The sequence below is a fragment of the Nocardia sp. NPDC050412 genome, assembly GCF_044458825.1.
GTDB lineage: Bacteria > Actinomycetota > Actinomycetes > Mycobacteriales > Mycobacteriaceae > Nocardia.
This window is the reverse complement of sequence record NZ_JBITIJ010000014.1, coordinates 1-207,332: the sequence shown is the minus strand read 5'-3', so window position 1 is coordinate 207,332 and position 207,332 is coordinate 1. Positions and strand designations below refer to the sequence as shown.

Genomic DNA, 207,332 nt, shown 5'->3' with positions numbered 1-207,332 from the left:
GGCATGGGCACTTCGACGACCCGGCTGTGTTCAATGGCCGCACCTGCGACTCGGACGCAAGACGGGCCGCGAACGGTCGCTCGTAAGACTCGCTCCGTCGTGGTCACGTCAGCCACGGAAACCCCACCACTACGGCATGGGCACTTCGACGACCCGGCTGTGTTCAATGGCCGCACCTGCGACTCGGACGCAAGACGGGCCGCGAACGGTCGCTCGTAAGACTCGCTCGGTGGTGGTCACAGATGTACAGACGGTTCAGCTCCGACGAGACTGGTGGGCTGCGGGGCCCGGACGTGACCAGCAGGTGTCGCGTCGCAGCGTCTGACAAGCGCACTACTACGCTGGCCCGCGTGAGAAAATTGGTGCCGTTGGTGGTGGACGCGCTGCTGGTGATCTTGTTTTGCGCGATCGGGCGGCGCAGCCATGAGGAGGCGGTACTCGCCGGACTGCTGAAGACGGTGTGGCCGTTCGCTATCGGGCTCGCGATCGGGTGGGTTGCTGCGGTCGCCGTGGCCGGCCGGGTGCTCGGTGAAAAGGAGCGCTTCGACGGAACCACCCCGTGGCCCACCGGAGTTCTGGTCTGGCTCGGCACACTCTGCGGCGGCATGCTGCTGCGCGTGATCAGCGGTCAGGGCACGGCATTCAGTTTCATCATCGTCGCGGCGTGTGTGCTCGCACTGTTCCTGCTCGGCTGGCGCGCGGCCTTCCGAGCCATCGACTGATCAGGGTTCTGGGGTGGCCAGCGATTGGAACAACCGGGCCGCCATCCGCGCGGTCGCATCCCCGCTGTCGGCGTCGTTGATGTGGATCGCCAGCGCCAGATCCCCCGCATTCGCGATGAGCCATGCGTCATGGCCCGTGCTGGCCATGAATCCGATGACATCGCGGTAGGGCCGCAGCGGCGCGAATTCCGGTCGTCCCGCGCCGTCGCGCAACATCGCGCGCAACCGCTCGGTGAGTTCCGGTGACATCTCCGGGACCTGCGCGTCCGTGGCGCTGGGGTGTCCGGCCTCGATCATCGGCGGCGGTACCTGCCCGCGCGCGATGGCGGCCGCTGCGATCGCCATGCCGAATGGGCTGGCCAGCACCGCGTCCGTACCACCGCCCTGGCGCACCTGCTCGGCACTGCGCCCCGCCACCGCGACCCGGCCGGTCACTTCGTCCAATCCCGGCACCTTGTAATCGACGCCGACTCCGAGATTGGGCGCGGATTCGGCCGCATCCTGCACCGATACGTCCTGCGGTGCCTTGTTCTTCAATACCGCGGCGACATTGCGGAACAGATCGATGTTGGTGCCGACCGGATAGAGCCCGGTGAACGCGACCGAACCGTGCTCACTGGCCTGCGTATTCTGTGCGACCGCCACGACCGAACCGCTGGACGGCTGGATCGCCACGATCGAGGCGGGCGTCCCGACGCTGACCACCGCATCCTCGGCGGCGCGCTGCAGGCGCTGATCCATGGTGGCCGCGATATCCGGGCCGGGCGGGCCCTGGTAACCGGCGATCTGGCCGACGAAACGTCCGTCCTGTTCGAAAATCTGCACACCCCAACCGGAGTGCTGATCCTGGCTGTCCTGCCACACTTTGCGCAACGCGTCCAGCATCGGCGACCAGGTCCGGCGGTCGGCGGAGATCAGCCGCGGCTGTTTCTCCATGACCACGCCGGGCACACGAGCCAACGCGGATTCCAGGATCGCGAAATCGGGTTCGCGCAGATTCACCGCGATGATCGGCTTGCCCTGCGAGGTCGACAACTGCTGCATGAGCGACGGTCCGGTGATCAGCGGCGCGACCGGTGCGATGGCCTTGGCCAGCGCGTCGGTCGAGGCCACCGGGTCGGTCGTCTTGGCGGGATCGAGTTTGACCACGTTGATGATCTGCTCGGTCATCAACGCGTCGCCGACGATGTCCTTGACCCGCGGCGGTGGGGTCGGCGTGGTGCGCACGAGCCGGACCGTGCGGTTGTGGTCCAGTTGCGGCATGACGACGGCGGGATCCCAGGAGATGCGCCAGCCGATCGCCAACTTCCGCACATTGCCCTGCAGGCTGTATTTCCAGGTCTTGTTCTCGCCGAAGTTCCAGGCGACATCCATGCTGAACAGGCCCGCCTCGCGGTCCAGGTCGATGAACTGGGTTTTTTGGTAGTCGACCTTGCCCGGCTGCAATCCGGCGAACATTTGTTTCAGCGTTGCGGATGCGGCCGTGGGATAAGAGGTGAGCTCCGCGGCCTTGGCGAAGTTCTGCTCGTCGAGCAGTTGGGTGAAGCGATCGACGACGTACTCGGCTTCACTGCGCTTCACATCCGAACCACACGCCCCAATTGCGATAGCCAGCGCCACCACCCCCGAGAGTGCGATTGCGCCCCGGACGCGATAGCGGCGGGATCCCCACACATCCATGTCGCCCACTCTTTACTCTTGTCACTCCAGTAACAAGACCACCGTACCTGAAATTAGCTGCCCGCCGTGCCACGCCAGCCGGACGTTACCCATGCTCAGCATCTCCAATTGTGCCCGAAGCCCGTGCTTCGGTTGGTCGATCATGGACGTTCTCCGGTCCCGTCGCGACACCCGGCGCCGCAACCGTACCGGCCGGAACACGAACTTGTCAGAAAACGGCCCACGTCGGCGTTTCGGCGGTCCGCGTCCGCGTTTGGATCGCGCAGGGCCTCGTTGACCAGCACACACCTTTATCTGGCGTACCCGCACGGCGCGTGACCGAAACCGTTCGCACAGAGCGGAACCACGCGGGCGCTTTGCGACGTAATCTTGTAATCAATGAAATATAGGCACCACAGTAAGTAGGTGAATCCCAATGAGGCATGAGCATCGGGGACGGGGCTTCGGACGACCGGGCGGCTGGCAGCAGGCCGATCTCCCGGATCCCGCGGACGCCCCGGACTGGTTCGCTGGACGGTTGCCGAGCGACTGGTTCGCCGGGCCGCCCGTCATCGAAATCGACCGGGACGAGATCGTGGTTATCGGTGAGCTCCCGGCACCGGTATCGGAAAAGGAAGACGCTCCCGCCGAGGAGGTCCCCGCCGCGACGAAGGAGGGCGCCGTCGCCCGCTTCCGCGAGACCACCCGACCGGCCCGCATGCAGATCGCGAACGAGGCCCAGCGCCGCTACGGACGCAGCGTCGCCTGGGGTGTTTCGGTAGACGGCGAACGAATCATGTTCACGCACTTGGCGGTCCCGGTGATGACGCGGCTGCGGCAGCCGGAGCGCAAGGTGCTCGATACGCTCGTCGATTCCGGGGTGGCGCGCTCACGCGCGGATGCGCTGGCGTGGACGGTCAAGTTGGCGGGCAAGCATGCGGAGGCCTGGCTCGAGGAGTTGCGCACTGCCATGCGGAAGGTGGACGACCTGCGTTCGGAAGGTCCGCAGGGTCTGTGAACACGGCGGGCTAGGGTCTTAGCCATGTCGACACCTGGCCCGATTCTGGTTCTCAATGGCCCGAACCTCAATATGCTCGGCACCCGCCAGCCGGAGATCTACGGGTCGGCCACACTCGACGATGTCGTCGCATTGTGCCGACAGACCGCCGCCCGGTACGGCCGCGAGATCGATGCGTTCCAATCGAATTCCGAAGGAGCGCTGATCGATCGGATCCACCGGGCGCGCGGCGTCGAATCAGGCATAGTCATCAATCCCGGCGGGCTCACGCACACTTCGGTCGCGCTGCGTGATGCGCTGGTGATTCCGGAACTCCCGATCGTCGAGGTGCACATCAGCAATGTGCATGCGCGCGAGGAGTTCCGGCATCACTCCTATATCTCCCCCATCGCCACCGCGGTAGTGGCCGGGATGGGGATTCAGGGTTATGCCGCAGCCATCGAATTCCTGATCCATCGCTAGCGACTGCTTGCAGGTCGCTCGAAAGGGTCGGCTGACCGGATCGGCTTGTCACACTAGGCGAGTCGGAAGACCGGGAAACCCGGGGCAATCTGGGCCAGCTCCGCATCCGTGGAATTCTTGGTGACACCCTCGAAGAATTTGCCGACTTCCCAGCCCCACTTCTGCAGGTAGAGGCGCAGCAGCGGCACCTTGTCCGCATCGGCTACTTCGATCGCCGTGAACGCCTCGACCTTACGCCCCAGCCGCAGTTCACCATTGCCCGCGACGCGCAGGTTCCGCACCCACTGCGTGTGGCCGCGCGGCGCAACCAGGTAGCGCGTGCCATCGGAATCGGTCATCAAATTGACCATGGTGGTGCGCCATTCGCCACTCTTACGACCGCGCACCGCCAACAGCCGCGACCCCATAACGCTGATGCCGAGGCGAGGCAGCCAGTTGGCAATCTTGTTCACGACCGGGTCCATGCCGGTCGGGCCGAGGTAGCGGGTGCTGGCGTTCATTTCCTACTCCTTTGTGAGCACTGCTCTCTGTTGAGATCAGTGTTCCACACCACTTCCCGGCAAGTCAAGAGCACTGCTCTCATTTCTGTTGTCTCGACGAAGTTGTCGATGCCCTGACGGCAGCTTTCGCGGTGGTCTGCCAGGAAGGTCAACGGCAGCAGTTGGGGTCCAGGACCAGGCATAGCGCTGCGAGGGCGTCGCGTAGGGCGCGGTGGTAGGTGTTCATGCCGCGGCGTTCGGTCTCGACCAGACCCGCTTTTCTCAGCTGGCCGAGGTGGTGGCTGGTGGTGGATTCGGCCAGTCCGATCGCCCGGGCGAGTTCGCCGGTGTTCTCCGCACCAGCCGGGCTGGTGAGCAGCAGGGACAGCAGTTTGACGCGGACGGGTTCGGCGATGGCCTTGAGCCGCAATGCGATTTCCAGCGCGGCGGCGTCATCGATCGGTGCGGCCGCGACAGGGGCGCAGCAGACAGGGGCGGACATGTCGATCACGGGCAGCGCCTTGGGCATGTAATCAACTCTAGCCACCTTGTTGACATATGTCGAAGAGGTGGTGCAGACTCGACCGTGTCAGCTTTTCGACATATGTCTCACAAGTGGAGGTAGATTCTCATGTCCCGCATCCAGCTCGCCCTCAATGTCGACGACCTCGATCAGGCGGTGCGGTTTTACTCGACCCTGTTCAATGCCGAACCCGCCAAGCGCAAGCCGGGTTACGCCAACTTCGCCATCGCCGAGCCACCGATCAAGCTCGTATTGATCGAGAATCCCGGCCAGGGCGGCAGTCTCAATCATCTCGGTGTCGAGGTGCAATCCAGCGATGAGGTGCATGCCGAGATAGCGCGCCTGTCGACCGCGGGGCTGTTCACCGAGGAGCAGATCGCGACCACGTGTTGCTTCGCCACCCAGGACAAGGTGTGGGTCACCGCCCCGGATGCCGAACGCTGGGAGGTCTACACCGTGCTCGCCGACAGCGAAACCTTCGGCACCACACCGCATCTCGCCACCGATGAGACGGTCGATGACGCGCAGGCGGTGTCAGTATGCTGCGGCACTGCCGAGGATGCTGCCGCTGAGGGAGCGTGCTGCGCAAGCGACGCCAAGAAGGACGCCGTCACCTCCGGCGCGTCCTGCTGCAACTAACCGTTTCATGGGTTCGTTCATCCGTTGTTCATTTGCCCTCGGATTCGATAACCATCAATATCGATGCGTGTCGAATCGAGCGCTCCCGCTGACCGACGTGACCTCACCCGCGTGTGAGGTCACGCCCCTGGCTCGGCAACCCTTGACCACGCAGGCCGCCGGCGATCTGGCGGCGGTGTTCAAGGCATTGTCGGACCCGGTCCGGCTGCGCCTGCTGTCGGTGGTGGCCAGCCACACCGGCCAGGAAGCCTGCGTATGCGATGTCTCCGCGGGATTCGACGTCTCCCAGCCCACCATCTCCCACCACCTCAAGGTGCTGCGGGAAGCGGGGCTGCTGTCGAGCGAACGGCGCGGGTCGTGGGTGTACTACCGCGTCGAACCCGCCGCCCTGCACCAACTTTCACAGTTTCTGGACATCACGCTGCCCGAGGCGCTCGCTCGATGAGTGCGCTATCGCGGCGGCTGCTGGCCGAGCTCATGGGGACCGCGCTGCTGGTGTGCGCGGTCGTCGGCTCAGGTATCGCCGCCCAACAGCTCTCGCCGCACGATCACGGCGTGCAGTTGCTGGAGAACTCGACCGCAACCGTTTTCGGGCTCGGTGTTTTGATCCTGATGCTCGGCCCTGTCTCCGGCGCGCACTTCAATCCCGTTGTCTCGGTCGCGGATTGGTGGGCCGGACGCCGCCGTGGTACCGGACTCCCCGCTACCGACCTCGCCGCCTACATCGGCGCGCAGGTCCTCGGCGCGGCGGTCGGGGCAGTACTGGCCAACATCATGTTCGACCAGCGTGCCGTCCAGATCTCCACCCACCACCGCGTCACCACCGGGCACCTGGTCGGGGAGGTGGTGGCCACGGCCGGGCTGATCGCGGTCATCTTCGCCCTCGCCCGCACCGGCCGCGCCGCGATGTCGGCTGCGGCGGTGGCCGCCTACATCGGTGCGGCCTACTGGTTCACCAGCTCCACATCCTTCGCCAACCCCGCCGTCACGATCGGCCGGATCTTCTCCGACACCTTCGCCGGTATCGCCCCCGCCTCGGTGCCCGCGTTCATAGCTGCCCAAATCCTCGGCGCCGGTATCGGATTCGCCCTGATCGGACTGCTCTATCCCGATCCGGCACCGGCCGAAAACATCGTCGCCTCGCACTCCGTCACGGATCCCGCATGAAAGAACGCACTCCGGCAATGACCTCCAAACCCAGCGTGCTGTTCGTCTGCGTGCACAACGCCGGACGCTCGCAGATGGCCGCGGCATTCCTCACCCACCTCGCCGGCGACTCGGTCGAAGTCCGCTCCGCCGGATCCGCGCCCGCCGACCAGGTCAACCCTGCCGCCGTCGCCGCCATGCGCGAGATCGGGATCGATATCTGCGCCGAGATCCCCAGGATCCTCACCGTCGACGCCGTGCAAGGATCCGACGTCGTCATAACCATGGGCTGCGGCGACGCCTGCCCCTACTTCCCCGGCAAGCAGTACCTGGACTGGAAACTCGACGACCCCGCTGGCCGAGGCATCGACGCTGTCCGCCCCATCCGCGACGACATCGAAAAACGCGTCCGCGGCCTGCTCGACGAACTAGGCATCCCGGCACGGTCATAAACACCGAGCATGAGTTCAATGCTGCCCGAGGGCGCGTGAATGGGGCCTCCCAAAGCGCCGCCGGACCTGATCTACGAGGAAATCACGCGCACTCCCGGCGTGCGCCGTTCGGAACCACCACCGAGAATGTGGAGATGACATCCGCGCCCCGGGTGGTGCTCGCCCCGGACAAATTCAAGGGCTCGCTGACCGCTGCCGAGGTGGCGGCCGCCTTGGCCACGGGCATCAGGCGCGCCCGTCCGGATGCCGAGATCCGGCAGGTGCCGGTCGCGGATGGCGGTGACGGAACCGTCGACGCATTCGCGGCCGCGGGCTGGGAGCGGATCGAGGTCGATGCGCCCGGACCAACCGGCGCACCCGACACCGCCGCCTATGCGGTGCACGAAACCACGGCTGTGATCGAATTGGCAGCGGCAGTCGGGCTGACCAAACTGCCAGGGAGACAACCCGATCCGCTCGGAGCGCACACCTATGGGCTGGGTGTCGTCATCGCACACGCCCTGGATCGAGGGGTAACCGATATCGTCCTCGGCTTGGGCGGCAGCGCCTCGACCGACGGTGGGGCAGGCATGCTGCAGGCCCTCGGTGCGCGAATCCTCGATGCCGGTGGCGCTGAATTATCCACAGGCGGAGCGACTTTGGCGCGTGCCGCGCGATTGGATCGCACCGGATTGCATCCGCGGATCGCGGCGACGACCTTCACCCTGGCCTGCGATGTCGACAACCCGCTACTCGGCCCAACCGGGGCAGTCGCGGTATATGCGCCACAGAAGGGTGCGACACCGCCGGATCTGTCCATTCTCGAAGCGGCACTGACGAATTGGGCGGCCATTGTCGCACCGGAATTCGCGGATGTCCCCGGCGCGGGTGCGGCAGGCGGCACCGGATTCGGCGCACTCGCGGTGCTCGGCGCGCAGGTCCGCAGCGGCATCGAGGTCGTACTCGAACTCCTCGATTTCCCAACACTTCTCGACCGAGCCACCCTGGTCGTCACCGGTGAGGGTGCCCTCGATACCCAGAGCCTGCACGGCAAGGCCCCGATCGGTGTGTGCGAGGTCGCGCGCAAGGCGGGCGTCCCGGTGGTGGCCGCCGTCGGCCGAACGCAATTGACGCCCAACGAGATCCGAGCGGCAGGCTTCTCTGCCTGCTACGCCCTTGCCGATCTGGAACCGGACCCTGCCCGCTCCATCGCCGATGCGGCACAGCTACTCACTCGCGTCGGCGAACAAATAGGTGTCGACAACCCATGAAAATGGATCAGGGTCGAACCGTGATCACGGTGAGCGCGGCGGCCACCAGGAAACCGAGCCCGCCGACGATGACATCGGCGTGCAGTCCGGCCACGAGTCCACTACCCCGGGACTGGGATGACCCGTCCGGTGCGGCGAACCACCGGGGCCGGCTGGAGCACTAGCCCGCCGCGGCGAGCAGATTGCCGAGGAGTTCGTCGCGGTGCTTGTCGCCCCAGGCTTCGAGCGGGCGCAGCGCAATTTCGAGCTCTTCGCCGAGCGGAGTGAGCGAGTATTCGACGCGCGGCGGGACTTCGGGGAAGACCTCACGGTGCACCACACCGCTGGCCTCCAGATGACGCAGATTCTCCGCGAGCACCTTTTCGCTGACCCCGGTGAGCAGCTTGCGTATCCGGCCGAACCGCTGCGGGCCCGCGGCGAGCACCCACATCAGGTGCAGCTTCCATTTGCCGCCGACGACGTCGATCGCCACCGACATGCCGCACACATCGTGATCTCCATCACTGCTCATGCCCACCGCACTCCTTCTGACCTGAATTCGAACCTCGAGGTAAGCAACCACACCTGAACGTGCGGTCTTCCCGACGCTACCTGCGACAACGACCATGGATCTCGGCCGTAGCGACTGCTTGCAGGTCGCTCGAAAGGGTCAGTCGACCACCAATCGCAATGAGAACCGAAGGGACACAACATGTCCGAGCAGACCACCGCTGGCTCCGTTTCCGTCGTCGGCCTGGGTCCGATGGGCCAGGCCATGGTCCGGGCCTTCCTGGATGCCGGTATCGAGGTGACGGTCTGGAATCGCAGCACCGAAAAGGTCGACGCGATGGTCGAACTCGGCGCGAAGCGGGCCGCCACGGTCGCCGAGGCGCTGGAGGCCAATGCGGTGACCGTGCTGAGCCTTACCCACTACGCCGCCATGTACGAAGTATTGGGACAGGCCACCGACCATTTGCCGGGCAAGGTGATCGCCAACCTGTCCTCGGATTCACCGGAAAAAGCGCGCAAGGGTGCCGAGTGGGTGCGCTCGCACGGCGCGGAATTCTTTTCCGGCGGCGTCATGTCGGCGGGCGACAATATCTCCCATCCTGCGTCGTTCATCTTCTACAGCGGTCCGAAAGAGGTTTTCGACGCGCACGCCGAATTGCTGCGTCCGCTGAGCCCGCAGGAATACCTCGGTGCGGATGACGGTCTCGCGCAGGTCTTCTACCAGGCCGGTTTGATCATTTTCCATCCCTGGATGCTCGCCTTCGATCAGGCGCTCGCGGTGATCGAGAAGTCCGGTCACAGCATCGACCAGTTCCTGCCCTTCGCACTGCGCGCGACCGGCGCGTACCCGTATTTCATCGAGGATTTCGCGGCCGCGGCGAAGGTGGGCGGCTGGGGGACACTGGCGAGTCTGAAGATGATGGATGCCGGGGCACAGCACATCATCGATGCCAGCGAGGAGGTCGGCGTCGATGCGTCCCTGTCGCACGCGGTGCAGGGCCTTTGGCGGCGTGCGATCGCGGCAAGCGAGGAGGCGGGGCAGCCGGTTCCGGTGTACCAGTTGTTCACTGGGCCGCGGTAAATCTCAGTCCCCCGCGGCACGCGCCGAATCGACGGAGCCGAGGCGCGGGAATGGGGTGGTCGAGAAGATCACCTCCACCGCGACCTCGAAATACGCCGCGATCCGCAACGCCAGATGCAGGCTCGGGCTGTATTCGCCGCGTTCGAGGTAACCGATCGTCTGATAGTGCACACCGAGCGCTTCGGCAAGCTCCCGCCGGGAGATGCCGCGCTCGGCCCGCAACATGGCGATGCGGTTGTAGATGACCTCAGTAGGCACGCTGAATCGCCTTCTCGCGCCGCGCCGCCACGTTCGACCCGGACTCGCGACGTGCCATCCTACGCAGCACGATCGGCGCGAGCAGTAGCCCGACCACCGCCCAGACACCCAGCACGGCAATGGTTTCCAGATGCCGCCAGGAATGTCCTAGTTCGATGGCGACCGCATCGCCGGGCAGCATCGCCGAACGCATGCCGAGCCCGAGCCAATAGACCGGAAATACCTGCGCGACGCCCTGCAGCCAGCCCGGCATCGAGGTGATCGGGTAGAAGACGCCCGAGATCGCGACGATGCCCATGATCGGCAGCGAGACGAAGCCGATATTGCGCGGGTTGCTGAACAGCGATCCGAGCACCGCACCGGCCGGCATGGTCGCGAGCATGCCGAGCGCGACGACGCCGATCAGGCCCAGCCAGGAACCGACGCTGCCCATCGCCGTGCCGTCGACCAGGAACAGCCCCGGAATCAGCACGATAACGAAGGGGATGACCACCCAGCCCGCGGTCGTGACGATTTTGCCGATCAGATAGCCGACCATGCCGTTCGGAGTCGCCTTGGCGCGCAACAGGGTTCCGTCTTCGCGTTCCAAGGTCAGCATCTGGGCGATGCCGAACATGCCGTTGAAGGCGACGAGCAAGCCGAGGATGCTCGGCAGGGCCAGCGAACCAAGTGCGAAGCCGCTCGCCTCGAAGGTCGCGTCGCGCATGAAGAACAGCACGACGACCATGACGACCGGCCAGAAGAGCATCCCCCAGAGATCCTGCACATTGGTGAGCGATTGCCGTATTTCGATCAGTCCGCGCCGAGTTCCCGCCCGCACGGCGGCATCGATCGGATTCATCGCGCAACCTCCTGCAGCGAATGGACTTCGGTTTCGAGCCGACCGGACTCGTATTGCCGCACCAGTGCCATATATGTTTCCTCCAGCGAGGCACGGCGCACCTCGAGCTCGCCGATCTCGTCGCCGTGCTGCTTGAACAGCTCGTAGACGAACTTGGTCGACTCGGCGGTGGTGTGCACGAACCGTTGTCCATCGTGGGTCCAACGGATTTCGGCCTCACCCGCGATGCGGCGCGACAGTTCGTCGGCCGAGCCGTCGGCGATGATCCGGCCACCGGCCAGGATCATGATGCGGTCGGCGAGCTTCTCGGCCTCGTCGAGATCATGGGTGGTGAGCAAGATGGTGGTCCGGTCGTCGGCGAGATGATGGACCAGATCATGGAATTCGCGACGGGCCTGTGGATCGAAGCCCGCGGTCGGTTCGTCCAGGAACAGCAGTTCGGGGCGGCCGACGATGCCGATCGCGACGTCCATGCGACGGCGCTGCCCGCCGGACAGCGCTCCGATCTTACTGTTGGCCTGCTCGGTAAGGCCGACGGCGGCAATGAGTTCGTCTGTGTCCCAAGGCCTGTGGATCCGATCCGTGCGGTACGGCGCGTAATAGGAGCCAAGGTGGGAAAGTAGTTCGCGTACACGCCATTTGGCGTGGTCGCGCCACGATTGCAGGACGACGCCCAGTCGCGCCCGCCAGGCTTCGTTGCCGTGCGCCGGATCCATGCCGAGTACCTCGACGCGGCCCGCGGAGCGCATGCGGAAGCCCTCCAGAATTTCGATGGTTGTGGTTTTGCCCGCGCCGTTCGGGCCGAGGAGCACCAGCACCTCGCCCGGCCGGGCTTGGAAAGTCACGTCATGCAGGACGTCGGTCGTGCCGTACCGCATCCGCAATTTCTCGACGTCGAGCGCGACGCCGTCACCCAGGATCATCTCATCCTCCCCATTGTGAGATCGGGATGTTTCGTAGCATACCTACTACATTGCGCTGCGACAATGCTGCCTCTTGCCTACATTTCGATTGACAGGCAGCTAAATGGCTGCCTATCGTGAGAATGTGCAGCCAAACGGCTGCGCATCTCGAAGAAGGTGGCATGGACGAGGTATTCCGAGCGCTGGCCGATCCGAGCCGCAGAAGGCTGCTCGACAGCCTCAACGCGCGCAACGGCCAGACTCTGCGCGAACTGTGCGCCGAACTGGATATGGCCCGCCAATCGGTGAGCAAACATCTCGCGGTCCTGGAGTCCGCCAATTTGATCACCACTCGCCGCAGCGGTCGCGAAAAACTGCACTACCTCAATGCCGAACCCATCAACGCCATCGCCGACCGCTGGATCACCCGCTACCACCGCGCCCGCGTCCACGCGCTGGCCGACCTCAAACAAGCATTGGAGGCAAACCCCATGAGTGAGCGAAGCGAACAAAAAATCGACACCGCCGGCAACGCATTCGTCTACACCACCTACATCAAGACGACGCCGCAGCGGCTCTGGCAGGCCCTGACCGACCCCGCTTTCACCAACCGCTACTGGGGTGCCAGCTTCGATACCGATTGGCAGCCCGGCTCGGAAATGGTGTGGCACCAACGCGATTGGACCAGCAAGGATCCGGAACAGATTGTCCTGGAGTCAGATCCGTACACCAAGCTCTCCTACACGTGGCACACCTTCGACCCCGCCTTCGCCACCACCTTCGATATGGACCCCGAAGACGTGGCAGTCTGGGCCCGCGAGCCCCGCTCGAAGGTGACCTTCGAACTCGAGCCCCACGGCGAAACCGTGAAACTGACTGTCATCCATGACGGTTTCGAACCCGGCAGCGCCGTCCTGGCCGGAATCAGCGGCGGTTGGCCGAGCATCTTGTCGAGCCTCAAGAGCTTGCTGGAGACGGGCGAGTCCCTGCCGGAACCGGTGGCGTAGTTGCAGCCGGATCGCTGACCGTGCTGCTCCTCCGCCAGCACGGCGGCGCCGGGATGGTTGCCCCCTGGCCGGTAACTGCTGCTCACAGCAAGGCGATCAGCGTGGATCAGAAACCCAGTGAGCTGCGGGCGGCGGAGTTCCTGCCGCGCCTACATGAGGGACTCGCGGCGACTCCCTACTGGTAGCGCAGGCCTGCGATCAGGAGTTCGACCATGCGGCGGGCATCGTAGCGGGGGGTATTGCCTGCGCCGATGCACAGGTTGCCGACGCCGCGTAGGAGTTCGTAGGGCTCCATGTCGGGGCGGATTTCGCCTGCTGTTGCAGCGGCTTCGAGGAGTTGGGCGCATACCGGAACCAGGCGCTCGAGAAAGTAGGCGTGCAAGGTCTCGAAGGTGGGGTCGTCGGACTGTAGCGCCTCGGCGAGGCCGTGTTTGGTGACCAAAAAGTCGACGAAGAGGTTGATCCACTGCCCCAGAGCGGCATGTGGTGTGTCGCTGTCCGTCAGCAGTGTCGGACCGGCCTCGGCGCAGGCCTCGACCTGGTGGCGGTACACGGCGAGGATGAGGTCGGCCCGCGTCGGGAAGTGGCGGTAGATCGTGCCGATGCCGACGCCCGCCTTGGCGGCGATATCGCGCACGGGCACATCGACGCCGGACTCGACGAAAGCCGCACCGGCCGCGTCCAGCAGCGTCTTCTTATTACGCAGGGCATCCGCCCGTTTTCGCGGGGCCGATGACCCCGATCCGCTGTCGATAGCGACCACCTCCGATACAACGCTTGTCAAACGGAACAATGTTCCGTATGTTGGTTTCGGAACACGGTTCCGCTTATTCAGGATGGCAGAACAGCCGAGCCGAAACCAATTCACCCCTCTCATGGAGGAGCATTCATGCAGTACCGCACTTTGGGCCGCACCGGTGTGCAGGTCAGCACCCTCGCGCTCGGCGCGATGAACTTCGGCCGGATCGGGCGCACCACCCAGGACGAGGCCACGGCTATGGTCGACGTCGCCCTGGAAGCCGGGATCAACCTCATCGACACCGCCGACATGTACAGCGACGGCGAGTCGGAGCAGATGGTCGGCAAGGCCATTGCGAATCGCCGCGACGACATCGTGCTGGCCACGAAGGCGAGCATGCCGATGGGGCCGGAGCGCAATCATCAGGGTGGTTCGCGCCGCTGGTTGGTCACTGAGTTGGATAACAGCCTGCGTCGGCTGGGGGTCGACCACGTCGATCTCTATCAGATCCACCGGTGGGATCCGAATACCAGCGACGAGGAGACACTTTCGGCCCTGACCGACCTGCAGCGGGCCGGAAAGATTCGCTATTCCGGTTCGTCGACATTTCCCGCGTACCGCATCGTGCAAGCACAGTGGGCAGCTCGCGATAACCACCTGCGCCCTTACGTCACCGAACAGCCCGGCTACTCGATCCTGCAGCGCGGCATCGAATCCCACGTGCTGCCGGTGACCGAGCATTACGGACTCGGCGTACTGGTGTGGAGCCCGCTGGCCTCGGGCTGGCTCTCGGGCGCGATCCGCGCGGATCGAGAGATCACCACCAGCCGATCGACGTTCATGCCCCAACGCTTCGACACCACCATCCCGGTCAACCGGGCAAAAATGGACGCGGTCGAGCAGCTGGCCAAGATCGCCGACCAGGCCGGATTGACGATGATCCAGCTCGCCCTCGGTTTCGTGACCGCACACCGCGGTGTCACCAGCGCCATCATCGGGCCCCGTACGACGGATCACTTGCATTCGCAACTCGCCGCCGCGGACACCGTGCTCTCCGCCGACGTGCTCGATGCGATCGATGCGATCGTGGCGCCCGGCGTCGACCTCGCCCCGGACGAGAAGCACGACACGCCACCCGCCCTGCTCCACGCGGCACTACGACGTCGTCCATCGCCGGTAAGCCGGTAATCACGCCCCACCCATCCTGGCCCAGGAATCATGACCGACCGATGCAGGTCGACTACCACGGACTGTCCCGCGCCATATACGCGGCGGATATCGCACCACCGCTGGATGGTCGCCGGAGAGCGGTGGTCGCCGACGAGCCAGCGGCCGGGTACGGATTGGCCTGAGCGCCGATACCGCCTACTGCAACGGCGCCTGGTCGGCGTGGTCGATGGTGACCAGACCGGTGCGCAGATACGTCATCACAGCATCGTCGACGACAGTGTTGCCGCGGCCGAATGCGCCGTGGTCGCCGCCCTCGACCGTGATCAGTGATCCGCCGAGCGCCGACGCCATGGCCGGTCCGCCCGCGTAGGCGGTCAGCGCATCCCAGCGGCTCTGCAGCAGTAGCGGGCGGGTGTGCAGATCCTTTCCGGTGATCGGGACCGGCTTGGTCACCGGTTTCCAACTGCCGCAGGCGGTTCCGGAGCGGACCAGATCGGCGCGGGCGTCCATGGCATTGCCGCCGGTTGCGATGGTGGCGATGGCCGAGCCGATCAGCTCGTAGCGGCCGGGCACATTGTTCTCGTTGCAGGTGATGGCCGAGAAGACGAAGCGGCCGGTGGGATCGGTGCTGGTCGCGCCCTCGATGGCAAGCAGCTGGCGGACATTCTTCGGATCGATATTGGCCTCGGCCATCGCCCTGGCGAAGGTCGGCCAGAAGGTACGGGTGTAAGTGGCGACCGCGGTCGCACCGACCAGCGGCACCTGTGCGGACCCGCCGCCAGTGACCAGCAGGCGCACCAGATTCTGCACCTTGCCCGCCTGTTCCACACTGTCGTTGAAACCGTCGCGGGCGATTTCGGCGAGCGGTTCGGGCAGCGCGCCGGGCAGATCGGTGACGCTCGCGGGTGGTGGGGTCAGGTTGGCGTACCAGCCGCCGCCCTGGTCGGCGACCAGCCGCACCCAGTTCTGGTAGACCTGCAGCGCGGTTTCACCGAGCCCGTAGTCGCCACTGTGTTCGGCGATCCAGGCGAACAGATCGTCGAGCCGCTGTTTGCCCGCGACCTGCTGTTGCGCGAATTCCTCGGTCCACACCCAATCTGGATTGACATTGGAGTCCAACACCATTCGATCTACCCGGCTCGGGAACAACGACGCGTACACCGCGCCGAGGTAGGTGCCGTAGGAGGTCCCGAGATAACTGATCCGATCCACACCGAGTGCGGCGCGCACCTCGTCCAGATCGCGCGCGGTGCTCTCGGTGGTGATGGTGTCGAGGTAACCGGGCAGCTCCGCGTCGCATGCTTTCTTGATATCGTCGCGATTACCGCCGCCCAGCGAAACTTGGTCGCCCTCAGCCGATTTCGACGCCGAGCTCGTCGTTTGGGAATCGCAACGCAGCGGCGTGGCCCAGCGCAGTCCGCGCGGCTGCACCGCGACCCGGTCGTAGTGCTCGTTGAGTTCGGCGGGTATCGATTCGATCCGACGGGCCCAGTAGTCGAGGGCATCCGCGCCGGGTCCGCCCGGATTCGCGACGATGACGCCGCGACGATCCCCGGTCGCGGCAATCCGGCTGACGGTGAGTTCGATGCGCGCACCTTTGGGCTCGGCGTAATTCATCGGGACGGATATCACCGCGCACTGCACATCGCGTCCCTCGGTCACCGACGAATCCGGGCAGGCGCCGAAGGATGCCGCGGGTGCGGCCTCGGCCCAACCCGTCACGATCGATCCGCTGATCAGGCTCGCGGCCGCGACAGTGACCAGCGCTCGCGGAAAACCTGGCGTCCTCATCATGTTTCGTACCTCCGCCGGGCCCATCGCGGTATTCGACGCGACCATGTGCATTCTGGTCAGCCTGGGACGCGCAGACAAGTCGAGCCGCGATTGGCATTGCGGTGCACAACCATCCGCGCCCACCGGAGTAACGTCGAGCCATGTCGACTGAGGTCCGCAACAACTTCGCGCTGGAACGTTTCGAGATCTACGTCGACGGTGCCATCGCTGGCTACGCCGAATATCAGGACACGGGCGCCGAACGCGCCTTCATCCATGCCGAGATCGACCCGAAGCACGAAGGCCGGGGATGCGGCCGGGTTCTCGTGCAGGCGGCATTGAACGACTCGCGTCAGGAGGGTTTCGGCATTCTGCCGATGTGCCCGATGGTGCGTCATGTCGTCGAGTCGCGACCGGAGTACATAGCGATGGTTCCGCAGTGGGCGCGCCAGAAACTCGGCCTGCCGCTGTAGGTCAGTACGCGGCGACGGCTCCGTCGAGCGCCTGCTGTAGGTCGGTGCGCACCAGTCGGGCGATCTCCGAGGGTTTGGTCGGCAGCTCGGTGATCGGCACCCCGAAATAGAAGCTGGCCGACTTGGCCTCCTCCTTGGTGACCGGCTCGCTCGGATCGGCTCGCGGCCCGTAGCTCAAACCCAGGCTGACCAGCACCGGCTTCGCACCCAGCTTCATCGCACGGAATGCGATATGTCCGATCCCGCTCCCCACCGGCTGCACCTCGGTGTGGTCGACATCGTTGCAGGTGCCCTCCGGGAAGACCGCGATGCCGTCACCGTCGGCCAGCCGCTGCGCGCAGATGTCCATCATCCGCTGCCCGGCCGCATTCACCGCCCGCAGGCCGTGGTCTTTACCGCGGAATACCGGGATGCCGCCCATCATGTCGATCTTGCGGCGCTGGTCGGGATCGAGGAACAGTTCGTCCTTGGCCAGCACCCGAACTCGCCCGATCACCGAACGCAATTCGCTGCGCCAGGCCGCGGCGGCGACGGTGTACGGGTCGGATTCGGAGAGGTGGTTGAGCGCGACGAGCAATGGGCTGCCCTGGCGTATCACCTGGTGCAGCACCTTTTGCGCACCCTCGGCATAGGTGACGCGCGGATGGTATCGACGCCCGAGAATGGCGTAGGCGCCCCAAGCCTTGAGGCGGTTCTGCCGGTGGCTGCGATAGAAGTCGTACACAGTGTCAGCGTTGTCGAGGAGGACCTCGGGCCGTTCCATGGCCACACCCTAACCGGTCTGTTTTCGGGGTGATCGAGATCCCGGCCGCCCTCGACCCGGGAAACCGCCACGCCGCTTGACCGACGAACCGCCCGCGCCAGTGCGATGATGTCGGTGTGGCACGCGCAGATGACCCGGACGATCGGAAAACTCGCGGCGGACGCGGTGACCGCAGGCGACGCGAGTTCCGGCAGGGCGAGCAGGTGGTTCGCGCAGGCACCCTGTTGGTGTCGGCGACCGAACTGGTCGAGCCGACCTTCCGGCGCACCGTCGTGTACATCATCGAACACAACGAGGCGGGCAGCCTCGGTGTCGTGCTCAACCGTCCGAGCGATACCGCGGTGCACGACGTGCTTCCGCACTGGTCCGAGGCGGCCGCCGCGCCGCGCACGCTCTTCATCGGCGGACCGGTCAAGCGGGACGCGGCGCTGTGTCTGGGCACCATCCGGGTCGGCGCGTCGATCACGGGCGTGCGTGGACTGCGTCGCATCGATGGCCGCGTGGTGCTCGTCGATCTCGACGCGGACCCGGATCAGATCGCCCCGCTGATCGAGGGCCTGCGGATCTTCGCGGGCTATGCGGGCTGGACCTTCGGCCAACTCGAGGGCGAACTGCAGAACAACGACTGGATCGTCCTATCCGCGTTGCCCTCGGATCCGATCAGCACCGGCCGCCCCGACCTGTGGGCCCACGTGCTACGCCGCCAGCCACTGCCCCTATCCTTGCTCGCCACGCATCCGATTGAACTAGAACGCAACTAGGGACGTGGTTTGCATGAAGGAGGAAATAACGACATGCAACGAGACAACTGATCTGGCGAGAACATGGGTAACTCAGCGGGTGCGCAAAGAAGCTGATCACCCCAATCACCGCCGGCCCGCGAGGAATCCGAGGGAAAGGCGGGGAAGCAGGTGACTAATGCCCGACGAACAAGACGAGCTCATGCGGGTTCTGTATCAGGAACATGCTTCGGTGCTGTGGCGGTACACGCTCGGTTTGGTCCGCGATCCAGGTCGGGCCGAGGACATCGTGCAAGAGACGTTGTTGCGGGCGTGGCAGCGCCCGCACGTGCTCGATCAATCGACGACATCGGCACGGGCGTGGCTGTTCACGGTCGCGCGCAATCTCGCCGTGGATGAGCACCGCAGTGCCCGCAATCGGCGCGAATTCCGCACCGATAATCCGCCGGAACAGGCCACACCGGATCAGGCCGATCGGGCCCTGGACGGCTGGCTGGTCGCGGACGCATTGAGCAGACTCAGCGGCGATCATCGCGAGGTGATCGTGCGGGCCTACTATCGAGGCCTTTCTACCCACCAGATCGCCGAGGAACTCGGTATCCCGGCGGGCACGGTGAAATCTCGCATGCACTACGGCATGCGGGCGCTACGGCTGGCATTACAGGAGATGGGGGTGACGAATCAATGACGGACATCGCCGACGACTATTCGACGTGGGACGCACCGTACATTCTCGGCTCCCTGTCCCGCACCGAACGACGGGAGTATGAAGAGCATCTGGCTGGCTGCCCGGTTTGCCAAGCGGCGGTAGCCGATCTCGCCGGACTCCCGGGTCTGCTCTCCATGGTCGATCCCGACACCGCGTTCGCCATGATCGAGCCGCCGGAAAAGACTGCGGGCGAGGCGAATCCCCCCGCTCAGCTGCTGCCCCGGCTCGCCGATGCCGCCGAGAAGCGCAGGCGCCGCAGCCGATGGGCGGCCGTAGGTGCCGCGATTGCGGCGGCTGCCGCGGCGGTGGCCATCGCGGTTCCGGTGGTCACCGCGGTCACCGCGGTGGATAGGCCGAGCCCCGAACAGGTTGTGGCCGAACGCAGTATGGAACCGATCACACCGAATCCGGTGACGGCCAGCTTCAAGGTCCTACAGGCCGATGGCAAGACCCGGATAGTGATGACCTGCAGCTATGGACCGAGCGACCAGAGGTACGACTGGGATCTGGACCTGTACGTCATCGGCACCGACGGCAGCCAGGCCAAACTCGACCGGTGGCCCGCCGGCCCCGGCACCGAGCTGACGATCGACCGGACCATCGCCAAAACGCCGGATCAGATCCAGGCGGTGCAGATCCGCAAGGCGTCGACGGGCGAGACGCTGCTGTCCGGCACGGTCTGACACGCTTCGATCCCCCCGCCGAATTCGGCGGGGGGATCGCTTTCGGTGGTTCAGCGCTGGCCCTGCTTGCGGAAGACCGAGGTCGACCAGAAGTATCCGACCAGACCGAGACCGACGCACCAGGCGACGGAGATGATGCCGTTATTGCCGATCTCGGTGCCCATGAGCAGTCCGCGGATGGTTTCGGTGAGCGGGGTGAACGGCTGGTACTCGGCGAACTGACGCATGCCGACCGGCATGGTGTCGGTGCCGACCAGGCCGCTACCGAGGAACGGCAGCATGATCAGCGGGAAGGGCATATTGCTCGCGCTCTCCGGACTCGACGCGACCAGCCCCATACCGACCGCGAGCCAGGTGAGTGCGAAGACGAGCATGGCGAGCAGTCCGAATGCGGCGATCCACTCGACGACATTCGCCGACGGCCGGAAACCGACGAGCACCGCGACACCGACCATGGCGGCGATGCCGAGCAGGGCCTGGATCAATGCGCCGACCACATGTCCGGCGAGTATCGAGGACTGCGAAATCGCCATGGTGCGGAAGCGATTCACAATGCCCTTGGTGGTGTCGGTGCAGACCGAGACCGCCACCCCCGCGGTCATATAGGCCGGGATCATCAACAGCATGCCCGGGGTCAGGTAGTCGATATAGTTGCCGCCGGACGACTTCTCCAGTGCGCCACCGAAAACGAAGTCGAAGGTGAGCAGCAGGATGATCGGCATCAGGATGATGCTGAAGGTCATGCTGGGGTACCGCTTCGCATGAAGCAGGCTGCGCCGCAACATCGTTTTCGAGTCGGCGAGCGCGTAGGTCATGCTCATCGCACGGTCTCCTTTTCGGCGGTGGGATGTCCGGTGAGGGTGAGGAATACGTCGTCGAGAGTGGGCGTGTGCACCGAAAGTCCGGCGACCTCGATCTGCTCGTAGTCGAGCCGGTCGAGCACCGCGCGCAGCGATTTGACGCCGCCGTCGCTGGGGACCGCGAGGGTGAATTCCTCCTCGGCCGTGTCATCGACGACGCGCGCGTCCGGCCCCAATGCCGTTGCCGCGGCGGCCAGTCCGAGCTGATCGGCGAATTCCAGTCGGATATGTCCGCCGGGTACCCGCCGCTTCAATTCGGCGGCCGTGCCCTCGGCGACGATCCGGCCGTGATCGAGTACCGCGATCCGGTCGGCCAGTTGATCGGCCTCCTCGAGGTACTGGGTGGTGAGGAAGACGGTCACGCTGTAGTCGTCGACCAGCGTGCGGATCATTTCCCAGATTACCCGCCTACTGCGCGGATCCAGGCCGGTGGTCGGCTCGTCCAGGAAGATAATGCGCGGATCGCCGACCAGCGTCATGGCCAGATCCAGCCGCCGCACCATGCCGCCGGAGTAGGTGGCCGCGGTCTTGTCACCGGCCTCGACGAGGTCGAAGCGCTCCAGTAGTTCCGCGGCCAGGCGCTTGCTCTCGCGACGTGGCAGATGATGCAGATCGCCCATCAGGGCCAGGTTTTCGCGGCCGGTCAGCAATTCGTCGACCGCGGAGAACTGGCCGGTGACACCGATCGCGGTTCGCACGGCATCGGGTTCGGTGATCAGATCATGGCCGTCGACACGCACCTCACCCGCATCGGGACGCAGCAGCGTGGTGAGGATCTGCACGGTGGTGGTCTTGCCAGCACCGTTCGGGCCGAGCAGGGAGTAGATCGTGCCCTCCTGGACCGTGATGTCGATGCCGTCGAGCACCACGTGCTCACCGAACGATTTACGCAGGCCCTGCGCCGAAATGGCGGGGGCGCGATGACCGTTGGTCATGGTCTTCCTTTCGAGAATTTTGATAAAAGAATGCGAATGACAGCATGGGTTGCCCGCACCGCGCCCGAAGTCCGGTGCGGCGTTGTCCGAGGTGGTGTTCGGTTGGTATCGAGTTCGACTAGATGTCGAGTTCCTCGACGGGCGGACGGTCGGCGATCTGAGCCACCCGCTCGTAGAGCTTGTCCGGAATCTTTCCCTTCAATTCGCCGAGCGAATCGACGATCTCGAAAATGAAGTCGCCCCAGTCCTGGTCACCGACGCCGAGCATGCGCCGCCAGTTCGTCAGATCCTTGACCCAATTGGTGCTCTGCGGGTATTCGTCCCAGTTCGAATACTGGGCGTGCATGACGAACTTGCCCTTCCGACTGCGATACACCCGTACGTGCTCCATGCGCTCTTCATTCACGTCGCGGTGCTCGCCGAGCAGGGCGCCGGAGAAGCGAACTTGGCGCACGCCGTTGTGACCGACCCGCAGCACAACCTCGTCGTAGCCCTCCAGCCTGCCCTCTTCCAGCTCGATGAACCGCCGCAGTGCGGTGGTCACCGCCCCCGAGAGGTTGCCGCCGACCAACTCCTGCGCACGCTGGAACAGGGGCAGATCGTCATCGGCAACGTAGATCGTCTTGTTGGGCATGAACTCACTATACGTAGATGTATACGTACACACAAGCCGTGGCGGCTCACAAGAATCTGCCGAGCGCGTTGTGCGGGGAGTACATCGTGCGCGAGGTATTGAACCGCTGAGCAGTCCAACTCGTAGTTCACGTGTACGCGATGTGTGACCGAGCCCGTGCTCGGCCTCAGGCACACAGCCGGTCACTGCGAGAGGAGAACCGATGCCGAGCAGGGTCGTAGATTATCTGGTTCGAGCGGTTTCCACCCTTGGGGTGCGGCACATCTTCGGTGTCGACGGCGCGAATATCGAGGATCTATACGACGCGCTCTTCGATGCGCCATACGACGTCGCGGGAATCGTTGCCAAGCACGAGTTTTCGGCCGCCACCATGGCCGACGGCTATGCCCGCTCGACCGGCGGACTCGGCGTCGTCGCCGCCACCTCCGGCGGTGGCGCGATGAATCTCGTTGCCGGACTTGCCGAATCGTTCGCCTCCCGGGTGCCGGTGTTGGCGCTGGTCGGGCAGCCGCCGACCGCACTGGAGGGCAACGGCGCATTCCAGGACTCCAGTGGACTCGCGGGCACCATCGATGCGGCACGGATGTTCGGCGCGATCACCCAGTACTGCGCACGAGTGGACAGCGCCGCCGATCTACCCGACAAGTTGTCCAGGGCGGTCGAGGCCGCCCGGCGCGGCGGACCCGCAGTCCTGCTGCTGCCAAAGGACGTGCAGCAGAGCGATATCGGTGATGTCCCACCATTCCGATCGGCACCACAGACGCATCGACGCGATGAAAGCGGCCTGGCCCGGCTACGCGCGGCGCTGACCGCGGCGCGCACGGTCGGCAAGATCGTGATCATCGCGGGCGACCAGGTCGCGCGTGACGATGCCCGTGCCGAACTCGCTCGGCTGGCACGCACATTGGATGCGTCGGTGGGTGTCGCCCCGGATGCGAAGGACACCTACGACAATGCCGACCCGGCGTTCCGCGGTGTCGCCGGGAGTATGGGGCATCCGGAGCTGTCGGCGGCACTGCGCTCGGCGACCCTGTGCCTGATCGTCGGCACACCGATGCCGATCACCGCGCGCACCGGGTTGGACGAGCTGTTGGCCGACCGCACCGTCGCGCATATCGGTGTCGCCGCGCCGTACCTGTCCGCGATGCACGCCACGAGTACGGATCTAGCGCGGGATCTGGCCGAACTCGCGAATGAACTCACCAACGGTGTCGAAGACTCGAGTCATCCGTATCCTCCGCACGAACTGACTCCTTTGCGGGTACCCGAGTCCACCGGTCCCGGTCTGCGCTATCGCGAACTGGTTGCGACGATCGAGGCGTTATTGCCCGAGGGCACGGATGTTTTCGCCGATGCGGGCAATACCGGGGCCGCGGTGGTGCACCATTTGAGAGTGCCGCGCGGCGGCCGATTCGTGGTCGCGCTCGGCATGGGCGGGATGGGCTATGCGTTCGGCGCCGCAATAGGTTCGGCATTCGCACGGCGTCGCGGACCGTCCGGAATCAGACGCACCATTGTCGTCGCAGGTGACGGCGCATTTTACATGCACGGCATGGAATTGCACACCGCGATCGAACATCAGCTGCCGGTCATCTTCATCGTGCTCAACAACAACGCACACGCCATGTGCGTCACTCGCGAACAGCTCTATTACCAAGATCGCTACAGCTTCAACCGATTTCGGCCCACCAACCTGGGCGCGGGCATCGATGCCATGTTCCCTGAACTGTCCGCGTACTCCGTCCGTACTACCGCAGAGCTGGCCATCGCACTGGGGCGATGCGTCGAATCCGAAGGGCCGGCGTTCATCTCGGTCGACGTCGACCCCGACGAAGTCCCACCCTTCATCCCGTTTCTCGCGACATTGGAGAAGAAGCCGTGACAACAAGCGCCCTCCCCGCCCTCAGCGATATTCCGGAAGACGTAGTCCCCGGTGTGCTGCGGATCGAGAACTCCGATAAGGACGCAACCACGCCGATCATCATGGACATGCTGCGATCGGTGTATCCGCACGACCAAATCTTCGGCGAGTACTGTCCGGTACAGGCGTATATCGCCGCGCCGCCGGATGAGGTGTGGGAATACTTGGCCGATACCCGCAGCCTGGAGGAGTGGACTTATAGTCTGCGCGGCTTCGTCGAGACCGAGGAGCCGGGTCTGTGGCTGGCCTGGGACCGGCTCGGCCCGGGGACCAAGATCTTCACCCGCACCGTCGCGCACCGCGAGGGCATGACCGTCGATTACCACTGTGCCTGGGATCAGGGACAGCACCTGTGGATGATCTACCTGCTGCGGGTGATCGATGCCCAGTTGGTGTTCAACAAGCCGGGTTCGGTGGTGCTGTGGGTCAACTGCCATCACCCGTTCTACGACGAAAATCCCTATCCGGAAACGGCTCCCGATAAGCGCCCGGTGTGGGTGGGCGACTTCTGGGAGATGTTCTCCGCCGGGCACCAGCTCGAAATGGACAACCTCAAGGCGATCTGCGAATACCGTGCGGCAAACGGTCTTCCGATCAAGCCCGACTGGATGAAGTGAGGCCGCACCATGAACTTCTCCAATCCGAACACCGCTGGACTGCCGACGGTCAGCCTCGTCGATGTGGCGAGCTATCTGCCGGGTGAGCCGGTCGGCACCGAATACTTCACCCAGTACAGCCGATCCGATCGGATGGCCAAGAACGTCATGTTCCGCTCGCCCAAGGCGCGCCACCATGTGGCCGGGGACGAGACCGCTGTGGATATGGTCGAGCGCGCCGTCGCGCCGCTGATCGAACGCCATGGCGCACAGGCGATTACGGATATCGATGTACTGATCACACACACCCAGCTGCCGGACAATCCGGTGATGGGTTGCGGACCCGAGGTGGCCCGTCGCCTCGGGATGAAACCCGGTTTCGTCTACGACGTGCACAATGGCGGCTGTGCGGCCTTCGTGCACATGATGGCCATGGCCAGGATGATCCTGCAGACCACCGACGCCCGCACCGCGCTCATCGCGGCCACCCAGAACTGCGCGGGCCCGGTGTTCACCCAGACCGAAATCCGCAAGCTCGCCCAGGCCCCGGTGCCCGGTGACGCCTGCGGTGTCGGACTGCTCGTCAAGGATGATTCCGCGCCGATCCTGGACATCGAATGCCGCACCTATCCCGAATTCGCCGGGGATATGGAGTTCTCGACCAATGGCGAGCGCAAGTATTGGGAGCCGGGCGAGGGCGAGGGCTGCGTCAGCTTCACCGAATCGAAGATCACCAAGGTGTTCGCACGCGGCAATCGGCTGGTGCCGGAGGTGGCATTGACGGTGTGCGATCGGATCGGGGTGAAGGGCCGCGATATCGACACCTTCGTCACCAATCAGCCGAACCGGCTGTTCCTGCGCAACTGGCACGATGCGCTGGAACTGCCGCCGGAGCGGCACCCGGACACCTTCGATCAGTGCGGAAATCTGTTCGCCGCGGGTATCCCGGTCACGCTCGATACCGAGAATCGGGCGGGTCGGCTGCGCAACGGCTCGGTGGTGCTGCTATCGGCATTCGCGCACGCCGGTGATTTCGCCGGGGCCGCGGCCGTGCGCTGGGGTGCGGCGAGATGAGAGTGCGGGTGGCCGACGAATCTCGGCCCTCGCAACAGCATCGAAGTCAGCGGACGCAGGCGCGGTTCGATCTCAGCCTGAGCGAAAATCCGTTTCCGCCATTGCCTTCGGTACTCGTCGCCGTGAACAGCGTACTGGCGCAGGCCAATCGCTATCCGGAATTCCTGCCGCGTCGGCTGCCGAGGTTGATCGCGGGACACGTCGGGGTGCATTCGGATCAGGTGGTCGTCGGTTCCGGCGCGACCGGGGTGGTCATGCAGATCATCCAGGCATTGACCAAACCCGGTGACGGAATCGTCTACGGGGCACCGACTTTCGACGGCTATCCGATCATGGCCGAGATGGCCGATCTCGAGGTTGTTCCGGTGCCCCTGGATGCCGCGGGCAATCAGGATCTCTGGGCGATGACGAAGGCCATCGACAGGCGGACCGGTTTGGTGGTGGTCTGCCGTCCGCACAATCCGACCGGCACCGCGATCCCGGCCAGTGCGCTGGAGTCCTTCCTGTGCTCGGTACCGCGGCGGGTACCGGTCATCCTGGACGAGGCCTATGCCGAATTCCTCGGCCCCGCCGATCAGGTCGACACACTGGCGCTGCTGAATAGACATCCGAATCTGCTGGTCCTGCGCACCTTTTCGAAGGCATACGGACTGGCCGGGCTGCGCATCGGCTACACCTTCGGGCGCAGCGAGTTGATCAGCCGCGTCCGCAGGCTGCAGCTGCCGTTCGGGGTGGGTTCAGCGGCGGTGGCCGCGGTCGCCGCGTCCTACGCCGCCGAACCCGAATTGGCCGCGCGCATCCTGCGCATCACCACCGCACGCGAGACCCTGCGCAGTGCGTTGCTGCGTCGACACATCGCCGTGCCGCGCAGCTACGCCAACTTCCTGTACCTGCCGGGCCCCGGCGTAGCAACGGCGCTGCGCCGAGCCGGCATCGCGGCCAAGGCATACCCCGACGGCAGCGCGCGCATCGCCGTCGGAGACCCCGAGGCGGACAGCGCGGTGCTGCAGGCGCTGGAGTCACTGCGCTAGGTGGTGTTGGAGCGGCGGCGCTCACGGAACCTGTTTCCGTTGCGCCGCCGCCCCAACCCGAGATGCTCGACAGGCATCATGCAGGTTAGGGGCGAGGACCTTGCGGCTCGAGTGATCCGATACGTGCCGGTCCACGAACTTCTCGTGATCGCGCGGTGGTTCGATGGAGTGATGACGCCGTGGCGGAAGTTCCAGGTGAATTCGGCACCAGCGCGCGGGACCGCGAGTCGCGTGCTGTTCCGGTTCACGCTGGGGCGGCGCGAGGTCGTTGTTCGCCAGACTGTCATCGAGTCCAGTGGGACAAGCGGCTGGCACTACCACGACGGCACGCTGTTCGTGCTGGTTGCCCGCGGCACCCTCGACCATCCCGGTGGCGACTGTGTCCCGGTCACCTACCGGCGCGGCCGAATCTTCCGGGAGCCCAGCGGCCCGTCCTATCCCCATGTGGCACGCAATCTCGGGACGACCCCGGTGACCCTGTTCGTGCTGTACTCGAACCCCGTCGGTAGCCCGCTGTCACATCACGTCGACCCGCCTGAATGCGCCGACCAATAGCGTTCGAACCGACTTGTCCGGTGCTCGCAGCAGCAGCTGGCGCGCGATCGGATTGTCGTGGTATCTGACAGGTATCATGCAGGTTATGGCGATGACCTTGCGACTCGATGACGACGACGACCGCATGCTGACCGAGGAAGCCGCGCGCACCGGCCGCTCCAAGCAAGAGATCGCGAAGGAAGCGATACATCTGCATCTCACCGCGAACCAGGAAGTGTTCGAGGCGATGCTGGCCCGCACCATGAACCGGCACGCCGAATTGCAGGAACGGCTCGCGTGATCCGATATCTGACGGTCCACGAACTCCTACTGATCGCGCGGGCCGTGAACCGCGGTACCGACGCGATTCGGGATTACGGATTGCTCGCCTCTGCCGCCGCACGTCCGTCCACCACGGTGTTCGGCGTCGATCCGTATCCGGAATTGCTCGAAAAGGCCGCAGCATTGCTGCATTCGCTTGCTCGCAATCGTGCCCTGATCGACGGCAACAAACGCACCGCGTTCCTGGCGGCGGCCCTCATGCTCGAACGTAACGGAGTCATGCTGGCCGCCCTCCCGGACGAACAGGAGCCGATCATGATCGCCGTCGCAGTCGGGGACATGGACGTGCCGGAGATCGCCGAGCACCTCCGGAAATGGCGCGAATAGCAACGCACACGACGTCGCGACGGGGTCTGGTCGCGACCGCGTGTCAGTTGGTCGGGGCGCAGGCGTCGCGTAACGAGCACGCGCCGCAGGAGGAACCGCAGCCGCCGGTCTCTTGTGCGGGAACCAACGACTCGACCGCGCGAGCTGCGGCATTCGCGCCCGCGCCAAGGGTGAACAGTGCCACGGTGGCTGTCACCACCGCCACGATCAAAGCCGGGAAACCACCTGCGGCGAGTGCGACGAGACCGCCCGCGAAGAGTAGTGCGCCCGCGGCCAGGGAGGTGGGGGCGGCGACGCGGTTGGCGATGCGGAAGGTTTCCTCGTCGTGCAGTGCCGCCTCGGTGTGCACCCCGATGAAGCGGTTGCGTGGCAGCCGCCCGGTCAGTCCGAGCACGCCGGTTGCGATGGCAACCATGGCCAGCACGAACAGGGTGAGAGCGACGACGAACACCCAACGAGGCTAGCGCACCGCCGCGACGCCGAATCCAGCCCGCCCGATTTTCGGTGTATAAGCCCGGACGTTCTACCCTGATAGGCACATCTATGACGGGGATCGGCGAGAACAAGAAGGCAGGACCGTGGCGGACACTCGTGCAACCGAAAGCGATGTACCGGAGCACAGGTACAGCGCGGGCCTCGCCGGCCGCATCGAGCGCCGGTGGCAGCAGACCTGGGATGAGCGCGGGACCTTCCACGCGCCGAACCCGGTAGGCCCGCTCGCGGGTGCGACCCCGGCGGACAAGCTGTTCGTCCAGGACATGTTCCCGTACCCCTCCGGCGCGGGTCTGCATGTCGGGCATCCGCTCGGCTACATCGCCACCGACGTCTTCGCGCGCTATCACCGGATGCACGGCCGCAATGTGCTGCACGCGCTGGGCTATGACGCATTCGGTCTGCCCGCCGAACAGTACGCGGTGCAGACCGGTGCGCATCCGCGCCAGACCACCGAATCGAATATCGCCACCATGCAGCGTCAGCTGGACCGGCTGGGTCTCGGCCACGATCGTCGGCGGTCGTTCGCGACCACCGACCCGGAGTTCTACAAGTGGACGCAGTGGATCTTCCTGCGCATTTACAACGCTTGGTACGACCAGGATTTGGAACGCGCCCGGCCGATCGCGGAACTGCGGGCACAGTTCGATTCGGGTGCGCGCCCGACGCCCGACGGCCGCGATTGGCAGGATCTGACCGCGGCCGAACGCGCCGAGGTGCTGGACTCGTATCGCCTGGTGTACCAAACGGATTCGGTGGTCAACTGGTGTCCGGGGCTGGGCACGGTGCTGTCCAATGAAGAGGTCACCGCCGACGGTCGCAGTGAACGCGGCAACTTCCCGGTATTCCGGAAGCGGCTGTGGCAGTGGATGATGCGCATCACCGCCTACTCCGACCGACTGGTCGACGATCTGGACCATCTGGACTGGCCGGAGAACGTAAAGGCCATGCAGCGCAACTGGATCGGTCGATCCCGTGGCGCGCAGGTGAAATTCGACGCCGACGGTCAGCAGATCGAGGTCTTCACCACGCGGCCGGACACCCTGTTCGGTTCCACCTATGTGGTGCTGGCTCCCGAGCACGAGCTGGTCGACAGACTGACGGCGCAGGCCTGGCCCGCAGGCGTCGATCCGCGCTGGACCTTCGAGGATGCCGGTGATCCTCGGGAAGCCGTTGCCGGGTACCGCAAGGCGATCGCGGCCAAATCGGATCTGGAGCGTCAGGAGAACAAGGAGAAGTCCGGCGTATTCCTGGGTTCCTATGCGACGAACCCGGTGAACGGCGCTCAGGTACCGATCTTCATCGCCGACTACGTGCTGGCCGGTTACGGCACCGGCGCGATCATGGCGGTGCCCGGGCACGATCAGCGCGACTGGGAGTTCGCCTCGGTCTTCGGTCTGCCGATTGTGGAAGTCATTTCCGGCGGGGATATTTCGGCCGCGGCCTACTCCGGTGACGGCGCGCTGGTGAACTCCGATTACCTGAACGGCCTGTCCATCGAGGAGGCCAAGGCCACGGTGATCGCCCGGCTGGAGGCCGACGGCCACGGCAAGGGCACCGTGCAGTACAAGCTGCGCGACTGGCTGTTCGCCCGCCAGCGCTACTGGGGTGAGCCGTTCCCGATCGTCTACGACGAGGACGGCGCACCGCACGCGCTGCCGGAATCCATGCTGCCGGTCGAACTTCCGGAGCTGGACGATTTCGCGCCGGTCACCTTCGATCCGAACGATGCCGACTCCGAACCGTCGCCGCCGCTGGCCAAGGCCATCGACTGGGTGAATGTCGAGCTGGATCTGGGCGATGGACCCAAGCAGTACCGCCGCGATACCAACGTCATGCCGAACTGGGCGGGCAGCTCCTGGTACCAGCTGCGCTACGCGGACCCGACGAATGCGGACGCGTTCTGCGCCAAGGAGAACGAGCAGTACTGGCTGGGCCCGCGCACCGCGGAGCACGGCCCCAACGATCCGGGCGGTGTCGACCTGTACGTCGGCGGTGTCGAACATGCGGTGCTGCACCTGCTGTACTCCCGGTTCTGGCAGAAGGTGCTGTTCGATCTGGGCGATGTGAGCAGTTCCGAGCCGTACCGTCGCCTGTTCAACCAGGGCTACATCCAGGCGCACGCCTACACCGACGCGCGCGGTGCGTATCTGCCCGCCGCCGAGATCATCGAGCGCGACGGCAAGCACTACTTCCCCGATCCCACGACCGGCATCGAGATCGAGGCGTTCCAGGAGTACGGCAAGATCGGCAAGTCGCTGAAGAACGCCATCTCGCCGGACGAGATGTGCGATATGTACGGCGCCGACACCTTCCGCTTCTACGAAATGTCGATGGGGCCGCTGGATACCTCGCGGCCATGGGCGACCAAGGATGTCGTCGGGGCGCACCGGTTCCTGCAGCGGGTCTGGCGACTGGTAGTCGACGAGGAGTCCGGCGCGATCCGGGTCACCGATGCGACGCCGTCGCAGGAGACGCTGCGTCTGCTGCACAAGACGATCGCGGGTGTAGACGACGATTACGCCGCACTGCGCGATAACACCGCGGGCGCCAAACTGATCGAGCTGACCAACCATCTGACCAAGAGCTACCCCGGCGGTGCACCGCGCGAGGTGGTGGAGCCGGTGGTGCTGATGCTGGCGCCGATGGCACCGCATATCGCCGAGGAACTGTGGGAACGGCTGGGACACAAGCAATCCCTGGCGCACGGTCCGTTCCCGGTGGCGGATCCGGCCCTGCTGGTCGATGAGTCGGTGGAGTATCCGATTCAGGTGAACGGCAAGGTGCGCAGCCGAATTCAGGTGCGCGCCGACGCCGATAACGCGACCATCGAGGCGACCGCGCTGGCCGATGAGAAGATCGCGGCCGTGCTGGGCGGGAATGCGCCGCGCAAGCTGATCGTGGTGCCGGGGCGGCTCGTCAATATCGTCGCGTAGGCGATAGAACCACCGCCGCGCACGGATTTACCCAGCATTTCGTGCGCGGCGCAGGTCCGTCAGTGTGGTGGCAGCAGGACACGATCGTATGGCGTGCCATCGACACCGAAGTTGTTCCACAGAAGTGACTTCGCCAACTTTCGTGCCGCGATGACTCCCGGCGCCAGCTATACCGCAATCATTCGGACCCGGTTACCACACAGCCGCCACATATCGTCGATATCGGATGTCACGATGGCGACCGGGCCAGGCTGACGCAGCGCCATTTCGGCGAGAGTCGCATCTATGGCGTACTTGTGGCCGTGCGGACCCGCCTGTTTCAGGAGTTCGGCGGCGGCCGTCGCGGCGGCCTGGTCCACCGGCCCGACGCGCACCCGGGACAGTGTCCATTGCAGTCGAGGCATATTCACCTTCGCATGGCTCACCTCGACAATCGTGTTGGCTCCGACTACCAGATCCGCGCCCATCTGGTGCAGCACCTGAATCTTCGCCAGCATCCCGCGATCCTGCCCCACCCACAGCGCGATTCCTCGACTGTCGAATACGACGGTCTCGAAGCGTTCTGTCACGCAGCGCTCGTCCTGGCATCGCCGCCGAATATTTCATCGCGAGCATTGGCGAGCTCTTGGTCGGTGAAGGCACCGTGCTTCTCCTGATACCCGCGCAGATCATCCGCGAGTAGTTCGTGGCGGAGTTGACGCGCCACCGCAGCCGCGATGTAGCCGGAGACGTTGTCGGTCCGCTGACGCAACTCCGCGACCTGCTCAGCTGGCAGGGTCACGGTGATCCTCTGGGTCGACGACATGACATAGGCACACCGCGATATGCAGGATCAGAACGGCCGGAGCACGATCTCGGTCGGATGGCCGTCGCGCGGTGTATCGATGGCCGAGCGCACGGTCCCCGCGACCGTCTGCGGACTCAGGAATTCCTCGGCGCGATACTCGCGCCCCTCACCCGCGATGATCTCGCGCTGCATATCGGTATCGATGCGGCCGGGATGGATCGAGGTCACCCGCAGCGTCGGTTCCTCCAACCGCAGCGCGTCACCGAACGCGCGCAATCCGAACTTGCTCGCCGCATAGGAGGCCCAGCCCGCATTCGCCCGCAAACCGGCGCCCGAATTGATCAGCACCACATGACCGTTGGCCGCACGCAGCGCGGACAGTAACAGTCTGGTCAGCTCGGCGACCGCAACCACGTTGGCTTCCAAGGTATTTCGCCACTGTTGCACCGAAGAATCAGCGATCGAACCCAGGTCGGCGATACCGGCATTGTGTACCAACACATCCAGGCGCTGAATCGACGAAACCGCTTCCGCCACTGCGGAATAGTCGGTCAACTCGACCGGCCATCCGGTGGCCCCGGGTAGTTCGCCTAATATCGCGCGCAGCGCCTCGGCCGAGCGGGCGCCGAGCAGCAGATCGTGGGTCGGTGCGAGTTCGCGGGCGATCGCGGCACCGAGCCCGCGGCTGGCACCGGTGATCAGCGCGGTCGGCTTCGGTGTGCTGGTCACGGCGGAGGTCATGCAGTCACCGTATCGGCCACCGAAACGGGCAGTAGCAATACCCGCGCGCGCGGCGATGGATGCATAAAGCGAATAAATGGAATTCACGGACGGGGCATGCAGAGTGAGATCCAGCGCACACCAGCTGGCCACCAGGGCGCACCAGGACGAGACACGAGTCACTGAACGGGCGTACTTGCGGGTGTCATCGCAAAATAGGGGGATGGCACACCCAGGTTTCACCCCAACACAGCTCGCGGCTCGCGCCGCCTATCTGCTACGGGGCAATGATCTGGGCACCATGACCACTGCCGCGCCCCGGCTGTACCCGCACATGTGGAGTTGGGACGCCGCCTTCGTGGCGGTCGGGCTCGCCCCGCTGAGCGTCGAGCGCGCTGTCATCGAACTGGACACCCTGCTCTCGGCGCAGTGGAAGAACGGGATGATTCCGCACATCGTCTTCGCCAATGGCGTGGACGGTTACTTCCCCGGCCCGGCCCGCTGGGAGTGCAAGAGGCTGGCCGCCAACGCCCCCGACGGTCCGGACACCTCCGGCATCACCCAGCCGCCTGTGCACGCCATCGCGGTGCAGCGCATCCTCGACCATTCCCGCCGTCACGGCCGCAGCACCAGGGCGGTGGCCGAGGAATTCCTGAATCGGCGCTGGCCGGATCTGGTGCGCTGGCATCGCTGGCTGGCCCATGCCCGCGACCCCAAGGAGAGCGGCCGGATCACGCTGTACCACGGCTGGGAATCCGGAATGGACAATTCGCCGCGCTGGGATCGGGCCTATGCGAATGTGACGCCCGGCGATCTGCCGCCGTATCAGCGCGAGGATCTGCTGGTCGTCTCGGATCCGTCGCAGCGGCCGAGCGATCGCGAATACGACCGTTATCTGTGGCTGGTCGAGCAGATGCGCCGCGCCGGATACGACGACTACCAGCTCGCCTCGACGATGAGCTTCGCGGTGGAGGATGTCTTCGTCACCGCCATCTTCGCGTTGGCGTGTGAGGTTCTGGCCAATATCGGCGAGGAGTACAAGCAGCCCCATGCCGATGTCCGCGAACTGCATTCGTGGGCGGATCGGTTCCGCGCGGGGGTGGTCGCGACCACCGATGCCCGCACGGGTGCGGCCAGGGATTTCGACGTGCGACTCGCGCGCTGGATCAGTACCGAAACCCTCTCGATGTTCGCCCCACTGCTGTGCGGCGGCCTGCCCCGCGACACCGAACGCAGCCTATTGCGCCTGTTCGAGGGACCGCGCTTCTGCGGCCACCCGGATCTGCGCTATGCCTTGCCGCCGTCCACCTCACCGGTCTCCAAGGACTTCCGCTCCCGCGAATACTGGCGTGGCCCGGTCTGGCCGGTGATGAGCTGGCTGTTCTCCTGGGTCTTCGCCCGCCGCGGCTGGGCCGAACGATCCTTCATGCTGCGCGCCGAAGGTCTGCGCCAAGCCAGCGACGGCAGCTTCGCCGAATACTACGAACCATTCACCGGCGAACCCCTCGGCAGCATGCAGCAGTCCTGGACCGCGGCCTCGGTCCTGGACTGGCTCGGCTAACGCATCCGGAACCGTTGGGGCCGCTGCTGATGTGAGCGGCGCAAGCGAGCAGTGAGTGAATACTGCGCAACTGTCACACATGTAACACTGGTCACACGAGTCCGTTGTCGCTATCGTCGAACAGCATGGATAGCACTCGCTGGAGATCCACTCGCACTGTGGCGTTGTCCGCGATCACGCTGGGCAGCATCCTGATGGCTACCTCGACGGGCACGGCAGTGGCCGAACCGAGCGGGCCCGATGTGTCGTCGTGGCAGCATGTCGACGGCCGGTTCATCGACTGGTTCGCGGTGCGCGGGGCGGGGCACGCTTTCGCCATGGTGAAGGCGACGGAGGGCGTGAATTACATCAATCCGTATTTCGTGCCGGACAGCCTTCTGATGCGGACGGCGGGAGTCGCGCGCGGGACGTATCACTACGCGCGACCGAACCTGCTGCCCGAGCCGCAGGCGGCGCTGTACGCGGCGGTCGTACTCGGACAGAACGGGCCGCTGGATCTGCCGCCGGTGCTCGATCTGGAGAATGCGGGCGGACTCGATCCGGCCGGGCTGATCAACTGGACGCATCGGTATCTGAATACCGTGCGGGCCCTGACCGGACGGGTGCCGATTATCTACACCTATCCCAATTTCTGGAAGACGGCCATGGCGAATACCAATGAATTCACCAGGTATCCGCTCTGGATCGCCGACTATCGCGGAAACGAACAACCCGAAGTACCGGGCGGCTGGCCGACCTGGACGTTCTGGCAGACCACCGACAGCGGCCGCATTCCCGGTATCGCGGGTGGCACCGATGTCAACGTATACAGCGGCGCCCAAGGCGATTTCGCGCGCTACGCCAATATGGACTGAACACAGCACGAAACCGCTACTCCCTGCAGGTTCGAGTAGCGGTTTCGTGTGTTGCGCGGGGAATCGACTGGGCCTACCCACCCCGCCGGCTGCCGCCCCTAGGTGCCGATTCGCCCGCCACCCTTCTTCCACACCGAGACAACGGCGGGTCTGGGCAGACTATCGCCCCCATCGGGCCAATGCGAGGCGGGCTTGTCCGCGGTCGCGTCGTCGCGCTCGCCCGGATGCTGGACACAAACGGTAACCCGCTGCTCCGATACGGTCGGACCGCAGGTCTCCGCGCCGAACGGGACAGTCAGGAATTGTTTGGTCTCACCGCGATTCGGACCGTCGAGCACCACCGAGAACAGTCCGTCATTGGCGCCGTTGGCGCGCGAGGCATCGGTGGAGATCCACAGATTGCCGTAATCGTCGAAGGCGAGATTGTCCGGTGCCGCGATCGGGCTGACCTTGGCCTTATCGAAACCGGCGAAGTAGGTGTCGGTGGTCTTCGGGTCACCGCACAGCATGAGGATATTCCAGGTGAAGGTGGTGCCCGCGTGATCGTCGTCCAGTTCGAGCACCTGCCCGAATTTATTGATATTGCGTGGATTCACCTCATCGATGGCGGGCTTGCCCTGCGCGCCGCGCTGCTCGTTGTAGGTCAGCGCGACATAGACCTTGCCGGACTTGGGATTCGCCTCGAAATCCTCGGGACGGTCCATCTTGGTCGCGCCGACCCTATCGGCAGCCAACCGGGTGAATACCGAAACCTCTTCGGCGGTGAAGCCGTCCACCTTCGAGGTTGCCGTACCGTCCGCACCGGTGACCAGCAGCGGAATCCATTGGCCGGTACCGGTGAAGCCCTTATCCGAGGGCACCGTGCCATTGCCGTCGATCTTGTCCGGGTGATCGCCGGTGAATTTCGCGACGTACAGCGTGCCCGCGTCCAGAATCGTCAGGTTGTGCCGCATGCTCGCCTGACCGTTGCCGGACTGCACCTTTCGCGACGAGACGAACTTGTACATGTAGTCGAAGCGCTCGTCATCGCCCATATAGGCGACAACAGTGCCATCCGCGGCGACGTGAATGGTCGCGGCCTCGTGCTTGAACCGGCCGAGCGCGGTGTGCTTGATCGGCGCGGCCGAGGCGTCCCACGGATTCACCTCGATGACCCAGCCGAATCGGTTGGCCTCATTGGGTTCCTTCGCCAGATCGAAGCGCGCCTCGTGCCGCTCCCACTTGCGCTCGGAGGCGCCGTTCGGGAAGCCGTAGCGCTTGAGCCTTGCCTTGGCGGCCTCGTCGGTGACCTGATCGCCGTTGGCGAAGTACTGGTTGATGTTCTCTTCACCGGAAAGTACCGTGCCCCAGGGCGTCAGGCCGCCGGAGCAATTGTTCAGGGTGCCGAGCACCTTGGCGCCGGACGGGTCGGCGCTCGTCTTCAGGAAGGTGCTGCCCGCGGCGGGGCCGGTCACCGTGAACTCGGTGGTGCCGGTAATGCGACGGTTGTACTTGCCGAATTCCGGTGTCAGCTTGCCGGTTCCGGAATCGCCCTTGACCTGGACCACCGAAAGACCGTGCGCGGCAATGGCGGTCTGATAGTGCTCGAGTGCGGGCTGTTCCTTGTTGTAACCCTTGAACATCTGCGGTTCGGTGGTGTACTCGTGATTCACCACCAGCAGGTAGGTATTCGCCTGGCCTTCGATGGGCAGTATTGCGGCGAAGTCGTTGTTGAAGCCGAACTGTTCGGCCTGCGCGGCCGCGGATTGGGCGTTGGCATCGAACTTCGGCGCGTCGGCGAATAGCGGGTCGCCCCAGCGGATCACGACATTGTGTTCGTAACCTTCCGGAATGACCAGTGCGTCATCGGAATTCGCCGCGACCGGTGCGAAGTTGGTACCAACCGGCACACCGTCGACCAGCGAGCCGCCCGTCGCCAATTCGACCTTGTCGTCATCACCGCAGGCCGCGAGCACACTGGCCGCGCCGACCGCGACCACCACCCCCGCACTGCCCTTCAACATGCCGCGCCGCGTCAGCGCCGCGCGCACCATATCGCCGAAGTATTCGTTCTCGGAGGTGTTCGGAACCTCGTGGAAGCAGGCGTTACCGCATTTGTACTGACAGGTGATGGCCGAGCGCTTCGGCTGGCCGTCCCGCTTCACGAACAGGGCAAGGGGCTTCGGTGTCACGACGAACTCCTGACTTTTGCTGACGGGCGCACGCTAAGCCGCTCAGGCGATCCACAGGAAACAGTCAGATGAACGTCCGACCAATTAGGTAACCCTCATTTGTGAAGCTACCGGAAAGCACGCGCCCGCTATCCTTACACCGACCGGCCGCTACCGCTTTTACCTGGTCGAATAGCCAATGTTCGGCCTAGCCGCGTATCGCGCTACTCATGCGCAACTCTCCTTCCAGGAGGAGTATCGGTACAAGGACATGAGGACCGATCCAGGAGTAGTGCGATGTCTTTATCCAGAGGAAGATCCCAGCTCAGCCCGCAGGCGCTGGACTATCTCGATTCGATTCTCGCGGGCGCGGTGGCCGAGGCCCGCGCCGTACTCGTCGACCACGACGGCACGGGTGAAGTGGGCGACGGTGGCTGCAACAGGTGTACCCACCCCACTTGTGTCGGCTTCATCCCGAGCGGTGGCGCGGTCTGCAAGCGTCCCACCTGCCAGCACAGCTTCTTCAGCCACCGCGTCTTCTGACGCACAAACAAATATTGCTCCCGTTCCTGGTGAACGAGAGCAACATTCGGTGCCGGGGCTACGCATTGACTTGCAGTGCGATCACGACCTCTTGTTCGTTCTCCGGCAGATAGTGGACCTGGATGATGCGACCGACCTGCACTTGGGCCACGCTGGCGGGCGGCAGGAACTTGTCCACACTCGTAGTGAAAGTCGTTCCGTCGGGCCGGGTCACGACCAGGCCGAGCTCGATCTTGGAATACCCGTTGCGAATCTCGCCGGGCACCGAAAGCGACTGCACGACGGCCTGAGCGGTAATGCCGCGCTCGGCGATATCGAGTTTGGCCTTGGTGGTGAAGCCCTTTCGGATCATGGATTCGTTCATGGCGCGCTGAGCTGCCGACATATCGCCGGAGCGGTCGACCTCGACCTTGTCGGTGCGATCGGGCAGATAGCGCACCGGCAGCACAACACCGGGCTGTAGTAGGGCGAGTTCGGTGAGCGGAACGATCATTTTGGCGTGCGAGTCGAAGATCTTGCCGTCGCCGCCCTCGACGCTGAAGTCGATGCGGATCTGCGGCTGATCATTGACGGTCAGACCGGTCTGCCGGAAGGACTTGATGGTGCCGATACCGACCGAACCATCGCGGAAAGCCGAGCTGTTGTTGCCGGTGAAGGCCGCCAGGATGCCCGCGCCGGTAAAGGCGAAGACGATCGGGACGATGGTCAGGGCGATGATCGGGAGCGCCATCTGCGGTCCGACCCAGGCGAGCGTGCCGTCGTCGAAGGGGCCATAGCTGGTGTAGGTGAGGCCGTGCCAGAGGTAGTAGCCGATCGAGAGGACGAGGAACGCGGCGGCGAGCGAGCGGGCGATGTTTTTCATGGTTTTCCCTTGGGTGTGAAGAGGTTTGCCCCGCTCACGCCCCTCATATCAAGGGGCGTGAGCGAGCGAAGGGTCAGCCGCCGACCACGGTCGAGCAGGCGAAGGTGATGTCGAATTTCGAGCTTTTCGGGCTTGCGGTCGGATTGGTGAGGTCGGGTGCGCCGACGCCCTCACCGCTGACCTTGTAGGTGTTGCCGTCCTTGACGACCTTGGCCGAACCGCCGGGCATGCCGTTGCCGAAGCCGAGGGCATAGGGCAGGCCGTTCGCGCCGCCCTTGCTGCCCGCGACCGCGACAGCCTGGACGTTGTCGGAGCCGGTGATGGAGGCGCTGACACTCAGCGTGCCGTAGGTGGCGTTATTGGTGTCGCTGAGCGCGAGGGCGAGAGTGCCGCCCTGCTTGGCGCAGGTGGTCTCGAACTTGCCGTCGAGCGCCTTGCCGTCGACCGAGGCGCTCGACTTGCCCGATGCCGGCGCCGGGGCGGCCGAGGTGGCCGGATTGGCCGAGGTGGTCGGCGAGCTGCCCGAGTCGTCGCTGCATCCGGTAACGAAGAGGGCCAAAACGGCGGCCGAGGCGGTGAGAGCGGCGGCGGAGATGCGGACCGGCTTGCTGTTCATGATCTGTTCCTTTTGCTTCGTTCGGCTCCGGTGTTGGGCCGATACGAGAAAGGTAGGAATCGAACGCGCCCTACCGATCCCAGGTTTTTCGGAGTCTGAAACACGCAAAGTTCCGTTAACCTGGTCGAATGCGACGGCCGCGCGCGATGGTGCTGGACGAGGTTTGGCGCCGACTCGAGGGCGTCGAACCGCTCAGTGGACCGCACGGTGGGCCGCTGCGACGAACCGTGAAGCTCATCCTGGATCCGCTTGTCATTCGCCCGGTACAGCATCCGCTGTGCGCGGGCCCGATCCTGACCGCCGACGGTGCGGTCCTGCTCGCCACCCGAATCCATGCCGCCGCTGACGTGCTGCGCGCGACGGCAGCGTGGTTTTCGCTGCTCAAACAGGTCCGGCGGACGCTGCGGATCACCGAGGGCAATCCGCAGGATCTGTATTTCCAGCGTGCCTTCGAACTGGCCACCACCTCGGGTATGCCGGATCCGGACCGGGACCGGGCGACCGCCGAGGCGACACTGCGCGACGTGCACGAATTCGCGGCGGGCCGCACGACGCAAGCGCTCAAGGAGTACATGACCGCGAGTGCGCGGACTGCCGAACTCGGGTCGTTGATAGATATCGCATGGGGACGGCGACCGTTGGGCGGACCGACCGGCGAGCACGCCGAACTGTTCGCGGCGCTGCTCGATACATCCGCGGCACGCGACGGTCGCAGCGCCGACGGGCAGCGGACATTCGATGAGCTGGTCGCCGCCCGCGCCGGGACGCACGGCGGAATCCGACTATGGGACAACAGCTTCGAACCGACCGCACATCAACTCGGGTTGACCGCGGTGCCGGTTGCGCAGCCACCGGAGCTCGGTTCATCGGCCTCGAAGGCCAGCCTCGGGCTGCCGTTCGATCGCACTATCTACGAACGCGTATTCACCGTGCTGCAGGCGTCGAGTGACCGGGCCGAACTGCCGCCCATTCCGGAATTGGTGACCACGGAGATCGCCCGAAGTTGTTCGCCCTGGGCACTTTTGGATGAATCTCTGCGGGTCGCGGCGACGGCGGGGGCCGCGCTTGCGCTCGGGTTGCGACCGATCGCATTGCATGGCACGCAGTCGGCGGCGGCCGAAACCGCGGCACATCGGGTGATCAATAGCCGCTGGCAGCGGGAGGCATACGTGCTGCAGGCGCGGCGGCTCGCGGTGCGCACCGATGTCGAAATGCCCAGTGGCCCATTGACGGCTATTGCCACCGAACTGCGCACGCCGTGGCGGCCCTATTTGCGGCGACTGTGGGTGCGCCTGCACGGACGCGATGTCAGGGAGTTCGGCGTCTATGCGCCGGACGAGCTGTGGGATCTGCTCGATGGTGTGGCGCGCTCGGTCATGCTGGACCATCGCATGCGGGTCAAACAGGCACTGAGTGTGAGGTCCCTTGTCACCGAGCCGGATCCGGCGGAATCGAGGGCGAGCTGATGAGTGCGACCGTGCGGATCGAACCGGGCGGGGACGGGATCTGGATCATCGCGCCCGAGGGCGCGCCTACGGTGTTGGACGATGCCGTGGCAATAGACGTGCTGGTGCTCGAGGTGCTCGGCGGTCATCTGTCCTGGAGTCTGCTTGCCGGACAGACAATCCCGGCCGCGGTGATTGATGATGTCGAGCTCGCTCAGGACTGGCTGTGGGCGGTGTACGGCGAGCGGATCGCCGTTGCCATTGCCGACACTGAGAGCGGCGAAACCGAATTCGCCGACGTGGCCGAACCCGCGGTACCGGATCTGGTGGCCGCCGCCTGGCGGCTCGGGTTCGCTTATTGGGCGGCGCGCTGGTGGCCCGCATCGACGATCGACGGCATCACGCCGCTCGACGACCAGCTGCTCGACCAGGAAATCACCGCATTGCGCGCGGAGTGCGAAATGCTCATCGATGACGATGAGCAGGCGCCCGACCACGAGACAGCACCCACCGATATTGCCGTCTCAGCCGGAATATCCGCTCGTGCAGAAGATTACGCGCTCGCTGCGGGTGGCGGATCCGGCGACCGTACGACCGGGGCGCTGTCGATCGGTCGAGGCACCGGTGGATGGGACTGGCGGCGGTGCCCACCGGGGGTTGTCGACGCCTCCGAGCGGGCGGTGTCTTGGGAATCGACACGAAATTCGGGCACCACGACGGTCCGCGTTACCGCGGTTGCCGCGCCCCAACTCGGTTCGGCCGCACCGGCACACCTGCACCCGCGTGCGTTCATCACCACGCCCGTCGGTACTGCGGAAGCCGAGCTGAACCTGATCGGCGATCTGTGGACCGGCGCGGCCACCACGCCCTCGGATTCCGTCTCGACGGTGGATGTCTATGTGCCCGGTGTCGGCGCACCCGGTGCACCCGAGTTGGGCGGTCCGGAGATCCGGCGACAGATTCGTGAGTTCGCGGCCGCCCGATTGCGACGGGCGACCGTGGCAGACGATGCCGTCGACGCGCCCTTGCTGGCCGAAATCGCGGCCGCCGCATCTGATTCGGACTTCTGATGCCCGCCGATGACGGTCGCGAACTGCTCGCCGATGGAGCAGCCGCCTATCAGCGCGGCGATGTCGGCGAGGCCAGGCGGCTGTTCGAGGAAATCGCCCGGACGAGCACGGATGGCTTGCGGATCAGCGCGCTGGTCAATGCCGCGAGCATGTGTGATGAACTGGGCGATCATGCCGGGGCGATCGTCATGTTTCGCGAGGCGCTCGCGGAGATGCCCGCGGACGCGATCGAAAAGCGGCCCGCCGCACTGATCAACCTCTCCCAGGCGCTGCAGCACGTCGGCGATCTCGACGGTGCGCAGGAGGCGCTGGAGCAGGCGCGGGCGCTGCTCGCCGAACACGATGACGAGAGTATGCAGCGGGTGGCCTGTCTGCTTTCGCTGACCGCAGTGGCATTTCATCGCCAGAACTGGGCTTATGCCATCGAACTCGCCACCGAATCCCTGGATGCGGCAGTGCGTTTCGCTCCGCACCTGACCGGACATCCGCTTTCTACACTCGGCGGTATCTACTTCGAGACCGGACGGCGCGAACTCGCCGTCGACTTCATGGGACAGGCGCTGGCCGCCTTCGATGCCGCCGGTGATCGCAATGCCGTCGCCGAGACGGAACAGAATCTGGCCGTCATGTACGTCAGGTTGGATCGGTTCGACGAGGCGGAACAGCCGTTGCGTTCCAGCCAGGAGTACTTCGAGCGTGCCGAACTCGGATATCGGGCGGGCGTCGGGCTGAAGACCATGGGCTTTCTCGCCGAGGGTCGTGGCGATACCGCTGCGGCGCATCAGCTCTATCGCCGCAGCCTCGACTATTTCCTTGCGTCCGGTGCGGTGCTCGATGCCGCCGATGTGCGAGTTCGTCTGGCGACCGTGGCGTACTGGAACGGGCAATACGACGAGGGGGAAGCCCTCATCGGTGCGGCGTTCGCCGCCTATGCCGAGCGCGGTCTCGGATTGCACTGTGCCCAAATCGATTTCTGGCATGCCGCGCTGTTGGAGTCGGTGATCGAGGCGGCCGAAAAGCCGGATGCCGAGCTATTGGGGCGGGCGGTCGATCTCGCGGTATCGTCGGCGCTGGCCATCGACGCCGTACGATACACCCTGCCCAATGGCAATCAGCGCGAGAAATGGAATCGCCAGATCGCCGATCCGGCAATGCGGATGGCATTTCGGTTCGCCTATCTGTCCGGCAATGGTCCGTTGATCGTGGACCTCATCGAAACACAATGCGCGGGTACGACATTGGATATCGCCGGATCCGCGGTCGCTGCGCCGCCGCGCCTGCCGCTCGAATTATTCGATCCACCGGCTGCGGTGGCGCAGCCCACGGTGCAGGTCGGGACCGGGTCGCAGAGTGGTTCGGCACCGCAGCTGGGCACAGCTCTGGCCTCGGTCGCGGCGAGCGCGGGGCTGCCGGTGGCGCCGCCGCCGCGAGTGGCCGTCGCACCGGACGGACATATCGCATTGGGCGCGTATATCGAGGCCGCCGAGCGGCGGTACGGGCATTCGGTACGGGACAGCCGGGTGTTGCCCGCATGACCATTTCCGAACAACCGACCGTCATTGTTCGGATGGCGGATGCCGGCGATCTGTACATGTCGTGGCGCTGGTTGGGCGATGAATACGCCCAGGGTGCGAGCATGCTGCCCGGGGATGCGATCACCGATGCCGTCGAGCAGTTCGTGCGGGCGCTGCCGAATCCGGCGGTGCCCGGGGGGCTCGAACGCGCGATGACCACCGGCACATTCGCCTCCTATGATGCGGAATATCTTGTTGCGCGGTCACTTTCGCGCGCCTTGTTGCCCTATGGTCTTGCCGCACAGTTGTACGACCTGCATGTACGCGGTGTACGCCCACATATTCGGCTGCAACCCTCGCCCCGGGTAGCTCAGATCCCCTGGGAAATCATCGCTCCCGATCCCGAGCTGCGGCTGGTGGATATCGCCGATGTCAGCCTGCTCGCCCCGGCCAGCATTGTGCACGGTCCGGACCGCACGGCCCGGGCTTGGTCCGAGACGGGCTCCTTGCCAGTGGTGGCGGTACTGGACCCACGCGTTCCCGGGTTCCGCGCCGATTCCGCGCTCGGCTCCGTCCTCGGCCGAATGGACCCGAAAGCCCCACTCGCGCAACGGGTTGCCGCGTATTCCCGCGAAGGCAGACTATTGCCCGCGGTCGACGATCCGATCGACGCATTCCGCCGCACCGATATCGATCGACGCTGGTTGAGCGCAGCGCTGCGCGGCGGTGCCAGCCGCCTGACCTATGTGGGACATGTGACCGCCGCGGCCCCCGAATCCGGCCAGAGCGAAGCCTCCGAACTACACCTGGCCTGCGATGCCGAATCCATTGGCTTCGCCACTCCCATCCGAGCCCACCGCCCCCTCTCGGCCAAGGACCTACTACTCGGCACCCACACCCTGACTACCGAACCCGTTGCCGGACCTCAACTCTGGCCCATTCCGAGCCGAGTCGCCTTGATCGCCTGCGAAAGCGGCGGCGATATGCGCTTCAGCGAGGCCCTCGGTCTGGTCGCCGCCATGATCAACGGCGGCGCCGAACTGGTCACCGCCAGCCGCTGGCCCCTGCCCACCGACCTGGCCTTCCAACGCCTCGCCGGCGCACCCCCCGAGGCCCACCCCCTCCAAGACGCCATCTGCGCCATCGACGCCGCCCACGAACACCCGGACCCGGTGACCGCCCTCGCCAACTGGCAACGCTCTCGCCTCACCGCCTGGCGCACCACCCGCGCCATCGAACACTCCCCCCTCCTCTGGTCCGCCTTCGCCACCGTCCGCACCTGACGGCCGGACGGCCGGTTATGCGTCGGATCGCTTCGACACGACGACCCGCCGAAAAAATCTACAGCGGCAACAGTAGACATTCCACGCAGTGTGCGGTAACTTCTGTGACGTCGGAAGAGAAGGAAGTATCCAAACGGCACGGGAGATGATGAACTGCCCGTGATGGTAAGACGGCGGACGCGGACGCAGGACCAGCAGGTACGACGGTCCCACCGCTCGCCGGGCAGGAAGATGAAGTTGCACGGAAAGATGAAGTAATCCCGTGAGTAGAGAGGAGGCATTGCCCGTCGGGTCACCCGCGAAGATATGCAGTTGGGGTGATCGCCGACGTCTCGGTTACATGTCGGAAGACGAAGTAATTCCCCCTTTCAGTGCCCCGGCGCCGCAGGCGCCGGGGCACTTCGGCGTATGGAGGCATCACGATTTCTGAACCAACGACCGCGAACGAGAAGTTCGACGATGACGACTACCCCGCTTACACCATGGGCCGGGCCGCGGATTTGCTCGGCACCACCCAAGCATTTCTGCGCAGCCTGGACGAAGCGGAACTGATCACCCCGCAACGCTCCACCGGCGGGCACCGCCGCTACTCCCGCTACCAACTGCGTATCGCCGCACGCGCCCGCGAACTCATCGACCAAGGCACCCCCCTGGAAGCAGCGTGCCGCATCATCATCCTCGAAGACCAGCTCAGCGAAGCACTCGAACTCAACGCCAAACTCACCCAGCAGGACTGACCAGTCTTTGCCACCTTCGGCCGGGAAAGGCCCCGGTGGCAGTCCGTGCCGGATCAGTCACTATCGGGCCGGGGCTGAGTTCGGCCACCCGATTTTGACGCCATCGCGGTCCTTGACCTCCCCATCGGGTCACGAGTTGCGCCACCAGTAGCAGTGCGCGCCCGCCCGAATGGTCGGGCCACGGATCCACGCCGTCAGCTGAGTCCGGTCATCCGCCGGGGGAGAGCCGGCTTGCCCCTCCCCATCGGACGCTTCCCCGGCTTGGCGAGATCATCATGAGCCTGCACCAGGTACAGGATGCAACCCGAGACTTCCGATCCACTCCCGTTGGCGGGAACCTGCAGCGGTTTTCGGACTCAGGACCGGTGAGCCAGGAGGTGTTGCATGAGGAGGCGGGTGAGGGATTCGGGGGCTTCTTCGGGGAGCCAGTGGGAGGTGTCTTCGAGCATTTCGAAGCGGTAGGGGGCGGTGACGTGACTTGAGGTAGCCAGGGCGGCGGTGGGGGCGATGGTGGGGTCTTCAGTGCCCCAGATGTAGAGGGTGGGGACGGTGATCGAGGCGGTCGGACCCGCGAGCGGAAAGGCTCGGTACCAGTTGAGGGCCGCGGTGAGGGCATCCGGGCGGGTGAGGCGGTAGATGTAGTCGTCGATGCGTTCCTCGGGAATCTTCCAGTCGAAGATCTTGCGGAGGGCGGCGGCATCGTCGGCGAGAAGGGCGCGCTCAGGGCTGCGAGGCTGGCGGAAGTAGGTGAAGTGCTGGGCTCGTTGGGCCTGGTCTTCGTCCTCGATCATGGCCTGTAGGAAGGCGGTGGGGTGCGGCTGCGATACGGCCGTCATGGTTCGGATTCGTGCCGGGTGGTCGGCCGCTACCGTCCAGGCGACGTGCGCGCCCAAGTCGTGGCCGACGAGATCGAAACGCTGCCAACCCAATTGGTCGGCGATGGCGATGACATCGGTGACCAACTCCTCGACCCGATAATCGGCGACATTTTCGGGACGCACATCCGACGAATAACCGCGCTGATCGGGCGCGATGACATGGCAGCCGCCGCCACCGAGCGCGGCCAGCTGGAACTCCCATGCGATGGCCGATTCCGGAAAGCCGTGCAACAGCATTACTTCGCGTCCACCGGGTTCGCCGCTGGTCAGGGCGTCGAAGGTGCCGAATTCGGTCGGGATCCTGGTTGCCTCGAGCACGCCCTCGACTTTAGAGGCCGGCACCGACCACAAACGCCGAACGCGGCATCGGGCAGCAACCGGCGAAGCCGGCGGGGTGGATAAGCACTGCCGATGCCGCGTTTTGCGGGGTTTGTCGATGGGATCCAATATTCAGCGGGCCTTGCGGATGCCGAGGTACTGCAAGGCCGCGAAACCTCCGACGGTGGCTGCCTGCATGACGGTCCAGATCGAGCCGACCAGGTTCAATTCGAGTGCGCCCTCGACGAGGGCGGCCAGGCTGACCACCACCCAGGCGGCATTACCAGCGGCAACCACGGCGGCGGCCTTGGTATTGACGGTCTTGGTCATGCCGACCAGGGCAACACCTATGCCGTAGAGGGTCAGAAATATTCCGATCGGGATGCCGATCTTGCTGTCCAAGCCGAGCAGGGATTCCAGCGGTCCCGAAAGTGCGAGGTAGGCAAGGCCGTTGACGGTGGTGACGACCGAGTCCAGTCGCAGCGAAGTGCGCAGCAGGTTCTGACCGGGGGCGAGCAGGGTGGACATGTAGGTGGGGGCACTGGTGGTCATGACGGTATTTCCTTCTGGGGTAACGAGTTCGGACGACTAGGAGCCGCCGCCACCGGAAGCGCGGTGGCTGCGGCGGGGTCGGTCGGGCGGGGTCAGGCGGCGGCCGGAACCCTGTCCAGGAAGCCGTAGACGTTGGCGATACGCCCGTCCTCGATGACCGCGACGTCGAAGCCGACGACGACGGCGGGGGCGTCGACGGGGCCGAGTTCCCAGGTGAAGCGCACCTGGTTGTGGTGGGCGTCGACCGGTCCGGCGAGGGTGAACACCCAACCCGGGAACTGGGCCTGCACACCCGCGATGGCGGCATCCAGTTGGTCGTGTCCGGCGACCGCCGCCAGCGGGTCGACGTAGCTGGCCTCGGGGGTGAACACGGCTTCGATTCCGGCTTTGCGGGCAGCCGCGTCGGTGGTGTTCCAAACTTCCAGGTACTGTGCGACGAGCTCGTTCATGATGGCCTCCTAGGCTTCTGATCTGCGGTTTCTCTGTCGTTCTTGCTGACAGGAACTACGTTATGAGCAGAGCCGGGGGTGCCGAATCAGTCATCTATAAGTACTTTTCGCCGACCTATACGTATGCGGTCAGCGGGTTAGAATTTGCGTCGAGGCGCCGAACAGAACGCACCGGTGGCGATTCGCCACCAGACGAAGGGGGCGATGGCCAGGCGTTCCGCGCCCGCCGGGCCGAGGTGCTCGGTCAGCGCGACGATCAGCCCCCGGCGGCAAGACGTATCTCGCCGCCGCCTCACAGGTCCAACATCATCTCGAATTCCAGTCGGGGATCATCCGGGGCGATCGCACCCGGCACCCCGGTCCGCAATCCGTGCCGCAGATACATCGATTTCGGGCGGCTTGCGACGAGCTGCGGCCGGGTTGGACCGGAGCGCGGCACGGTGGACTCAGTGGTCGTCGTAGTGGCCGTTGTGGGCGGCGTGGCGGTGGCCGTCGTGGAGATAGTCGACGTGGTCGCCGTGCTGGACGGCTTCGTGGCCGCAATTGGGGCCGTGGGTGTGGTCGTGGCCCGCGTGTTCGGTGTGGCCGGCGGGTTCGCATTCGTCCCAGTGACCGTTGTGTTCACGGTGCAGGTGGCCGCCGTGGGCATAGTCGGTGTGGTCACCGTGCGGGACTTCGGTATGGCCGCAGCCGGGGCCGTGGGTGTGCTGGTGTTCGGAGTGCTCGGGATGCGCTGTGGTCATCGGACATCCTCGTTCCATTGCTGGATATGCGGCGCCTAGCGTGGCGACACATTAACAGGTGCGCATCTATCAACTTTACTAGAGATGTGCTGGGCGTCACAGAACCTGCGAGAGGAAGCGCTGCAGTCGCGGGGTCCGCGGGTTGTCGAACAGGGCATCGGGTGTGCCGGTCTCCACCACCTGACCAGCGTCCATGAACAACACACTGTCGGAGACGCTACGAGCGAAACCCATTTCGTGGGTCACCACGATCATCGACATCCCCTGGGTAGCCAGATCCGCCATCACCGCGAGAATGCCCTTCACCAGCTCCGGATCCAGCGCTGAGGTGGCCTCGTCGAAGAACATGATCTCCGGCTGCATGGCCAGCGCACGGGCGATCGCCACCCGCTGCTGCTGCCCACCGGATAGATTCGCCGGCCGCGAATCGGCCTTCTCGGCCAAGCCGACCACCTCGAGCTGCTCGACGGCCAACGCCCGAGCGGCATCCTTGGACAGACCGCGCAACTTACGCGGCCCGAGCGCCACATTGTCCGCGACCGTCTTGTGCGGGAACAGGTTGAAGTGCTGGAACACCATCCCGATGCGTTGACGCAACTTATCCGGATCCTCGGTGAGCACCGACTTGCCGTCCAACAGCACATCACCCTGATCGGGTTCGTGCAGCCGGTTCAGCACCCGCAGCAACGTCGACTTGCCGGACCCGGACGGCCCGATGACGGTGGTTGTCTTACCCGCGTCGACATGGATATCGACGCCGCGCAGCACATGGTTGTGGCCCAGCGTCAGATGCAGACCGGTTCCGGTGAGAGAGGAACTCATTACCCGCGCCCTTCCGTGATCGTGGCCGCCTCGACCTGGTCGATGGGCTGGTCGGGTCGGCCGGTGCGCATCCGGTGGTCGATATAGTTCACCAGGTGCGTCAGCGGGATGGTCAGCAGCAGGTAGACCAGACCGGCGGCCACCAGCGGGGAAAGATTTCCGGTCTGCGCGTTGAGATCTCGGCCGACCGCGAACAGCTCGCGCTGGGTCGCGAGCAGTCCGAGGAAGTAGATCAGCGAGGAATCCTTGACCAGCGCGATGAACTGGTTCATCAGCGCGGGCAGTACCCGGCGCACACCCTGCGGGATCACCACCAGCGTCATGGCCTGGCGGTAGCCGAAGCCGATGGCGCGCGCGGCCTCGAGCTGCCCCGCCTCCACGGATTGGATGCCGGAGCGGAAGATCTCACCGATATAGGCCGAGGCCAGCAACGCCAGCGCGATCGCGCCGAGCCAATACGGATTGTTGCCGGTGATATTGCGAACGACAGGACCGATGCCGAGTCCGATTATCAGGATGATCACCACCGCGGGCAGGCCACGGAAGATATCGGTGTAAACCCTTGCGGGCCAACGCAACCAGCGCGTCCGGGAAATGCCCGCGACCGCGAGCAGCATGCCGAGGATGGTGCCGAGCACACCCGAGACCACCGCCAAGATCAAGGTGTTCGGCAGGCCGGTCTTGAACAGATCGGGAAATGCCTTGCGGTACAGCGACCAGTCGAAGAACGTCTCCTTCAACTGCTGCGTTGTCGATTTCGGCGCGTTCTGTCCGCTGTCGGTGGTCTTCTTCTCCGCGGCAATGGCTGCGAAGTCCGGAAGTTGCGGTGCCGGTGCGGCTTTCGAACCGGGCTGCCAACCGGGCGGCAACTGCCTCGGCACCCAGTCGGCGTAGAGCTTGGCGTAGGTGCCATCGGCGATCACGGCGTCGAGACCACTGTTGAGCGCGTCGATCAGCGGCTGATTGTTCTTGGCGATCGCGTAGCCGACGAAATTGTCCAGGCTGAAGGTGTTCTGGATGATCGTGGTGCCGTCACCCGACTTCACCTGCCCCTCGGCCTGCGCCGACGGCGCGACCCAGGCATCGACCTGACCGGACTTGAGATTCGCGTACGCGGTGGCGTAATCCGGGAACTTCACCGGATCCAGATGCAGTTGGTTGACCACGTAATCGTCCTGCACCGTGCCCTGCACGACGGCGATCCGGTTACCGCGGCCCAGATCCGAAAAGCCCTTGATGGCACTGCCATTGGGGACAACGAGCGAGAAGTACCCGAAGTCGTAACCGTTGGTGAACCCGACGCGTTCGCGCCGCTCCGCGGTGGTGGTGATATTCGACGAACCGACATCGAAGCGACCGCCGGAGACCTGCGAAAGCAGTGGTGCGAATTCGGTGCCCGAGAATTCCACCTGGAGACCGAGTTTCGCACCGATCGCCCGCAGCAGCTCATTGTCGAAGCCGGTGAACGAGCCCGCCGAGTTCAGGCAGATGCTCGGCGGTGCATCCGAGAGCGTGCCGACGGTGAGCTTGCCGGGCGTGATCAGCCGCAGCTTACTGGTATCGATCGCCGATACCGGCTGTGTGCTCGCGGTGGTGTACTTGTCCGCGCCCGCCGAGGACGCGGAGCCGAGGTTCGTCGGTGCGGCCGAGGCCGCGCTCAGTCCGGGCGGCGCGCATTGGTCTCGGTTGGAGGAACCGTCGCCGGAACCGCAGGCCGTGGCTGCGAAGCCGACGGCAAGCAGTAGCACGGCGATCAACGCACGAGACCGCACAGCGGGCAGACCAGCCATGGTGAGGAACCCTAGCGTCCAATTCAGCGCTAATAGGTAGCTACCCCGTGGCGCACGCACTCGGGTGAACCGCGCACTCGCGCCCTACAGCCGCCAGGCGTGCGCGGACGCGCCACCGTAACCCGATCCCGGAATTCGGATCACGGTGATTCGAACCCGATCGCCGACCGGCGTTACGCCGCCGACGGAGCACGATTCTCGAGATCGGACCGGGTCAGGCCAGCCCTCTGACCGGCTCCGGATTGACCTCATCCCGCCAACGAATCGCCCGCTCGACCTCACTCAGATCGAACTTCGGCCCGCTCACCCCGATGGTGAACAGATTCACCCCGGCCTCGACGAACCTCGACGCCCGCTCCGCGCCCGGCCATTGCACCGAGCGCTCGATCTTCGCCTGATCGGTGCCGACATCCGTGCAGTGGTCGGTGAGCACCTTGTTCTTGTGCGCGAGCGCGTCGAGGTCGGCGAAGGTGTGCCAGATATCGGCGTACTGCGCCACCAGCCGCAGCGTCTTCTTCTCGCCACCGCCGCCGATCAGGATCGGGATATCGCGCGTCGGCTGCGGGTTCAGCTTCTTCAGCCGGGCGGTGAGCCGGGCCATATTCGCCTTCAGCAGCGCGAGCCGGGTTCCCGCCGTGCCGAATTCGTAGCCGTATTCGTCGTAGTCCTTCTGGAACCATCCAGCGCCGATGCCGAGAATGAGTCGGCCATCGCTGATGTGATCGACAGTGCGCGCCATATCGGCGAGCAGATCGGGATTGCGGTAACCGCCGCCGGTGACCAACGCGCCGATCTCGATCCGTTCGGTCTGCTCGGCCCAGGCGCCGAGCATGGTCCAGCATTCGAAATGCGCGCCGTTGTGGTCGCCGCTGAGCGGATAGAAGTGATCCCAGTTGAAGGCGATATCGACGCCCGCGTCCTCCGCGCGCAGTACCGCATCGCGCAGGAGTCCATAGTCTGCGGCGTGCTGGGGCTGTAGCTGTACGCCGATTCGAACCGGTCGGGTCATGAGTCTGCTCCTCGTCGCTCGATCTGGTTCCCCGATCGAGGCTACCGGCGCGATCGCTCTTCGGGATTCGTTGCGCGAACTCGAGCGCATCGTGTGCGAAGCGAGCACATCCAGTAATATCGCCGGTCAACCCTTACTCGGATCGTCCGGCACGTTCCTGCCGGTGATGGGATGTGATTTGTCATGGCCACCGTGACCTTCGATAGCGCGACCCGGCTCTACCCCGGCACGTCCAAACCAGCCGTCGACAAGCTGAACCTCGAGATCGCCGACGGGGAATTCCTCGTTCTGGTCGGTCCGTCCGGCTGCGGTAAGTCGACCTCGTTGCGGATGCTCGCCGGACTCGAGGATGTCGACGACGGGCGCATTCTGATCGGCGCCAACGACGTCACCCATGCCGAACCCAAGGAACGCGATATCGCCATGGTGTTCCAGAACTACGCGCTCTACCCGCATATGACCGTCGCGGAGAATATGGGCTTCGCGCTCAAACTCGCCAAGGTCGCCAAGGCGGAGAAGCAGCGCCGGGTGCTGGAGGCGGCCAAACTGCTCGACCTCGAGCCATACCTGGATCGCAAGCCGAAGGCGCTGTCCGGCGGTCAGCGTCAGCGCGTCGCGATGGGCCGGGCGATCGTGCGGCAGCCGCAGGTATTCCTGATGGATGAGCCGCTGTCGAATCTGGACGCGAAGCTGCGGGTGCAGACCCGCACCCAGATCGCCCAGCTGCAGCGTCGCCTCGGCACCACCACCGTGTACGTCACGCACGACCAGGTCGAGGCGATGACCATGGGCGACCGGGTCGCGGTGCTCAAGGACGGGCTGCTACAGCAGTGCGCGACACCGCGCGATCTGTACCGGAATCCGGCGAATGTGTTCGTCGCCGGGTTCATGGGTTCGCCCGCGATGAACCTGTTCACGTTGCCGGTCGCCGACGGCGCGGTCGAACTCGGCGGCGCCACGCTGGCGGTGCCGCGATCGGTCGCCGATGCCGCCGAGGGTTCGGTGGTGGTCGGCGTCCGGCCAGAACACCTGGAACTCGGCGCGGCGCAGGACAAGTCGGGCATCCAGATGGAGGTCGACGTCGTCGAGGAGCTGGGCTCCGACGCGTACATCTACGGCCGCACCATCGCCGAGGGCCCCACGAACGGCGCTGGCGAAACCATTGTCGCCCGGGCAGATTGGCGCAACCCGCCGGAGAAGGGCACCCGGGTGCAGTTGACGGCCACACCGGAACACACCTACTTCTTCTCCGCCGTCGACGGCCGCCGCCTGTCCTGAGACCGCTGCGCGTGCACTTTCGCCAATCCGAAACTTCCTACCGGATGCCAGCGAAAGCGCACGCGCAGAAACGATTCCGAGCATTCAGCGGTCCGGTCAATGAACTCCTGCCAGGGCCGCGAGCATTATTTCGGTGACCACCTGCTGGGCTTGTGTAGCGGTGCCGGGGTGCGTGTAGTAGTCCACCCAGAGCAGGTCCGCACCGCGGCGGACTATGGCCGAACCGTATGCGGTGCCGTCCTTGCCCTCGTCGTTGTAGACAGCGCAGGCCGCGTCCCCGAGACCGCTCACACTGTGGAACTGCCCGGCGAGCGCGTTGTTCGCACAGGATGAGACGAGTGCGTCGGCGGCACGATCGACACCCGAGTCCCAGCCGACCTGGCCATAGCGCAGCAGCCGCACCCCCAAGAAACCATAGGTATCGGAGCCGATCGGACGGCTCTTGTCGGTGTAGTACTGGCAAGCCGCATCGGAACCCGACGAGTAGATCGCACTGGGCTCGGGCATGCCATCCGGTACCAAACGCTCGAAAAGGCTGGTACCGATCGCCGCGCACAAGTCGGGCGGGGCAGCTGCGGCCGGATGCGACTGCTCGTACATGGACCCGAGTTTCAGGTAGAGCGCGAAACCTCCGAACATGAGGACCACAGCAGCCAGTGGCAGCAGACAGCCCCACCGGCGCGACGGTGTGGACGGCATATCTCCCCTTCGGACTTTCGAGCGAGTCTAAGCGCTGCGCGCGCAATCACCGCCCTCGCCGAGTCGACGCCATTGGCGTTCGCCCGCGGCGGAAGGCCACGCGAAGACCACGCCGTGTTCGTAAACTCGACGCTCGAACGGGGATCGGCGCGAGGAGCGGGTAATGAAGATAGCGGTGCTCGGTACCGGGCAGGTTGGACGCAGGCTCGCGAGCAAGCTCGTCGAGCTCGGTCATTCGGTGACGCTCGGGTCCCGGACCGCCGATAATGCGGCGGCGACCGAGTGGGCGAACGAAACCGGGGGCGCGCACGGCACTTTCGCTGATGCCGTGGCCGAGGCGGAGTTGGTGATCAATGCGACGTCCGGCACCGTCTCGCTGGCCGCGCTCACTGCGGCGGGAGCTTCGAATCTGAGCGGGAAAGTGCTGGTGGATGTGTCGAACGCGCTGGATTTCTCCGATGGATTCCCGCCGAAATTGGCCACGCCCGAGGCGGGCAGCGTTGCCGAAGCGATCCAGCAGGCATTCCCGCAAGCGCGGGTGGTCAAGACCCTCAACACCATGAACAACCAGCTCATGGTGGACCCGTCTCGAATTCCGGGGCGCCACAACGTCTTTCTGAGCGGCGATGACGAGTCGGCCAAAGCCGAGGTGGCGACCCTGCTGAAATCCTTCGGCTGGTCCGATGAGCAGATCATCGACCTGGGCGGTGTGGTGACCGCGCGCAGCACCGAACCCCTTGTGCTGCTGTGGGTTCACCTCTACAACAAGTTCGGCACCGAGGACATCAACTACGCGGTGGTCACCGCCTGAGCGGATTACTTCGCCGAGCGGATGGCGCGCGAATATTCGGGGTTCAGCCGCACCCCGAGCTCTTCCAGGTCGAGCTCGCGACCCGATTCGCTGCGGACCTGCACCCGAACCGGCGCGCCACTGGCTTCCTCGACCAGCAGCAACGGGGCCGGTCCCGGCTGCAGGTACACATCGCCCCACTGCATGAGTGCGAGCACAACGGGCAGTAGATCGCGGCCCATATCCGTCAGTACGTACTCGTGGCGGGTCCGCTTGCCCTCCTCCTGATACGGGCGTTTGGCGAGCAGCCCCGCCTCGGTGAGCTTACGGAGCTGACCCGACGCCGCGGCATCGGTGATGCCGACCCGGGCGGCGAAACCGTCGAAGCGCGTGGTGCCGTAATACGCCTCGCGCAGGATCAGGATCGCCGAGCGGGTGCCGATGAGGTCCATCGCCTTCGCGATCGAGCATTCCGTGGGTTTCCACGCGCTCAGATCTGCCAACGGTCCTTCCATTACGGCTGCCATGACGAACATCATAGCGAAATCTGACTTGAGTTGACTATACCCAGGCGTTAACCTGACTATAAGTCAGTAGAGCCAGACATAAGAGCTCGGCTCGCGGTTCGAAAGGAACCACCATGAGAGACGCGGTGATTGTCGAAGCGGTACGCACGCCGATCGGCAAGGGGAAGCCGAACGGGGCACTGCACAACGTCAACGCGGTGGACCTGCTCGCCCACAGCCTGCGCGCGGTAGTCGACCGCAGCGGCATCGATCCGGCGCTCATCGACGATGTGATCGGCGGCATCGTCACCCAGATCGGCGAACAGGGTGCAAATATGACCCGGCGTGCCGCGCTGGCCGCGGGCTATCCGGAATCGGTTCCGGCGACGACGGTCGATCGCCAGTGCGGCAGCAGCCAGCAGGCCATTCATTTCGCCGCACAGGGTGTGATCGCCGGCGCCTACGACATCGTGGTCGCGGCGGGTGTCGAGTCCATGGGACGAATTCCCATGGGCGCGAACATGATCGGATCCGAGGACTTTTCCGGTGTCGGCTTCGCCGAGCGCTATCCGGAGGGACTGGTATCCCAGGGCATCAGCGCCGAACTGATCGCGGCCCGCTGGGGACTGACCCGCAGCCAGCTCGACGAATTCGCCCTCGGCAGCCACGAAAAGGCCGCGCTGGCAACGAAGAACGGCTCGTTCGCCAGCCAACTCGCTCCCATCGCCGGACTGGAAACCGATGAGGGCATCCGGGTCGGCAGCACCCTGGAAACCCTCGGCAAACTGCGTCCCGCCTACTTCGACGAGGCCATGGCCGCGCGCTTCCCGGAAATCGGCTGGCAGATCACCGCCGCGACCGCGAGCCAGGTCAGCGACGGCAGCGCCGCGGTGCTGATCATGACCAGCGAACGCGCCGAGGAGCTCGGGCTGAAGCCACTGGCCCGACTGCACAGCTTCGCGGTGGCCGGGGACGATCCGCTGCTCATGCTGACCGCCGTCATCCCGGCGACGCGAAAGGTATTGCAGCGCGCCGGACTTCAGCTGTCGGATATCGATCTTGTCGAGATCAACGAGGCATTTTCTCCGGTGGTGCTGGCCTGGGCGCACGACACCGGTGCGGATATGTCGAAGGTGAATGTGAACGGCGGCGCCATCGCCATCGGTCATCCGCTCGGCGCTTCCGGCGCACGCCTGATGACCACGCTGGTGCACGCAATGCAGGAGCGCGGCGCCCGATACGGTCTGCAAACCATGTGTGAAGCAGGCGGTTTGGCCAACGCAACCATTATCGAACGACTCTGAGTCACCGAGTGCCGCGGCACCGCTCCCGATCCGTGCCGCGGCGCTCAGACCGAAACCAGCACCACCGCGATCAGAAAGCCGACCAACCACGACTCGGCGATCAACGGCACCGCTACCAATGGCGTCCACGCAATGCGGCGTCGGTAGCGGATCTTCCCCACCATCCTCATGACCACCACAACTACCGAAAGCGCAATCCCAAGCCAGGCAACGCAATACGCGACGGGTAGGTAGCGCACACCCCCATCGGGATCGGCATCCCGTGCGAGAAATTCATACAGCGGCACAGCAGAGGCCACCACCCAGCCGAACCCGACCGCGAACACCGACCCGAGCACCGCCCGAATCGCATTCGCCAGCCGCAGCTCCCACTGACTCGACCCCATTCCCCCAGCATGCCCGGTAGATCGGTCTAATACATCCCAGCACCCACGGCACCGAGGCACCGAGGCACCGAGGCACCGAGGCACCGAGGCACCGAGGCACCGTACTTGGGCCTGAGTTCGCCGACGCGCACAGCAGCGATACTGGAGCGAAAACGGGATCCCGGGTACGTGACCCACCGAACTCATTGCGGCGGGCCACACCGTCCGCCTCGGCAGTAGGGGTACCGAACGCGGCCGACGAGGAACCGGCCGCGCGCGGACCGACTCCGCGCGCACGTGATCCACCGATTCCGACGGCCCCGCCAGTTACCGCGGGCGCACAGCGCGGGCGGGGACACCGCGCTCGATAGGCTGCAGAGTGATGACCGAAACCTTCGTCTACGCCATTCCGATGCGGACCCGGTTCCGCGGCATCACGGTGCGCGAGGGGATGTTGATCAGTGGACCGCTCGGCTGGGGCGAATTCTGTCCGTTTCCCGAGTACGACGATCGCGAGGCCGCTGGATGGCTGGCGACCGCGGTCGAGCAGGTGTCGGTTGGCTGGCCGGAGCCGGTGCGGGAGCGGATTCCGATCAATTGCACGGTTCCCGCGGTCGATCCGGAGCGGGCGCATGCGATCGTCGCCGGGTCCGGATGCCGCACGGCGAAGGTGAAGATTGCCGATCATCCTGATTCGCTGGGTGAGGATCTGGCGCGCGTCGAGGCGGTCCGGGATGCGCTGGGGCCGCAGGGCTCGGTTCGGGTGGATGCCAATGCGGTCTGGGACGTCGAGACGGCTGTCACGCACATAAAGCAGATCGACCGTGCCGCAGGTGGTTTGGAGTACGTCGAGCAACCGTGCCGCACCATCGAGGAGTTGGCCGCGGTGCGTCGCCGTGTCGATGTGCGAATCGCGGCCGACGAATCCATCCGCCGCGCTGAGGATCCCCTGCGTGTCGCAGTAGCGGGGGCCGCAGATATCGCGGTCCTCAAGTGCACCCCATTGGGCGGTGTGCGCCGTGCACTCCAGGTCGCCGAGGCCGCCGGACTGCCGTGCGTCGTCTCCTCCGCCCTGGAAACCAGCATCGGTCTGGCCGCCCAACTCGCCCTCGCCGCCGCCCTACCCGAACTCGAATTCGCCTGCGGCCTAGGCACTTTGTCACTTCTGGAAGGCGACCTCGTACACGATTCACTCCGTCCGGTCGACGGCTACCTGCCGGTCCCGAAGACTCCGCCCACACCGGACCCCGCCCTGCTGGAGCGCTACCGCCACCCTGACCCAGCACGAATACGCTGGTGGGAAGACCGCCTTACCCGGGTCCGCGCACTGACCCCGCCCGAGTGACCGTGTCGCGAAGGTAGTTGGCCACGGCAAGCAGTAAACCCTGTCGCACGCGGCATTCCCAGCAGATCGGCGTTGCGCAACCGTGTTCGCGCGAATTCGACGGCGCTGGACACCGGGGAGACGGGCGCACCACAGCCCGGCACCGCAAGTTCGTAAACCCCGAGCCTCGATCGAGCATCGCGACAGCCTCAGCTCAGGCGGACACCGCAGCCGAGCATGCTCGACCGCAAAACCAACCCGGCCTCGGGCCCGATAATGCCGTCGACGAGTTCGAGGTAGCGGCTACAGAACTCGGGTCCGTGCGGAGCAACCGAGCCGGCGGCGGGCTCGAGGTGATGGGCCAGTTCGTGCAGAATCACCAATTCGCGCAGGGCCCATGCGGTCGCACCGGTGTGCAGCGGAACAGCTAGCACCGCGTCAGCGGCCTCGTAGTGAGCGGCGGCGGTTCCGGCGCGAGAGCGGACCCGGATGGGTGTCGCGGCGCGGTCCCATTGCGCCCGAACCCAATTGAGGGTCAGCACCTTATCCGCATAGGCCTGCACCGATTCGACCGAGGCGAAGCGACGCTCGATCGGCAGCGTGAGGTGCGAACCGTAGAGCTCTACCGTGCGGACTCCGTTTTCATCCGCTCGATCGAATACACCCCGCACCAACTGCTCGGCGTCATACACCTTGGCGCGCTGGGTATCTCGCGCACTCACCGGGCCCAGCTCACCGTTCACACCCATGGTCGAGCCCGCTCACGCCGAGCCGGGCAATTCGCATGTCACGCAACGAATTCGCTCATTTCGACCCACCGGGCAATTGCCCACGCGCGGCACCGAGTTCGGGAGACGTCCCGAGCCGCGCCGCCTTTCCGGCCCGATCCCCCGCACGCCGGGCCGCAGCGGAATGCCCGGCCGACGCCTGTGGACCGCGCCAGGTCCCACGGGCATCGGAGGTCTTCTTATAAAAGTCCGTGAGCTCGATTTCCTTATTACGCAGGGCCAACGCCGTACCTGTCGCGACGGTTTCGGGCACTACCTCGGCCTCCACCTCCGCCTTGACCTCGGCCAAACGGCGACCGATCCGCGCGGCGAATGCCATCTGAAAGTTCAGCCGCGCGGTAACCGCCGCAACCGGCGCTTGCACGCGCTGCTGCACTCTTCGGCCCCAGCGTTTCTCCGTGACGATCTTCTCAACGGTGGCCGACCGATACTGCCCTGATTTGATGTACTGATCCGACGCACGCACCATCTGCACCAGCAGACTGGCGTATAGGGCTTCACAGGTATCGATATCGGAATCGAAGCCATACGCGTAGAGCTGCGTCGAAGTGCGCGCAACATCGCAGCGCACATCATTGGCCGAGGCGATCGCCACGAACAACTGCACGTAGGTGCGCAGCCCTTTCTTACCTGGTTCACCGATCGGAATCATCCGCTGCACCGGCGTCGGCCTGCGCTCACGTCCGGCGATATGCGCGCGGGCGACCGTCAAGTCGATCGAGGACCTGGTCGCCAACCGCTGGGCCGCGGCCAGAAACGCCTCGGCCTCGTGCTCGTTATCGGTCGATTCGGCTTGGCGCAGCAACCCACCGATCCGGGTGAGCATCCGGTCCGGAACCGCATTCGGCGAAGTCATCGACAGCCAGCCTAACCGCATCGCGAGTGACCACGACCGGGCTACGAGCGACTATGACATTGCAGCGGTAGCGTCCGCCCCGGCTGGACAGTGCCCCTGTTGCGGGCACAATCGCTGCGTCACATATAACAACCATGTATCTTGCCTTGTGCACCTGCAGGGTGTGCTGCTGCTCACGTCTCGACCTTGGAGTGTTCGCGATGGCTTTGAAAAAGGTGATGTCCCTACGTTCGTCGCTCGTACCACGAGCGGCGTTGGCGGCCGCCTCTGTTGCGCTGCTCACGGCGACGTTCACCAGTGCCTGCTCCGGCGATAACGGCGGCAATCCATCCAGCCAGAACCTGACCGGCCGCGGCCCGATCACCTACGTGGAGGGCAAGGACACCACCGAAACCGGCGCGGTCAAGCAGCTGATCGAGCGCTGGAACGCCTCGCACCCGGATGAGCAGGTCACCTTCAAAGAGCAGTCCAACGACGCCTCGCAGCAGTACGACGATCTGGTCGAGCACATGCGCTCCAAGCAGTCCACCTACGATGTGGTCGCCCTGGACGTGCCGTGGACCGCGGAATTCGCCGCGAAGGGCTGGATCCAGCCGCTGAAGGACACCTTCTCCATCGACACCTCGGCGCTGCTGTCCCCGACGGTCGCCAGCGCCACGTACAACAACACCCTCTACGCCGCGCCGCGAAACACCAACGGCGGCTTGCTGTTCTACCGCAAGGATCTGGTACCGAATCCGCCCAAGACCTGGAGCGAGATGTTGGCGCAGTGCCCGATCGCCAAGCAGAACAATATGGGTTGCTACGCGGGCCAGCTGGCACCGTACGAGGGCCTGACGGTGAACGCGGCCGAGGCCATCAACGCCTACGGCGGCACCTTCGTCGGTGCGGACGGCAAGACCCCGACCGTGAACACCCCGCAGGCGCGCGCCGGACTCGAGGTGCTCGTCGACGCCTACCGCAACGGCGATATCCCGAAGGAAGCCATCACCTTCAAGGAGCCGGAGAGCGCCAACGCCTTCAATACCGGCAAGCTGCTGTTCATGCGCAACTGGCCGTCCACCTTCGGTGACGCGGGCGCGGAATCCTCCGCGGTCAAGGACAAGTTCGCCGTCGCGCCGCTGCCCGGCGAGAACGGCGTCGGTGCCTCGACCCTCGGTGGCTACAACGCGGCAATCAGCGCGTTCTCCAAGAACAAGGCCACCGCGCTGGACTTCCTGCGCTACCTGATCAGCGAGGACGCCCAGCACATCGTCGCGGCCGGGGCGCTGCCCTCGGTGCGCGCGTCGATGTACGACGATCCGGCGCTGATCGCGAAGATGCCGTACCTGCCCGCGCTGAAGGATTCGATCGCCAACGCGGTGCCGCGTCCGGTCACCCCGTTCTACCCGGCGGTGTCGAAGGCCATCCAGGACAACGCTTATGCTGCGTTGAACGGAACCAAGTCCGTCGACGACGCGATCACCGGTATGCAAAAGGGCATCGAGACAGCCGGATCGTAGCGAGTACAAGAGCGGACCCGACCACCCCGTAGGAGAGAGAAACGGTGTCGGATCCTTCGGGAACGGCCACTCGCGTGTCGAGCGACGGCGATCAGCCGACAAAGCGCGGATTCGGTGGCACCTTGGTGTTGGAGTTGCGGCGTTCCGGTAAGGCGTGGTTGTTCGTCACGCCCGTACTGATCACCCTGGCGGTGGTCGTGGGCTATCCGGTCTTCCGCGCGTTGTACATGTCGTTCCAGAAGGATCCTGGACTCGCCCCCTCGACCGGCATGTTCGTCGAGGGCGGCAACGCGGGCTTCTCGAACTACACGCACTGGCTGCTGCAGCAGTGTCAGGCAGCCGGCGAAACCGTCTCCTGCCCGACCGGTAATCTCGGCTCGCAGTTCTGGCTGGCCATCGGCGTGACGCTGTTCTTCACGGTGATCACGGTGACGCTGGAGGCCACCCTCGGCCTCGGCATGGCCATGGTCATGGGCAAGACCTTCAAGGGCCGTGCCCTGCTGCGCGCGGCGGTGCTGGTGCCGTGGGCGATTCCGACCGCGGTCACCGCCCGGTTGTGGGAGTTCATGTTCCAGTACGACGGCGTGGTGAACCGGGTCTTCGGCACCCACATCCTGTGGACTTCGGAGGCCTGGCCCGCGCGGTTCGCGGTCATCGCCGCCGATGTCTGGAAGACCACGCCGTTCATGGCGTTGCTGCTGCTGGCCGGTCTGCAGGTGATTCCGGCCGATGTGTACGAGGCCGCGAAGGTCGACGGGGCCTCGGCCTGGCAGCGCTTCACCCAGATCACGCTGCCGCTGCTCAAGCCCGCGCTGCTGGTCGCGGTGCTGTTCCGCACCATGGACGGACTGCGCCTCTACGACCTGCCCGCGATCATGACGCTCGGCAACCCGTCCACCCGCCCCATTTCGGCGCTGGTGGTCGAACAGGTCCGCCAAGGTCCCAATAGCGCGGCGGCACTGTCGACGATCACCTTCCTGCTGATCTTCGCGGTGGCCTTCCTGCTGGTAAAGGTTTTGGGCGCCAATGCCGTTCGGACCCAGGAAGAACAGCGGGAGGCGCACTGATGACCACCGTGACCACGAAAAAGTCTGCGGCGCAGGCTCCTTGGACCAAGCGCCTGGGTTCGGTGCGGCTGTATTCGGGTGCGCTGATCGTGCTGGTGTGGGGTCTGGCCCCGTTCTACTGGATGGCCGTCACCGCATTCCGCGATCCGGTCTACACCTTCGACAACACCCCGTGGCCCACCCACGTCACCCTGGAGAACTTCCGCAACGCCTTCGATACCAGCCGCGGCAACGACTTCGGCAAGGCACTGCTCAACAGCGTCATCATCGGCGCGGTGACCACGGCGGTCGCGCTGGTGCTCGGCGTGCTCGCCGCCTACGCGCTGGCGCGGCTGACCTTCAAAGGCAAGTACCTGGTCTCCGGGCTCATCCTTTCGGCATCGATGTTCCCGGTGGTCGTGCTGGTCACCCCGCTGTTCCAGCTGTTCACCAACCTCGGCTGGATCGGTGAATACCAGGCGATGATCATTCCGAACATCTCGTTCGTGCTGCCGATGACCGTCTACATCCTGGCCTCGTTCTTCGCCGAACTGCCATGGGAACTCGAGGAGGCCGCCCGCATCGATGGCGCGACCAAGATGCAGGCCTTCCGGCTGGTCATGCTGCCGTTGGCGGCGCCAGCGGTATTCACCACGGCGATCCTGGCGTTCATCGCCTCGGTCAACGAATATCTGCTGGCCCGGCTGCTCTCCAGCGATAAGACCGAACCGGTGACCGTCGCGATCGCGCGCTTCTCCGGTAACAACCCGCTCGTGCAGCCGTACGCCGCGATTATGGCGGCGGGCACGATGGTCACGATTCCGCTGGTCATCATGGTGCTGCTGTTCCAGCGCCGCATCATCTCCGGTCTCACCGCGGGTGGTGTGAAGAGCTAGTACGCCTGCCGCATGGCTTGAATCCCGTTGCGGCGGTAATACTCGGTGTAGGATCTCGGGTCATTTCCGATCGTGTCCGTGCAGGTGAGTTTTACCGACGCTCCGGGAGGAGATGATCGTGAGCTCGTTCGGCAAGCGGCGACGCGGCGGCGGTCGTCGGGGCAAACCGGTGGCGGCACCCTATGCCTCCGTCGCGGGTTTCAGCGAACACAACACCGGCACGTCACCACGCAAGGACAAGCCCCGACCGCCCGGCGCTACGAAATCGCCCCGGCCACAACCGACACCCGCCAATCGACCACAGCGCACCCGAGGCGAACGCTTCCGACGGCTACTGCTGGCCCTGTTCATCATCTTCGTCGCGGTGCCGTCGCTGCTGTTCGTGCTGGTCTACTGGAGCGCCGAAATCCCGGACCCCGATTCGGTGCAGACCAATCAGATCGCCACCATCCTCGCCTCCGACGCGACCACGGTGATCGCGAAGGTCGTTCCGCCGGACGGCAATCGGATTCCGGTGCCCCTGTCGGATGTGCCGAAGCCGGTGCGCGATGCGGTGCTCTCGGCCGAGGATCGCAACTTCTATACCAATCCCGGCTACTCGGCCAGCGGATTCCTGCGGGCCGCCCGGGACAATATCCTCGGCGAAGAGGATGCTGGCGGCGGCTCCACCATCACTCAGCAGTATGTGAAGAATGCCTTCCTCGGCTCCGAACGCACCCTGACCAGGAAGATGCGCGAACTGATCATCGCATCCAAAATGGCGCGGCAATGGAGTAAGGACGACATCCTCGCCGCCTACCTCAACACCATCTACTACGGGCGCGGCGCGTACGGGATCTCGGCGGCCGCGAAGGCCTACTTCAACAAGCCGGTACCGGATTTGACGCTCGCCGAAGGCGCGGTGCTGGCCTCGGTCATCCGCACGCCGTCGATCCTGGACCCGGAGACCCATCTCACCGAGCTGAAGACGCGCTGGAAGTACGTGCTCAACGGCATGGTCGAGATGGATACGCTGGCACCCGGCAACCGTGATGCGACGGCATTCCCGCAGATCGTCCCGATCACCGAAATCCCGGACGTCAATGCGGCGCGCGGCCCGGAGGGCCTGATCCGCAGCCAGGTGCTGCGGGAACTGCGCGATGCCGGCGTCAGCGAGCGGGAACTCAAGACCGGGGCATTGCAGATCACCACCACCATCGACGCCAGGGCCCAGCAGTCCGCACGCGATGCGATACACGATCGACTCGACCCGCAGCCGCCGGAACTGCGTGGCGCGGTGGTTTCGATCGACCCGCGTTCCGGCGCGGTGCGCGCCTACTACGGCGGCGCCGACGGTATCGGCTTCGATTTCGCGCAGGCGCCATTGCAGACCGGCTCGGCATTCAAGGTCTTCGCGGTGATCGCGGCGCTGCAGCAGGACATTCCGCTCACCCGGATGCTCGACAGTTCACCGGTGACCGATCGCGGCACCAAAATCACCAATGTGGACGGCGAATCGTGTGGCAAATGCACCATGGCCGAGGCGCTGAAACGCTCGCTGAACACCAGCTTCTATCGACTCACGATGTCGATGTTCAACGGCCCCAAGGCAATTGCCGATGCTGCCCATGAGGCCGGAATCCCGGAAGAGATTCCGGGCGTGGCCGGTAAAGCTCTCACCGAGGACGGCGGGCCGCCGCTCAACGGAATCGTGTTGGGCCAGTATCTGGTTCGCCCCATCGATATGGCATCGGCCTATGCGACGATCGCCAATTCCGGTGTCTACCATCAGCCGTACTTCGTGCAGCGGGTGGTCACGGGCGACGGCCGCGTCCTGCTGGATCGCGGCGAACCCGCCCACCAGGTCGGCAAGCAACCCCCGCCCGGCCAGCAGCGCATTCCGCGCGGCATCGCCGACAGCACCGCCGAGGCGATGCTCCCGATCGCCGAATATTCCAACGGGCACAGCCTGTCCGGCGGTCGGCCCTCCGCCGCCAAGACCGGAACCACCCAACTCGGTGCGTCCAAAGAGAACAAGGACGCGTGGATGATCGGCTTCACCCCGTCGCTGTCCACGGCGGTGTGGGTCGGTACCGAACAATCCCAGCCGATCGAGACCGCGCGCGGCACCGACATCTACGGCTCCGGCCTGCCTGCCGACATCTGGAAGCAGGTGATGGACGGCGCACTCGACGGCACTCCGATCGAGCAGTTCCCGGCATCGGCAACACAAGGCAGTCAGCCGAGTACGAGCAAACCCTCCGGCGGCGGCTACGACATCCTCAACCCGCCGTCGAGCACTTCCACCGCACCGATGATCATCATCCCACCCGCCCCGGAGCCCCCGACGGAAGTCGAGATCTTCCCCGGACTGAGCATTCCGATGCCCCGCTGAATCATTGGCCGCGCGGGCGCGGCGTGTTCGCGGCCCCCCGGTGTCTCGCGTCCGAGCCGTCGAGACTCGCGACTGCGTCGCATGCGCTTCGGCGACTCGGCTGTGTTCAATAGCCGCACCTGCGGCGCGGACGCGGGACGGGCCGCTCGTAAGACTCGCTCCGCCGCGGTTACGCAGAGCTGCCAGCTCGCCTAGCTCGCTATGAATGTATGTCGACCGGAGCCATGGGAACGGATGACGTGGCAGCATCGTTTGCCAGAGTGAAGTGAGCACGGCGCGCCGGAACCAAACCAGGCCGACGCCGACGTCGTGAGATCGATGAGGAAGGATATGCGCTCGAGCGACGACACGCGGCGCGAGCGTCAAGCCCGGAAGTAGCTTCCGCGGCCACGGGGGCCCGGGAGCGCCGCCAATTGGAGACAGACTAGACATATAGGGGCACGCCGGTGGATTTCAATGTCGTTGAACGTCCCGAGACGCTCGTGGCGGGCACAGTGCTGCGCAGCCCGGCGCTCGCGGTCGAGGGACCGCGCCGCGCCAAGGTCGAGGAGGCGTGGAAACGCAATCTGGCCCGCAAGCTGCCCGGCCCGCCGACGACCGCGTATGTGGACCACGCGCCGGAGATCAACTCCTACCTCACGCATATCGTCGGCTACCGCTGCCACACCATCGGGGATCTGCTGCCGGGCGATGTGTTGGCGCGGGTGCCCGCGGGCCGGTTCGCCCGATTCACGCTCAGCGGCGACAATCTCGGCGACACCATCGTGACCATCTGGCGCGCGGTATGGGATGCCGAGGCCGGCGGCCGATTGGTGCGCGCCTATACCGGCGACGTGGAACATTATCCGGACGCGCGCACGGCTGAAGTATTCGTGGCGCTGGCAGACGAACCGGTCGACGGTTAGGAACAGCTGTGGACTTCGAAATTGTCACATTGGACGAAAGCCTGGTCGCCGGACTCACCGTCCCGCTGGCCGGACGCGAGGTGACCGCCCGCGACCTGGACCTGGTGAACTTCACCTGGGATCGGTATCTGGCGCGGGAGAAGAATGTGCCGCGGGTCGCGGCCTATATCGGCCAGAACGATCACGCCGTCGCGATCCTGGGCTACGAGATCGCCGAGATGGACGATATGGATGCCGGTGATGTGCTGACCCGCGTCCCAACTGGGCGCTACGCGAAATTCGTTGTCTCCGATAAGCCCTACGATCTGCTGCGCACCGCATGGGCGCAGGTCCGCAAGGCCGAAAGCGCGGGCACCATCACCCGCTCACACACCGCGGAAATCGAGCGCTACACGGGACCGACGTCCGTCGAGGTCTACGTCTCGCTGGACTGAGTTTTCAAGGTGTAGTGGACGACGTGACGGTCCAGCTCCACGAAGCGGCTCTCGAAGGGAAACAAGCTATCGTCCACTCGAGTGGACGTATACCCTTCGGGCTGCTGGGGCGTCACGTCCGGACCGCCTCGGATCCTGCTCGATTGTCGACGCTGCAGGCCTCATCCGTCGGCACGACTATGTAGCCGGCCCGATCGGTCGGTGGGCGCACGCTGCCCACTACTGCAACGGCCACCGACGCTTCACTGGACTCGGCTTTCCCACACTGCGACGGGGTGCGCCCACAAGTGCCCGGCGGCCGAACCCTCCCCCATCCGATTCTCGTCGCAATCGACATCGACCACATCGAGATCGAGACATGACCACTGAGTACGGCCATGAACCCAGCCCTCGGACGTTCCCACTCACAGCATCAGGTTTCGAGCGAATCGAGATCGAGGACCGTTTACGGCCACAGATGCGTCCGAGGTGATCGGCGCAACCCGTACGGGGCAAACCCGTGTCCGGCCTCGCGCTCCGGCGACGATCTTCCGGGCGAACTCGATACTCAACCGCGCCCGGATACCGCAAAGCCGGGCCGAAGAGTTCTCCGGCCCGGCTTACCTCGGATGAGGCGGGTGACTACTCAGCGCCGATGATGAACGCTTCCAGCTGCTGACGTGCGATGTCGTCGGCCAGCTGCTTCGGCGGGGACTTCATCAGGTAGGCCGAGGCTGGCAGGACGGGGCCGCCGATGCCGCGGTCCTTGGCGATCTTCGCCGCGCGCACCGCATCGATGATGATGCCGGCCGAGTTCGGCGAATCCCACACCTCGAGCTTGTACTCCAGGTTCAGCGGCACATCACCGAAGGCGCGGCCCTCGAGACGCACGTATGCCCACTTGCGGTCGTCGAGCCAGCCGACGTGATCGGACGGGCCGATGTGCACATCGTTGGCGCCCAGCTCCTTCTTGAGGTTGCTGGTGACGGCCTGGGTCTTGGAGATCTTCTTCGACTCCAGGCGCTCGCGCTCGAGCATGTTCTTGAAGTCCATATTGCCGCCGACGTTCAGCTGCATGGTGCGGTCGAGCTGCACGCCGCGGTCCTCGAACAGCTTGGCCATCACGCGGTGGGTGATGGTTGCGCCGACCTGGCTCTTGATGTCGTCACCGACGATGGGAACGCCTGCCTTGGTGAACTTTTCGGCCCACACCGGATCGGAGGCGATGAACACCGGCAGCGCGTTGACGAAGGCGACGCCGGCGTCGATGGCGCACTGGGCGTAGAACTTGTCCGCCTCTTCCGAGCCGACGGGCAGGTAGGAGACCAGGACGTCGACCTTGTTGTCCTTCAGCACCTTCACGACGTCGACCGGCTGCGCCTCGGACAGCTCGATGGTCTCGGCGTAGTACTTGCCGATACCGTCCAGCGTCGGACCGCGCTGCACGACAACGTCGCTGGGCGGCACGTCGGAGATCTTGATGGTGTTGTTCTCGCTGGCGAAGATCGCCTCGGCCAGGTCGAAGCCGACCTTCTTGGCGTCGACGTCGAACGCGGCGACGAATTTGACGTCGCGGACGTGGTACTTGCCGAACTTGACGTGCATCAAACCGGGCACGGTCGCGGTCTCGTCCGCGTCCTTGTAGTACTGCACGCCCTGGACCAGCGAGGAAGCGCAGTTACCAACGCCGACGATGGCGACGCGAACTTCGGTGGCAGTTTCAGCCTTCTTGTCTTCACTCATGGCCGATATTTCCCTCTTTCTGTGGTGCCGCCTTCGTCGATTGCTCCGCCGCAATCAACTCGTTGAGCCAGCGCACTTCGCGCTCGCTTGATTCCAGACCGAGCTGGTGGAGCTGGCGGGTGTAGCGATCCAGCGAGCCACTGGCCTTCTTGATCGCTTCCCGCAGACCCTCTCGGCGCTCCTCGACCTGCCGTCGCCTGCCTTCCAGAATCCGCATCCGCGCTTCCGCGGGGGTGCGGCTGAAAAACGCCAGGTGGACGCCGAAGCCGTCGTCGGTGTAGTTCTGCGGTCCGGTGTCGGCGAGCAGTTCGGTGAACCGCTCCCGCCCGGTCGCAGTCAGTTGATAGACCCGTCGCGCACGACGGGTGACGCCCGCGACGTTCTCCTCGGCGATCAGCCCATCGGTCTGCATGCGACGCAGCGTCGGATAGAGCGATCCGTAGGAGAAGGCCCGAAACGGCCCGAGCAATCCGGTCAGCCGCTTGCGCAGCTCGTATCCGTGCATGGGCGCTTCGAGGAGCAGCCCGAGGATTGCCAACTCGAGCATCGGGCTTCACCCCCTGACTGTCTATTCAGACCTAACCGATGGATGCGACTCCCCACTATATCGGACCGATATAAACGTGCATAGTCAACGCCGATACATAGAGCCGTCGACGCAGCTAGACATCGATTTGCCCCACCCCCGCCAGACCACCCGGCCACCAACGGCGCTCGCCTCGGGACGGTCACGCGCACCGATTCGCGCGCCGCGCTCGGTTTCGCCCGGCGATTTCGTGCGCGGCGTGACAAAAGGTGCGCGGGAGCGCATACCGCTAGCGAGGCGAGCTATCTGGATGCGGTGTTAGGGCGGATCGAAGTCGCCGGTGTGCACGGTAGTGGTGAAGGCGGACTATTCGGCTGGGGTGGAGGCCAGTGTCGGGGCGGTTGGGTTCTTGGAGTCACGAACGCCGACCATGCCACCGTTCAGGTGGGCGACCTCCACACATTCTTGGCCCCATGTCCCCCTGCTGTCCAAGCTCACGGTAGGAGGGCAGCATCGCGTGCCCTTTCAGGAGCCCTCCCACCACGGCTCCGTGTCCTCCACGGCGACGAACTCGAAAAAGTCCATGTTGCTGATCGCCAGGTTGCTCGCAAGCGATCCGACCATGCGGCAGGGAAGGACGGCGGGCTGCCCTGGGGTGTCGTACAGGTCGACAGCGGTCAGCGGTCGGTCAGGCTCAGCAAAGGTCTTGGAATCGGCGAGAACGACCAGCGTGGTGTACTCCTCGGTATGCGCCTTGGACGGCGGGACCAGCGCCGGGACCTGACCCGGCAGCAGACCCTCGAAGGCTCGGTCGTCGACGACCAACGCCGACAGCGGATAGTGCTCCACGTCGATCTCGTCCAGGTCCAGGTCTGCGCCGACCCAGCCATCCTCGTCGACCCCGCCCAACTCGTCGAGCAGGACGTGCCAGCTCTCCTCGTCGTCGAAGAAGGTACGGACCAGCAGTACGTCAGCGGTGGAGGGCAGTGCCGGGAAGGACCGGTGCCGCAGCGCCGTCGGCGCGGGGAAGGCCGGACGGCCGCCGTCCCCCTGGTACATGCCGCACACGTCCATGTCGCGCACCAGGTGGTCGAACGTGAGTGCGCCGCCCAGCAGGTCGGCCAGGATCTCACCGAGTCGGGCCGACGGAACCCGGACACCGCGCCCGGGTATCGCCGCCAGATCCACCAGCAACGGCCCGTCCCCGCCGTACACCACCGGAATGTCCGCCAAGACGGCAACCGGCGGCACTGGGCCACCTTCCACGAGAAGCGCCGGGACATTTCCGCCGTGCATGAAGTCCCACCCGCAGTCCTCGATCGATCGCAGCCGCACTCCGCCGCCCCCGACGACGAGCACATCGCCTTCCCGGCGGCCCCCGATCTCGTCAAGTAGCCCGCCCCACAGTGCCGTGCCGTCCTCGTAGCAGGTACAGACCAACAACACTTCACCGGGCTCCGGCTGGGGAAGCCTAGGAAAGGACATGACTCTCCTCCGAAAGACTGCGGCCGTCGCCTCGTCGTAATTGGTCCTGGCCGTGGGGCTGCGTCCTGCAGGACATCCCGGTCAGCCGCGACTCGTAGATGACGTGCCCGGACTCGGTAGCCGACCGATTACGCACCGCCGCAAGCGAGCCGACCTCTCGACATCATCGGCAACACGTCGAAAGCTGACCTGCACAGCAGCGACAGTAGCCGACCCTCGAGATCGGGGTGCTTTCGATACCACCACGCTCGCCAACTCGAATCCCCCTGCTGCGCAAAGTAACTGGCGAAGATCATCACCCAACCAATCAGCAAGAGGAAGCGGAATCTCAAAAACATGGCGGATCCGCCATGTCACCGCGATCCATTCTGAGATGCCGCCATAGCGCGTCGTCGCCATCAACGCCTCACTTCTCGAAAGGCACCGCGCGCGCGACCGCGCCCGCTGGAGTCAGCAGTAGATATCCGGACTCGTTGAACTTGTTGCCCGCGTAAATGGTTACGTACGGGCCGTTCTTCGGTATGCCGAAACTGTTGTACGCACCGGCATCGTTGATCTCGACATCCATATGCGTGACAAAGCCGTTGGCCACCCGCAGGGTGCTCGGCGCGCTCGCGAGCGCATCACTGATCGCGGCGACATTCAGCTGCGCGAGATCAACGGCGGCTTTATCGGCCTTGCGGCTGGTCACGCTGCTCGACTGCTGGAAGCCGCCGCGGTAGTCGTAGCCGATCAACCGATTCGGCTCGCCCGGCACCGCACGCGACACGATGGCGTATTCCGGATACAACGTCAGGTGATCGATCTTCAGATCGCCGAATTTGTCGCGGTATTTCCCCAGGAACAGCGTGAGCCCTTCTGGGGTAAGCAGATTCGGCGTCGCGATCACGCTCGGTTGCACCGATCCCAGATCCACGACAACCGGTGCTGCAGCAGGGGCGGGTTCGGTATCCGATACACCGCTGGTCAGTACGAAGGCGGCGACCGCGGCACAGACAGCGCCGGCCCCGACCGCAATCCGATACCAGCGCCGACGATTCGATCGAGGCGGCTGCGGTGGCGGCGCGGCGCCGCTGGGTCGTTGCAGATCGTCGACCAATTGCGCCAGTTCGCCAAGGGTTTTCGCCTCGCCGGCCAGTTCGGTGAGGGCCTGATGCTCATCCTCGCTCAGCTGACCGTCGCCGCGCGCATTGTCGATCAGTTGGCGGGTGGTGTCACGATCGACATCGCGTGCCCGGGTGTGATCGGGATAACGTCCACCGGTTCCGGCTCGACGCAACAGGTTTCGGGGAGGCGGCGATTCGCTCGACACCAGATCAGCTACGGCGGACGGTACTTGCAGATCACCGACGAGGCGTTCGAGCTCACCGACCGTCCTCGCGGTCTCGGCCTGCGCGATACGGTCGCGATATTCATCGGCGCCGAGCTGCCCTTCCGCATAGGCCGCATCCAGCACACTGGACGCGTTGGCACGGTCGAGGTCACGCGCGCGCATACGTCCGGATGCTGCCGTTGACCGCCCGGATGTGGCGGGGGACACGGGAGAATCGTAATCCGCCGATGCCGGTAACGCCCCAGTTCAACAATGAATACCGGTCGGTCGATCCCACACAGCCCAGCGCGGCCCGCGCCCGGCCCCGCTACTCTGGTTCTCGTGCGAATTCAGCGACAGGTGGTCGACTACGCTCTCAAGCGTCGGTCGCTGCTCGCTGACGTCTATGCGGGCCGTGTCGATGTCGGCGAGGTTTGTGATGCCAATCCCTACCTCTTACGTGCGGCGAAGTTCCACGGTCGGGGGAGCGAGGTGACATGCCCGATCTGCCGGAAAGAGCAGTTGACGCTCGTATCCTGGGTCTACGGCGACGGCCTCGGCCCGATGGCGGGATCGGCTCGCACACCAGAGGAATTGATACGCCTCGCCGAGACTCGCGAGGAGTTCTCGGTCCATGTCGTCGAGGTATGCCGGAGCTGCAGCTGGAATCATCTGGTGCAGTCCTATGTGCTCGGTACCGCTCCGTCGCCGACGCGGCGGCGCACGGGCACCAGGGCCAACCGGCGCACCGCAGCCGAATGATGTGCCAGGTCATCTGCCCGTCGGGTGACACGCGGAGCCTCGACGCGTCCGCCGCGGCGATAATCGCCGCACCGCGCCCCGCAGACCGTTACGAGTTATGGAGATCTTGTCAGTGAATTCGCCCTACGAGACTTCCCCCTACGGCGATGAACCGCACGGCGGCCGGACTCAGCGAAGTTCACCACAGCCTCCGAACCCGTATCCCGGGCAGCGACCGGCTGGTCCCCCACCCGGTCGGCCGGGTCCCGGTGGTCCGCGGCCCCCGCAGGGCGGGTATCCCGGTGAACCGCCGCGCGGTCCGCAGCCGCCGCCGCGTCGACCGGTTCCGCCGCCGCAGGGCCGTCCGCCGCAAGGGCGACCGCTACCCGATAACGCCCCGCCCGGCGCGCAGTCCACGCAGAAGATCGAACGCCCGAATCGGCAGCCCGGTTCGCTGACCGACGCCGTCGCCGAACGCAACCGCCGCACGGCCCCGCCCACCGGTCCCCGACCGGCCAGCCCGCGGCCCGGTCAGGATCGCCCCGGCCAGGATCGGCCCGGGGCCCGGCGCCCCAACGGCTCCGGCCCCACCACCGGCGAGCGCCGCGCGACCGCGGGCGCGCCGCCCTCAGGGCCGCCGCCGCGCCGCAATGGCGGTAACGGTGGTTCGGGCGGACCGGGCGGTCGTCGTCCCGGTGCGAAGAAGAAGTCGCCGTGGCGGATCGTGCGCCGGGTCATCTACGTCCTGCTAGCCCTGTCCATCATTTTGCCGAGCACGGTCTTCCTGATCGCCTACACCACGGTTTCGGTACCCCAGCCGGGTGACCTCAAAACCAACCAGGTCGCGAATATCCTCGCCAGCGACGGCACCACGGTGATCAGCAAGGTCGTACCGCCGGAGGGCAACCGCACCGACGTCACCATCGACCAGATTCCGCCGCATGTGCGCAATGCCGTGATCGCGGCCGAGGACCGGGACTTCTACACCAACCCGGGCTTCTCGGTTTCCGGCTTCATGCGCGCCGCCCGGGATCAAGCCCTCAACAGGGAGAGCGCGGGCGGTGGCTCGACCATTACCCAGCAATACGTGAAGAACGCGCTCGTCGGTGACGAACACTCACTGACCCGCAAGATGCACGAGCTGGTCATCTCGGCGAAGATGGCGCGGCAGTGGAGCAAGGACGAAATCCTCGCCGCCTACCTGAACACCATCTACTTCGGTCGCGGTGCGTACGGCATCGATGCCGCCGCCAAGGCCTACTTCGCCAAGCCGGTCTCGGAGCTCACCGTGGCCGAGGGCGCGGTGCTCGCCGCCACCATCCAGCAGCCCTCCGGCCTGGATCCGGAGAAGAATCCCGAGGGCGCGAAGTTCCGCTGGAATTATGTGCTCGACGGCATGGTCTCCGGCGGCAATCTGAAGGCCGAAGAGCGCCAGACCCAGCAGTTCCCGCAGGTGGTCCCCGTGACCTCCAACAAGGACAAAGGCCTGGACGCCGGGCCCGAAGGTCTGATCAAGACCCAGGTGCTCAAGGAGCTGGCGGCCGCGGGCATCAGCGAACAGCAGCTCAATACCGCTGGCCTGTCGATCACCACAACGATCGATCCGAAGGCACAGCAGGCCGCCGTCGACGCCGCGCAGAAGAAGATGCAGGGCGAACCGGAAAAGCTGCGCGCCGCAGTGGTTTCAGTGGATCCGAAGACCGGTGCGGTGCGCGCCTACTACGGCGGCGACGACGGTCAGGGCTACGACTTCGCCAATGCCGGTCTGCAGCCGGGATCCTCGTTCAAGGTCTTCGGTCTCGCGGAGAACCTGGAATTGGGCAAACCGCTGTCGGAGATGTATGACAGTTCGCCGATCACTGTGAACGGCATCAAGATCACGAATGTCGAAGGCGAGCAGTGCGGCACCTGCACCATCGCCGAGGCGCTCAAGCGCTCGCTGAACACCAGCTTCTACCGCATGGAGCTGGATATGCAGAACGGTCCGGCGAAGATCGCCGATATGGCGCACAAGCTCGGCATTCCGGAGACCATTCCGGGCGTCGGCAAGAGCCTGGTCGAGCCGGACGGTTCCCCGCCGAACAACGGCATCGTGCTCGGTCAGTACCAGGCCAGGGTGCTGGATATGGCCTCGGCCTACGCGACGCTGGCCGCCTCCGGCGTCTACCGCGCACCGCACTTCGTCACCAAGGTGGTGAGCGCCGACGGGCAGGTGCTGCTCGACCGCGGTGATGTCGCCGGTGAACAGCGAGTCTCGGCGGCGGTCGCGGACAACGTCACCGACGCGATGAAGCCGATCGCGGCGTGGTCGCGCAATCACAACCTGGCCAACGGCCGCGAGTCGGCGACCAAGACCGGTACCGCCCAGCTCGGCGACACCGGCGAGAACAAGGACGCCTGGATGGTCGGCTACACCCCGTCGCTGTCCACCGCGGTGTGGGTCGGCTCCATCGATAACTCGGCGCTGCGCAACTACAGCGGCGGCATGGTCTACGGCTCCGGTCTGCCCTCGGATATCTGGAAGGCCACCATGGACGGTGCTCTGGACGGCACCCCCAAGGAAAACTTCCCGAAGCCGCCCCCGATCAAGGGCCAAGCTGGTGTGCCCGCGTGGTCCGCACCGTTCACCCCGCCGTCGACCACGGAGTCGCCGCTGATCCCGCCGATCCAGATCGTCCCGAATACGATCGACACCCCGTTCGGACCGATCCAGATCCCCGGCGTGCAACCGCAGACGCAGCAGCGCCAGCCGCAACAACAACAGCAGCAGCCGGAGTCGACGCCGATGCCGGGACAGCCGACGGCGAACTCCGACGGTTCGATGCCGACGACCACCGGATCGCCACAATCCGGTGGCACCGGTAACGGCAACGGCAGTCAACCGACCCGCACCCGGTAGCCTCGGGTGCCGTGACCGAACCGCAACTCGTGGACGAGCGGACGAACGCAAGAGCGCCGCAGACCGACGGGATGCCGTCCGGTGCAACACAGTCCGGCGGCGCGACGCACTATGTCGCGCCCGCGCCGCTGGCACCGGATCTGCGCTCGGCCGACGGCCGAGATCGCCCCAGCCGCAATGATTCCCTGACCGCGCAGCTGAGCACGGTCGTCGGCGGCCCGGTCGGTGACCACGCGCTCATCGGCCGGGTCCGGTTCTGGACCCCGATGCGGGTGTTGCTCGCCTTCGCACTGGTGTTCCTCGCGCTCGGCTGGGCGAGCAAGGCGGGCTGCATCCAGCAGACGACCACCTCCGACGGTTCGCTCACCCTCGACTGGAACAACGGCCGCCAGTACATCGCCATGTGCTACTCGGATACCGTGCCGCTCTACGGCGCGGAACGGCTGAACGAGGGCGCCTTCCCATACAAGAAGGAATGGACCGAGCAGACCCCGGACGGCGGCCGAGAGACCAGGTACATGGAGTATCCGGTGCTGTCCGGGCTCTATCAGTACGCGGCGATGCAGGTCGCCAAGACCTGGGATGCCTCCCCGCTGCCCGGTGCGCTGCAGGTTGTCATCTACTTCAATGTGGTCGCGGTGGGTCTGGCCTTCGCCTGGCTGGTCACGGTATGGGGCTCGGCACAACTGGCGGGGCGGCGGGTTTGGGATGCCGCGCTGGTCGCCTGTTCGCCGCTGGTTATCGTGCACGCGTTCACCAACTTCGACGCGCTCGCGACGGCTTTCGCCGCCACCGGCCTGCTCGCCTGGGCCCGCCGACGACCGTTGCTCGCGGGTCTGCTGCTCGGACTCGGCGGTGCGGCCAAGCTCTACCCGCTGCTACTACTCGGGCCGATCGTGGTGTTGTGCCTGCGCGCCGACCCACTGCAGCGGGTGCCGAGCGCACGGCTCGGGCTCCGGTTGAGCGATATCGACAGCTGGCGTACCGCGATGACCTGGCTGCGCGAAACCCCGTATCGCACGCAATTTCTCAGCGCCCGGCCGCTCGGCGCGGCCGCCTTGACCGTTGCGGCCGCGGCGGGCACCTGGCTGGTGGTGAACGTGCCGATCGCACTGCTGTATCCCGATGGCTGGCGGGAGTTCTTCCGGCTCAACACCACTCGGCACGCCGATCCGGATTCCATCTACAACGTCATCACCTCGTTCACCGGCTGGGCCGGATTCGACGGCGAGATCGGACATGTCGAACAGCCGACCATCCTGAATCTGGTGTCGCTGCTGGTATTCGTCGCCGCCTGCGCGGCGATCGCCTATATCGCGCTCACCGCCCCGCGCCGGCCGCGCCTGGCCCAGCTGTGCTTCCTGGTCGTCGCCGCCTTCCTGATCACCAATAAAGTGTGGAGCCCGCAGTATTCGCTGTGGCTGGTGCCGCTGGCCGTGCTCGCGCTGCCGCATCGCCGAATTCTGTTGGCCTGGATGACCATCGACGCGCTGGTCTGGGTGCCGCGAATGTTCTACTACCTCGGCCTGGACCGCAAGGGCCTGCCCGAGCAGTGGTTCACGGGCACTGTCGGGCTGCGCGATATCGCGGTACTCGCGCTGTGCGCCTTGATCATTCGACAGATCTACCGACCGGAGGAGGATCTGGTCCGGCGCGATTTCGTCGACGATCCGGTCGGCGGCGTCGTCGATCGCGCACCGGACCCGCTGCTGCCCTGGCTGCCGGAGGCGCTGCGGCCGAGGACGGCTCTGGTACGCGCTTAGCTGGTGCGCAGGAAGCGCGCCTGCCTGGCGGGTTCGTGTGGCAGCAGATCCAGATCCAGCTGCCACGCGCTGCCGGTCCACGGATCGAACAGCGGGGTGCCGTCGACCGTCGGCAGATGACGGCAGGACTGCGACAGCATCGCCACCGTCCCATCGCTGGACTCGGATTCGTCGGTGCCAACGATCACCGTGGACAGCCCGATCAAATCACCGCGCACCAGCAACGTCGCGATGCGGTGGGCGTCCGCGCTCTGGTATCCGTGCGGGAAGTCCGCGGCGAGCAGGACCCTGTGCTCGGTCGGTGGCGTGAAATTCCCACTGGAATAAGCCAATTCGGCCAGGTCAGCGGCCTCTACCAGGGTCTGCAGCCGCGCCGAGATATCGCCGAAATCGGTGATCGGCGGGCCGTTCAGCACCGGGGTAAGCGGACCGACGAGCTGGCTGAACGCTCCCGTCAGATCGATCATGTCGACCAGGGTGCGCCGACCGGGATCGGCCGCGAGCAGTCGCGCGAGCACCGCACCGACGACCGGGGTCGCCGCGGCCGAAGATTCGGTATCGATCCACAGCGGGCGGGTCAGCGGCACCGGCACACAGTACGGAATGCGCAGCGGCCCGCGCTCATTCGCGTAGAGTTCGCCGAGTCGAATGCCGTCGCTCGGCGTCGGCGCACCGTCCCAGGCGGGCGAATCCCAGGACGCGAGTGACGGCGGCAATTGCCGATCGGCTTCGGCGAGTTCGCGTATGAGCGCTTCGCTATCGCCCAGGTGGTTCCCCTCCGCGGTGGCGATCAGATCGTCACAGCGACGCTGTGCCGCCTGCCTGGCCTCCTCGGCGGCCGGGGTGTTCCTGGTCGCCGGATCCGAAACCGCCGCGGACAGTTCCTGATCCAGCCTCTGCATGGCGTAGTCACGCGCGGAGATGAGTGCGGCGGCCGAGCGCGCGGCATCCTCGAAGATCATCCACAGGCGTTCGAGTCCGTGCGCGACCTCGAGCGGCGCCGGACCGGCGCCCCGGGAGTCGGGACCGCTGATGGTGTCCTGACCGCTGGTCCGGCCCGGATTGCGGACCGGTTCGGCTCCCCGCAGGTCGGCCGCGCTGTGTTGGACGGACTGCGGTGTCGCCGCTTCGTCGACCTCGACGCCGTGCGCGGTGAGCAGCACAGCAAGACCACCGGCATAGCCCTGACCGACTGCGCGCAACTTCCAGTCGGTTCCGCGCCGATACACCTCCAGGCAGATCAGCGCGGTCTCTCCCGCCGATGGAGTGATCGCGAATTCCGCTGTAGCGACATCGTTCACGGCGAGTTCAGCGGTGACCGCACCGAGTCCATCCGCCTGCGCGGGCGCGGCCGGATCGGCGCTGACCACCAGTAGCACCGCTTCGGCGTCGGCGCGCACCTCGCCGAGCCGGATGGTGACGCCGCCCTCGGACAGCGTCACCCCCGCGGTCTCGGTCTGGTTGTAGAACACGAAATCGCCGGTATCGAAGACCCGCAGGTTCTGCGCCACCACGAGCGCCGAAACATCCAGGGCAGCCCCGGCTTTCGCGCTGAATCGAACGATATCGCCGGTCAGCACCATATTCTGACCGGCCTTCAGCTGAATCACGTTGTCCGCCCCGTTATTTCGTGCAGTTGTCGCTCAATTACCCAGGAACCGGCCCAGCTGTGGCACCGCTTCACCGGGATGTTTGGCCTGGAAGCCCTCGCCGAGCGCCTGCAACTTCCAATCGCTGCCGACCCGGAACAGCTTGGCCATCGCCATCGCGGTGAACGCCATACCGCCTGCCATGGTGTACCTGGCCAGCTCGCCGTTGTTGGCGCCATCGACCAAGCGGCAGAACGCATTCTGGACTTGTTCGAAGGTGTGGCCCTTATAGGAGGTCACGATGAACACCAGCGTGCTGACATGCGCCGGGATACGGGTCAGGTCGACCAGAATGACCTCGTCGTCGCCCTCGCCCTCACCGGTGAGGTTGTCGCCCTGGTGTCGGACCGAACCGTCCTTGGAGGTCAACTGTCCGTAGTAGGCCACATCCACCACATTCATATCGGCGAACATCACCACCGACGCGTCGAGGTCGATATCGACGGTCCGGTTGCCGAACATGCCGCGGCTGCGCACCGGATCCCAGCCCAGACCCATCTTCACGAAGGTCAGCGCGGAGCCGCCCTCCTTGCGCAGGGTGACCCGCTGGCCCTTGAGCAGGCTGACCGGACGATCCTTGCTCAGGCTGATCTCACCGGGCGGCTGCTGCTGCGCGGCGGGCTGGGCGGGCGGCGGATAGCCCTGGCCCGGTCCGGGCTGTCCGGGCGGCGGGTAACCACCGGGTCCGGGCGGCGGCGGGTAGCCCTGTCCGGGCGGCGGGTAGCCGGGTCCGCCTTGCGGGTAGCCCTGCTGTGTCGGTGGGTACTGCGGCTGCTGCTGCGTCGGGTACGTGGGCTCGGGCGGTGGCGGGTAGCCCGGTGTGGGCTGGGCAGGCTGGTAGGACGGAGGCGGCGGGACCTGCGTCGCGGCCGGGGACTCGTCGACGGTGACACCGTGATCGGTGACCAATGCCGCGAAACCACCCGCGTAGCCCTGGCCGACCGCGCGCACCTTCCACTCACTCTGGCGCCGGTACAGCTCGAGCGCGATCACGATCGACTCGGTGTTCAAACCGTCGATGCGGTACTCGTACAGCCGATTACCCGCTGAATCCGACACGATCGCCGTCGGCGCGGGGAACCGGCCGAAATTGCTGGTCGCGTCGTCCAGAGTGATCACCGCGCGGATCTGCGCGATATCCGCGGGCACCGCATTCAGCGCGACCGCCAGCGACGCGGGCTGCCCGGCCGGCGCGGGCTGGAGATTCACCCCGGGGCCATTGGGCTGATTGAAGAAGACGAAGTCCGCGTCGGAACGGACCTTCCCCGACTCGGTGACCAATAGCGCGGACAGGTCCGCGGGTGCGGTCAGCTGGACGGAGATCACCACGTCATTGGCGGCCAGCGGGCCATTCTGACCCTTGGCGAGTGTTGCGGACAAGTTCGACCCTTCGCTTGTCGGTGCGTACGGTGCCACTCTACGAGAAACGTGCCGCACACGATCCGAAGTAACTCCTCGCCGTGGCCCATACGAGTACTCCAAGATCGGTTAGGGTGGCGAAACGCGGTCGGAATGGCGGGCGATATACCCGTGTTCCCCCTACCAGACAGCAGGCAAACTCCCTATGGCGCAACTGTTCGAGCAGTCGAAAAAGGTGATCGAGGCACACCTCGCCGGATCGAGTATCCGCGCGATTTCCGGCTCGATGGTCGCCTACGAAGGAAATGTACAGTTCAAATCGGCCGGTTTCGGCGGCGGCGACGGCGTACTCGCCGGGCTCAAGCGGCGCGCCACCGGCGAGAAGCTGTCGCTGATGGAATGCAGCGGCAACGGCCGGGTCTTCTTCGCGGTCAACGGTCAGCACGTCACCGTCGTCAATCTGAATAACGAGACGCTGCAGGTCGAATCGCAGCAGTTGCTGTGCTTCGCCGGAAACCTGCGCACCGATGTGCGTTTCGCCGGTCTGCGCGGTGCCTCCTCGGGTGCCGGCCTGTTCACCACCACGGTGACCGGACAGGGACAGGTGGCACTGCTCTCGGCGGGCGGTCCGCTGATCCACCTGGAGGTTTCGCCGCAGTATCCGCTGATCGTGGATCCGGATGCCTTCGTCGCCTGCCAGGGCAATCTCAATCAGTCGTTCGTCACCGATGTTTCGTGGCGTACCTTCGTCGGCCAGGACGCCGGGGAGGCGTTTTCGCTCCGCTTCGACGGTCAGGGCCTCGTTTTGATCCAACCGGCGGAACGGTAAGGGGGCCGACGATGTTCGAGAAGGTCAACGGCAAGGTCGTCAAGGTCGACGTCGGAATGGCGGGCGGTGTGGTCGCGCGCAACGGCGCGATGCTGTTCTACACCGGCGATATTTCCTTTGCGCCGCATCAGATTCCAGGAGCCGCACCCGGAATGGGCGGTGGCGGCGTCATGCGGATGGCGGGTCGGATGATGGCCGGTGAGCACGAGCGCACCATGCTGGCCACCGGTAATGGCGAGGTGCACTACGGGTTCGCCGGGCTGGAAGTGCATGTGGTGCAGATGCAGCCGGGCGCGGTGCTGCGCGTCGAGGCCTCGCGGCTGCTGGCCAATACCGCCGCGCTGCAGAGTTCGATTGTGTCCGTGATGAGTTCGGGCGGTGGTGGCGGCGGCGGGCTGATGGGTGCATTGCGCGGAGCGGCCAGTGGTGCGCTGACCGGTCAAGGGATGTTCACCACGCAGCTGTCCGGACAGGGCGCGGCGGTGCTGCTGGCACATGGCGGATTCCTGGAACTGCCGGTGGGCGGGCCGAATCCTATCGTGGTGGATCCGCAGGCCTTCGTCGCCGCCTACGGCAATGTGCAAACCGAGTTGAAGACGGCGTTGAGCTGGCGCGATGCGGTGGGTCGCGGTTCCGGCGAGGCGATGCAATTGCATTGCGTCGGACAGGGTGTCGTTTACGTGCAGGCCTCGGAAGAGAAGTTGTGAACCATGACCGATATCTTGAATCCGCTGAATCTCGGTGAGAGCGACAATCTTCCGGGCAACAGCTACGCCTACTGCATCGATCTGAACAAGCCGTGGTTCATGCGCAAGGGCGCGATGATCGCCTACTACGGCGATATGCGGTTCCAGATGCTCACCCACGGATTGCAGGGCGGGCTGCTGCATATGGTCTCGCAGCAGTTCTCCGCACCGCTGTTCACCGGCGACTATGTGATCGCGGAGGGCCACGGCAAGCTGATCATTGGCGACCGCGGTTACGACATCAATTCCTATGACCTCGAGGACAATGGCAACCTGACCATCCGCGCCGCCAATCTGCTCGCCTTCGAGCCGGGGCTGTCGCTGAATCAGTCCATCGTTCCCGGATTTCTCACCCTCATCGGCACCGGTAAGTTCCTGGCCTCCTCCAATGGCCCGGTCATGTTCGCCGAACCGCCGCTGCGCGTGGATCCGGAAGCCCTCGTCGGCTGGGCGGATTGCCCGTCCCCCAGCCACCACTACGACCAGCGCTGGGTCTCCAGCTTCCTGGCCGCCGGTGCGGCCCGGTTCGGGGTGAACTCCGGTGAGGAACGCCAGTTCGACTTCACCGGTGCCGGAACGGTTCTCATCCAGTCCAGTGAGAAGATCCTCAGCGATTCCGCGCTGGTCCGCACCATCGAGGGGCAATTGCAGAGCGGTGTGACCGTCGGCGGCCTACAGCGATTGCAGGGCATCATCGCCCAGCAATTGGGTGCTCAACAGCAAAATTACTGATCCGGATGACCGGAGGATCATCCCCGGGTCCTTCCTTCGGCGGACTCGGCAAGCCCGGACGGGCGAATAGCTTCCCAACAGTAGGCATAGTGTTGGGAGGCACTCATGGGTATCGGACTCGTGATCGCGATCGTCGCGGTCATCGCGCTGGTGGTGAAGCGGTTCTACGGCGAACCGATGAATGCCCGCGATACTTTCGGACTACCGGTCATCCTCTTGGCGATCGGCATATACAGCCTCACCAAGATCGCCGACCTCAACGGTACCGATATCACCTGGCTGATCATCGGCGGCGCCGTCGGTCTCGCCTTCGGCGCCCTACGCGGCACCACCGTCGGCATCTTCACCCGCGACGGCCACCTGTGGCAGCGCTACACCGTGCGCACCGTGATCGTCTGGGCCGTATCGATGACCGCGGGCTTCGCCATCAGCGCCCTAGGCACCACTATGGGCATGCACCACGACGCCCGCCCCACCACCCTGTCCATCGGCATCAGTATGGTCGGTGAAATGCTCACCCTCGGTGTGCGCGCCTTCTCCACCGGAGTCCCGTTCGCCCCGGACAAGACCTCGTCCAGCTCCCTACTCGACCGCATCGCGCCACAGGCAACGCCGAAATCCGCGCCGGAACTCCCCTTCCCGACGAATCCCTCGTACCCTCGCCCGGACCGCCCCGCGACGGAGGGCCATCCCGCGGCACCGAAACATCTGTATTCCAACCCGTCTCACCCCGAACCCGACGCCGCGGCCAACCCGTCCGCTTCAAACCACCCCTACCAACCGCCCCGCCTCGATCACTCCCCGACCCTCCGCGAAGCCCTCGACTGGCTCAACCGCACCCGAAACCGCTGACCTCGTTATCATCACGCGACCGGAAGGACTGGCGGGCTTGCCCGTCAGTCCTTCCGCGCCAGCCCGAAACGCGCCGCGAACGCCGACATTTCGTCGAACTGCACGGCCTGGTCAGTGGCGGTAGCGCCGACAATGATCCGGGTCACGCCTTGTGCAACGAATCCGTCGACCCGATCCTGCGGCATATCGATCGAGCCCCATCGGGTGTATTCCAATGTGGCCGGATCTCGGCCCGCCGCAACGGCGGTGGACTTCGCCAGATCCCACTGGTGCGCACGTTCGGCGGGCATCAGCATCCCGCCCGGGAAGTATCCATCGCCGCGTCGTCCCACCCGCCGCGCCGCCGCCCGACTCGATCCGCCGATATGGATCGGCAACTGGTCTCCGCCATGGGGTTTCGGGTATACGCACAGCTTGTCGAACGAAAAGAATTCGCCGTGGAAGTCGACACCATCCGCACCGCCGCCCCACAGCAGGCGCAGCACATCGATCGCCTCTTCGGTTCGACGACCACGGGATGCGAAGTCCACCCCCACCGCGGCGGCCTCACCCGGCAAGGTGCCGAGTCCGACTGTCAGCAAACGCATTCGGCCCTTGGACAGCACATCGATGGTCGCCAGCCGCTTGGCCAGTACCACCGGATGCCGATACGGCAGCAGCAGCACACCGGTGCCCAACAGGATCCGGTCCGTTGCCGCGGCGACGAAACTCAGACAATCGAGCGGATCGGGAAACGGCAGTGTCGGTGGCATTTCGTACTCGCCGACCACCGCACCCGGATAGAGAGCGATATGGTCCGGCAGGTAGATCGACTCGAAACCGCACGCCTCGGCATGTTGCGCGAACGCCATCAGCCGGTCCGGATCGGTACCGTAATACGGTGTGCTGTAATTGATTCCGAACTTCATCGGGACACCGCCGCCGAATCGAGCTGGTCGCGCAGTTGCGATCGCACCGCATGCAACCGATCGATTGCCACCTCGACTTCGTCGAGCTTGCGCCGCAATGTCGCCACCGAATCCGGGCAGACATCCCCGGAGGTATTTCCGGCGCGGATGCACGCGACGAACGGGCGGATATCGTCGAGATCGAAGCCCACGTCGAGCAGCCTCCGGATCTTGTGGACGACCTGCAGTTCCGACTCGTCATAGATGCGATACCCATTGGTCGAGCGCCGCGCCCGCACCAAGCCGTGCTCCTCGTAGTAGCGCAGCGTCCTGGTGCTCGTCCCGACGCGCTCGGCCAGCTCACCGATCAGCATTCGACCTCCTTCACGACCCGTCGGGGCAACGCTAAACCTTGTCGCCGGTGTCAACGCAAGGTCAGCTACGTGGCCTTTCCGGTGCGGCCTTGATAAACCAGTTGATGATCTCCTCGCCCGCGAGAATTCCGGAGGCGCGGGTGATGGTGAGATTGGGGTGGGTCCAGTTGAGTTGTTCGAGTTCGCCGTGGCGTGGACGGATGGCGGAGTCCGCAGTGCGCAGCATCTCGGCGTCCAGGGCACCGTCACCTGCGGCGAGAGTCGTGGCCGCATCGGTGAGTTCACCATTTTCGACCAGCCGGCGACGGACTTCGCGCACCGCATGACTCTTACAGACGACCAGGGGCATCGTGTAGATCTTGCGGCCCTGCTGGGAGACGGACCAGCCGCGCGGGCGGCACCAGGCATCCCATTCGGAGAGGAAGCCGTCCGGAACTTCCTTGGGTTTCACCACCAGGTAGGTGAACAGATGATCGGCGACCCGGAATTTGGTGACCCAGGAATCGTCGATTCGCGCACGCAGTTCGGTATTCACCTCCGACAATGTGGCGCCACTTGCCCGCATCTGCGCGTCGATATCGATGCGCCAGCGCATATCCGGCACGCCGTCGACCAGGATGTTCCCGCCATTGCTCGTGATCGCATATCGCCAGGGTGCGCCGGGCAATTGGATACGTTCGAACTGCTTGATGGTCCGAGTGGTGGTGGGGATGACGGCGGCGGGTCCGGTCAGGGTCTGCATACGCAGCGCGGCGGTGGTCGTCATGAACGACAGTGGCGCGCCCTCGAGGTGTTCCACACAAACCATCGGCACTTCGCCGGTGGCGTGGAAAGCGTTGCGCGAATAGATCATCGTCCGATCTAGATCGGTAGCAATCAGAGCGTGTCTTCGTAGTTTTCGCAAATGCATTACTGCTGTATGTCCTTGATCAATCCCATGCACGAATAGGCCAGGTCGGGCACGACCTCGACCGGAACGCCGCGGGCCGCGGCGAGCAGACGGATATGCGCGTGCTCCGGTGCGTCCGCCGCACGCACCAGCACCCGCCACGGCAGCCGCCGCAGCAACACCCGAGTCGTCTCGCCGACACCGGGTTTCACGAAATTCACACTGGCGACACCGTATTCCTCGCGCACCTTGTCGACCGAGGCCCAGCCGGTCCAGGTCGGTGTCCGGTCCGCGGCGCGCACGGCGGACAGTTCGGCGGGCACGCGATCCCGGATCGCGTCGAAGGCTGCGGTCACCGTGTCGAGCAGGCGTCCGGAGACATCGTCGGCCGCCAGTTCGCGATAGAACTTCGCACCATGGAAATCGCCCGGACCGATCAGCGTGTCATTGAGCACGGTGCGCGAAATCAGCCCGGAGACTGTCGAATTCAGGCATGCGGAGGCGATCAGGAAATCGTCTCGGGTGCCATAGGTGCGCACGCAATGTCCCGGGTCGGCGAGCACGGCGAGCTCGTCATTGAATCGGGCGCCGCCCGCGGCGTGATAGGCGTTCAGCGCTTCGGTGAGCTCCCGAGTAATGGCACCTTTACCGGTCCAGCCGTCGACGAACACCACCGAGGCCGGATCATGATGCCGGGCGAGATAATCCAGTGCGACGGCGTCGATACCACGATCGCGCACGATGGATACCGCATAGTGCGGCACATCGAGACTTCGCGACCGCAGCCAGCGGCGCATGAGAATTCCGATCGGCGTACCCGCCCGGGCCAGTGAAACCAGCACGATATCGGTACCGCGTTCGGTGACAACGAGTTCCGATACCGTCGCAACGGCGAGCGCGAGTCGCTCGGCACTCTCGGCCAACACCTCGTCGAACAGCGAGCGGTATGCCGCATCGGGCTGATATTCGATCGGCAGCGATTCCGCATAATGTGCGGCACCGGACTGGATCCGGTGTTCCCGCTCGGCCACATCGGCCTCGAGGTCGACCTCGGACAGATCCTTCAGTAGCCAGGAAACCTCCTCGGCCGCATACGATCCGAAGGCCGGTCCGTGCAGCGCAACGGGCAGGGCCAAGGCCGATTGCGGTGAGATATTCGATTCCGGCACAGCGTTCGACCTCATAACATCCTCGGTTCGGCAACGGTCCGTTCCGCATGCAAAAGCCGCGGATCCGCACCTGGAAGCACCGCCAGGACGACATCGTCCCCGGATGCGGTCAGCACATCGATCAGGCCGCCTGCGGCGCGCAGTTCAGCGGTGTCGGCAGGTGCATCTATGACGACGACCAGAACCGGCTCGACGCCGACCGACCGCCCACCAGCGGACCTCGTCAGCCCTGGATAATCCACCGCCCCCTCGCCCCCGGGAGCATGATCGCCCAGCGCCCCATTGCCCAGCGCCCCATTGCCCAGCGCCCCATTGCCCAGCGCCCCATTGCCCAGCGCCACCCCATCGTCCAACGCCACCCCATCGTCCAATGCCACCCCATCGTCCAATGCCACCCCATCGTCCAATGCCGCAACTTCGGAAAGCGCGTCCTCGATCCAGTGCGCGTTGTACAAATAACGTGGTTCCACCTCACCAGCCTCAGGCGCAACGAACCGGAAGCCACGCCGTAACGGATACCCCGGCTCATCCAGCACATACGCGGGCGAGCGAGTCGTCGTCTGAAATCGCGTCGCGATCCCGGCATCGGCAAGTTCGGCCGCCAACCGCAACGGCAAATACATCAACTCTTCGTGCCCGAGCACAATCGCGGGTCGACCAGCGAAATCATCGGCGAGCCGAACCCGCAACGCCTCGGCGGCCTGCACAAGCGCCGCCTCGAACGCATCCGTATCGGACCGCAAAATCCCATGCCTACCGCCCTCGGGAACCGAAGCAGGCCAGGGCAACTCGATCCGATCGAACGAACCACGCTGCGCTGCGGTCGGATTCAATACAGGATCCGGCATCGAAGACACCGTCTCGACCAGATCATCGGGCAGCAAGGTCCGCCCGGCAGCCAAACACACGGTGTCGATCCGCGCCCCCAGCTCGTCGGCCGCCACCTCGAACCGCGTCCGATCGCTCTCGGTCCGCATATCCACCAGCGACGCCAGTACATAATGCGCACGCGGCGAAAACGCGTGCAACGCCCGAACCGCATCGATCGCCGTATCACCGGTGGAGATTTCGTCGTCGACGAGCACCAGCGGCAGATCGTTGACGAAGATATCCGCGGGTGCGGGCTGCAGCAGATGCGAGGTGGCGTGCGAATGTCCCTCCTCGAAGCCGGTCAAGGTAGTCGCATCGGGCACCTCGCGACGGGTCGAATGCAGATAGCATCCGGCTCCGATCCGCGCCGCCACACAATGTCCCAAACCCGTTGCGGTCTCGGCGAATCCGAGCACCACTGCCTCGCGATCCCCCAGCACGTCACGCACCAGATCACCCAGTCGATTGCCCGCACCGAGCACAACCCGCGGATCCGTCGGCAGATGTTTCCCGAGCACCGTCGAAACCAGCAGGTGCGCGCGACGCGGATTGCGTCGCAACCCGGGCTGAATCAAAGTTGCGATGGGCAATTCGGCGGGCAGCACGTCAACCGCCCCGCCCCCATGCGAGCGCTCGTGCCGCAACTCGATACCCAAATTCGTTGTCGCCCAGGGGTCGATATTCATTCAGTTACCAACGCTGTCAATAGATCCACGAACGAAACACCCTTATTGGCGACACCGAAAACCCGGGCCCGCAGCAGCGTCTGACGCGCCCAACTGCGATGCGGCCGCATCTCGTTCATCTTGTTCCGATATCCGGATGCCGCGACCCCGCCGACATCGACCTGCAGGATGTCCAGCGCATCCGAATACTCTTCGTGGGTCACCACCGACAGTGCATGCACGGCAGCGACATGCGACGGATGGATCACCGTCTTGCCCTGGATCCCATTGGCCCGATCGAGCGTGATCTCACGTAGTAGCCCGTCCAGATCGCGACTGACCAGATAGCGCCGGAACGGTACCGCATCGGATTCCTCGAACGGCGCGGTCCGCAGCAGCGGCCGGAACATCCGCTCATGGTCGGCGAAGTATTCCCAGACCGGTCCGGTGATCACGAAACCCGTGCCGTCGGAACGCCCCAGGTAATTCACGATATCGGCGATGACATCCGCGACCACCCGCACGTCGTAAATGGTCAGATCCCGGTCCCGCCGAATGCCGAAGGTCGAGCACATATCCGTCGCGCCGATGCGTACCGCGAGTACCCGCTCGCGGTGCTCGCCCAATAGCGTCGCGATTTGGGTCAGCTCCTGATCCCGGGTCTGGCGATGTACCAGCGCGGGCGATTCGAGGACCGGCATGCCGTACACCGGCCTGCTCAAACGCTCGGCGGCCGCCTCGAGTGCGGCGAGATATTTCGGACCGCTCGCACTGTCGAATTTCGGAAAGACGAAGCCGCTCAGTGCCGCTGTCCCGCTGCCGAGCTGTTCGACGATTTCGGACACGGTATCCGCATCACGAACCCGGACGAACAGCAGCGGATTCGGATCCTCGCTTTCGGCAAGCAGATTCAGCGTCGCGACGGTCTGGCGTTTGGCCGATTCCACCTCGTGATCGGCGACCGCATCCTCGAGATCGATGACCATCGAGCACACGCCGCGCGCGGCCCGCTTACTTATCGTCGAGGCGAGGTCATGGCGAGTCGCCGGCGCGTACAGCGTGGCGCCGAGCGCGATCGCCAGAATTTCCCGGTCGGCCTCATCGCCGAACGGTTCCGGTTGTCGATGGAACAGGTGCCGCGCCTCCGGGCCGTGCAACTGGCGAAAATGGCGCAGCGGCAATTGCTTTCGCAGGGAGACCTGTTGCTGGACGACGATGCCCGCGGTCATCGCTTCGCTGTCCTCATCCCTAATGGCGGTGGCCGCATAACCCTGGCCTCATTCTCGTCGTGGTCCTGCTTGTTTTCTCATTCGATCCACTACCCCGGCTACGAACTCCGCGACGGTATCCAATTCGGCCACATAGGCCCAGTAGTCGGGATGGCGCCCCGACAGGTTTTCGGTGATTCGATCGATCCGGTCCACCTGTGCGTCGAGCACAGATCCCCATTCGCCGACGAGCCCGCGGCTCACCGCGAGCATTTGTGCGTCCCGCAGCCGAAATCGTACGGCCTTGGCCTTCTCTTGCGGATTCTCACGGACCTCGCGCAGCAATGTCAGCCGTTTGGTGACGGCATCGATCAAATGCTCGGCCTCGGTGAGGTACCCGCGTGCGGATGTAGTCAGATCAAGCGCAGACTCCGGATTGTTTTCGGCCGCTGCCGCTCGCGCCCGCACCAGGGCGGCATCCGCGGCCTCGATGGCCTTCTTGCTTTCCTGCCCATTGTTAGCCAGATCCGCTGAACTCGCAGCATTGAACTCGCGCAGCATCTCCGAGTAGGCCGGTGCCAGCCGCTCGCCACGAGTGCGTACCGCGGCCAACCTGGTGGCAACCGAGGCGATCGCATTGGCCGCCGCCGCGGCCCGAGAAGGCGCCTGCGTCAATGCTTCTGCCAGCGCTTTCGTCGCCGATTCCAAGCGTCCGGCGGCCTCGCGGATACTCGCGGCGGGCACCTCGGAACCGAGCGACTCGAGTGTGAGCAGCGACTCATCCACCGCCGTCGCGTGCTGGCGCACAGAGGGGTAGCCAGCGTATTCGGATTCGGCGGCCTGCCTGCGCACACCCGCCGCCGCGACCTTCACCTGCTGCGCGAATTGTGGCACCGTGCCCGCCACCGCGACGGCATGTTCGAGCTGGGACTGATTACCGCGATAGAACTCGTCGACGGCACGGGCCGCGTCGGTCAATTGCCGCACCAGGGTGTCCACCCGCGGCTGCCGCTGCGGCATCGGCGTGTCGTCGCGCTCGACGTTATCCAGTTCCTCGGTGAACGTCAGATATGCGCCTGCGGCGTCATAGCATCTGCTGCGCACGGGTTCCCATTTCGCGCCCATCCGTCGCTCCGGGAAGACCTGTTCGCAGGCGTGCACCGCCGCCTCGGCCGCACTCTGGCGCCGATCCATATCCAGGAATGCGGCAGCCAGCGTCGACCGGGCCTGTGCAATCCATTCATTGTTCCCGGACGACCGGAACCATCCACGCCTACGGCCTGTCACGCCCCGATGTTAAGCGGTGTACTCGCCTCGGCTCGGCCGAGCGGACGAGATGTTCCAGTTCACCGGGGGATACACCAGTTCCTACGCAAGACTGCCGAAACCTACTACTGTCGTAGGGCGTACCCGGCGATTCGGACAATGCTGGGAACCACAGACGTCTATTGAAAGGGAACCCCGCATGGGTGTCAGTTTGTCCAAGGGCGGCAATGTCTCGCTGACGAAGGCGGCGCCGAACCTTACCGCTGTCTCCGTCGGGCTCGGGTGGGATATTCGTACGACCACCGGCACCGACTTCGATCTGGATGCCAGTGCGATCGCGACCGGTGGGGACAAGAAGGTCGTGTCCGACAAGCACTTCATCTTCTTCAACAACCTCAAGTCGCCGGAGGGCTCCATCGAGCACCTCGGTGACAACCTGACCGGTGAGGGTGAGGGCGACGACGAGGTAATCAAGGTCGACCTGGCCAACACCCCGCCGACCATCGAGAGCATCTTCTTCCCGGTCTCGATCTACGACGCGGACACCCGGCAGCAGTCCTTCGGCCAGGTGCGCAACGCCTACATCCGCGTTGTCGACCAGGCCAACGGCACCGAGCTGGCCCGCTACGACCTGTCCGAGGACGCCTCGACCGAGACGGCCATGGTCTTCGGCGAGCTGTACCGCAACGGCGCCGAGTGGAAGTTCCGCGCCATCGGCCAGGGCTACGCATCGGGCCTGGCGGGTATCGCCCGTGACTACGGTGTGAACGTCTAAGACGTACTGATCTGTACAGGGGGCTCGGCGACGGGCCCCCTGTACGCATGTCCCGGAACGATTCGCCTCGCCGCTCCGTTGGACAATCGACGGTTCGGCGGCCACGCTGGAACCATCATCGCGACCGCGGGTTGGTTCGGCCCTCGGGTTACATCGGCAAAGGCGCGCTCGGAAAGACATTCGACCGCCGCACGGAAAGGGTCTCCGCGTGGTCCTGCGCATATTCGGCATGTCCATCGTCGTCACGGTGATATCGCTCGTCGCGGCATTCCTGTACGGCGGACCGACGGCGCTGGCGTTAGCCGCCATCCTCGGCGTCCTCGAGGTCTCGCTGTCGTTCGACAATGCGGTCATCAACGCCACCGTGCTCGAACGCATGAACGAGTTCTGGCAGCGGATCTTTCTCACCGTCGGTGTGATCATCGCAGTATTCGGCATGCGGTTGGTCTTCCCGTTGGCGATCGTCTGGATCACCGCGGGCCTGAACCCGGTGAAGGCTTTCGACCTTGCGCTGAACCCGCCCGCAGATGACGCGCTGGTATTCCCGGACGGCAGCCCCAGCTACGAGAAGCTGCTCACCGACGCACATCCGCAGATCGCCGCGTTCGGCGGCATGTTCCTGCTGCTGCTGTTCCTGAACTTCATCTTCGAGGAACGCGAAACCACCTGGCTGTCCTGGCTGGAGAAGCCGCTTGCCCAGCTCGGCAAGCTCGATATGCTCTCCGTGGTCGTCGCGAGCGTCGGCCTGGTGCTCACCGCCGAATTGATCGCGACCGACGAAGAGCGCGCCACCGTCCTGGTCGCCGGTCTGCTCGGCATGATCACCTACATCGTGGTCGACGGACTCGGCTCGCTGTTCCATACCGAGGAGTTCGAGGAATCCGCGGACGGCGGTCCGTCCCAGCTGGTCAAGGCCGCGGGCAAGGCGGCGTTCTTCCTGTTCTTGTACCTCGAGGTGCTCGACGCGTCGTTCTCCTTCGACGGTGTCATCGGCGCCTTCGCCATCACCTCCGACCCGATCATCATCGCGCTCGGCCTCGGTCTGATCGGCGCCATGTTCGTCCGTTCGATCACCGTGTACCTGGTGCGCAAGGGCACGCTGTCGGAGTACGTGTACCTGGAGCACGGCGCGCACTGGGCGATCGGCGCGCTGGCGGTCATCCTGTTCGTCTCGATCGGCGTACACATCAACGAAATCGTCACCGGTCTCGTCGGCGTGGCCTTCATCGGCGCGGCATTCATCACCAGCATCATTCGGAATCGGCGCGATGACGCCGACGAAGTGGAGAGCGAACGAGAGGTCACCCCGGTGGCCTGAATTCCGGCGAGTAGCCGAAGAATTCGAGCGGCCGATCTTTTCGAGCGACCTGCAAGCAGTCGCTAGCGGCGGCTTCCAGCCGCTGCCGCTTCTCTTTTCAGCGGACGGGCACCGGTTGCCGCTGATCGATTGCGGGCGTCGGGCGGCGCGAGGCGAACACCATGCCGATCAGTCCGACGCCGAGTCCGGCCGCGGCGAGGGGCCGCAGCGGCTGATCGATGAACAGCCAGGCCAGCACGGCGGTGACCGCGGGAGTCGCGAAGAACAAACGCCCGACTCGCGTTGCCTCCCAACGCTTCAGCATCGCATTCAATAGTAGGAATGCGACCATCGAATTGACCAGCACCATCCAGGTGAGCGATTCCGCGAACCGCGTCCCATCCCAGATATGCAATTGGCCGGTGCTCCAAGCCAATACACCCGCGACCGGCGCGCTCGCGGCCATGTGAATGGCGGTGGTGGCACGCGAATCGACCTGCGGCACATAACGTTTCTGATAGATCGTGCCGACACTGAGACCAAGCAAGCCGACCACGCACAGCAGCAGGCCGACCGGTGACATGCTCGATTGGTCGAGTACCGCCAAGCCGACGCCGATACCGCCGATGCCGAAGCCGAACCACTGTCGCGCGGTGACGGTTTCGCCGATGAACCCGGCCAGCAAGGCGATGACGACCGGATTGAGTCCCTGGACCAGGGCGATGATGGCGGCCGAGACGTGCAGGCTCATCGCGGTGTAGAACGCGCCGAACTGCACGATCTGCATCAGCAGACCCGCGATGACGACATGTTTGAGCTGGCCCGCGCTCGGCCAACTCGCGCGAATCACGACGGCGTACACCGCGAGCAGTATCGCTGCGATGCCGAAGCGCGCGAACAGCACCGTCATCGGCGGTGCCGCGCCGACGCCGATGACTCCGGCGATAAAGGCGCTGCTCCACAGCACGACGAACAGTGGTTGCATGCCCGCCGCCAGGGATGGCTTGCCGGTCGCTCGAAACAGCGGGTCCAAGTTCACGTGCCCTCCTCGATAACGGATAACCGCCTAAGACGGTTACTACGTTCGCATTTTCGTAAGTAACCTGTCAAGGCGGTTATTATCGAGGTGTGTTCGCCTTCGTGAGCGGTAACCTCGCCCTGGACTTCGCAGGCACGGTCAAGGCCCGTGCCACGACGTTCGACGACTTCCTCACCACTCCGGCGGATCTGGACGAGTGGCTGCTCGCCGCCTACCTCCTCGACACCGCGCCGCACTGCGATGCCGCGACACTCGACCGCGCGGTGCGACTGCGCGAGGCGGCCTACCGACTGGCCCTGGCCGCGGCCGGCGACGAACCGTTCGCGGATGCGGACCGCAAGATCGTCAACGAGCTGGCGGGCGGTGAATTGCCCAGGCTGACATTGCGATCCGATGCGACGATCACTCGCCACGGCGGTCCGGATGCGGCACTCGCCGCGATCGCCCGGTCCGCAATCGAAATGCTCGGTGGTCCCGAGCGGGGGTTGATCAAGGAATGCGGGCGCGACGAGTGCACTCGGCTGTATCTCGATACCTCACGCGGGAAGTCGCGGCGCTGGTGCGATATGACCATCTGCGGTAACCGCGCCAAGAGCGCGGCATTCCGTGCCAGACATGCCGACTGATCCGGCGGTATCGCCGGCGGTCAGCGATGGCGGTTGCTCCGTGGCGGCGGCGCGACAGCGTGCGAGTTGCGCGGGCCGATCCCGGAGCCGGTGCGCCGGCGTGGGTTGCTAACCGCCGAGGCCGAGGCGGCGGGCCCGTACTAGGCGACCGGAACGAGGCTGCCGGGGGCGAACCGCGGTATCGGCGGGGGCACGAGTCGGGTTCCGCGCGGTATCGCACGCACGAATAGGAAGAAGAACACCACCAGCAGCGCTGCTCGTCCCCACACACCGAATTGCACGACATTCTCCATCGAATCCACCGAGTTACCGGATCCGATCGAATAGAAATACCGGAATACGCCGATCCCGATCGCCGCATCGGCGATCAGATACGCACCGATCGCCGCCCACGGCACCTCGAGCAAGACCATGAACGGCACCAACCACAGCGTGTACTGCGGCGAATGCACCTTGTGGAACAGCAGGAATCCGCACAGCATCGCGCCGCTGACCCCGATCCACGGGAAGGTGCCGGTCATCGTGAACCGCTTCCAGCCCAGCCACATCGCCAGCGCGAAGGAGGCCAGCACCAACGTCGGCGAGGCGACCGAGACGGCGTGCTGAAATGCGCTCTCGCCCTCGGCATCCTGAGCGAACAGCGGTCGAAGTCCCCAGTACCAAATGGAATTCGTGGTGATATCGGCCTGGCGCAATTGCTGAAAGGTGATCGATGCGCGCCAGCCGTCGTAACCAGCGAGCGCGAACGGCAGATTCACCACGACCACCGTGCCGACGGCCGCGGCGGCGGTAAGCAGCGCACCGCGCACATCGAACCGGGTCGGCGTCGGATCATCCATATCGCGCTGACCACCGGTGAGCACATAAGCGAGCAACGGCAGCACGAAAATGCCCGGATACAACTTGAGACAGAACCCGATACCGAGCAGCACGGCGGCCAGAATTCCCCTGGTACGCAATGAATATCGGGTCAGCGCGGTCACCACGTACACCGCGGCGACCGCCATGCAGACCACGGGTAGCTCCCAGTTGTGGAATGCGTAGAGCACCAGCGGCGGCCCGGCCGCCCACAACAGTGCCGCCCGCCCCGCGAGCCGGACCAGCAGCCAGGCGGTCAACAAGGCGAACGGCGCCAACAGCAATGCCGAATGCAGCAGGAATTCCGCGTCGTTATCGGCGCCGACCGCGCCGAGCCACATCAGCACACCACTGAGCACCGGATACTCGACCGCGCCACCCGTCAGCATGCCGTCACCGGTAATGCCGCCATCGATATACGGAAAGACGTGCTGATCGATATCGCGCCCGAGCCAGAGGAATTGGATATCGGAATAACAGACATCCGAATCCTTGATCACATCGAAGATCGCACTGCGACCGTTCTCGGCGAACGGCGCACCGGCACACCGCGCCTTGTTGGCATACGCGAACGCCAGCGTGAGCCCGCACAGCAACACCACCACCGCGGCCAGCGCTGTGCTGCGCTGCACGCGGCCCGCGATCGAGTCGCTGGCGGCCAGTCCGGTCGGCATGTCGACCAGCCTAGGTGGCCGACGCAGACCGCGCCCGCGGCTCCCCCGCCTCCGCGAGCCTTTTGCCGGTCGTAGGAGCTTTGCTGGTCGCGTCGCGGACCGGCGGTCGGTCGCTGGATCGAGTGCTGGACGTACCCGGTGAGTTACCCATATGCGTACGAAATCAGATGTTGCGAAGGTAATCACGGGGCAGCTTTCGCTGCTCAGCGGGCGTTCATGTAGCCTTGTCGGGTTGCTGACGCAACGACCCTCCTGCCACGGACCGTCCGTGGCCGTTTCCTAGTCCACAGGAGGTGATTGGTCCGTGCGTCATTACGAAGTGATGGTCATCCTCGATCCGAGCCTGGACGAGCGCACTGTTGGTCCGTCGCTGGACAACATGCTGAGCGTCGTCAAGACCGATGGCGGCAAGGTCGACAAGGTCGACATCTGGGGCCGCCGCCGGCTCGCCTACGAGATCGCCAAGCAAGCCGAAGGCATCTACGCCGTGGTCGATCTGACCGCCGAGCCCGCCACCGTGAGCGAGCTCGACCGCCAGCTGGGTCTCAACGAGTCGGTGCTGCGCACCAAGGTTCTGCGCCACGGCAAGTGACACTCGATTGCGTCGGTGCCTGTCTCTAGGCTCTAGCGCAAAGCGAGTGCACTGCGGACTGCATACCGAGCAGGAGGAACCACATGGCAGGCGACACGGTCATCACCGTCATCGGAAACTTGACGGCCGATCCCGAACTTCGATTCACGCCCGCGGGCGCTGCGGTGGCGAATTTCACCGTCGCATCGACTCCCCGCGTGTTCGACCGTAATTCGAACGAATGGAAAGACGGCGAAGCGCTTTTCCTGCGCTGCAACATCTGGCGTGAAGCTGCGGAGAATGTCGCAGAAAGCCTGACCCGAGGTGCCCGCGTGATCGTGAGCGGACGACTGAAGCAGCGCTCCTACGAAACCCGCGAGGGTGAGAAGCGCACGGTCGTCGAGCTCGAGGTCGACGAGGTCGGTCCCTCGCTGCGTTACGCCACCGCGAAGGTCGCCAAGGCCAGCCGCGGCGGCGGGGGTGGCGGCGGCTTCGGTTCCGGTTCCGGTGGCGGCGGTGGCAACTTCGCTCCTGCCGGTGGTGGTGGCGGCAGCCGTTCCGGCGGCGCCGACGACGACCCGTGGGGCAGCGCACCCGCGGCAGGCTCCTTCGGGGGCGGCCGCGCAGACGACGAACCGCCGTTCTGAGAACGGCTCACATCGGCCTGAATTGATTCCGTAGCGACTGCTTGTAGGTCGCTCGAAACGATCAGCCCATCATTGATTACGGAGTAACCATGCCTAAAGCGCCCGCGCGCGAAAAGGTGCTGAAGAAGAAGGCTTGCACCTTCTGCAAGGAAGCCAAGTCCGGCACCGTCAATATCGATTACAAGGACACCGCCCTGCTGCGGAAGTACGTCAGTGATCGCGGCAAGATCCGCGCTCGCCGGGTCACCGGCAACTGCGTGCAGCACCAGCGCGACGTCGCCGTTGCCGTGAAGAACTCGCGTGAGGTGGCCCTGCTGCCCTACGTGTCGACGGCTCGCTGAGAAGGGAGACATCGCAATGAAGTTGATTCTTACTGCTGATGTGGACAACCTCGGTACCCCCGGTGACACCGTGGAGGTCAAGGACGGCTACGGCCGCAACTACCTGCTGCCGCGCGGCCTGGCGATCGTGGCCAGCCGTGGCGCGCAGAAGCAGGTCGAGGGCATCCGTCGGGCACAGGACGCGCGCAAGGTGCGCGACCTGGATCATGCCAATGAGCTGAAGCAGGCCATCGAGGGCTTGGCGGCGGTTTCGCTGTCGGTCAAGACCGCCGGCACCGGCAAGCTGTTCGGCTCGGTCACCCAGTCCGACGTCGCTGCCGCGATCAAGTCGGCCGGTGGGCCAGTCGTCGACAAGCGCAGCATCGAGCTGCCGAAGTCGCACATCAAGACGGTCGGCAAGCACAACGTCGTGGTGCACCTGCACCCCGATGTGGTCGCGAAGTTCGACTTGCAGGTCGCCGCGAACTGAGTTCATTCGAAGGCCACTCTTGTGTTTCGGCACGAGGGTGGCCTTCGACTGTGCCGAATCGATCCATGTGCTGGCTGAGCTATACCGTTCGGGAAAATAGCCAAATATTTGCGAGCTAGCCGAAGCGGTGATCTGGGTCATTCTCGGCAACCTGCCGCTATCGGCTCTACCGCCAGTTATTCGCCTTGTGGATCGTCGAGAAAACCAACCGGACGCCATGTGATCTACGCCATAGACACCAAACGTGCTGTTTACCCTCAACACGCCCGGCTGTTCATCTAGACCGACACGCCGACACTCATTCATCCACACGTGGATAGCTTAAGAAATCGATATCTATCAGCGTGTTTGAGCGGCACGACCTGGGTTTTCCCCAAGTTGTACACAGGGGGTGCACAACGCTAGGTAAACAGTCCCCAACTTATCCACAGGCGTGTGCACATTGCGGTTTGGCGACTGCCTATCGGGTCGCCTAGGTTCATCGCAACATCATGCACGCACCACCCGGAACGGCATGGTTCGGCACCCGCCACGGCGGTTTGCTGGAACCGCAGGTGAGGCCCCATTAGTGAGGTCCCTCAGCCGCGGTGCGCTGCCGAATGTGTCGTAGCCCGGGAGTACAACGAGTGATCAATAGGGTCGGCGGGTAGGCATTTTCGAGCGGCCTGCAAGTGGCGAGAGAGGACGGTCGAGTCTGGTGACCACCACCGATGGCCGCGGGCATACGGACTATCCGCCCGAACCGCCCGGTGAGGACTTCGGCAGGCAGCCCCCGCACGATATGGCGGCCGAACAGTCCGTGCTCGGCGGCATGCTGCTGAGCAAGGATGCGATCGCCGACGTCGTCGAGGTGCTGCGCCCCGGCGATTTCTACCGCCCGGCCCACCAAGCGGTCTACGACACCATCCTCGATCTATACGGCCGCGGCGAACCCGCCGACCCGGTCACCGTCTCCGCGGGCCTGGACCGCCGCGGCGAACTCAAGCGCATCGGTGGCCCGCCCTATCTGGTCACCCTCACCCAGACCGTCCCCACCGCCGCCAATGCGGGCTACTACGCCGAAATCGTTGCCGAGAAGGCGATTCTGCGCCGCCTCGTCGAAGCGGGCACCCGCATCGTTCAGTACGGCTACGCGGGCGCCGACGGCCAGGACATCGCCGAGGTCGTAGACCGCGCCCAAGCCGAGGTCTACGAGGTCACCGAACGCCGCACCACCGAAGACTTCCTCCCGCTCGAGGAACTGCTGCAGCCGACGATGGACGAAATCGACTCCATCGCCTCCCGCGGCGGCATCTCCGTCGGCGTCCCCACCGGCTTCACCGAACTCGACGAACTCACCAACGGCCTGCACCCCGGCCAAATGATCATCGTCGCGGCGCGCCCCGGTGTTGGCAAGGCCCTGGCCCTGGCCACGCCCCTACCCACCCCCACCGGCTGGACCACCATGGGCGAGGTCCGCCGCGGTGACGAACTTCTCGACGCCGAGGGCCGTCCCACTCGTGTCCTCGCCGCGACCGAGGTGCTGACCGAACGGCCGTGCTACGAGGTCGAATTCTCCGACGGCACAGTGATCGTCGCCGACGAGCAACATCAGTGGCTCACCATTGCCGGGGCAGCGGGTGCTCGTGTCGCTGCCGTACGCACAACTGGCGAAATCGTCCACAGCGTGCATCTCGCGGACGACAGCCCGAACCATCTCGTGCCGACGACCGCTCGTTCGGCCGCCAGGCACATCGTGGACGTGCGAAAGATCGACACCGTCCCCGTGCGATGCGTCGAGGTGGACAACGCCGAGCATCTGTACCTCGCCGGCGAGTCGATGGTGCCCACGCACAACTCGACGCTCGGTATGGATTTCATGCGAAGCTGCTCGATCAAACACGGTCTGGCGAGCGTCATCTTCTCGCTGGAGATGAGCCGCACGGAAATCGTGATGCGCCTGCTCTCCGCAGAGGCGAAAATCAAGTTGGGCGATATGCGTTCGGGCCGCATGAGCGACGACGACTGGACCAAACTGGCTCGCCGTATGAGCGAGATCAGCGAGGCACCACTGTTCGTCGACGACTCGCCGAACCTGACCATGATGGAGATTCGCGCCAAGGCGCGGCGGTTGAAGCAACGCCACGACCTGAAACTCGTTGTGGTGGACTACCTCCAGCTGATGACCTCGGGCAAGAAGGTCGAATCCCGACAGCAAGAAGTCTCGGATTTCTCGCGAAATCTGAAGCTGTTGGCTAAGGAGTTGGAAGTTCCGGTCATCGCCATCAGTCAGCTGAACCGTGGTCCCGAACAGCGAACAGATAAGCGGCCCATGGTGTCTGACCTGCGCGAATCTGGTTCGCTCGAACAGGATGCGGACATGGTCATCCTGCTGCATCGGCCCGATGCATTCGAGCGGGACGACCCGCGTGGTGGTGAAGCCGACCTGATCGTCGGTAAACACCGTAATGGTCCAACTGCCACGATTACCGTTGCGCACCAACTGCATTTGAGTCGGTTCGTGGATATGGCCCGCGGCTAGCTGGTCGGCGTGTTTCGAACCTCACGAATGATTTCGTGTCCACTTCGTATACGAAGCAATCATTCCGCGGCGGCGACACCGGGCTCCCGGGCGTCGAGCGCGGCGAGTTCGCTGGTCAGTTTGGCTCGGATCGCGGTGACGGCGTCGCGTCCGAGCGGCAGCCGCAGTGGGGGCGCGGCGGATTCGACGACGGCGATGATCTGCTGCGCGGCCTGATCCGGGTCGCCGTAGACGCTCGGATCGAGCTGGTTCAGGCGCTCGTGCGCGGCCTCGACACTAGCGGTGTAGTCCGGACGACGGCGACTCCTTGACCCGGCTGCAAACTCAGCTCCGGCGCGTCGCACAGTTGATGAACACCCCCGAGGCCCGCCTCCCGTTCGTCGCACTCGTCGCAGCGGCCCAGCACGATCCCGAACTGGCTGCGGCCCTACGCGAACGGTTCATCGACACCCGCCGAGCCGGCGTCAGAGAACTCATCGCCACCGGAATCGTCGACGGTCAGCTCCCCACCGATCTCGACGCCGACATCCTCATCGACCTCATCTACGGAGCCCTCTACTACCGGCTCCTGATCAGCGGCGCACCAGTCGACCCGGCCTACGCCGACCAGCTCATCGAGGCACTGTCCCCCATCCTCCGAACCTGAACCCCAGCGGAGCGCGGTGCGGATGAAGCAAGATCACGAAATCGAGGTGGCCTACGTTCAATCCGCGTAATCGCGATTGAACTCTGGAAGGATCACCCAGCCCTGACGGACCGCGATATCGACCACACCCGCGGCGACACGAACCGGCACAACAGGCGTGCCACCCGACTCGAGCGGCGCCGCTGCTACGCCGACATCTCCCGGGCCCGCAGGTTTCGCTTCTTGGCCCGATTGCCGCAGGTATCCATCGAGCACCAGCGTCGGCTTCCCGGGCGGGACAGATCGACGAAGTAGGCCTGGCAGCTGTCGCCCGCGCATCGCCGTATGCGCGCGGCGGTCGGCGAGGTGACCAGATCTAGCGCATCCCGGGCGACCGTCGCCAGGACCGCCGCGATCGGGTCGGGCGCGGTCCACTGCAATTCCCCGCGCCGGTCGAGACTCGGGATCGGGACAGGCCGGCTCGCCGCCTTGTTGATGACGGCGCGATCCCGGTCGGACGGATCTACCGGGCCCGTAGTCGTGCGGGCCAGGTCGACCACCCGAAAGATGGCCTCCCGCAACGTTCGCGCGGACTCGACGGCGCGAATATCAGGTGTCGCGGCGACCCGGTCCCAGGGCCCGAATTGCGTACCCCATGCCGTCAGCGCCGCCGGATCGGTCAACTCCTCGGCCTCGGCGGGCGAACCGCGGTGGCGCAACGTCCGCACGTAATCGAGGCAGATTCGACCGGATCCTTCACGGAATAGACGCATGATCCCAGTGTATGGAACCACTTCGACCGGTTCGAAAAGAACCAGTTAAAGTGGTTCACATGATCGACGAAGTCACGGATGCGCAACTGGCACAGTCACTCTCAGGAGACTTCCGCAGCCACCATGCCCAGATCAACGGCATTCGGCTGCACTACATCGTGGGCGGGACGGGCTCGCCGGTGATACTTCTGCCGGGATGGCCCCAAACCTGGTGGCAGGCCCGCAAGATCATGCCGCTGCTCGCGCGTCGTCACCGGGTCATCGCCGTCGACCTCCGCGGTATGGGCTCCTCGGATACTCCGGACCACGGTTACGACAAGAAAACGATGGCCGAGGATATCCACCAACTGGTCCGACATCTCGGCTACTCGACGGTCGACGTCGCCGGGCACGACATCGGCTCGATGGTGGCCTTCAGCCTGGCGGCCAACCATCCGGAGACCGTGCGCAGGCTAGCGCTGCTGGAGGAGCCGCATCCCGATGATCGGCTCTACGACTTCCGCCTGCTGCCCGGTCCCGCGGAACGGGCCCGGCAGCGGTGGTGGTTCGCCTTCAATCAGGTCGCCGAACTACCCGAACAGCTCCTGGCCGGGCGCGGCAGGCACCTCGTCGACTACCTGTGCCATCGAAATCTGCGCAATCCCAACGCCATCGACGAACAGTCCCGCGCGGTGTACGCACGCGCCTATTCCCGTCCCGAGTCGATCCGCGCCGCCAACGGTTGGTATCAGAGTTTCACCCAGGACATCGAGGACGGCCGGACGTACGCGAAACTGACGATACCCGTTGCCGCACTGCACTTTCCGGACCACACCGACATCCTCGACAGTCTCGCCGAGCGAGCAACCGACGTGCTCGCCATCGAGATCCCCGATAGCGGCCACTATCTCGCCGAGGAACAGCCCGAGCTCGTCGCGGCTCACCTGTGCGACTTCTTCGGATAGTGCGCCCAGTCCGGGGTCCATATGTCGTCGCTGGATGTCGCTTTGTATCTGGCGTGCAGGTACTCGAGGAAGTTTGCGAGGACGGGGTGTGCATTGTCTGTTCGCCAGATCACCGAAAGTGGATAGACCGGGGTCGGGTCGACGACGGGGATTCGGCGCAGGTCGTAGCTTTCCGGCCAGAGGTATCGGGAGCCTTCGCCGACGAAGGTGGCGAGTTGGGTGGAATCCGCGAGTTCGGCGAGGAGCGCCTCGATGCCGAAACTCGGGCCGATCGTGTCGATGGTGAGTCCGAACGCTGTCGCCAGATCCTTGTAGTAGCCGATCGGTTCGGCGTCGGACATGCCCGGCATCCAGATGGGGTGATCGGTGAGTTCGGCTGGCGTTACCGTCTTGGCGTTCGCCAGTGGATGCCGTGGGCCGACGAGCAGTTCGTGCCGGTCGTCGATGACGCGCGATGCCCGGACTCCGCTCGGGACCTCCAGGTGTCGTAGGGATCTGAAGGTGGCGTCGATGGTGCCCGCACTGATCTCGGCCAGCGCCGACTCCGCGTCGAAGTTGGTCAGGGTGACAACATCGAGCTCGATATCCGGATTCTGCTGGTAGAAGGCATGAAGGATGGTGGAGGGCGCAATCCTGCGGGCCACCACATCGATCCGGAGGGCCCGGCGCCCCGGTGTCACGGCCGCGGTGGCGCGTTCTGCGGCACGGAGGAGCTCTCGGGCATGCGGGAGCAGTGCTTGCCCGTCGACGGTCAGCCGCACCCCTCTGGCAACCCGCGCGAACAGCTGAACTCCGAGTTCTCGCTCGAGCGTGGCTACTCGTTTCGACGCTGCCTGCTGGGTGATTCGCAGATCGTCGGCAGCGGCTTGGAACTGGCCGGTCTCGGCAACCGCGACGAAGGTACGAACCGCATCGAGATCCACGAGCCGAAACCTACTCTCACAACGAAAAGTTGTGACACTCCGCTCGATTCGTTGTTGGTGTCAGCATCCATCGACCGGCTTCAATCTCCCTGACAACAGAGGGAGTGCCGATATGTGGCGGAGAGCGAAGCCGGATCGGGCGTTCGGGTGGTTGTGGGCCGCCTACGCGGTCAGCGCCTACGGGACCGGACTCGGGTTCGGGGCATTTTCGGTGGTCGCCATCACTGTTCTGAACGCTAGTTCGGCCAAAGTGGCGACTTTGTCGGCATCCGGGCTGGCGATCGGGGCGCTGCTTGCGATTCCGCTCGGGCCGTGGATGGAGTTTCGCGCCAAGCGACCGGTCATGATAGCCACGGACCTGATCCGCTTCGCGGCCCTGGCATCCATACCGCTCGCCTACTGCCTGGGTGGGTTGTCCTTCGCGCAGCTCTTGGTGGTCTGCATCGTCACCGCGGCGGCGAAGATCGCTTTCACCGCCGCCAGCGGCGCTTACCTCAAGACCATCGTTCCGGCCGACAGCCTGCTGGTGGCCACCAGTCGTTTCGAGTCCACCACCTGGTCGGCCACGGTCATCGGACCGCCCGTGGGTGGCGCTGCCATCGGGCTGCTCGGACCGGTGACCACCGTTGTCGCCGATGCGGTGAGCTACCTCCTCTCGGCACTCGGCATTCTCGCGATCAGGGAACCCGAACAGCCCGCGCCCCCACGGAAGGCCCGAGCGCATCGGTGCAGCGACATCGTCGAAGGGTGGCGCTACATCCTCACCCACCACACGCTGCGTCGGTTCTTCGTCAACACCATGCTGGTCAACGGGCTGATCATGGCCGGGGAGCCGCTGTTATCGGTGCTGATGCTCGCCCATTTGCGGTTCCCGCTCTGGGAGTACGGGCTGGCATTCGCTGTTCCGTGTATCGGCGGCCTGATCGGGTCACGACTTGCCCGCCGCGTCGCTTCCCGCTTCGGCGAACAGACGGTGCTGCGGGTCTTCGGCACACTGCGCGCCTGCTGGCCCCTCGGACTGGCGTTCATTCGGCCGGGCCCGGCCGGGCTTGTGATCGTGATGGTCACCGAGTTCGGGCTGATCATCTGCATAAGCATCTTCAACGCCGTCTTCGCCGCTTATCGGTTGAACAACACCGAGATCGATCGCCATGCCCGAGTCCTCGCCGCGTGGTCGATCACCAGCAGCATCAGCATCGCGGCAATCACCGTGACGTGGGGTCTGCTAGCACAACTCACCTGCCCTCGTGCGGCTATCGCGTTGGCCGGGATCCTCCTGCTTGCCACGCCGTTGCTGCTGCCGCGCCGAATCGCCACGCCCGAACCGATCCCGTCGAATGAAGAGCCGGTTCTCTCCCGCGAGAGCGCGGGAGCGTGACCCGCCCACATATCAGTGCCTCGTCCAGATCGCTTGCTACTCGCCGAGCGTAGTCATTCAGCGGTCGATGCGGCATGGGCGTCCACCGTTCGACTGCGTTCGACGGAACCCTCCGAACGAAGGCTCGGTACGGCAGAAGGTATCTGGACGCGGCACTGGTCGGTCGCTTCAGGGCTGGCGGCCGTCGAGCGCGACTCGGACGTGGTTGCAAAATCTATAGACCGGTCTATTCTGGGACCATGGTTACGTCCAAGGGCGCTCAGACGAGTGGGCAGTTGGTGGAGTCGATGCTGGAGTTGATCCAGGCGCGGGGGTATAGCGGGACGGGATTGAACACGGTTGTGGAGCATGCGGGGGCGCCGAAAGGGTCGCTGTACTTTCACTTTCCGGAGGGAAAGGAGCAGCTCGGGCAGAAGGCGATCGAGTTGGCAGCCGAGCGGTTTCGGACCTTGCTGGACGAAACGGCGGTGGCCGGGGCGTCACCGGGGGAGGTGATTCGGCGGGTTGTGCAGGTGCTGGCCGGGTTGGTCGCGGACAGCGATTTTCAGCTCGGGTGCCCGGTTTCGGTAGTCACGCTCGAGATGGGTGCGCACAGCGAACGACTGCGTGAGGTGTGTGCGGCGGCGTTCGAATCGTGGATCGTGCCGGTGCGTGAATACCTGGTCGCAGCAGGGCATTCGGAGGCGGCGGCGCGCACGCTGGCGACGGCGACGGTGAGTGCGGTCGAGGGCGCGGTGATCGTGGCGCGCGCCAAACGCGATGTGGAACCGCTGCACAGCACGGCACAGATGCTGGCAGCTCTGCTCGACCAGCCCGGGACGGTGGTGTGATGACCACCCGCCACGCGCTCGTATTCGGAGCCACCGGCTTCATCGGCCGCAATCTGATTCTCACCCTGGACCAGGCCGGAGTCCGCGTCACCGCCGCGGTCCGCAGCCGCGAATCGTTCGCGCGGCTGGGCGCATGGTTGGGAGATCACGGGTGCCGGACGACTCCGGCGGAGTTGATCGTCGATTTCGACACCGAACCCATTGTCCAGGGCGGGGATTCGGCGTGCACGGATGTCACCGAGGTCTACAACTGCGCCGGCGCTTACCGATTCGGTATGACGAAGGACGAGGCGCGGCACGGCAATGTCGACAGCGTCCGCTCGGTGGTGTCCTTCGCCGCGCAACTGCCTCAGCTGTCCCGGCTTGTTTATGTCTCCGGCTACCGAGTAGGCGGTCAGGACCCGACTACCGTTCCGTGGAGCCCGGAGCGGGTGGAACGAACCCATCGCGGTCTGGGCGCTTATGAGGCGTCGAAGGTGGAGGGGGATGCGGTATTTCAGGCCGTCGCCGATGAACTCGGCGTGCCGTGGTCGATCGTCAACCCGCCCACGGTAATCGGGCTCAGCAGCACCGGTGAATCCGATCAGCAACTGGGCCTCGCGGCGAGTTTGAAAGAGCTTTGGCAGGGGACGGTCACTGCATTGCCAGGCGACTCCCGCACCTTCGTGCCGGTGATCCCGGTCGACTATCTGACTCGCTTCATGACCCTGCTCCCAACGGATCCCGTCACAGCCGGTGTGGCGTACTGGGTGCTCGACGACGCGACGCCCGCACTGCCGACGCTACTGTCGCAGGTCGGTCGGCACTATCGGGTACCGGTACCGCGCACACGCATCCCGGTCGCACTGGTGAAGCGGCTACCGCAGTGGTTGACGAAGGCCGATCCCGAAACCCTGACCTTCCTGTCCACCGACCGCTATCCCACAGACTCGGCACACGAACTCGCCCGCAAGCATGGACTCGACTTGCCCGACACCACACGCACGATCCTGCGATGGGCCGACCATCTCGCGGCGCACCGCTTCGGAAATGCGCAAACAAAAAGTGCGGCAAGGACTTTCGATAATTTCGCTGGAGTCCGAACGTTCCGGATCGGCGAGCCCGAAGCACCCACTGTGATACTGCCCGGCCTGCCGGTCAATGCCGACACCTGGGCTCCGGTCGCGGCAGCCATCGGCCACGCCCAGGTTCTGGACCTGCCCGGCCTCGGGATGTCCGCAGGCGGTCGAGGTGACTGGCAGGCATGGCTCGAGACGCTGCTCGAACGGACACCTGGCGCGCATCTTGTCGGTCACTCGGTAGGTGCCGCCGCAGTGGTCGAGGCCGCGGCCGCGCATCCGGACAAGGTCGGATCGATCACGCTGGTCGCCCCATTCTTTCTCCAGCCGAGCGCTGGGATTTCGGCACTGGCCACACCTCTGACGCGGTGGTATCTGCGTCGACTGAGTCCGAATGCCCTGTCCGACAAGCTCACCGGCTCACCCGAGCACGCGTCGGTGCTGCAATCGAGCGTGCAGGATCTGCGTCGCGCGAATGTCGCGGGCAATGTCGCCACACTGTTCGCCGCAACGACGAATGCACGCTGGCGCCGTGAACTCACCGCCAAGCTCGCGCAATATCCCGGACCGATCCATGTGATCACCGGAAGCGAGGACGCGCTCGGTCCTGGCCTGCACGAATCACTCTTGCCCCGAATCGAATTCAGCACCATCGACCGAGCCGCCCATCATCCACAACTGACACACCCCGACGAATTGGTGCGTGCTATCGGCGGATAAGGACGCGCGATGAGCAGGGAGTTCTTGTGCTCCACCGCGCGGGGCGCGGTTTCGAACAGTCGGGCGGGCAATCCGACCTGCGGCTGCCATCGACATCGCCGATCAGCCAGCGCGGCTGCCCCCGGCAGCAAATGGTCCATGGTCTCCAGCCATCGGCCGGATACGGCGACCTCCGCGCTCGTGGCCGTGAGCGGCACCCATTCCGGCGGACGGTTCTCGGGCCCCTGAGTTCCACACGCATCGCTCACCTACAGATTCCCGATGAGCGAGGCGCTGACACCGCAGGACCGCCACATCATGCCGTTAACTAGCGGAACTAGATCAAGCGTGCCGTGGAACAGCGATATACCTCGACTCGAGCGTAACCATTTCTCCCCCGTGGTAACGATTCGGCCGTCGAACCCGACGTCCTTCAAGACACATGGCCTGTCGGGGGGCCTGTCCGTCCACTTGTCGGTTATGAATGGGGAACGGGACATGGCTCTTCGGGAGTTCTTCGCGCGCCATCGAATGGCTTCGGCCATCGTGGCGCCCGCGTCGCTGGGGGTGGTGGCGATCGTCACTGCCTCGGTGGCGATGACATCGACGCACGAAACCGTCGATACACGCCTGCGGGCATCGGTTACCGAATGCCACGACATGGTGACCATTTCAGTCGCCGGTCGTCGGGATACACCGGATGCCGCCACCACGAAGTTGCTGGTCGGGGCCAACGGTGAAGAGTTGCCCGCCGCGCTGTCCGGTGATTACAGCAGCCAATGGGTCGATCCGGTCGTCAACGCACCGGCCGACAATGTCGATCCCGGCTCATATGCCGCTGTCTACATCGCGTACCCGGCGAATATGGACAGCTACGAGGATGCCGTCAACGCGGGCGTCGCGAATACCGAACAGGTGATGCGCGAAATCGCACAGGCCTGCCCGGACACCAAGTTCTCGATCGTGGGCTACAGCGAGGGCGCCGATGTGGTACGCCGCGTCGCCATGACGGTCGGACATCAGACCGCCGATCAAGATGGTGGCTATGGCATCGTGGATCCAGCCGATGTCGTCGGTGTCGTCATCCTCGCCGATGCCGGACGTTCGGCGGGTGACGGTCCGTTCCCGGGCGCCAAGGATCCGTACAGCAATCCCGACGGCTTCGACCAGAAGTATCAGAACGGCACGAAAACCGCGTCCGGCCAGGGCGCACTACCCGGTACCAGCGGTGACTTCGGTGCGCTGAACGGCAAGATCGCCTCGTTCTGCTCCGATGGCGATCTCACGTGCTCGGCGCCGCAGAACATTTCACTGCTGCAATTGGCGGTGAATGTGGGGCGGCAGTTGAATGTCGACGCGCTCGAACGCGACGGCCTCACCCCCGCGACCGGGCAGGATGTTGCCGTTGTCCTCGGCCGGATCGCGTTGGCGGCGTTCGCGGATATCCAGTCACAGCCGAACTGGATGCAAAGCGATGAGACGTTTCTCCAAGTGCTGCTGAGGGTTTCGGATCCGGAATACAAGCCGGGGCAGACGCCGACGACTCCGACCAAGGCCGAGTCGATCTCGACCAATGAGATGTCGCCGTTGGCCTATCTGCCGCAGAAGGTGTTCAACGAGATCATCGGTCTCATCGTGACGAACCAGAACACCATCCCGGTGATTCTGAGTGACCCCTACCAGCAGACGCTCGGCCCCAATGCGAGCGGTCACCACTTCGACTACTGGCGCGACGCCGACCCGAACAACGGTAAGCCGCTGACATCCGCCGAGTACGCCGCCGCCTGGCTCACCCATCTGGCCCAACAGGCACAGGCGGGTCAGCCGGTCGACACGACCGCCAAGCCGGAGTCGGCCGATCTCGCCGCCGCCTACCAGGCAGCGACCTCGACGACCAAGACGCCCGAACCGAGCAAGACCACGACCGCGGCTCCGACGACCACCACCGCCGCCCCGGCGAAGACGGAGGTCAGCGGCCAGCCGACGACCACTGCGCCGCCCACGACAACCGCGCCGCCGATGAGCACACCGGCGGTAACTACACCACCGGCTTCGACCACCACAACCACTCAGCCCCCGAAGCCGACCACCACCGAACCAACCACCACGACAGCGCCACCGGCGACACCGACCACAACCAAGTCGACTCAGCCCTGACCCGGCGCCATCGCGGCTGGCGCACGCAGGCCCGCACGGCTGGCGCCGTCGCGGGCCTGCGCCTACATCCCTTGTGGGACACAGGTGAGGCTCAGGCCGATCGCGGCCAGTCCCGACAGGCGCGGGATGACCAGGCCGATCGCACCGGCCAACTCGACGGCGCCGACGAAGTAGCGGAACCAGTCGCCAACGCCGATCAAGTCGAAGCCTTCGACAGCGCTGGACTCGCCGAGGAGCTTCGGCGCAGCGGAGGCGAATGCGAAGAACGCGGCGAGCAGGCCTTGCAGCACCCACAGGGTGATATCGAGGGAACGACCGGGCCCCGCGCCGACCTCAGCGGTGTTCTCAGCGGTCATGGTTCGAGTCCTTCCAAGCACGTGTATCGGATGTTGCACCCATACAGACGAGACCCGATCACCGAATTCATCGGGCCTTCAGCCATCCCGTGATGGGATGTATTCGTATAGGCTCCGATTCGATCGGAAGCGAGCAGGCGAGATGGTGAAGCGATGACGCAGCGCGGGTGGGTGCTGTTCCTGGCGATGGGTGTCATCTGGGGTGTGCCCTACGCGATGATCCGGATAGCGGTCGAGGATTTCGACCCGATCGTGGTGGCATTCGGCCGGACCTTCCTCGGCGCGCTGATCCTGCTGCCGATCGCGCTCTACACCAAAGCCCTCGCACCGGTGTTCCGGCGTTGGCGTCCGCTGCTGCTGTACACCCTGGTCGAGATCACCGGACCGTGGTTTCTGATCGGGTACGCCGAGACCACGCTGAACAGTTCGACGGTCGGGCTGCTGATCGCCGCCGTTCCGCTGATCGCCGTGGTCATCGTGACCAAACTCGGCCACGATCGCTTCGATGCCCGCCGCACCATCGGCCTGATCATCGGATTCGCGGGTGTGGCGGCACTGGTCGGCTTCGATATCGACCTGACCCAGCCCGCCGCTATCGGCGCCATCGGGTTGACCACCATCGGTTACGCCGTCGGCCCGATCATCATCAATCGCGCACTGGCCGATCTGCCGCCGCTCGGCGTGGTCGCTGGATCACTGGTTCTCGCGGCGGTGATCTACACACCGTTCGCCGCGCTCCGCTGGCCGACACATTTCACCGCCGACGCGTCGTGGTCGGTGCTCGGACTGGCTGTAATCTGCACGGCCGCAGCATTCCTGGTGTTCTTCGCGCTGATCAGCGAGGTCGGCCCGGCCCGCGCCACGGTCATCACCTACATAAATCCCGCGGTGGCGATCCTGCTCGGCGTGACCCTGCTGGACGAGCCGCTGACCATCGGCATGGGCATCGGCTTCCCGCTGGTCATTCTCGGCTCGATCCTCGGCACAGTCCGCGCTCGCACCGCCGAGAAACCGGCGGCGGCGCCCGTCACCCAGTCCTGAGCGCGCTCAGTCTGCGGCGGCGCTGAAGGACAGACCGGCGCCGCCGATAATTTTCAGCAGCACCGCACGCAGCCGATCCACCTCGGCCGCTCCGATGATCGCGTCGAGGTGCGCATCGAATCGCTCGACCACATCCCGCCCTGCCTCGACCACGGACCAGCCCAGCGCCGTGAGGCGAACCAGCCGCGCCCGTCGATCGGTTGGATCGGGCGTCACCTCGACATAGCCGCGCGAATCCAGGTGCCGCACGAGCTCACCCATCGCCTGCTTGGTCATGCCCGCGCGTCCGGCGAGATCGATCAGTCGCGTGCCTTGGGGATCGATGACCTGGAATACCGGCGCATGCGCGGCCCGCAGATCGGTGAATCCGGCCGCCGCTAGGCCCGCGTCCAGTTCGGCCGCAAGCGTTCGCGCCGCGGCGCCTAGCAGATTCCCGAGCGGCGGCGGCCGATCAGCCAATGGATTAGTCAGGCTCTTGACCATTCCGGAGCTCCTTCGTACCTTTAGTCAGGAACCTTACTACTTTTGGATGGTGCACATGACTAGACAGGTTGTGGTCGGACTAGCAGCGCTGGCCTTGATGATCGAACTCGGCTGGCTGGCCTTCGCGGACGGATCGGTCGGGGCGATCACCGCGGTGGTGCTCGCGAGCGTCGCGGTGCTCACGGTGACCGCTGGCCGGTCCGTGGTCGTCAATACGACGGTGCGAATCCTGCTGGGCGCGTTGTTCGCTGGTTCGGTCGCGGACCGATTCGGCCTGCTCGGTGCATCGGGCGCGGACGGTGTCTCCTGGGGCGACTACTCCGCGTTCACCGACTACACCCGCACGCTCACACCACAGGCCTTGGATTGGTCGGTGCCGGCCCTCGCCGTCATCGCGACCGCATCGGAAACCCTGCTGGCCATCGGCTTGATCCTCGGCGTCGCCGCGAAACTCACCGCACGCGCCGCCACCGCGGTATTGATCGTCTTCGCGGCGGCCATGTCGACATCGGTCGGCTTCGACGAAATATGTTCGTACGGCGTCCTTGTCGTGACGGGCGGCGCCGCGCTTCTCGGCATCTGCGATACCGCCCTGAACCTCGACAAACTGTTGCGCCGCATGCCTGTCACGGGCTTCGCAATGAAATCCAGCGTCGCGGCGCGACTCGATGAGCGGTGACGGAGGGCATGATGTCCGAGTGACAACGAACAGTCGAACCGATCCCGCGGATGTGGCGCACACCCGTGCCGCCTACGACGATATCGCCATCCGCTATGCCGAATTCGTCAAGGATCACCTCGCAACCCAGCCATTCGACCGCGCCATGCTCGGCACATTCGCGGAACTGGTGCGGGCCGGCGGTCGGGTGGCCGATCTCGGCTGTGGTGAGGGTCGAATGACCGCACACCTGGCCGGGCTCGGGCTCGATATCTTCGGGATCGACTTGTCTCCCCAACTGCTCGAATTGGCGCGAGCACAGTATCCGACACTCGAATTCGACGAGGGCTCCATCGAGCACCTCGATATCGGTGACGCCGCTCTCGCGGGAATTCTCGTGTGGTACTCGATCATCCATCTGCCGCCCGAACGAATGCCCGCTGTGTTGGCAGAGTTTCATCGGGTACTCGAGTCAGGAGGGCACGCACTGCTCGCGTTCTTCCAGGCACCGGAGGTCCAGGATGTGGAACCGTTCGACCACAAGGTGATAACCGCGTACCGATGGTCAGCGGATCGGCTCGCCACGCTGGCCGAACAGGCCGGTTTCACACCGACCGCCCGGTTGATCCGAGAACCGGATCCCGGTGAGCGCGGCCGCCAGGCCTACCTGCTCCTGGTCAAGGATCGCTGATTCGGCGAACGCGAATCCGCACCTTTCAGTAAGGTTGGGGACAGCACAGGGGACATGGCTGTGCGAACCCTTATCGACATCGTGGTCGTTTTCCTTTCACCAAAGACCTCAGCACCACACCGTCGTCAGGGGGCGACAGACCATGGAGCTCATTTCTCCGATCGATGCCGTATTCCTGCTCGCCGAATCCCGCGAGCACCCGATGCATGTCGGTTCGCTACAACTATTCGAGGCGCCGGAAGACGCCGGGCCCGATTTCGCTCGGCTGACCCATGAGAAGTTGTTGGCGGACAACGAATTCCACCCCACCTTCCGCAAGCGCCCGGCAACCTGGCTCGGCGCGCCCCAGCTGGCGTGGACCCAGGCCGAGGAGGTAGAACTCGCCTATCACCTGCGCCGATCGGCGCTGCCGAGTCCGGGTAACTTCGATCAACTGCTAGCACTGGCCTCCCACCTGCACGGCGCTCTACTCGATCGCCACCGCCCGCTGTGGGAGATCCACTTGGTGGAAGGGCTGAACGACGGCCGCTTCGCGTTGTACTCGAAGATGCATCACGCGCTGATCGATGGCGTCACCGCGCAGCGAGTGCTGCAGCGAACGCTCACCAACGATCCGACCGCGACCGAAACGCGCGTGCCGTGGAACCTGCCCCGTTCGCCTCGCAAGAGCGAACCGTCGGGCTCGCTGCTCGGCGGGCTCGCACGAAATCTCCGGTCGGCGGTCAATTCCGGGCCCGCCGCGCTGCGGGTGGCACGGGCGGCACTGGTGCAGCAGCAGTTGACGATGCCGTTCGAGGCACCGCGCTCGATGTTCAATGTGCCGATCGGCGGCGCGCGGCGGTGCGCGGTCCGGTCCTGGCCGCTGGAACGCGTCAAGCAGGTCAAGAAGGCCACCGGCACGACCGTCAACGATGTGGTGCTGGCGATGTCGGCCGGTGCGTTGCGCGCATATCTGATCGAACAGCATGCCCTGCCCGACAAGCCGTTGATCGCCATGGTTCCGGTGTCGCTGCGGGACGATGAGGACGAGGTCGGTGGCGTCAAGGTCGGCGCGATCCTGTGCAATCTCGGCACCGATATCGCCGATCCGATCGAACGGTTGCGTGTGGTGAGCGAATCGATGCGCCGCAGCAAAGAGGTCTACAACTCGCTCTCCCCCATCCAGACCATGGCGCTATCCGGATTGATGCTCAGCCCGCTCGCCCTGACTCTGCTGCCTGGCATGCTGTCGTTCACGAACCCGCCGTTCAATATCGTCATCTCGAATGTGCCGGGCCCGAAGGAACCGCAGTACTGGAACGGGGCCCGTCTGGACGCCTCGTACCCGATGTCGATTCCGTTCGACGGCCAAGCCGTAAACATCACCCTCACCACCAATGTGGACAGTCTGGACTTCGGGCTCGTCGGCTGCCGCCGTAGTGTGCCGCGACTGCACAGCCTGCTCGACCACCTGGAGAATTCGCTGGCCGAACTGGAGCAAGCGGCCTCCTGAACCGTCGAATCGCCTACGTCGCCAGTAAATAAGGCTGAAGCTGGCGACCATGACTCTTTACGACCACACCGGACGGACGTATACGCGGACCCGGCAACCGGATCCGCGTTTCGCCGCAGTTGTCGATGACGCGGTGCGTGGCATGGAATCGATCGCCGATGTCGGAGCGGACAGCGGATCCTATGAACCGACGGGCACCGTGATCGCGGTCGAGCCGAGCCAGGTGATGATCGCCCAACGCCCACCGACTGCCGCACCAGCGGTCAAGGCGGTCGCCGAGCAGCTGCCGATCCGCACAGACGCGGTCGATGCCGCCTTGGCCGTCCTGACCGTGCACCACTGGACCGACCTCGATCGCGGCATCGCCGAACTGAAACGGATCGCCCGCCGCCGGATCATCATCCTGACCTGGGACCACACCGTCTTCCGCGAATTCTGGCTGGTCCGTGACTATCTGCCCGCCGCGGCCGAAACCGATGCGCGCTTGGCGGTCGCACTCCCGCGCCTGACCGCCCTACTCGGCGAAGTATCGATCACGTCGATCCCGATCCCACACGATTGCGTAGACGGGTTCGGCGGCGCTTACTGGCGGCGACCCGAGGCGTACCTGGACGAAACCGTGCGCGCGGGCATGTCGATGCTTGCGCTGACCCCGGCCGCGCTACTGCAGGACGGACTGAACCGGCTCCACGACGATCTCACCACCGATAGGTGGGCCAGGCGTAATGCCGAGCTACTCGGGAAATCCCACCTCGACCTGGGCTACCGGCTCCTCACCGCGGAACTCTGATTCAGTCGAGGAGAACAGCTACCCCGAGAAAACTAGAACGTGTTACATTCGAAGTCAGGCGTCCGCGCCTGTCGACGAAGCTACCGCCGCGTCATGGCGATATCTGCGACAGTCGGCCGAATCGGCAGCGCGGGCCGGTGACCAAATATGCAACCCGTTCCAGCACTCGTCAGCCGTTGCGATCCGGCTGCTGAGCAAGTAGGGAGACCAGCACGCCATGCGTACCGAAATCTGCGACCGGCTGGGGATCGAATTCCCCATCTTCGCCTTCACCCATTGCCGCGATGTGGCGGCCGCGGTCAGCAATGCCGGCGGACTCGGCGTGCTCGGTGCGGTGGGCTTCACCGCCGAGGAATTGGAGGTCGAACTGGCCTGGCTGGACGACCATGTACACGGTGTGTACGGCGTCGACCTCGTCATCCCGTCGAAGTACGAGGGCAAGGGGATCGATGATCTGACCCCCGAACAGCTGGAAGCCAAACTGGCGGAACTGGTTCCGCAGAGGCACCGCGACTTCGCGGAGAAACTCCTCAACGAGCACAATGTCCCGCGTCTGCCCGACGGTGAACACCACAATCAGCTGCTCGGCTGGACCGCGACCACCGTCGCGCCGCAGATCGAGGTGATCCTGCGCCATCCCAAGGCCAAGCTGGTCGCCAATGCCCTCGGCACTCCGCCGCCGGATGTGGTCGAGCAGATCCAGGGTTCGGGACGGCTCATCGGGGCGCTGTGTGGTTCGGTGAAGCATGCGCTCAACCACAAGCGCGCCGGTCTGGATTTCGTTGTCTGCCAGGGCACCGAGGGCGGCGGGCACTGCGGTGAGATCTCCTCGATGGTGCTGTGGCCGCAGGTGGTCGACGCCATCGGCGATATGCCGCTGCTGGCCGCCGGCGGTATCGGCAACGGTCGCCAGGTCGCCGCGGCCATGGCGATGGGTGCGGCGGGTGCGTGGACCGGCTCGCTGTGGCTGACTGTCGAGGAGGCGAATGTGCCGCCCGCGCAGATGCAGACCTATATCGAAGCCTCCAGCCACGACACCGTGCGCTCGCGATCCTGGACCGGTAAGCCGTGCCGCATGCTGAAGAACGACTGGACCGAGGCCTGGGAGGCGCCGGAGAACCCGGATCCGCTGCCCATGCCGCTGCAGATGATGGTGGCCTTGGACGGCGTCAAGCGCGGGCACCGCTATCCCGAAGCCGCCAAGGATGTGAACTTCAATCCGGTCGGTCAGGTCGTCGGCATGATGAACAAGGTGGAGCGTTCCGCCGATGTGATCGCCCGGCTGATCAATGAGTACGTGGAGGCATGCGACCGCCTGAACAAGCTCAATAGCGCGCTGTAGCAAACTCTTCGACGCCGCCTCGACCGACCTGTTTGGGGCGGCGTCGTCGTACTCCCGTGGCTGGGTAGCCGTCCGGCGGCGCACGCGGTATACAAGTGATTCGCACTGCTGCAGTGCGAGCGCTCGCGTCAGTTTCGGGAGGTAGGCATGTATCCCTGCACCAACCCTCGGTGCGGAAGTCGCGGACATAATGAGCCGGAGTGTCCGAATCTGATGCATGCCGATCTGCCGCAACGGCGAAATCTGGTGGTGCTGGCTGTACTTGCCGTCACGATCGTCAGCTCGCTCGTGCTCGCCGCCTTCGCCGCGGCACCGCATTGATATCAACCTAGGTCACTGAGAAGTCGTAACGCACACCGGTCAACTGCTCGCTGAGCTCCCACAGTTTGCGCGCGGTCGCGCGACGATAGGCAAGCGGATTGCGCAGCGCCCGCCGCGGATATCCGGCGAACTCGAAACCCGGTCCCACATAGGAGTTTCCGCGTACCGCCGGCACCGTGGCGGCATACAGCTGCGGCAGTGCGCCCATGCGGTCGGACTGGGCCAGCGCGAACAGGATCGCCTGCGGGATCGCCGCCAAGATACCGTTCACACCCTTCTCACCGTCGCGGTCGTAGAGATGGGTCGCCGACACTCCGGGATGCGCGGCCACCGCACGCAGGTCGGATCCGGCCGCGCGGGCGCGGCGCTCGAGTTCCGCGGTGAACAGCAGATTCGCCAATTTGGACTGGCTGTAGGCGGGCCAGCGCAGATAGAACCGCTGCCAATTCGGGTCGAGCCAGTTGATCACGCCGACCCACGCGGCCACCGACGATACGGTCACCACCCGGGGCTGTTCGGCGCGTAAGAGAGCGGGCAGTACGCCGCCGGTGAATGCGAAGTGCCCGAGATGATTTGTGCCGAACTGGGCGTCGAACCCATCGGCCGTTCGTGAGCGCGGCACCGCCATCACACCCGCATTATTGATCAGCAGATCGATCCGCCCGACGGTGTCGTTGATCTGCTCGGCGGCGCGTCCGACCGAGGCGAGATCGGCCAGATCCAGCTGCAGCACTTCAGGTTTCGGCCCGATTGACACTGCCGTTACCGCATCCAGTGCGGTCGCGGCCTTCTGCGGATTTCGGCAGGCCAGCAGCACATGCGCGCCCTTGCTCGCCAATGCCTCGGCGGTGCGCAGGCCGAGGCCGCTATTGGCGCCGGTGACCACGGCTGTCTTTCCGGATTGGTCCGCGATATCCGCAATGGTCCAGCGGCGCGGCAGGATTGGTACCGATGTCACAGAGAACTCCTGGTTGATCTAGACCGCTTCGTCGTCGCGTGCAGCCGGGCAGCCATCGCTCGACCAACTCGACGAACGGACCTTCCATCGAGCTGCGCGCAGACCCCGACGATGCCACCGAAGACCCGGCCGAGCATGGCCAGCTCTGGGAGCTCCGTCGGGCTTCATGCTCGACTCGGCCACGATCAGCGCCTGCCCGAGCTGCATGGCGCTGGCCTCGAGTTCGCCGCGAACACCCCATCGGCGGCCTGGTCGAGGACAAAAATCCCGAGCCGTCCCAGACAGAGATTCAAATGCGACGATCTTGCCGGACAGCGGCAACCGTACGCCTCTCGGACGGCGTTGAGCGGCACGGACCAATTGATGACTCAGACAGTGAATTCGGAAGGACCGAGCAGGATCAGGCGGTCGCCGCTTGCTCCGCGTCCTCTTGGTCCTCGGCCCCGACGTCGAGCAATTCCTCGAATCGGGCGATCACCTTGTTGTGATACAGCCCGAACAGATCCTCGAACAGCGCCAGCTGGGCGTCGGACGGGCCGGAACCGGAATCCCACACCGCGACCAGCGCACGCCATACCAATACATGCAGATCGGCCGCGCCCGCGAAGAAGGCCTCGACGGCCTCGGGCACCTCGAGCACCATCTCGCCGATGGAATTCATGATCGCGCGCTGCATGCTCAGCCCGAGTGCGGTGAGCAACCGGCGGACCAGACCGATCTCGATGGCGAGGATCTGCTGGAAGTCGGGGACCTCCTGTCGGGCAAGCGATTCCAGTTGATCGATCGCGGCCTTGAGTTCGGCCGGATCGATCTCCTGTTCGCTGCTGGTGTAGGCGAGCAGCGCCTCCATGACGATGCCGCGCTCCACCTCGACGATGTCGTGGAACATCTCGACGGCCACATCCGGCATCGGAACCGAGAACCTGAACAGGTGCCGATACACATCGAGACCGCCCGCCTCACGGACATCGCGGATCGTGAACCCCTTACCGCGTCGCGCCTCGACGAATCCGTACGATTCCAACCGACCGAGGGTCAACTGCGCGGTCGCGCGGTTCATATCGAACTCCTCCGCGACCTGACGGACCGACGGCATCAAATCCCCCGGCTGATATTCCCCCGCGGCAACCCGGCGTGCCAGCTCATCGGCAACGTCGGCGACTACCGTTTGGGATCCCATCGAGATGCCACCTTTCGACTCGGTTCCGAATACGTCCCAGACAGTCTATGCTCTCTTGTGCGAGACTGCACCTGTGTAACACTGGTCAGTGTGCGGTGCGAGGTGAGTCATGACAATTCAGCGTGGCGACGGTCGATCGGCCGAGAGTTCGACAACTAGACATGCACGCATTTTCGCGATGAGGTCGAACGGTAAACCTCCAGTTCGTACGGCAGTTCGCAATGCGAAATTGGCGGCGCTGCCGGTCGCCTTCGCCGGCCGTCAGGCCGCAGGTGTGGGTAAGCGCGCACTCGGCCGACCGGCCGCCGAGGTCAATCGTGAAATCCAAATGCGCACCGCACAGCACATCTTCGAGGTGTTCGGCGAACTGAAAGGCTGTGCCGCGAAACTCGGTCAGCTGCTTGCCATTTACGAACTCGCACTGCCGCCGGAACTCGCCGAGCCATACAAAGTCGCGCTGAGCCGGTTGCAGGATTCCGCGCCGACGATGCTGCCGCGTTCGGTGCACGCGGCGATGGCCGCCAGCATGGGGGAGGACTGGCGTTGGCATTTCCGGGAATTCGACGATCGGCGCGCGGCCGCGGCCTCGCTCGGCCAAGTGCATCGCGCGGTATGGCGTGACGGTACGCCCGTCGCGGTGAAGATCATGTATCCCGGCGGTAAGCAGGCGGTCGCGAACGACTTGGATCAGCTGCGCCGGATCTCCATGCTGGCAACGGTTTTCGTGCCCGGTGCGGATGTCAAGGGGGTGACCGAGGCGGTCTGCGCCTGTGTGCTCGACGAACTCGACTATGCGGCCGAGGCGCAATCCCAGCGGATCTTCGCGGCGGCCTATGCCGACGATCCGGATTTCTATATTCCGCGGGTGATCGAACAACGCGGCGACGTGCTCGTCACCGAATGGCTGGACGGTACGCCGCTGCCGCGCGTCATCGCCTCCGGTACGCGCGCCGAGCGGGATCGGGTCGGTATGCAGCTGGTGCGGTTCATGGCATCGAGTTGGATCCGCAGCGGTCTGCTCTACGGCGACCCGCATCCGGGCAATTTCCGGGTGCTGCCGGATGGGCGACTCGGCGTCGTGGACTTCGGAGCCTGCACACCGTGGCCGACCGAGGGTTTCGAGGAATTCGCCTTCGACTACTGCGATGCGCTGTTCAACGGCGGGCCTGCCGAATTGGAGGCGGCGGTACGACGGCACGGTTTCTGCGAACCGGGCCGGGTACTCGATGCCGAGGATCTGTTCCATGTGGTCGCGCCGTGCGTCGAACCTTTCCGGCACGCGAACTACCGGTTCACCATGCGCTGGCTGCGCAAACAGGTACTGCGGGTGACGAATCCGCGGTTGACGAATGCCCTGCGTCAAGGCACTATGCCCGCGCGCTTCACGCCGTTCGCGCGATCGATGCTCACGCTGATCGGTGCGATCGGTCAGTTGGAGACCGAAGGTTCGTTCCGCGACGAAGTCGGGCGGTGGCATCCGACGTTGCACGAGTTGGTGACTCGCCCCGCGGAGCAGGACGCAGTGCCGGTCGATCTAGCGGTGGCTCGGCGCAAGCGGGCCGAAGCGGATGCGCGGCGCATGTCTGTGGGCTGAGCCCAACCGCGCTGACCTGCCCCGACGCCGCCGAGACACCAACCCGAGACATTGCGTCTCAGACAGAGCGATTCGCGCGCCGAACTTCCCGCCACCGACGATTCCGACTTCTCGGCGATGGGTGGATACCGATCATCGCGGCCCTCGATCGGCTCATCGCCGCCAGGCTCACGGCCACGCGCCCGGATTGGTCAGCGTGCCAACCACTCTCGCCAGTGCGGCCGGATGAGGGCGGCCAATTCGTCGTAACCGCCCGCGCCGGGATGCGCGCCGTCGCCCGCGCGCACCTCGCGCATCCATACCGCGCTGTCGCGCAGCGGTCGATGGACGCGCACGTACGGGACCGCTGCGGCAGCACAGATCTCGGCGAAATGTTCGTCGAGCGCGGCGGTCCGGGCGTTGTGGTCGATGTCATCGATGGGCGGCGGCGCGACGACCAGGACCGGCAGCTCGGCGGCCTGTGTGAGCAGCTCGGACAGGTTGGCCGCCGATTGTTCGGGAGCCACTCGGGGCTGTCCGTCGATGATGGTGGTGTCGTTGACGCCGAACGAGACAACCAGGCGGGCATCGCAGCCGTCGGGAAATCGTGGGGCGCATTCGGTCTGCCAGCGGCCGAGGATCTCGGTCGAAGTCTGCATCCGCACACCCAGGTTGTAGGTGGTGAGCGGCTGGCCATTCGCGTAGGTCTGGGCGGCCAGGCGACCGACCCACCCGAGGCACTGCGCGTCGCCGACACCCGCGACGAAAGAATCACCGATGCAGCACACGCGAAGGTCGTTCCACATCCGGCGATCTTCGCAACTGCTCGCCGCGGAGCAGGGCCCGGCTACCGCCGCACGGACTCCGGTCGTGCCCGTTAGGATCGCTGTGGTCATTCGGGAGGGATTGAAGTTGACAGGGGTAGCCGAATCCACAGTGGCCGCGGCGCCGCCGTGGTTCACGGGTTTGTTCGCGCATCGCCGCTGGATTCGCCGGGTCGAGCCGTTTCCGCATGTATATGCCCGGGATGTTTTCGTGCCCGAGTTCTATGGGCGGTTGGCCGATGAGTTGGCGCGGGTGCGCCGCGAGCGGCCGGAGTCGTTCGGAACGGTGGCGGCCGATTACGGTGCGGTCGGGGCCTCACTGGCCGGACTGCGGGACGGGCCGTTGGCACTGTTTCTCTCGCGGGAATGGCATGACCTGATCGCGCGGGTAGCTGGGGTGGCTACCACCGGTGATGTCGAGGGGTCGGTGCACCATCATCGGCCGGGGAGCCCGTCGGGGTCACCGCACAATGATTTGAATCCGGCCTGGTTCAAGGGGGTGGCGCCTGGGCCGGGCGAGGTCAGGACCGTGGATCCGGAGGTGGATCTGAAGATCGGCCCGCGGACGCCGGAGGTCTTCGCGCGGGAGACGGTGCGCGCCGTCGCGGTGCTGTTCTATTTCGGCAATCCGGATTGGCAGCCGGGCGATGGCGGCGAGACCGCGCTGTATGCGCATATCGGCGCGAACCCGGTTCCCGCACTGACGATTCCGCCCCTGAACAACTCGCTGCTGCTGTTCGAGTGCACACCGCGCTCCTGGCATACGTTCGTCGGCAATAACGCCGCCGCGCGCAATAGCGTGGTGATGTGGCTGCACCGGCCGAAGGAAGACGTGGTGCGGCGCTGGGGAGGAGACAGCATTGCGCAGTGGCACTGAACGCCGGGTGTGCCTGCTCACCGGGGCGGGTGGCGTCCTGGGTGATACCTTCTGCCGCGGCCTGTACACCGACTACGACATCATCGCGGTCTGCCGCAATCGCACCCCGGCGGCACCGTCACAGCTCGAATGGTTCGTCGATCCCTTCGAACCGGAAATGCCCGTGCCGGAGAATGCTTCGCGGATCTTCGTGATCAAGGCCGATCTCACCGAAGCGGGTGAAGTCGAGCGCGTCATCGATATCGCACTTGCCCGCTTCGGGCATATCGATCTGCTGGTCAACAATGCCGCGCACAGCCGATTTCAGCCGCGCGGTATCGTCGACGGTGACGCCGCGCTCGACGAATTCGATCCGCATTTCACGGTCAATGTCGGTGTGCCGCTGCGTTTGTCGGCGCGCTTGGCGCAGCGCAGCTGGGTGCACGCCGGAGACGAGAACCGGGCCCGCAATCGCAATATCGTGAATGTCTCCAGCATTGCGGGTTCGCGGGTGTACCCCGGCGGACAGGCGCTCTACGCGGCGTCCAAGGCGGCGCTCAACCACCTGACCCGGCATATCGCGGCCGAATTCGAGGAGTTCGGGGTGCGAGCTAATGCCATCGCGCCCAACGATTTTCCCGCGACAGTGTCCACCGAACAGGTGGTGCGGGCCATTGTCGAACTCGATCGAGGCGAGATGACCGGCGAAATCTTCACCGTCGCGGTGGCGGCCGAGGTTGGGCGTCACGCACTCGGTGCGGACGCCCATTGACCTACGCCGTTGCGGTGATCTCCTCGGACATGGTCCAAAGCCGTTGCGCGAGTTCCGCATCCACGGCCTGCCTGTTCCGCGGCTGTTCCTCCTTGAACCGGTGGAAGTACTTGCCGTTCATCTCCTCCGACGTAGTCGCCAAGTGCACCAGTGGATCCGCGCCCTTATCTGCCCGGATGAAGAAGGGCCGTGACAGCGGCGAACGGATGAACGCGCCGAGTCCGAGCGGAGCATTGTCGTAGACATGGGTGGCGACCGCGCCCGGATGGAATGCGGCGGTGACCAGCCCGCTGCCCTCGGTGCGGCGGGCCAGCTCCCTGGTGAAGATGATGTTGGCGAGCTTGGAAGTGCCGTAGGCGCCCAGCTGGTTGAACGAGCCGGTCGATGCGTTGACGGTGTCGAGATCCAGCTTCGCCATCCGGTAGGTCATGCTCGCGGTATTGACGACCCTGGCCTGCGACTGCACCAGCCGATCCAGCAGCAGGGCGGTCAGCAGGAACGGCGACAGGTGATTTACCTGGAAGGTCAGCTCATTGCCGTCATCGGTGACGGTGCGTTCGGCCCACGCGCCGCCGGCGTTATTGGCGAGCACATCGATGCGCGGATAGCGATCTAGCAGCTGATCGGCGAGTTTGCGCACCTCGTCGAAGCGGGCGAAATCGGCTATGAACGACTCCGCGCCGATCCGCGCCGCCACCGCGGCGGTGCGCTCCGGCGAGCGCCCGACCACCGCGACGGTCGCGCCGCGCGCCACCAGCTTCGCCGCCGCCTCGGCGCCGATGCCGGAGCTGGCGCCGGTCACCACCACCGTCTTTCCGGATAGATCCTGTGCTGCCATGTCCTGCCTTCCGTCGGCTGATTCGTGCTGATCCTCATCGGCCGGGACGGATTCGGCAAGACCGTCTACTAACCGGTAGGTCGGTGGGAACCGACTGCTGTGTATCGTGCTGCCAACGCAACAGTTGATCTAGTACGAACATGGGTAGCTCGCCGGGGACGCCCAGAACTCAGCCACTCCGGGAACCGTCGGCCCGCGACGGTACGTTAGGACTCACCTACGACCGGCAAAAGGCCCGGGGAGGCGGAGGAGCGGAGGGCCATGAGATGCGAGTTGACGGGCGGGATATCCCGGTCACGGGGAGCCTGCTGCAACCGCTGATCCGGCGGACCAGTGACATCATCCGTGTCGTACTCGCGGCACTGTGGGTCGGCGTGATCGTCGCCGCCTCGCTGATCACCCGGCCGGAGTGGCTGGCACTGGAGCGTTCGGTCTCGAATATCGTCGGATTCCTCAATCCGGACCAGTCCAATCTGGTGTACCTGGTCTACGGCACGGCGATTCTGGCGCTGCCGTTCGCGATCCTCATCGAATTGATCATCAGCAGGCAGTGGAAGCTGCTCGCGGGCTACGCGGCCGCGGGATTGGTCGCGGGCCTGCTGCTATCGATCACCGGAACGGGATTGTCCGCGCCGCAATGGCATCTGCAGGTGCCGGACCGGCTCGATACCTTCCTTTCGCAGTTCCTGGACGATCCGCGCTGGATCGCCATGCTCGCCGCCGTGCTGACCCTATCCAGTCCATGGCTGCCGACCCGACCGCGGCGCTGGCTGTGGTTCCTGCTGCTGGCGTTCGCACCGATCCACCTGGTGGTCAGCACGGTGGTGCCCGCGCGGGCCATGTTCGGACTCGCGGTCGGCTGGTTGGTCGGCGCGGTGATCGTGCTGGTGGTCGGCACACCGGCGCTGGAGGTGCCGTTGGAGGCGGCGGTGCGGGTGCTGGCCAGGCGCGGACATACCGTCACCGCATTCACCGTGCTGCATCCCGCCGGGCGTGGTCCGCTGGTGCTCGCCGCGACCATCGACGGTCCGGAGCGCGAGTTGACCGTAGAGCTGTTCGGCAAGAACCAGCGCAGCTTCGGTGCGCTGCGCCAGCTGTGGCGCTGGCTCACCTTCCGCACCAGCGAAACGGCGGCACTGCACGGCTCGATGCACCGCGCCGTCGAGCACCGCGCGCTGGTGGCCATCGCCGCCGGCGAGATGGGTCTGGCCGCCGTGCAGCAGGTCGCCGTCGCGGCACTCGAGCGCGGCTGGATGCTGTACGCGCACACCATGCCTCGGGGTAGGCCGCTCGACGAAACCTCCGATGACGAGCTCACCGGGGTATGGCGATCGCTGTCCGCATTGCACTGCGGCCAGATCTCGCACGGCGATCTGCGACCCGCCGAGATCCGAATCGAGAACGGCACCACGCTGTTCAGCGGATTCATCAATGCGGAATTCGGCGCGTCCGATAACCAGCGGCAGTCCGATGTCGCGCAGTTGCTGGTCTCGACCACGGCGGTCTTCGGCAAGGAAGCGGCGGTGCGCACCGCCATCGAGACGCTCGGCGAGCAGACGGTGCTGACCGCGGCGAGCCGACTCACCAAGTCCGCCATGCCCGCCGGGATCAAGAAGTCGATTCCGGACTGGGGCGAGGTGGTCTCCTCGGCCCGCGATGAGGTGCGCAAGCAGACCGGCCAGGACAAAATCGAGGCCGAGCAGATCACCCGGTTCAGCCGCAATCAGATCATCCAGTTGGTGTTGCTGATCGGATTGGTCTATGTCGCCTATCCGTTCATCAGCGCGGTGCCGACCTTCTTCTCGCAGTTGTGGAGCGCCAACTGGTGGTGGGCGCTGCTCGGGCTCGCGTTCTCGGGGCTGACGTATATCGGTGCGGCGGCGGCACTGTGGGCCTGCGCCACGCGCCTGGTCAGCTTCCGCAATCTGGTGATCATGCAGATCGCAAATACCTTTGCCGCCACGACAACACCCGCGGGTGTCGGTGGATTGGCCTTGAGCGTGCGCTTCTTGCAGCAGGCCGGACTCGGCGCGGTGCGGGCCACCGCCGCCGTCGCACTGCAGCAGGCCGTACAGGTGATCACACACATCAGCCTGTTGATCCTGTTCAGTGTCGCGGCGGGCACTTCGGCGAATCTGTCGCATTTCGTGCCCGACGCCACCGTGCTCTATCTGGCGGCCGGTGTGGGCGTCGGCATTATCGGCGCCTTCATGTTCGTGCCGAAACTGCGTCGCTGGCTGAACAATTCGGTGCGCCCACAGTTGCAGGAGGTGCTCGGTGAACTCGGCGATCTGGCCCGGGATCCCAAGCGCTTCCTGGTGATCGTGCTCGGCTGTGGTGCGATCACACTCGGCCTGGCGCTCGCGCTGTGGGCCAGCGTCGAGGCGTTCGGTGGTGGCGCGTCGTTCATCACCCTCACCATCGTCACCATGATCGGCGGCACCCTGGCCGCGGCCGCGCCGACACCCGGTGGCGTCGGCGCGGTCGAAGCCGCACTGATCGGTGGCCTTGCCGCCTTCGGCCTGCCCGCGACCATCGCCGTGCCGTCGGTGCTGCTCTACCGCGTGCTCACCTGCTGGCTGCCAGTGTTCTGCGGCTGGTTCTGCATGCGCTGGATGACATCGAAGGACCTGATCTGATCAGGCGTCCTTGGTTGCCACCAGCACGCCGGTCGTCGGTGGGATCGCGGTGAAGTCCACCGTCCCGAATCCGGCCGTCCGCAAGGCTTCTCGATAGCGGCGGATATCGATGGCCGCCAGCGGGTCCGCGTGGTGTCCGGGCGCGTGCGGGTCGTCGGTGCGACGGGCGGCGAATCGGGACATGATGCGAACCGCCGCGGGAAGGACTTTTCCGGTCGGGTGGGTATCGGCGAGCAGCAGTCGGCCACCCGGGCGGAGCACCCGGAACATCTGTCCCAGTGCCGCGATGCGCTGGGCCTCCGGAATGTGATGCATGACGAAGGTCGAGGTGACCACATCGACCGAGGCATCGGGCAGGGTCAGCGACTGGGCGGCGCCGACTTCGAAACGGCAGTGGGGGGCGGCGCGACCGCTCGCGTAATCGATCATCTCCCGGGACGGGTCGATACCGATCACTCGACCGGACGGCCCGACTCGATCGGCGAGGGCCCGAACGAGTTGGCCCGGGCCGCAACCGATATCGACCGCATGATCGCCCGCGGCGGCACCGGTCAGCTCGACGAGGCGAGCGTTCAGGCTGCCGACCCGGCCGAGCAAGAAGGCCGATTTCACAGCGAGATAGCCGCGTGGTTTGGTGATGAGAATGCCGATCTCGGAGTTCCGGTCAGCATGCGTGTTAGTGGACTGTTGTGCGTTTCCGGTCATGAGTTCATAATCGGACCAGATGACCGGATAGACCAGAAGCAAAAGTGCGGATATCGTGCCGTTACGAACGGATTCGCACTATCTGTACGACAACGCGGTCTTCGCGTTCGGAGGATGCCGATGACCAGCACCGATCGTCGGGTGCGCCGCACCAAGAGCCTGCTGCACCGGGCGCTGATCGAGCTGATGATCGAATGCGGCTATGACCGGATCACGTTGCAGGACATCCTGAATCGCGCCGATGTCGGACGCTCCACCTTTTATGCGCACTTCCGGGACAAGGACGATCTGCTGCTGGTCAGCAGTACCGAGTACCTGCGCGCGGCGGTGGCAGATGTCGAATCGGCCGCGAATGATCCTGATGCACCGCAACATTCGGAACCGCTCGCACCGCTGTACACGCTGTTCCGGCTGGCGTCGGCGAATCCGGAGGTCTACCGCGCGCTACTGGGTCGCCGGGCGACCGGAGTGCTGTTGCGCTCGACCCGACGCATGGTGGAAGAGATTCTCACCGAACAACTTTCGGGTCGACTCGAGATGGACGACGACGAATTCGCGGTGACGATGACCTTCCTGTCCTGGGGTGTCGTCGGCCTGCTCGGCTCGATCGCGGACGCGGAACCGCCGCTGCCCGCGGCCGAAACCTACCGTCGCCTCGAAGTTCTGGTCGGACCAGGCCTGACGAGCCGGGTGTCACATACCGGACGGGTCAGCCGCGCCGGCCACTGATCGGGTACTCCTCGAAACAGATCTGAGTCTGCCTGGCCACCTCCCGTTAATACCGATGTGCCCGATCAGCTCGAGCGCCTGCTCGGCGGGACCGCGCCACCGCCCCGCCCTTCGCCACCGGACCGGCCGGCAACACCCCGAGGAACCACTCGGGCCCAATGACATTCACCTGCCTGTGCACCGCGAGTACGGCGGCCCGGATGCGTCGGATCACCATGCGGGATCGTGAGGCGTCGGCACCGCCGATGTCTTCGATTCGGCAAAAGCTCAGGACGAGTAGTCCTTGCGCAGCTGCACTTTCACAACCTTGCCGCTGGCATTGCGCGGCAACTCGGCCATGATCACCAGATCCTTGGGGTGCTTGTAGCGCGCCAGGTTCTCGTTGAGGAACGGCGCCAGGTCATCGAGCGTGAGCTCGGCATCCGGATCGGCAAGGGCGACAACGGCAACCGGCACCTCTCCCCACTTCTCGTGCACCCGTCCGACCACCGCGGCCTCGCGGATCTTCGGATGTGCGAAGAGCACGTTCTCCACCTCGGCGCAGTAGATGTTCTCGCCGCCGGAGATGATCATGTCCTTTTTGCGGTCCACCACCCAGAGGAAGCCCTCCTCGTCCGCACGGACCAGGTCACCGGAGTGGAACCAGCCACCGGCGAAGGCATCGGCGGTCGCCTCCGGCTTATTCCAGTAGCCCTGCATGAGAGTCGGTCCGCGATAGACGATTTCGCCGATTTCGCCGGGCGCGACATCGTTCATCTCGTCGTCGACGACGCGGGCCTGGATGGTCGGAATGGGCTTGCCTACCGAACCGAGCTTGCGGATCGCGTCCTTACCCTCCAGCACACAGGTGATGGGCGACATCTCGGTCTGACCGAAGACCGCGACATTGACCGCGTCCGGGAAACAGTCGGCCATGGCCCGCAGCACGGTATCGGAGGCCGGGGCGGCACCCCAGCTGAGCACCTTCAGCGCGAGCTTGCGTTGCTTGACCGTCGGCTCCTCGCAGATCATCTGCCATTGCGCGGGCACGCAGAAGGCGGTGGTGGCCTGCTCACGTTCGACGGCATCGAGGAATTCGGTGGGATCGAAGGCACCGAGTGGATGCAGCACGATCTTGCCGCCGAGCATGAAATACGGTGCGAGACTGCCGAGTCCGGCGATATGGAACAGCGGTGACGTGCAGAAGCCGACCGAGTCGGGACCGATATCCGTGGCCCGAATACTGGTCAGCGCTTGGGCATTCATGTTCGCGTGGGAGAGCACCGCACCCTTCGGGCTGCCGGTGGTGCCCGAGGTGTACATGATCAGCGAGGGGGTGTCCTCGGGAATGTCCAGCGGTGTATGCGGTTCGCCGCCCTCGGCCAGCACTTCGTCGTAGCCGAGCACCGAATCGGTGGTCTGGCCACCGATCACGATGCAGGTCGCGAGCTCGGTCGCCTCGCCCTGCACGGCGGTGGCCAACGGCTGCAGCATGGTGTCGGTGACGATCGCCTTGGCGCGGGAATCGCTGACGATATAGGCGACCTCGGGCGGGGTGAGCCGGAAGTTCACCGGGACCGCGATGGCGCCGAGTGCGTTGATGCCGAAGACGGCCTCGAGATATTCGGGATAGTTCAGCGCCAGTATCAGTACCCGATCACCGAAGCCGATGTCGCGGCGGGCGAGCGCGTCGGCGAACTTCAGCGAACGCTCGTGCAGCTGCCGCCAGGTGGTGTCCACACCACGGAACCGCACGGCCACCGCGTCCGGGCGCATCTGCGCATGCGATGCGATCTGGTTGTTCCAGTGGTTGCGCCGCGACCTGATCGGCTCGTCGAGCGCCTGTGCACCGGTGGTCATGCCACTCCTCTCGGACCGCCGAACGGACGCCGGTGTATCCGACGGCGTCGACGGGCTGAACTGAGAGCAGAATAACAACTAACTTATTCGGGCGGCAAGACACTTGGTCACGAATCGCTGTTAATCGTTCCGAGGTCGGGTTTGTTCAGCGAAAATCGCTCCTAGCTGCATATTCGCCGACTATCTCGATAGTTGCTGCCCATCTACACGCCCGTTCCGACGGATCCGCCGCCGTACGCCGAATACGTGCAGGCGATCATCGAGAGCGGCATCGAGATCGTCGAGACCGCGGGCAGCAATCCGGAGCCCTTCCTGCCGTACTACCGGGAGGCCGGTATCAAGGTACTGCACAAGTGCACCAGCGTCCGGCATGCGTTGAAGGCACAGAAGATCGGCGTCGACGGTGTCAGCATCGACGGTTTCGAATGTGCCGGACATCCGGGTGAAGACGATATTCCCGGACTGATCCTGATCCCAGCAGCCGCACGGGTGCTCGACATTCCGATGATCGCCTCCGGCGGTATCGCCGATGCCCGAGGACTGGTCGCGGCCCTCGCGCTCGGTGCCGACGGCGTCAACATGGGCACGCGCTTCCTGTGCACGCAGGAATCGGCGATCGACCAGAAGGTCAAGGAACAGATCGTCGCCAACTCCGAACTCGACACCCAGCTGATCTTCCGGACCATGCGCAACACCGCGCGCGTCGCGGATAACGAAATCAGCCGCAAGGTCGTCGAAATCGAAAAGGCCGGTGGCACTTTCGACGATGTCCGCGATCTGGTCGCGGGTGCGCGCGGACGCCGCGTCTTCGACGAGGGCGATCTCGATGCGGGCATCTGGTCGGCGGGCCTGGCCCAGGGTCTCATCCACGACATCCCGTCCTGCGCCGAACTGATCAGCCGGATGGTCGCCGAGGCGGAGGAGCTGATCACCGCGCGCCTCGCGGAGAAGGTAGTCGCCTAGGGACTCGTTGCGAAACCCTGGACCGAGCGCCAGGGCTCGTCCCATAGTCGAACCAGGCCCGTCGCACTCCATCGGGGGTTACCGCGACCGAGGTCAGTCGACAAGCTGACCTACGATGACGTTGACTACCAGCCAAAGGACGGTCATCCGTGTCGGAAGCGTTCGACTGGTCTCTGCCGAAGACCTACATCCTGCCGGTGGATATAGACGGTTACCTGTCCATGCCAGAGGACATGGCGCGCAATGTCGAGATCAGAGACGGGATGATCATCCACTGTGAATCCGCCTCGCCGAATCACAATGCGATAGCCCGAAATATCGAACGGGCACTGCTGGACGGCCATGCCAAGCGCGGTTCAGCGGAGCCGTGCTTGCGGGTCAACCGGGATGTGGACATGTTGGTCTCGGAGGTCCCCTTCCATTACAAGCGGCCGGACGTCATCGTCTACCGCTGCATCGATGAGCCTCGACCGAAGTGGCGGATGAAGCCGACAGCCGCGGACGCCGTGCTGGTGGTCGAGGTGGTCTCGCCGACCACGATCACTGCTGACTTGGTCGACAATCGTGCCGAATATGCCCGGTTCGAGATACAGCACTACTGGATCGTCCGGATGGCCAATGAGGACGGTCCCGCGGTTTCGATCGAGATGCTGACGCTCAACTCGGCCGGGGAGTACGTTTCGGCTGGACATCACACCCGATCGGACCGTTCTGCCAGCGCGATCGATTCGCTGGTGCCGTTCGAGGTGCACGCCACTTGGCAGCAACTCGACGAGGGCATCGACTGAATTTCGCGCAGACCAGGTCCTATCTCGCCGCCAGTGCCTCGACCGCGGCGTAGTCGTGGGCGGCGACGATTTCGATGCCGTCGGGTAGGGCGTGTAGGCGGTGGATGGTGGCGAAGGTGGCATCGCGGTCGGCATCGAAGAGTTGGCCGGGCATGGGAGCCTTTTCGCGGATCAGCTCGACCTGGAGTTTGTTCCACACCGCGTCGCCCGCGAGCAGCACCCGGGTGCCGTCGTCGACCGCGAGCAGGACGCCGATACTGCCCGGGGTATGTCCGGCGAGGTCGACGAGCAGCACCGAACCGTCGCCGAACAGGTCCAGACTGCGCGGGAAGGTGAGCACCGGCGGTCCGTCTAGTTCGAAGGTGTCGAAGGTGCGCCCGCGCAGCGGGCCTCGGGCAACGCCGACGGGGGCATGCGGGCCGTCGAGTGCCCACGCGCGTTCGACGGCGGGTAGTCGGATGGACACGGAATCGGGCAGCTCCAGCAGGCCGGAGACGTGATCCCAATGCAGGTGGGTCGGCAGTACGAAATCGATTGCATCGACGGCGATATCGCGGGCGGCCAGTGCGTCCGAGAGGCCGAGCACCGGCTTATCGGGTGCGACCAACAGTGGAATCGGGAACGGCAGCTCGGGCAGCACCCGATCGTGCACCCCCGCGCACAGGGCCGGATCGACCAGGAATCGCGCCTTCGGATGTTCGATCAGATAGGCCGACATGGTCATCGGCAATTCGCGCAGGCTGCGCACGCCCTCAGCGACAATCGTGGCGGGGGCGGCCATACGGGCCTGCATCAGGACGGTGAGTCCGACGGTCACCTTGGTCTGCGGCAGCGGGACCGGCTCCAGACCGGCCAGCAACACGCTGTCGGGGCGACGCGGGCGCAGCAGTCGACCAGGTGTGGCCGCCAGGGCGGCGCAGCAGCGCAGCACGGTCGGCAGGGTGGGCGTCCGCTCGGTTCCGGATTCGGGCACAGTGCCACCGTAGGCGATCATGATAGACGGCGAAAGAGCCGGGTATGCAGGACAATTCCGGACAATACACCCGCCTGAGGGACACCTTGATCGCGCCGATATCTACGGCATAATCGGCAGGGGTACCGGCGTGGGGGCAGCAGCCCTCCGGCGACGGGAGGAGGACGGATGGGGCCTGATCTTCCGGACGGGCAGGGTGTTGTCTCGAGCGACCTGCGAACAGTCGCCGACGGTGTTTCGAACATATTCGGTTCGCGACGTGCCGCGCTACTGAGCGCTGCCACCGCCGCCATCGCCGACCTGCTGAATGTCGATGCCGCAGCGGTCTCGACCGATGCACCGTTCAGCGATCTCGGCCTCAGCTCGCTGCAATTGGCGCGGCTGACAGCGCATCTGGAAGATGCCATGGGAGTCGAGGTTTCGCTCACCGCGCTATACGACCATCCGGACATCGAGCAGCTTGTCGAGTATCTCGCGATGCGATGAACAGCTTGCCCACAAATCGGACAGGCCAGCCCGCCTCCGTCCGGCCGTATCCGCCGGTATCCATCGTGGGCATCGGCTGCCGGGTGCCGGGAGCTTCGAGCGTGCCCGAGTTCTGGCGGATGCTGTGCGATGGCCGGGATGCCACCGGAGCGCCACCGCCCGGTCGACCGGGCACACGGCACGCCGGATATCTCGCCGATATCGATGCATTCGACAACGACTGGTTCGCCATCTCCGGTCGCGAGGCCGCGCTGATGGATCCGCAGCAGCGGCTGGCGCTCGAGGTCGCGATCGAGGCGCTCGACGATGCCGGAATCGGCTATCACACCAGGGGTTCCGGGGCTGCGGTGGTGTTCGGTGCGTGCGCTTACGATCACGGCATCGCGGTGCTCGGCCGCGATGGGCACGATGCGCCGTATGCGGTCACCGGATCGGCGCTCAGCATCATCGCCAACCGGCTGTCCTATGTCCTCGACCTGCACGGACCGAGTCTGGTAGTGGACAGCGCCTGCTCGTCCTCGCTGGCCGCCGTGGATCTCGCGGTGCGCCTGCTGGCCGATGACTCCGTGCCGTTCGCGATCGTCGGCGGGGTGAATCTCCCACTGCTGCCGTATACTTCGGCGTACCTGGCCGAAGGCGGGTTCCTCGCGCCCGATGGACGGTGCAAACCGTTCGATGCCGCGGCCGACGGATATACCCGCAGTGATGGGTGCACCGTAGTGGTGCTGCGGCGCACCGCCGATGCGCTGCGGGACGGACATCGGGTATATGCCGAAATCCTCGGCACGGCAGTCGGTTCGGACGGGCGGTCCAACGGGCTGTACGCGCCGAACGGACGGGCCCAGCAGGAGGTTATTCGTACTGCCTTGGCAGGTCTCGATCCGCGTGCGATCGGGTACGTCGAATGTCACGGCACCGGAACACCATTGGGTGATGCAGTCGAGGTGGGCGCGCTCGCCGCGGTAGTCGGAAGCGAGGCCGAACCGACCTGGATCGGCTCGCTCAAATCCAATATCGGGCATCTGGAGGCGGCCGCCGGAGTCACCGGAATGGTCAAGGCGGCGCTGTCCATCCGGCACGGGGTAATCCCGCCGAACATCAATTTCCACACCGAGAATCCGCTGCTGAAACTCGCCGAGCATGGGCTGCGCGTGCCGATCGAACCTATCGACTGGACCGACAAACCGCTGGAAGCGCGGCTTGCCGGAGTCAGCTCATTCGGATTCGGCGGGACGAATGCGCACGTGGTGCTGCGCGGTCTCGAGGCAGCGCGTCACCGGAGTTATGAACCGCCCGTGCTGCTTCCAGTCACCGGTCGCGACATGGCGGAGCTGCGCTCGCACGCGTTGCGGTGGGGCGAGCTGCTCGAGCGTGTCGGTGCAAGCAATCTGTCGTCAGGCGGCACAAGCGACGTTTCACGTGGCATGCCCAGCAGCGCATCGCGCGACAACACCGCTTCGGACCACGGCACCAGCAGCTCGTCGCGCGACAACACCCCTACCCCACAGCCTGCGGCCACCAGGCGCATGTCGCGCGAGGACACGAGCGGCGCGGGCGAGGACATGAGCGGCGCGGGCGAGGACATGAGCGGCAACTCACCCAGCAACGCCACGCACGATCACATGAGCACCGCCTCAGGTATAGGCGCAAGCAGCGCCTCGCATGACGAAACCAGCAACCGCAGGGCCGAGGGCACGTTTCGCACTTTGCTCGAGCGCACGAGCGACTCGCACGACGGCACAAGCAGTGGTTCCCGCGAGGGCACTAGCGGCGATTCACGCGAGCATGCAAACAGCGATTCACACGAGCACGCGAGCAGCCGCCCACACGAACCCACAAACAGCGGCCCACACGAGCACGCAAGCAGCCGCCCACACGAACCCACAAACAGCGGCCCACACGAGCACGCAAGCAGCAGCTCACACGAACCCACAAACAGCAGCTCACACGAGCACGCAAGCAGCAGCTCACACGAAGGCATGGGTGCGGCGGCCGAGGCGATTGTGACGAGCTACTTGGGCGCAGGGAGTGGCGATCGCGAAATTCTTCGGCATTTCGCGGCTGCTGCGGCGCGGTTGATACCCGAGAATGCCCGGGCGGCAGTGGTTGCGCGGGATCTGGATGATGCCGTGGACCAGTTGCGTGCGGTGGCAAGTGGGCAGTCCGGGGGTGGGGTGATCGGCGCTGGTTCGGTGCGGCGGCGGGGTGGCCTGCTTTTCCTGTTCTCTGGGCAGGGTGGGCAGTATTCCAAGATGGGGCGAGGTCTTGCGGCTCGCTATCCGGTCTTCGCGAATGCGGTGACCGCTGCCGCGGATGCGATTGCGGTGGCGGGCGGCCGGCGAGTGTGGACGCCGCGCAACGGGTTCGCGCTCAGTGGTGCGACGAACGGGACCAGCGCGACGGAACTCGTGCAACCGGCGATATTCGCATTCCAGGTGGCGCTCGCCGAACTGCTCGCCGCGTGGGGCATCGAACCGGATGCGGTGGTGGGGCACAGTCTCGGCGAAGTGGCCGGGGCCGCGGTGAGCGGCGCGTTATCGCTTTCGGATGCGGCCCGAGTCGTGGTGCAGCGCAGCCGGATTCTGGCGCGCCTCGACGGACACGGTGCGATGGCGCTGCTGGAGGCGACAGCGGATGAGGCGGCGCGGCTGGTCGAGCCACTGCACGCGACGGTAGCGATCGCTGCTGTCAATGGACCGCGTTCGGTGGTGATCTCCGGTGCGCCACGCTACATCGACGCACTGGTCCGCCGTGCCAAGCGCAGGCAGATATTCGCGCAGCGGATCGCCGTCGACTTCGCCGCCCACAGCTCACAAGTCGGCGCACTCCTGCCCGAATTCGTCGACGCACTCGACGGACTCACCACGCAGGTGCCGCGCGTCCCGGTGTACTCGACGGCGCGTCGAGGCGAAACGATAACCACGGCCGCGATGGATGCCGACTACTGGGCCGAAAATGCCTCGAGGACCGTCGAACTGGCTGCCGCACTGCGACAAGCAGCCGACGATGGATTCGCAACGGTACTGGAACTCACACCCCATCCCGTACTGACACCCGCAATCCGCGAGTTCCCCGAATTCGCCGACGCCACCCACCCGGTCACCACCCGCGACGACGAGGCCAAAACCTTCCTGACCTGCCTCGGCAACCTCTACCTCGAAGGGCACCCGCTGAATTGGGCTGCCAGCGGCCCCTTCACCGCCCCACCCCCACCCCGTCAATGGATCCACCGACGGTTCCCACTGATCACCAGCCTCGATCCCGGCGCCACCGCCGAACCGGACACCATCAAGCGACCCACCGACCGGGACGCCGCCCCCAAGCCTGGCACCATCCATGTCGCCGCCACCAAGCCACGTACCTCGTACGTCGCTCCCTCAGAGCCCCGCACCGCATGCGACACCGCCACCAGGCCCGACACCACCGACGACACCCGCACCACCGAATCCGACACCATCAGAGACGCCGCCACCGAGCCTGGCACCTCGACCACCGCTCCCATAGAGCCCCGCACCGCATGCGACACCGCCACCAATTGCGGCATCATCCACGACGCCGCAACCGGGCCCAGCGAAAGCCATGTCGCTGCGAATGCGCCCGGTACCGCCCATCGCAGTGCCACCGAACGCGCTATCAACGGCCGCACCGTCAACGATTCTTCGGTCTCCGATTTCGGCGCAGCCATCGGAGTTGATGCCGTCCGCAGTCGAAATGCCTACGGCCCGGACACGACCGGGCACGCCTCCATTCACGGTCGAGATACGCGCGACCCGAATACAACCACCCAGCTCGATGCTCCTCGCGGCCGAAATGCCCAGGGCCAGGGCGCAGCTGCAGGTTTCGACATCGGTGGCGGCCGCGACGACTACGACACGAACACAACCACCGGTCCCAGGATCAGCCGCGGACGAGATGCCACCGATTCGAGCGCGGCCGGAGTCTTTGAATCCGAGTTCCCCGCAGACGATCTCCACGATCACGTGGTGCAGGGCGTACCAACCGTCCCCGCGGTGTTCTGGCTGCTCAGGCTGCTCGAACTGGCTGAAAACGGGCGGACGATCACCGATTTCGTGGTGCACGAGCGGACCGGGCTCGCCGCGCTGTCCGCTGTCACCTATCGGGCCGGTGGTGCTGGAAGGTTGCAGGCGGAGGTCACAGGCGCCGGGACGCTGGCTTCGGCACGGTTGGCCGGTGACCCCACACCCGGGGATATCGTCGCATGGATGCGGGTGGTCGATGCAAATCGGGCCGTGCGTCGGCGGATGCGAGTGCTCGCGCCAGATGTTTTCTACGACTCGTTGCGCGCACGGCAACTCGACTACGGTCCCGGTTTCCGCGTGCTGCGCAATATCGAGGCCGGGCCCGATTGTGCGGTGGGATCGTTCGATGCCGCCCCGCTACAGCGCTCGGCGACCCTCGATAGCTGTCTGCATCTGCTCGCCGCCGCGAGCTGGGACCACCTGCCCGCCGATGCCATTGCATTGCCGATCGGCATCGAGTCCGCCTGGCTGTCCGCCGAACCGGACCTGGTGCTGCTGGAAGCCCATGCGCTGGTGCGTGATCGATCGACGACTGGACTGACCGGTGACGTCATCGGCACCGATCAGCACGGCGTCCCGGTGCTCGCGCTCTCGGGTGTCCGCATCCGTTTCGCCACGGTCGAATCCACAACGCAGGTCGGCCCTTTCCGCCATGAAACGTGGATACCGTTCCAGCACAGTCCCCAGCGCGGAATCAGGACCAAACCGCAACGCGCCTTGGTTATCGGCGAATCTCAACTCGCCATCCGACTGGCCAGAGAACTCGACCGCACCCTGCCCACCGAACGCGTCGCCCGCGAACCGGATGCCGCCGGCCCGATCGTCTCCGCTGTACTCGCCGGACGCACCGGCACCGCGACTACGGCAGTTGTGGTGATCTGGCCCGCCGAATCCGGCGCGACACATCACGCGACCGAGCCCGCGAACAGTGTCATCGCCACCACTGGGCGAGTGCTGGATCTGCTGCAACGCGTCCAATCCGAACACGCCACAGCATCTTTGACGATCATCCTCCCAACCCCCAGCGCGACCGGTCGGCAACCGTCCGCCCGGAGCCGACAGGACATGCCGATGGCGATCGCCGGCTTGGTGCGATCGATGCAGCTCGAATCGGGCCGCGAAGTGCGACTCGTGTGGACCGACAGGTCTCCGACCGCGCTGTCCCGACTGCAAGAACTCATCGCCACCCCACTCCCCGATGAGCTGCGAATCTCCGCCGACACCATTACCACCCGCCGTTTCGTGCATTCCCGCCCGCGGTCAACCACCCCAACTTCGATCGACCCCAACGGCACCTATGTGGTCACCGGCGGTTTGGGTGCGCTCGGCTCGGTCGCGGTGCGTTGGCTACTCGATGCGGGTGCACACGACGTCGTGGTGCTCACTCGCGCACCCAGACCAGTGCCCGCACTCCTGGACGGACTGGAAGACCGGATAGTCGTAGTGCGCTGCGACGCCGCGGACCGCAGCGACCTCGCCAATGCGCTCGACGATGTTCGCGAATGCGGCTCCACCATCCGCGGCGTCGTCCACGCCGCGGGCGCACTCGAAGACGCTGCCTTCGAAGCCGTCACCACCCGCCAACTCGCCCGCATGTTCGCACCGAAACCCATCGCCGCAGGCAATCTCATCGATCTCACCGCCGCCGATCCAACCGACTTCGTGCTGCTGTTCTCCTCCGCCACCGGGGCGCTCGGCGCACCCGGACAGGCGGCCTACGCCAGCGCGAATGCCGCAATGGACGCGCTCGCCCAATCCCATCCAGGGCGGCGCGTGTTGAGCATCGGTTGGGGCGTATGGAATTCAGGCCTCGCAGCGGGCGCGGGGGGTGCACAACATCTGCGACGCGCCGGAATCTCCGCATTCGATATTTCGCGCGGCACCGAATTACTCACCCAGACCATGTATTACAACGAGCCCTACCTGCTCGCCTTGGACTACACGCCGAGCACTGATCCCGAACCAGTCGCCACCCGCCTGCGAAATCTGCTCACCGACCAACCGTCCACAGCAGACACCGCACCGCCGAATCCGGCACCCCAGCAGCAACATCCGATAGAACCACTCACCACGACCATTCGCACCGCTCTCGCCGCCACTCTCGACCTGACCTCGGACCATCTCGACCCGGAAGCCGATTTCAACGAATTGGGCCTGAGCTCACTGCTCGGCATAGAAATGCGCCGCCGCCTCGAAACCCTTCTCAATATCCGCATCTCGACCGCCGAACTGTTCCAACACCCGACCATCACCGCACTCGGTGCCGCCTTGGCCGACCGAGTCGCCGCCGTCAGACCCGACGGGGTGCGGTGACTTCGCCGTATACGGGGCAGACCAACGTTCTGGCCGCCCGGGTTGCCGAGTGGGCGCAAACCAAGCCCAGTGACAGTGCGTACACCGAATTGCGTTATCGCGGACGGGATTGCGTTCCTGTCACGCTCACCTATGAACAACTGCACCACGCGGCAGGTGCACAGGCCCGAAGACTCAGGGCAACAACCGATCCCGGCGACCGGGTGGCGATTCTATGCACGCACGGAATCGACTACGTCATAGCCTTTCTCGCCTGCCTCTACAGCAATCGCATCGCAGTGCCTCTGTTTCCGCCGACGAGCAATAGAAATCGGCCCCGGCTCGAGGGTGTACTCACCGATGCCCGACCCGCATTGAGCCTGATCTCGCCGACCGACACGACTACCAGCGAGATCCTCGGACCAGAACTAGGCCCAGTGCTGAAACTCTCACCGCACACCACCACCACAGCAACCGACCCGATCATCGATCGGACCCAGACGGCCTATCTCCAGTACACCTCCGGATCGACAAGGACCCCGGCAGGCGTCCAAGTAACCCACGCGAATCTCGCTGCGGCACTGGATCAATTGTGGACCGCAGTACCCGCGGTGCGCACCGAACCCATCGTTTCCTGGCTCCCGTTCTTCCACGATATGGGCTTGATCCTGGCCCTTTCACTACCGCTCTACTCCGGCGTACACGGGATCACCATGGCGCCAGCCGAATTCGTGAAACGCCCCATCCGCTGGCTGCGCGCCCTCAGCGACTACCGCGCCGGAACCACCGGCAGCCCCAATTTCGGCCTGGCCCTATCCGTCGCGGCAACCACGCCCGAAGAACGGGCAGGCCTGGACCTATCCCACCTCGACGCACTGCTCAACGGTGCCGAACCGATCCGTGCCCAAGCCTTGACCGACTTCACCGAAACCTTCGCCCCCTACGGATTCCGGCACCACGCCCACACACCGGGCTTCGGCTTGGCCGAGGCCACGCTCTCTGTCACCGTATGCGATCAGTCGAACGACCCCGTCACCCATCGATTCGACCGGACGGCCTTGGCACAGGGCCGCGCACAAACCGCACAAGAAGGTGTGCCACTCGTCGGCTGCGGCGTACCCGCAGGCCAGCGGGTTGCGGTGGTAGAGCCCAATGAGCACACCGAGGTCGCGACGGGCACCGTCGGCGAGATCTGGGTCTGCGGCCCCAATGTCTGCGCCGGTTACTACAACAACCCGATCGCCACCGCAGCGGCGTTCAGCGCCACCTTGGTCGGAAGTGACGAATCATGGCTGCGCACAGGCGATCTCGGATTCCGGAACCAAGACCAGCTCTATATCGCTGGCAGGCTGAAGGATCTCATCGTCATCGACGGCCGTAACCACTATCCGGCCGATATCGAATCCACGGTTTCGGACTGCGCACCCGAAGTACGTGTCGGCCACGTAGCCGCTTTCGGCGACGATGACGGCCATCGCGAGGATCTGGTCGTCGTCGCCGAACTCGCCGACACGGCGGCCACCGGATCAGCGGAATTAGCCCACCGCATCCGCAATGCCATCGCGGCCGCCCACGAGGTGACACCGGGAGCCGTCGTCCTGGTCGAGCCGGGCCGGATTCCGAAGACCTCCAGCGGCAAACTGCGCCGCGGCGAATGCCGAGCGCTCTACCGCGCGGGCCACCTGTCCCAGCCGTAGCGGAAATACCCGCCGACCTCCCCCTGCTCGCCCACACCGGGCGCGATGATGTGCCAATGGCGAGCGCAAGCATTCCCGTGAGATGGAAAGATCTGCGATGACCTTCGCCACCCTCGCCCTGGTCATCGCGCTCGGACTGTGCGGACCGCTGCTCACGCTGCGGCAGAACTCGCACATACCGGTGATCGTGGGTGAACTGCTCGCGGGCATCGTCTTCGGCACCACCGGATTCGGCGTCCTGCACACCGCCGACCCGATCTTCACCTTTCTCGCCGATATGGGTTTCGCGGTCGTCATGTTCGTCGCGGGAACCCATGTTCCAGTGCGTGATCCGGCCGTACGCTCCGCGCTCGGGAAGGGTGCGATACGGGCCGTCCTGGTCGGATTATTGGCAGTGGCAGCCGGATTCGGGCTGGCCCGCTGGTTCGGTACCGGCCACGGTGCGGTCTATGCGGTGCTGATGGCGTCCTCCTCGGCGGCACTGGTATTGCCGATCATCGACTCGCTCGACCTGCGGGGTAAACCGGTACTCGCCCTCACCGCCCAGGTCGCGATCGCCGATACCGCCTGCGTGGTGGCGCTGCCGCTGGTAATCGATCCGGCGAATGCGGGACGCGCGGCAGTCGGCGCCGTCGCGGTGGCGGCGGCCGCCATGGTGTTGTTCCTGGTGCTGCGCAAGCTGGAGCTGTCGGGTCGGCGGCGGCGGGTGCATCGGCTGTCCGAGAAGCGCGCATTCGCCCTGGAACTGCGGGTCAGTCTCGCGGTGCTGTTCGCCCTGTGCGCGTTGGCAACCCAGACTCGGGTGTCGATCATGCTCGCCGGATTCGCGGCCGGACTCGCGGTCGCCGGAATCGGGGAGCCGCGGCGGGTGGCCCGCCAACTCTTCGCCATCAATGACGGCTTCCTCGGCCCACTGTTCTTCATCTGGCTGGGCGCCCGACTCGACCTGCGCGAATTCGGCGACCACCCGCGGCTGATCGGGCTCGGTTTCGCACTCGGTATCGGCGCGGTGCTGGTACACCTGAGCGCCCGTGTCACGCGACAGCCAATCGCCTTCGGCGCCCTCGCCGCGGCCCAGGTCGGTGTCCCGGTCGCCGCCGTCACCGTCGGCTCACAACTACACGTCCTGGTGCCCGGCGAAGCATCCGCGATGATGCTCGGCGCCCTGTGCACCATCGCCGCCGCCGCACTCGCAGCCAGCCGAATCGCAACCGTCGGCGCGCGGCCCGATAAGCGCGCAAGCTAGTGCCGTGTCCAGATAGCTTCTGCCGGATCAAGCCTTGGTTCGGACTCGTCGGGCACGCCCAAAACTCAGCCAGAACCCCAACGGTCAGACCGCGACGGCGGTTGCTCGACACCGACGACCGGAAAAATATTCGGGGAGGCGGGGGAGCGCAGGCGATCCGTCTCGCGACGTTCTCGTTTGGTGGGTCGACCGGAGCCGCGATCGCGGCGCGGCATGGATACGACAATCTCGCGCGGCGGCGGTGGCGGGCTGCGATCGATCAAACACTGTGCGGCGATCGGAGGGGCGACGCGCTTGGTGATGACGCGCTCCACGATGACGATGCGTTCGATGCCACCGGCTCGGATGCGGACCTCGTCACCGGGGCGAACATGCTGGGCCGGTTTGGCCGCAACACCATTCACGCGGACGTGGCCGCCGCGGCAGGCTTCCGCGGCCGCGGACCTGGTCTTGAAAAGACGCACCGCCCACGTCCAGGAGTCCACTCGGGCCTGGGTCGGGGCGGTGTTCTTGGTGGTCGGTTGGGCGGGTGCCACCCCTAGACCATACGGCGTGCCGTCACAACCATGTCGGGGCGCAGGCTGGTGTAGGACACCGGCTGACCGGACTGGACCGCATTGAGCAGCTTGCCGTCGCCCGCGTACAGGCCGACGTGGCCGCCGCCGTTGGTCACCACGATATCGCCGGGCTGCAGGTCCTCGAACGCGACCGGAGCGCCGACGTGCGACTGCTCGAAGCTGGTGCGCGGCAGTTCGATACCTGCCTGCTTGTAGGCCCACTGGACCAGACCCGAGCAGTCGAAGCTGAACGGGCCGGAGGCACCCCAGGAGTACTGCGCGCCAACCTTGCTCTTGGCGGCGTCCAGCGCGACGTCACTGGCGGTGTTGTGGAACATCTGCGGCATGGCCGGGGCGAACAAGCCGGGGAGCGACGGCGCGGCCTGCGGGGCGACGGCCTCCGGGGCGGGCGCGGCGGGCATCGAGGCGAGCGCCTGGGTGAGCTGCTTACCCAAATCCTGGGCCTGCTGATCGAATTCCGGTGGAACCGGGACGTCGAAGTCGCCGATCCCCGGAACGTTGATGGTGGCTGCCATCGCGGGGATCGCGGGCATCGCACCAGTAGTGGCGGCAACCGCGCCCATGACGAGCGCACCCTTGACGGAATTCGGTAGCCGCGATTCCCGCTGCAAGCTGTGTTTACCCACCGAGCCGAGTCTCCGATCTTTCTGCTCTTCCGCCGACCGGGTCAGCTGTCGAATTCGGACCGGCAGAACGGCCCGAACTCCCAGTTGAATCTCTGGGTCCCGGTACGGCAGCCGGATTTGGTGGCCCCGACAGCCGTTTTGGCGGTAACTCAGTGGCGCCGCTTCTCTTCCGAACCGACAGACTCCACTGGGTCACGAAGAGATTACGGCCAGGACGCGGTGTTGTCCAGCCCACAGACCAGCCTCTTCGCGGATAATCGAAAAATCCCAGGACGAGCGGCGCAATTGCGACACGCCCAGTTGGTCACGACACGGTATCGATGTCCGGCCGTGCGTTATCGAACCGAGGTCCCGACCGGAAGTGACACTGCGCCCACCGGATTCACGACTCCTACCCATCAGTTCCGCCGATGCGCTGACCAAGTGCCCGCTCCAGCTCATCGATCCGCCGCCGTGCATCGGCCAGGCCAACCTCCAGCCGTCCGAGCGCCACCACCAGCGGCCCCACCGCTATATCCGCGACGAGTTGCGGATCGTCGAGACCGCCTTCGATCGCCTGCAGGATGTTGGACCGGATGTGGCCGGCCACAGGGGCTTCGGCGGGAACTTTCCAGGATTCGACCAACTCGGCGAGGGTGGGAAGTGGTTCGGTGGGCATGCCCCTCAGCATGCGATAGTTCGCTAGCAATATCTAGGACGCGCCTTATATATGGCCAGATTTAGCTGACGAAACACGCTACGGTTTGTGGGCATGGACCCCGTGCGGAATCCGTATGCTCCCGGAGCCGGACAGCGCCCACCCGAATTGGCCGGGCGCGACAAGCAACTCAAAGCCTTCGACATTGTGTTGGAGCGAATCGCGCGTGGTCGGCCGGAACGCAGCGTCATGCTCACCGGATTGCGCGGTGTCGGAAAGACCGTGCTGCTCAACCAACTTCGCTCGGCCGCTGGCTCACGCGGTTGGGGCACAGGCAAAATCGAGGCCCGCCCGGATCAGGAACTGCGCCGTCCACTGTCGTCCGCACTGCATATGGCCGTGCGCGCGATCGCGATGGCGCACCGCAACCAGGAGCGCGTCGACGACTTCCTCGGCATACTCAAGGCTTTCGCGCTGCGCTCCACCGCCGATAAGGGGATGCGGGAGCGCTGGCAGCCCGGTATCGACGTGCCAGCGGTCACCGGTCGTGCGGATTCCGGCGATATCGAGATCGATATGATCGAATTGCTCAAGGAGGCGGCCGCACTCGCCAGCGATATCGGTGTCGGCATCGCGGTCTTCATCGACGAGATGCAGGATCTCGGCCCCGACGATATCTCTGCGATCTGCGGGGCCTGTCACGAATTGAGCCAGGACACCGCGCCTTTGATCGTGGTCGGAGCCGGACTGCCGCACCTGCCCGCGGTGCTGTCCGCCTCGAAGAGCTACTCCGAGCGACTGTTCAGCTACCACCGGATCGACCGATTGGACCGCGAATCGGCGGATCAAGCCCTCATCGCACCGGCCGAGCGCGAAGAGGTGAAGTTCACCGAGGAAGCGCTGGATGCTCTGTACCAGAGGGCAGATGGCTATCCGTACTTCGTGCAGGCCTACGGCAAAGCCGCCTGGGATCAGGCGCCGGAGAGCCCGATCACCGCCGAGGATGTCGAGGTGGCGGCACCGAGTGCCGAAGAGGAACTGGCCGTCGGATTCTTCGGTTCCCGGTACGAGCGCGCCACCCCGGCCGAACGCGAATATATGCGTGCCATGGCCGATTTGGCGGGCGACGACGGTCCGGTGCCGACTGCGGCGGTGGCCAATGAACTCGGCCGCAAACCCGCTTCCCTCTCCCCCGCCCGCGACGGTTTGATCAAGAAGGGTCTGATCTATTCGGCCGAGCGCGGCACCATCGGGTTCACGGTGCCGCACTTCGGTCGCTATCTGCGCAGCGTGTAAGTGTCGGCTCGGCCGCCGGACACTGCTCGATCGACGCCAGGTACTCCGACCTCGGCATGCGCTGAGGCCGCGAGTGCACCCACAATCGGGGCCGCGACAGCCGTCAACGCGTCAAGACGACGCGGCGCCCGGACCACTCGCGCCAACCTGTGCGGCCAGCGTTCGGTATCCCTGACCACCAATTGATTGATAACGCTCTACCTCGACATCTACCGGCCAGTAACAAACCCTCCTACACTCTTATGTGATCCTGATCACGTCCGAGGAGGACATCATGGCGACTACCGCGAAAGTCGACGCCACCGAAGAGCAGGCCCGCGCACTGGTCGAGGAATCCCGGGAAACCAGTTGGGCCAAACCATCGTTCGCCAAGGAGATGTTTCTGGGACGATTCCGGCTCGATCTGATCCACCCCTGTCCCCAGCCCAGCGATGAGGACGCCGCGCGCACCGAGGCCTATCTGGCCAGGCTGCGGCCGTTCTGCGAATCGCTCGACGGCAGCGTCATCGAGGCGGAATCCAAGATTCCGGACGAGTACGTCAAAGGTCTGGCCGAACTCGGCTGCTTCGGCCTGAAGATCCCGCAAGAGTACGGCGGCCAAGGCCTGTCCCAGGTCGGCTACAACCGGGCCCTGATGCTGGTCGGCTCCGCGCACCCCAGCCTCGGGGTCCTGCTTTCGGCGCACCAGTCGATCGGCGTGCCCGAACCGCTGAAGCTCGCGGGTACCCCGGAACAGAAGGCCGAATTCCTGCCCCGCTGTGCGGCGGGCGCGGTCAGCGCGTTCCTGCTCACCGAGCCCGATGTCGGCTCCGATCCGGCCCGCATGGCCAGCACCGCCACCCCGACCGCGGACGGCGAGGCCTACGAGATCAACGGCGTGAAGCTGTGGACCACCAACGGCGTGGTCGCCGAACTGCTGGTGGTCATGGCCCGGATTCCCAAGAGCGAGGGACACCGGGGCGGCATCTCGGCCTTCATCGTCGAGGCCGATTCGCCCGGCATCACGGTGGAGCGGCGCAATTCGTTCATGGGACTGCGCGGCATCGAGAACGGGGTCACGCGCCTGCACAACGTCCGTGTGCCCAAGCGCAATCTGGTCGGTCGCGAGGGCGACGGCCTCAAAATCGCGTTGACCACGCTGAATGCGGGTCGCCTCGCCATCCCGGCACTGTGTACGGCCGCCTCGAAGTGGTCACTGAAGATCGCCAGGCAGTGGTGCACGCAGCGGGTGCAGTGGGGTCGGCCGGTCGGCGAGCACGCGGCGGTCGGGGAGAAGATCTCCTTCATCGCGGCCACCACCTACGCACTCGAGGCCGCGCTCGACCTTTCGGCCACCATGTGCGACGAGGCCCGCAACGATATCCGCATCGAGGCGGCCCTGGCCAAGCTCTGGGCCAGTGAAATGAGCTGCCAGATCGCCGACGAACTCGTACAGATCCGCGGCGGGCGCGGTTACGAGACGGCGGCCTCGCTACGGGCCCGCGGTGAGCGCGCCGTCGGGGCCGAACAGCTGGTCCGCGATCTGCGGATCAACCGCATCTTCGAGGGCTCCAGCGAAATCATGCGGCTGCTGGTCGCCAGGGAGATGGCCGATGCCCATATGGCCGCCGCCGGCGCGCTGGTAGATCGGAATTCCGAGCTCAAGGACAAAGCCAAGGCCGCGGTCGGCGCGGGTGGTTTCTATGCCAAGTGGTTCCCGCAGCTCGCGGTCGGCGCGGGTACGGTGCCCGCGACCTATGCCGAATTCGGGCCGCTGGCACGGCATCTGCGTTTCGTCGAGCGCAATGCCCGCAAGCAGGCCAGATCGCTGATGTACGCGATGGCGCGATGGCAGGCGGGCCTGGAGTACCGGCAGAACTTCCTCGGACGCATCGTCGATATCGGCGCCGAACTGTTCGCGATCTCGGCCGCCTGCGTGCGCGCGCAGGCGCTGCGGACCGCAGGCGCGCCGGAGGCCAAGGCCGCCGAGGAATTGGCCGATACCTTCAGCAGGCAGTCGCGGATTCGGGTGAAGAAGTTGTTCGACGCGCTGTGGGACAACACCGATGACGACGATCGCACCCTCACCCGCAACGTCCTCGACGGCCGCTACGAGTGGCTGGAGGAGGGCATCTTCGATCCGAGCGAGGGCACCGGACCGTGGATCGCGGAATGGCAGATGGGTCCCTCTACCGAGGCCAACCTGCTGCGACCGTTCCTGCCGTCGACGCGTGGCCACGTGGGCACCTAGGCACGAAGCCGCTACGAGCCGTCACCCATGGTTGGGTGACGGCTCGTTGCGTGATGAGTATTCGGATATCTCAGGAAATTTCTAGATATAGACATATTTCCGATAATCAGCGTATGGTTACCGTTCCATAACAATTTCTAGCGGACTCTAGGAGATCCGATCGAATGCCCGATGGACGGCAATGCCGGCGGGTCGATCATGGATGTCTACCGGAATCTAGCGCCTGACCTACCCATTCATAGATTCACCAATCCACGGGCTCGCGTGCCCGGGGTCAGGTCGATCGGCGGCGTCAGTTGGACAACGCGTACATAACGGACGGTATGGCGCGCTAACGGCGCGGGAATTCTGCCCGACAACCGGGCAAGAACGCTCCGAACCGGGTGTCCTACCAGACACAGGAGAATCGTCATGTCCACGACGACTGCCCGCCGAGCCGCCGACCACGACGGCCATCGGATCACGGTATCGGCCGACGACGGCACCCCGATCTCGGTCCGCACCTTCGGCGCCGACGATGCCCAGCTGACCGTCGTCTTCGTGCACGGTCACTGCCTGCGCGCCGAGTCCTGGTCATTTCTGCGCGATCAACTGCTGCGCCAATTGGGAATAGCAGCCGACGAAGTCGGCGAGGCGGATAAGTACAGCGGTTCGGATGTACGGATGGTCTTTTACGACCACCGTGGACACGGCGAATCGGGCGTCGCCCATCACTCGACCTACACCATCGATCAACTCGGCCACGACCTCGACGCGGTGCTGCGCTCGGTCGCACCGACCGGCCCGATCATCCTCATCGGACATTCGATGGGCGCGATGGTCACCCTCGCCTACGCCCGGCTGTTCCCCGCGACCATCGGCACCCGGGTGGTCGGCGTCGGCCTGATCGCCGGTGCGGCCAATGGCATCACCGAGGTCGGACTCGGCCGTTTCCTGAATCGGCGTGCGGTGAACTCGTTGCAGCTCGTGGTGCAGCGCGCGCCCCGGTTCATGCAGGCCTCCAAGCGGTTGTCCCGCCGGATCCTCGAGCCGCTCACCCGCGAGGCGAATATGGGCACCAAGCGGACCAACCCGCGCATGGTCGCGGTGGCCGCGGCGATGATGAACGACACCCCGCTGCTCACCATGTCCAGCTTCCTGACCTCGCTGATGACCTTCGACGAGACCGCGTCGCTGCATCGACTCGGCGGCATTCCGGCGCTGGTCCTGGCCGGTTCGGCCGACATCGTTGTGCCCTTCGTGCATTCGGTGGTACTGGCCTCGCAACTGGCGGGCTCGGAGTTGGTGCGGCTCGACGGCGCGGGACACAGCGTGCATCTGGAGCGGGCCGAGGAGGTGGCATTGTCCATCGTCGCGCTGGTCGACCGGGTCATCACAGCCATGCAAGGTCATGGCCCCGGGTACGCCACCGCCAGCTGACCGGACACTTGTCGGAACCCACAACGGCCAGGTAGGCAACCCACGGCAATCCTTGGGCGGACCACCAAATTGTGGCGCGACGAGCCAAAATCGAATTCCTCACGTACTGTGTTAAAGATCACGTTGTGTGGTGAGTCACACGACTCGATAGAGCGCGTTCACCAGGCAAACCATGGAACCAACCGCCACCCATCGAGTTCGTCTGTCCGCCAAGGAACACAGGAGGTATCGATGACACGCAGCGACATAGCGGAACTGCGCTACGCGGTCGGCCAGCTCCGGCAATCCATCGGCGCACTGCGCTCCCACTACGGCGACGCCAATTCGGTGCGACGACTGGAAAACGACCTCGAGCGGCTCGTCATCGATGCCGATGAACTCGAGCAGTCGCCGCCGCAGGAGATCACGCGCAGTCCGCAGGAGACCATCTACGTACCGGACAGCAAATCCGACGAAGCGGCATGGATGGGCGCACAGGACGAGGGCCTCGGCTTCCACTCCCGTCCGCGCACAAAGTAATTCGGTCCGCGGTCCCGCCTCGACGCCGAGCGGGTCCGCGACCGCAGCTGCTCGCTTTGCCGCTCTGATCTGCGCGGCATAACGGTTTCACCACCCTGCGTGGCGACCAAACCTAGATCGAATGTGGCAGAAATCACGGCCCCTCAGGCGGGTCGGCTTTGCCAGGACCCCGCTCGAGCGATAGCCGGGGTGTCGTATGGTGCTCAGCATCACATTCGATTGCGGAGGTCACGGGACCATCCGCACAGCAGATCAGCGAGGCATCCACCTGTGAGTGCCGCACCGACCGCCGCCCCGGAAACGGGCACCGGCGTCTTCAGCAAGACCAGGGCCGCCATCTCCGCGCGCACACTGCGTACCGACCGGTGGTGGGTCCCACCGCTGGTGACGGCCGTCGGACTAGCCGCGTTCGTCATCTACGCGACGATCAGATCGTATGTGCGAACGGCATATTGGGTTCCGGAGTACCACTACCTGACCCCGTTCTACTCACCATGTGTGAGCAGCGACTGCATCGAGGGTTCCAGCCATTTCGGCGCATGGTTCGGCCACATTCCGGCGATCCTGCCGCTGGGCTTCCTGGTGCTGCCGTTCCTGCTCGGCTTCCGGCTCACCTGCTACTACTACCGCAAGGCCTACTACCGCGCGGTGTGGTTCTCCCCGCCCGCGTGCGCGGTCGCCGAACCGCACGCCAAGTACACCGGCGAGACCAAACTGCCGCTGATCATCCAGAACGCGCACCGCTACTTCTTCTATGTGGCCGTGCTGGTTTCGCTGATCAACACCTATGACGCGATCACCGCGTTCCATGGCAAGACCGGCGGCTTCGGCTTCGGGCTCGGCAATATCGTGCTGGTCGGCAATGTGGTGCTGCTGTGGGCCTACACGCTGTCGTGCCATTCCTGCCGGCACATCATGGGCGGCAAGCTCAAGCACTTCTCCGGTCACCCGGTGCGGTACTGGTTCTGGACCCAGGTCTCCAAGCTCAATACCCGCCATATGGCGCTGGCCTGGACCACCCTCGGCACGCTGGCGCTGACCGACTTCTACGTGATGTTGGTTGCCAGCGACACGATTTCGGATCTGCGGTTCATCAACTAACCGCCCTCACAAACCAGGAGTTTCGCGGCCATGCCAGAAGTGGAACGGCACAAGTACGACGTCGTCGTCATCGGTGCCGGGGGCGCCGGACTGCGCGCGGTGATCGAAGCACGCGAACACGGTCTTTCCGTCGCGGTGGTGTGCAAGTCGTTGTTCGGCAAGGCGCACACCGTGATGGCCGAGGGCGGATGCGCCGCCTCGATGGGTAATGCCAATGAAAAGGACAGTTGGCAAGTCCATTTCAAGGACACCATGCGCGGTGGCAAGTTCCTCAACAACTGGCGCATGGCCGAATTGCACGCCCAGGAAGCACCCGACCGGGTCTGGGAGCTGGAAACCTATGGGGCGCTGTTCGATCGGACCGCAGACGGCCGGATCAGCCAGCGCAACTTCGGTGGCCACACCTACCCGCGGTTGGCGCACGTCGGCGACCGCACCGGACTCGAGATCATCCGGACCATGCAGCAGAAGATCGTTTCGCTGCAGCAGGAGGATTTCGCCGAGACCGGCGACTACGAGTCGCGCATCAAGGTTTTCGCCGAATGCACCATCACCGAATTGCTCAAGGACGGCGACCGGATCGCCGGTGCGTTCGGATACTGGCGCGAGTCCGGCCGGTTCGTGCTGTTCGAGGCGCCGGCGGTGGTGGTCGCGACCGGCGGAATCGGCAAGTCCTACAAGGTCACCTCGAACTCGTGGGAGTACACCGGTGACGGCCACGCGCTGGCACTGCGGGCCGGCGCGACGCTGATCAATATGGAGTTCCTGCAGTTCCATCCGACCGGCATGGTCTGGCCGCCCAGTGTTAAGGGCATTCTGGTCACCGAGGGTGTGCGCGGTGACGGTGGGGTGCTCAAGAACACCGAAGGCAAGCGGTTCATGTTCGAGTACATTCCGCCGGTCTTCAAGGGGCAATACGCCGAAACCGAGGAAGAGGCCGATCAGTGGTTGCGCGATAACGACTCCGCCCGCCGCACACCGGATCTGCTGCCGCGCGACGAAGTGGCCCGCGCCATCAACTCGGAGGTGAAGGAGGGGCGCGGCACCGAACACGGTGGCGTGTACCTGGATATCGCCTCGCGACTGCCTGCCGAGGAGATCCGTCGGCGGCTGCCCTCGATGCACCACCAGTTCAAAGAGCTTGCGGACGTGGATATTACGAAGGAGCCGATGGAGGTCGGTCCGACGTGCCACTACGTGATGGGTGGAATCGAGGTCGATCCGGATACCGGTGCGGCAACCGTGCCCGGATTGTTCGCCGCGGGCGAGTGTTCCGGCGGTATGCACGGCTCGAACCGGCTCGGCGGCAATTCGCTGTCCGATCTGCTGGTATTCGGTCGACGGGCCGGACTCGGCGCCGCCTCCTACGTCGAACAACTGTCCGCGCGCCCCGCGGTGGCCGATGCCGATATCGACGCGGCCGCGAAAGCCGCTGTTGCGCCGTTCGATCCGCCCGCCGAAGGGGCGGGGGAGAACCCCTACACACTGCACACCGATCTGCAGCAGGCCATGAACGATCTGGTCGGCATCATCCGCAAGGAACATGAATTGCAGGAGGCCATCGAGCGCCTCGCCGCACTGCGGACCCGCTTCGACAGCGTGACGGTGGAGGGCCATCGGCAGTTCAATCCGGGCTGGCATCTCGCCCTCGACCTGCGCAATATGCTGCTGATCAGCGAATGTGTCGCGCAGGCGGCACTTTTGCGAACCGAAAGTCGCGGCGGACACACCCGCGACGATTTCCCCGCAATGGATCCGGAGTGGCGCAACAAGTTGTTGGTGTGCGCGATCGATCCTGCCGATGCGGATGGACCGGTGCCCGGCGTGCGGGTCACCCCGGAGGACCAGATCCCGATGCGAGCCGATCTGCTCGCGCTCTTCGATCTGGGTGAACTAGAAAAATATTACAACCCAGCCGAACTCGCCTCCCATCCGGCAGATTCGGTTTCGGCCACGGAAGGCGAGGCGTAAGAATGGGTTACGACGCCAAATTCCGCGTGTGGCGCGGTGATATCGACGGCGGGGAATTGCACGACTTCACCGTCCAGGTGAACGAGGGCGAGGTGGTGCTCGACATCATCCACCGGCTGCAGGCCACCCAGGCGCCGGATCTCGCGGTGCGGTGGAATTGTAAAGCGGGTAAATGCGGTTCGTGTTCGGCCGAGGTGAACGGTCGGCCGCGGCTGCTGTGCATGACCCGGATGTCGACCTTCCAGCCGGAGGAGTTGATCACCGTCACGCCGATGCGCACCTTCCCGGTGATCCGGGATCTGGTGACCGATGTGTCGTTCAACTACCAGAAGGCTAGGGAGATACCGTCTTTCACGCCGCCGGTGGATCTGAAGCCGGGCGACTACCGGATGCAGCAGGTCGATGTGGAGCGCTCCCAGGAGTTCCGCAAGTGCATCGAATGTTTCCTGTGCCAGAACACCTGTCACGTGGTCCGCGACCACGAGGAGAACAAGGAGGCGTTCGCCGGTCCGCGCTTCCTGATGCGGATCGCCGAATTGGAGATGCATCCGCTCGATGTGGCCGACCGTCGCGATCTGGCTCAGGAAGAGCAGGGGCTCGGGCTCTGCAATATCACCAAATGCTGTACCGAGGTCTGCCCGGAGCATATCAAGATCACCGATAATGCCCTGATTCCGATGAAGGAACGGGTGGCGGACAAGAAGTACGATCCGCTGGTCTGGTTGGGCAACAAGCTTTTCCGGCGCTGATCAACCGATACTGGACCACCGGCCGGGTCAGGAATACCCGGCCGGTCGGCGCACCCTTACAACAACGCGACAACACCGACGGCGACGACCCACACGAGCACCCCGACGAAAAGTGCCGAGAGGAACGAGCCGGTCAGGACGAATACGCCGACCGCGGCCACCGCGAAAAGCAGTGCCACGATCAGCCATTCAATCCAATCGCCCGGCCGCAGTTTCTTGTACCGAGGATGGGAACTCTTGAGCCCACGGTCCACAAGATATGGGCTACCCGTAATGACCCTCGGCAAACGCGATTTCGTTGTCGAATCTGCGCTGTTTCGTGATCTTCCCGAGCACATCCGATCAATACGTCGGGATCCGGTCTGCCTTTATATGACCGGACCCGGCGGGCACGACACCGCCGGGTCGATCGCCCTACGACTGCGGCCGGTCGAACTCACCATCGTGCACACCCGCCGTGAACGCGGCCCATTCACCGGGGGTGAAGACCAGGACCGGCCCGTCCGGGTCCTTACCGTCGCGCAGCGCGACGTGCCCGGCATCCAATAGCGCCACTTCGACGCTGTCCTTACCCGCGCCCTCCCCGGCCTTACGCCAGACCGCGCCGCTCAAATCTACTTTCGCGCCCTCATTGATGCTCACGCCCGCAACTCCTCAGAACTCGCCGCCCGCAACACCTGCGGTGAAAGCGTCCCATGCGCCCGTGTCGAAGACGAGGGCAGGTCCACCGGGATTTTTGCTGTCGCGTACGCCGACCCGGCCGCCCGCCAGAAAGGCGACCTCGACGCAGTCCTTGCCGGCACCGCTACGCGTGCTCTTGAACCATTGCGCGCCAACCAAATCCAAACTCATGCCACATACTCCTTCGCTATCTGCCGGAGCAGATGTCTACTGGGTTGAATATCCAGCGCGCAGCGCTGGAGGCACTCGTGCGCACGATCGTACCGCCGTACATCAGCATGTCTTTCGAGGTAGAGATCCCCCGTGAAGCCCTCCGCGTACACCACCGGCGGCTCGATCGGCTGACCCTTGCTATCAATACCGAATTCGAGAATTGTGAACGGTCCGGTAGACACTCCGAGCGGAACACCGGCCGCGAACGGCAGGATACGCAGGGAGATATTGGGTTGGGTGCTGATATCGGCAAGATGACGTAGCTGCGCCGCCATCACTTTGGCGCCACCGACCACTCGACGCAAAACCGACTCGTGCAGGATTACATTCACCGTTGCCGGTGCGGCCTTGCGGTTGATCAAAGCCTGGCGCTGCATACGCAATTGGACGCGGCGCTCGATCTCGGCGTCCGAATCATCCGGATAGCCAAGGCGATTGAGGGCTCTGGCGTAGTCGGCAATCTGAAGTAGGCCCAGTACGATTTCGGACTGGTAGGAGGTGAGTTTTCGGGCCGACGCCTCCAAACCGACATAGACGTCGAAGTTTTCGGGGATCAGATCGCCGTAGGCATGCCACCAGCTCTTGACGGCGGCTTGCTGGGCCAGGCCCTTCAGACCATCGGATAATTCGTCCGGTATGCCGTAGATGCGACACAGTTCTTGGATATCGATGGTTCGAATGCGGTCGGCCTGGCCTTTTTCCAAGCGCTGCAACGTGCTGGCGCCCCACTCCATCAGCCTGGACGCTTCCGCGATGGTGAGACCCGACTGGGTGCGCCAGTCCCGGAGGTATCTGCCGAGCTGGCGCCTGGGTAGAGTGGAGGCGGCGTTCTCAGGGGTTAGCCGGTCCGAGGTTTCCGACGCTCTTACCGAATTCGCTGACACAGCACGCTCCGTTCTGTATTCAATTGCGAGGTTCGCGGGTCCCTATGTGGTTACGCAGGCTTGCGCCTCCGGGCCCATCGCTCACGTCGCGGCCTCGGATGCAAACCGAACGGTTGCTCCGGGGTGACCCACAAGCTCGGTTCCCCGTCACTTCGCTTGGGCAGAGGGCTCTTTCGTCCACTATGGAGAATCCTCCCTTCCCTGCTGGGTTTTGTGCTGGGAATTCGCCTCAAATCTTTGGATATCCACGAAGGACACTGTTCGCAACCTGCCGCGATGGTGTGCTGGAAGTGTGCCCGGAGCGGAACAGGAGCCTTTCCCTCCTCCTGTGAAACCTCCGGGCGCGCACAGTATTCAATGGCGACGCTCGCGGCGCCCTCCGTGGTCACGCAAGCTACCGGCCTCCGGGCGCGTCGCGACCGTCGCAATTCAATGGCGACGCTCGCGGCGCCCTCCGTGGTCACGCAAGCTACCGCCTCCGGGCGCGTCGCGACCGTCGCAGGAATCGCACGTAGGAACGAGGAGTCATGGCTGTAAGTGTCATAGCATCGTCCTTGATGACCAGCGATTTGACCCCGCATCGCGCCCGTAGCGTCGGGCAGGAGAGCTGGGTGGTTTCCTATTTGCCCGGACGCACGCTGACCTGTGACCAGGCGGTTGCCGCACTCAAGGTTGCTGAGGTGGTGCCATCGCTGTTCGCCGCGGTCGGCGATCTCGCGGACGAGGTCGGCCTGACCGTACTCGAGGCGCTGGGCATGGCGGTTCGACAGGCACCGTGGGATCAGGGACCGATCTCCCGGTACACCCGACAAGTCCGCGCGGTACGCCGCCGGGCGGAGGTCGCCTGATGCAACTCACCAACCTGCACATGCCGGTCGCATCCCTATTGGCCTGCGGAAACGACCCCGGTGTGCTGACAATCGAACAAGCCCACGCCGCGATGCAGTTGCATATCGACTGCACCGTCGACCGGTGCCGGGTCCGCCGTGCGGCGCGGACCACGCTGGTCGAGGCGGGCAAATGTGTGCTGGACGAGCGCGCCCTGCCGTTATGAGCCCGGCTGCCGAGCCGCCGGGCGTACCGGAGGTGCTTGCCGACTGCATTCGGGTGTTGCGCTGGGTGACCGCCGAGTCCCTGGCACATCGACGTCGCGCTGTCGGGCTGACGAAATACGGCCTGCCGAAACGAATGGTCCGGCGGATCCGCTCAGTGCCAGGTGTGATCGGTGAGCGGGGTGCGCGGGCCGAACTTCGGCTTGTGCGCGTAACCACTGATCTCCAGCAGTCGGACGGCCCGATAGCGATGCGGCCGTAGCGGTTCCAGATATTCGACCATCGCGTTGTCGTCGATGGGTTCACCGAGCAGGGTCCAGCCGACGATGGCCGACAGGTGGTAGTCGCCGACCGAGAGGGCATCCGCGTCACCGAAGGCGCGCTGCCCGATCTCGGCGGCGGTCCACACCCCGATACCGGGCAACGTGCGCAGGCGACGGGCGGCTTCGGCCGGACTTTCGGCCGCCGCCCGCTCCAGCGCGTCCGCAACCCGGGCCGCGCGCACGATCGTCTGCGCGCGCTGCGGCCCGACATTGGCGCGATGCCAGGTCCAGGACGGGATCTTGCGCCAAGTGTCGGCGTCGGGCGGCAGCAGCAGTCCGACGGGCGCCGGGCCCGGTGCGGAAGATCCGAACTGTCGCACCAGCTTTCGCCACGACGCGCGGGCGGAGACGGTGTGCACCTTCTGTTCCAGTACGGCAGGCACCAAGGCCTCGAAGACCAGGCCGGTGCGCAGCATGCGCAGACCGGGAAAGCGGCGATGCGCGTCGACAATCTTCGGATGTTCGGGGGCGAAGTCCGAGACGTCCTCGTCCAGACAGAGCATGTGGTCGAGTCGGTCGAGGAATTCGGGCGCACCGGGCCCCCAGGCGCGAGCGTCGACGGTGTGGCGATCGGCCTGGGTCAGGCGGTAGGTGACCGAGCCGGAGGGCATCCGGGAGGCGTGCCAGTGCGCGCCGTCGCGGGTGACCTGGTGACATGGGTCGCCGCTGCCGCGGGACAGGGGCGCGAGGGTAGACGCGAGATCGATCGGCCGTTCGGTAGTGACCGAGCGCAGCGAGGGAACCATCAGCGTCTGATTGCGCACCGCCTCATTGTGCCCCGGTAGATGTGCGGCGAGCGCGCCGGCCTCGAACGTTGCCCGGCTCACAATTGTTTCGGCCCGAATGTGCGATTCGCCATACAGATTCGGCATAATCGCAGATCCCAGCTATTTTGTAACGCGAAGAATAAGTGGGCCGATATTGATGCGTTCGGCAAACAGCTGGCAGTCACCATAACGGAGGTATGAAATGATCACCAACGTGCTCAACTGGTTGCTCAATGCCTGGGGCGGGGTTTCCGCGGGCAGCTCGGGTTACCAGATTCCGCCGGGCACGCTGCCGTTCGGCAGCTGAGCCTCATTCGCCGAGCAGGAATTGCGCGAGGTGTAGACCTCGGCGGCCGTTCAGCTGCATGGCCTGGGTTCGACACGAGAACCCGTCGGCTATCAGTATCGAATCATCGCCGGTATTCCGCAACGCTGGGAGCAAGCCATTCTCGGCAACGGCGACCGAAATGTCGTAATGGCCGGATTGCATTCCGAAGTTTCCGGCCAGACCGCAGCATCCAGTGACCTCTGTCACATTTATCTGCATGCTGGCTAACATTCGGCGATCTTCGTCGAAGCCGAGGACGGCATGGTGATGGCAATGCGGTTGGACAACCACCGACTGTCCCAGTCGTGGTGGCGGGTGCCAGTTCGGCTGTTCGGCAAGGAATTCGGCGAGTGTGCGCACAGCGGCGGCGGTCGCGGCCGCGCGCGGGTCCTCCGGTAGCAGTTCCGGCAGGTCCGCGCGCAGGACCGCGGTGCATGACGGCTCGAGCCCGACGACGATGCCACCCCCGCGCACATGCTCCTCCAGTTCGGTGAGTGTCGCGCGCAGCCGGGCCCGAGCGCCGTCGAGCTGTCCGGTACTGATCCAGGTGAGACCGCAGCACACGCGCCGCCGCGGTATGCGGACTCGGTAGCCGAGGGATTCCATCAGTTGCACTGCGGCCTGCGCTATTTCGGGGTCGAAGGCATCGGTGAAGGTGTCGACCCACAGGAGCACTTCGGGCGCTCCGTCCGAATCCGCCCGGTCGTGCCAGCTCCTGCGGAAACTGCGGTCGGCGAGTCGCGGTAGGTCACGTCGCGGATCAATTCCGCCCGCACGCAAGGCGATTCGGCGCAACCACCCGATTTCGGCCAGCGCATTCGCCGCTCGCGGCATACGACCCGCGACACCGAGCCAGCGCGGCAACCACCCCAGAGCGTAGTGATCGATGGGACGCGGACGACGCCGGTAGCGGCGATAGAGTGCCTCGGATTTGTAGGCCGCCATATCGACCCCGGCCGGACAGTCGGAGCGACATGCCTTGCAGGACAGGCACAGATCGAGCGATTCGGCGACCGCCTCGGAAGACCAGGGGAGTGCGCCGCGGACCACCTCCTGCAGCACGCGCGCGCGGCCGCGGGTGCTGTCCTTCTCGTCGGCGGTGGCCAGATATGACGGGCACATGAAGCCCCCCGTCGCACGGGTGTCGGCGCGGCATTTGCCGATGCCGACGCAGCGATGCACGGCGGTGGCGATATCGCCGTTGTCGTGTGGAAAAGCGAAACCAGCTGGACCCGCGATCGGTCGCACTCCGACCAGCCGCAGATCAGCATCGATAGGTCGTGCGGCGACGAGGACGCCCGGGTTCAGCACATCGTCCGGATCGAAGAGCGCCTTGTATCCGGCGAATACGTCCAGTGCGTCCTGGGAGTACATGATCGAGAGCAATTCCGAGCGGGCCCGGCCGTCGCCGTGCTCACCGGAGAGCGAGCCGCCGTAGCGGACCACGAGCTCGGCAGCATCCTGTATGAAGTTCCGAAAGCGTTGCGGCGCATTCGCAATCGGCAGATCGAGGCGGACGTGGATACAGCCGTCGCCGACGTGACCGTAGAGCAGTCCGTCCACGCCGTGGTCTTTTGTCAGCGCGGCAAAGTCACGCAGATACGCACCGAGATGTTCGGGCGGGACGGCCGCATCCTCCCAGCCCGGCCAGGCCGGATGACCCGCCGGAGTGCGACCCGCCAGTCCGGCACCCTCCGCCCGGATTCGCCAAAGTGCCGCGGCGACACCGGGATCGGTGACGATCCTGGAGTCCAGCGCGGCTACGGTTCGGCAGAGCTTCTCGGCCGCGGCATACGCCTCGGCGGGAGTATCACCGGCGGACTCGACGAACAGCCAACCGCTACCGCGCGGCAGTTCCGGCACACCACTGGTGGACCCGCGGTGCACGCGCACGATATCGACCAGTCGCGCGTCGATGCCCTCTACAGCAATCGGGTCGCAGGCCATTACGGCCGCGACATCGTCTGCGGCCGTGGCGATATCGGGATAGCCGAGCACGGTGAGGACGGTTGCCCGCGGCAACGGGACCAGATCTACCGTCGCTTCGAGCAGCAACCCGCAGGTCCCCTCGGTGCCGACGAACGACTTCGCAACCGCCGAACCGCGTTCCGGCAGTAGATGTTCCAGCCCATAGCCGGAGGCCTGCCGATCGAATCGGCCGAGTTCGGTACGGATCACCGCGAGACTCGCCCTGGTGAATGCGGGCAGGCCCGGAATTACCGACGGGTCGGCCGCCAGCGTCCGCTCGGTTCCCGTCCCATCGAGAATGCGCAGCTCACGCACATTATCCGCGGTCCGCCCCCACGCCACCGCATGCGGCCCGCACGCATTGTTGCCGATCATCCCGCCCAGCGTGCACCGATTCTGCGTCGACGGATCGGGCCCGAACCGCAGTCCGTGTACCCCGGCATTCCGCTGTAATTCGGCGAGCACAACACCGGGCTGGACGCGTGCGGTGCGCTTTTCCGGATCCAGCTCGCCGATGCCATTCATATACCGACTGAAGTCCACCACGATCCCGGGACCGACAGCATTACCCGCCACCGAAGTCCCCGCACCCCGCGCGGTAACCGTCAGTCCATTACCCCGTGCGAATTCGAGCGTATGCGCCACATCCTCGACCCCGCGCGGAAAAACGACCGCAGTCGGAAGTACCCGATAATTCGACGCATCGCAGGAGTACTCGGCACGCCGACGCGCGGACGCATCCACCTCGCCCGCGATCACGCGCCCCAGCGCCACCACCAACCGCTGCACACCCACCCCGCAAGCCTATGCACGTACTTCCCCCAGCACCCGCGTCCCACCGCCACAAATCCAGGTTCTCTCGGATCCGGGCCCGCTGTGTGCCGAGCATTTCAGGCGGTCGGGCGGGGACGGCGCAGGAGCCAAGCCAGCAACGATCGCCGCGCCGGGCGCGGATACTTCGCCACCACGGCCCCGGAACCGATCTCGCCGTCGACTCGCAGCAGCGGCGATCCGGGCAGACTGCCCTCGGTCACCTTGTTCTTGATGGTGCCGCTCTTGGCCTGCACCCGATCGAGGTCGACCCGCCAGCCGCGCGGCACGATCAACTGGACCGTGCCGGAACCCACGGCGACATGCACCGCGACCTCACGATGCGGGCACATCGCCTGGGTGAAGTCGATCTTGATACCGCCGGAGCTGCATTCGGCCGTGATTTCGGCCGGGACGATCCACGCGCCGTCCTTCACCCGCGCCCCACTGCCGGTGCGCAGTTCGATGGGTTCGCGTGCCGCCGCGATCACCGGAAGATCGGCCGTGATGGCGAGGAGTTCCTGCGTCGTCTGCGCCGAATAGACCGCGACCAGCCGTTTATCCAGCTCGAGCAGATCGAGTTGCCCTTCGTCGACGGCGAGCTGCAGCTGTTTTGCCGCGACCTCGCGATCGATATCGCCGACCCGAACCGCGGGCAGGTTCTCCGGTGCGTCGGTCATACGACATGCTCCCCTTGCTCGTCCTGACCGAAATCGTACGGACGGCTCGTTTGCGAGTCGACCACGGACATTCGTGGCCAATTTCCGCTGCTTGTCATGGTCATGCGGTAAGACCTATATATGCCCAGGTGGCTGCTGCACGTCGATCTCGACCAGTTCCAAGCGGCGGTGGAATTCCGCCGCCATCCGGAGCTGCGCGGCCTGCCGGTCATCGTCGGCGGCAATGGCGATCCCGACGAACCTCGCAAGGTGGTGACCTGCGCGTCGTATCCGGCCAGGGCATTCGGCGTGCGCGCCGGGATGGCGTTGCGCTCGGCCAAGCGCAAATGTCGCGACGGGATCTTCCTCCCATTGGATATGGCCACCTATGAGGAGGCATCCGAGGAGGTCATGGCGCTGCTGCGGACCTTTCCCGGCCGCGTCGAGGTATGGGGCTGGGACGAGGCCTTCCTAGCCGCCGATACCGACGATCCGGAGCAGCTCGCACGCGAAATCCGCAGCGCCATTGCCCAATTGGAGCTGACATGTGCGATCGGCATCGGCGACAACAAGCTAACGGCCAAGCTGGCGACCGGGTTCGCCAAATCCGCCGGTAAGTCCTCGGCCGAACCCGCCGACACCGATGGTGCGGCGGCGGGCATCTTCCGGCTCACCGCCGCGAACTGGGTCGAGGTGATGGCGCACCGTCCGACGAATGCGCTGTGGGGCATCGGAAATCGGATCGCCGCGCGAATGGCCGAACTCGGCATCGAAACCATCGCCGACCTGATGGCGGCCGACCGGCAGCGCCTCGCCGCCGAATTCGGTCCCAATACCGGCCCATATTTCTGGGTGCTCGGCCACGGTAAGGGCGATACCGATGTCACCACAGAGCCGCGAATTCCGGTGGGCCGCAGTAAATCCGAGACATTCCCACACGACCTGACCGATCCCGAGGAGATCCGCGCACAGGTGGCGCGACTGGCCACCGAGGTAGGCGAGGAGATGGCCGCCGCGGGCCGCATCCCGCAGCGCGTCTCGGTGACCGTCCGCAGCAATACCTTCTACACCCGCAGTAAACAGGAGAAACTCCCCGAGCCGACCACCGATATCGCAGCCATCGTGGAAACCGCGCTGCGCATTATCGACCGATTCGAACTCGATCGCCCGGTTCGGCTGCTCGGCGTCCGCCTCGAACTCCTACCGCAATAGCCGGGGCGAAGATCCACCCCGGTGCCGGCTGACGCTCGTATGCTCGTCGGCATGGAGTTCTGGGCGATGGTGGCACAAGAATCGGACAGCGGGATCGTGCTCACGCGGCGGCAGGTCAACGAGGACTTCCTCGGGCCGGGTGAGGTCACGATCAAGGTGCACTACTCGAGCGCGAACTACAAGGACGGGCTGGCGATCACCGCGGGCGGTGGCGTGGTCCGGAACTATCCGATCATCCCCGGCATCGATATCACCGGTGAGGTCGTCACCTCCGAGGTCGAGGATTTCGCACCCGGTGACCAGGTGGTGGCACACGGCTACGACATCGGCGTATCGCATCACGGCGGCTTCGCCGAATACGCGAGAGTTCCCGCCGACTGGGTGGTCAAGCTCGACGGTCTCAGCACCCGAGACGCGGCCGTACTCGGCACCGCCGGTTTCACCGCCGCACTCAGCGTGCAGGGTTTGCTCGATCACGAACTCACCCCGGAGACGGGTGCAGTGCTGGTCACTGGTGCGACGGGCGGTGTCGGCAGCGTGGCCATCGATATCCTGTCGGGCCTCGGCTTCGAGGTGATCGCCTCCACTGGGAAGACCGACGCGGGAGATCGGCTGGCCGAACTCGGCGCGAACGAAGTGATCGGCCGGTTGCCGGCGGATCCCGATGCGAAACTGCGTCCACTATCGAAGGCCACCTGGGCCGGTGCCGTGGACAGCGTTGGCGGCAAATCCCTCGCCTATATCCTCAGCGCGATCGGCTACGGCGGTGTGGTCGCGGTCAGCGGCCTCACCGGCGGCTCGGATCTGCCGACCACCGTCATGCCGTTTATCCTGCGCGGCGTATCGCTGCTGGGCATCGACTCCGCGTACGTTCCGATCGACAAGCGGCGCGCGCTGTGGGCTCGACTCGCCAATGAGTTGCGGCCCCAGCACCTTTCGACCATCGAGAATTTCGCTCCTATTACCGAGGCCGAGAAGGTCCTGCACACCATTCAGCATGGCGGCCACTCCGGTCGCACCGTGTTCGGCGTCGCCGGGGAATTCTGACGGTACCCACCGAAGCCCGGATCCGAGCAGGGCTTCGGCGGGTTCGGGCTCAGGCCGCGACTTCGACCGGCTCGTCCGCGAACTGCGTGCGGTACAGCTGCGCGTAGCGTCCGTCGGCGGCGAGCAGTTGGGTGTGCGTGCCACGCTCCACGATTCGGCCGTCCTCGAGCACCAGGATCTGGTCGGCGGCGCGAATAGTGGAGAGCCGATGTGCGATGACCAGTGCGGTTCGGCCATCCAGTGCCTCGGAAAGCGCCTCTTGGACAGCGGCTTCCGAGGTCGAATCCAGCGAGGCGGTCGCCTCGTCGAGGATTACCACGCGTGGTTGCTTGAGCAGCAGCCTGGCAATGGTCAGCCGCTGGCGTTCACCGCCGGAAAGGCGGTAGCCGCGTTCGCCGACGACGGTATCCAGGCCGTCCTGCAGTGACGTCACCAGCTCACGTAACCGCGCCCGCTGCAGCGCATCCCACAGCTCGGCCTCGGTGGCCTCCGGTCGGGCCAGCAGCAGATTGGCGCGGATGGTGTCGTGGAACAGGTGGCCGTCCTGGGTGACCAGGCCGACGGTGTCCCGGATGGAGGTCGTGGTCAGATCGCGCACATCGGTACCGTTGAGCCGCACGGCTCCCCCATCTACGTCGTAGAGCCGGGAAACGAGTTGGGCCACAGTGGATTTTCCGGCACCCGAGGAACCGACCAGTGCGACGAGCTGACCGGGCTCGGCCCGCAGCGACACATTGTGCAGCACCTCGACCCCGCCGCGGGTATCCAGCGTCGCGACATCTTCGAGCGAGGCGAGCGACACTTTATCGGCTGAGGGGTAGCCGAAGGTGACGTTATCCAGTTCGACAGCGACCGGACCTTCGGGCACCGTGACGGCCTCCGGTGCGTCCTCGATCAGCGGTTTCAGATCCAGCACCTCGAAGACCCGCTCGAAGCTCACCAGCGCGGACATGATTTCCATCCGGGCGCTGGCGAGTGCGGTGAGCGGAGTGTAGAGGCGGGTCAGCAGCAGCGAAAGCGACACCACCGCACCGGCATCCAACTGGCCGCGCAGCGCGTACCACCCGCCGAGTCCGTAGACCAGTGCCAGAGCCAGGGCCGAAACCAGGGTCAGCGAGGTGACGAAAACCGTCTGCAGCATTGCCGTGCGCACCCCGATATCGCGCACTCGACGCGCCCGCAGCGCGAATTCGTCCGACTCCTGCTGCGGCCGTCCGAACAGCTTCACCAGCGTCGCGCCCGGTGCGGAGAAGCGTTCGGTCATCTGGGTGCTCATCGCCGCATTGAGGCCCGCGGCCTCCCGCTGCAATCCGGCCAGCCGATTGCCCATCCGCCGCACCGGAACCACGAAAACCGGCAGCAGCACCAGCGCGAGCAGCGTGATCTGCCAGGAGATGCGGACCATGACGGCGACGGTGAGCGCGAGGGTCACCAGATTCGTGACGACACCGGAGAGTGTGTCGCTGAACGCGCGCTGCGCCCCGATCACATCGCTGTTCAGGCGGCTGACCAGCGCGCCGGTGCGGGTCCGGGTGAAGAACGCGATGGGCATCTTCTGCACATGATCGAACACGGCAGTGCGCAGATCCAGGATCAGCCCCTCGCCGATCCGCGAGGACAGCCAGCGGATGATCACCCCGAGCGCGGCATCGACCACCGCGAGCCCGGCGATCAGGATCGCGAGGGTGACCACGACGCGCGGCGCCGCGCCACCGACGATGTCGTTGACCACCCGACCCGCCAGCACCGGCGTCGCTACCGCGAGCAGCGCGGACACCACGCTGAACAGCAAGAACGCGCCGATCCGGCGGCGGTGCGGGCGCGCGAACCGCAGAATGCGCCGCGCCGTCGCGAGCCGGAACGGCCGCTGCTCCTGTGGCGCGTTCGCCCGCCGATACATCTGGCTCCAGGCCACCGATTCGATACTCACCGTGCTGCTCCCTCTCGCTCCCCACCCATCGAATACCCGGCCACCGACACTAAGACCTCAACAAAGGTTTAGCGCAAGCCCATTCCGCGCGGATTCCGCGCACAGCGAAACCCGCGCTGGTGGCCGGACCGGATCAGGCCTTGGGCATCTACACCCCGTCATAGGTTGCGACAGCCTGCGAAGTGCCGGAGCAGCCAGTCCTCGAAGCATGGATCGGATACCGCGAGCGCCCACAGCGTGCCGGCTCCATCGGCGCCCTTTCGACGAACCACGTCGCGCCAGCCTTGTGCCGCCCGCAAAACAGAACTAAATTCTGGTCATGAAGATTCGGGATCGGTTGCTGCTGGCGGCCGAGCGACAGTTCGCGGAGCGGGGGACGTTGGAGACCACGCTGACCCAGATCCGCGACGCGGCGGGGGCAAGTGTCGGCGCGCTCTACCACCACTTTCCGGATAAGGCGGAGCTGTACCGCGAGGTGTGGACGCATGCGCTCGCCGATTATCAGGAGCACTTCTGGGTGGTCGTCGGCGAAAGTACCGATGCGCGGGCGGGTGTGACCGCAGGCGTCATCGAACATCTCCGGTGGGTTACCGACAATCAGTACCGCGCAAAGGTGCTCACCTCGGCTCGGCCGCCCGGCATCCGAGATAGCGACAGCAATCGTGAATTCCTGCGCAATGTATTGCGCTGGTGGCGCACCCACGCCCGCTACGGCGCGGTGCGCGATCTCGATTTCGACCTCGTCTACGCACTGTGGCTGGGCCCGGCGCAGGAGTACTCGCGGCACTGGCTCGGCGGTGAAATCCGCACGGCACCAATCGATGTCGCGCACGAACTAGCCGAGGCCGCCTGGCAAGCACTGGGTAACGACTGAACGGAGCCATCCATGCCAACGATCACCCTCGACCTGGATCTCGCGAAGCAGGTACTCGCCGCGCAGCCGTTCGCACAGTTGGTCGGTACCGAACTCACCGCATTCGGCAATGGCGCGGCGACACTCGTCATTCCCATTCGTCCCGAACTGGGCCAGCAATTCGGCTTCGTACACGGCGGTGTGGTGTCCTATGCGGCCGATAACGCCCTCACCTTCGCCGCTGGAACGGTACTCGGCGCCAATGTACTGACCGGCGGTTTCACCATTACCTACCTGCGGCCCGCCGCAGGTACCCGGCTGCGCGCCGAGGCCACCGTAACCGGGTCGACGCGCCGCCAAGCCGTCGTCGCGTGCGAAATCTATGCCGAACGTCCGGACTCCGAACCGGTGCTGTGCGCGGTCGCTCAGGGCACTGCGCGCTCGGTCGAACGCGAACTCGGCAACTGAGCATCCGCTGACCAGCCCATGAGCGACCGCAAGGTGGTGACCAGCGAGCCGGGATGCAACCCCTCGTCGGAGCGCGCGGCCACATGCCCATCCGGGCGCACCAGCAGCGCACCACCCGCCGGCAGATCGGTGCAGGCACCCCACTCGGCGCCCAAGCCGTGCACCGCGATCTCGATACCGGTTTCGCGCTGCGCATCGGCCGCGCCATCACGCCAGGCAGCCGAATTTCCGGCGATCAGAATCGCGTAGCCGGGTCCACAGAGATCTAACGTCGAGGTGGCGTGCTCGGCGTCGAGCCAGAAGTGCGGCAGTCGCGTTCCGACCTGTCCGGTCAGCCGCTCGACGTGCGGCTCGACCCATTCGATGCAATCGGCGGGTTTGCGCGATACCGCGCTCGAGCAGTACCTGAATCGCATCATGACCGCCCCGAAGTCCAACCGCCGCGCCAAAATGTCCGCGTTGTCAGGGGTTTCGATGCCGTAGCGGGTTTCGAAGTCGGCCGCCAGATTGGCCTGTTCGGCGGCGATGATCGCACGTGACCACCGTTCGGCCTGATAGGAATCGAGGAGTGCGGGTCCGCCCGTACCCGACAGCACGGCGGCCAGTTTCCAGACCAGGTTATGCGCGTCGGCGACACCGGTATTGCCGCCGAAACCACCCCAGGGCGCGTGCCGGTGGGCAGCATCGCCGGTGAGGAAGACGCGCCCGCGCCGGTACTCGTCGGCCACGAAACTAGCGGTGTCCCAAGCACTTCGCGCCAGTACCTCGACCTCGATATCGGGCACGCCGATCGCGGCACGGATCAGCTCGACACAGCGCTCGTCCGGATAGTCCGCGGCCGTCTCACGGGTCGGATCGTATTGGAGCTGGAAGGACCATTCGTCGGTGTTGTTCTTGGACAGGACAAGTCCGCGCATGGTGTCATTGCTGATCTCGCACTGGCTGAAGGTGCGATCGCCGAGCACACCCGTAAGATCGGTCCGCACAAAGACATTGATGTAGTGATGCGTCGGTGGCACCTCCCAGCCCGCGATATCCAATGCCCGACGGATCGGGCTGGCCGCACCGTCGGCCGCGATGAGGTAGTCGGCCCGGATAACCGAGCTGCGGCCCGATTCGTCACGCACGGTCGCCGTGACACCCGCGTCATCGGCCTCGAAATCGATGAGCTCGACCCCGAATCGGAGATCACCACCGCGTTCGCGTGCCTGCGCCGCGAGTACCGGCTCGAGCAGCACCTGGGGCAGGAAGCAGAACTGCGATGGGCTTGGATCGGCCGCCGCCATTGCCGCCCGCAAGTGGCTGAGGTCCAGCGGCTCGGCCGTGATCAGACTGGTGCCGCGGCGTGCACCACCGAAACTGCCCGCACGCAACGCGGTCGCGGCGGCCTGCTCGACCTGTCCCTCGACACCGACCTGGCGCAACAGCTCGGAGGTCCTGGTATGCAGGCCGCGGGCCTTGGGCAACGCCGAAACCTTGGTCCGTTTTTCGACGAGAACATAAGGGACATCGTGGTATTCGAGGAACAGCGCGGCCGATAGCCCGACCAGGCCGCCACCGACAACGAGAACGGGAATCCGCTGCGTAGAAGTCATGCCACGATCATGTGCGCGCGGGCTTGCATCGGCCTTGCGTCGCGGTCACGGCGACCATGCATACGAAACGGGCCGTACCCGCAGGTACGGCCCGTTCGAGGCGGATTATCAGGCGCTCGCCGCGAAGGCGGGGGCGTCCAGCGCCGGTTCAGCAACCGGCTCGATGGCGTAGGCCAGAATATCGGCCACATCGGCGACCGGGCGCACGTCCAAGGCGGCCAACACATCCGCGGGCACGTCGTCCAGATCCGGCTCGTTGCGGGCCGGGATGAACACCGTCTGCAGACCCGCGCGCTGCGCGGCCATCAGCTTCTGCTTCACTCCGCCGATCGGCAGCACCCGGCCGTTCAGCGTGACCTCACCGGTCATGCCGACATCCGCGCGCACCTGGCGACCGAGCGCCAGCGACACCAGGGCGGTGACCATAGTGACACCCGCCGAGGGCCCGTCCTTCGGCACCGCACCCGCCGGGAAGTGGATGTGGATATTGCGATCCAGCACCGACGGTTCGATGCCGATCTCCGCCAGGTGCGAGCGCACGTAGGTGAGGGCGATCTGCGCCGACTCCTTCATGACATCTCCCAGCTGTCCGGTCAGGGTGAGTGCACGCTCGCCCTCGGCGCCATTGGCCTCGATGTAGAGGACATCGCCGCCGAGACCGGTGACCGCCAAACCCGTTGCCACACCGGGGACCGCGGTGCGTTCCACCGAATCCGGGGTGAAGCGCGGGCGACCCAGGTAGTCCTTCAGGTTGTCCAGATCGATGGTCAACGACTCCTGGGAGTCGTATCCCAACTCTGCGTCGTATCCCAGCGACACCACATTGTCGGCCGAACCGCTTCCGCCTTCGGACAGCCGAGTCGCGGCCTTGCGCAATGCCTTCGCGATCAACCGCTCCATCTGCCGCACACCGGCTTCCCGGGTGTAGTTGGCCGCGACCTCACGCAGAGCCGCTTCGGTGATCGAAACCTCCTCGGCGGTAAGCGCATTGCGTTCCAGCTGCCGCGGCACCAGGAAGTCGCGGGCGATGGCCACCTTGTCGTCCTCGGTGTAACCGTCGACGGTGATCATTTCCATGCGGTCCAACAGCGGGCCCGGAATGGTCTCCATGACATTCGCGGTCGCGATGAACAGCACGTCGGACAGGTCCGAGTCCAGATCCAGGTAGTGATCGCGGAACGTATGATTCTGCGCCGGATCCAGCACCTCGAGCAGGGCCGCGGCCGGATCACCGCGGAAGTCCGAGCCGACCTTATCGATTTCGTCCAGCAGGACAACGGGATTCATCGATCCCGCCTCCTTGATCGCACGCACGATCCGGCCTGGCAGCGCACCGACGTAGGTGCGCCGGTGACCACGGATCTCCGCCTCGTCTCGCACACCGCCGAGGGCGACGCGAACGAACTTGCGGCCCATGGCCCGTGCCACCGACTCGCCGAGCGAGGTCTTGCCGACACCGGGCGGGCCGACCAGCGCCAGCACGGCGCCGGAACCACGTCCGCCGACAACCTCGAGTCCGCGCGCGGCCCGGCGGGATCGCACGGCCAGGTACTCGACCATACGATCCTTGACCTCGTCCAGGCCGTGGTGATCGGCGTCCAGCACCGCGCGGGCGGCCGAAACATCGGCGCTATCCGTGGTTTTCACGGTCCACGGCAGGTCCAGAACGGTATCCAGCCAGGTCCGGATCCAGCCGGATTCCGGGCTCTGATCGCTGGCCCGCTCCAGTCGACCGACTTCGCGCAACGCCTCGGCGCGCACGTCATCCGGCAGATCGGCCTGCTCGACCCGGGTGCGGTAGTCATCGGCGCCGTCGGGTTCGTCCTCGCCGAGTTCCTTGCGAATCGCATTGAGCTGTTGGCGCAGCAGGAATTCGCGCTGGCTCTTCTCCATGCCCGCGCGGACATCTTCGCTGATCTTCTCGGTGACCTCGGCCTCGGCGATATGCGCCTTGGTCCACTCGATCAGCTTGGTCAAACGCTGTGCGGTATCGGGGGTTTCGAGCAGCTCACGCTTCTCCTCGGCGGTCAGGTACGGCGCGTAGCCAGCGGTATCGGCGATCGCCGACGGATCGGTCAGCTGATTGACCGCGTCGATGATCTGCCAGGCCTCGCGGCGCTGTAGCACCGAGACGACCAGCTTCTTGTATTCGGCGGCAAGCTCTTTGGTGCGACCGTCGGCGGCGGGGGTTTCCACCGGTTCGGCCTCCACCCACAGCGCGGCGCCCGGCCCGGTGACCCCGTGACCGATCTTGGCGCGCCGTTCGGCCTTCAGCACCGCGGCGGGTGCGCCACCGCGCATCCGGCCGACCTGTTCGATGGTGGCGACGACGCCGTAGGAGGCGTAGCCCTCGGTCAATCGGGGCGCGAGCAGCACCGCGTCGGTATTCGCGGCGCGCGCGGCGTCGATGGCGGCCTGCGCCGATTCGTCCAGTTCGATGGGCACGACCATGCCCGGCAGCACGATCGGATCGGTCAGGAACAGCACCGGCAGGTTCTGTGGTGTAGTCACGTGTTCGACCCTTCCAAAAGTTGAGCGATGCCCAGTCAACCCCGGCCGTCCCACGTTTGTTCCACACCGTTGCCCACGTTCGCTCACAGCGATCGGCGTTCGGTGCGGTACTAGAATTCGGAGCGTGCTCGAAGCCAATGCGCGGCCGGTCTCCGGGCCCGTTCGCTGCGACAATCCGGACGGGCTGAGTATCGGGGAGGCCGCGCGCCGCACCGGGGTCAGCGTGCACACCCTGCGCTACTACGAACGCGCGGGCCTGGTCATCACCCCCGTCGACCGCACCGCCAGCGGGCGCCGGCGCTATCACCAACTCGACCTGGACTGGATCTACATATGCACCCGGCTGCGCGCCGCCGGAATGCCCATCCAGACCATCCGCCGCTACGCCGAACTCGTCGCCGCCGGAAACGGCAACGAGCCCGAGCGCATCGCGCTGATGGAGGCACACCGCGCCGAGGTTGTCGCCAAACTCGCCGAGATCCAGGAGAACCTCGCGCTCATCGATCGCAAGCTCGATATCTACCGAGGACGAATCGCCACCGGCGACCGGTAGCGTGACCGACTGCACATCAGGTGCCCAGCTCCGCATTGACACCCTGTCGGAGCCAATGAGAATGTTGGCAGCTAGATATCTCACGACCTGGGCGGCTTGAGGGGGGATCCCACGATGACAACACTCACATCCGGAGTGTTCATCGATTGGGAAGAGCTGACCGGCCTGACGAAGTTCTCCGTCGATCTGATCACCTTTCCGGTCTTCAGTGCGCTCGCCGGGTGGCTCACCAACTGGACCGGTGTGCTGATGCTGTTCTGGCCGGTCGTCTTTCGCGGAATTCGGATTCCTGGCCTGCAGGTGTTGTATCCATACTTTCCGCGTCGGGTCCAGGTGCTGCCGACATTCTCCGGTGACGGCCGCCGGCTCGGTTTCCAGGGATTCATTCCGGCGCGCGCGGAGAAGATGGCCAGCATTTGTGTCGACAAGGCGCTGATGCGGATCGGCAGTCCGCGGGATTTCATTCACGAACTGGATCTGGAAAGTATTGCCGATTACCTTGCGCTACTGGCGAGCAAGCGGGTCAAACCGATCGTCGACGAGGTGATGTATCGGGAGAATCCAGACCTGTGGCGCGGCGTACCCAGGGCGATGAAGCAGGTCATCTATCAGCGGGTGGATCGCGAATTGCCCGCATTGACCAGGCGGGCCTTCGAATCGCTCGGCGACAATGTCGACCAGCTCATCGATATCAAATCCTTCGTCATTCGGTATCTGCAGGAAAACCCGTACATCCTCAAGGATCTGACGACCACCATCGCCGCCCCCGAATTGCGTTTCATGGTGCGCATCGGCCTGCTCGGTGCGCCGTTCGGACTGCTGCTCGCACTGTATATGCATGTGCACCACACCATTCCGGTGTTGGGCTGGGTACCGGGCTGGGTGATCGTGCTGCTGGCCTCGGCGGCGATCGGCGTGATCGTGAATGTCATCGCGGTCAAAATGGTTTTCGAACCGGGTGATCCGCAGCCGCGCTACAAGTATTTGTGGAAGCAGGCGCTACTGGCCAAGCGGCAGCCGCAGGCGGCGACCGATCTCGCGCATATTCTCGCCTACCAGGTGCTGACGCTGCCGAACCTGTCCAAGGAACTGCTCGACGGCCCGAACGGCGATAAGACCAGGCAGCTGATCGAGCGGTTGGTCTCCGATGAGATCCATCGCCAACTCGGCCCGACCACCTCGATCGTGCGCGTCGCCTTCGGCCGCCGCCAATTCGACAACCTCAAGGTCGGCGCCGCGGGCGCGGCGGTCGGGTTGGCCCCGAGCCTGGTCGAGGACGAGGAGTTCACCCTCGAACAGGCCGAGAAGATCGACGAGTTCGCCGCACGCAAGCTCCAGGACCTCACTCCGGGGGAGTTCATGGAGATGTTCTATGCCTCGGTCGAACAGGATGCCTGGCTGTTGTATCTACACGGCGCACTGCTCGGTTTGGTGGTCGGTGCGGCGCACCTGACGATTTTCGGCTGGTAACCGGCCCGATTCCGGTCGGCTGCGCGCCCGCGCCAAATACAAGCACGCACGCTTGCATTTTTTTCGGCGCGCTGCGATGCTGAACCGCGACGGCGTACGAAGCAGTGCGCCTGGACGGGACAGGGATCAGATGACCGACCTGAACGCGCTCCTGCGCGATTTCGCCGACGACTGCACGGAACTGGAACGCATCGTCGCGCCGCTGGCGGACTGGTCCACGTCGACACCCGCCCCTGGCTGGAGTATCGCCCATCAGATCGGCCATCTGGCCTGGACAGATGAGGTCGCCGCGCTGGCCGCCACCGATCCGGACGGTTTCGCGCGGCTGGTCGAGGACGCAGGCCCGAAGGCATTCACCTTTGTCGACGAGGCCGCCGAGGAGGCGGCCACCGCACCCGCCGCCGAACTGCTCGACCGATGGCGCCGCGGCCGTGCCGCGCTGATCGACGCCCTGCGCGCGGTGCCCTCCGGCACCAAACTGCCGTGGTTCGGACCGCCTATGAGCCCGGCATCCATGGTCAGCGCGCGCATGATGGAGACCTTCGCACACGGCCAGGACATCGCCGATGCACTCGGGCTGAGCAGGACACCGACCGCCCGGCTGCGCACGGTCGCCCATATCGGCGTGCGGACCAGGGATTTCGCCTACACCGTGCGCGGCAAGACCGTGCCCACCGAGGAATTCCGGGTCGAACTCATGGCACCGGACGGCAGCGTGTGGTCCTGGGGTCCCGAGGATGCCGCGCAGAATGTGACCGGTCCGGCACTGGACTTCTGCCTGCTGGTGACGCAGCGCCGTCACCGAGGCGATCTGGCGTTGGAAACAGTGGGTGCGGATGCCGCCGAATGGCTCACCATCGCACAGGCTTTCGCGGGACCGACGGGTGACGGGCGGTCGGCGGGCCAGTTCGCCTGACCCGCCGAGTCCCAACCATCGGGTCCGACCGGAATGCAGGTGCGGGCGAGCGCCACACTTGGGTGCGCCGTTCGTGTCGGCCGGACGCCGTTGGCCGGGTGTCTCGATGTGGCAGTCGAGAATGGCGCTCGCCAGCTAAGTGTATTTACCCGCTTGTCAGCTTGTGGAAACATTGACGACGCCTTTCGGCTCGAGTTCGGTATCGAAGGCGTCACCCGGCTTTTGTGATGCTGATCTCTCCCATGCGGTGCCACCTGCGGCTGCCCCTGTAACCTGGACGAGCGTACGGCTTTCAACGATGCGGGCCGCGCGGTGAGGGGTGCAGGGGCGGACGGAAAGGAACGCATCGTGGCATCACATAAGCCTGCCCAGATCGCTCGGCATACCGCCATCGTGCTCGCCGGCGCCGCCAGCCTCACTCTCACCGTCGCCTCCGGGGCCTACATCGTCCACCAGATGGCCGATACCCAGTACGCCACCAACGATATCGCCGCACCGCCTGCGGTCCGGATTCCGGATGTCGACACGGACTACGGTCCCGTGCTCTCCGATGCCGTGCTGACCGGTGGAAGTCGTGATCTGCCCGCGCTATTCGGCCGCTTTCCCGCGGAATCCAATGACGGCACCGTGAAAACCTCTCAGGCCCATACCGATTCGCCTGCCTCCGCCGGAATCAGTGGCAAACTACGCCTCGGCACCGCCTATGTCGGCGCGCAGGTGGCACCCGGCCGCGCGAATTCCGTCACCTTCACCGTGGATACCAACGCGCTGACGATACTGACGGATTTCCTGCTCACCGAACCGGTTCGGGACCGGCTCGGTATCCACGCCGATCCGGGCGGCGTCACCCAGTTGCGCACCGAGGTCGACACGCACAACGGCGAAGTGATATTCACCTTCTCCGATCCGACCCTCGGCGAACACGGCCTGCGACTGGACCGCAATCCCCCGCCCAGCACGAAACACACACCGAGCTCCGCGGAGTCGACGGTTCCGGAAACGGATAACGCCACCGAGTCGAATAGCACGATCACCGTCTGACACAGATTGCTTGCACGCCGCAACAACTGATTTCGTATGTACATGGGTAACTCATCGGGCACGCCCAGAACTCGACCCGACACTCGGTCGCCAGTCCGCGAACGAACCTTCGAGGCTCCCAACGGCCGGCAAAAGGCTCGGGGAGGCGGATACGACTTCTGCGTCATCGGGGGCGGGATCGTCGGAGTCGCAACGGCGCATCGGATTCTGCGGCAGCATCCGGATGCGAGCCTCGTGCTCATCGACAAGGCCGGCGCACTCGCGTCCCATCAGACCGGGCACAACAGCGGCGTCATCCATTCCGGCATCTACTACCCGCCGGACAGTCTGAAGGCCCGCCTGTGCCGGAAGGGCGCCGCATGGACGAAGGAATTCGCGGCGGCCCACGATATTCCGTTCGAGGTGTGCGGAAAACTGCTGGTGGCCACCGACGGCGCCGAATACGAGCGAATGCTCGCGCTGCACGAACGATCGGTCACCAACGGTGTCGATGTCGAACTCATCGACAGCGCCCAATTGACTCGCCGCGAACCACATGTGACCGGTCTCGGCGCATTGTTCGTGCCTGCCACCGGCATCATCGACTTCACCCGCGTCACCACCGCACTCGCCGAGGAGGTTCGGGCCGCGGGCGGTGAAATCGTGCTGAATGCCGAGATCACCGCACTCACCGAAACCACCGACGCGGTCACCGCGGCGGGTCCCGCAGGTTCCTGGACCGCGCGCACGCTGGTTGTCTGCGCGGGTCTGCAGGCCGACCGCATGGCCGCCCTCGCCGGTCTGCAAAACGATTTCCGCATCGTGCCGTTCCGCGGTGAGTACTACCAGTTACCGCCCAGCCGATCCGGACTGGTGCGCACACTGATCTATCCGATTCCCGATCCGAACCTGCCATTCCTCGGGGTGCATCTGAGCCCGATGATCGACGGCACCCTGACCGTCGGCCCCAATGCCGTGCTCGGTCTGGCCAGGGAGGGCTACCGCAAGGGCAGCTTCGACGCCCGCGACGCCCGTGCGGTGCTCGGCTTTCCCGGCTTCCGCCGGGTCGCCCGCGCGCATGCGCGCACCGGACTGCGCGAATTGCGCAACTCCCTGTTCAAACGCGGTTATCTGGCCGAATGCCGACGGTACTGCCCGGAGCTGACGGTCGCGGACCTGCGGCCGCGCGAGGCGGGGATCCGCGCGCAAGCGGTATTGCGCGACGGAACCCTCGTGCACGACTTTCTGATCGAACGCACACCGCGCTCGATTCATGTGCTCAACGCACCGTCACCCGCGGCGACCTCGGCCATGCCGATCGCCGAATACATCGTCGGCCAACTGTGACGCCACCGAGTTAGCTGCGTCGCGCGTCCCAGCAAACCAAGCGACCACCCGGTCATCAATCTGGTAAGCCCGCCAACCAAATTCCCGGCAAACCCTCGAATAAAGAGGAGAGCTGTAGTACTTTTAGCGGCAGCCAACAGGGAGGGGCCCTATGGGCCACATCAAGTACGCGAGCGACGTCGGAGCCCCGGTCGAGGTGGCCTTCACCTATACCGACAACCATCTGTTCGTACCGGATTGGATGTTCGCCGTCGCCGCGTTCGAGCCGAAAGATGAGCTCGACCAGGGTCTCGGTGCGGTCTTCATGACACGGATCAGACTGGGGCTGTGGCGACCGACCGTCGAATGCGAGATCACCGAATACCGGCGCAATGTGGTGATCGGCTACACATTGCGCGGCCCGTTATCAGGGACTTTGACGCTGCGCTTCGACCCGCTCGGCTACGGACGCTCGGTGCTGACCTCGGAAGCGGAGTACGCTCCACCGGGTGGGCTGTTCGGTCGGCCGTGCCTGCGCCCGGTGGATTTCGCCGTGCGCTCGGCGTTGCGCCACACCGAATCCCAGTTGCGAAGGGAGATAGAGCAATTCCACGGTACCGATCTTGTCGGTCGGATTGCGTAGGGTGCCATCCATGATCATCGTGAGCACCGACGGATCCTGCCTCCGCAATCCCGGCGGCGCTATCGGCTGGGCTTGGGTCAATCATCAGGGCGGTTCACGCAGCGGGGGAGCCGCCACCGGAACCAATCAGGTCGCGGAGTTGCGCGCGCTATTGGAGGCGGTACTCGCACATCCCGGCGAGGAACCGCTGTTCATCGAGAGCGATTCGCTGTACGCGATCAAATGCGCCTCGGAGTGGATCTTCGGCTGGCGCACCAATGGCTGGCGCACCGCCAGCGGCGGCGCGGTGAAGAACGTCGAACTCATCAAACAGATCGACCGGGCAATCGCCTCACGACCGGGACCGGTCCGGTTCCGTTGGGTGCGTGGTCATGTCGGCAATTACTACAACGAAATGGCCGACACCCTCGCGGGTGAGGCGGCCAGACAGGCCGCGGCCTCGGCAGCCGCCGGTGAGGTCCCGACCGCGGAACTCCCCGAGCTGCTGCCGCTGCTCGAGGACTCCTCCGATAAGACCAAAAAATCCGCCCGACCGCGGTCAGCGGGGAAGCCGGTCGCGCCAGCACCTCAGGCATTGACGCTGTTCTGAGTCCGCCGGGCGCGACCGGGTGCAAGACCGCCGGAAAGACCTCCGGGCGGGTGGTGCCATTCCCACCCGCCCGGAGGCGCTTTTCGGAGTAGATAATCCGATCAGTTGCCCATCTGCTTCAGGATGGGCAGGTCGAACTTGTCGACCAGCCACTTGTCGCCGACCTTCTTCAGACCGGCCACCACCACGAGTTCCACCTTGCTCGGCGGCTTGTTCGCGGCGGCGATATTCACATTGGTGGTGGTCTGACCGATCACCACCAGCACATTCGCGTTCTCGGTATCGCCGGACTGGAAGCCGCACTGCATGTCGTAGGTGGACGAGGTGGCCTTGGCGTCGATCACGACACCCTTGAGGTCCTGGCCGAGCTTGGCGAACTGATCCTTCCAGTCGCCGGTCGAGGCGGCATCCACCTTCTTCAAGTACTCGTCGATGGTCTGCGGATCGTAGGTGGAGATCAGCTTGCCGTAATCGCACGCGGCCGCGGTGGCGGCCTCGTGCGCGTCCAACTCGTCGCCGCGGTTGCCGGCCTGCCGGTAGAACACCACGACGGCGGTGACCGCCGCGACGAGCAGCACACCGGCGACGAACGCCGCGATGATCGGGACCAGTGCGCGGGAACCCTTGCCACCACTCGGGGCGACCGGTTGCCCGGCACCCTTGTCCGCAGCCGGCTTCGGCGGCGCGGCGGCTACCGCATCGCCCGACTTCCCGATCTCGACCGTCTTGTCCTCGGCGGACGCGTCGACCTTGGCATCGGCTTCCTCAGCATCCGAGTTCTGCTTCTCGGCGCCGACATCATCTGTGGACATCGATACAATCCTGCACTTTCCCGGCGCACCCGAGCGCACCGATATGGTCTTGTCGGTCCGCATCGGACGAACCGTTCGCACCTCAGGGGCGAGTATCGCTGTGGCTGGTCACCGCAGCGGCGGCGGGGTCAATTCATTCGGATCCACGCCCGGCGGCATCTGCGCGCCATTGTCCGGCACATTCGGTCGCGGTGCATTGGCCGAACCACGAATCTGCAGTCCGGGCGGCGGATTCTCGCAGTAGTTCCACTTGGGCAGCGAACCGTCCTGGATGACCTCATTGCGGATCGGCGTGTGCTTGTACTGGCAGATCGGCCGAACCCAGACGTCGACTACCGTGTGGAACTCATTGTCGTGCGCGGGCACACCCGCGGCGGACAACCCGAGGTTCAGCGCCGGGAACAGCGCCTGCAGCGCCGGGATCCGCAGCTGCGCGGCCTTGGTCACCGCCGCGAAGTTGGCCGCCAGACTGGTGATCGGATCGGACGTCTTGTCCAGTACCGCACCGAGGCTGGTCAGCTGTCCCGGCGCCTTCTCCAGGATCGCCTGCAATTCGGCATTGGCATTGTTGAACTGATCGAACAGCTGACCCGAATTGCGGGTCAGCGTCCCCAGATCAGGCTGCGCATTCGAGGTGGTGTTCGCGATGGTGCGCAGGTTGGTGATCAGATTCTGGGTCTGCGGGAGCAGATTATCGAGGCCGGCCATGGCCAGACTGACGCCGTTGACCATGCCGCGCAACTGATCCGGGCCACCGCTGAGCGCGGTGTCCAGGTTGGCCAGGATGACACTGAACTTATCCGGATCGACCTGGGCGATCAGCGCGCTGGAGTTGTCGAGCACCGACCAGACCGGGGTGGGGGTCTTGATCTTCTCCGCATCGAACTGGATGACCGAACCGTCCTTCAGGAACGGTGCCTGCTCGGTATTCGGCCGGAAGTCGATGTACTGCTCACCGGCACCGGAGAGCGCACCCACTGAAATCTTGGTGTCGACCGGAATCTTGAATTTCGAGTCGATATCGGCCTTCGCGGCGATGGACTGTCCGCGGTCGATCAATTCGATCGAGGTCACCTTGCCGACGCGGAAGCCGCGCAGCGTCACATCGTTACCGGGCTGCAGTCCGCCGGAGCGGTCCAGATGCACGGTGACGGCGTAGGTCGATTTCAGCGGGTTCACCCGCATGACGCTCACCAGCAGATAGGTGGCGCCCAGGATGAACACCAGCACCAGGCCGATAGTGGACAGCAGCAGCTTGCGCTGCAGCAGTTTGCCGAGCCAGCTCATGCCCGCACCTCGCCGGCGCTCGGTTCCGGCATGCGCTGCGCGTGCTCGCACATGATTCGCTCGCTTCGCTCACTCATCGGTGTCCCCCTTGCAGTCGTCCCTGAATTGCCTGCAAGACGGTGATCAGGCTGCCCGCGAAGTCCGCGAGATCGCGACCATCGAAGAACTTGCCCTGCCCCGGATCCGACAACAAGCTGAAGTTGTGGATATTGGTCAGCGTGGCGTAGACCGCGAGGCTGTTGCCGCGGAACGACGCGTCGATCGGAGCGCGCATATCGTGCAGCGCGTCCAGCGCGGGACCGAAGGTCTGCTCGGTCTGCGACAGCGCGTCCATCAACTTCTTCACATTGTCGAGTAGATCGCCCAGCTGATCGCTCGAGGTGGTCGAGTAGTCGCCGAGCGCAGCGCTGGTCACCGAAATCTTCTGCAGCAGATCGCCGATCGCCCGGTTGTTCTCGGCGACTGCGCCGATCATCTGCGGCAGCGTATCGGCCACCTGGCCCAATTCCGAATGCCGTCCCTCGATGGTGGTGGCCAGCGAACCGAACTCGGCGAGCACACTGTCCACCCGAGCGCTGTTGGCGTTCAAACTGCCGACCACACCGGTCATTTCGGTGATCAGATGGGCCATCTGATCACCGCGACCGCCGACGATCGAGTCCATTTCCGAGGTCAGCTTGGTCAATGCGGCGACACCGCCGCCGTTGAACAACATGGAGACCGAGATCAACAGCTCCTCGACGGTGGCACCCGCCGAGGTCTTGTCCAGGCCCATCGTGTCGCCATCGTGTAGTACCGGCGAACCCGGGTCCGCCTTGGCCTTGGCGACCGCGACGAACACATCGCCGAGTGGGGTGGCCTGGCGCAGTTCCGCCGTACTGCCGACCGGAAGTTCGATGTCCTTGCTGATCTCCAGATCGACAATGGCCTCGAAGTTCTTGGTCTGGATATTGGAGACCACACCGACATCGGAGCCACCGATCTTCACCTTCGCCTGATCGGGAAGATTCAGCGCATTCTCGAATTTCGCGTGCACGGTATAGGTTTCACCGGCCAAGCCCGGTTTGGGCAGCGGCAGCTTCTCCACCGTGAAACCACAGCCGGAGGTGATGGCCACCCCGGATGCCGCCGCGAACGCGATCAGCGTGCGGCGGGCCTTCATTGTGAACCGGTCGCTCATTTGGTCATCCCCAGCAGTGCCGCCGTAATACCGAGGTCCGGACCGAGATCCTCGAGCTTGCCGGTGCGGCAGCCATCCGAACGCATCTGAATCCGCTCACAGAACAGGCTCAGCAGTTCACCGTTGAGGAAGGTGGGCAGGTTGCCGTGCAGTCGGACGTAGCCCAACTCCCGGTTCATCGACCGGTCCAGGTTCTGCATGAGCAGCGGCGCGAGGTCGACGACCTCGGTGAGGCCGCGGGCGTTGGCGCGCAACTGATCGGTCACCTTGGTCAGACCCTCGAGCGAACTGCCCAACTGATCCTGGTACTGCACGAAGACCGAACTGGTATTGGCCAGGAAGTCGTTGAGCTGCTGCAGCGTGGCCTGCAGACCGGGGGCCTGATCGCTCAGCAGTCCGGTCATCTGCGTCATCCGATTGCTGAAATCGCGTACGGACTGGTCGTTTTCGGCCAGCATGGTGGTCAGCTCGTTCAACTTGACGATGATGCTGGAGACCGCATCCTTATTGTCGACGCCGACCTTCAATGCGCTGGAGAGCGCGTTGAGGGTGTCACGCATCTTCTCGCCGTTGCCGTTCAACATCGGATAGAGCACCCGACCCGACAGCGGACCGATGCCCTCGGTACCCGGTTCCGGCTTGAGCGCCGCGGCGAACTGATCGATGGTCTTCAGCATCGTGTCCAGCTCGACCGGTGTCTTGGTCTTCGCCTTCGGCAGATGCGCACCGTCGGACATGGACTCGCCCTGGGTGTAGACCGGGGTGAGTTCGACGTGCCGGTCGGTCACGATGGATGGCGAAACGATCGCGGCCATCGCATCTTTCGGAATCTTGACGTCCTTGTCGATCGTCATATGCACCTCGACCAGGGTGCCCTTGGGAATGATCTTGTCGATCTTGCCGACCTGCAGACCGAGCACCGTGACCGGATTGCCCTCGAAGACGCCCGCGATGTTCTCGAAGTCGGCGGTGATCGTCATGGTGTTGCCGAGTGCGCTGTTCACCGAACTCGGCACCAGCGAGCAGCTGCCGATGGCCAGGGCCGCCGCGCTGACCATCAGTGGTTTGGCGATGCGCCCGATATTCGGGCGCCGCAGGTTGATTCGCATCAGTTTCATCCCTGGCACCCCTCGATCACATGGGCGAAGCACAACCAGTTGTCCGGGAAGACCCACGGCAGGCCGACCTCACCGTAGGGTCCATTGCCGAACGCGTTGTTGAGGGTGCGCACCGACACCGGCATGATCTGCAGCAGCCGGTCGAGGTTGTCCTTGTTCTTCTGCAGGCCTTCGGCCATGGTGTTCAACTGCTCGATGGTCGGGCCGAATTGGTTGTTGTTGGCGGCGCCGATCTGCTGCAGCTGGCGGCTCAGCGTCGACACATTGTCGAGCAGCTGGCGCAGCAGACCCTGACGCTCCATCACCCGGTTGGCGATGGCCTCGCCCTGGGTGATCACCAGCAGCACGCTGTTGCGGTTGTCGCCGAGGATTCGGGTGACCCGGTCGAGATCCTTGAGCAGGCTGTCGACCTCCTGTTTGCGCGAATCCATCACCTTCGCCAGCGCGCCGACGCTGTCGAGCGCCTGCGCCGTCAGCGCGGGCGAATCGCCCAGCTGCTTATTGATCAGATCGAGCGAAGTGGCCAACTGCTTCGTGTCGAGCGCCTCGAACTTCGGGGTGCCGTACTCGACCACATCGGCCAGGTTGTACGGAACCGAGGTGTTGGACAACGGGATTCGGCCGCCCTTCAACCCCGACCCGTCCCCCGGATCGAGGTCGACGTAGCGCGCACCGAGCAGCGTCGCCATCTTGATCGATGCCCTGGCATCCGGTCCGAGCTTCACATCGTCGCTCACGCTGAGGGTGAGCAGGATGTGCCCGTTCTCCAGCTTCGCACCGGCCACATGGCCACTGGGGACACCGGCGATATTGACCTTGTCACCGACCTTGACTCCGGCGGTCTGCGCGAATTCGGCCTTGACCGACTTCTCACCGACGCCGATCAGCTTGTACGCACTGGACCCGATAAGCAGCACGATGATGAGGACACCGCCGATCGCGCCCAGCCAGAAGTAGCGGTTGTTATTGAACCTGTCCTTGATCTTGGTCATCATGGGCGGCACACCGCCGACTGTCCGTTACCACCGATCATTGGGAGCAGGCCGCGGGGGAGCAGGACGCCATAGAGCGAGATATCCAGCTTGCAGATATAAGCGTTGGCATAGGCGCCGTCCTGGGTGAACTTGCCGATATCGGCCAGCACCGCGGGCAGGTCGATCGCGGCCTGGTCCAGCTTGGCGCCGTTGGCGATCAGCAGCGTGAGCGCGGCGCTTGTCGAATCCTGTGCGCTGGCCAGCTTCGGCTGGATCTTGCCCATCATGTCCACCAGCCCGCTGGTCGCATCCGCGATCTGCACGGTGGACGCTTGCAGCGACTGCCCCTGGTCGTACAGGCCGCCGATCAGTGCCCGGGTCTGGGTAACCAGGGTCTCCAATTCATCACCTCGCTTGGCCAACCCGGACATGACGCCGCTGAGGTTGGTGATCACATCGCTGAGAATCGCGTCTCGGCGCTGGAAATCCGTGGCCAGGGTGGCCGCCTGGTTGATGAACGCGCTCAACGAAACACCGTCACCCTGCAATGCCTGGATGAAGGTCTCCGAGAGCCGGTTCACCTGCTCGGGCTGCAACACCTGGAACAGCGGCTGGAATCCGTTGAGCAGTCCGGACACATCGAAGGACGGTTCGGTGCGCTCGAGCGGAATGGTGGCCTTGTTCTTCAACGCCGCGGGGCTCGCCGCCTTGCCCGGGGCCAGCGCGACATAACGCTGGCCGATCAGGTTCTGGTAGCGCACCAGCGCCTTGGTGTCGTCGTACACCGTCTGGTTGCGCTGCACGATGAACGTCACATTGGCGAGGGACTTCTTGGTCTTGGGATCGCGGGTGAGTTCGATCTTTTCGACCTTGCCCACCCGCACGCCCGCCATTCGGACGTCATCGCCCGCGCGCAGACCGAGCACATCACTGAAGGTCGCGGTGTAGGTGTTGGTAGAACCCTCCACGACCCGCGCGAGCGTATTCCATACGACGACGGTGACCAGGATCGAGACGATCGCGAAGAGGCCGAAGCCGATGAGTGGTTTACGAATGCTCATTTAGCGGTACCGCTTTCGCCGACCTGCAGGGTGCCCCCGCGCATTGCCGAACTGAGCAGCAGATATTCGGCCGCCGTCGGCCGACGACCGAGCAGGGCCACGATCGCGGCATCTCCTTCGTACGAAATCGGACCGGCGGTTACGGGCGCACTCGCCGGCTGGACGGGTACGGCCGGAGCCGCGGGCTGGTCGGCGGAGGGCTGCGCATTCGACGCGGGTGGCGCCGGATTCGGGAACAACCCCTCCAGCGGCGTACCCGCGAACGGGCTGCCCGGCTTCGGCTCGGCCGAGGTCGCCGCCAGCGGATCGCCCGGGGAGGTGAGACCCGCAATCTCCGGGAAGCCCGCGGGCAGTGGCAATTTCGCCAAACCCTGCGCGGTTTCCAGCGAACGCGGCTTCATCGATTCCGGCAGATAGCCGGGATCGGAGACCGCCGGTGCGGTGGCACAGCTCGGTCCGGGCAGATTGCCGTAGCGCGGGCAGTCGGCCTGTTCGTAAGGCCGGTACGGGGTGAGCGTGACACCCGCGTTCCAGACCATCTGCCGCTGCGGACCCCAGTGGAAGGTCTGACCGAGCTTGCGCAGTGAGCTGTTCAGCGAGGCAATGGTGTCCGGGATCGAATTCGCATCCGCGGCGAGCGCGCCGAACATATCGCTGGTACCGGCGGTCACCTGCTTGCCGACATCGCCGTTGCGGGCGAACAGCGAGTTGACCGAATCCACCGTGCCCGCGGTACCGCTGATCAGGGCGACCAGCGCCGTCCGGTGATCGGCGATGGTCTGCGCGGTCTTCACCGAACTGCCGAGCACATCGAGCAATTCGGGTGCGGACTCATTGAGCGCATGCGCCGAGGCCGAGAAATCGTCCAGCAGCACACCGAGATTCGGGATGGACTCGTCCACCGAGGTGAGCCACTTGTCCAACCGCTCGATGGTGGATCCCGGCATCCGGCCGCTGCCGTCCAGCGCCTGGGACAGTGTGCCGAGCACCCGGCCGAACTGCACCGGGTCGAGCTTGGTGAGAACGGTGCGGACCTTGGTGAGGGTGTCCTGCAGCGCGATGGTGCCCTGGCTCTGATCCTCTTCGATGACCGAACCCTCGTGCAGGTACTTGTCCGCGGGTCCATTGAAGACCAATTCCACCGAGGTGACGGCGAACAGGTTGCTCGGCACCACTCGGGCGGTCACGTTCGACGGGATATCGCCGGCGAACTCCGGTTTCAGGTCGATCTGCACCTTCTGCCGCTCACCTTTGGCGACGACGTCGACATCCTTGACCGCGCCGACGAGCACGCCACGGAACTTCACGTCGGCCTCGCTGGGCAGCCCGTCACCGGTGTTGGTCACATCGGCGACCACATGCACCTTGGGCACGAAATAGCCTCGGTATCTTGCCATCAGAAAGCCGAGGATCAGCGCGAAGACGACGAGTCCGCATACGCCGGCGACCAACAGTTGTCGCATGGTGGGGCCACGCCCACTGGGATCGATGATCATCTCGTCCTACCCCGAGATCCGGATGCCGGGATTGACGCCCCAGATTGCCAATGTCATGAACAGGTCCGCGAAAACCACGATGATGATGCACATCTTGATGGCCCGACCGGCCGCGACACCCACACCCTCTGGACCGCCCGAGGCGAAAAAGCCGTAGTAGCACTGGATGAACGTGGTGATCGCGACGAACACCATCGCCTTGAGTAGCGAGTAGAGCACGTCTCCTGGTATCAGGAACTGATAGAAGTAGTGCGCGTAGGTACCGCTGGAGGTGTTGCCGATCAGCTGCACAGTGAGCGAGCACGAAATGTAGGCCATGGCCAGGCCGAGGCAATAGAGCGGAACGATGGCGATCATCGCCGCGAACATCCTGGTGCTCACCAGATACGGCAGCGGCCGGATCGCGATCGACTCGAGTGCGTCGATCTCCTCGGAGATACGCATCGCGCCGAGTTGCGCGGTGAATCGACAGCCGGCCTGGGCGGCGAAGGCGAGTGCCGCGAGCAGCGGCCCCAACTCCCTGGTGGTCGCGAACGCCGAGATGGCGCCGGTGATCGGGCTCAGGCCGAGCAGATTCAGTGAGGTATAGCCCTGGATGCCGACCGTCATCCCGCCGAACGCGCTGAGGATGAGGATGACGCCGATGGTGCCGCCACCGACGACCAGGCTGCCGTTGCCCCAGGTGACATCCGAAAGCAGCCGCCAGACTTCCTTCGGATAGTGCCGCAACGCCAACGGGATCGAGCCCACCGACCGCAGAAAGAAGAACACCTGGTGCCCCAGACGCGCGACCATATCCACCGGGATCTGCGCGGACTTCTTTATTTGCCGAAGTGGCCGCAGCAGCGGCGGTATATAGGTTGTTGACACCGGCTCAGACCACCTGTGGGGGGAGGAGAACGTTGTAGATCTGGGTGATGATCAAGTTCACGCCGAACAACATGATGGCGGAACTGACCACCGCGGAGTTCACCGAGTTGGCGACGCCGCCCGGACCGCCTCGGGTATTGAGCCCGGTATCACAGGCGATGATCGCCGCGAGCAACCCGAAGATCAACGATTTCACCAGTGCGACAAGCAGATCGATGGTGACGGCGAACGAGGAGAAGGTGCCGATATAGGAACCCGGGGTGCCGTTCTGCGCGAAAATATTGAAAATGTAGCCAGTCAAAAATCCGACGAATACGACGAAGCCACAGAGCAATACGCTGACCAGCATGGCCGCACCGAGCCGGGGCGCGACCAGCCGACGCAGCGGATCCACGCCCATCACCCGCATCGCATCGATCTCTTCGCGGATGGTGCGCGAACCGAGATCGGCGGTGATCGCCGAACCGACCGCGCCCGCGATCATCAGCGAGGTGACCAGCGGCGCACCCTGCTGAATGATGCCCAGACCGTTCGCCGCGCCGATGAACGAGGTCGCACCCACCTGGCCGGCGACCGCGCCGACCTGGATGGAAACGATCACGCCGATCGGGATGGCGACCAGCAGCGTCGGTGCCGCGGCGACACTGGACATGAACGCACACTGGCGGATGAACTCCCGATAGGGAAAGCGGCGTCGGAATATCGCGATGAACAACTCGGCGACCGCCGCGAACCCCATCGTGATCTGTCTACCGAAGGTCTCCAAGGAGCGCTTCGGATGGTCTTCCCAGTAGGCCTTCGTCCAATCGGCCGCATCACTCATCCGTGATTGCGCTGGTGGACTCTTGGTCGACTGCACTGGCTAACCCCTCTCGACGCCGGTAACCAAACCCCGACGACTTGTTTGCTTGACGCACCTTACTACGGAGTAGTGCAGAACACACCATCACCGTGTGATTGCAGTCATATATAGGAGTCCCTGTTGGGAAAACGCTATGAGCAGTGGCCCGACGCTTGGGATTGGTCCCAAAGTTAACGGAGATACTTCTAGAACAGGTTACAGTTCCACCTGTCGCGATCAGCCCCGCGTATGGCCAGTTCTACTATTTGCGCGGATAATATTCATGCAAAATCTTCGCGCGATTCGAATGGCTTCTGCGACACCGATCAACATACAACTGAAACGCAATCGGGCGCATTGCGACGATTACAGTAATAGAGCTTCGCTATCGCGAGAAAATGAGACGCTGCACTCTAAATGTCGAAAAATGTGCGTTCTCCGCCGACGCCTTCGACACCGAAGACCAACCGTTTCGAGCGACCCGCAAGCGATCGCTACGGATACAGGACGCGCCCGGAGCCGAATACTGACACGATGGGTGCGACAGATTGATATCGTGCGGACTTCCGACGTCTGGAGGGACATGTTCAGCAAACTCGCCAAGGTGGCCAACGCCGCCTTCGCCGTAGCCCTTGGTGCGGCACTGGTCGCGACGGGGGCCGGGACCGCGGACGCCGCGCCGGGGCCACCCGTCATCGGCGGTGGGTCGGGAATCATTATCGATAATCAGTTCGAATGCACTGTTACCACCGTCGGTTACGACGGCGCGGGCCGGTTGGTCGGCCTGACCGCGGGCCACTGCGGCGACCCGGGCGCTCAGGTATACGCCGAACTCGACCGCGGCGCAGGCGTGGTCGGCCGGTTCGTCTACTCCAACCACGATCTCGACTACGCCATCATCCAGTTCGATCCGAGCAAGATCATCCCGGTCAACCGGATCGGCAATGTCACCATCACCGGGATCGGCGGCCCGGCCCAGTTCCCGATGATCGTCTGCAAGGAAGGCCGCACCACCGGTAACACCTGCGGCCTCGCCTACGGCGATGTCTTCGGCACCAATATGGAAACCTGGGCGCAGATGTGTGTGGTCGAGGGCGATTCCGGGGCACCGGTCGTCGTCGGCAACACGCTGGTCGGGATGGTGAACGCCTATCTCGCCATCGCCTGCTTCGGACCCGAGGTCGGCACCAATATGAGCTCGATCATGGGCGATATCAATGCCCGTGGCGACGTCGGGGCGGGCTTCAACCCGATCTAGCCGGGCTCGAGCCGAATACCGAATGAGCGGGTCGAATGACCCGCTCATTCTGTTTTGTGGAGCGGGGCCAGCGCCGGGCCCGCCACCGCGCACTGCGGCATGCAGTCGACGTTGTCCAGCGTCGCCGCGCGTCGCGGTGCGCGCAGTAGTACCGCCGCGATAAGTGCACCGGCCACCAGCAGGCCGACACAGATCCACATCGCGACGCCGAAGCCGCGGTCGAATTCGACGGGGTCACTCAGCGACCCGGAGATTCCGGCAAGGCCGGGCAACGCCGCGACAGCCAGCAACTGAGCGGTACGGGCGACGGCATTGTTCACCCCGGAGGCGATACCCGCCTCACTGGCGGGCACCGCGCCCAGTACCGCGCCGGTGAGCGGGGCGACCAATACCGAAAGACCGAGACCGAAGACCAGCACGCCAGGCAGTACATCTGTCAGATAGGTGGTGTCGGGTCCGATGCGCAGCAGCAACACCAGGCCGAGCGCGGCGAGCAACGGGCCGAGCGTCATCGGAATGCGCGCACCGTGCACCTGCGCCCACCGGCCCGCGGGCGCGGAAAGCACCAGCATGATCAATGTGACCGGCACGGTGGCCACCCCCGACATCAACGGGGTGTACTTCGCCACCAGTTGCAGCTGCATCACCAGAAGGAAAAAGACACCGCCGAGCGCGGCGTAGACCGCGAGTGTGACCAGATTCGCGGCGGTGAAGACCCGGCCGCCGGAAGCAACGGGCCCGGAGGAGCCGGCCTGCGTAACCACGGAGCGCCCCGCGCCCGGCGAAAACGTGCCAGCGAACAGCGACGGCGGCACCAGCGGATGATCGCTGCGCATTTCGATCACCACGAAGACCGTGAGCAGCAGCAGACCGACGACCACCAGCAGCGGCATCGCATCGATCAGACCGAAGGTCAGCGCGCCGAGCGCCAACGCGACCACAATCGCACCGGGAATATCCAGTCGCGCCGAGGCATTCGGGTCGTGGCTCTCCGGCACATGTCGCAGCGTGACGAGTACGACGACCACCGCGAGCGGCACATTGATGAAGAAGATGGACTGCCAGCCCGCCAACTCGATCAGCCAGCCGCCGAGGAATGGACCGAGTGCGCCCGCGACACCGCCGAAACCGGACCACAGGCCGATCGCCGCGCCCTGATCGCGTTGGTCGATGGATGAGGAGATCAGGGCCAGACTGCCGGGAGTGAGCATCGCGCCCGCCACACCCTGCAGGATCCGGGCGAGGACGAGCATCTCGATATTCACCGCGGCGCCGCAGAGTACCGAGGCCAGCGCGAAACCGATGACACCCCAGACGAACACCTTGCGACGGCCGAGATGATCGCCGAGCGAGCCGCCGAGCAGGATGAACGAGGCCAGGGTCAGGGTATAGCCGTTGAGCGTCCATTGCAGGCCCGCGACATCGGTGTCGAGGGATTCGCCGATGCGCGGCAGCGCGATATTGACGACGGTGGCATCCAGTGAGGCCACCGACGAACCGAGGATAGTGGCCAGCAGGATCCAGCGGCCGGTGGCCGAACCCAGCCGGGGTAACTCAGAACTCACCGACCCAACGTAGCCGCCAGGGCGGGGATTTTCGTGGCGGTCAGAGATTCTGGACGCAGACCACGAAGTGCCGCGTCGGGTATTCGAAGCCGCTGCTGCTGCCGCAGACGCTCGCATCGTCGGCACCCTGCTGGATATTGGTCACCTTCACGCCCTGGCTGACGCGTTCGGTGCAATCGATGCGCTTGGGATCCTCGCCGCCGATATCCATACAGCCACCGACGACCCAATCGATATCCAGGCAGATCGCGCCCTGCTGCGTGCCGTTGAGGGTTTCGAAGTAGGCGCTGTCGCGATCGGCGACGCACTGCGAACTGGTCGCCGCCTTGCCGATGACCTTGTAGTTCGAGGCCCGGCTACCGCAGGAGGCCTTGGCGATGGTGGCGTTATCGGTGGTGCCGCCGAGCGTCACACAGTCACCGACACTGGCCTGGAAGTCGGTGCTGCCGCCCTTGGTCGCCGAAGTGGTCGCCGTCGGCTTACCCGAGGTCGGGCGGGCGCTGGTGGTGGGCCTGGCTCCCGAGGTTTTCGGCGTGTTGGTGGACGAGACCGCATCGATGGTCCCGTTACCAATAGCGGGCTGGGCGTTGCCGCTGATCTTATTGCCGCAGCCCGCTAGCGAGAGCGCGGCGACAACGGCGACCGCGGCGATGGCCGCCGTCGCGAGGCGACCCGAGATCGGTTGACGAGACACTTACAGTCCTCCCGGCTGTAACGCTCCGAACTCATACCCCCGCCGGAATCCGAAGTGATCTAGAAATACGTGAAATACCACGCCATGCATACACCACCGGGCGCGGGCGCGTCGAGTCGACAGCACCCCAATCGTGGCAGCACAGTGCCGGCCGAAGTGTTGGTTCGATCACTGCCGCACCGCGGCCCGCCAGCGGAATCGGCTTTCCAGCAACCGATCTGGGTAGGGTGAGGTTTCCAGTGTGAAAGGGGCTCGTCCGTGACGCTGATCAGCGCCATTACCTGCGCTACCGCCGCATTCGGCGCCGCGCTGATCCTGCCCGCGGTGGCCTCGGCAACCGGTGTGCACTGCGCCTCCGAAGGCGGGACGGATGTCACCGTGATCGACGGAAGCACCGCGTGCCGGGCCGCGGCCGAAGCCTACGGACGGGCATGGGCGGCCGGATACGACGGCGTCGGCTACGCCCATGCGGGCGTCGGTGCCGCCGCACTCGGTATCGGTGCGGCGGGCGGGGTCGGCGCCAGCGACGGGGTCGGCGGAATTCCGATCGCGCTCGGCTACGGGGCCGATGCCATCGCGCTGACCTCGATCACCGCTGCGGCAACGGATTCCGAGACCGACCAACCGAACCCGCCAATCCCGCTGTTCGCGGTATCGATCGCCCTGGATGGCTCGCGGGCACAGGTCGCGACCGCCGACAGCGCGGTGGTTTGCCTGGGCACGGCGGCCTTCGCGTGGAATTCGGCAACCGGTGCGACCTGTCTGACCACGCCTTTCGGTCGCTGGCAATCGACACGATCCGAGTTAGGCTGAGAATTCGGCCCCAGCCAGCAGCAGGAGGTGCCCCGTGGTTTCAGCCTTCCCCGCACCGGATCGGTGGCCAGCGGCGCCACGGGAGATGCTCGTCGATCCGAGGTTCGTGCGCCTAGCCGACCATTTCTTCGGCATGTTCGCCCAGCCGACGCGCGGTGGCGGCGCGCTCGCGATCTATCTCGACGGTCGACCCGTCGTCGATATCTGGGCGGGCTGGGCTGCCAAGGATCGGCGCTGGAACGGCGACAATGTGGCACTCACCTTCTCCACCGGCAAGGGCGTCGCCGCGACCGTGGTGCACCGGCTGGCCGAGCGTGGGCTGATCGAGTACGAGGCGCCGGTCGCGACTTACTGGCCGGAATTCGGCGCACACGGCAAGGACGACATAACGGTGCGCGATGTGCTCTCGCACCGCGCTGGCCTGCATCGGGTCCGCGGTCTGGTCCCCGGCCGGGAAGGCATCCTCGACTACTACGCGGTGGTGGCGGCGCTGGCCGAGAGTCCGGCCGATCCGCGGCGCATCCGTACATCCGGCTATCACGCGATCACCTTCGGCTGGCTGGTGGCCGAGATCGTGCAGCGCGTCACCGGTGATCCGTTCATCGATGTGGTGCGACGCGAGATCGCGGAACCAATCGGCTATGACGAATTCTGGTTCCGGGTACCGGAATCCGAGCGCTACCGGATCGCCAAGATCTTTCCGCATCTGAATCCACCCGGAATCCGTTGGAATACCGCGTCATCGGTGCTGTCCTGGGTGCGCCCGATTCGCGGACTCGCCGAGGCGGGTATGCCGGAGAGTTTCGACGAGCTGGTACGCGATCCGCGCGTGCACGATGCGGTGATGCCCGGCTGGAACGGTGTTTTCTCGGCGCGGGCACTGGCCAGAATGTATGGGGCCCTCGCGAATGCGGGTCGGGTCGAGGCGCTGGATCCCGAACGCGGTGGTCACGGCATCGAGGCTGCGCAGTTCCTGCAACCGGAGACGATCTCGATCATCAATCAGACGCAGCGGGCCGACAGCCGCGACTATGTGCTCGGGCTGCCGCTGAAATTCACTCTCGGCTATCACCGACCGGTGGTGATGTCCAAGCAGCAGCCGCGAAACGCCTTCGGCCACTACGGACTCGGCGGTTCGGGCGCCTATGCCGATCCCGAACTCGGCATGTCGATCGCCTTCGTCACCAACCGACTCGGTAATGCGGTGACCGCGCTCGGGGACGCCAGGCTCGCGCGCTTGGCCGCCCTCGCCAGCAATACGGTGCGCAGGGTCCGTCCGACCGGGTCGGTCGAACCGGGACCACTGTGAGTTCGTAGCTATAGATATGGAGCAGGCGGGCACACCCGACGAAACGGCGCTGGACGCCGCGCCCTCGACGCCGCGCCCGCCGAGAATGATGGTTGCGCACGCGTTGGCGGCGGGTATCGATTTCGAGCGGTACTTCCGGTGGCGACGCGAACGCGAAGGCGACCCGTTCTACGTGCGGTTTCCTGGTTTCGGCGCGGTGCTGTTCACCGGCACGGCCGACGGTGCCCGTGAACTCTTCCGCGCGCCGACCGAGCTGCTCGAACCGCCGCGACCGAATCCGATCGAACCGCTGGTCGGCTCCGCCTCGCTCATCCTGGCCGCAGGCGAACGCCACCGGCGCGATCGGGCGTTGCTCGCCCCCGCATTTCACGGCGTGCGGATCCGCGCCTACGGCGAACTCATCCGCGAGTCCACCATCGCCGAAATGTCCGGCAGCACAGGCGAATCCCGTCCCGCCTGGACACCGGGCACGCGCATCGATGCACGCGCCGCGACCCGGGCGATCACGCTGCGGGTGATTCTGGAGGCGGTATTCGGGGTGGACAGCCACGAGCGCCGCGCCGAATACACCGCCGCGATCGCGGAATTCCTCACCGCCTACTCCGGACCACTGATGCTGGTGCCCGCACTGCGCCACGGGCTGTTCGGTCGGGCGCCATGGGACCGGTTCGTTGCCGCGCGCGAGCGGCTCGACGAACTGATCCTGACCGATATCGCGCGGCGTCGGGCCGTCGGCACGATCGGCGCCGACATTCTCGGTCTACTGCTCGCGACCAGCTATGACGACGGCACCTCGATCACCGATGCCGATCTGTGCGAACAATTGCGCACCCTGCTCGTGGCCGGACACGAGACCACCGCGACCAGTCTGGTGTGGGCGCTGTTCCATCTGCATCGGGAACCCGAGGTGCTGCAGCGCCTGCGCGCCGAACTGCACGCGGCCGGGCCCGAGGCTTCCCCGCTCGAGCTGGCCGGGCTGCCGTTCCTGGACGCGGTCTGCCAGGAGACACTGCGGCTGCATCCCGTGGTGCCGATCGTGCTGCGCAGGCTGACCGCGCCGTTCACGCTGCGTGGGGTCGAGCTCGCGACGGGCGACACTATGGGCATCGTGCTGCCGCTGTTGCATTCCGATCCCGCGGTATGGACCGATCCCGAGCTGTTCGAGCCGCAGCGATTCATCGAGCGCAAGTACCGGCCGTACGAGTTCGCATCCTTCGGCGGCGGACATCGACGGTGCGTCGGAGCGTCGCTTGCCGATTACGAACTGCGGATCGTCCTCGCCACGATCCTCGGTCGACGGCAGCTGCGATTGCCGCCACGTTATGCGCGCGGGCGAGCGCCGCTGTCGGTGCCGCACAACATCGCGACGGGGCCGCATCGGTCGATCCCATTCGATGTCGTTTCGTGATTTATCTCACGAAGGAGTTTGGCCCGTAAGGGGGTCGGCCGGCTTGACGGCCGTCCGGCTCCTTCGAGGGTTACCGAGCTGACCGGCCAATTTCACGAAAGATGATGACCCCCAACGATGTATGTGTTGCTCGCCACATCGTGTGGTCGATACGAATCAATCCGAAACGTCACTGGCTACGGATGGCCCTGGACGGTAGGAAAGACGGCAGGGTCGGGTGCGTCATATACCCGTGGGGTGCTCTGTGTTCCCCGCGCCGTTTTTCCGTGGGCGTTTGCACGGAATCCACGAAGGGTCTTCGTGGAACCGCCCTGCAGCTCCACACCGATGAGAGATCTCGCCGCGCCACCGGCGTAGGTGAGAGATGGATTGGACGAGAAACTTATGCATGCCGCTTTGCACACCGGGACGTCGACTGCTCCTCGTCGGGGAGCGCTAGCCCGCCGACTCCGGCAGGGCATCCTATTGTCGGCGGCGATCGCTGCGGTCGGCTTCACCGCCGTCGCGCCGGCGCAGGCGGATCCGGTACTGCCGGGCACCGGCTCCGCCAACTCGACCGCCACCGATCCGGGTGCAACGGCGAACTTCGCCCCGCCGAGCATCAGCCCCGGTGACGGCGAGACCGTCGGCGTCGCGCAGCCGATCATCATCAACTTCAAGGATCCGGTGACCGACCACGCCATCGCCGAGAAGGCCATCAAGATCACCTCCTCGAATCCGGCGCCGGGTCACTTCTACTGGTTCAGCGACAAGCAGGTGCGCTGGCGGCCGAACGAGTTCTGGCCGGCCAATACCGATGTGACCGTTGAGGCGGGCGGCACCCGCACCGCATACCGGATCGGTGACGCCTTCATCACCACCGCAGACGACGACACCCACACCATCACGATCACTCGCAACGGCGAGGAGATCATGACGATGCCGACCTCGATGGGTAAGACCAAGCACGAGACCCCGAACGGCACCTACTTCGTCGGCGAGCAGCTGCGCAAGATGACCATGGATTCGTCCACCTACGGTGTGCCGACCACCGATCCCGAGGGCTACAAGGTCGAGGTCGAGTACGCCACGCGCATCTCCAACAGCGGCATCTTCGTGCACGCGGCCCCGTGGTCGGTCGCACAGCAAGGTGTCTCGAACGCCAGCCACGGCTGCCTGAACGTCAGCACCGAGAACGCCAAGTGGTTCTTCGAGAACGCCAAGAAGGGTGACCCGGTGATCGTCCAGAACACCAAGGGCGGCACCCTCAACGCCCGCGACGGCTACGGCGACTGGAACGACTAGACATCCGGTCGAAGTCTCCCCGAGCTCAACTCAGCCCAGGCCCGATCAGCCTGGGCTGAGTTCGTTGTTTCACTTCGAGTGTTCCGGATTTTCCGGACGACGGACCAGTTGCCAGCTAACCTCCCGAATAGCGCAACGCAACAGCTGATTTCGGGAGAACATGGGTAACTCGCCGGGCACGCCCAGAATCCACTCACCACGACGACCGGCGGCCCGCGTCGAAACTCCCACGGCACCCGCGACCGGCAAAAGGCTCGGGGAGGCGGACCAGCAGATGGGTAACTCGTCCGATACGCCCAGCATCCAACCACCGACACCACCCCCGGCCCGCGACGAAACTCGCACCGCAAAGTTCCGGCGAGGCGGACCAGCACATGGGTAACTCGTCGGATACGCCCAGCACCCAGCCGCCCGCGCGACCGCCGGGCCGCGACGAAGATGCCCTCGCTCCCGACGACCTGCAAGAGGTCCGGGGAGGCGGGGGAGCGCGCGAGAAGTTCAGCGTTTCGACGGTCGATGTTAACCGATCGTTTGCTGGCCGCCGTAAAGTTTCGGCCGTGCGAACCAGGCCGGAACGAGTGCTGCCCCAGCCGCGCGGGCGCGGCCTGCGCAATCGGCCGTGGCAGGACTATGCGCTGTTCCTGGTGTTGCTCGGGCCGAATCTGGTGCTGCTGACGCTGTTCGTCTACCGCCCGCTGGCCGACAATATCCGGCTCTCGTTCACCGACTTCAATATCTCCGACAACTTCGTGACCTACATCGGGTTCGCGAACTACCGCGAGTGGTGGGGCCGCGACGACTCCTGGCAGATCGTCACCAATACGGCGGTTTTCACCGTGGCCGCGGTGGTCGGCAGCATGGTGCTCGGCCTGGGGCTGGCCCTGCTGCTGGACCGTAAGCTGTTCGGCCGCAATCTGGTTCGCTCGGCCATCTTCGCGCCGTTCGTCATCTCCGGCGCGGCCATCGGTGTGGCCTTCCAGTTCATCTTCGATCCCAGCTTCGGGCTGATCCAGGATGTGTTGCACCGCATCGGCCTCGACAAGGTCCCGGACTTCTACCAGGACCCGCACTGGGCGCTGTTCATGGTGACGGTTACCTATATCTGGAAGAACCTCGGCTACACCTTCGTCATCTACCTGGCCGCACTGCAGGGCACCCGCGCCGATCTCATGGAGGCGGCCGAGATGGACGGTGCGAGCCGCTGGACCACGTTCACCAAAGTGCTACTGCCGCAACTGCGCCCGACGACGTTCTTCCTGTCGATCACGGTACTGCTGAACTCGCTGCAGGTCTTCGACATCATCAATGTGATGACCCGCGGCGGGCCGCTGGGCACCGGCACCACGACCATGGTCTACCAGGTCTACCAGGAGTCCTTCCGCAACTTCCGGGCCGGTTACGGCGCGACGGTCGCCACCATCATGTTCCTCGTGCTGCTGGTCGTCACGCTGGTCCAGGTGCGCGTCATGGATCGGGGTGAGCAGTGAAACACACGCGGCCGGAGCGACGGACGCGCAGGAGGCAGCATGCGTGACCACGTAGCGACCCGCGCGAGCCGCCATGGATACAGCGTAGAAACGCTTTCGTATCGCCGCAGGCAGCGCGCGGTGACGGTGCTCGGCTACGGCGCGATGGTGTGCGTGCTGATCATCATCGGAGTTCCGCTGTTCTGGATCTTCATCACATCGTTCAAGGCACGTCCCGATATCTACACCCAGCCCGCGGTGTACTGGCCGCACAGTTGGCATCCGGCGAACTACGAGGACGCCACCACGACGCTGCCGTTCTGGACGTTCCTGCGCAATTCGCTGATCATCACCGGGATCATCGCGCTGGTGAAATTCGTGCTCGGGGTATTCAGCGCCTACGGCCTGGTGTTCCTGCGGTTTCCGGGCAAGACCCTGGTGTTCCTGGTGATCATCGCGGCGCTGATGGTGCCCAACCAGATCACGGTGATCTCCAATTACGCCCTGATCGCCCAGTTGGGTTGGCGAAATACCTTCCAGGGCATCATCATTCCGCTCTGCGGGGTGGCCTTCGGTACCTTCCTGATGCGCAACCACTTCCTATCCCTGCCCTCGGAGGTGATCGAGGCGGCCCGGATGGACGGCGCCAACTGGTGGCGCCTGCTCACCCGGGTAGTGCTGCCGATGTCCGGACCGACCATGGTGGCCTTCGCGGTGGTCACGCTGGTCAACGAGTGGAACGAATACCTCTGGCCGTTCCTGATGGCCGATGACACCCGGGTCGCCACCCTGCCGGTCGGCCTGACCCTGTTGCAGAACACCGAGAATCCGAGCGTCACCAATTGGGGACCGGTGATGGCGGGGACGCTGCTGACCATGCTGCCGATCCTCATCGTCTTCCTGCTGCTACAGCGCCACATGATCAAGGGCCTCACCTCGGGTGCGGTCAAGGGTTGACCGAACAGGAGAAACCGTGTCCACTTCACAATTCCCGGCACTGTCACGGCGCGGATTCATCGGCCTGGCCGGTGCGCTTGCGTCGGGCACCGCACTGACCGCCTGCGCGGGCAGCGGCGGTGGCGGCAAGCAGTCCGGTGACGCCAACACCATCACCTTCTGGTCGAATCACCCCGGCACCTCGAAGGAACTCGAGGCCGAGCTGATCAACCGGTTCCAGGCGAAGCATCCGGATCTGAAGGTCAATCTCGTCGACGCGGGTAAGAACTACGAGGAAGTGTCGCAGAAATTCAATGCGGCGCTATCCGGCGGCGAGCTGCCCGATGTCGTTGTGCTGTCGGATGTCTGGTGGTTCAACTACGCGCTCAACGGCACCATCGAACCGTTGGACTCGCACTTCGCCGATGCCGGAGTGCAGCTCGACGACTACGTCGATTCGCTGACCGCCGACTACGTCTTCAACGGTAAGCACTACGCACTGCCGTACGCGCGCTCGACGCCGCTGTTCTACTACAACAAGGACGTGTGGGCGAAGGCCGGTCTGCCCGACCGCGGCCCGCAGAGCTGGCCCGAGTTCGACGATTGGGGTCCGAAGATTCAATCCGTGGTCGGCGACGGCAAGCTCGCGCACGGCTGGGGTGATGCCAAGAACTATCTGGCCTGGACCTTCCAGGGCCCGAACTGGACCTTCGGCGGCGCCTACTCCGATCAGTGGACGCTGAAGTTCACCGACCCCAAAACCATTGCGGCGGGCCAATTCCTGCGCGATATGATCCACAGCAAGAAGTACGCGGGGATCAAACCGCAGATCGCTGTCGACTTCGGCACCGGCGTCATCGCCTCGACCATCGCCTCCACCGGCGATCTGAAGGGCATCCAGAAGAATGCCGAGGGCAAACTGGAATTCGGCACCGCATTCCTACCGCATCCCAACGGTCCCGGCGTCACCACCGGCGGTGCCGGGCTGGCGATCCCGTCGCGGATCTCGGATCAGCGGAAGGTGAACGCGCTGAAGTTCATCGAGTTCATCACCAATGCCACCAATACCGCGGACTTCTCGCAGGGCACCGGGTATATGCCGGTGCGCAAGTCCGCGGTGACCGATCCGAGCGAGGTCGACTTCCTGGCGAAGAATCCGAATTCGAAGGTCGCCATCGAGCAACTCGCGGTGACCAAATCGCAGGATTACGCACGGGTGTTCGTACCCGGCGGTGACCAGATCATCGGCACCGGTCTGGAGCAGATCGGTCTGCAGAATGCCGATCCGGCAACGGCTTTCGCCAATGTCGCCAGTCAGCTGCAGACCATTATCGACCGGCAGATCACGCCGAAGCTGCCCAAATAGTACCGACGAAGAGGGAGATCGACGCCGTGGCAACAGTGCACTTCGACGGGGTGACGCATCTGTATCCCGGTGCGCGGACGCCCGCCGTCGACAACCTGGAACTCGATATCGCCGACGGGGAATTCATCGTCCTCGTCGGCCCATCGGGTTGCGGCAAATCGACCAGTCTGCGGATGCTGGCCGGATTGGAATCCGTTGCGGCGGGGCGCATTCTGATCAGCGGTAAAGACGTCACCGGACTGCCGCCGCGGTCCCGCGATGTGGCGATGGTATTCCAGAGCTACGCGCTCTATCCGAATATGACGGTCGCGCAGAATATGGGTTTCGCACTGCGCAATGCCGGAATGAACAAAACGGACACCGCGGTTCGCGTGCAGGAGGCGGCCAAGATGCTCGAACTCGAACATCTGCTCGACCGCAAACCGGCGAATCTTTCCGGCGGACAACGCCAGCGCGTCGCAATGGGACGCGCCATCGTGCGCCGCCCCCAGGTCTTCTGCATGGACGAACCGCTGTCCAATCTCGATGCGAAACTGCGGGTGAGCACACGCTCGCAAATCGCGGCGCTGCAGAAACGTCTCGGCACCACCACCGTCTATGTCACCCACGACCAGGTCGAGGCCATGACGATGGGCGATCGGGTCGCGGTACTGCGCGAAGGGAAACTCCAGCAGATCGCCAAACCCCGTGAGCTCTACGACGATCCGGTCAATACCTTCGTCGCGGGCTTCATCGGCTCACCCGGTATGAACCTGCTCGACGCACCGGTCCACGAGGGCGCGGCAGTCCTGGGCGATCTCCGGATCCCCTTGCCCCGCACCGTAACCGGTGAGCGGGTCATTGTCGGCATCCGTCCGGAATCCTGGGAAACCACCGCCGAAACCGATAACAGCCTCGCCGTGGCCGCCGAACTGCTCGAGGAACTCGGCGCCGAATCCTTCATCTACAGCCACGGCGTCACCGATGAATGGAACAGCCGCTCCGGCAAGGTGGTGGCCCGGGTGGACCGCCGCTTCCAAGTGGCACTGGGCGATCGCCTGCGTCTGCGCCCGAAACTCGACGAGATCTTCTTCTTCGACGGCGAAACCGAGGAACGCCTGCGCTGATGCGCGGTGTCCTCGGTCCGCCGCGTGCTCACCAGATCTTGACGCGCTGCGCGGGTTCCAGATACAGCTCATCACCTGGCTTCACATCGAAGGCCTCGTGGAAGCTGTCGATATTGCGGACCACCGCATTGCAACGGAACTCCGGTGGCGAGTGCGGGTCGGTGGCCAGGCGCCGGATGGCCTCCGCATTGCGGGCCTTGGTCCGCCACACCTGCGCCCAGCCGTAGAAGACGCGCTGCAGACCGGTCAGACCATCGATGACCGGCGGCTGCTCGCCTTCGAGCGAAATACGGTAAGCGGCCAGGGCGATAGACAGCCCGCCGAGGTCGCCGATGTTCTCGCCGATGGTGAATTCGCCGTTGACGGTGTGGTCGTCGGATAGCGCCTTGGGCGAGAGCACGTTGTACTGGTCGATCAAAGCCTTTGTGCGCTTACCGAATTCGGTGCGATCGGCATCGGTCCACCAGTCGACCATATTGCCGTCGCCATCGTATTTGGCACCCTGATCGTCGAAACCGTGGCCGATCTCGTGGCCGATCACCGCGCCGATGCCGCCGTAGTTGGCGGCGTCGTCGGCGTGCATATCGAAGAACGGCGGCTGCAGAATGGCCGCGGGGAACACGATTTCGTTCATGCCCGGGTTGTAGTAGGCATTCACCGTCTGCGGTGTCATGAACCATTCGCCGCGATCGACCGGACCGCCGAGCTTGTTCAGATCCCGATCGTGTTCGGCGGCATAGCCGCGACGGTAGTTGCCGACCAGATCGGACGGGACGATGACGATGGCGGAGTAGTCGCGCCACTTGTCCGGGTAGCCGATCTTGGGGGTGAACTTCTCCAGTTTGGCCAGCGCGGCCGCCCTGGTATCCGGACCCATCCAGTCCAGGTCGGCGATATTGCGGCGGTAGGCTTCCTGCAGATTGGCGACCAACTCGACCATCCGCGCCTTGGCCTCCGGCGGAAAGTGTTCGGCGACATACAGTTTGCCGACCGCCTCACCGAGCAGATCCTGCACCAGCGAAACACCGCGCTTCCAGCGCTCCCGATTCTCCTGCGCGCCGGTGAGGGTGCGGCCGTAGAAGTCGAAATTCTCCTCGACGATCGGATCGGTGAGATAGGCCGCCCGCGACCGCAACAGCCGCCAGATCGCCCACGCCTGCCAGTCGGCGAGCGGTTCGGACGCCCAGGTCTGGGCGAAGGCTCGCACGTAATCCGGCTGGCGCACAACAACTTCGGCGAACAGGTCGGGACCCGACTTCGAGATACCCTCGGCGAGCGCGGAAGTCCAAGCGTGCCAATCGAATTCCGGATGTTCGGCGACCAGCGCGTCGTAGGTGGTGAGGTTGTAGCTCAACTCGGCATCGCGGCGGCGCACCACATCCCAGTGCCCGGCCGCGAGCTTGCGCTCCAATTCGAAGATCCGCTGTCCGACCATCGCCAGGTCGGCGGGTAGCAGTGCGGCGATCTGCGGTTCGGCGGCGGCGAGCGCGAACATCCGGCCGATGTGCTCGACATACTGGGCCCGGATCTCGGCGAATTCGTCCTGCCGGTAGTAGGACTCGTCGGGCAGTCCGATCCCGGACTGGGTGGCATGCACCAGATACCGGTTGGAGTCCTTGTCGTCGGTGTCGACGTAGAAGCCGAGCGCGCCGCCGACACCGGTGCGCTGCAGGCGACCCAGTAGCGCGGCGAAGGCACCGCGGTCGGCGACCTCGTGAATCTCGGTGAGTTCCCCCGCGATGGGCGCGAGCCCAAGCGAGGCCACCGTATCGGTGTCCATGAAGCTCGAGTACAGATCGCCGATCTTGCGCGCGTCGCTGCCGTGCTCGGCCGCCGAGTCCGCGGCCCGCTGGATGATCGTCTGCACATCCAGCTCCGCCTGGTCGTACAGCGCCCGGAAGGCGCCGTCGACCGCACGATCCGCCGGTATCTCATAGGCATCCAGCCACCCACCGTTGACATGGGCGAACAGGTCGTCCTGCACGCGCACGGCGTGGTCGAGGTGGGAGAGATCGATACCGGAGGGACTGCTCAGATCGGAAGTCACGATGTCCAGTATGCAGAGATGGGGCGAAGGTTGCCGTCGCCGAGGTTGGCCCCGGCCGCGTCGGCTGGTCGTTTCGAGCGACCTGCAAAAGTCGCTACGGCCGGGGGCAAGCGGTCAGGCGGGCAGGATGATGCGATCGAATTCGCCGGCGCGCACGCCGGCAATGAAGGCATCCCACTCTTCGGGGGTGTAGGAGAGGGTGATATCGCCGTGACGCAGGGTAGCGCTGCCATCGGCGCAAGTTTGTACGATCAGCTCGTTATGCGATCGGCCGCTGTTGAGAAGGTTGATGAACGAGGTCCAAAGGCTCGCGGTGACGGTGATGATGGGCTCTTCAGCGGTGCGGTTGGCCGGGTTGCGGCGGTATTTGCTGTCACGGATGAGCACCGCGTCACCATCGAACCGAACCTCGACGCATTGATTGCCGTTGTTCGATCGACTCGACGTGAACCAGTCAGTGAAAACCGACCGGAAGGTAGCGGTGGAGGCCATGAGCAGGATTTTACACTCGCGCATACCTGCTGATCAGGGCCAATGATGCTGCACGATTCAACGACTGTTCCAGTGCGCGTACGTAAGCGAAGCTCAAATCGCGCACCTGTTCCGGATCGTCGACCGCGCCGCCGAAGACCGCGCTCTCGGCCCACGCGAAGGTCGGCAGCTGTTCACCGGCGAAGTCGATCAGGTGGAAACTGGACCCGCCGAGCACCGCGCCCGCCCGCGCCGCGAACGGGATGACCCGCACCTCGATGTTGTCGAGCTGCTCGATCGTCTTCGCCAAATACTCCAACTGTCCGCGCAGCACCTCCGGCCCACCGGTCTGCTGCAGCAGCGTGCCCTCGCTGATGACCGCGGTCAGCTCGACCGGCCGCTTGCCGCGCAACCGCTCCTGGCGCCGCATCCGGATGGCTACCAGTTGCTCGACCTGAACCGGCCGGATCATCACATCGGCACTGATGAGCGCCCGCGCGTAATCCTCGGATTGCAGCAGCCCCGGAAAGACCAAACTGTCATAGCTGCGAATGCTCTGCGCGCCGTACTCCATGCCGTACAGCCGCTGCAGTTCCGGACCGATCAGGGCCGACGATTTGGCCCACCAGCCGCGCTGCTTACTCGCCTCGAGTAGCGTCAGCAACTCCGCGCGTTCCTCGGCATCCACCTCCAGCAGTTCGAGCACCGGGCCAATGGTGTTCGTGGTGAGCACCCGTCGCCCCTTCTCGACGTGCGACCAGTTCGCGGGGGTGAAACCGACCCGCTTGGCGAAGGTGGCCGAATCGAAGCCGCGCTGTTCGCGCAATTCGCGCAGGCGCAGCACCAGCTCCCAGCGAGCAACTGTTGGGGAAACGGGCACCATGGCCGGAGATGGTACGCCGGAAATTTACTGGGCGTGTGACTATTGTCAAGGAACTTGTGCGGGTCTAGTGTCGATTTCACCGGCAACTTTGGTTTTTACGTCGATCCACTCAGAGTCGAGGCGAGGTTCCTCATGAGTACGTCGCGAATGGAATCGGGTAGCTACCTGGCAGCCCAGGATTTCGCGGCGGCCCAGGACGCTTTGGCGCGATGTCGCCGCTATCGCAAGGACAACGGTCTCTACGGGGTCGTCGATCCGGCACTCGGGCGAATTCTGTTGGAAGTAGGCGCGGTCGGCGCGGTCGTCATGCCCGCCGAACTCGGCAAGCGGGTGCGCGCCCACCTGCTGGCCACCTACGGACGGACCGGACCGATCATCGCGCATCCGCGCTCCAGCCGATGGTCCTTCCTGACCGGTCCGACCGATAACTCGTACCTGGATATGACACTGTTCCCGGAGTTGTTCCGGGTATGCGCCTCGGTCGCGCTACCCGGCACCCGGATCGTGCTGCCATCACCGACCGATGAGCTCAGCGGCTACCGGATCTGGATAGCACCGCCGGAGGGCGACTACCGCCCTGAGCTCGGCGATGTCATCGCCGCCACCCGAACCTGCGCGAATAGCGGCGGTCGGTCGGTGGTCAAGGGCATCAAGGGTGTTGTCAAGGGGTCGGGCGTGGAGTGAGCGTCACGCTGAAGCTCTGCTCGATACTGTGCTCCCACTTGTCCCGGCACTCGTTTTGTTTGGTCTGATCGTCGCCCGCCTTCTGCAGACAGTCCAGATAGTCCTTGCCGCCGGAGTCGACGAAGAAACTCCAGCCGACGATGCTGAGCACGACCGCGGCGACCAGCGCGAGCACACCAAGGATCAATCCGGTGATCGCCATGCCGGAGCCGCCCGCGCTACCGGAACGAATCTTGACCAGCGCGATGATGCCGAAGATCAGCGCGAAAAAACCGAACAAATAGCCGCCGATCAGCGTCCAGCAGCTCAGGAGCCCCAGGATGCCGAGCACCAGTGCGGTGATCGCCAGGCCCTTGCGCTTCGGGGATTCCTGCCAATAGTTCGGCTGCCCCTGACCCGGTGGCGGCGGGTACTGACCCGGTGGTGGATATTGACCGGGCGGCGGATATTGCGCCATGGGACTTCCTCTCAGCCGATGCGCCTGCGTTTGCGCTCGCCATCTGATCGCACTCCCGCAGCGGGGACGTTAATCGCCGAGCGCGTTAGTTCGAGCCGAGCCGCGCGTGCATCTCCCAGACCAGGATCTCCGCGGGCTGGTGGGCGGTCACCCGCTGGCCGCCCGACCTGGTCATGCGCACGGCGTCACCCGAGTACAGCGGGCCGACGCCCTCCATCTCCACCTCGCCCCTGGCGACGAAAAGATGCAGATACGGCGCGTCGGGTAGGTCGATCGCCTGCTCGGTTTCCCCGCTACCCACCAGCCGTGCCACATGCATCGCCGAATGACTGCTGCCGATGGCGATCGCGGTCCGATCGCGATAGCGCGGCAGGCCGGAGGCCACGGTCACCAGGCCGCCGCGCGCCAATTCGTCGTCGATCTCCAACTGCTGGTACCCCGGCTCCAGGCCCGGCTCGTCGGGCACCACCCACATCTGCACGAAATGGACCGGCTGGTCGTGTTCGGTGCCGTGGTCCAGGCGCCAGGAGTCGTTCTTCTCCGAATGCAGGATTCCGGTGCCCGCACTCATCCGCTGTGCCAGACCGGGATAGATGACGCCGGTGTGCCCGAGCGAATCCTGGTGCACCAGCGAGCCGCCCAGTACCCAGGTCACGATCTCCATATCCCGGTGCGGATGGGTTTCGAAGCCCTGACCAGGGGAAACAATATCCTCGTTATTGACGAGCAGCAGCCCGTGATGGGTGTTGTCGGGATCGTAGTGCTCCCCGAAGGAGAACGAGTGCTTCGAATCCAGCCAGGACACGCGCGTTTTCATGCGATCGCCGCCGCGATGGATATCGATGTGTGGTGTCGTGAGTGTGGACATCATGGTCCTCCTCTCGGGACCGTGCACCGATCGCCTTTCAGGGTAGGAGCACTTACGACGTTGGTGCTCCGAATTCCTAGTAAATTGTCCTGCACTCGGCATTTTACGCGAGCTGATCTTCGCGAGTGACGTGCGAGGGAGTCACTCGCGGCTGCGGGTGAACGACAGGCGAGCAGTACCGACCGGTTAGTCGAGTCGGCGGCCGGCACGGCCCGCCACCGCACGTCGGGGGTCTATACGCGCACACAGCGGATTCGTAACATCATGTGCCACAAAGGAATCGGAGGTGACGAACGGATGCGAACCGAGGTGCTCGCGCGCATCGAACAGCAACTCCGCGATGCGGCGCAGCGCGACGGGATCACCGATTTCGTGGTCGGTGTCGCGGTATTCCGCGATCGCAAACTCCTCGTGGTGCGTCGCGTCCCGGACGACTACCACGGCGGCAAGTACGAACTGCCCGGTGGCGGAGTCGAATCCGGGGAAACCCTGGCCGAATGCGTGGTGCGCGAACTCTTCGAGGAGACCGGGCTGCGGGTGCGCGCAATCACCGAGTTCCTGGGTGATTTCGACTACGCCACCAGGACCAAGCCCCGAGTGCGCAAGTACAGCTTCATCGTCGAGGTGGAACCGGGCGAGGTCGCACTGGCCCCCGGCGAACACGACGCCTTCGCCTGGATCGACGCCGCCACGCTCGCCGATCTACCGATGGCGCCGGATATGCGAGAAACGATCTCCACCCTGGTCAACTGTGTTTGATCCGGGACACACCCACATTGCCCACCACGACGGAGCGAGTCTTACGAGCGACCCGTTCGCGGCCCGTCTCGCGTCCGAGCCGTCGAAGCGCATGCGCCGCAGACGCGAGCTCCCGTCACTGACGCAACCGCGACGGAGCGAGTCTTACGAGCGACCCGTTCGCGGCCCGTCTCGCGTCCGAGCCGTCGAAGCGCATGCGCCGCAGACGCGAGCTCCCGTCACTGA

200 protein-coding genes are annotated in these 207,332 nt (G+C 65.0%); 111 read left to right on the top strand and 89 right to left on the bottom strand.

Annotated elements, in window-relative coordinates; genetic code table 11:
• Positions 1-350 precede the first annotated feature (350 nt).
• Entirely contained in the window at positions 351-722 is a 372-nt protein-coding gene (locus ACIBI6_RS32775) for a DUF3054 domain-containing protein (protein ID WP_364348521.1), read from the top strand.
• Here the strand turns inward: ACIBI6_RS32775 and ACIBI6_RS32770 are convergent, their stop codons facing one another.
• Entirely contained in the window at positions 723-2,303 is a 1,581-nt protein-coding gene (locus ACIBI6_RS32770; RefSeq protein WP_364348524.1) for an NTF2-like N-terminal transpeptidase domain-containing protein, read from the bottom strand.
• Positions 2,304-2,817: 514 nt separating this feature from the next.
• Between ACIBI6_RS32770 and ACIBI6_RS32765 the strand changes: the two genes are divergently transcribed.
• Positions 2,818-3,399 carry a hypothetical protein gene (locus ACIBI6_RS32765; RefSeq protein WP_364348527.1) on the top strand — a complete coding sequence of 194 codons (582 nt, stop codon included), beginning with the start codon at positions 2,818-2,820 and terminating at the stop codon, positions 3,397-3,399.
• Positions 3,400-3,423: 24 nt separating this feature from the next.
• On the top strand, positions 3,424-3,861 hold the full coding sequence (gene aroQ / locus ACIBI6_RS32760) for a type II 3-dehydroquinate dehydratase (protein WP_364348530.1): 438 nt from the start codon (positions 3,424-3,426) through the stop codon (positions 3,859-3,861).
• Positions 3,862-3,914: 53 nt separating this feature from the next.
• Here aroQ and ACIBI6_RS32755 read toward each other — a convergent pair whose 3' ends face one another.
• Entirely contained in the window at positions 3,915-4,361 is a 447-nt protein-coding gene (locus tag ACIBI6_RS32755; protein WP_396958818.1) for a nitroreductase/quinone reductase family protein, read from the bottom strand.
• A 148-nt stretch (positions 4,362-4,509) separates the two neighbouring features.
• Positions 4,510-4,869 (bottom strand): Rv2640c family ArsR-like transcriptional regulator, encoded by a 360-nt coding sequence (locus ACIBI6_RS32750; RefSeq protein ID WP_364348536.1) that lies wholly within the window; start codon positions 4,867-4,869, stop codon positions 4,510-4,512.
• 102 nt (positions 4,870-4,971) lie between these two features.
• Between ACIBI6_RS32750 and ACIBI6_RS32745 the strand changes: the two genes are divergently transcribed.
• The 5 genes from ACIBI6_RS32745 to ACIBI6_RS32725 all read left to right on the top strand — a co-directional run bounded on the left by ACIBI6_RS32745 (position 4,972) and on the right by ACIBI6_RS32725 (position 8,350).
• Positions 4,972-5,502, top strand: a complete 531-nt coding sequence (locus tag ACIBI6_RS32745; protein WP_364348539.1) for an ArsI/CadI family heavy metal resistance metalloenzyme — start codon at positions 4,972-4,974, stop codon at positions 5,500-5,502.
• 67 nt (positions 5,503-5,569) lie between these two features.
• The gene (locus ACIBI6_RS32740) at positions 5,570-5,947 is read left to right on the top strand and encodes a metalloregulator ArsR/SmtB family transcription factor (protein ID WP_364348542.1); all 378 of its coding nucleotides are present in this window, start codon (positions 5,570-5,572) and stop codon (positions 5,945-5,947) included.
• Positions 5,944-6,669, top strand: a complete 726-nt coding sequence (locus ACIBI6_RS32735) for an aquaporin (RefSeq protein ID WP_396958817.1) — start codon at positions 5,944-5,946, stop codon at positions 6,667-6,669. The genes ACIBI6_RS32740 and ACIBI6_RS32735 overlap by 4 nt, the downstream gene beginning before the upstream one ends.
• A gap of 17 nt (positions 6,670-6,686) precedes the next feature.
• Positions 6,687-7,100, top strand: a complete 414-nt coding sequence (locus ACIBI6_RS32730) for an arsenate reductase ArsC (RefSeq protein WP_396958827.1) — start codon at positions 6,687-6,689, stop codon at positions 7,098-7,100.
• A 134-nt stretch (positions 7,101-7,234) separates the two neighbouring features.
• Positions 7,235-8,350: a glycerate kinase gene (locus ACIBI6_RS32725; RefSeq protein ID WP_396958816.1), complete on the top strand. Its 1,116-nt coding sequence runs from the start codon at positions 7,235-7,237 to the stop codon at positions 8,348-8,350.
• Positions 8,351-8,510: 160 nt separating this feature from the next.
• Here ACIBI6_RS32725 and ACIBI6_RS32720 read toward each other — a convergent pair whose 3' ends face one another.
• Positions 8,511-8,861 (bottom strand): winged helix-turn-helix transcriptional regulator, encoded by a 351-nt coding sequence (locus ACIBI6_RS32720; RefSeq protein ID WP_396958815.1) that lies wholly within the window; start codon positions 8,859-8,861, stop codon positions 8,511-8,513.
• A 180-nt stretch (positions 8,862-9,041) separates the two neighbouring features.
• Between ACIBI6_RS32720 and ACIBI6_RS32715 the strand changes: the two genes are divergently transcribed.
• Positions 9,042-9,920 (top strand): NAD(P)-dependent oxidoreductase, encoded by an 879-nt coding sequence (locus ACIBI6_RS32715; protein WP_396958814.1) that lies wholly within the window; start codon positions 9,042-9,044, stop codon positions 9,918-9,920.
• Positions 9,921-9,923: 3 nt separating this feature from the next.
• Here ACIBI6_RS32715 and ACIBI6_RS32710 read toward each other — a convergent pair whose 3' ends face one another.
• From ACIBI6_RS32710 to ACIBI6_RS32700, 3 genes are read right to left on the bottom strand one after another with little or no spacing between them, the layout of a single operon-like run.
• A complete protein-coding gene (locus ACIBI6_RS32710) occupies positions 9,924-10,178 on the bottom strand; it encodes a helix-turn-helix transcriptional regulator (RefSeq protein WP_084509363.1) in 255 nt (84 codons plus the stop codon).
• Positions 10,168-11,019: an ABC transporter permease gene (locus ACIBI6_RS32705; RefSeq protein WP_396958813.1), complete on the bottom strand. Its 852-nt coding sequence runs from the start codon at positions 11,017-11,019 to the stop codon at positions 10,168-10,170. Before ACIBI6_RS32705 ends, ACIBI6_RS32710 begins: the two co-directional genes overlap by 11 nt.
• A complete protein-coding gene (locus ACIBI6_RS32700) occupies positions 11,016-11,942 on the bottom strand; it encodes an ABC transporter ATP-binding protein (protein WP_364348561.1) in 927 nt (308 codons plus the stop codon). The genes ACIBI6_RS32705 and ACIBI6_RS32700 overlap by 4 nt, the downstream gene beginning before the upstream one ends.
• Positions 11,943-12,103: 161 nt before the next feature.
• On the opposite strand from ACIBI6_RS32700, the gene ACIBI6_RS32695 reads away from it, so the two are divergent.
• The gene (locus ACIBI6_RS32695) at positions 12,104-12,928 is read left to right on the top strand and encodes an ArsR/SmtB family transcription factor (RefSeq protein WP_396958812.1); all 825 of its coding nucleotides are present in this window, start codon (positions 12,104-12,106) and stop codon (positions 12,926-12,928) included.
• A 175-nt stretch (positions 12,929-13,103) separates the two neighbouring features.
• On the opposite strand, the gene ACIBI6_RS32690 is transcribed toward ACIBI6_RS32695, so the two are convergent.
• A complete protein-coding gene (locus ACIBI6_RS32690) occupies positions 13,104-13,712 on the bottom strand; it encodes a TetR/AcrR family transcriptional regulator (protein ID WP_396958811.1) in 609 nt (202 codons plus the stop codon).
• 105 nt (positions 13,713-13,817) lie between these two features.
• On the opposite strand from ACIBI6_RS32690, the gene ACIBI6_RS32685 reads away from it, so the two are divergent.
• Positions 13,818-14,855, top strand: coding sequence for an aldo/keto reductase (locus ACIBI6_RS32685; RefSeq protein WP_364348567.1), 1,038 nt, complete (start codon positions 13,818-13,820; stop codon positions 14,853-14,855).
• Positions 14,856-14,896: 41 nt separating this feature from the next.
• Positions 14,897-15,019, top strand: coding sequence for a hypothetical protein (locus ACIBI6_RS32680; RefSeq protein WP_396958810.1), 123 nt, complete (start codon positions 14,897-14,899; stop codon positions 15,017-15,019).
• 13 nt (positions 15,020-15,032) lie between these two features.
• Here ACIBI6_RS32680 and ACIBI6_RS32675 read toward each other — a convergent pair whose 3' ends face one another.
• Positions 15,033-16,631, bottom strand: coding sequence for an alpha/beta hydrolase (locus tag ACIBI6_RS32675; protein WP_396958809.1), 1,599 nt, complete (start codon positions 16,629-16,631; stop codon positions 15,033-15,035).
• A gap of 140 nt (positions 16,632-16,771) precedes the next feature.
• Here ACIBI6_RS32675 and ACIBI6_RS32670 point away from each other — a divergent pair, with 140 nt between their 5' ends.
• Positions 16,772-17,083, top strand: a complete 312-nt coding sequence (locus ACIBI6_RS32670; RefSeq protein WP_364348576.1) for a GNAT family N-acetyltransferase — start codon at positions 16,772-16,774, stop codon at positions 17,081-17,083.
• Between the two features lies 1 nt (position 17,084).
• Here ACIBI6_RS32670 and ACIBI6_RS32665 read toward each other — a convergent pair whose 3' ends face one another.
• Positions 17,085-17,846, bottom strand: coding sequence for a 1-acyl-sn-glycerol-3-phosphate acyltransferase (locus ACIBI6_RS32665; protein WP_364348579.1), 762 nt, complete (start codon positions 17,844-17,846; stop codon positions 17,085-17,087).
• A gap of 116 nt (positions 17,847-17,962) precedes the next feature.
• Between ACIBI6_RS32665 and ACIBI6_RS32660 the strand changes: the two genes are divergently transcribed.
• The 3 genes from ACIBI6_RS32660 to ACIBI6_RS32650 all read left to right on the top strand — a co-directional run bounded on the left by ACIBI6_RS32660 (position 17,963) and on the right by ACIBI6_RS32650 (position 19,978).
• Positions 17,963-18,607, top strand: a complete 645-nt coding sequence (locus ACIBI6_RS32660; protein ID WP_364348582.1) for a YqgE/AlgH family protein — start codon at positions 17,963-17,965, stop codon at positions 18,605-18,607.
• 157 nt (positions 18,608-18,764) lie between these two features.
• Positions 18,765-19,274 (top strand): sigma-70 family RNA polymerase sigma factor, encoded by a 510-nt coding sequence (locus ACIBI6_RS32655; RefSeq protein ID WP_364348585.1) that lies wholly within the window; start codon positions 18,765-18,767, stop codon positions 19,272-19,274.
• Positions 19,271-19,978 carry a zf-HC2 domain-containing protein gene (locus ACIBI6_RS32650; RefSeq protein WP_364348588.1) on the top strand — a complete coding sequence of 236 codons (708 nt, stop codon included), beginning with the start codon at positions 19,271-19,273 and terminating at the stop codon, positions 19,976-19,978. The genes ACIBI6_RS32655 and ACIBI6_RS32650 overlap by 4 nt, the downstream gene beginning before the upstream one ends.
• A gap of 50 nt (positions 19,979-20,028) precedes the next feature.
• On the opposite strand, the gene ACIBI6_RS32645 is transcribed toward ACIBI6_RS32650, so the two are convergent.
• The 3 genes from ACIBI6_RS32645 to ACIBI6_RS32635 all read right to left on the bottom strand — a co-directional run bounded on the left by ACIBI6_RS32645 (position 20,029) and on the right by ACIBI6_RS32635 (position 22,407).
• Positions 20,029-20,799 carry an ABC transporter permease gene (locus tag ACIBI6_RS32645; RefSeq protein WP_364348591.1) on the bottom strand — a complete coding sequence of 257 codons (771 nt, stop codon included), beginning with the start codon at positions 20,797-20,799 and terminating at the stop codon, positions 20,029-20,031.
• On the bottom strand, positions 20,796-21,773 hold the full coding sequence (locus tag ACIBI6_RS32640; protein WP_364348594.1) for an ATP-binding cassette domain-containing protein: 978 nt from the start codon (positions 21,771-21,773) through the stop codon (positions 20,796-20,798). Before ACIBI6_RS32640 ends, ACIBI6_RS32645 begins: the two co-directional genes overlap by 4 nt.
• 118 nt (positions 21,774-21,891) lie before the next feature.
• Positions 21,892-22,407 carry an EXLDI protein gene (locus ACIBI6_RS32635; protein WP_040697293.1) on the bottom strand — a complete coding sequence of 172 codons (516 nt, stop codon included), beginning with the start codon at positions 22,405-22,407 and terminating at the stop codon, positions 21,892-21,894.
• Positions 22,408-22,609: 202 nt separating this feature from the next.
• Here ACIBI6_RS32635 and ACIBI6_RS32630 point away from each other — a divergent pair, with 202 nt between their 5' ends.
• The 7 genes from ACIBI6_RS32630 to ACIBI6_RS32600 all read left to right on the top strand — a co-directional run bounded on the left by ACIBI6_RS32630 (position 22,610) and on the right by ACIBI6_RS32600 (position 28,232).
• A complete protein-coding gene (locus ACIBI6_RS32630; RefSeq protein ID WP_364348598.1) occupies positions 22,610-24,289 on the top strand; it encodes a thiamine pyrophosphate-binding protein in 1,680 nt (559 codons plus the stop codon).
• The gene (locus ACIBI6_RS32625; RefSeq protein WP_364348601.1) at positions 24,286-24,945 is read left to right on the top strand and encodes an SRPBCC family protein; all 660 of its coding nucleotides are present in this window, start codon (positions 24,286-24,288) and stop codon (positions 24,943-24,945) included. Before ACIBI6_RS32630 ends, ACIBI6_RS32625 begins: the two co-directional genes overlap by 4 nt.
• A 9-nt stretch (positions 24,946-24,954) precedes the next feature.
• Positions 24,955-25,998, top strand: a complete 1,044-nt coding sequence (locus ACIBI6_RS32620) for a 3-oxoacyl-ACP synthase III family protein (RefSeq protein WP_396958808.1) — start codon at positions 24,955-24,957, stop codon at positions 25,996-25,998.
• Positions 25,995-27,029, top strand: coding sequence for an aminotransferase class I/II-fold pyridoxal phosphate-dependent enzyme (locus ACIBI6_RS32615; RefSeq protein ID WP_364348607.1), 1,035 nt, complete (start codon positions 25,995-25,997; stop codon positions 27,027-27,029). Before ACIBI6_RS32620 ends, ACIBI6_RS32615 begins: the two co-directional genes overlap by 4 nt.
• Positions 27,030-27,200: 171 nt before the next feature.
• The gene (locus tag ACIBI6_RS32610; RefSeq protein ID WP_364348610.1) at positions 27,201-27,584 is read left to right on the top strand and encodes a cupin domain-containing protein; all 384 of its coding nucleotides are present in this window, start codon (positions 27,201-27,203) and stop codon (positions 27,582-27,584) included.
• An 85-nt stretch (positions 27,585-27,669) separates the two neighbouring features.
• Positions 27,670-27,864: a ribbon-helix-helix protein, CopG family gene (locus ACIBI6_RS32605; RefSeq protein WP_364348613.1), complete on the top strand. Its 195-nt coding sequence runs from the start codon at positions 27,670-27,672 to the stop codon at positions 27,862-27,864.
• Complete coding sequence (locus ACIBI6_RS32600; RefSeq protein WP_396958807.1) at positions 27,861-28,232, top strand: type II toxin-antitoxin system death-on-curing family toxin; 372 nt, start codon at positions 27,861-27,863, stop codon at positions 28,230-28,232. Before ACIBI6_RS32605 ends, ACIBI6_RS32600 begins: the two co-directional genes overlap by 4 nt.
• A 43-nt stretch (positions 28,233-28,275) precedes the next feature.
• On the opposite strand, the gene ACIBI6_RS32595 is transcribed toward ACIBI6_RS32600, so the two are convergent.
• Positions 28,276-28,683: an SdpI family protein gene (locus ACIBI6_RS32595; protein WP_364348616.1), complete on the bottom strand. Its 408-nt coding sequence runs from the start codon at positions 28,681-28,683 to the stop codon at positions 28,276-28,278.
• 127 nt (positions 28,684-28,810) lie between these two features.
• Here ACIBI6_RS32595 and leuS point away from each other — a divergent pair, with 127 nt between their 5' ends.
• Positions 28,811-31,660: a leucine--tRNA ligase gene (gene leuS / locus ACIBI6_RS32590; RefSeq protein WP_364348619.1), complete on the top strand. Its 2,850-nt coding sequence runs from the start codon at positions 28,811-28,813 to the stop codon at positions 31,658-31,660.
• 167 nt (positions 31,661-31,827) lie between these two features.
• Here leuS and ACIBI6_RS32585 read toward each other — a convergent pair whose 3' ends face one another.
• The 3 genes from ACIBI6_RS32585 to ACIBI6_RS32575 are packed head-to-tail and all read right to left on the bottom strand — an operon-like array spanning position 31,828 to position 33,188.
• The gene (locus ACIBI6_RS32585; RefSeq protein WP_364348622.1) at positions 31,828-32,229 is read right to left on the bottom strand and encodes a DNA-binding protein; all 402 of its coding nucleotides are present in this window, start codon (positions 32,227-32,229) and stop codon (positions 31,828-31,830) included.
• Positions 32,226-32,441: a hypothetical protein gene (locus tag ACIBI6_RS32580; RefSeq protein WP_364348625.1), complete on the bottom strand. Its 216-nt coding sequence runs from the start codon at positions 32,439-32,441 to the stop codon at positions 32,226-32,228. The genes ACIBI6_RS32585 and ACIBI6_RS32580 overlap by 4 nt, the downstream gene beginning before the upstream one ends.
• A 51-nt stretch (positions 32,442-32,492) precedes the next feature.
• Positions 32,493-33,188, bottom strand: a complete 696-nt coding sequence (locus tag ACIBI6_RS32575; RefSeq protein ID WP_364348628.1) for an SDR family oxidoreductase — start codon at positions 33,186-33,188, stop codon at positions 32,493-32,495.
• A gap of 202 nt (positions 33,189-33,390) precedes the next feature.
• On the opposite strand from ACIBI6_RS32575, the gene ACIBI6_RS32570 reads away from it, so the two are divergent.
• Together ACIBI6_RS32570 and ACIBI6_RS32565 are read left to right on the top strand one after the other, a co-directional pair.
• A complete protein-coding gene (locus tag ACIBI6_RS32570) occupies positions 33,391-34,728 on the top strand; it encodes an MGH1-like glycoside hydrolase domain-containing protein (protein ID WP_364348631.1) in 1,338 nt (445 codons plus the stop codon).
• A gap of 194 nt (positions 34,729-34,922) precedes the next feature.
• The gene (locus tag ACIBI6_RS32565) at positions 34,923-35,582 is read left to right on the top strand and encodes a glycoside hydrolase family 25 protein (RefSeq protein WP_364349076.1); all 660 of its coding nucleotides are present in this window, start codon (positions 34,923-34,925) and stop codon (positions 35,580-35,582) included.
• A 98-nt stretch (positions 35,583-35,680) separates the two neighbouring features.
• On the opposite strand, the gene ACIBI6_RS32560 is transcribed toward ACIBI6_RS32565, so the two are convergent.
• Positions 35,681-37,753, bottom strand: coding sequence for a PhoX family phosphatase (locus ACIBI6_RS32560; RefSeq protein WP_364348634.1), 2,073 nt, complete (start codon positions 37,751-37,753; stop codon positions 35,681-35,683).
• 276 nt (positions 37,754-38,029) lie between these two features.
• Between ACIBI6_RS32560 and ACIBI6_RS32555 the strand changes: the two genes are divergently transcribed.
• Positions 38,030-38,275 (top strand): hypothetical protein, encoded by a 246-nt coding sequence (locus ACIBI6_RS32555; protein ID WP_364348637.1) that lies wholly within the window; start codon positions 38,030-38,032, stop codon positions 38,273-38,275.
• Positions 38,276-38,333: 58 nt separating this feature from the next.
• Here ACIBI6_RS32555 and ACIBI6_RS32550 read toward each other — a convergent pair whose 3' ends face one another.
• Positions 38,334-39,137: a hypothetical protein gene (locus ACIBI6_RS32550; RefSeq protein ID WP_364348640.1), complete on the bottom strand. Its 804-nt coding sequence runs from the start codon at positions 39,135-39,137 to the stop codon at positions 38,334-38,336.
• Positions 39,138-39,210: 73 nt separating this feature from the next.
• The gene (locus ACIBI6_RS32545) at positions 39,211-39,753 is read right to left on the bottom strand and encodes a lipoprotein LpqH (protein WP_364348643.1); all 543 of its coding nucleotides are present in this window, start codon (positions 39,751-39,753) and stop codon (positions 39,211-39,213) included.
• 146 nt (positions 39,754-39,899) lie between these two features.
• Here ACIBI6_RS32545 and ACIBI6_RS32540 point away from each other — a divergent pair, with 146 nt between their 5' ends.
• The 5 genes from ACIBI6_RS32540 (at position 39,900) to ACIBI6_RS32520 (ending at position 45,802) form a co-directional block, all read left to right on the top strand.
• Entirely contained in the window at positions 39,900-41,219 is a 1,320-nt protein-coding gene (locus ACIBI6_RS32540) for a hypothetical protein (RefSeq protein ID WP_396958826.1), read from the top strand.
• Positions 41,219-42,268 (top strand): hypothetical protein, encoded by a 1,050-nt coding sequence (locus tag ACIBI6_RS32535; protein WP_396958806.1) that lies wholly within the window; start codon positions 41,219-41,221, stop codon positions 42,266-42,268. The genes ACIBI6_RS32540 and ACIBI6_RS32535 overlap by 1 nt, the downstream gene beginning before the upstream one ends.
• The gene (locus ACIBI6_RS32530) at positions 42,268-43,803 is read left to right on the top strand and encodes a tetratricopeptide repeat protein (RefSeq protein ID WP_396958805.1); all 1,536 of its coding nucleotides are present in this window, start codon (positions 42,268-42,270) and stop codon (positions 43,801-43,803) included. Before ACIBI6_RS32535 ends, ACIBI6_RS32530 begins: the two co-directional genes overlap by 1 nt.
• The gene (locus ACIBI6_RS32525; protein WP_396958804.1) at positions 43,800-45,065 is read left to right on the top strand and encodes a CHAT domain-containing protein; all 1,266 of its coding nucleotides are present in this window, start codon (positions 43,800-43,802) and stop codon (positions 45,063-45,065) included. The genes ACIBI6_RS32530 and ACIBI6_RS32525 overlap by 4 nt, the downstream gene beginning before the upstream one ends.
• 482 nt (positions 45,066-45,547) lie before the next feature.
• Positions 45,548-45,802, top strand: a complete 255-nt coding sequence (locus tag ACIBI6_RS32520) for a MerR family transcriptional regulator (protein ID WP_364348655.1) — start codon at positions 45,548-45,550, stop codon at positions 45,800-45,802.
• A gap of 356 nt (positions 45,803-46,158) precedes the next feature.
• Here the strand turns inward: ACIBI6_RS32520 and ACIBI6_RS32515 are convergent, their stop codons facing one another.
• The 7 genes from ACIBI6_RS32515 to ACIBI6_RS32485 form a co-directional block, all read right to left on the bottom strand.
• Positions 46,159-46,998, bottom strand: coding sequence for an alpha/beta fold hydrolase (locus ACIBI6_RS32515; RefSeq protein ID WP_396958803.1), 840 nt, complete (start codon positions 46,996-46,998; stop codon positions 46,159-46,161).
• A gap of 132 nt (positions 46,999-47,130) precedes the next feature.
• Complete coding sequence (locus ACIBI6_RS32510) at positions 47,131-47,550, bottom strand: hypothetical protein (protein WP_396958802.1); 420 nt, start codon at positions 47,548-47,550, stop codon at positions 47,131-47,133.
• Between the two features lie 92 nt (positions 47,551-47,642).
• A complete protein-coding gene (locus ACIBI6_RS32505) occupies positions 47,643-47,999 on the bottom strand; it encodes a nuclear transport factor 2 family protein (protein WP_396958801.1) in 357 nt (118 codons plus the stop codon).
• Between the two features lie 446 nt (positions 48,000-48,445).
• The gene (locus ACIBI6_RS32500; protein ID WP_364348667.1) at positions 48,446-48,742 is read right to left on the bottom strand and encodes a hypothetical protein; all 297 of its coding nucleotides are present in this window, start codon (positions 48,740-48,742) and stop codon (positions 48,446-48,448) included.
• A gap of 96 nt (positions 48,743-48,838) precedes the next feature.
• Entirely contained in the window at positions 48,839-49,564 is a 726-nt protein-coding gene (locus tag ACIBI6_RS32495) for an amino acid ABC transporter ATP-binding protein (RefSeq protein WP_364348670.1), read from the bottom strand.
• Positions 49,564-51,354 carry an ABC transporter substrate-binding protein/permease gene (locus ACIBI6_RS32490; protein ID WP_396958800.1) on the bottom strand — a complete coding sequence of 597 codons (1,791 nt, stop codon included), beginning with the start codon at positions 51,352-51,354 and terminating at the stop codon, positions 49,564-49,566. The genes ACIBI6_RS32495 and ACIBI6_RS32490 overlap by 1 nt, the downstream gene beginning before the upstream one ends.
• Positions 51,355-51,568: 214 nt before the next feature.
• Positions 51,569-52,363: an LLM class F420-dependent oxidoreductase gene (locus ACIBI6_RS32485; protein WP_364348676.1), complete on the bottom strand. Its 795-nt coding sequence runs from the start codon at positions 52,361-52,363 to the stop codon at positions 51,569-51,571.
• Positions 52,364-52,546: 183 nt separating this feature from the next.
• On the opposite strand from ACIBI6_RS32485, the gene ACIBI6_RS32480 reads away from it, so the two are divergent.
• Positions 52,547-53,641: a sn-glycerol-3-phosphate ABC transporter ATP-binding protein UgpC gene (locus ACIBI6_RS32480; protein WP_364348679.1), complete on the top strand. Its 1,095-nt coding sequence runs from the start codon at positions 52,547-52,549 to the stop codon at positions 53,639-53,641.
• Between the two features lie 96 nt (positions 53,642-53,737).
• Here ACIBI6_RS32480 and ACIBI6_RS32475 read toward each other — a convergent pair whose 3' ends face one another.
• Positions 53,738-54,340: a hypothetical protein gene (locus ACIBI6_RS32475; protein ID WP_364348682.1), complete on the bottom strand. Its 603-nt coding sequence runs from the start codon at positions 54,338-54,340 to the stop codon at positions 53,738-53,740.
• A 163-nt stretch (positions 54,341-54,503) separates the two neighbouring features.
• On the opposite strand from ACIBI6_RS32475, the gene ACIBI6_RS32470 reads away from it, so the two are divergent.
• Positions 54,504-55,151 carry an NAD(P)-binding domain-containing protein gene (locus ACIBI6_RS32470; protein ID WP_364348685.1) on the top strand — a complete coding sequence of 216 codons (648 nt, stop codon included), beginning with the start codon at positions 54,504-54,506 and terminating at the stop codon, positions 55,149-55,151.
• Positions 55,152-55,156: 5 nt separating this feature from the next.
• On the opposite strand, the gene ACIBI6_RS32465 is transcribed toward ACIBI6_RS32470, so the two are convergent.
• The gene (locus ACIBI6_RS32465; protein WP_364348688.1) at positions 55,157-55,669 is read right to left on the bottom strand and encodes a helix-turn-helix domain-containing protein; all 513 of its coding nucleotides are present in this window, start codon (positions 55,667-55,669) and stop codon (positions 55,157-55,159) included.
• Between the two features lie 101 nt (positions 55,670-55,770).
• On the opposite strand from ACIBI6_RS32465, the gene ACIBI6_RS32460 reads away from it, so the two are divergent.
• The gene (locus ACIBI6_RS32460; protein WP_364348691.1) at positions 55,771-56,940 is read left to right on the top strand and encodes an acetyl-CoA C-acyltransferase; all 1,170 of its coding nucleotides are present in this window, start codon (positions 55,771-55,773) and stop codon (positions 56,938-56,940) included.
• A 44-nt stretch (positions 56,941-56,984) separates the two neighbouring features.
• Here the strand turns inward: ACIBI6_RS32460 and ACIBI6_RS32455 are convergent, their stop codons facing one another.
• The gene (locus ACIBI6_RS32455) at positions 56,985-57,326 is read right to left on the bottom strand and encodes a hypothetical protein (protein WP_364348694.1); all 342 of its coding nucleotides are present in this window, start codon (positions 57,324-57,326) and stop codon (positions 56,985-56,987) included.
• Between the two features lie 361 nt (positions 57,327-57,687).
• On the opposite strand from ACIBI6_RS32455, the gene ACIBI6_RS32450 reads away from it, so the two are divergent.
• Complete coding sequence (locus ACIBI6_RS32450) at positions 57,688-58,650, top strand: o-succinylbenzoate synthase (RefSeq protein WP_396958799.1); 963 nt, start codon at positions 57,688-57,690, stop codon at positions 58,648-58,650.
• A gap of 188 nt (positions 58,651-58,838) precedes the next feature.
• Here the strand turns inward: ACIBI6_RS32450 and ACIBI6_RS32445 are convergent, their stop codons facing one another.
• Together ACIBI6_RS32445 and ACIBI6_RS32440 are read right to left on the bottom strand one after the other, a co-directional pair.
• Positions 58,839-59,351, bottom strand: a complete 513-nt coding sequence (locus ACIBI6_RS32445; protein ID WP_396958798.1) for a TIGR04338 family metallohydrolase — start codon at positions 59,349-59,351, stop codon at positions 58,839-58,841.
• An 82-nt stretch (positions 59,352-59,433) separates the two neighbouring features.
• Positions 59,434-60,273 carry a DUF2786 domain-containing protein gene (locus ACIBI6_RS32440; protein WP_364348703.1) on the bottom strand — a complete coding sequence of 280 codons (840 nt, stop codon included), beginning with the start codon at positions 60,271-60,273 and terminating at the stop codon, positions 59,434-59,436.
• A gap of 200 nt (positions 60,274-60,473) precedes the next feature.
• Between ACIBI6_RS32440 and ACIBI6_RS32435 the strand changes: the two genes are divergently transcribed.
• The 6 genes from ACIBI6_RS32435 to ACIBI6_RS32410 all read left to right on the top strand — a co-directional run bounded on the left by ACIBI6_RS32435 (position 60,474) and on the right by ACIBI6_RS32410 (position 67,430).
• The gene (locus tag ACIBI6_RS32435; RefSeq protein WP_364348706.1) at positions 60,474-61,775 is read left to right on the top strand and encodes an ABC transporter substrate-binding protein; all 1,302 of its coding nucleotides are present in this window, start codon (positions 60,474-60,476) and stop codon (positions 61,773-61,775) included.
• Between the two features lie 44 nt (positions 61,776-61,819).
• Positions 61,820-62,842: a carbohydrate ABC transporter permease gene (locus ACIBI6_RS32430; protein ID WP_396958797.1), complete on the top strand. Its 1,023-nt coding sequence runs from the start codon at positions 61,820-61,822 to the stop codon at positions 62,840-62,842.
• A complete protein-coding gene (locus tag ACIBI6_RS32425; RefSeq protein WP_364348709.1) occupies positions 62,842-63,717 on the top strand; it encodes a carbohydrate ABC transporter permease in 876 nt (291 codons plus the stop codon). The genes ACIBI6_RS32430 and ACIBI6_RS32425 overlap by 1 nt, the downstream gene beginning before the upstream one ends.
• Before the next feature lie 112 nt (positions 63,718-63,829).
• Positions 63,830-66,091 carry a transglycosylase domain-containing protein gene (locus ACIBI6_RS32420; protein WP_396958796.1) on the top strand — a complete coding sequence of 754 codons (2,262 nt, stop codon included), beginning with the start codon at positions 63,830-63,832 and terminating at the stop codon, positions 66,089-66,091.
• A gap of 446 nt (positions 66,092-66,537) precedes the next feature.
• On the top strand, positions 66,538-66,996 hold the full coding sequence (locus tag ACIBI6_RS32415; RefSeq protein ID WP_364348714.1) for an effector binding domain-containing protein: 459 nt from the start codon (positions 66,538-66,540) through the stop codon (positions 66,994-66,996).
• 8 nt (positions 66,997-67,004) lie between these two features.
• A complete protein-coding gene (locus ACIBI6_RS32410; protein WP_364348717.1) occupies positions 67,005-67,430 on the top strand; it encodes a GyrI-like domain-containing protein in 426 nt (141 codons plus the stop codon).
• A 621-nt stretch (positions 67,431-68,051) separates the two neighbouring features.
• Here ACIBI6_RS32410 and ACIBI6_RS32405 read toward each other — a convergent pair.
• The 5 genes from ACIBI6_RS32405 to ACIBI6_RS32385 form a co-directional block, all read right to left on the bottom strand.
• Entirely contained in the window at positions 68,052-69,152 is a 1,101-nt protein-coding gene (locus ACIBI6_RS32405) for an inositol-3-phosphate synthase (RefSeq protein ID WP_364348720.1), read from the bottom strand.
• Positions 69,145-69,699, bottom strand: coding sequence for a PadR family transcriptional regulator (locus ACIBI6_RS32400; RefSeq protein WP_327094951.1), 555 nt, complete (start codon positions 69,697-69,699; stop codon positions 69,145-69,147). Before ACIBI6_RS32400 ends, ACIBI6_RS32405 begins: the two co-directional genes overlap by 8 nt.
• A 345-nt stretch (positions 69,700-70,044) precedes the next feature.
• Positions 70,045-70,137, bottom strand: coding sequence for a DUF397 domain-containing protein (locus ACIBI6_RS32395; RefSeq protein WP_396958825.1), 93 nt, complete (start codon positions 70,135-70,137; stop codon positions 70,045-70,047).
• A 66-nt stretch (positions 70,138-70,203) separates the two neighbouring features.
• Positions 70,204-71,163, bottom strand: coding sequence for a DUF6924 domain-containing protein (locus ACIBI6_RS32390; protein WP_364348728.1), 960 nt, complete (start codon positions 71,161-71,163; stop codon positions 70,204-70,206).
• A 406-nt stretch (positions 71,164-71,569) separates the two neighbouring features.
• Entirely contained in the window at positions 71,570-72,658 is a 1,089-nt protein-coding gene (locus tag ACIBI6_RS32385; protein ID WP_396958795.1) for a DUF1707 domain-containing protein, read from the bottom strand.
• 159 nt (positions 72,659-72,817) lie between these two features.
• Between ACIBI6_RS32385 and ACIBI6_RS32380 the strand changes: the two genes are divergently transcribed.
• From ACIBI6_RS32380 to ACIBI6_RS32370, 3 genes are all read left to right on the top strand, one after another.
• Entirely contained in the window at positions 72,818-73,237 is a 420-nt protein-coding gene (locus ACIBI6_RS32380; RefSeq protein WP_364348740.1) for a DUF5318 domain-containing protein, read from the top strand.
• Between the two features lie 733 nt (positions 73,238-73,970).
• Positions 73,971-76,115 (top strand): transglycosylase domain-containing protein, encoded by a 2,145-nt coding sequence (locus tag ACIBI6_RS32375; RefSeq protein ID WP_396958824.1) that lies wholly within the window; start codon positions 73,971-73,973, stop codon positions 76,113-76,115.
• Positions 76,116-76,186: 71 nt separating this feature from the next.
• On the top strand, positions 76,187-77,878 hold the full coding sequence (locus ACIBI6_RS32370) for a glycosyltransferase family 87 protein (protein ID WP_396958823.1): 1,692 nt from the start codon (positions 76,187-76,189) through the stop codon (positions 77,876-77,878).
• Here the strand turns inward: ACIBI6_RS32370 and ACIBI6_RS32365 are convergent.
• Together ACIBI6_RS32365 and ACIBI6_RS32360 are read right to left on the bottom strand one after the other, a co-directional pair.
• Entirely contained in the window at positions 77,875-79,488 is a 1,614-nt protein-coding gene (locus ACIBI6_RS32365; protein WP_396958794.1) for a TerD family protein, read from the bottom strand. The genes ACIBI6_RS32370 and ACIBI6_RS32365 overlap by 4 nt on opposite strands.
• Positions 79,489-79,521: 33 nt before the next feature.
• Positions 79,522-80,907, bottom strand: a complete 1,386-nt coding sequence (locus tag ACIBI6_RS32360) for a TerD family protein (RefSeq protein ID WP_396958793.1) — start codon at positions 80,905-80,907, stop codon at positions 79,522-79,524.
• Between the two features lie 184 nt (positions 80,908-81,091).
• On the opposite strand from ACIBI6_RS32360, the gene ACIBI6_RS32355 reads away from it, so the two are divergent.
• The 4 genes from ACIBI6_RS32355 (at position 81,092) to ACIBI6_RS32340 (ending at position 84,045) form a co-directional block, all read left to right on the top strand.
• The gene (locus ACIBI6_RS32355) at positions 81,092-81,715 is read left to right on the top strand and encodes an AIM24 family protein (RefSeq protein WP_364348755.1); all 624 of its coding nucleotides are present in this window, start codon (positions 81,092-81,094) and stop codon (positions 81,713-81,715) included.
• A gap of 11 nt (positions 81,716-81,726) precedes the next feature.
• Complete coding sequence (locus ACIBI6_RS32350; RefSeq protein WP_364348758.1) at positions 81,727-82,422, top strand: AIM24 family protein; 696 nt, start codon at positions 81,727-81,729, stop codon at positions 82,420-82,422.
• A 3-nt stretch (positions 82,423-82,425) separates the two neighbouring features.
• Positions 82,426-83,193, top strand: a complete 768-nt coding sequence (locus ACIBI6_RS32345; RefSeq protein WP_396958792.1) for an AIM24 family protein — start codon at positions 82,426-82,428, stop codon at positions 83,191-83,193.
• 105 nt (positions 83,194-83,298) lie between these two features.
• Positions 83,299-84,045 carry a hypothetical protein gene (locus ACIBI6_RS32340; RefSeq protein WP_364348764.1) on the top strand — a complete coding sequence of 249 codons (747 nt, stop codon included), beginning with the start codon at positions 83,299-83,301 and terminating at the stop codon, positions 84,043-84,045.
• Between the two features lie 44 nt (positions 84,046-84,089).
• Here ACIBI6_RS32340 and ACIBI6_RS32335 read toward each other — a convergent pair whose 3' ends face one another.
• The 7 genes from ACIBI6_RS32335 to ACIBI6_RS32305 form a co-directional block, all read right to left on the bottom strand.
• Positions 84,090-84,953: a TIGR03619 family F420-dependent LLM class oxidoreductase gene (locus ACIBI6_RS32335; RefSeq protein ID WP_364348767.1), complete on the bottom strand. Its 864-nt coding sequence runs from the start codon at positions 84,951-84,953 to the stop codon at positions 84,090-84,092.
• A complete protein-coding gene (locus tag ACIBI6_RS32330) occupies positions 84,950-85,306 on the bottom strand; it encodes a MerR family transcriptional regulator (protein WP_364348770.1) in 357 nt (118 codons plus the stop codon). Before ACIBI6_RS32330 ends, ACIBI6_RS32335 begins: the two co-directional genes overlap by 4 nt.
• Before the next feature lie 61 nt (positions 85,307-85,367).
• On the bottom strand, positions 85,368-86,159 hold the full coding sequence (locus ACIBI6_RS32325) for an HAD family hydrolase (RefSeq protein WP_364348773.1): 792 nt from the start codon (positions 86,157-86,159) through the stop codon (positions 85,368-85,370).
• Positions 86,160-86,215: 56 nt separating this feature from the next.
• The gene (locus ACIBI6_RS32320; protein WP_364349091.1) at positions 86,216-87,325 is read right to left on the bottom strand and encodes a cysteine protease StiP family protein; all 1,110 of its coding nucleotides are present in this window, start codon (positions 87,323-87,325) and stop codon (positions 86,216-86,218) included.
• Positions 87,326-87,375: 50 nt separating this feature from the next.
• Positions 87,376-88,920, bottom strand: a complete 1,545-nt coding sequence (locus ACIBI6_RS32315; RefSeq protein ID WP_396958791.1) for a phosphoribosyltransferase family protein — start codon at positions 88,918-88,920, stop codon at positions 87,376-87,378.
• The gene (locus ACIBI6_RS32310; protein WP_364348779.1) at positions 88,917-90,128 is read right to left on the bottom strand and encodes an HpcH/HpaI aldolase/citrate lyase family protein; all 1,212 of its coding nucleotides are present in this window, start codon (positions 90,126-90,128) and stop codon (positions 88,917-88,919) included. Before ACIBI6_RS32310 ends, ACIBI6_RS32315 begins: the two co-directional genes overlap by 4 nt.
• 48 nt (positions 90,129-90,176) lie before the next feature.
• Positions 90,177-91,394: a hypothetical protein gene (locus ACIBI6_RS32305; RefSeq protein ID WP_364348782.1), complete on the bottom strand. Its 1,218-nt coding sequence runs from the start codon at positions 91,392-91,394 to the stop codon at positions 90,177-90,179.
• 178 nt (positions 91,395-91,572) lie between these two features.
• On the opposite strand from ACIBI6_RS32305, the gene ACIBI6_RS32300 reads away from it, so the two are divergent.
• Positions 91,573-92,148 (top strand): TerD family protein, encoded by a 576-nt coding sequence (locus tag ACIBI6_RS32300; RefSeq protein ID WP_063042648.1) that lies wholly within the window; start codon positions 91,573-91,575, stop codon positions 92,146-92,148.
• 208 nt (positions 92,149-92,356) lie between these two features.
• The gene (locus ACIBI6_RS32295; protein ID WP_364348786.1) at positions 92,357-93,466 is read left to right on the top strand and encodes a DUF475 domain-containing protein; all 1,110 of its coding nucleotides are present in this window, start codon (positions 92,357-92,359) and stop codon (positions 93,464-93,466) included.
• Positions 93,467-93,563: 97 nt separating this feature from the next.
• Here the strand turns inward: ACIBI6_RS32295 and ACIBI6_RS32290 are convergent, their stop codons facing one another.
• Positions 93,564-94,484 carry a DMT family transporter gene (locus ACIBI6_RS32290; protein ID WP_364348789.1) on the bottom strand — a complete coding sequence of 307 codons (921 nt, stop codon included), beginning with the start codon at positions 94,482-94,484 and terminating at the stop codon, positions 93,564-93,566.
• A gap of 89 nt (positions 94,485-94,573) precedes the next feature.
• Between ACIBI6_RS32290 and ACIBI6_RS32285 the strand changes: the two genes are divergently transcribed.
• Positions 94,574-95,110 (top strand): CGNR zinc finger domain-containing protein, encoded by a 537-nt coding sequence (locus tag ACIBI6_RS32285; protein WP_364348792.1) that lies wholly within the window; start codon positions 94,574-94,576, stop codon positions 95,108-95,110.
• A 140-nt stretch (positions 95,111-95,250) separates the two neighbouring features.
• Here the strand turns inward: ACIBI6_RS32285 and ACIBI6_RS32280 are convergent, their stop codons facing one another.
• Positions 95,251-96,642: a hypothetical protein gene (locus ACIBI6_RS32280; protein WP_364348795.1), complete on the bottom strand. Its 1,392-nt coding sequence runs from the start codon at positions 96,640-96,642 to the stop codon at positions 95,251-95,253.
• A gap of 304 nt (positions 96,643-96,946) precedes the next feature.
• On the opposite strand from ACIBI6_RS32280, the gene rpsF reads away from it, so the two are divergent.
• From rpsF to dnaB, 5 genes are all read left to right on the top strand, one after another.
• A complete protein-coding gene (gene rpsF / locus ACIBI6_RS32275; RefSeq protein ID WP_040697500.1) occupies positions 96,947-97,234 on the top strand; it encodes a 30S ribosomal protein S6 in 288 nt (95 codons plus the stop codon).
• An 83-nt stretch (positions 97,235-97,317) separates the two neighbouring features.
• Positions 97,318-97,860: a single-stranded DNA-binding protein gene (locus ACIBI6_RS32270; RefSeq protein WP_364348799.1), complete on the top strand. Its 543-nt coding sequence runs from the start codon at positions 97,318-97,320 to the stop codon at positions 97,858-97,860.
• Positions 97,861-97,949: 89 nt separating this feature from the next.
• Positions 97,950-98,201, top strand: coding sequence for a 30S ribosomal protein S18 (gene rpsR / locus ACIBI6_RS32265; RefSeq protein WP_040697505.1), 252 nt, complete (start codon positions 97,950-97,952; stop codon positions 98,199-98,201).
• Between the two features lie 16 nt (positions 98,202-98,217).
• A complete protein-coding gene (rplI, locus tag ACIBI6_RS32260; protein WP_364348803.1) occupies positions 98,218-98,670 on the top strand; it encodes a 50S ribosomal protein L9 in 453 nt (150 codons plus the stop codon).
• 781 nt (positions 98,671-99,451) lie between these two features.
• Positions 99,452-101,191: a replicative DNA helicase gene (dnaB, locus tag ACIBI6_RS32255; protein ID WP_396958822.1), complete on the top strand. Its 1,740-nt coding sequence runs from the start codon at positions 99,452-99,454 to the stop codon at positions 101,189-101,191.
• Positions 101,192-101,250: 59 nt separating this feature from the next.
• On the opposite strand, the gene ACIBI6_RS32250 is transcribed toward dnaB, so the two are convergent.
• Positions 101,251-101,535, bottom strand: a complete 285-nt coding sequence (locus tag ACIBI6_RS32250; RefSeq protein ID WP_396958790.1) for a hypothetical protein — start codon at positions 101,533-101,535, stop codon at positions 101,251-101,253.
• A 5-nt stretch (positions 101,536-101,540) separates the two neighbouring features.
• On the opposite strand from ACIBI6_RS32250, the gene ACIBI6_RS32245 reads away from it, so the two are divergent.
• Positions 101,541-101,837, top strand: coding sequence for a TetR-like C-terminal domain-containing protein (locus tag ACIBI6_RS32245; RefSeq protein ID WP_396958789.1), 297 nt, complete (start codon positions 101,541-101,543; stop codon positions 101,835-101,837).
• Positions 101,838-102,022: 185 nt separating this feature from the next.
• Here ACIBI6_RS32245 and ACIBI6_RS32240 read toward each other — a convergent pair whose 3' ends face one another.
• Positions 102,023-102,589: a CGNR zinc finger domain-containing protein gene (locus ACIBI6_RS32240; RefSeq protein WP_396958788.1), complete on the bottom strand. Its 567-nt coding sequence runs from the start codon at positions 102,587-102,589 to the stop codon at positions 102,023-102,025.
• 59 nt (positions 102,590-102,648) lie between these two features.
• Between ACIBI6_RS32240 and ACIBI6_RS32235 the strand changes: the two genes are divergently transcribed.
• The gene (locus ACIBI6_RS32235; RefSeq protein ID WP_396958787.1) at positions 102,649-103,533 is read left to right on the top strand and encodes an alpha/beta fold hydrolase; all 885 of its coding nucleotides are present in this window, start codon (positions 102,649-102,651) and stop codon (positions 103,531-103,533) included.
• Here the strand turns inward: ACIBI6_RS32235 and ACIBI6_RS32230 are convergent.
• Entirely contained in the window at positions 103,509-104,456 is a 948-nt protein-coding gene (locus tag ACIBI6_RS32230) for a LysR family transcriptional regulator (RefSeq protein WP_364348818.1), read from the bottom strand. The two genes, ACIBI6_RS32235 and ACIBI6_RS32230, sit on opposite strands and share 25 nt — an antisense overlap.
• 112 nt (positions 104,457-104,568) lie before the next feature.
• On the opposite strand from ACIBI6_RS32230, the gene ACIBI6_RS32225 reads away from it, so the two are divergent.
• The 4 genes from ACIBI6_RS32225 to ACIBI6_RS32210 all read left to right on the top strand — a co-directional run bounded on the left by ACIBI6_RS32225 (position 104,569) and on the right by ACIBI6_RS32210 (position 110,578).
• Complete coding sequence (locus ACIBI6_RS32225) at positions 104,569-105,834, top strand: MFS transporter (RefSeq protein ID WP_364348821.1); 1,266 nt, start codon at positions 104,569-104,571, stop codon at positions 105,832-105,834.
• 239 nt (positions 105,835-106,073) lie between these two features.
• Positions 106,074-106,664, top strand: a complete 591-nt coding sequence (locus ACIBI6_RS32220) for a TetR/AcrR family transcriptional regulator (RefSeq protein WP_396958786.1) — start codon at positions 106,074-106,076, stop codon at positions 106,662-106,664.
• Complete coding sequence (locus tag ACIBI6_RS32215) at positions 106,664-108,442, top strand: alpha/beta fold hydrolase (RefSeq protein WP_364348827.1); 1,779 nt, start codon at positions 106,664-106,666, stop codon at positions 108,440-108,442. The genes ACIBI6_RS32220 and ACIBI6_RS32215 overlap by 1 nt, the downstream gene beginning before the upstream one ends.
• Positions 108,443-108,919: 477 nt before the next feature.
• Entirely contained in the window at positions 108,920-110,578 is a 1,659-nt protein-coding gene (locus ACIBI6_RS32210; protein WP_364348830.1) for a cutinase family protein, read from the top strand.
• A 62-nt stretch (positions 110,579-110,640) separates the two neighbouring features.
• Here the strand turns inward: ACIBI6_RS32210 and ACIBI6_RS32205 are convergent, their stop codons facing one another.
• The gene (locus tag ACIBI6_RS32205) at positions 110,641-110,934 is read right to left on the bottom strand and encodes a DoxX family protein (RefSeq protein WP_396958785.1); all 294 of its coding nucleotides are present in this window, start codon (positions 110,932-110,934) and stop codon (positions 110,641-110,643) included.
• Between the two features lie 153 nt (positions 110,935-111,087).
• On the opposite strand from ACIBI6_RS32205, the gene ACIBI6_RS32200 reads away from it, so the two are divergent.
• Positions 111,088-111,975: a DMT family transporter gene (locus ACIBI6_RS32200; RefSeq protein WP_364348836.1), complete on the top strand. Its 888-nt coding sequence runs from the start codon at positions 111,088-111,090 to the stop codon at positions 111,973-111,975.
• A gap of 6 nt (positions 111,976-111,981) precedes the next feature.
• Here the strand turns inward: ACIBI6_RS32200 and ACIBI6_RS32195 are convergent, their stop codons facing one another.
• Entirely contained in the window at positions 111,982-112,458 is a 477-nt protein-coding gene (locus ACIBI6_RS32195) for a MarR family winged helix-turn-helix transcriptional regulator (protein WP_364348839.1), read from the bottom strand.
• Between the two features lie 55 nt (positions 112,459-112,513).
• On the opposite strand from ACIBI6_RS32195, the gene ACIBI6_RS32190 reads away from it, so the two are divergent.
• The 5 genes from ACIBI6_RS32190 to ACIBI6_RS32170 all read left to right on the top strand — a co-directional run bounded on the left by ACIBI6_RS32190 (position 112,514) and on the right by ACIBI6_RS32170 (position 117,431).
• A complete protein-coding gene (locus ACIBI6_RS32190; protein ID WP_364348842.1) occupies positions 112,514-113,137 on the top strand; it encodes a hypothetical protein in 624 nt (207 codons plus the stop codon).
• Between the two features lie 19 nt (positions 113,138-113,156).
• Entirely contained in the window at positions 113,157-113,807 is a 651-nt protein-coding gene (locus tag ACIBI6_RS32185) for a methyltransferase domain-containing protein (RefSeq protein ID WP_364348845.1), read from the top strand.
• Between the two features lie 142 nt (positions 113,808-113,949).
• A complete protein-coding gene (locus tag ACIBI6_RS32180) occupies positions 113,950-115,299 on the top strand; it encodes a wax ester/triacylglycerol synthase family O-acyltransferase (protein ID WP_396958784.1) in 1,350 nt (449 codons plus the stop codon).
• Positions 115,300-115,348: 49 nt separating this feature from the next.
• On the top strand, positions 115,349-116,089 hold the full coding sequence (locus tag ACIBI6_RS32175) for a class I SAM-dependent methyltransferase (protein WP_396958783.1): 741 nt from the start codon (positions 115,349-115,351) through the stop codon (positions 116,087-116,089).
• 217 nt (positions 116,090-116,306) lie between these two features.
• Positions 116,307-117,431, top strand: a complete 1,125-nt coding sequence (locus ACIBI6_RS32170) for a nitronate monooxygenase family protein (protein ID WP_364348854.1) — start codon at positions 116,307-116,309, stop codon at positions 117,429-117,431.
• 328 nt (positions 117,432-117,759) lie between these two features.
• On the opposite strand, the gene ACIBI6_RS32165 is transcribed toward ACIBI6_RS32170, so the two are convergent.
• Together ACIBI6_RS32165 and ACIBI6_RS32160 are read right to left on the bottom strand one after the other, a co-directional pair.
• Positions 117,760-118,710, bottom strand: coding sequence for an oxidoreductase (locus ACIBI6_RS32165; RefSeq protein WP_364348857.1), 951 nt, complete (start codon positions 118,708-118,710; stop codon positions 117,760-117,762).
• A 400-nt stretch (positions 118,711-119,110) separates the two neighbouring features.
• A complete protein-coding gene (locus ACIBI6_RS32160) occupies positions 119,111-119,890 on the bottom strand; it encodes a GntR family transcriptional regulator (RefSeq protein ID WP_396958782.1) in 780 nt (259 codons plus the stop codon).
• A gap of 229 nt (positions 119,891-120,119) precedes the next feature.
• On the opposite strand from ACIBI6_RS32160, the gene ACIBI6_RS32155 reads away from it, so the two are divergent.
• Positions 120,120-121,484 carry an AarF/ABC1/UbiB kinase family protein gene (locus tag ACIBI6_RS32155; RefSeq protein ID WP_364348863.1) on the top strand — a complete coding sequence of 455 codons (1,365 nt, stop codon included), beginning with the start codon at positions 120,120-120,122 and terminating at the stop codon, positions 121,482-121,484.
• Between the two features lie 191 nt (positions 121,485-121,675).
• Here the strand turns inward: ACIBI6_RS32155 and ACIBI6_RS32150 are convergent, their stop codons facing one another.
• Positions 121,676-122,269 (bottom strand): GDSL-type esterase/lipase family protein, encoded by a 594-nt coding sequence (locus tag ACIBI6_RS32150; protein WP_364348866.1) that lies wholly within the window; start codon positions 122,267-122,269, stop codon positions 121,676-121,678.
• Between the two features lie 82 nt (positions 122,270-122,351).
• On the opposite strand from ACIBI6_RS32150, the gene ACIBI6_RS32145 reads away from it, so the two are divergent.
• Positions 122,352-123,164 (top strand): 2OG-Fe(II) oxygenase family protein, encoded by an 813-nt coding sequence (locus ACIBI6_RS32145; protein ID WP_396958781.1) that lies wholly within the window; start codon positions 122,352-122,354, stop codon positions 123,162-123,164.
• Positions 123,148-123,915 carry an SDR family oxidoreductase gene (locus ACIBI6_RS32140; protein WP_396958780.1) on the top strand — a complete coding sequence of 256 codons (768 nt, stop codon included), beginning with the start codon at positions 123,148-123,150 and terminating at the stop codon, positions 123,913-123,915. Before ACIBI6_RS32145 ends, ACIBI6_RS32140 begins: the two co-directional genes overlap by 17 nt.
• A gap of 1 nt (position 123,916) precedes the next feature.
• Here the strand turns inward: ACIBI6_RS32140 and ACIBI6_RS32135 are convergent, their stop codons facing one another.
• A complete protein-coding gene (locus ACIBI6_RS32135) occupies positions 123,917-124,753 on the bottom strand; it encodes an SDR family NAD(P)-dependent oxidoreductase (RefSeq protein WP_396958779.1) in 837 nt (278 codons plus the stop codon).
• A gap of 266 nt (positions 124,754-125,019) precedes the next feature.
• Between ACIBI6_RS32135 and ACIBI6_RS32130 the strand changes: the two genes are divergently transcribed.
• Complete coding sequence (locus ACIBI6_RS32130) at positions 125,020-127,392, top strand: YbhN family protein (RefSeq protein WP_396958778.1); 2,373 nt, start codon at positions 125,020-125,022, stop codon at positions 127,390-127,392.
• Here ACIBI6_RS32130 and ACIBI6_RS32125 read toward each other — a convergent pair whose 3' ends face one another.
• The gene (locus tag ACIBI6_RS32125) at positions 127,393-128,097 is read right to left on the bottom strand and encodes a methyltransferase domain-containing protein (RefSeq protein WP_396958777.1); all 705 of its coding nucleotides are present in this window, start codon (positions 128,095-128,097) and stop codon (positions 127,393-127,395) included.
• Between the two features lie 120 nt (positions 128,098-128,217).
• Between ACIBI6_RS32125 and ACIBI6_RS32120 the strand changes: the two genes are divergently transcribed.
• Positions 128,218-128,826, top strand: coding sequence for a TetR/AcrR family transcriptional regulator (locus tag ACIBI6_RS32120; protein ID WP_364348884.1), 609 nt, complete (start codon positions 128,218-128,220; stop codon positions 128,824-128,826).
• Positions 128,827-129,093: 267 nt separating this feature from the next.
• Here the strand turns inward: ACIBI6_RS32120 and fadD5 are convergent, their stop codons facing one another.
• Entirely contained in the window at positions 129,094-130,665 is a 1,572-nt protein-coding gene (fadD5, locus tag ACIBI6_RS32115; RefSeq protein WP_396958776.1) for a fatty-acid--CoA ligase FadD5, read from the bottom strand.
• 192 nt (positions 130,666-130,857) lie between these two features.
• Between fadD5 and ACIBI6_RS32110 the strand changes: the two genes are divergently transcribed.
• Both ACIBI6_RS32110 and ACIBI6_RS32105 read left to right on the top strand, forming a co-directional pair.
• Positions 130,858-131,628: an NAD(P)H-dependent flavin oxidoreductase gene (locus tag ACIBI6_RS32110; RefSeq protein WP_396958775.1), complete on the top strand. Its 771-nt coding sequence runs from the start codon at positions 130,858-130,860 to the stop codon at positions 131,626-131,628.
• A 149-nt stretch (positions 131,629-131,777) separates the two neighbouring features.
• Positions 131,778-132,416: a Uma2 family endonuclease gene (locus ACIBI6_RS32105; protein WP_364348893.1), complete on the top strand. Its 639-nt coding sequence runs from the start codon at positions 131,778-131,780 to the stop codon at positions 132,414-132,416.
• Between the two features lie 19 nt (positions 132,417-132,435).
• On the opposite strand, the gene ACIBI6_RS32100 is transcribed toward ACIBI6_RS32105, so the two are convergent.
• Complete coding sequence (locus ACIBI6_RS32100) at positions 132,436-133,389, bottom strand: MBL fold metallo-hydrolase (RefSeq protein WP_396958774.1); 954 nt, start codon at positions 133,387-133,389, stop codon at positions 132,436-132,438.
• 168 nt (positions 133,390-133,557) lie between these two features.
• On the opposite strand from ACIBI6_RS32100, the gene ACIBI6_RS32095 reads away from it, so the two are divergent.
• The 4 genes from ACIBI6_RS32095 to ACIBI6_RS32080 all read left to right on the top strand — a co-directional run bounded on the left by ACIBI6_RS32095 (position 133,558) and on the right by ACIBI6_RS32080 (position 143,150).
• Positions 133,558-133,875 (top strand): acyl carrier protein, encoded by a 318-nt coding sequence (locus tag ACIBI6_RS32095; RefSeq protein ID WP_364348899.1) that lies wholly within the window; start codon positions 133,558-133,560, stop codon positions 133,873-133,875.
• Entirely contained in the window at positions 133,872-140,228 is a 6,357-nt protein-coding gene (locus tag ACIBI6_RS32090; protein WP_396958773.1) for an SDR family NAD(P)-dependent oxidoreductase, read from the top strand. The genes ACIBI6_RS32095 and ACIBI6_RS32090 overlap by 4 nt, the downstream gene beginning before the upstream one ends.
• Complete coding sequence (locus tag ACIBI6_RS32085) at positions 140,225-141,904, top strand: fatty acyl-AMP ligase (RefSeq protein ID WP_364348905.1); 1,680 nt, start codon at positions 140,225-140,227, stop codon at positions 141,902-141,904. The genes ACIBI6_RS32090 and ACIBI6_RS32085 overlap by 4 nt, the downstream gene beginning before the upstream one ends.
• 97 nt (positions 141,905-142,001) lie before the next feature.
• Complete coding sequence (locus ACIBI6_RS32080; RefSeq protein ID WP_396958772.1) at positions 142,002-143,150, top strand: cation:proton antiporter; 1,149 nt, start codon at positions 142,002-142,004, stop codon at positions 143,148-143,150.
• Positions 143,151-143,215: 65 nt separating this feature from the next.
• Here the strand turns inward: ACIBI6_RS32080 and ACIBI6_RS32075 are convergent, their stop codons facing one another.
• The 3 genes from ACIBI6_RS32075 to ACIBI6_RS32065 form a co-directional block, all read right to left on the bottom strand.
• On the bottom strand, positions 143,216-143,635 hold the full coding sequence (locus tag ACIBI6_RS32075; protein ID WP_364349094.1) for an RNA-binding S4 domain-containing protein: 420 nt from the start codon (positions 143,633-143,635) through the stop codon (positions 143,216-143,218).
• Between the two features lie 53 nt (positions 143,636-143,688).
• Positions 143,689-144,291, bottom strand: a complete 603-nt coding sequence (locus tag ACIBI6_RS32070; protein ID WP_396958821.1) for a C40 family peptidase — start codon at positions 144,289-144,291, stop codon at positions 143,689-143,691.
• 454 nt (positions 144,292-144,745) lie between these two features.
• Entirely contained in the window at positions 144,746-145,012 is a 267-nt protein-coding gene (locus tag ACIBI6_RS32065; RefSeq protein ID WP_364348911.1) for a hypothetical protein, read from the bottom strand.
• A 93-nt stretch (positions 145,013-145,105) separates the two neighbouring features.
• Here ACIBI6_RS32065 and ACIBI6_RS32060 point away from each other — a divergent pair, with 93 nt between their 5' ends.
• The 7 genes from ACIBI6_RS32060 to ACIBI6_RS32030 all read left to right on the top strand — a co-directional run bounded on the left by ACIBI6_RS32060 (position 145,106) and on the right by ACIBI6_RS32030 (position 154,276).
• Positions 145,106-146,287 carry an ATP-binding protein gene (locus ACIBI6_RS32060; protein WP_364348914.1) on the top strand — a complete coding sequence of 394 codons (1,182 nt, stop codon included), beginning with the start codon at positions 145,106-145,108 and terminating at the stop codon, positions 146,285-146,287.
• A 274-nt stretch (positions 146,288-146,561) separates the two neighbouring features.
• Entirely contained in the window at positions 146,562-148,517 is a 1,956-nt protein-coding gene (locus ACIBI6_RS32055) for an acyl-CoA dehydrogenase family protein (RefSeq protein WP_364348917.1), read from the top strand.
• A gap of 411 nt (positions 148,518-148,928) precedes the next feature.
• Positions 148,929-149,936 (top strand): alpha/beta fold hydrolase, encoded by a 1,008-nt coding sequence (locus ACIBI6_RS32050; RefSeq protein WP_396958771.1) that lies wholly within the window; start codon positions 148,929-148,931, stop codon positions 149,934-149,936.
• Positions 149,937-150,167: 231 nt separating this feature from the next.
• Positions 150,168-150,455, top strand: a complete 288-nt coding sequence (locus ACIBI6_RS32045; RefSeq protein ID WP_364348923.1) for a hypothetical protein — start codon at positions 150,168-150,170, stop codon at positions 150,453-150,455.
• 270 nt (positions 150,456-150,725) lie between these two features.
• Positions 150,726-151,556 (top strand): hypothetical protein, encoded by an 831-nt coding sequence (locus tag ACIBI6_RS32040; RefSeq protein WP_364348926.1) that lies wholly within the window; start codon positions 150,726-150,728, stop codon positions 151,554-151,556.
• A gap of 30 nt (positions 151,557-151,586) precedes the next feature.
• Positions 151,587-153,527 carry a fumarate reductase/succinate dehydrogenase flavoprotein subunit gene (locus tag ACIBI6_RS32035; protein WP_364348929.1) on the top strand — a complete coding sequence of 647 codons (1,941 nt, stop codon included), beginning with the start codon at positions 151,587-151,589 and terminating at the stop codon, positions 153,525-153,527.
• 2 nt (positions 153,528-153,529) lie between these two features.
• Positions 153,530-154,276, top strand: a complete 747-nt coding sequence (locus ACIBI6_RS32030; RefSeq protein WP_364348932.1) for a succinate dehydrogenase/fumarate reductase iron-sulfur subunit — start codon at positions 153,530-153,532, stop codon at positions 154,274-154,276.
• 56 nt (positions 154,277-154,332) lie between these two features.
• Here ACIBI6_RS32030 and ACIBI6_RS32025 read toward each other — a convergent pair whose 3' ends face one another.
• The 4 genes from ACIBI6_RS32025 to ACIBI6_RS32010 all read right to left on the bottom strand — a co-directional run bounded on the left by ACIBI6_RS32025 (position 154,333) and on the right by ACIBI6_RS32010 (position 156,054).
• A complete protein-coding gene (locus ACIBI6_RS32025) occupies positions 154,333-154,455 on the bottom strand; it encodes a hypothetical protein (protein WP_364348935.1) in 123 nt (40 codons plus the stop codon).
• Positions 154,456-154,690: 235 nt separating this feature from the next.
• Positions 154,691-154,918, bottom strand: a complete 228-nt coding sequence (locus tag ACIBI6_RS32020) for a DUF397 domain-containing protein (protein ID WP_364348938.1) — start codon at positions 154,916-154,918, stop codon at positions 154,691-154,693.
• A 12-nt stretch (positions 154,919-154,930) separates the two neighbouring features.
• Entirely contained in the window at positions 154,931-155,128 is a 198-nt protein-coding gene (locus tag ACIBI6_RS32015) for a DUF397 domain-containing protein (RefSeq protein ID WP_364348941.1), read from the bottom strand.
• Positions 155,125-156,054 (bottom strand): helix-turn-helix domain-containing protein, encoded by a 930-nt coding sequence (locus ACIBI6_RS32010; protein ID WP_396958770.1) that lies wholly within the window; start codon positions 156,052-156,054, stop codon positions 155,125-155,127. The genes ACIBI6_RS32015 and ACIBI6_RS32010 overlap by 4 nt, the downstream gene beginning before the upstream one ends.
• Before the next feature lie 557 nt (positions 156,055-156,611).
• Here ACIBI6_RS32010 and ACIBI6_RS32005 point away from each other — a divergent pair.
• Both ACIBI6_RS32005 and ACIBI6_RS32000 read left to right on the top strand, forming a co-directional pair.
• The gene (locus ACIBI6_RS32005) at positions 156,612-156,902 is read left to right on the top strand and encodes a hypothetical protein (protein WP_307678042.1); all 291 of its coding nucleotides are present in this window, start codon (positions 156,612-156,614) and stop codon (positions 156,900-156,902) included.
• Positions 156,902-157,108: a hypothetical protein gene (locus ACIBI6_RS32000; protein WP_327094871.1), complete on the top strand. Its 207-nt coding sequence runs from the start codon at positions 156,902-156,904 to the stop codon at positions 157,106-157,108. Before ACIBI6_RS32005 ends, ACIBI6_RS32000 begins: the two co-directional genes overlap by 1 nt.
• A 152-nt stretch (positions 157,109-157,260) precedes the next feature.
• Here ACIBI6_RS32000 and ACIBI6_RS31995 read toward each other — a convergent pair whose 3' ends face one another.
• From ACIBI6_RS31995 to ACIBI6_RS31985, 3 genes are all read right to left on the bottom strand, one after another.
• The gene (locus tag ACIBI6_RS31995; protein ID WP_364349100.1) at positions 157,261-158,175 is read right to left on the bottom strand and encodes a DNA-3-methyladenine glycosylase 2 family protein; all 915 of its coding nucleotides are present in this window, start codon (positions 158,173-158,175) and stop codon (positions 157,261-157,263) included.
• Between the two features lie 331 nt (positions 158,176-158,506).
• Positions 158,507-161,287, bottom strand: a complete 2,781-nt coding sequence (locus tag ACIBI6_RS31990; protein WP_364348949.1) for an FAD-binding and (Fe-S)-binding domain-containing protein — start codon at positions 161,285-161,287, stop codon at positions 158,507-158,509.
• Positions 161,288-161,382: 95 nt separating this feature from the next.
• Positions 161,383-161,982, bottom strand: a complete 600-nt coding sequence (locus tag ACIBI6_RS31985) for a DUF1707 domain-containing protein (protein ID WP_364348952.1) — start codon at positions 161,980-161,982, stop codon at positions 161,383-161,385.
• Between the two features lie 120 nt (positions 161,983-162,102).
• Between ACIBI6_RS31985 and ACIBI6_RS31980 the strand changes: the two genes are divergently transcribed.
• Both ACIBI6_RS31980 and ACIBI6_RS31975 read left to right on the top strand, forming a co-directional pair.
• Positions 162,103-163,173 carry a DNA polymerase IV gene (locus ACIBI6_RS31980; RefSeq protein ID WP_396958769.1) on the top strand — a complete coding sequence of 357 codons (1,071 nt, stop codon included), beginning with the start codon at positions 162,103-162,105 and terminating at the stop codon, positions 163,171-163,173.
• A gap of 51 nt (positions 163,174-163,224) precedes the next feature.
• Positions 163,225-164,220, top strand: coding sequence for an oxidoreductase (locus ACIBI6_RS31975; protein WP_364348958.1), 996 nt, complete (start codon positions 163,225-163,227; stop codon positions 164,218-164,220).
• Between the two features lie 49 nt (positions 164,221-164,269).
• On the opposite strand, the gene ACIBI6_RS31970 is transcribed toward ACIBI6_RS31975, so the two are convergent.
• Complete coding sequence (locus ACIBI6_RS31970) at positions 164,270-166,150, bottom strand: ABC transporter ATP-binding protein (RefSeq protein ID WP_364348961.1); 1,881 nt, start codon at positions 166,148-166,150, stop codon at positions 164,270-164,272.
• A gap of 319 nt (positions 166,151-166,469) precedes the next feature.
• Between ACIBI6_RS31970 and ACIBI6_RS31965 the strand changes: the two genes are divergently transcribed.
• Both ACIBI6_RS31965 and ACIBI6_RS31960 read left to right on the top strand, forming a co-directional pair.
• The gene (locus ACIBI6_RS31965; RefSeq protein WP_364348964.1) at positions 166,470-167,024 is read left to right on the top strand and encodes a TetR family transcriptional regulator; all 555 of its coding nucleotides are present in this window, start codon (positions 166,470-166,472) and stop codon (positions 167,022-167,024) included.
• Between the two features lie 12 nt (positions 167,025-167,036).
• Positions 167,037-167,471, top strand: coding sequence for a PaaI family thioesterase (locus ACIBI6_RS31960; protein WP_364348967.1), 435 nt, complete (start codon positions 167,037-167,039; stop codon positions 167,469-167,471).
• On the opposite strand, the gene ACIBI6_RS31955 is transcribed toward ACIBI6_RS31960, so the two are convergent.
• Together ACIBI6_RS31955 and lon are read right to left on the bottom strand one after the other, a co-directional pair.
• The gene (locus ACIBI6_RS31955) at positions 167,429-169,066 is read right to left on the bottom strand and encodes an FAD-dependent monooxygenase (RefSeq protein WP_396958768.1); all 1,638 of its coding nucleotides are present in this window, start codon (positions 169,064-169,066) and stop codon (positions 167,429-167,431) included. The two genes, ACIBI6_RS31960 and ACIBI6_RS31955, sit on opposite strands and share 43 nt — an antisense overlap.
• Positions 169,067-169,174: 108 nt before the next feature.
• Entirely contained in the window at positions 169,175-171,517 is a 2,343-nt protein-coding gene (lon, locus tag ACIBI6_RS31950) for an endopeptidase La (RefSeq protein ID WP_396958820.1), read from the bottom strand.
• Positions 171,518-171,701: 184 nt separating this feature from the next.
• On the opposite strand from lon, the gene ACIBI6_RS31945 reads away from it, so the two are divergent.
• The 7 genes from ACIBI6_RS31945 to ACIBI6_RS31915 all read left to right on the top strand — a co-directional run bounded on the left by ACIBI6_RS31945 (position 171,702) and on the right by ACIBI6_RS31915 (position 178,094).
• Positions 171,702-172,130, top strand: a complete 429-nt coding sequence (locus tag ACIBI6_RS31945; RefSeq protein WP_364348973.1) for a MerR family transcriptional regulator — start codon at positions 171,702-171,704, stop codon at positions 172,128-172,130.
• 114 nt (positions 172,131-172,244) lie between these two features.
• Positions 172,245-173,600, top strand: coding sequence for a hypothetical protein (locus ACIBI6_RS31940; RefSeq protein ID WP_396958767.1), 1,356 nt, complete (start codon positions 172,245-172,247; stop codon positions 173,598-173,600).
• Positions 173,601-173,730: 130 nt separating this feature from the next.
• Positions 173,731-174,516 carry a TIGR03084 family metal-binding protein gene (locus tag ACIBI6_RS31935; protein WP_396958766.1) on the top strand — a complete coding sequence of 262 codons (786 nt, stop codon included), beginning with the start codon at positions 173,731-173,733 and terminating at the stop codon, positions 174,514-174,516.
• Positions 174,517-174,864: 348 nt separating this feature from the next.
• Positions 174,865-175,557, top strand: a complete 693-nt coding sequence (locus tag ACIBI6_RS31930; RefSeq protein ID WP_364348982.1) for a hypothetical protein — start codon at positions 174,865-174,867, stop codon at positions 175,555-175,557.
• 42 nt (positions 175,558-175,599) lie between these two features.
• Complete coding sequence (gene lhgO, locus ACIBI6_RS31925; RefSeq protein ID WP_364348985.1) at positions 175,600-176,883, top strand: L-2-hydroxyglutarate oxidase; 1,284 nt, start codon at positions 175,600-175,602, stop codon at positions 176,881-176,883.
• A 151-nt stretch (positions 176,884-177,034) separates the two neighbouring features.
• Entirely contained in the window at positions 177,035-177,505 is a 471-nt protein-coding gene (locus ACIBI6_RS31920; protein WP_364348988.1) for an SRPBCC family protein, read from the top strand.
• Between the two features lie 10 nt (positions 177,506-177,515).
• Positions 177,516-178,094 carry a ribonuclease H gene (locus tag ACIBI6_RS31915; protein WP_364348991.1) on the top strand — a complete coding sequence of 193 codons (579 nt, stop codon included), beginning with the start codon at positions 177,516-177,518 and terminating at the stop codon, positions 178,092-178,094.
• A gap of 101 nt (positions 178,095-178,195) precedes the next feature.
• On the opposite strand, the gene ACIBI6_RS31910 is transcribed toward ACIBI6_RS31915, so the two are convergent.
• From ACIBI6_RS31910 to ACIBI6_RS31870, 9 genes are all read right to left on the bottom strand, one after another.
• Positions 178,196-178,906 (bottom strand): hypothetical protein, encoded by a 711-nt coding sequence (locus ACIBI6_RS31910; protein WP_364348994.1) that lies wholly within the window; start codon positions 178,904-178,906, stop codon positions 178,196-178,198.
• Positions 178,907-179,014: 108 nt separating this feature from the next.
• Entirely contained in the window at positions 179,015-180,193 is a 1,179-nt protein-coding gene (locus ACIBI6_RS31905; protein WP_364348997.1) for an MlaD family protein, read from the bottom strand.
• A gap of 73 nt (positions 180,194-180,266) precedes the next feature.
• Entirely contained in the window at positions 180,267-181,373 is a 1,107-nt protein-coding gene (locus ACIBI6_RS31900) for an MCE family protein (protein WP_364349000.1), read from the bottom strand.
• Positions 181,370-182,482, bottom strand: coding sequence for an MlaD family protein (locus ACIBI6_RS31895; protein ID WP_364349106.1), 1,113 nt, complete (start codon positions 182,480-182,482; stop codon positions 181,370-181,372). The genes ACIBI6_RS31900 and ACIBI6_RS31895 overlap by 4 nt, the downstream gene beginning before the upstream one ends.
• A gap of 5 nt (positions 182,483-182,487) precedes the next feature.
• Positions 182,488-183,483, bottom strand: a complete 996-nt coding sequence (locus ACIBI6_RS31890) for an MlaD family protein (protein ID WP_364349109.1) — start codon at positions 183,481-183,483, stop codon at positions 182,488-182,490.
• On the bottom strand, positions 183,483-184,526 hold the full coding sequence (locus tag ACIBI6_RS31885) for an MCE family protein (RefSeq protein WP_364349003.1): 1,044 nt from the start codon (positions 184,524-184,526) through the stop codon (positions 183,483-183,485). Before ACIBI6_RS31885 ends, ACIBI6_RS31890 begins: the two co-directional genes overlap by 1 nt.
• On the bottom strand, positions 184,523-186,022 hold the full coding sequence (locus tag ACIBI6_RS31880; protein ID WP_396958765.1) for an MCE family protein: 1,500 nt from the start codon (positions 186,020-186,022) through the stop codon (positions 184,523-184,525). Before ACIBI6_RS31880 ends, ACIBI6_RS31885 begins: the two co-directional genes overlap by 4 nt.
• Positions 186,023-186,028: 6 nt before the next feature.
• A complete protein-coding gene (locus ACIBI6_RS31875) occupies positions 186,029-186,892 on the bottom strand; it encodes an ABC transporter permease (protein ID WP_364349009.1) in 864 nt (287 codons plus the stop codon).
• A 4-nt stretch (positions 186,893-186,896) separates the two neighbouring features.
• Positions 186,897-187,715 (bottom strand): ABC transporter permease, encoded by an 819-nt coding sequence (locus ACIBI6_RS31870; RefSeq protein WP_364349013.1) that lies wholly within the window; start codon positions 187,713-187,715, stop codon positions 186,897-186,899.
• A gap of 601 nt (positions 187,716-188,316) precedes the next feature.
• Here ACIBI6_RS31870 and ACIBI6_RS31865 point away from each other — a divergent pair.
• Entirely contained in the window at positions 188,317-188,991 is a 675-nt protein-coding gene (locus tag ACIBI6_RS31865; RefSeq protein WP_364349016.1) for a S1 family peptidase, read from the top strand.
• A 44-nt stretch (positions 188,992-189,035) separates the two neighbouring features.
• Here the strand turns inward: ACIBI6_RS31865 and ACIBI6_RS31860 are convergent, their stop codons facing one another.
• Entirely contained in the window at positions 189,036-190,556 is a 1,521-nt protein-coding gene (locus tag ACIBI6_RS31860; protein WP_396958764.1) for an MFS transporter, read from the bottom strand.
• 40 nt (positions 190,557-190,596) lie between these two features.
• Entirely contained in the window at positions 190,597-191,250 is a 654-nt protein-coding gene (locus ACIBI6_RS31855) for a hypothetical protein (protein ID WP_364349022.1), read from the bottom strand.
• A gap of 258 nt (positions 191,251-191,508) precedes the next feature.
• Between ACIBI6_RS31855 and ACIBI6_RS31850 the strand changes: the two genes are divergently transcribed.
• From ACIBI6_RS31850 to ACIBI6_RS31815, 8 genes are all read left to right on the top strand, one after another.
• A complete protein-coding gene (locus tag ACIBI6_RS31850) occupies positions 191,509-192,063 on the top strand; it encodes a DUF6764 family protein (RefSeq protein WP_364349025.1) in 555 nt (184 codons plus the stop codon).
• An 85-nt stretch (positions 192,064-192,148) separates the two neighbouring features.
• Entirely contained in the window at positions 192,149-193,372 is a 1,224-nt protein-coding gene (locus tag ACIBI6_RS31845) for a serine hydrolase domain-containing protein (protein ID WP_364349112.1), read from the top strand.
• 16 nt (positions 193,373-193,388) lie between these two features.
• A complete protein-coding gene (locus ACIBI6_RS31840; RefSeq protein ID WP_396958763.1) occupies positions 193,389-194,780 on the top strand; it encodes a cytochrome P450 in 1,392 nt (463 codons plus the stop codon).
• A 384-nt stretch (positions 194,781-195,164) separates the two neighbouring features.
• Positions 195,165-196,064: an Ig-like domain-containing protein gene (locus tag ACIBI6_RS31835; protein WP_396958762.1), complete on the top strand. Its 900-nt coding sequence runs from the start codon at positions 195,165-195,167 to the stop codon at positions 196,062-196,064.
• 557 nt (positions 196,065-196,621) lie between these two features.
• Positions 196,622-197,551 carry a carbohydrate ABC transporter permease gene (locus tag ACIBI6_RS31830; protein WP_396958761.1) on the top strand — a complete coding sequence of 310 codons (930 nt, stop codon included), beginning with the start codon at positions 196,622-196,624 and terminating at the stop codon, positions 197,549-197,551.
• Positions 197,552-197,590: 39 nt separating this feature from the next.
• Positions 197,591-198,487, top strand: a complete 897-nt coding sequence (locus ACIBI6_RS31825) for a carbohydrate ABC transporter permease (RefSeq protein WP_396958760.1) — start codon at positions 197,591-197,593, stop codon at positions 198,485-198,487.
• Positions 198,488-198,503: 16 nt separating this feature from the next.
• Complete coding sequence (locus tag ACIBI6_RS31820; protein ID WP_396958759.1) at positions 198,504-199,832, top strand: ABC transporter substrate-binding protein; 1,329 nt, start codon at positions 198,504-198,506, stop codon at positions 199,830-199,832.
• A 26-nt stretch (positions 199,833-199,858) separates the two neighbouring features.
• Positions 199,859-200,938, top strand: coding sequence for an ABC transporter ATP-binding protein (locus ACIBI6_RS31815; protein WP_396958758.1), 1,080 nt, complete (start codon positions 199,859-199,861; stop codon positions 200,936-200,938).
• A 28-nt stretch (positions 200,939-200,966) separates the two neighbouring features.
• Here the strand turns inward: ACIBI6_RS31815 and ACIBI6_RS31810 are convergent, their stop codons facing one another.
• The 3 genes from ACIBI6_RS31810 to ACIBI6_RS31800 all read right to left on the bottom strand — a co-directional run bounded on the left by ACIBI6_RS31810 (position 200,967) and on the right by ACIBI6_RS31800 (position 204,339).
• A complete protein-coding gene (locus ACIBI6_RS31810; RefSeq protein ID WP_396958819.1) occupies positions 200,967-202,994 on the bottom strand; it encodes a M13 family metallopeptidase in 2,028 nt (675 codons plus the stop codon).
• A gap of 105 nt (positions 202,995-203,099) precedes the next feature.
• The gene (locus ACIBI6_RS31805) at positions 203,100-203,477 is read right to left on the bottom strand and encodes a DUF397 domain-containing protein (protein WP_364349049.1); all 378 of its coding nucleotides are present in this window, start codon (positions 203,475-203,477) and stop codon (positions 203,100-203,102) included.
• 10 nt (positions 203,478-203,487) lie between these two features.
• Positions 203,488-204,339: a Scr1 family TA system antitoxin-like transcriptional regulator gene (locus ACIBI6_RS31800; RefSeq protein ID WP_364349052.1), complete on the bottom strand. Its 852-nt coding sequence runs from the start codon at positions 204,337-204,339 to the stop codon at positions 203,488-203,490.
• A 132-nt stretch (positions 204,340-204,471) separates the two neighbouring features.
• On the opposite strand from ACIBI6_RS31800, the gene ACIBI6_RS31795 reads away from it, so the two are divergent.
• Entirely contained in the window at positions 204,472-205,023 is a 552-nt protein-coding gene (locus ACIBI6_RS31795; protein WP_396958757.1) for a hypothetical protein, read from the top strand.
• Here ACIBI6_RS31795 and ACIBI6_RS31790 read toward each other — a convergent pair.
• Positions 205,001-205,480, bottom strand: coding sequence for a DUF4190 domain-containing protein (locus tag ACIBI6_RS31790; RefSeq protein WP_396958756.1), 480 nt, complete (start codon positions 205,478-205,480; stop codon positions 205,001-205,003). The two genes, ACIBI6_RS31795 and ACIBI6_RS31790, sit on opposite strands and share 23 nt — an antisense overlap.
• 85 nt (positions 205,481-205,565) lie before the next feature.
• Positions 205,566-206,348 carry a pirin family protein gene (locus tag ACIBI6_RS31785; RefSeq protein ID WP_364349061.1) on the bottom strand — a complete coding sequence of 261 codons (783 nt, stop codon included), beginning with the start codon at positions 206,346-206,348 and terminating at the stop codon, positions 205,566-205,568.
• A 297-nt stretch (positions 206,349-206,645) separates the two neighbouring features.
• On the opposite strand from ACIBI6_RS31785, the gene ACIBI6_RS31780 reads away from it, so the two are divergent.
• Positions 206,646-207,107: an NUDIX domain-containing protein gene (locus tag ACIBI6_RS31780; RefSeq protein WP_364349064.1), complete on the top strand. Its 462-nt coding sequence runs from the start codon at positions 206,646-206,648 to the stop codon at positions 207,105-207,107.
• Positions 207,108-207,332 lie beyond the last annotated feature (225 nt).

What these genes read in the sequence shown, in the direction of transcription:
- ACIBI6_RS32765 (WP_364348527.1), top strand. Translation starts at nt 2,818, where the DNA reads ATGAGGCATGAGCATCGGGGACGGGGCTTCGGACGACCGGGCGGCTGG.
- aroQ (WP_364348530.1), top strand. Translation starts at nt 3,424, where the DNA reads ATGTCGACACCTGGCCCGATTCTGGTTCTCAATGGCCCGAACCTCAAT.
- ACIBI6_RS32755 (WP_396958818.1), bottom strand. Translation starts at nt 4,361, where the DNA reads ATGAACGCCAGCACCCGCTACCTCGGCCCGACCGGCATGGACCCGGTC.
- ACIBI6_RS32750 (WP_364348536.1), bottom strand. Translation starts at nt 4,869, where the DNA reads ATGCCCAAGGCGCTGCCCGTGATCGACATGTCCGCCCCTGTCTGCTGC.
- ACIBI6_RS32745 (WP_364348539.1), top strand. Translation starts at nt 4,972, where the DNA reads ATGTCCCGCATCCAGCTCGCCCTCAATGTCGACGACCTCGATCAGGCG.
- ACIBI6_RS32735 (WP_396958817.1), top strand. Translation starts at nt 5,944, where the DNA reads ATGAGTGCGCTATCGCGGCGGCTGCTGGCCGAGCTCATGGGGACCGCG.
- ACIBI6_RS32730 (WP_396958827.1), top strand. Translation starts at nt 6,687, where the DNA reads ATGACCTCCAAACCCAGCGTGCTGTTCGTCTGCGTGCACAACGCCGGA.
- ACIBI6_RS32725 (WP_396958816.1), top strand. Translation starts at nt 7,235, where the DNA reads ATGACATCCGCGCCCCGGGTGGTGCTCGCCCCGGACAAATTCAAGGGC.
- ACIBI6_RS32720 (WP_396958815.1), bottom strand. Translation starts at nt 8,861, where the DNA reads ATGAGCAGTGATGGAGATCACGATGTGTGCGGCATGTCGGTGGCGATC.
- ACIBI6_RS32715 (WP_396958814.1), top strand. Translation starts at nt 9,042, where the DNA reads ATGTCCGAGCAGACCACCGCTGGCTCCGTTTCCGTCGTCGGCCTGGGT.
- ACIBI6_RS32705 (WP_396958813.1), bottom strand. Translation starts at nt 11,019, where the DNA reads ATGAATCCGATCGATGCCGCCGTGCGGGCGGGAACTCGGCGCGGACTG.
- ACIBI6_RS32700 (WP_364348561.1), bottom strand. Translation starts at nt 11,942, where the DNA reads ATGATCCTGGGTGACGGCGTCGCGCTCGACGTCGAGAAATTGCGGATG.
- ACIBI6_RS32695 (WP_396958812.1), top strand. Translation starts at nt 12,104, where the DNA reads ATGGACGAGGTATTCCGAGCGCTGGCCGATCCGAGCCGCAGAAGGCTG.
- ACIBI6_RS32685 (WP_364348567.1), top strand. Translation starts at nt 13,818, where the DNA reads ATGCAGTACCGCACTTTGGGCCGCACCGGTGTGCAGGTCAGCACCCTC.
- ACIBI6_RS32680 (WP_396958810.1), top strand. Translation starts at nt 14,897, where the DNA reads ATGCAGGTCGACTACCACGGACTGTCCCGCGCCATATACGCGGCGGAT.
- ACIBI6_RS32675 (WP_396958809.1), bottom strand. Translation starts at nt 16,631, where the DNA reads ATGATGAGGACGCCAGGTTTTCCGCGAGCGCTGGTCACTGTCGCGGCC.
- ACIBI6_RS32670 (WP_364348576.1), top strand. Translation starts at nt 16,772, where the DNA reads ATGTCGACTGAGGTCCGCAACAACTTCGCGCTGGAACGTTTCGAGATC.
- ACIBI6_RS32665 (WP_364348579.1), bottom strand. Translation starts at nt 17,846, where the DNA reads ATGGAACGGCCCGAGGTCCTCCTCGACAACGCTGACACTGTGTACGAC.
- ACIBI6_RS32655 (WP_364348585.1), top strand. Translation starts at nt 18,765, where the DNA reads ATGCCCGACGAACAAGACGAGCTCATGCGGGTTCTGTATCAGGAACAT.
- ACIBI6_RS32650 (WP_364348588.1), top strand. Translation starts at nt 19,271, where the DNA reads ATGACGGACATCGCCGACGACTATTCGACGTGGGACGCACCGTACATT.
- ACIBI6_RS32645 (WP_364348591.1), bottom strand. Translation starts at nt 20,799, where the DNA reads ATGAGCATGACCTACGCGCTCGCCGACTCGAAAACGATGTTGCGGCGC.
- ACIBI6_RS32640 (WP_364348594.1), bottom strand. Translation starts at nt 21,773, where the DNA reads ATGACCAACGGTCATCGCGCCCCCGCCATTTCGGCGCAGGGCCTGCGT.
- ACIBI6_RS32635 (WP_040697293.1), bottom strand. Translation starts at nt 22,407, where the DNA reads ATGCCCAACAAGACGATCTACGTTGCCGATGACGATCTGCCCCTGTTC.
- ACIBI6_RS32630 (WP_364348598.1), top strand. Translation starts at nt 22,610, where the DNA reads ATGCCGAGCAGGGTCGTAGATTATCTGGTTCGAGCGGTTTCCACCCTT.
- ACIBI6_RS32620 (WP_396958808.1), top strand. Translation starts at nt 24,955, where the DNA reads ATGAACTTCTCCAATCCGAACACCGCTGGACTGCCGACGGTCAGCCTC.
- ACIBI6_RS32615 (WP_364348607.1), top strand. Translation starts at nt 25,995, where the DNA reads ATGAGAGTGCGGGTGGCCGACGAATCTCGGCCCTCGCAACAGCATCGA.
- ACIBI6_RS32610 (WP_364348610.1), top strand. Translation starts at nt 27,201, where the DNA reads ATGACGCCGTGGCGGAAGTTCCAGGTGAATTCGGCACCAGCGCGCGGG.
- ACIBI6_RS32605 (WP_364348613.1), top strand. Translation starts at nt 27,670, where the DNA reads ATGGCGATGACCTTGCGACTCGATGACGACGACGACCGCATGCTGACC.
- ACIBI6_RS32575 (WP_364348628.1), bottom strand. Translation starts at nt 33,188, where the DNA reads ATGACCTCCGCCGTGACCAGCACACCGAAGCCGACCGCGCTGATCACC.
- ACIBI6_RS32570 (WP_364348631.1), top strand. Translation starts at nt 33,391, where the DNA reads ATGGCACACCCAGGTTTCACCCCAACACAGCTCGCGGCTCGCGCCGCC.
- ACIBI6_RS32565 (WP_364349076.1), top strand. Translation starts at nt 34,923, where the DNA reads ATGGCTACCTCGACGGGCACGGCAGTGGCCGAACCGAGCGGGCCCGAT.
- ACIBI6_RS32555 (WP_364348637.1), top strand. Translation starts at nt 38,030, where the DNA reads ATGTCTTTATCCAGAGGAAGATCCCAGCTCAGCCCGCAGGCGCTGGAC.
- ACIBI6_RS32550 (WP_364348640.1), bottom strand. Translation starts at nt 39,137, where the DNA reads ATGAAAAACATCGCCCGCTCGCTCGCCGCCGCGTTCCTCGTCCTCTCG.
- ACIBI6_RS32545 (WP_364348643.1), bottom strand. Translation starts at nt 39,753, where the DNA reads ATGAACAGCAAGCCGGTCCGCATCTCCGCCGCCGCTCTCACCGCCTCG.
- ACIBI6_RS32540 (WP_396958826.1), top strand. Translation starts at nt 39,900, where the DNA reads ATGGTGCTGGACGAGGTTTGGCGCCGACTCGAGGGCGTCGAACCGCTC.
- ACIBI6_RS32535 (WP_396958806.1), top strand. Translation starts at nt 41,219, where the DNA reads ATGAGTGCGACCGTGCGGATCGAACCGGGCGGGGACGGGATCTGGATC.
- ACIBI6_RS32530 (WP_396958805.1), top strand. Translation starts at nt 42,268, where the DNA reads ATGCCCGCCGATGACGGTCGCGAACTGCTCGCCGATGGAGCAGCCGCC.
- ACIBI6_RS32525 (WP_396958804.1), top strand. Translation starts at nt 43,800, where the DNA reads ATGACCATTTCCGAACAACCGACCGTCATTGTTCGGATGGCGGATGCC.
- ACIBI6_RS32520 (WP_364348655.1), top strand. Translation starts at nt 45,548, where the DNA reads ATGGGCCGGGCCGCGGATTTGCTCGGCACCACCCAAGCATTTCTGCGC.
- ACIBI6_RS32510 (WP_396958802.1), bottom strand. Translation starts at nt 47,550, where the DNA reads ATGACCACCAGTGCCCCCACCTACATGTCCACCCTGCTCGCCCCCGGT.
- ACIBI6_RS32505 (WP_396958801.1), bottom strand. Translation starts at nt 47,999, where the DNA reads ATGAACGAGCTCGTCGCACAGTACCTGGAAGTTTGGAACACCACCGAC.
- ACIBI6_RS32500 (WP_364348667.1), bottom strand. Translation starts at nt 48,742, where the DNA reads ATGACCACAGCGCATCCCGAGCACTCCGAACACCAGCACACCCACGGC.
- ACIBI6_RS32495 (WP_364348670.1), bottom strand. Translation starts at nt 49,564, where the DNA reads ATGAGTTCCTCTCTCACCGGAACCGGTCTGCATCTGACGCTGGGCCAC.
- ACIBI6_RS32490 (WP_396958800.1), bottom strand. Translation starts at nt 51,354, where the DNA reads ATGGCTGGTCTGCCCGCTGTGCGGTCTCGTGCGTTGATCGCCGTGCTA.
- ACIBI6_RS32485 (WP_364348676.1), bottom strand. Translation starts at nt 52,363, where the DNA reads ATGACCCGACCGGTTCGAATCGGCGTACAGCTACAGCCCCAGCACGCC.
- ACIBI6_RS32480 (WP_364348679.1), top strand. Translation starts at nt 52,547, where the DNA reads ATGGCCACCGTGACCTTCGATAGCGCGACCCGGCTCTACCCCGGCACG.
- ACIBI6_RS32475 (WP_364348682.1), bottom strand. Translation starts at nt 54,340, where the DNA reads ATGCCGTCCACACCGTCGCGCCGGTGGGGCTGTCTGCTGCCACTGGCT.
- ACIBI6_RS32470 (WP_364348685.1), top strand. Translation starts at nt 54,504, where the DNA reads ATGAAGATAGCGGTGCTCGGTACCGGGCAGGTTGGACGCAGGCTCGCG.
- ACIBI6_RS32465 (WP_364348688.1), bottom strand. Translation starts at nt 55,669, where the DNA reads ATGATGTTCGTCATGGCAGCCGTAATGGAAGGACCGTTGGCAGATCTG.
- ACIBI6_RS32460 (WP_364348691.1), top strand. Translation starts at nt 55,771, where the DNA reads ATGAGAGACGCGGTGATTGTCGAAGCGGTACGCACGCCGATCGGCAAG.
- ACIBI6_RS32455 (WP_364348694.1), bottom strand. Translation starts at nt 57,326, where the DNA reads ATGGGGTCGAGTCAGTGGGAGCTGCGGCTGGCGAATGCGATTCGGGCG.
- ACIBI6_RS32450 (WP_396958799.1), top strand. Translation starts at nt 57,688, where the DNA reads ATGACCGAAACCTTCGTCTACGCCATTCCGATGCGGACCCGGTTCCGC.
- ACIBI6_RS32440 (WP_364348703.1), bottom strand. Translation starts at nt 60,273, where the DNA reads ATGACTTCGCCGAATGCGGTTCCGGACCGGATGCTCACCCGGATCGGT.
- ACIBI6_RS32435 (WP_364348706.1), top strand. Translation starts at nt 60,474, where the DNA reads ATGGCTTTGAAAAAGGTGATGTCCCTACGTTCGTCGCTCGTACCACGA.
- ACIBI6_RS32425 (WP_364348709.1), top strand. Translation starts at nt 62,842, where the DNA reads ATGACCACCGTGACCACGAAAAAGTCTGCGGCGCAGGCTCCTTGGACC.
- ACIBI6_RS32420 (WP_396958796.1), top strand. Translation starts at nt 63,830, where the DNA reads ATGATCGTGAGCTCGTTCGGCAAGCGGCGACGCGGCGGCGGTCGTCGG.
- ACIBI6_RS32405 (WP_364348720.1), bottom strand. Translation starts at nt 69,152, where the DNA reads ATGAGTGAAGACAAGAAGGCTGAAACTGCCACCGAAGTTCGCGTCGCC.
- ACIBI6_RS32400 (WP_327094951.1), bottom strand. Translation starts at nt 69,699, where the DNA reads ATGCTCGAGTTGGCAATCCTCGGGCTGCTCCTCGAAGCGCCCATGCAC.
- ACIBI6_RS32390 (WP_364348728.1), bottom strand. Translation starts at nt 71,163, where the DNA reads ATGTCCTTTCCTAGGCTTCCCCAGCCGGAGCCCGGTGAAGTGTTGTTG.
- ACIBI6_RS32385 (WP_396958795.1), bottom strand. Translation starts at nt 72,658, where the DNA reads ATGCGCGCGCGTGACCTCGACCGTGCCAACGCGTCCAGTGTGCTGGAT.
- ACIBI6_RS32370 (WP_396958823.1), top strand. Translation starts at nt 76,187, where the DNA reads ATGCCGTCCGGTGCAACACAGTCCGGCGGCGCGACGCACTATGTCGCG.
- ACIBI6_RS32355 (WP_364348755.1), top strand. Translation starts at nt 81,092, where the DNA reads ATGGCGCAACTGTTCGAGCAGTCGAAAAAGGTGATCGAGGCACACCTC.
- ACIBI6_RS32350 (WP_364348758.1), top strand. Translation starts at nt 81,727, where the DNA reads ATGTTCGAGAAGGTCAACGGCAAGGTCGTCAAGGTCGACGTCGGAATG.
- ACIBI6_RS32345 (WP_396958792.1), top strand. Translation starts at nt 82,426, where the DNA reads ATGACCGATATCTTGAATCCGCTGAATCTCGGTGAGAGCGACAATCTT.
- ACIBI6_RS32340 (WP_364348764.1), top strand. Translation starts at nt 83,299, where the DNA reads ATGGGTATCGGACTCGTGATCGCGATCGTCGCGGTCATCGCGCTGGTG.
- ACIBI6_RS32335 (WP_364348767.1), bottom strand. Translation starts at nt 84,953, where the DNA reads ATGAAGTTCGGAATCAATTACAGCACACCGTATTACGGTACCGATCCG.
- ACIBI6_RS32330 (WP_364348770.1), bottom strand. Translation starts at nt 85,306, where the DNA reads ATGCTGATCGGTGAGCTGGCCGAGCGCGTCGGGACGAGCACCAGGACG.
- ACIBI6_RS32325 (WP_364348773.1), bottom strand. Translation starts at nt 86,159, where the DNA reads ATGATCTATTCGCGCAACGCTTTCCACGCCACCGGCGAAGTGCCGATG.
- ACIBI6_RS32315 (WP_396958791.1), bottom strand. Translation starts at nt 88,920, where the DNA reads ATGAATATCGACCCCTGGGCGACAACGAATTTGGGTATCGAGTTGCGG.
- ACIBI6_RS32310 (WP_364348779.1), bottom strand. Translation starts at nt 90,128, where the DNA reads ATGACCGCGGGCATCGTCGTCCAGCAACAGGTCTCCCTGCGAAAGCAA.
- ACIBI6_RS32300 (WP_063042648.1), top strand. Translation starts at nt 91,573, where the DNA reads ATGGGTGTCAGTTTGTCCAAGGGCGGCAATGTCTCGCTGACGAAGGCG.
- ACIBI6_RS32280 (WP_364348795.1), bottom strand. Translation starts at nt 96,642, where the DNA reads ATGCCGACCGGACTGGCCGCCAGCGACTCGATCGCGGGCCGCGTGCAG.
- ACIBI6_RS32270 (WP_364348799.1), top strand. Translation starts at nt 97,318, where the DNA reads ATGGCAGGCGACACGGTCATCACCGTCATCGGAAACTTGACGGCCGAT.
- rpsR (WP_040697505.1), top strand. Translation starts at nt 97,950, where the DNA reads ATGCCTAAAGCGCCCGCGCGCGAAAAGGTGCTGAAGAAGAAGGCTTGC.
- rplI (WP_364348803.1), top strand. Translation starts at nt 98,218, where the DNA reads ATGAAGTTGATTCTTACTGCTGATGTGGACAACCTCGGTACCCCCGGT.
- dnaB (WP_396958822.1), top strand. Translation starts at nt 99,452, where the DNA reads ATGGCGGCCGAACAGTCCGTGCTCGGCGGCATGCTGCTGAGCAAGGAT.
- ACIBI6_RS32245 (WP_396958789.1), top strand. Translation starts at nt 101,541, where the DNA reads ATGAACACCCCCGAGGCCCGCCTCCCGTTCGTCGCACTCGTCGCAGCG.
- ACIBI6_RS32240 (WP_396958788.1), bottom strand. Translation starts at nt 102,589, where the DNA reads ATGCGTCTATTCCGTGAAGGATCCGGTCGAATCTGCCTCGATTACGTG.
- ACIBI6_RS32235 (WP_396958787.1), top strand. Translation starts at nt 102,649, where the DNA reads ATGATCGACGAAGTCACGGATGCGCAACTGGCACAGTCACTCTCAGGA.
- ACIBI6_RS32225 (WP_364348821.1), top strand. Translation starts at nt 104,569, where the DNA reads ATGTGGCGGAGAGCGAAGCCGGATCGGGCGTTCGGGTGGTTGTGGGCC.
- ACIBI6_RS32220 (WP_396958786.1), top strand. Translation starts at nt 106,074, where the DNA reads ATGGTTACGTCCAAGGGCGCTCAGACGAGTGGGCAGTTGGTGGAGTCG.
- ACIBI6_RS32215 (WP_364348827.1), top strand. Translation starts at nt 106,664, where the DNA reads ATGACCACCCGCCACGCGCTCGTATTCGGAGCCACCGGCTTCATCGGC.
- ACIBI6_RS32210 (WP_364348830.1), top strand. Translation starts at nt 108,920, where the DNA reads ATGGCTCTTCGGGAGTTCTTCGCGCGCCATCGAATGGCTTCGGCCATC.
- ACIBI6_RS32205 (WP_396958785.1), bottom strand. Translation starts at nt 110,934, where the DNA reads ATGACCGCTGAGAACACCGCTGAGGTCGGCGCGGGGCCCGGTCGTTCC.
- ACIBI6_RS32200 (WP_364348836.1), top strand. Translation starts at nt 111,088, where the DNA reads ATGACGCAGCGCGGGTGGGTGCTGTTCCTGGCGATGGGTGTCATCTGG.
- ACIBI6_RS32195 (WP_364348839.1), bottom strand. Translation starts at nt 112,458, where the DNA reads ATGGTCAAGAGCCTGACTAATCCATTGGCTGATCGGCCGCCGCCGCTC.
- ACIBI6_RS32190 (WP_364348842.1), top strand. Translation starts at nt 112,514, where the DNA reads ATGACTAGACAGGTTGTGGTCGGACTAGCAGCGCTGGCCTTGATGATC.
- ACIBI6_RS32180 (WP_396958784.1), top strand. Translation starts at nt 113,950, where the DNA reads ATGGAGCTCATTTCTCCGATCGATGCCGTATTCCTGCTCGCCGAATCC.
- ACIBI6_RS32175 (WP_396958783.1), top strand. Translation starts at nt 115,349, where the DNA reads ATGACTCTTTACGACCACACCGGACGGACGTATACGCGGACCCGGCAA.
- ACIBI6_RS32170 (WP_364348854.1), top strand. Translation starts at nt 116,307, where the DNA reads ATGCGTACCGAAATCTGCGACCGGCTGGGGATCGAATTCCCCATCTTC.
- ACIBI6_RS32160 (WP_396958782.1), bottom strand. Translation starts at nt 119,890, where the DNA reads ATGGGATCCCAAACGGTAGTCGCCGACGTTGCCGATGAGCTGGCACGC.
- ACIBI6_RS32150 (WP_364348866.1), bottom strand. Translation starts at nt 122,269, where the DNA reads ATGTGGAACGACCTTCGCGTGTGCTGCATCGGTGATTCTTTCGTCGCG.
- ACIBI6_RS32135 (WP_396958779.1), bottom strand. Translation starts at nt 124,753, where the DNA reads ATGGCAGCACAGGATCTATCCGGAAAGACGGTGGTGGTGACCGGCGCC.
- ACIBI6_RS32130 (WP_396958778.1), top strand. Translation starts at nt 125,020, where the DNA reads ATGCGAGTTGACGGGCGGGATATCCCGGTCACGGGGAGCCTGCTGCAA.
- ACIBI6_RS32125 (WP_396958777.1), bottom strand. Translation starts at nt 128,097, where the DNA reads ATGACCGGAAACGCACAACAGTCCACTAACACGCATGCTGACCGGAAC.
- ACIBI6_RS32120 (WP_364348884.1), top strand. Translation starts at nt 128,218, where the DNA reads ATGACCAGCACCGATCGTCGGGTGCGCCGCACCAAGAGCCTGCTGCAC.
- fadD5 (WP_396958776.1), bottom strand. Translation starts at nt 130,665, where the DNA reads ATGACCACCGGTGCACAGGCGCTCGACGAGCCGATCAGGTCGCGGCGC.
- ACIBI6_RS32095 (WP_364348899.1), top strand. Translation starts at nt 133,558, where the DNA reads ATGGGGCCTGATCTTCCGGACGGGCAGGGTGTTGTCTCGAGCGACCTG.
- ACIBI6_RS32090 (WP_396958773.1), top strand. Translation starts at nt 133,872, where the DNA reads ATGAACAGCTTGCCCACAAATCGGACAGGCCAGCCCGCCTCCGTCCGG.
- ACIBI6_RS32080 (WP_396958772.1), top strand. Translation starts at nt 142,002, where the DNA reads ATGACCTTCGCCACCCTCGCCCTGGTCATCGCGCTCGGACTGTGCGGA.
- ACIBI6_RS32070 (WP_396958821.1), bottom strand. Translation starts at nt 144,291, where the DNA reads ATGGGCGCGGTTGCCGCCACTACTGGTGCGATGCCCGCGATCCCCGCG.
- ACIBI6_RS32065 (WP_364348911.1), bottom strand. Translation starts at nt 145,012, where the DNA reads ATGCCCACCGAACCACTTCCCACCCTCGCCGAGTTGGTCGAATCCTGG.
- ACIBI6_RS32060 (WP_364348914.1), top strand. Translation starts at nt 145,106, where the DNA reads ATGGACCCCGTGCGGAATCCGTATGCTCCCGGAGCCGGACAGCGCCCA.
- ACIBI6_RS32055 (WP_364348917.1), top strand. Translation starts at nt 146,562, where the DNA reads ATGGCGACTACCGCGAAAGTCGACGCCACCGAAGAGCAGGCCCGCGCA.
- ACIBI6_RS32050 (WP_396958771.1), top strand. Translation starts at nt 148,929, where the DNA reads ATGTCCACGACGACTGCCCGCCGAGCCGCCGACCACGACGGCCATCGG.
- ACIBI6_RS32045 (WP_364348923.1), top strand. Translation starts at nt 150,168, where the DNA reads ATGACACGCAGCGACATAGCGGAACTGCGCTACGCGGTCGGCCAGCTC.
- ACIBI6_RS32035 (WP_364348929.1), top strand. Translation starts at nt 151,587, where the DNA reads ATGCCAGAAGTGGAACGGCACAAGTACGACGTCGTCGTCATCGGTGCC.
- ACIBI6_RS32030 (WP_364348932.1), top strand. Translation starts at nt 153,530, where the DNA reads ATGGGTTACGACGCCAAATTCCGCGTGTGGCGCGGTGATATCGACGGC.
- ACIBI6_RS32015 (WP_364348941.1), bottom strand. Translation starts at nt 155,128, where the DNA reads ATGAGTTTGGATTTGGTTGGCGCGCAATGGTTCAAGAGCACGCGTAGC.
- ACIBI6_RS32005 (WP_307678042.1), top strand. Translation starts at nt 156,612, where the DNA reads ATGACCAGCGATTTGACCCCGCATCGCGCCCGTAGCGTCGGGCAGGAG.
- ACIBI6_RS32000 (WP_327094871.1), top strand. Translation starts at nt 156,902, where the DNA reads ATGCAACTCACCAACCTGCACATGCCGGTCGCATCCCTATTGGCCTGC.
- ACIBI6_RS31995 (WP_364349100.1), bottom strand. Translation starts at nt 158,175, where the DNA reads ATGGTTCCCTCGCTGCGCTCGGTCACTACCGAACGGCCGATCGATCTC.
- ACIBI6_RS31985 (WP_364348952.1), bottom strand. Translation starts at nt 161,982, where the DNA reads ATGACCGACGCACCGGAGAACCTGCCCGCGGTTCGGGTCGGCGATATC.
- ACIBI6_RS31980 (WP_396958769.1), top strand. Translation starts at nt 162,103, where the DNA reads ATGCCCAGGTGGCTGCTGCACGTCGATCTCGACCAGTTCCAAGCGGCG.
- ACIBI6_RS31975 (WP_364348958.1), top strand. Translation starts at nt 163,225, where the DNA reads ATGGAGTTCTGGGCGATGGTGGCACAAGAATCGGACAGCGGGATCGTG.
- ACIBI6_RS31965 (WP_364348964.1), top strand. Translation starts at nt 166,470, where the DNA reads ATGAAGATTCGGGATCGGTTGCTGCTGGCGGCCGAGCGACAGTTCGCG.
- ACIBI6_RS31960 (WP_364348967.1), top strand. Translation starts at nt 167,037, where the DNA reads ATGCCAACGATCACCCTCGACCTGGATCTCGCGAAGCAGGTACTCGCC.
- ACIBI6_RS31955 (WP_396958768.1), bottom strand. Translation starts at nt 169,066, where the DNA reads ATGACTTCTACGCAGCGGATTCCCGTTCTCGTTGTCGGTGGCGGCCTG.
- lon (WP_396958820.1), bottom strand. Translation starts at nt 171,517, where the DNA reads ATGGTCGTGCCCATCGAACTGGACGAATCGGCGCAGGCCGCCATCGAC.
- ACIBI6_RS31940 (WP_396958767.1), top strand. Translation starts at nt 172,245, where the DNA reads ATGACAACACTCACATCCGGAGTGTTCATCGATTGGGAAGAGCTGACC.
- ACIBI6_RS31935 (WP_396958766.1), top strand. Translation starts at nt 173,731, where the DNA reads ATGACCGACCTGAACGCGCTCCTGCGCGATTTCGCCGACGACTGCACG.
- lhgO (WP_364348985.1), top strand. Translation starts at nt 175,600, where the DNA reads ATGGGTAACTCATCGGGCACGCCCAGAACTCGACCCGACACTCGGTCG.
- ACIBI6_RS31920 (WP_364348988.1), top strand. Translation starts at nt 177,035, where the DNA reads ATGGGCCACATCAAGTACGCGAGCGACGTCGGAGCCCCGGTCGAGGTG.
- ACIBI6_RS31915 (WP_364348991.1), top strand. Translation starts at nt 177,516, where the DNA reads ATGATCATCGTGAGCACCGACGGATCCTGCCTCCGCAATCCCGGCGGC.
- ACIBI6_RS31910 (WP_364348994.1), bottom strand. Translation starts at nt 178,906, where the DNA reads ATGTCCACAGATGATGTCGGCGCCGAGAAGCAGAACTCGGATGCTGAG.
- ACIBI6_RS31905 (WP_364348997.1), bottom strand. Translation starts at nt 180,193, where the DNA reads ATGAGCTGGCTCGGCAAACTGCTGCAGCGCAAGCTGCTGCTGTCCACT.
- ACIBI6_RS31900 (WP_364349000.1), bottom strand. Translation starts at nt 181,373, where the DNA reads ATGAGCGACCGGTTCACAATGAAGGCCCGCCGCACGCTGATCGCGTTC.
- ACIBI6_RS31895 (WP_364349106.1), bottom strand. Translation starts at nt 182,482, where the DNA reads ATGCGAATCAACCTGCGGCGCCCGAATATCGGGCGCATCGCCAAACCA.
- ACIBI6_RS31890 (WP_364349109.1), bottom strand. Translation starts at nt 183,483, where the DNA reads ATGACCAAGATCAAGGACAGGTTCAATAACAACCGCTACTTCTGGCTG.
- ACIBI6_RS31885 (WP_364349003.1), bottom strand. Translation starts at nt 184,526, where the DNA reads ATGAGCATTCGTAAACCACTCATCGGCTTCGGCCTCTTCGCGATCGTC.
- ACIBI6_RS31880 (WP_396958765.1), bottom strand. Translation starts at nt 186,022, where the DNA reads ATGATCATCGATCCCAGTGGGCGTGGCCCCACCATGCGACAACTGTTG.
- ACIBI6_RS31870 (WP_364349013.1), bottom strand. Translation starts at nt 187,715, where the DNA reads ATGAGTGATGCGGCCGATTGGACGAAGGCCTACTGGGAAGACCATCCG.
- ACIBI6_RS31865 (WP_364349016.1), top strand. Translation starts at nt 188,317, where the DNA reads ATGTTCAGCAAACTCGCCAAGGTGGCCAACGCCGCCTTCGCCGTAGCC.
- ACIBI6_RS31845 (WP_364349112.1), top strand. Translation starts at nt 192,149, where the DNA reads ATGCTCGTCGATCCGAGGTTCGTGCGCCTAGCCGACCATTTCTTCGGC.
- ACIBI6_RS31840 (WP_396958763.1), top strand. Translation starts at nt 193,389, where the DNA reads ATGGAGCAGGCGGGCACACCCGACGAAACGGCGCTGGACGCCGCGCCC.
- ACIBI6_RS31835 (WP_396958762.1), top strand. Translation starts at nt 195,165, where the DNA reads ATGCATGCCGCTTTGCACACCGGGACGTCGACTGCTCCTCGTCGGGGA.
- ACIBI6_RS31825 (WP_396958760.1), top strand. Translation starts at nt 197,591, where the DNA reads ATGCGTGACCACGTAGCGACCCGCGCGAGCCGCCATGGATACAGCGTA.
- ACIBI6_RS31805 (WP_364349049.1), bottom strand. Translation starts at nt 203,477, where the DNA reads ATGGCCTCCACCGCTACCTTCCGGTCGGTTTTCACTGACTGGTTCACG.
- ACIBI6_RS31800 (WP_364349052.1), bottom strand. Translation starts at nt 204,339, where the DNA reads ATGGTGCCCGTTTCCCCAACAGTTGCTCGCTGGGAGCTGGTGCTGCGC.
- ACIBI6_RS31795 (WP_396958757.1), top strand. Translation starts at nt 204,472, where the DNA reads ATGAGTACGTCGCGAATGGAATCGGGTAGCTACCTGGCAGCCCAGGAT.
- ACIBI6_RS31790 (WP_396958756.1), bottom strand. Translation starts at nt 205,480, where the DNA reads ATGGCGCAATATCCGCCGCCCGGTCAATATCCACCACCGGGTCAGTAC.
- ACIBI6_RS31785 (WP_364349061.1), bottom strand. Translation starts at nt 206,348, where the DNA reads ATGTCCACACTCACGACACCACACATCGATATCCATCGCGGCGGCGAT.
- ACIBI6_RS31780 (WP_364349064.1), top strand. Translation starts at nt 206,646, where the DNA reads ATGCGAACCGAGGTGCTCGCGCGCATCGAACAGCAACTCCGCGATGCG.